Genomic DNA, 218,981 nt, shown 5'->3' on the forward strand with positions numbered 1-218,981 from the left:
CGCAACTGCAGAAGCGCGGCATCGCTGCCGACGATCGGCTGCCTGCGATCTGCGGTCTCTTCAAGGACCGCTGCGACACCACTGTCGCACTCGCGAATTGGGCCGCGGCCTTCTACGCTGACGTCGCGCCGAGCGAAACCGATCGCGCGCAGCATGTGACCGAGGCCGTGCGCCCCGCGATCGCCACGCTGGCCGACAAGCTCGCAAGCGTCGTGTGGGACAAGGCCGCGATCGCAGCCGCCATCAAGGAAGTGCTGGCCGCGCATGGCCTCAAGATGCCCGCGCTCGCGATGCCGGTGCGCGTGCTCGTGATGGGAACGCCACAGACGCCGTCGCTCGACGCGGTGCTCTCGCTCTTTTCTCGTGAAACAGTCGTCACGAGATTGAAAGCAGCCTGATTTTTCAGGCTATAATTTGAGGCTCGACACCCAAGGGGGTATAGCTCAGCTGGGAGAGCGCTTGCATGGCATGCAAGAGGTCAGCGGTTCGATCCCGCTTACCTCCACCATCAGGGCGTCGAGAAAACAAGCGCTGATCGCAGCGCGGTTCCGAAGGTTTTGACCCTATCGTCTAGAGGCCTAGGACACCACCCTTTCACGGTGGCTACCGGGGTTCGAATCCCCGTAGGGTCGCCAGTTTTCACCGCTCGGTGAAGCGGGCACAAGTCGCAGCACTTGGCTCCATATGGAGCGAACGTTGTCTACCAGGAGTGGTAGTTCAGTTGGTTAGAATACCGGCCTGTCACGCCGGGGGTCGCGGGTTCGAGTCCCGTCCACTCCGCCAGATTCCTCAAAGAGATCAATGGGTTGCAGCTTCATCGCTGTGACCCATTTTTGTTTTTGGAATCTTGGCACTATGCATGCGACGAGTTGAAGGTGCCGCGCTCCAGGATGCCTGTGCGCGCCAAGGGCACACGAGTGCAAAAGTCCAGCGGGAAGACATGCTGACGGCCGAGCCCAAGCCGCTTCAGGCTGCGCCGGATTTCGGATGGCGAATCATTCTTCGAAAACAGGACGCGACCTCCCGTGGTTAGAAGCGCAACCGCCGCTATGTCGAGGCCGGCATGTGTGTCGCAGAACACCACGCCAGGATAGACACGCCCGTTGGCCAGCTTGAGGACAGCGGCCACACTGAGTGAGAAGCCGTCGGCCGGCACTTCGGAGGTTGGCACGGGCTTCACCCAGGTTTCGTCCTGTTCTTCGACTTCCTCTTCGTCCATGGCGAACTCCCACACGGGGAACGCCTCGAGGTCCGAGGCCGTGAGTTCGTCGACCGGCTTGCGTGTGGCGATGGTGGCTTGCATGCGTTGCGTTCCAAGGGAGAGGTCTGTCAGGTGTCAGTTGTGATCTCATTCCAGGACTGAGCTTCGTACCCGACGAGCCAATTGATCGCGTGGTGACGTTCCTGTACGACCTCGATGTCCACCGCCGGCTCACTTGCACGGTGGCTTGGCTCTTTCGTCCTCTGCCTTGCGAGTGCGTGGAGCGTTTGAAGGTCGACCGCTGCGTCGAACAGTTCGTCCTCCGATCGAAGGCGAGCGGATTCGCGAAACACGGCAAGCGACTGATCTCCGTACGGCGGCAGCAGTTCTTCCAGCGTTCCGAGGCGGCACTGCTCCGCAGGAGAGGGTATCTCCTCAATCTTGCGGAGAGCCCACAGGAGAACGAGGAGCCGCTCGCTTTGCCACGACATGTTGGCAACTTGCTTGGCGTTGCGGGCATCCATTCCAAGAAAGGAACGCTCTTCCGGCGTGAGCGCCGTTTCGAGATTCGACTCTTGCAACCATGCAACAAGCTCGGCTGCTGGTGCTCCAAAGCTCGCGGCTACGGCAGCACCCAAGGCAAGTGTGCGGTCCAGCACCTCGCCAAGCGAGCGCGGTACGTCGCCTTCTTCACCCCCGATCTCAATCGACCGCTGTGTCATGACGCCAAAGGGCCAAACCGCCGAGCGACCAGTACGACGAAGAGAAGGACCCAGATCGCCGACCCCATGACGGCGGCCAGCCAGTCCTTCCATCCGATGGAGCCTGGGTACATGCGACCGAGAACAATGGGACTCGATGCGGCTTCATAGAGCGACCAACCTCCTATGGCAACGAAGATGGCCAGGCCCCACGTGCTGCCGCTTGAGGCTGAGTTGTAGGCAAATGCCGCGACGGCTGTGACGGCAACGAACCAAACCACGCTGATCCACAGGAACCCCTTTGCCATTTCGCTCTTCTCTTCCCCTTGCACCGATGGCTCGACCTTCTCCACGGCCAAGAGTAGGGCGGGCAGGGGTTTGCCTCCTAGCAGCGAAGCCGCAAGCAGCACGGCGCGAACGCCAGACCAAATGAGAAAGATATACAGCGCCAGACTTGTTGATGGCATGCGAGAAACCCAATGTTTGACATGCGCGGCTGGCCGAGCATAGGCGACGTTCAGGATTCGACCTCAGGCTCGCGCCCACAATGAACTACCCAGCGGAGAGCACAAAGCCACGAAGCCAAGCGCATTGAGAACGACCGTTGCCCAGAATACGCTGCGGAACTCAGCCTTGGTGGACTTGTGACGCAAGAGCTGTTGCGCGAAGAGCGCGCCTGGCCATCCGCCAGCAAGGGCCAGAACGTGAAGAGTGCTTTCCGACGTGCGCCAAGCTTGGCGGCGTGCAGCCGACTTGTCGACTGCGTATGCCAGGAACGTCAGCGCACTGCCCACGACGTAGACAGCGGCAAACCAGAGAGGCGGTCTCCAGAGCAAACTGACTGCGACGAACAGGATCAAGAAGACAGGAATGGCGAACAGCGAGGCGGTTCCCCACTGTGCCGGAGATTCGCCACGCGCATTGGGGCGCCTGCGGACGGGCTGCACGGGCGCAACGTTCTTTGCACGCTTCTTGCCCTGAGGCCCGAGTTCAATCTCGAACGAGAGCACCTGATTGATCTGCGGCCGGCCAGTTCGGGCCTTGAACGCCTTGACGTGAACGAAGATCTCTTGTCCGCCTTGACTGGACTCGATGAATCCGAAGCCGCGTTCGTCGTTCCATGTCTTGAGAGTTCCTTCAAAGCGCATGTCGGGAGTCGTGATGAGGGGCTAGCGCTTGGCGTGAGGAGCGGGCGACGTGGAAGTACTCGTGCGAGACGGGCGGGATGACAGGATAACTTGGCGTCCGGCTCGAAGAGATCCTCGAATCAGTAGTTAAGTTCTACCTTTGTGCGGCCGAGCATTTTTCGGTCGCGGCTGCGCGAATCCTCTGTTGCCAAAAATTGACGAGTTGCCCGAGTTTCCCGTGCAGAAGACGTGCGCATCAGCGCTGCTCGCCCCACACTTGAGCCTGTCGCAAAAAGAGGCTGCCATGGAAAATCTGGATCTGGAAACGATCGAGAAAGCAAGGATCGCCATCGAAGAGGTGATTGCGGGTCGAAGTCTTGGGGTGCAGGCCGTGCCCTACTTTGCTCCCACCGATCTGGGCGTCCTCCCTTCATCCCAGCAGGAGGCGGAACTTCGGCTCAAGGAAGAGAACGATTACGGCAATCGCGTACGTGCCGGCATCCACATGAGCCTGAGTGCCGCAGAGGCCGCGCTGCGGGTTGCCGAGACCTTGCTGAGGGACGCCGCCTACTTCACGCTGAGCGAGCGCAAGCAGGAGCTCGCCAAGTGCGCGAACCGCGCGCGAAGGGCAAGCGCCTCCGCATCGCATGCGGCGGCCGTTCTTGCCGGGGAAGAAGCACCGAAGACCGATGCGATGATGGAGATCAAACGGCTCGGGTCCGCCATGTTTCAGCGTTTCGGCCAGGTCCCCGAAGACAAGCCCTAGGCCGCCGGCAATACCGAGGGATTGAGCGCTTCTTTCAACCTTCCTTCGGCGAACTGGTTGATGCGGTCGAAGGCGATGCCGAAATAGCGCCCGAGCTGAGCGCGCCGCTGCTGGCGCTCGGCGAGCAGATCGGTGCGGCATTCCGGGATACGCCGTTTGCCAGATGAATTTCCGTGAGGGCAAACCTAAGCTGAGTCCGCACCAGCAAGGAGAAGCCCATGGAATATCCCGGACGCGTCGTCAAGCTCGGGGAGGCGGATGCCTCGGTCGTCCAGGCCGTGCGCGGCCAGCTCAATCGAATGATGGCGGGCGAAAGCAATCTCGATCCGCAGGGCACCGCATTCGACGCCGACATGAAGCGCGTGGTCAAGCTCTTCCAGGCCCGCCATGTCGATCCGGCAGGCCGTCCGTTGAAGCAGGACGGCGAGATCGGCTCGCTGACCTGGGGCGCCCTGTTCGGCCTGGACACCATCGCATCCGACAACGTTGCGGGCAGTGATCTGCTGGCGCAAGTGCTGGCGGTTGCGGCAGGCGAAGAGGCGAAGGAAGTGCGCGAGATCCCGATGAACTCGAATCGCGGCCCCGACGTCGAAAAGTACCTCGCGCGGACAGGGGCGTCACCCGGCTTGCCGTGGTGCTGCGCCTTCGTCTACTACTGCTTCGACGAGGCGTCGAAGAAGCTGGGCCGGCCGAAGAATCCCATGGTGCGCACCGCCGGTTGTCTCGATCACTGGAACAAGGCGCCTTCCAGAGGCGCGGCACGCATCCGCGCGGCCGAGGCCACGGACGACCCCACGTTGGTGAAGCCCGGAATGATCTTCATCATGGACCACGGAAAGGGCCGCGGCCACACCGGCCTGGTCGATGCGGTCGAAGCCGGCATGCTGAGCACCATCGAGGGCAATACCGATGCGAGCAAGACGCGCGAAGGCGGCGGCGTCTACCGGCTGACCCGCAAGGTAGGGGAGATCAACAAGGGCTTCATCGACTACACGCTGGTCGGCTGAGAGGAGGCCGTTGTCGCATGTTTGCTAGCCATTCGGCGCCCATCGAATGGTGGATGCTCGCGCCGATTGTCGTGCGTAGGATTTCTCGATCGCCTTTGCCATCAGTGGCCGGTCGAAGAAGAGCACTGTGTGCTTATGTCCACCAAAGAAGAGTGAGGATGTCATGGTCAAGCCCAGCGCAACGGGGAATTCGTCTGCCCAAGGGATCAAGATCGCCATCAAGTCCTTCGGGCCCACCAGCGAAGAACTGGCGTCGATCGGCGAGCGCTTGTCGCTCAATCCCGCGCTGCTCGACTACGTCGGGCATTCCAGGGCACGGCTCCTGTACGTCGAGGCGCTGGAGGAAGCCGAGCCGGCCAAAGGCGGCAGGCCCAAACCGCCGAGCGCGTTCCGTGCCACCCTGTATGACGACAAACGTCATCGCACAATCTTGGCCGAAGGGCTGCTCAGCGCGCCGCGCAAACTGTCGCTGACCGAATCGGCCCTTCCCCCGCCGCCGTCGGATGCCGAATTCGCCGCTGCCGTCAAGATCGTGCGCCGTGATGCAGCCTTGGGTGCTGCTCTCGCTGGCGGCCAGTCAGAGCCATACCAGCCGATCCCGGCTCTTTCGCTGACCGAGTTGCCCGACGGAAGCATCGAACGCCGTATCGCCGTCGGCTTGCTCCCCCGGGGCCCCAACGCGGAGCACGAGATCGTCGCTGTCGATCTAGCGGCGCGCGCAGTGACTCGATTCGAGGGGCGTGCGCCTGGCAACGCGCGTCCTCACGGAGGCGGGTTGTGCGGCGTGCCGCATGATGCCAATCAGGCCACGGCCGCCAAGGGCACGGCCGGCCAAGTCTGGGTGACAGTGACTCAAGGCAGCCAGACCCTGTGGCGCTTCCTCGCCGTACGCCCGGCCGCGTCAAGTGGCACTAACGGCTCGGGCATCGAACTGCGCTTCGTCGACTACAAGGGCAAGCGCGTTCTGTACCGAGCCCATGTGCCGATCCTGAACGTCAAGTACGACGCGGACGCCTGTGGTCCCTATCGCGACTGGCAATACCAGGAAGGAATGATCCAGGCACAAGGCATCGACGTGGCGCCGGGCTTCCGTCTCTGTTCGGCGCCCGCCTCGACCATCATGGACACGGCCTCTGACACCGGGAATTTTCTCGGGGTCGGCATCTACGTGCGCGGCAACGAGGTGGTCCTCGTGAGTGAAATGGAAGCGGGCTGGTACCGCTACGTCAGTGAGTGGCGCCTTGGCACCAACGGCACCATTCGACCGCGCTTTGGTTTTGCCGCCGTCGAGAGCCAGTGCGTGTGCAACGTGCACCATCACCATGTCTACTGGCGCCTGGACTTCGATATTCGGACCGCGGGCAACAATCGAGTGCGAGAGTTCAATGATCCGCCCTTGGTCGGATCGAGCAAGTGGCACACCAAGTCATTCGAGATCCGCAGGGCGCGCGACTTTGCGCGCAAGCGCAAGTGGCGCGTGGAGAACACCGTCAGCCGGGAGGGCTACGAAATCATCCCGAACGCGAGCGACGGGGTCGCCGGCGCCGAGCCAGATGCGCCCTTTGGTCGCGGAGACGTCTGGATACTGCGCTACCGGGGTAGCGAGATCGATGACGGTTCCGTCGCGATTGGCCCGCCGTACGAGGCCGACATCGATCGATGGGTCAATGGCGAGGCCATATCGAACCACGATGTCGTGGTCTGGTATGGCGCGCATTTCACGCATGACGTGGACCATGCCGGCCCGGCCCACCCTGATCACATCGTTGGGCCCGACCTGAAGCCAGTCAACTGGTAGTTGCGGCAGATACTCCTCTCAACGCACTAGCCCTGCAGCGCAGCGATCAATGGGCAAGACACCCTGCCGCGACTCGCGCAGCAGTCGTCCACCAACGTGGCCAGGACCGACTCGATGCGATGCAGGTCCGCCAGCTTGGCACGTACGTCGGCGAGTTTTTGCTCCGCGAGTTGGCGCGCCTCGTCGCAATGCGCGCCATCGTCCAGGGTGAGCAAACCGGCAACCTCGTCGAGGCTGAAGCCCAGGCGCTGGGCAGACTTGACGAATCGGACCCGCGCCACATCGGCCTTGCCGTAGCGCCGGATGCTGCCGTATGGCTTCTCTGGTTCCGGCAGCAGTCCCTTGCGCTGGTAGAACCGGATGGTCTCCACATTGACGCCGGCCCTCTCAGCAAAGGCGCCGATGCTCAGGGTGTCGATTGCCTGTTCCATACCGGTTGACTCCGTACTTGAGTACGGGAGTATTGTGGGCTCATCGAAGAGACAAGGACCCGATCAATGGAATGGATCACGCGTGTGGCCGACAAGGCCGGTGCCTTGGGCAGCGTTGTCTCTGCAGCGTCGTGCCCGGCCTGCTTTCCGGCCCTGGCGGGCCTCGGCGCCGCCGCAGGCCTGGGCATCTTCAGCGCGTACGAGGGCCTGTTCCTCAACACGCTGCTTCCACTGTTCGCGGCCGTCGCCCTGGTCGCCAACGCCGTCGGCTGGTTCAGCCATCGTCAGTGGCATCGCAGCCTGCTGGGCATGATCGGCCCGGCGATCGTGCTCGCGGCCATGCTGCTGTTCTTCGGCCAGTGGTGGACCGCCAGGCTGCTGTACACGGGGCTGGCCTTCATGGTCGGCGTCTCGCTGTGGGATCTTTTGTCGCCCGCGAACAAGCACTGCAGCACAGATGGCTGCGGGACCGGGCAGGCGCGCCCATGACGGGAGGACAGAACTCGCGCAGCGCCTTGGTTCTCGACTCGGTGCTGACATGCCCGCACTGCGGCCACGCGAAACGCGAGGACATGCCCGTCGACGCCTGCCAGTTCTTCTATGAATGCGAGAACTGCAAGACCCTGCTGCGACCGCAGCCCGGCGATTGCTGCGTGTTCTGCTCATTCGGCTCGGTGAAGTGCCCGCCGGTCCAGGCGCGGAGGCAATGTTGCGGGGAGGGCCTGCGCGCCATCCCCGCAGATCGTGCCCAGATTACTTGACCGCCGCCACGACGTAGCCATTGGATGGAGGGGTTTGTGCATCACAGCCACCGGCGAACCCTTTCCTTGTATGCGGCGTACTCTGGACCAAACAGCGAGGACAACGCGCGCTCCTCAGGCTTGATCTGGAACTCGTTGATGTAGAGCACGAACACGGGCACAAAGAGCAAGGTCCACACGTTTGACAAGTACACGGCCCACGCAAGCAGGTAGAGCAGAAGGCTCAGGTACATGGGATTGCGTGTGAAGCGAAAGGCACCGTTGGTGACCAGAGACGATGTAGCCATAGGCTTGATTGGATTCATCGTGGTTCTTGCTCGCCAGAAGGAGACCATGCCCGAGACGCCGAAAACCAGGCCAACTGAAGCAAGAACAAGGGCAACCGATACGCGAGGGCCAGACGGCACTTCAAGCGGCGCGACCAGTGAGGACACGAGCCACATGAGGACGCCGAAAAGCAGCGCCACTGCAGGAGGCGGGACCTTCAGCTCAAGCGAGTTCATGGGGCTGCAACAACGCACGCTGCTCGTGCTCTTTACGCACTCCGTACTGGGTCCTGCCCCGCGGCTTGTAAACCGACAGCACGGCGGGCACGAGCAACACCAGCAGGCCGCCGGCGGCGATCAACTCCATCGCGAGATAGGCGGCGCGCGCCATTTGAGCGTTTTGACTGGTCACACCGGCAATGGCGAGAGCCAGGAAGCTGGCGATCGCGCCGAGCAAGCCGACCGAGGAGACGACATGTACGATGAGCGCGAACTTGCGGAGGCGGGGTGTCATGTCGTCACGTATATTGGGGTGATGCCGAAGCTGTGGAACGAGACGATCGAAGCGCACCGTCGCGACCCGCGCGGCCCTATTGGCGGCGCTGCCGTGCTCCCAGCACGCGGCGATATGCAGCGAGGTAGTTCGCCATCATCTGTGCCGCCGAGTACTGCAGAGCGTTCTCCAATCCCAAGGCGCGCATCTCCTCAAATCGCCCAGCCGCCTGCTCGATGGCCTGGGCCATGGCTTCGGGATTGTGTGGATCCACGTAGCACACGCCAGGGCCTCCGATCTCATTCATCGGCGCCAGGTCGGACGTGAAGACCGGGCAGCCGCAGGCCTGCGCCTCGATCAACGGCCAGCCGAACCCTTCCTGCAGGGAAGGGAACAACAAGGCCGTGGCCCTGGCGTATAGCGCGCGCAGTTCCTCATGGGAGACGTGTTGCAAGGTCCTTATCCGATCCGCAACGCCATGGTGGGATGCCAAGTCGATCAGGTCTGTCTCCAAACTCGGCCCCACGAAAACCAGGTGCTGCACGATAGGAGGGCCGCCGCATGCAGCAGCACGCTGCTGCAGCGCAATGAACGTCTCGACGACCGCCTTGCGATTCTTGCGCGGCAAGTCCGAGCCGACATGGATCAGGTACTTGTCGTTTGCGCACAACCCGAAACGCTCGATCAGTGCGTCGGCTTCCTCTGGCTGGACAAGATAGAAGCTGTCGTTGAGGCCGTTGAGCACCGTTGTCACCCTACGCTCATCCGCGAACTTCAAGCCCAGCAGCTCACGTCGCGTCATGTGCGAGACGCAGGCGATCAGGTCGGCCTTCGCAAGTCCCGACGCGATGAGCCGCTGGAACACGCGTCCGCTCCAACCGACGTTCCACCCTTGCACCATGCCTCTGGCGGCCTGCACGGCGATGACATCGTGGCAGGTGATGACCGTCGGGCTGCTTTTCACCCAGCGCACGTACATACTGTTGGAGTGATCGCAAATGTGAACGACGTCCGCCCAACGCGACTGCGTAGCAAGCGTAGGGATGAAAAGGACGAACTTGTCTAAGTAGCCAAGCCACTTCCACAAGAGGGACGTTTGTGGCACGCGCTGCAGCCACCGCTTAGGCGTGAGGATGCGCAGCTCGCAACCCTGGTTCGACAACTCACGCTCAAGGACTCGCATGAAAGCTCGCATGCTGGTCTGATTGTCAGGCACATAGTTGCCTATCAGCAGGATCTTCATGGGTTGGCGGCCCTCATCGATGCCACCGGACCGCGCAGTCGCTGCAGGCCTCGATGCATTCGGTGCATCTTTCATGTGGCATCTCGATCTCCTTGGGATGTGCCGAACTCCGGCGAGCGGGGCGGCTGATTACGACTCGGCCGCGAAATACAGACCTGTGAAGGACGGAAATGAGCGTTCCGGGTAGCCCGGCAGGTACAGCGACCGCTCGTGGACTGCCCATCGATCCCGAAGGTGGTAGCCCAATGCTTCGATGCTGCGTATCAATCGATCGCGGTTGAAAACATGCATGGGTGCAAAACAGCCTTCGCTGATGTTCTGCGTGGTGACGAAGTCATCGCCTTCGTAGAGCGGCAGCTTGTTGAGAAGGATGTGCATGGGCGCCTCAAGGCATCGCTTGAGCAGATCGCTCGGCCGCGCATCTTCCATGTAATGAAGAGCACCTGATGAGATCCAGATGTCAGCGCCGGCGCTGGTCAGGCCCTCTTCCAGATCGTCGGTGAAGCTCAGTGCCATCGCCCCGCGTTCTGCAGCCAGCCTGCGGCCGATGGCGACCATTGCCGGAACTTCGACAATGCGCCATGTCAGCGCCGATGGCATATCGATGTATGACCGATACGCGTGGTAGTGAACGCCGACCGAGCCGCCGATATCGAGCACGCTCGCGGCGCCGTGACGAAACGCTCGGTCAAGCCACCACATCATCGGATAGTCATAGGTAAATACCTGCCGGGTCCGGACCTCGACATACTCGGTGGCCAATGTGTCGTGATTGAATCCCGGATTCGGCGGCAGCCATTCGCGCGCGGCCGCAAAGCTCTCGAACACCCCAAAATAGAAGCCGAATCCTTCCTTGGCGAGGAATTGCTGTCGCCGCCACCGCAGCAACGCGGGTCGAGCGACCGGTCCTTCCAGTAGCTCGCGCATGATCTGCGCAGCACTCGCGTGTGTCATGGGAACCTCCTTTCCGGAAGTTGCGCCGTTGCGAGCGGCGCACTCTGAGGCCTAGCGCGCCGCTTCGAGCTTGGTGATGGTGAATTTGCCGTCGATCTTCTCGGCCTGGAAACGGATCTTGTCCCCGGCCTGGACCTTGTCCAGCACAGCGTCGTCCTTCACTTGGAAGACCATCGTCATGCCAGGCATGTCGAGACTCTTCAGAGGACCATGCTTGAGCGTGAGCTTCTTGCTCTCCTTGTCCACCTTGCGGACCTCGCCCTCGGCGAGGTCGCTGGCAGCGGACGATGGCGCAGCACCTGCAGTCGGTGCGGCGGTGCCACTGCCAGTCTGTGCGGAGGCCAAACCTGGGAGGGCGAGCGCAGTAATGGTGGCGGCGAGAGCGGTACGAATGTCGATCATGTGAGTTCCTTCGATGGAGTGGGGCGAGGGTGGCGCTACTTGCGAGCGGCCTTGGTTACGTTGACGGCGCCTTTCATTCCGGCGTCGTAGTGACCCGGCTGCAGGCACGCGAAGTCGACTTTCCCGGCCTTGGTGAACTGCCAGATGATCTCGCCCGTCTTGCCGGCGGCGAGCGTTACCATGTTCGGATCGGCGTGCTCCATCTCCGGATTCTTCTTCATGACTTCGTAGTGCTCCTTCAGCTCCTTCTCGGTGCCAAGCACCAGCTCGTGCTTGAGCTTGCCGGAGTTGGTGACCACGAAGCGCACGGTCTCGCCTTGCTTCACATCGATGCTGGCCGGGCTGAAGCGCATGCCGTCGGTCATGTCGACCTTGACCGTGCGGGTCGCCTTGGCGACGACGCCGGGCTTGCCGATGAGCGCTTCGGAGTGGTGACCGCCGGCATGCGTGCCGGAGGCATGGACGCCTGTTGTAGCCAATGCGCTCAACGCAGCCAAAGCGGTGTGGCGGAGGGTCTTCATGAAAGTCCTTTCAGAGGGTGGTTAAAGAAGAAATCAATGGCCCGAGTGACCGCTGGGCTTGCGGACCTGGACCTCGATGTTTTTGGCGGGCATGTTTTGCGCGGGCATGGCAGCTGAACCGGCGCCCTTGGCGCGCGGTGCCTCGGGCATCGTCGCGTTGAATTCGTACGCGACCTGGCCTTTGGGATGCTTGAACCAACCTGGGTTCGAGTAGTCGCCGGGCCTCTGTCCCCTGCGCACCTTGACGACGCTGAACATGCCGCCCATCTCGACGGAGCCGAACGGGCCTTCGCCGCTCATCATTCGCGCGGTGTTGTCGGGCAGCGGCATCTCCATCTCGCCCATGTCGGCCATGCCGCGCTCGCCCATCACCATGTAGTCCGGGACCAGCTTGGTGATCTTCTTGACCACGTCACGGTGGTCTACGCCGATCATGGTCGGCACGTCATGGCCCATCGCGTTCATCGTGTGGTGGCTCTTGTGGCAATGGAAGGCCCAATCGCCCTCTTCGTCCGCAAGGAACTCGATCTGGCGCATCTGGCCGACCGCCACATCGGTCGTCACTTCATGCCAGCGGCTGCTCTTCGGTGTCGGGCCGCCATCGGTCCCCGTGACCACGAACTCGTGGCCGTGCAGATGCATCGGGTGGTTCGTCATCGTCAGGTTGCCGAAGCGGATGCGCACCTTGTCGTTCAGCCGCACGTTGAGCGAATCGATGCCCGGAAAAATGCGGCTGTTCCAGGACCACAGGTTGAAGTCCAGCATGGTCATGATCTTGGGCGTCGCGCTGCCGGGCTCGATGTCGTAGGCATTGAGCAAGAAGACGAAGTCGCGGTCGACCTCGTCGATCAGCGGGTGCCTGGCCTTGGGATGCGTGACCCAGAAGCCCATCATCCCCATCGCCATCTGCGTCATCTCGTCCGCATGCGGGTGGTACATGAAGGTGCCAGGGCGGCGCGCGACGAACTCGTAGACGAAGGTCTTGCCGGGCTGGATGGCCGGCTGCGTCAGGCCGGTCACACCATCCATGCCGTTGGGAATGCGCTGGCCGTGCCAGTGGATGCTGGTGTGCTCGGGCAGTTTGTTGGTGACGAAGATGCGCACGCGGTCGCCCTCGACCACTTCGATGGTGGGCCCCGGCGACTGGCCGTTGTAGCCCCACAGGTGGGCCTTGAAGCCGGGCGCCATCTCGCGCACCACGGGCTCGGCCACCAGGTGGAACTCCTTGACGCCGCTGTTCATGCGCCAGGGCAGCGTCCAGCCATTGAGCGTGACGACGGGGTTGTATGACCGCCCGGTGGATGGCGCCAGCGGCGGCATCGTGTCGGGTTTCGTCTGGAGCACGGGCTCGGGCAAGGCAGCCATCGCCACCTTGCCGACCGAAGCGGCGGCGATGGCGCCCGTGATGGCGCCTGCACCGCTGAGAAAGTTGCGTCTGTTTGTCATGTTGATCCGTAGAAGGAGCGCCGCTCAGTGAGCGGCAGCGGCCGCAGGCGGTGCCCCTGCGCTGGCCGTCGGTGCCGTCATGGCCGAGGGCTTGCCGATCACGGACGCCGCAAGCGCTGCGTCCGTCAGCCAGAACTGCTGCTGCGCGTTGATGGCGTTGTTCACGCTCGCGATCTGGTCGCGGGCCTCGGCCAGCAGCTCGAAGACGCCGATCAGCATCCCGTTGTAGCGAAGCACGTTCTCGTCGGCCATGGCCTGGCGCAGCGGCACGATCTCGTCGCGGTAGTGGCGCGCGATGTCGTAGGCCGTGCAATAGGCGGAATAGCCTTCGCGCAGCTGCGAGGTCGCGCCGCGCACGGTGGCGTCGTAGCGGTTGGCCGCAGCGAGCGCCTGGGCGTTCAGCGCGTTGCGCTGGGCGGATCCCCAGTCGAAGAGCGGCAGCCGGATGTCGAGCTCGAAACCGCGCCGCGTCCCTCGGGTGCCCGCCGCGTTGTCGAACACCGTGTCCCGCCGGATGCCGGCCTCCACGTCGATGAAGGTCGACAGCAGGTTGATGCCCTGCGACTTCCCGGCGACGTCGAGTTGCGCTCGGGCTTGCTGCACATCCAGGCGTTGCTCGCTGGCGGTCGCAGCCACGTCGCGTGCTTCGCGAGGTGCCTTGGGCAGATCCGGCAGGCGCTCAGGCAGCTTCAGCTTGGCCGCCTGGGCATCGTCCAGGCCAAGGGCGCGTACCAGCTCTTCACGCGCGGCCGTAGCCGCGTGTCGCGCCGATGCAAGCTGCGTCGTGGCGTCTGCATAGAACACCTGTTGGCGTGCGCGCTGCAGCTTGCTGAAATTGCCGACGAGCTGCATGCGCCGTGCGAGTTCGGCGCTGGCCTCGGCCGACTCCTTGACCTGCTCTGCATACTGCAGCGACTGCTGGGCCGCCACGGCGCGCACCCAAGCTTGCCGCACCTGCGTGACCTGGTCCACCACCGTGCCGCTCAACTGCACTTGCGCTTGCGCGGCCTGGCTTCGGGAAATCGAAAGCCGCTGGGGCAGCAGGATGAGATCGACCAGTCCGAAAGACAGCAAGCGCCCGATCTCGAGCTCGTCGCCGAGGCGCATGCGCTCGAAGCTGAACACGGGGTTGGTCAGCCGGCTCGTCTGGTTGGCCGCAGCAATGTCGGCCCAGCTTTGCGCGATGAGCGCCTGGACTGCAGGACTGTTCGCAAGTGCCAGGCGGACTGCATCATCCTGAGAAAGCGGCTTGCCGAGCAACTCCTCGGAAAGCGCCGTGCGGGCCTCCCGCTGCTCCCTGGTTCGACTCAGTTCGAGTTTCCCCCCGGTGAACTGCGAGGCGGAGGAATTCGTCTCCTTCAGCGCATCGTCGATTCCAACGGAAGCACAGCCGGCGAGGAATGCAGCGGCGAGTGCGATCGAGGCAATCTGCAGCGTTCGCCTCATGGCTTTTCCTTCGGGGGTGCTGCCATCGGCGTAGACATCGAATGCCCGGCGTGCGGGTCATCGGTTTCGCCGGCACCCTCCTTGGCGTAGGCGCGCCAGCCTCCGCGTTGATAAACGGTCTCGTTGGCCTCCTTCCAGGGAATGGGCTTTTCTTCGGCGAAAGGCTTGTAGCCCTCCATGGCCGAGCGGAAGGAAAGCGAAAGCGGTGCCGCGGCTTCGGTGGCGGCCGCGGTGTTTGGCGCAGGGCTGGTCTGAGCGCCCGCTGCAAGAGCAGCCAGGGCGGGCAAGGCAGCCAGCCATCGGGCCGGCAAGAAAGTGAACATGGGATCCTCGCGATGTTCATGAACGGCATGTCGTCAGCGAGCCCGCGAAGGGCGTGACGACACGAGCGATGCATGCGCGTCCGCGCGCCGGCAGCCGAGCTGCCGGACGCTGGACGCGGTTACGCGCGAGGAGGTTTGTGAGGAACGCTGGGCGAGACAGTCGCCATCGCGTGAAAAGGCTCTGCAAGGTCGGCCTGCGGGAGACCGTGAAGAAGGGATGTCCCGAGCGTCGGCATCATCGCGACCGAATGACACGCCGCGCAGTTGCCACATTTGTGGAACGCATCGGACTGGTCGTCCTGCGCGCTCTGAGCGACGTGATGGTCCTCGCCATCGTCGCCACTCACATTCACGTGATGATGCTCGACGCCTTGCGGCGAGGCATGGTCGCGCTGGCTGTGATCGTGCACCACGCCGGCACTCATCTGCGCCGGCTCAGGTGCGCAAAACGCCATGGCCGCAGCCGCGTAGCCCTGAAAGGGCACTGCGAGCATCATGAGCCACAGCAGGATTGCGCGAAAGCTGACCATCGCTGAAATTGTAGTGGGCTTGTCAGGGGTTTGGCTATTCACCTAAGCCAGATACTGGCTACCGACCGCGTGCACGCGCGGGTCTGTTAGCAAGTTCCATGTGTGTGATGGTTGGCCTACCTTTCACGATTTCCGCCTGAAAGCGCACCTTGTCGCCGGGCTTTACCGCATCGAGCATCTTCTTGTTTCCGACGTCGAAAGCCATGGTCATCGCAGGCATCGCGAGATTGGGCAAATCCTCATGCTCCAAGACGATTTCACCGGATTCACGAAGGACGCGTTCGACAATGGCGTCCGTCAGTGGGAGCGAGGCAGTCTGATCGGGCTTGGCCGATTGCTTGGTCACTGACATCGCATTCGGGGATGTCTGCGTCTGGGCGCCGGCAGCCGTGAGCACCAGGCCGAGAGCCAGGAAAGAAGCGAATCTCATCCTGCGCCTCCAACGGTTGAACTGCCCGGGTAACTGGCAAAGACGCTATCCCGGCCTCGGCGATCAATGAGCAGCACCTTGTAGGGCTCGCGGCGGTTGCCGTACTCCATGCCAGGCGAACCAACGGGCATGCCAGGTACAGCGAGGCCGACGGCTTGCGGCTTCGTCGCCATCAGGCGCTTGATATCGGCCGCGGGCACATGACCTTCCAGGACATAGCCCTCCAGCGTCGCGGTATGGCAACCTGACAAGCGCTCCGGCATTCCGAAGCGCCTGCGGATGCTGGACATGTCCGGAGTTTCCGTCACCCGCACGGAAAAACCGGCGGCCGTCAAATGGTCGACCCAAGCGCTGCAGCAGCCGCACTCCGGGTTCTTGTAGACCTGGATCGGAGCAGCTGCAAGGGACTGGCCTGGCTGCAGGAAGGGGGTCGCTCCGATTGTGAAGAGGAATGAACGTCTTTTCATGTGAGTCCTTCGAGTGCGCTTGCTCGGTGGCGCCAGCGGTTTAGTCGATCACTCTGCTTGTGCGCAGACGCAGCGAGTTGGCAATGACGCTGACAGAAGACAGCGCCATCGCAGCCGCCGCAATCACCGGCGACAGGAGTATGCCGAAGAACGGGTGGAGCACGCCCGCCGCGAGCGGTATGCCGGCCGCGTTGTAGACGAAGGCGAAGAAGAGATTGGTTCGGATGTTCTTCATCGTCGCCTGCGATAGGAGACGGGCCCGCGCGATGCCCATGAGGTCGCCGTGTAGCAGCGTCACGCCTGAGCTCTCCATCGCCACGTCGGTGCCGGTTCCCATCGCGATGCCGACGTCCGCCGCGGCCAGTGCAGGGGCGTCGTTGACGCCATCGCCAGCCAAGGCCACGGTGCGGCCTTCGGTCTTCAAGCGCTGGACGACCGACGACTTGTCCTGCGGGAGAACGTCTGCGATCACCTCGTCGATGCCGAGCTGGCGCGCGACGGCTTGCGCAGTGATTCGCCCGTCACCCGTGAGCATGACTACCCGTATGCCTTCCGCACGCAGCGCCGCAATGGCGGTCGCCTCGGTCGCGACGACCGGCTCGAGCGCCATTCCACAGATAGGGCAGCTTCCTGGCCTCATCTGACGAACCTGTGGGTGCATGGGGCAGGTGTACTCGACGTTCGCACCGCCGCCCGTCTTTATCGCAGCGCCGCGGTGACCACCAGACCCACCTCCGGCATCCCGGCCATCAGCACCGTGGTCTCGATGATCGTGTTGTCCGTGCGAAGCTTCCTCGGGAGTCGCGATGGGCGCGGTCGGATGGCGGGAATGTGGATTCATTGAGACCTCTTGTATTGTCAGTCTCGACCCTCCAACCATAGGAAGGTCAACAGGCTTCTGGTATCGGCCGCAGGCTAGGTCGCTAGGACTTGAGCCTTGGACCTGTGATGGCAGTCTGCGAACCCGCTGAGCTCGGCGAGTTCGTCGATGATGGGGCAGTCCGGCCGCTGGTCTCCCTGGCAGCAGTCCGCCAGCCGCTCCAGCGTGCGCTTCATGCTTTCCATCTCTTCGATACGCCGGCTGAGGCCGTCGGCATGCGTCAGAGCAATGCGTTTGACGTCGGAGCTTGCGCGGCGCTTGTTCCGCCACAGCTTCAACAGCTCAGAAATCTCGGCCATGCTGAAGCCGAAAGAGCGTCCGCGCCGAATGAACCGCAGCGTGTGCACATCCTTCTCGGTGTACTGGCGGTAGCCCGAGTCCGTGCTACCGACCTTGGACAACAGTCCAAGCGATTCGTAGTGACGGATCATCTTGGCATTGACCCCGCAACGGGCGGATGCCTGACCGATATTGAACGGCCCATCAAAGGTGCTGCACATCACGCACCTCCTTTCCAGCGCCGCGACGCATGCTGTTGCTCATCGACATCTCCTGTCTTTAGATTTCCGATTCAGGAAATATCAACTCTCCCATCATGGGAAGGTCAATCCGACATGTACGAACCCCACCTTTTTCAGGGTTAAGCAGGCCTTGGGGACTACTTGAGCGGCAATTTCAGGATGCTTCCGCTTGCTGCCGCAGATGCATCAACATGCCCCGACACATGTGAGTCACTCATGGGTCGTTCCACCCTTCGCGATCTGCGTCCAGGTCCGACCCTGGTCCTTGCTGAGAAACACGCTTCGCTTGAAGGTCGCGATCGCGATCTCTTCACGCCGGACAGGGTTCTGCGCGATGTACGCCACAGCATCGTCTGTCGGCGCTGGGATCGGCACCTCTTCGGCCTTGGCCCTGGCCTTCAATACGATCCTCGCCAGCACCGCCTTGTCGGCATAGGTACTGAACCACAAGTGCTGCCCATCCAGATCGAAGCTTTCGGCAGTCACCATGCCGCCGACCAGCCGCTCGAAGCTCTCCGCCGAATTCCGGGACAGATAGAGTCCCTCGTCCGTGCCCGCGGCGACGACGGCAGCGTTGGTGGGATGCACGGCCAGGCTATGGAGCCAGCGCCCCAGTCCCTTGGCCGCGGCGCGTCGCCACCTGAGGCCGTCGGTCCGCGTGTGGTAGATGCCGACTTGGCTCATGCGGGTGTTTGCCTCTTTGTTGGCCACGTACACGGCGTTGGTCGCGAAGCTGGTTGCCAGTATGTGGAAGTCCGACTCGCCCGTGAGCCCGAGCTGCTGCCAGGTTTTGCCGCCGTCGCTGCTCTTGATCAGGCCAAAGGGATCGGTCAGCTCGGAACCCGGCGCCGGGTGCCCGCTGCTGTACAGCGCATCGCGCGTGGCGGAGAAGCCCATGTAGTCGTGCGCCGGCCCCTCCGCCTTGGACCAATGCCCGTCCGCGTACACGGCAAGGCCATGGTGGCTGGGGATCAGGAGCTGCTTTCCGTCAGCGCTATAGGACAGCCCGTGGACGTGAGTCAGGGTCACCGGTTGGCCGGCACGAACCGGCGGCGCCGCGAGGACGCCAAGTGCGCATGCGAGCATCCAGGCGTGGAGAGTCTGTCGTTGGGCGAGGCTCGCACGAATCATCTGAGGCCTCCGGTCCTCGTCATGATGATTTGTGTATCGGCAGGTAGAACAGTTCCTCGCCACGCAAACCAGCTTCTTGATCCGGCACCTAGACTGTCGAGTCCGCCTGCAAGATTTGGCGCTTGGCAGCAACAGGATGGCGGCCCGCAAATCCGGTGAGGTCGGCGAGCTCGTCAATGATCGGACAGTCTGGCCGCTCGTTTCCCTGACAGCAATCCGCCAGCCGCTCCAGCGTGCGCTTCATGCTTTCCATCTCTTCGATGCGCCGGCCGAGATCTTCCGCATGTGCGAGCGCGATGCGCTTGACGTCAGCGCTTGCACGGCGCTTGTTCTGCCACAGCTTCAGCAGCTCTGCAATCTCGGCCATGCTGAAGCCGAGCGTGCGCCCTCGCCGGATGAAGCGCAGCGTGTGCACATCGTTCCCGGTGTACTGGCGGTAGCCCGAGTCCGTCCGGCTGATCTTGGGCAACAGGCCGAGAGATTCGTAGTGCCGGATCATCTTGGCGTTGACCCCCGAGCGGGTGGCTGCATCGCCGATGTTGAACGGCCCCGCAAAAGTACTGCTCATCACGCACCTCCTTTCCAGCGCCGCAGGAGCAGCGCATTGCTCACCACGCTCACGCTGCTGAAGGCCATCGCCGCGCCGGCGATCACCGGGCTCAGCAGGCCGAAGGCCGCGAGCGGGATGCCGACCACGTTGTAGACGAAGGCCCAGAACAGGTTCTGCCGGATCTTGGCGTAGGTGCGGCGCGAGATGTCGATCGCGTCGCTCACCAGCGCCGGGTCGCCGCGCATCAGCGTGATGCCGGCCGCATGCATCGCGACGTCGGTGCCGGTGGACATCGCGATGCCGACGTCGGCCGCGGCCAGCGCCGGCGCATCGTTGATGCCGTCGCCCACCATCGCAACGCGCTGGCCCTCGGCCTTGAGCTGCGCGACCACGGCGGCCTTGTCTTCGGGCAGCACCTCGGCGCGCACGGTGTCGATCTTCAGCAGCTTCGCCACCGCCTCGGCGCTGCCGCGGTTGTCGCCGGTGACCAGCGCCGTGCGGATGCCCTGCGCGTGCAGTTGTTCGATGGCGGCCGCGGCATTCGCCTTCGGCGCATCGCCGAAGGCAAGGAGGCCGATCAGCTTCGGACCTTCGCTGACGTCGGCCAACCAGGACACGGTGCGGCCTTCGGCCTGCAGCTGCGAGGCGCGCGCGTCGAGCTTGCCCAGCGGCACCGAGAGCTCGCGCATGAAACGCGTGCTGCCCAGACGCAGCGCGCGGCCATCGACCGTGGCCGCCATGCCGCGCCCGGCCGCGGCGCGCACTTCGCCGGCGCGCGGGATCGCGAGGCCCATCTGCTGCGCTCGCGCGAGCACCGCGCGCGCCAGCGGATGCTCGCTGCCCGCCTGGATGGCTGCGCTCGCGCGCAGCAGGGCGGTTGCATCGCCGTCCACCGCTTCGAAGGCCGCCAGTTCCGGCCGGCCTTCGGTCAGCGTGCCCGTCTTGTCGAAGGCAACGATCTTCACGCTGTGCGCCACTTCGAGCGCCTCGGCGTCCTTGATCAGCACCCCGTGGCGCGCGGCCACGCCGGTGCCGGCCATGATCGCGGTCGGCGTCGCCAGACCCAGCGCGCAGGGGCAGGCGATCACGAGCACGGCCACCGCATTGAGGATCGCGGCTTCCCAGTCGCCCGTGCCCAAGCCCCAGCCGAGCACGGTCACGAGCGCGATGCCGATGACGATCGGCACGAAGACGCTGCTGACCCGGTCGACCAGGCGCTGGATCGGCGCCTTCTTCGCTTGCGCGGATTCGACCAGCCGCACGATGCGCGCGAGCGTCGATTCCGCGCCCACCGCGGTGGTCCGGACGACGAGCAGGCCCTGGCCGTTGACGGCACCGCCGGTCACCGCGTCGTCCACCTGTTTGGCGACCGGCAGGCTTTCGCCGGTGATCAGCGACTCGTCGACCTCGCTCGCGCCCTCGGCCACGAGGCCGTCCACCGGCACGCGCTCGCCGGGCCGCACGACCACCAGGTCGCCGACCTGGACCTGCCCGAGCGCGACGTCCCGGTCCACGCCGTTGCGGCGCACGCGGGCGCGCTCCGGACGCAATGCATTCAAGGCGCGGATCGCCTCGGTGGTCTGGCGCTTGGCCCGCGTCTCCAACCACTTGCCCAGCAGCACCAGCGTGATCACCACCGCCGAGGCCTCGAAGTACAGATGCGGCGGCATGCCGTGGCCCGCATGGGTATAGAGCAGGTAGACGCTCAGCCCGTAGCCGGCCGTGGTGCCGAGGGCCACCAGCAGATCCATGTTGCCGGTGCCGGCTTTCAGCGCCTTCCATCCGGCGCGGTAGAAGCGCGCTCCGAGCCAGAACTGCACCGGTGTCGCCAGCGCGAGCTGCAGCCAGCCGTCGAGCATCCACGCGCTGCCGAACAGGAGGCCCAACATCGGCAGCATCAGCGGCGCCGAGAGCAGGGCCGCCACCGCGACCGGCCACCAGTCGGGCCAGCGGCGAGCGACCGTGGCCGGCGCAACGGGCGCCTCCTCCTCGACCTCGTGCGCGGCATAGCCCGCCTTCTGAACGGCGGCGATCAGGCTGTGCACGTCGAGCGAGCGGTCGGCGAACGCGACCTCTGCCTTCTCTGTGGCCAGGTTCACCGTCGCGGAAGCCACGCCCGGCACTTTGGCCAGCGCCTTCTCGACGCGCGAGACGCAGGATGCGCAGGTCATGCCCTCGATCTGCAGACTCAGCGTCTGCTCGCCGACGTCGTGGCTCGATGCGGGCGGCCGTAGCGCCAGGCTGTCGTTCATGAACTCTCCTATTTCCAGACGGTGTTGCAGCTGGCAAGGAGCTTCAACCTTCCCATGATGGGAGAGTCAAATGATCTCACGGGACAACCTTGTTCCGTGCGCGGTCTACGGGTGGTCCGTTCTCGCCGGCTGCCGTTTAATCTGGCTATGGAAAGGTAAACGAAAGTATTAGACGCGATGAAGCGCGCCGGGGAGATGCGATGGGAGATTGCACCGCGATTGCCGTGCCGTCCTCTGCAACCCATAGGTTGTGGATGGATGACCCTGCAAGTTTTTCGACCTACAGGATTGCTACGTTGCATCACAACCTGCACGAGCATCCTCTGTTTCAGATGCGCGAACTCGCGAAGCTCGCCAAGGAGCTCGTCCCGTTCAGCCAGTGCCGGTTCATGCGGCCGGACATCACCCCGGCTTCCAAGATCGCGCACGACAGCCTGCATCCGGACGGGCGCAGCATCGACGAGTGTTTCGAGCGCATCGAAGAGCTGAATTCGTGGCTCGCCCTCTACAACATCGAAGTCATTCCGCGCTACCAGGCCTTGCTGTTCGACATCGTCGACACCATGCGCTTCTATGTGGAACGCGAGCAGCCGGACATCTTTCGGGTGAACGGCTTCGTCTTCATCACGGTGCCGCCCTCGGTGACGCCCTTCCACATCGATCGCGAGAACAACTTCTGGCTGCAGTTGCATGGGCGCAAGACGCTGTACGTCTGGGACCATGCGGATCGCAGCATCGTGCCGGCCGAGGCGGTGGAGGATTTCATCGTCACCCATTCGCTCAGGAAGGTGCGCTTCAAGGAGGAGTTCAGGCCTCTCAGCCACGAGTTCAACGCCCGTCCGGGAGACGGCGTCTATTTCCCGAGCACCTCGCCGCACATGACGAGTTCCGATACCGCCTGGACCTCCCCGGGTGACCGCGTGTCGATCTCGGTCGGCGTGACCTTCTACACCTCGGTCACGCGCTTGACCGCTCGCGTCCACCAGGTGAACCGGGTCTTGCGCAGATGCGGCCTCTCGCCCGCCTACCCCGGCGAGTCGCCCGCCGTGGACGTCCTCAAGGCGCCCGTGGGCCGGCTGATCGGTGCGGCGCGATCTTCGATCGTCAAGAGGATCGGGCCGGCCGCGCGCTTCAAGCTGTCGACGGCGCCGCCGCCGGGCTCCTACTGAGCGCGAAGCCTCAGCGGCGCATCGTTTCCCGCCGCGTGACCGGCGGCGCGTTGTTGCCCCACGAGCCGCGGATGTAGGTCAGCACGGCGGCGATGCCGTCGTCGTCGAGCACATGGCCGAAGGGCGGCATGCCGTAGGGCCGTGGATTGCCGGCGGTGGAGGGCAGGAAACCGCCGTGGCGCAGTGCCTGCACCAGGTTGACCGTTGAATCCATCTTGACCGTGCGGCTGCCCGCCAGGGCCGGGTAGGCACCCTCGGCGCCTTGGCCCGCGTCGCCATGGCAGTAGGCGCATTGCTGGTCGTAGATCTTGGCGCCGCGCGCCATCACGCCGGCATCGCGGCGCGCGGGTGCTGTCGCTGCAGCAGTCGGCGCGCGTTCGGGCAACTGCTTCAGGAACACCGCCATCGCCTGCAGATCGGCCTCGCTCAGGTGCTGGGTGCTGCGGTACACCACGTCGGCCATCGGCCCCATGACCGAGCCGCGCGGCGAAGTGCCGTTCTTGAGCAGGGCGACCACGTGCTGCGTGTCCCAGTCGGCCACGCCGGCCTCGCGCTTCGAATTCAGCGAAGGCGCATACCAGTTCTCGACCGGGCCGCCCGCGAGGCCCAGCTTCTCCTCGGTGGCGCCCAGCACGTTGCGCGTGCCGTGGCAGGCGATGCAGTGGCCGAGGCCGTCGACCAGGTAGGCGCCGCGGTTCCATTCGGCCGGCTTCGCCGGATCGGGAACGAAGCCGCCGGGCGAGAAGAAGAGCGCGCGCCACACCGCGAGTGCCGCTTGCGTGTCGTAGGGAAAGCGCAGCTTGTGCGGCGTGTTCGGCGCCGGCGCGGGCGGCACGGTCCGCAGGTAGGCATAGATCGCGTCCGAATCCTCGCGCGACACGCGCGTGAAGTTCGGATAGGGGAAGGCCGGGTACAGCAGGCGTCCGTCCTTCGAACGTCCGTTGTGCATGGCGCGCCAGAAATGCGCCGCGCTCCAGCTGCCGATACCGGCGCTTTCGTCGGGCGTGAGGTTGCTTGCGTACACGGTGCCGAAGGGCGTGTCGATGCCGAGCCCGCCGGCATAGGGCGCGCCGCCGCGCGTCGTGTGGCAGCCGGCGCAGTTCCCGGCCAGCGCGAGATAGCGGCCGCGTTCGACCTGGGCCGGCGTGGCACTGAAGGCTGCAGGGACGTCGGGCAGCTTGTCTTCGCCGCGCAGGTTGAACGCGACGATCGCAAGCGCGGCCAGCACCAGCAGCGCGAGTACCCCAAGCAGCGCGTAGAGGAGGCGTCGCATGGCTAGGGCCCCATCGCGCTGCAAGGGATCGGCAGGGGTCCCGGCAGCGCGGATGCGGGCTTGGGATTCGCCGGCACCGGCTGCAGGGCCAGCCAGCTCGCCACCGCGTTGATGTCGGCCGGGTTCAGCTTGCGTCCCACCTTGGCCATGCAATCGGGCGGCAGCGCATGGCGGCCGTTGTTGAGCCAGTCGCCGAGCTGCGACGCGAGGTAGAGGCGAGGCAGGCCGAGCAGCGAGGGAATGGCGGGCGCCACACCGGTGAGCGCTTCGCCATGGCATTGCGCGCAGGCCGGAATGCCGCGCCGCGCATCGCCCTGGAGGGCGAGGGTCTTGCCGTGCTGCAGGCTTTGCTCCGACGCGTCGGAGCGGGTCGGCACGGGTGGATAGGGCAGGTCGAGCCCGGCGAAGTAGGCTGCGATCTCGCGCAGGTAGGCATCCGAGAGGTGACGCACCATGTGGACCATGTCGCTGTTGAAGCGCCGGCCGTCGCGAAAGCTCAGCAGCTGGTTGTAGAGGTAGCCCTCGGGCTTGCCGGCCAGGCGCGGGAAGTAGCCCGCGTTGGTGCTGGCGCCTTCGCGGCCGTGGCAGGCAATGCAGGCTGCCACGCGCTGCTCGATGGTGTCGGGGACGCGGGTGGGTGTCGCGGCGGCGGCAGGCGGCAGCGGCGCGAGACTGCAGGCGGCGAACAGCAAGGCGTGCCAGTAGCGTGGGATGTTCATGGGTTGCGCGCGATTCTCCCCGCATGGCCGCCGGGAGAACAGGCTCAGTGCGCGCTCCGGCGACCGGATCAGTTGCAGTCGCAGGGCGCTACAGTGACTGCATGCGCATCCTTTTTTCGCGGATGGTCGGCTGGCAGCGCCTGCTGTGCTGCGCGGTCATCGGCCTGGCGGCGGCCCTGCTGCCCTGGCCGCTGGACGGCATTGCGCGCGGCCTGCTGGGCTGGTGCTTCGGCGCTGCCTTGTACCTGCTGTCGGCCTGGTGGCTGGCCGAAATCTCGGATGCCGAGAGCACGCGGCTGCGCGCGCAGTCACTGGACCAGCCCAGCGCGCTGATCCTGGCGAGCATGTTGAGCGTGGTCGGCGCCAGCGTGGTGGCGATCGCGATGCTGCTGCAGCAGGTCAAGCAGATGGGCGGCGTGGAGCGCGCCGGCCATATCGCGCTCGGGCTGGTCGCGCTGGCGGGCTCCTGGCTCATGATCCACACGATCTACGGCTTTCATTACGCGCACCGCTACTACCAGGTGGAACGCGGGCGCAAGCACCCGGGGCTGGATTTCCCCGGCAAGCTGGACCCCGACTACTTCGACTTCCTCTACTACGCCTTCGTGGTCGGCATGTGCTCGCAGGTGTCCGACGTGCAGGTCAGCTCGCGCGAGATGCGGCGCATCACGCTCGTGCACAGCGTGCTGTCCTTCGCCTTCAACATGCTGGTGCTGGCGCTGTCGATCAACGTGGTGGCCGGCGTGATCTAGGCGGGGGCGCGCTGCCGGCGTCCCAGCTTGACCAGCCCGGTCGACAAGGCCACGCCGCAGACGATCACCACCGCGCAGATCAGCATCCACTGCGTGATCTCCTCGCCGAGGAACACGGCGCCGTAGAACAGCGCGAACACCGGCACCAGGAAAGTCACGGTCAGCGCGCGCGCCGGCCCGGCGGTCTCGATCAGGCGGAAGAACAGGATGTAGGCCAGCCCGGTGCAGGCGGTGCCCAGCACGATGAGCGCGAGCCAGGCCTGCAGGCTTGGCATCGTCGCCGGCCAGAGCCAGAGGGCCGGCAGCGCGAGCGCCAGCGTGGCGCCGATCTGGCTTCCGGTTGCCGTTGCAAGCGCCGGCACGCCGCTCAGGTGCTTGCGCGTCAGGCTGGCCGCGAAGGCGTAGCAGATGCAGGCCGCGAGGCAGGCGCCGATGGCCCAGCGTGCGGCGGCCTCATCGGCCCCCGATTGCAGGCCCGCGCTGCGGCCGGCCAGCATCGCGACGCCGGCGAAGCCGATCACCAGGCCGATGCTGCGCGAGCGATCGGGCCGTTCGCCGAAGAAGCGCCAGGCCACCAGCGCGCCGAACATGGGCACCGTCGCATTGATCACCGCGGCCAGGCCGCTGTTGATGGTGAGCAGCGCGAAGCAGAAGAAGGCGAAGGGCAGGCCGGAGTTGAGCACGCCGATGCCCAGCGCGGGCTTCCAGTATTGCCTGAAGCTGGACCATTGGCCGCGCATGAACAGGAGCGGCAGCAGAAACAACATCGCGATCGCGACGCGCACCGCGGCCGTCGGCAGCGCGCCGAATTCGGCGGCGCCTACACGCATGAACAGGAAGGAAGCGCCCCAGAGCATGCCCAAGAGCACCAGATCGACCAGCCAGCGGCGGTTGGCCGGGCGTGCGGCGGTTGGCAGCGGAGCAGCGGCCGTCGTGCACTCGCCTTCGCTCACAGCGCACCTTCCAGTTCGAGCAGCGCGCTCTTGCGTTCGAGCCCGCCCGCATAGCCGGTCAGCGAGCCGTTGGTGCCCAGCACGCGGTGGCAAGGGACGATCACGCTGATCGGATTGCGGCCCACGGCGGCGCCCACCGCGCGCACGGCGGCCGGCTTGCCGATGCCGGCGCTCAAGGCGCCGTAGCTGATGGTGCGGCCCGCCGGAATGGCGAGCAGGGCTTGCCACACCGCCTGCTGGAAGCCGGTGCCGTGCGAGAGGTCGAGCGGCAGGTCGAAGTGCTGGCGCTTGCCGGCGAAGTAGTCGGCGAGCTGCGCGGCCGCCTCGCGCAGCACCGGGTGCTCCGCATCAGTCTGCCAGCCGCTCGAGTCAGGCCAGTGGCGTTGCCGGTCGAACCAGACGCCGGCCAGGCCTTCGTCGGTGGCGGCCAGCGTGATGCCGCCGAGCGGGCTCTCGATGTGGGTGCTGTAGATGGTGGTGTTCTTGAATTTCATGGCTGATCGGAAGGAAGTGCTGCCGTGGCATCGGCAGCGGGTAGAGGACTGTGCCAGGCGCGCAGCACCGCGTAGCTGCGCCAGGGGCGCCAGGCTTGCGAGGCTTCGGTTGCGGCGCGAGCAGAGGAGACGCCGAGCGCCTTCTGCAGCGCGACGTCGCCGGCCGGGAAGGCATCGGGCCAGCGCAGCGCGCGCATCGCGATGTACTGCGCGGTCCAGTCGCCGATGCCGGGCAGGGCCTGCAGGGCGGCGAGCGTGGCGGGCACGTCGGCGCCGGCATGCAAGGCCAGCCGGCCGGCTTGCACCTCGCGGGCGAGCGCGCTCAACGCGGCCTGCCGTTGCCGCACGATGCCGAGCTGGCCGAGCGCATCGCCGCTCGCGCCGGCGATGGCCGCGGGCGTGGGGAACAGGCGGTCCAGCCCGGCGATCGGCGTCGCGATCGCTTCGCCGAAGGCCTGCACCAGTCGCGTGCCCATGGTGCGCGCCGCGGCCACCGTGATCTGCTGGCCGAGCACGGCGCGCGCCGCGAGCTCGAAACCGTCGACCGTGCCCGGCACGCGCAGCCCGTCGCCATGCGGAAAGCTCGCATGCAGCGCACTGTTGATCGCCATCGGCTCGGCATCCAGGTCGAGCATGGCGCGCACGCGGCTGATCACGATCGGCAGCACAGCGGCCAGCGAATCGCCGACGCGCAGCAGCAACTGCTCGCGCTGCGCGTCGAAGCGAAGCTGGAGCCAGCCCGCATGCACGTGTTCGCCCTTCACGACGCGCAGCGTGCGCGCCAGCTGCGGCGTGCCGCCGGCATCGGTGATCGACTCGACGCCGCCGAGGGCCCGGCGCGCGAAGAAGCCCAGCATCGCCGCACCGTCATAGGGCGGCCGAAAGCCCAGCCGCACGTCGATGGCCTCGCTTTCGCGACCGTCGCCCGCAGGGCCGGCGCGCCGCAGCGCGCTCGGATTGAGGCCGTAGTGTGTCACGAAGGCCGCGTTGAAGCGGCGCACGCTCGCGAAGCCGCTGGCCAGTGCGACCTGCGTCATCGGCAGCCGCGTGTCGGCGATCAGCTGCTTGGCGGCCAGCAGGCGGCGCGTCTGCAGGTACTGCAGCGGCGACACGCCGAACTGGGTCTCGAAGATGCGGCGCAGGTGGCGGTCGCTCACGCCCAGCCGCGCGGCGATGCGGGCGGCGCCGGGGCCGTCTTCGTCCCAGGCATCGGGTTCGTCGATCAGGCGCGCGGCTTGCAAGGCAAGGATGCGCGATGCGTCCTCGGTCGACCAGCTCGCAGCCCGCGGCGCGAGTTCGGGCCGGCAGCGCAGGCAGGGCCGGAAGCCCGCGGCCTCGGCCTGTGCCGCATGGCGGAAGAAACGGCAGTTCTCGCGCCGCGGCAGCTTCACGCGGCAGACCGGGCGGCAGTAGACGCCGGTGGAGGTCACGCCGGTGAAGAAGGAGCCGTCGAAGCGTGCATCGTGGGCCTTCATGGCCAGGTAGCAGGCGTCGCTCTCGAGTCCGGCGGTGGGTGCGATGGCGGGAGACATGGGGGAATGATAGGTGTCCGTGCGCGCAGAAGTAGCCATTTCCGGACATTTGGCTCACGAGGGCCATGCCTACAATGGTCCTCAGTTTGTGAACTTTCAAAGGAAGCCCATGCAGCTCAGCGCATCGATCTTCAAGGCCTATGACATTCGCGGCGTCGTGCCGACCACGCTCGACGCCGAGGTCGCCGAGGCGCTCGGCAAGGCCTTCGGCAGCGCGGCGCGCGCGGCCGGCGAGAAATCGGTGGCGGTGGGGCGCGACGGGCGCCTGTCGGGCCCCGCACTGGTCGAGGCCCTGGTCCGTGGTCTGGTGGCCACCGGCATCGAAGTGATCGATGTCGGGGCCGTCACGACCCCGATGCTCTATTTCGCGGCCAACACGCTGGCCAACAGCGGCATTCAGGTCACAGGAAGCCACAACCCAAAGGATTACAACGGTTTCAAAATGGTACTGGCCGGCCGTGCGATCTACGGCGACGAGATCCAGGGCCTGTACAAGGTGATGGAAGCCGGCAGCGCCAAGCTCGCCCCGGGCGGCAGCGTGCGCAAGGTCGACGTGACCGAGGCCTACACGCAGCGCATCGTCGGCGACATCAAGCTGGCGCGTCCGCTCAAGATCGTGGTCGATTCGGGCAACGGCATCGCCGGCGCGTCGGCCCCGGCCATCCTGCGCGCCATCGGCTGCGAGGTGACCGAGCTCTTCAGCGAGGTCGACGGCGACTTTCCCAATCACCACCCGGACCCGAGCAAGCCCGAGAACCTCAAGGACCTGATCGCCGCGCTGCAAGCCGGCGATGCCGAACTGGGCCTGGCCTTCGACGGCGACGGCGACCGCCTCGGCATCGTCACCAAGGACGGGCAGAACATCTATCCCGACCGCCAGATGATGCTGTTCGCGCAGGACGTGCTCTCGCGCGTGCCGGGCGCGACCATCATCTACGACGTCAAGTGCTCGCAGCGCCTGGGCCCCGCGATCGAGGCCGCCGGCGGCAAGCCGCTGATCTACAAGACCGGCCACTCGCTGATCAAGGCCAAGATGAAGGAGATCGCATCGCCGCTGGGCGGCGAGATGAGCGGCCACATCTTCTTCAAGGAGCGCTGGTTCGGTTTCGACGACGGCACCTATGCGGGCTGCCGCCTGCTCGAGATCCTGAGCAAGACGCCGAATTCGAGCGACACGCTCAACGCACTGCCGACCAGCTTCTCGACGCCCGAGCTCAACGTGAAGTGCGCCGAAGGCGAACCGCACGCGGTGGTCGATCAGCTCGTGAAGACCGCGAAGTTCGATGCCCCGGCCAAGGTCTCGACCATCGACGGCGTGCGCGTCGACTGGCCCGATGGCTTCGGGCTCATCCGCGCCTCCAACACCACACCGGTGCTGGTGTTGCGCTTCGAAGGGCAGACGCAGGCAGCGCTGGACCGCATCCAGAAGGAGATGCTCGCGCTCCTGAAGAGCGCGAAGCCCGACGCCACCCTCGCGGAAGCCGCGCACTGAATTTTCGAAGCGTGCGTTCGTTGCTGCTGCGCCTCTACGGCGTCTTCACTTCTCTGGCCGAACCCCTGGTGCGGCGCAAGCTGCGGCGCCGGGCCGTGGCCGAGCCCGGCTACGCGCATGCGGTAGAAGAACGCTTCGGCCACTATGACGAAGCTGCGAGCGGCACCGGCTGGTGCTGGATCCATGCGGTCTCGCTCGGCGAGGCGCGCGCCGCCGGCATCCTGATCGCCGAGCTGCGGCGGCAGTACCCGGGCATCCCCATCCTGCTGACCAACGGCACGGCCACCGGGCGCGAAGAGGGCGCCAAGCTGCTGGAAGACGGCGATCTGCAGGTCTGGCAGCCCTGGGATGCGCCCGAGCCGGTGGCGCGCTTTCTCGATCGCTTCCAGCCGCGCATCGGCGTGCTGATGGAAACCGAGGTCTGGCCCGAGATGTCGGCGGCCTGCGCTGAGCGCGGCATTCCGCTGGTGCTGGCCAACGCGCGGCTGAACGAGAACTCGCTGGCCTCGGCCGAGCGTCTGGGCTGGCTCGCGCGGCCCGCCTATTCGGCATTGGCCGCCGTGTGGGCGCAGACCGAGGCCGATTCGCACCGGCTGGTTTCGCTCGGCGCCAAGGTGGCGGGCGTGTTCGGCAACCTCAAGTTCGACGCCACGCCCGATGCGCGCCAGCTCGCGGCGGCGACCCGCTTGCGCGAGCAGCTGCCGCGGCCGGTGGTGGTGTTTGCGAGCTCGCGCGACGGCGAGGAGGTGCAGCTGCTCGAAGTGCTCAAGCGCTTCGGCGCGCTGGCGCCCGTGCCGCCGGCGCAGGACGCGGTGCAGTCGATTGCCAAGCGGGTGCACGACGTGCAATGGATGATAGTGCCGCGTCATCCCCAGCGTTTCGACGACGTCGCGGCGCTGGTCGAATCCCAGGGCTTCGCGGTGGCGCGGCGCAGCGCGGCCGGCGCGCCGGCCGAATGCGAGATCTGGCTCGGCGATTCGCTCGGCGAGATGGCGCTCTACTACGGCCTGGCCGACGCGGCGCTGCTGGGCGGCAGCTTCGAACCGCTGGGCGGCCAGAACCTGATCGAGGCCGCGGCCTGCGGCTGCCCGGTGATCATGGGGCCGTCGACCTTCAACTTCGCCGAGGCGGCCGAACTCTCGCTCGCGGCCGGCGCCTCGCAGCGCGTGGACAACATGGAGCAGGCGGTCACGGCGGCGCTCAAGCTGGTCGAGAAGCCTGAGCGGCGCGAAGCGATGGCCGAGGCCGCCTTGGCTTTCGCCAACTCGAACCGCGGCGCGGCGCAGCGCACGGCGGCGGCGGTGCTGGCGGTTGCGGAGGCGGCGACGGCCGAGACCGAGGAGCGGGCCGAGCCCAGTCTCGAGTAGGACGCTCTAGCGCGTCGGCGGCAGGATCACCGGCGGCGGTGGCGGCGAAGGCATGACCGGCGGCGGCGGGCTGAAGGGCGGCACCGGCACCGGCGGCACCACCGGGATCGGCGTGGCGGGCCGGCCGGGCGCCGGGGCCTGCTGCGAGGCCGGCGGCTGTGCCGGCGTGGCGGTGCTGTCCACGGCAGGGCGGCCGTCGGTGGCCAAGGTGCTGTTGATCGCGCGCAGGTCGTCGGCCGTCAGCGTGCCGTTGGCCTGCCGCAGCTTGAGATTGCCCAGCAGCACGTTGTAGCGCGACACCGCGAGGTCGCGCTTGGTCTGGAACAGCTGGCTCTGCGAATTGAGCACGTCGATGTTGATGCGCACGCCCACCTGGTAGCCGAGCCGGTTGGCGTCGAGCGCGACCTGGCTGGAGGCCTCGGCGGCTTCGAGTGCCTTCACCTGCCCGGCCCCCGAGACCAGTCCGAGGTAGGCCGCGCGCGTGGCTTGCGTCACGCTGCGGCGCGTCGATTCGAGCACCGAGCGCGACTGCTCTTCGAGCGCCAGCGTTTCCTTGACGCGGTTCTCGGTCGCATAGCCCGCGAACAAGGGCAGGTTGAACACCACGCCCACGGTCGCCGCATTGATGCGCGAGCGGCCCGTGGTGGTGCTGGTGCCCTGCGGGTTGTTGGTGACGTTGTAGCCCAGGTTCGCGTCAAGGGTGGGCTTGTGGCCGGCTTCGGCCTTCCTGACTTCGAGCGTGGCCACGTCGAGGCCGAGCCGCGCCTGCCGGATCGAGGGATGCACGTCCTCGGCCTGCGCGACCCAGGCGTTGATATCGGCCGGCATCACCTCGGGCAGCACCACCGGCGCGGCCAGCGGAACCGGCACGCTGCCAGGGCGGCCGACCAGCTGGTCGAGCGCGATCTTCTTGACCTGGAGGTCGTTCTCGGCCGCGATCTCCTGCGAGATCACGAGGTCGTAGCGCGCCTGGGCTTCGCGCGTGTCGGTGATGGTCGAGGTGCCGACCTCGAAATTGCGCTTGGCCGATGCCAGCTGCTCGGCCACCGCGATCTTCTGCGCCCGCACCAGCGCCAGGCTGTCCTGGGCCGAGAGCACGTCGAAGTAGGCCTGGCTCACGCGCACCACCAGGTCCTGGTCGGCGATGGTCAGCACCGCCTGCGCGATGTCGACCTGGCGCTTGCCCTGTTCGTAGGTGGCCCAGTTCGCGGGCCGGTAGAGGGGCTGGGTGGCGTTGACGCCGACGTTCTGCGTGTTGAAGCCGCGCGAGGTGTTGCCGACGGGCGTGTTGACGTCGAGCTCGGTGTGCGAGGCACCGGCCGACAGCCCGACCGCCGGCAGGATGCCGGCCTTGGCCTGGGCCGCGCGCGCCAGGCTGGCGTCGTACTGCGAACGCGCGGCCTGGTAGGTCGCGTCGTAGCTGCGCGCCGATTCGTAGAGATCGATCAGGCTCTGGCCGTGGGCAGGCAGTGCGAACGCGGCGGCGAGCGCCACCGAGAGGGGAAGAAGCCGGAGCACGGGCATTGAGCGTCCTTGGGAAAAGAAATCAGTAGCGCGGCACAGAGGGGTCGTGCTGCGTCGACCAGGCATCGATGCCGCCGGCGACGTTCGCCACCTCGGCAAAGCCGTTCTGGATCAGGAAGGCGGCCACGCGCTGGCTGCGCGCGCCGTGGTGGCAGAGGCAGGCGATGCGCTGCGCCGGGTCGAGCTCCGAGATGCGGGCCGGAATCTCGTTCATCGGGATCGCCACCAGCGTGAAGCCCTGCGGCACCACGCTCGCGGTTTGCACTTCCCACGGCTCGCGCACGTCCAGCAGCACCGGCTGCGCACTCGCGTCGTGGCCGAACCAGTCGGCGAGTTCGGGCGGGCGGACCTGGTCGATCATGAGAGCTCCGCTCAGAAGTTGAAGCGCGAAGGCGCAGGGAAGTTCAAGAGGCGCGGCGCCACCGTGTCCCACGGCTGCACGATGTCCCACTTGCCTTCGCCGACGCGCGTGACGAAGTGGGCGCGCATCATCGGTTCGTCGCCCACGATCGCCGCCAGCCGGCCGCCCATCTTGAGCGAGCCCATCAGGCTCTGCGGCAGGCGCGCGACCGAGCCGCTGAGCACGATCACGTCGAAAGTCGGTCCGCTGGGCAGCGGCACGGCGCCGTCGGCGTTGCGCACTTCCACGTTGTTCACGCCGTTGCGGCGCAGGTTCTCGGTGGCGACGGCCGCCAGGCCAGGATCGATCTCGAGCGTCAGTACTTGCGCCGCGCGGTGCGCCAGCAGCGCGGCCATGAACCCGGAGCCGGAGCCGATCTCGAGCACGGATTCGTGCTTCTGCACATGCAGGTCTTGCAGCATCCGCGCCTCGACTTTGGGCGAGAGCATGCACTGGCCGGGCTCCTTCGTCTTGGCGCCCTCCAGCGGGATCTCCATGTCGAAGAAGGCCAGGCCGCGGTGGGCCTTGGGCACGTAGTCCTCGCGCCGGATGTGGGCCAGCAGGTCCAGGATTTCGAGATCGAGCACGTCCCAGGGACGGATCTGCTGCTCGATCATGTTGAAGCGCAAGCGCTCCAGGGTGGGAATGGGGTTCATGTGCTTTTTCCTCGTGCGGGTCGGGTCAATCAGGACAAACCTTCAATTTTAGGCGGCGGCTCCACAGTGTCGGCCGTGCGCGTGACCGCTTGCTGGCGGTGCCAGCGGCGCCGGGCCCAGTTCGCCAGGTCGTCCATGTAGCAATAGACCACCGGCACCACCACCAGCGTCAACAGCGAGGAGGTGATCACGCCGCCGATCACGGCCTGGCCCATGGGCGCGCGCTGCTCCGAGCCTTCGCTGATCGCGAAGGCCAGCGGCACCATGCCGAAGATCATCGCCAGCGTGGTCATCAGGATCGGGCGCAGCCGCACGCGCGCCGCGAGCAGCAGGGCCTCGGCGCGCGGCAGGCCCGGCACCGGCGTGCCGTCGGGCGCGACGCCGCTCTCGCGCGAACGGATCGCGAAATCGACCAGCAGGATGGCGTTCTTGGTCACCAGGCCCATCAGCATCACGATGCCGATGATCGAGAACATCGAGAGCGTGGATCGGAACATCAGCAAGGCCAGCACCACGCCGATCAGCGTGAGCGGCAGCGCCGTCATCAGCGCCAGCGGCTGCAGGAAGCTCTTGAACTGGCTGGCCAGGATCATGTAGATGAAGATGATCGCCAGCGCCAGCGCCGACACCGCATAGCCGAAGGACTCCTGCATGTTCTTGGTCGAGCCGCTGAACTGCCAGCCGTAGCCCGGCGGGAAGGCGATGCCGGCCAGCGCCGTGCGGATGTCGGCCGACACTTCGCCGGCCGAGCGGTTGGCCACGTTGGCATTGATGCTGACCTCGCGCGCCAGTGCGCGGCGGTTGATCTGGTTTGGCCCGGTGGCTTCGCGCACATCGGCCACCTGCTGCAGGCGAACGATGCGGCTGGAGCCGTCGGCATTGGCGCCCATGGCGGTGCTGACGAAGGGCAGGCGCGCCAGGTCGGCCGGCGAGTTGCGCACCTCGGGCGCCAACCGCACGTTGACGTCGTAGGTCTGGTCGTCGGGCGCGCGCCAGTTGCCCACCGTGGTGCCGGCCACCAGCGTGCGCAGTGCGTTCGCGACCGGCGCCACGCCGAGGCCGAGGTCGGAGGCGGCATCGCGGCGCATCACCACGCTCACGGTCGGCTTGTTGGGCTTCTGGCTCGAATCGAGATCGACCAGCCCGGGAATCGGGCGGATCGCCTCCATCACGCGCTGCGTGAGCCGTTCGAGCTCCTGCAGGTCGGGGCCCTGCAGCGAGAACTCGATGACCTTGTTGCCGCCCACCGAGTCGCGCAAGCCCACGTGCGTGACCGTGATGCCCGGGATCGCGCGCAGCTTCTCGCGCAGCACGCCCGACATCTGGTCGACGCTGCGCTCGCGCAGCTTGCGCTCGACCAGGCGCACGTAGATGCTTGCGTAGATCTTGCCCTGCGCGTCGCCGGTGTTGATGGTGCTGAGCGTGTAGCGCACCTCGGGCATTTCGCGCAGGACGCCCTCGACCTGGCGGGCCTTGGCCTCGGTCACTTCGAGCGAGGAGCCGACCGGCGTGTAGAAGTTGATCGCGGTTTCCGAGAAGTCGGCCTTGGGCACGAACTCGGTGCCCAGGAGCGGCACCATCACCACGCTGGCGGCGAAGATGCCGAGCGCCGCGGCCAGCGTGGCGAGCTTGTGCACGAGGGACCAGCGCAGGATGGCCTGGTAGGCTTCAGCGAGCCGGTCGGTCGCGCGGTCGAACCAGCCGGTGACGCGGCCGATGGTCTTGTCGTAGAAGGTCACGGGCGGGCCGCGCTTGCCGTGCGTATCGATTGCAGGGTCGTGCCAGATGCTCGAGAGCATCGGATCCAGCGTGAAGCTCACGAACATCGAGATCAGCACTGCCGCCACGATGGTGATGCCGAACTCGTGGAAGAACTTGCCGATGATGCCTTCCATGAAGCCGATCGGCAGGAACACCGCGACGATCGAGAGCGTGGTCGCCAGCACCGCAAGCCCGATCTCCTGCGTGCCGTCGAGCGCCGCGCTGTAAGGCGCCTTGCCCATCTGCACGTGGCGCACGATGTTCTCGCGCACCACGATCGCGTCGTCGATCAGCAAGCCCACGCACAGCGACAGCGCCATCAGCGTCACCATGTTGATGGTGAAGCCGAACATGGCCATGAACCAGAAGGTGCCGATCAGCGCGATCGGCAGCGTGAGCCCGGTGATCACGGTCGAGCGCCACGAATTCAGGAACAGGAACACGATCAGCACGGTGAGCAGCGCGCCTTCGATCAGTGTCTCCCGCACGTTGTTGACCGCGACGCGGATCGGCCGCGCAGCGTCGGCGATGGGTTCGAGCTTGACGCCGGGCGGCAACTGCGGCCGGATGTCGGCGATGGCCTTCGCGAGCCCGTCGACTACCGCGATGGTGTTCTCGTCCTGCGCCTTCTGCACGGACAGGAGCAGCGTGCGCTGGCCGTTGTAGAGCGCGAGGCTCTCGAGTTCCTGCGCGCCATCGCGCACGGTCGCCACCTGGTCGATGCGGATCGGCGCGCCGCCCCTGCGCATCAGGATGATCTTGCCGAAGTCCTCCGGCCGCTCCATGCGCGCATCGACCTGCACCACGCGTTCCTGCTCGAGCGAGCGCACGGCGCCCACCGGCAGCGCCTGGTTCTCGTTGCGCACCGCCTCGACCACCTGCGACGCACTGACGCCGAAGGCTTCCATCGCCTGCGGATTGAGATAGATGTTGATCTCGCGCTTGGTGCCGCCCACCAGCGTCACCGAGCCGACGCCGCGCACGTTCTCCAGCCGCTTCTTCAGCACCTGATCGGCCCAGTTGGTCAACTCGACCGCGCTCGGTTGTTTGTCTTCCTGCCCATCGGGCAGCACGGCCACCGACCACACGGGCCGCGAGGCCGGGTCGAAGCGCAGCACGCGCGGATCTTTCACCTCGTCGCGGAACAGAGGCCGCACCGCTGCGACCTTTTCGCGCACGTCGTCGGCCGCCTTGCGGCCGTCGACGTAGAGCTGGAATTCGATGATGACGACCGACTGGCCTTCGTAGCTGCGCGAGGTGAGGGCGTTGATGCCGGCGATCGAGTTGACGCCTTCCTCGACCTTCTTGGTCACCTCGCTCTCGACGATCTCGGGCGAGGCGCCCGGGTACTCGGTGATCACCACCACCACCGGGAAGTCGATGTTCGGGAACTGGTCGACCTGCAGCCGCTGGTAGGAGAAGATGCCGAGCACCACCAGCGCGAGCATCAGCATGGTCGCCAAGACCGGGTTCTTCAGGCTGACGCGCGTGAACCACATGGTATTGCGCGCTCAGGGCGCGGCGACCGGCGAGAGGCGCACTGCCGTGCCTTCGCGCAGCGAGCCGACGCTGCCCGCCACCACCACCGCGCCATCCTCGACGCCGCGCACCGCGACCAGCGTCTGGCCGTCGACCTGGCCGCGCTGGCCGGTCTGGACCGCGCGGTGGGCGATGCGTCCCTCGATCACCATCTGCACGTAAGGCGCCGGCTTGTCGATGCGCACCGCGGACAAGGGCAGGGCGAGCGCGTCGACGCGCCCCACGTCGATGCTGCCCTGCGCGAACAGGCCCTGGCGGAAGCCGGCGCTGCGGTCCAGCCGCAGGTAGACCAGCACGCTGCGGCTGCCGGCCTGTGCGCTCGGGTTGACGCGCACCACGCTGGCGCCCACCTTGCGGTTGGTGCTCGCCGGGTCTACAGCGCTGCTGCCTTCGATCTGCAGCGTCGCGCGCTGGCCCACGCGCACTGCGACCGAGTCGGCTGCCGCGAGCGTGGCCTCGACCTCGATGCGGCTCAGGTCGACCACCTCGATCACGCGCGCATCGACAGCGACGCGCTCGCCCGGCTGCGCCAGCCGCTGCGCGACCTGACCGGTGAGCGGGCTCTTGAGCACGGTGTCGGCGAGCGACTTGTGCGCCATCTCCACCGCGGCGAGCGCGGCGCGGTGGGTCGAGAGCGCGGCGTTGAGATTCGACTGCGAGGTGTCGAGCGCAGTGCGGGAGATGAAGCCCTGGTCGACCAGCGCCTTGTTGTTGTCGTAAGTGCGTTGCGCCACCTCGGCCTGCGCGCGGGCCGAGTCCGCCTGCTCCTGAGCCTGGCGCACGCGCGACTTGTACTCGACCGGGTCGATGCGCGCGACCACCTGGCCGGCCGTGACCGCATCGCCCTCGCGCAGCGTGAGGCCGATCAGCTCGCCGGCCACGCGGGCCTTGACCAGCGCCGAATCGACCGCCTTGAGCGTGCCCGAGACCGCCAGCGTCTGCGCGAGTTCGCGCCGCGTGGCGCGCACCACGTCGGACGGCGAGAGCTGCACCACCGTTTCGGCCGGCTTCGCGGCGGCGGCGACCGCGGCTTGCTGCGCGCGGCGCGCCTCGATGGCGCGCAGCACGCCGCCGGCCAGCAGCGCGACGACCACTGCCGCGACCGCCCATTTGATGACGAGCGACCGCTTCATACGCCCGCCTTCGGCGGCATGCTGAGCCCGTGGAGCACGGTCTCGGCCTGGATCGCAAGGTACTTCTCGGGATCGAGATCCGAATCGGCGTCGACGCAGATGACGGCCGAGTGCTTCCACAGCATCAGGAAGAGCATCGGCGCGATGATGGCGTAGATCGCGTGGCCGACGTCGACCGGCGCGAACTCCCCGCTGTCGATGCCGCGCTGCACGATGCGCCGCATCAGCGTGTGCCCGGGCCGCACCACCTCTTCGCGGTAGAACTCGGCCAGCTCCGGGAAATTGCGGCCCTCGCTCAGCATCAGCTTGGTGAGGCCCGAGGCCTTGGTCGAGCCCACGCGCTCCCACCAGATGCGCATGCAATAGCGCAGCATGTCGGAGGTGCTGCCCTCGAACTCCTCGAACTCCTTGTTCCACTCGGTGAAGCGGCCGGACAGGTTCTCGACCACCACCGCCTTGAACAGTTCTTCCTTGCTCGGAAAATAAAGGAACAGGGTGCCCTTGGACACGCCGGCGCGCGCCGCCACCTCTTCGGCACGGGTGGCCGCGAAGCCCTTGTCGACGAACAGGTCCAGTGCGGCCTCGAGCAGTTCCCCGGGACGCGCCTCCTTGCGGCGCTCGCGCTTGGCGCGCGCTGTGCTGCAGAATTTGTCGCTGAGGAAACGGGGAGCGGGCATGGATTTCTTAATGACTCACGGGTTAGTAATGTAGTGAGCGTGCCTGGACCCGTCAAGCCGCGACAATGCTGGGTTCGCCAATTTCCACCCTGGAGTTTTCATGTCCACGCCATCACCGCAAACCGAGATCATCGCGCTGGGCGGCGGCTGCTTCTGGTGCACCGAGGCGGTTTTCGACCGCGTGCAGGGCGTGGTGGATGTCGAATCGGGCTACAGCAACGGCGAGACGATCAATCCCAGCTACGAACAGGTCTGTACCGGCCGCACCGGCCATGTCGAGGTGGTCCGGGTGGAATTCGATCCGCAGCAGATCACGCTGCGTGAGATCCTGGAGATCTTCTTCGTCGTGCACGATCCCACGACACTCAACCGGCAGGGCAACGACGCGGGGACCCAGTACCGCAGCGGCATCTATTACGCCAACGACGCGCAGAAGCAGGTCGCCGAAGAGGTGATCCGCGAGATCGAGGCCAGCAAGACCTACCGCTCGCCGATCGTGACCGAGGTGAAGCCGCTGGCCAACTACTCGACCGCCGAGGCCTACCACCAGGACTACTTCCTGAACAACCCGAACCAGGGCTATTGCGCCTTCGTGGTCGGGCCCAAGGTCGAGAAGTTCCAGAAGACCTTCGCGGCGCGGCTCAAGAAGGCCTGAGCCTTTCTTCTTTCATGCGCCTCGCACGCCACCCGCTCCGAGCCCGCGCCATGCTGTGCGTGCTGGCGCTCGCCTTGTGGTTTGCGACGACGCTCGGGCTCGTGCACCGCACGATCCACAGCCCGCTTGCGGCGCATGCGCATGCGGCTGCGTCCGCCCATGCGGGAGAGGCGGACCATGGGTCCCATGGCCTGGTCGCGCTCTTCGGCGAGCACAGCGATGCGGATTGCCGGCTCTACGACCAGTTGTCCCACGGCCCGGCCGCGCTCTGCGTGCCGGCCCTCCTGCTGCCGGTCATGCTGCCGGCGGCCACCTTTGCCTATCTCGAGGGCGAAGCAATCGCCCGATGGGTCGCGCTGTTCGACGCGCGCGGCCCGCCTTCCGCTCGCTGAATCCGCCTTGCCGACCGACAGCTGCACCCGTCTTTTCGCGGGCTGCGGCCGGTCTTTCATCGATTCAACGAGTGTTCCAACATGTCATCCCATTTCCGGCGCAACGCCATCGGCGTTGCCGTTCTTTCCCTTTTGTCCTGCGCTGCCTGGGCGCAAGCCGACGCGAGCGCGCCCGCGCCTTCGCTGCCCGAGGTCACCGTCACCGGCAACCCGTTGGGCGCCACCGACCTGATCGCACCGACCACCACCCTCTCCGGCGACAGGCTGCTCTTGCGTTCCCAATCCACGCTCGGCGAGACCCTCAACGGCCTGCCGGGCGTCAGCAGCAGCTACTTCGGGCCCAACGCGAGCCGGCCTTCGATCCGCGGCCAGGACGGGGACCGCATCCGCATCCTGCAGAACGGCGGCGCGGCACCGGACGCCTCCTCGCTGAGCTACGACCACGCGGTGCCGGTCGATGCCCTCGTCACCGAACGCATCGAAGTGCTGCGCGGGCCCTCGGCGCTGCAGTACGGCGGCAGCGCGGTCGGCGGCGTGGTCAACGTGATCGACAACCGCATTCCGAGCGAGCCGATCGACGGTTTCGGCGGCCGCGCCGACCTCGGCTACGCGACCGGCAACCGCGAGAAGAGCGGCGGCGTGGTGCTGGAGGGCGGCAACAACCGCTATGCGCTGCACGTGGATGCCTTCAACCGCGACGCGGACGATACCTCGGTGCCGATCGAACTCGGCTGCGAGAACCCGCGCCGGCCCGGCCTGGCTCGCAAGATCTGCAACTCGGCCAACCAGGCGCACGGCGGCGCGATCGGCGGCAGCCTGTTCTTCGACCAGGGCTGGATCGGCGCTTCGGCCAGCACCTACCGCAGCGACTACGGCACGGTGGCGGAGGACGACGTCACCATCAAGATGAAATCCGACCGCTATGCGCTCGAAGGCGAATGGCGGCCGGGCGGCTTCTTCACCAGCATCCACGGCAAGCTGAGCCGCACCGACTATCGCCACACCGAGTTCGAGGGCTCGGAGACCGGCACGGTGTTTGCCAACAAGAGCAACGATCTGCGCATCGAGGGGCGCCATCAGAAGATCGGCGGCGTGGAGGGCTTGATCGGCTTCACCAACGAAAGCAACGACTTCTCGGCCGTCGGCGACGAGGCCTTCGCGCCGCACAGCCGCACGCGCTCGCGCGCCTTGTTCCTGCACGAAGAGCTCGGTACGTCGTGGGGCCGCCTGAGCTTCGGCGCGCGCACCGAGCAGGTGAAGGTGCGTTCCTTCGGCTATCCGGAAGATCCGTCGGTCACGCGCTTCGCCGTCGGCGAGCGCAGCTTCAATCCGCACAGCGCGGCCTTCGGTGCGCTGGTCAACCTGGCGCCCCAATGGCAGCTGACCTCGAACCTCGCCTACACCGAGCGCGCGCCCAAGGACTACGAACTCTTCGCCAACGGCCCGCACGTCGCGACCGCGGCCTGGGAGGTCGGCGATCCGAACCTGCAGAAGGAAAAGTCGGTCGGCTTCGACCTCGGCGCCCAATGGAAGTCCGGCGCCAACAGCGCGCGCGTGAATGCCTACGTCACGCGCTTCCGCAACTACATCGGGCTCGCGGCCTCGGGCAATGTGCGCGGCGAGGACGGCGAGATCAACCCGGGCCCGGTGGAAACCGACGAAGGCCTGCTGTTCCCCGACGTGGTGGACGAGTTCGTCTATCGCGGCGTGCGCGCCCGCTTCACCGGCATCGAGGCCAACGGCAACCTGCGGCTCCTGGGCACCGACGGCTTCTCGCGCGCGGCCGACGGCTCCACGCTGGACCTCGAATGGCGTGCCGACCTGGTGCGCGCGAAGAACACCGATACCGGCGAGCCGCTGCCGCGCATCTCGCCGGCGCGCGTGGGTACCACGCTGGCCTACGGCAACGGGCCATGGACGGCGCGCCTGGGCTTCGACCACTACGCTGCCCAGCGAAGGGTGCCGAGCATCGGCGCGCGCGAGACCGATGCCTTCACGCTGTGGAATGCGGCGCTCACCTACCGCATGAAGGTGCAGCGCGCCAACCTCACCTGGTATGCGCGCATCGACAACCTGACGAACAAGCTGGCCTACAGCGCGACCTCGATCCTGACCACGACCGCCTTCCCGGATGCGCCCTTGCCGGGGCGGACCTTGAAGGTGGGCCTGCGCGCGACGTTCTAGCGCCCCTGTATGCTCGCCGCCGATGAATTCATCGGTCCTCTCGTCGCTGCTGCCCGTCGTCTTGCTCATCGCTGCGGGCTTCGTGGCAGGGCGGCGGGGCTGGGTCGGCGGCGGCGCGGTGCGGGACCTGTCGAACCTGATCTTCCTGCTGCTCGTGCCGGCGCTCCTGTTCCGTGCCATGAGCACGGTGCACCTGGAGCAGCTGAGCCTCAAGCCTGTCGCGGCCTACTTTCTCGCGGCGGGCCTGATCTTCGCGGCCACCTTGCTGTGGCGCGGCTTCAACCGCACGGCGGCCGTGCTCGCGCTTGCCAACACCTTCAGCAACACCGTGATGATCGGCATCGCGCTGATCGGCCTGGCCTACGGCCCCGAGGGCATGGTTGTGCTGCTGACGCTGATCTCGCTGCATTCGCTGGTGCTGCTGACCAGCGCGACGCTGGTGCTCGAACTTGCGGTGGCCCACGAGAACGCCAGTCTGAGCGGCACGCCGCGCCAGCCGATCCTGCACACACTGGGCCGCGCGTTCTACAACGCGATCGTCCATCCGGTGCCGCTGCCGATCATCGCGGGCCTGCTGTTCGCGCAGACCGGTTGGGTGATGCCCGAAGTGATCGACAAGCCGATCGCGCTGCTCGGGCAGGCCTTCGGACCGATCGCGCTGGTCATGGTCGGCATCACGCTCGCGTTCACGCCCATCGGTACCCACTGGCGCGGCGCGCTGGTGCAGGCGCTGGTCAAGAACGTGGCGCACCCGTTGCTGGTGGCGGGGCTCGGCTGGCTGCTGGGCCTGCGCGGGCTGCCGCTGCAGGTGATGGTGGTGGCCGCGGCGCTGCCGATCGGCGCCAATGTGTTTCTGTTTTCGCAGCGCTACAAGACGGCCGAGGATCTCGTGACGGCCAGCATGGCGGTCTCGACTGCGCTCGCGCTCGTCACGCTGTCGATCGTGATGCCGCTCGCTGGCAGGCTCTGAGGCAGGATTGGCTCAGGGGGCCAAGCGCTCACGCACCCAGGCGCCATCTTCTCGCCGGTAGCGCAAGCGATCGTGCAGCCGGCTCTTGCGGCCTTGCCAGAACTCCCAGCGGTCGGGCACCAGGCGGTAGCCGCCCCAGTGCGGCGGCCGTGGCGGCGAGAGCAGGTGCCGGGCGGCCTCGATGGCGGCGTTCTTCACCAGCACCTCGCGGCCGCTGATCACCTCGCTCTGCGGGCTGGCCCAGGCGCCGATGCGCGAGTCGAGCGGGCGGCTCGCGAAGTAGGCGTCGCTCTCGGCCGCATCGACCTTCTCGACCCGGCCCTCGATGCGCACCACGCGCTCGAGCTCGACCCAGTGGAACTGCAGCGCGGCCCAGGGATTGCCGGCGAGCTCCTGGCCTTTGCGGCTCTTGTAGTTGGTGTACCAGACGATGCCGCGCGCGTCGTAGCCCTTGATCAGCACGATGCGCGTCGACGGCCGCAGGTCGCCGCCGACGGTGGCCAGCGTCATCGCGTTGGGCTCGGGCAACTGCGCGTCGATCGCTTCGGCGAGCCAGCGCTCGAACTGGAGTAGGGGATCGGATGCGCTGCTGGCTTCGTCGAGTTCGGCGCGCTCGTAGCTCTTGCGCAGCGCGGCCAGCGCTTCTTTGGGGGAATTCATGGCCGCATTGTTGCGCATGCGAAGAGGGGATACTGGGCGCATGAATCCTCGATCGCCCACCGTCATCGTGCTCGCCTCGGGCCGCGGCGAGCGCTTTCGCGCCGCCGGCGGCAGCGGCGCCAAGCTGCACGCGCCGCTCGCGGGCCGGACGGTGCTGGAGCACACGCTGGCCGCCGTGCGCGCCAGCGGCCTGCCGTGGCATCTGGAGGATGCGGGCCATCCCGGCATGGGCGATTCGATCGCGGCCGCGGTGCGGGCCACGGCCGATGCGGCGGGCTGGCTGATCCTGCCCGGCGATCTCCCGCTGGTGTTGCCATCGACCTTGCAAGCCGTGGCGCGGGCGCTCGTCGATCCCGTGCAGGCGGCTCAGCCGCAGCGCCGCGGCGAACGCGGACATCCGGTCGGCTTTGCCGCGGCCTGCAAGCCGCTGCTCGCGGCGCTGTCGGGCAACCTGGGCGCGGCGCCGGTGCTGCGCGCGCTGCGGGAAGCCCATGCAGTGGCGGAGATCGAAGTGGACGACATCGGCATCCTGACCGACATCGACACGCCCGCCGCACTCGCGCGCGCCGAGGCGCTGCTGGCCGCGCGGCTCAGCGCCTCGTGATCAGCGCGCAGGCGATGCGCGGGCCGGAGTTGCCGGCCGGCTGCGAGGTGAAGTCGTCGCGATCGCGGTGAACGATCAGCGCCCGGCCGACCACGTTGTTGGCCGCGCCGTCGGTGAGCGAGATCGAGTGCACGTCGACGCTGAAGCGCGCCACGCCGCTCGCATCGGCCACCAGGCTCGGCAGCTCGCCCGCATGGCTGCCGGGCGCGCCGAACTTGCCGTGCGTGCCGCCGGCCGGATTGAAGTGGCCGCCCGAGGCATTGCCGTTGTCGCCGCAGTCGCCCTTCTCGTGGATGTGGAAGCCATGTTCCGTGCCCGGCACGAAGCCGCGCACTTCGCCGGCCACGCGCACGCCATGGTCGAGCGCCGTGAAGCTCACGTTGCCCGTGGTCGGATTCGGCGTGATCGCCGCGGTCGGCGCCAGCGCGGCGCTGGCGCTCGCCTTGGACCCCATCATGGTGCCGCAGCCGGCGAGCAGGCTCACCGCGGCGACGGCAAGAGTGGGGACGATCAGACGAGAGGACATGGCTACTCCTTGGATGAAGAACGGGAAGAAGAATCGAGAGAAGAGGCCGCAGGGTATACCGGAGCGGGCGCTTCGCCGCAATCGGCTTGCGCCGACAGCTTGGCCTCGGCCAACCTGATCAGGCGCGCCAGCGCTGCATCGTGGATCGCATGGCGCTGCAGTTCGAGCAGGGTCTGATGCGCATAGTCGAGCGAACTGCCATAGCGGCCGACCGCGCTGGCGAAGATGTGGCGGTAGCGCTCGTCGTCCAGGTTGCCGGTGAAGTTGGGACTGCGCCGCGACAAGGTGAAGGCCAGGGCGCGCACCGATCCGTGCGGGGTCTCGCAATCGAGCCATCGGGGGTCGTAGACGCCGGTCGGCATCTCGCGCAGCCAGAGCCGGCCCAGGGTTTCGAGCCCGTCGGCCGCGGCCACGCGGAACACCATGCCGCGGCAGCTGCCGCCCGAGAGCAGGCCGAACACCAGGCCCGGATTCTCGACCGTGCCGCGATTGATGCGGCTCCACATCTTCAGCGCCCGATGCCAGCCGTGCACCCGCGCGGGGTGCCGCTCGATGAAGCCGAACTCGGGGCGCCAGATCAGCGAGCCGTAGCCGAACACCCAGAGATCCTGGTGGCCGCCCCATTCGGCGATCACGCGGTCGAGCATGGGCTTCGGGTCGCGCAGCGGTTTGAGCATGGGGTCCAAACCGGGCGGGCCGGGGTCGCCACCTACAATTTCACGGTCATGGTTCACCGCACCATTATTTACCGACCGCTTTCCTACGGAGATCGACCCATGGCAGGCATAGCCGACGACGACAGCCAACAGAACATCATTCTGGCCTTTCTGCTCGGGCTGATCGCACTGGTGATCTTCTTCGTGATCGGGATCGTGCTCTACACGCAGAGCCACAAGGCGGGCGCGAAGCCCGCGGCGTCCATGGTGGAGATCCTGACCGAAACCGTGGCAGTCGTGATCCCCGACGGCGCGAGCATCCGCGTGCAGGGCGGGGTCGTGAACTTCTATTTCGCCACCGGCAGCGCCGATCTGGCTCCCGGCGCGGCAGGGGCCCTGGCCACGGTGATCAAAGGCGTGGAAGGTGGGCGCAAGGCAGTGGTCTCGGGCTTCCATGACACCACCGGCGATGGGGGCCTCAACGAACAGCTCGCGCAGAGGCGTGCCGAGATGGTGCGCAACGTGCTGACCGGGCTGGGCGTGCCGGCCGACAAGATCGAACTGAAGAAGCCCGCCGTGACCACCGGTTCGGGGAACGACGCCGAGGCGCGCCGCGTCGAGGTCCGGCTGGTCGACTAGCGCGCTGCGCTCACCACGGCAGCTGCATCGGCTTCGCTTCGAGGTCGAACACCCCGACCGGGGCAGCCGGAAACACGCCGGTGATCTCCATCGGCTCGTCGCCCACATTGAAGATCTGATGCGGCACGTCGCGCGGCAGCAGCACGCTGCTCGCGGGGCCGAAGCGGTGCACCTGTCCGTCGAGGTGGACCTCGCCGCGGCCCGCGTGGCACAACACGACTTCCTCGGTGTCATGGCTGTGCGGCGGCGTGGAAGCGCCGGGCGCCAGCGTCTGCTTCCAGATCGACAACTGGGTCAATCCATGCTCGTGGCCCGCCAGGGTGCGGTGGGTGATTCCGGGCAGCTCTGCCAGGGGCAGCGTGGCGTGGGAGATAACGTTGCGGGCAATGGCGGTCATGAGGCGGCTCCGTGCAATCGAGTGAAGGTGAAGGCAGTGTCCTGGACCCAGAAGCGCGAGTGAAGACAGCGCAATGACCTAACATTGAGGACATTCGTTCCTCAATCGGAGGCGCCATGCAAGGCCTGCAGCAGTTCCTCGCCTTCACCGAGACCGTCAAGCACGGCAGCTTCGCCGCCGCCGCGCGCGAAGCGGGCACCGCGCCTTCCACGCTGGCCAAGGCGGTGCTGAGGCTGGAGGATTCGCTTGGCGTCAAGCTGTTCCATCGGACCACGCGGCAGGTCACCCTGACGCCGGACGGCGAGCGCCTGTACCACCGCTGCCAGCGCGTCCTCGCCGAGATCGAGGACCTGCATGCCGACGCTGCCGGCACGCGGGCCACGGCCACGGGCCTGCTGCGCATCGACATGCCGATCGTCTTCGGCCGGCGCGTGATCCTGCCGCTGCTCGCGCGGCTCCAGCAACAGCACCCGCGACTTGAAATGGACGTGCGCTTGCAGGACGGCTACGTCGATCTGGTCAAGGACGGCATCGACCTCGCCATCCGGGTCGGCGCACTGCAGGAATCGTCGCTGGTGGCACGCCGCTTTGCGAGCCAGACCTTGCTGCTGGTGGCCAGCCCTGCCTACCTGGCGCAGCATGGCCATCCGGCCTCGCTGCGGGCGCTGGCACAGCATCGCGCGATCGTCTTCCGCATGCCGACGAGCGGTCGCGACCGCCCCTGGCAGTTCCTCCAGCGCGGCCACGCCGTCACCCTGCATCCGCAGAGCCAGCTGCGCCTGAATGACGGCGAAGCCATGGTGCAGGCCGCGATGCTCGGCCAGGGCCTGGCGCAACTGCCCGACTACATGGTCGAAGAAGAGCTCGGCGATGGGCGCCTGGTCGAGATCCTGCCTTCGCTGCGGCCGCCGGCCATGCCGATCAGCGCCGTGTACCCTTCCCAGCGCCTGTTGCCGCCGCGGGTGCGGGTCGTGCTCGATGCCTTGACGGCACCCTAGGGTCTTGCGGGCTTGGTAGGATGCAGGGCCACGCACCTGCGCGTGGCAGGGGCCGCGCGCAGCCCCACTGCACAGTGAAGCACTCATGACTACACATCCCACCGTACGCGATGTCACCGAGCGCATTCGTGCGCGCAGCCGGGACCTTCGAAGCGCCTATCTCCAGCGGCTGACCGAGACCCGCAACCGCGACCGCGGCTCCGACCGCATGGGCTGCGCCAACGTGGCGCACGCCGTGGCCGGCATTCCGGCCAGCGACAAGTTCAAGGTGGTGACCGAGCGCGCACCCAACATCGGCGTCGTCAGCGCCTACAACGACATGCTCTCGGCCCACGCGCCGTACCAGGGCTATCCCGACATCGTCAAGCACGAGGCGCGCCGCCTCGGCGCCACCGCGCAGGTGGCAGGCGGCGTGCCGGCGATGTGCGACGGCGTCACGCAGGGCACGCCCGGCATGGAGCTGAGCCTGTTCAGCCGCGACGTGATCGCGATGGGCACGGCCGTGGCGCTCACGCACGACATGTTCGACGCCGCGCTGCTCCTGGGCGTGTGCGACAAGATCGTGCCGGGCCTCCTGATCGGCGCGCTGCACTTCGGCCACCTGCCCACCGTCTTCGTGCCCGCGGGGCCGATGCCCTCGGGCCTGTCGAACAGCGCCAAGTCCAAGGTGCGCGAGCAGGCGGCCCAGGGGCTGGTCGGCCGCCAGGGCCTGCTCGATGCCGAGATGGCCGCCTACCACGCGCCGGGCACCTGCACCTTCTATGGCACTGCCAACAGCAACCAGATGCTGCTGGAGGCGATGGGCCTGCACGTGCCGGGCACCGCTTTCATCCAGCCCGGCGATGCGATGCGCGAGGCGCTCACGCGCGAGGCGGTGCGCACGGTGCTGGGGGTGGCCGCCAAAAAGCCTTATGCCACGCCGCCGATCGGCGAGATGGTCGACGAGCGAAGCATCGTCAACGCCATGGCAGCGCTGCTCGCCACCGGCGGCTCGACCAACCACCTGATCCACTGGGTCGCGGTGGCGCGCGCTGCCGGCATCCTGATCGACTGGAACGATTTCTCCGAGCTTTCGGAGGTGGTGCCGCTGCTCACGCGGGTCTATCCCAACGGCAGCGCCGACGTCAACGAATTCCAGGCCGCGGGCGGCCCGGGCTTCGTGATCGGTGAACTGCTCGACGCCGGCCTGATGCATGCCGACGTGCTGACCGTGCGCGCCGGCGGCCTGCGCGAATACGCCGGCATCCCGACGCTGGCCGGCGCGCCGTCGGACGAGCACGTGCTGAAGTGGCACGCCGCCGCACCCTCGAAGAATGAAGCCGTCGCGCGCCCGGTCTCGGCGCCGTTCAGCGCCACCGGCGGCCTGAAGCTCTTGAGCGGCAACCTCGGACGCAGTGTGATCAAGGTGTCCTCGGTGCCGGACGACCGGCACGTGATCGAGGCGCCGGCCCGTGTCTTCGATTCGCAGGCCGAACTGCAGCACGCCTTCACCGCCGGCGAACTCGAACGCGACGTGGTCTGCGTGGTGCGCTGGCAGGGTCCACAGGCCAACGGCATGCCCGAGCTACACAAGCTCACGCCGCCGCTGTCGGTGCTGCAGGGCAAGGGCTTCCGCGTGGCACTGGTGACCGACGGCCGCATGAGCGGCGCCTCGGGCAAGGTGCCGGCCGCGATCCACGTCTCGCCCGAAGCCGCCGCCGGCGGCCCGCTGGCCAAGGTGCGCGATGGCGACCTGATCCGGCTCGATGCGGTGGCCGGCACGCTGGCCGTGCTGCTGCCGGCCGACGAATGGGCCGAGAGGGAAAGCGCGACCCTGCCCGACGAACTGCGCATCGCCAACGGTCACGGCCTGGGCCGCGACCTGTTCGCCGGCATGCGCCGCAATGCATTGACTGCCGAAGAAGGAGCCTGCACATGGCTGTGAACCCCACGCTGTCCGCCATCGACGTGATGCGCGACGCCCCCGTGATCCCGGTGATCGTGCTGCACGACGTCAAGGACGCGGTACCGCTCGCGCGCGCGCTGGTCGCCGGCGGCATCCGCATGCTCGAAGTGACGCTGCGCACGCGCGAGGCGCTCGAATGCATCGAGATCATCGCCAAGGAGGTGCCCGAGGCCGTGCCCGGCGCCGGCACCATCCGCAGCGCGGCCGATGCCCAGGCCTCGGCGCTGGCCGGCGCGAAGTTCGGCGTCAGCCCGGGCTACACGCGCGCCGTGGGCAAGGCCTGCCACGACCTCGGCCTGCCGCTCCTGCCCGGCGTGGCGACCGGCAGCGAAATCATGCTGGCGCAGGAGGACGGCTTTACCGAACTCAAGTTCTTCCCGGCCGTGCAGGCCGGCGGCGTCGCCATGCTCAAGGCCTGGCAGGGACCTTTCGGCGAAGTGAAGTTCTGTCCCACGGGCGGCGTCACGGCGGCCAATGCGCACGAGTTCCTCTCGCTCGCCAACGTGGCCTGTGTGGGCGGTTCGTGGATCGTGCCGACCGAGGCGATCGCGGCCGGCGACTGGGCGCGCATCGAAGCGCTGGCGCGCGAAGCCAGCCAGCTGGTGCGATGAGCGAAGACTTCGATGCCGGCGATCTGAAGGTCATCGCCTTCGACGTCTTCGGCACGGTCGTCGACTGGTACAGCGGCATCGCCGCCGAGGCCGAGCGCATCGTGCCGGGCGTCGACGGCGGCGCCTTCGCGCTGGCCTGGCGCGCGGGCTACCAGCCCGCGATGAAGAGCGTGATGGAACGCCTCGCGGCCGGCGAGGGCGGCTTCACGCTGCTCGACGAACTGCACATGGGCATTCTCGAAGGCGTGCTGCGCGACTTCGGCCTGGGCGATCTGGATTCGGCGCGCAAGCGCGAACTCAACAAGGCCTGGCACCGGCTGCCGGCCTGGCCCGATGCGCTCGAGGGTCTGGCGCGGCTCAAGCGCAAGTACATCATCTGCACGCTGTCCAACGGCAATATCGGCCTCTTGACCGAGATGGCCAAGAATGCCGGGCTGCCCTGGGACTGCGTACTGTCGGCCGAGGTCTTCAAGGCCTACAAGCCCGATCCGCGCACCTACCTCGGCGTGGCCGCGGTGTTCGACGTCACGCCCAGCCAGGTGATGCTCGCGGCCGCGCACCACGACGACCTGGCCGCCGCGCGCACCTGCGGCCTGCGCACCGGCTACATCGAGCGGCCGAAGGAGTTCGGACCCGACCGCCCGAAGGATGTTTCGCCGCGCGCGGACAACACGCTGCATGCGCGCGACATCGGCGCGCTGGCGGATCTGCTCGGTTGCTAGCGAAGCCCGCCGGCGGCGGCGCCTTCCGGACGCTGGATCAGCTCGATCTTGTAGCCGTCCGGATCCGTCACGAAGGCGATCACCGTGGTGCCGCCCTTGACGGGGCCGGCCTCGCGCGTGACGTTGCCGCCCACGGCCTTGATCTTCTCGCAGGCCGCATAGGCATCGGGCACGCCGAGCGCGATGTGGCCGTAGGCAGTGCCGAGTTCGTAGCTTTCGGTGCCCCAGTTGTAGGTCAGCTCGATCTCGGCCTGGGCCGGGTTGCCCTCGTAGCCGACGAAGGCCAGGCTGTACTTGTACTCGGGGTTCTCCGAGGTGCGCAGCAGTTGCATGCCGAGCACTTGCGTATAGAAGTCGATCGAGCGCTGGAGATTGCCAACGCGCAGCATGGTGTGGAGAAGTCGCATCTCGTGGGGTGGTGCAAAGTGGTTGTCGCCGGCGATTGTCGGTTCAGGCGCGGCCGGCGAGTGTCAGCAAATGCGCTTCGTGCTTCTGCAGGAAGGCGCGCAGGTGCTGCGGATACTCGGGCACCACGGCATGGCGCACGCTGGGGCGTTCCGCGAGCGCCTTACGCCAGGCGCGCACTTTCGGCGTCGCGTCGAAGATGTGCGAATCGCTGATCTGGTCGAAGACATCGAAGTAGCGAAAGATCGGCGCGAAGACCGCATCGACCAGGCTGAAGCGCGTGCCGGCGAAGTAGGGCCCATCGCCCAGCGCGGCCTCGACGCGTGCGAACTTGGCAACGAGCGCCTGCCGCTTCTGCTCGAACACTTCGGCATCGCGCGTGGTCTCGTAGCCCCACAGGTCCGCGAGGATCGCGGAGCCGAATTCCATCCATGCCCGGTGCTCGGCGCGCGCGAGCGGGTCTTCAGGATGCAGGCGCGGGCCGGGCTGGGTTTCTTCGAGGTATTCGCAGATCACGTTGCTTTCGAACAGAACGGCTTCCTTGCCGTCGGCCTGCGGCACCCGCAGCAGCGGCACCTTGCCGAGCGGCGAGATTTTGACGAACCAGTCCGGCCTCTGCGCGAGGTCGATCACGACGCGTTCGAAGGCTACGTCCTTTTCGAGCAGCGCGATCGCGGCGCGCTGGACGTAGGGGCACAGCAGGTGGCTGACGAGAGTGAGTTGGGCGGTCATGCGTGCTTTCGTGTTGTTCAAGTGAATCGAAAGCGCGATTCTTGCGAGGCTCAAAGACCTTTTCTGAAAAAGCCCATGTGCGTCATTCCGCAGTTCCGCCGGTCCAGCGCGTCAGCCGACCGTTGTGCATGACGCCGACATGGTCGGCCATGGCCTGCGCCTCGGCCTCGTTGTGCGTGACCAGCATCGCGGTCTGGCCGGCGGTTTTGAGGATCTCGCGCACCTCGGCCGTCAGGCGCTCGCGCGTGCTGGCATCGAGGTTGGAGAAAGGCTCGTCGAGCAGCAGCAGCGCGGGTGCCGGTGCGAGCGCGCGGGCCAATGCGATGCGCTGCTGCTGTCCGCCCGAGAGTTCGTGCGGATAGCGTTCGCCGGCCTCCGCCAGGCCCACCAGCGCGAGCATCGCGGCCACGCGTGCATCGCGCTCCGCGCGCGCCAGCCGCCGCAGGCCGAAGCCCACGTTCTGCGCCGCCGTGAGATGCGGGAACAGCGCGTACTCCTGGAACATCATGCCGACGCGGCGCTGTTCGGGTGGGAGGTGGGTGGTGGGCGAGGACAGCAGCTTGTCGCCGAGCAGGATCTGCCCGGCGCGCACCGGTTCGAAGCCCGCGATCGCGCGCAGCACCGTGGTCTTGCCGCAGCCGGAAGGGCCGAGCAGGCAGCCGATGCGGCCCGCGTCGAGCGCGAGCGAGAAGCCCTCGACCACGGTGTGCAGCCCGCGTGCGCCGTCGTAGGCGAGGCGCACGCCGTCGAGTTGGAGCGTAGCGCTCATGTCGGCCCCCACGCTCGGCACTGCGTGTCCTCGCTGCCCCCCGAGGGGGCGTTCGCTTGCTCGGGGCGGCCCAGCGCGGCGCTCATTGCGCGAGTCCCTCCGGCGCCGCACCCAGCCGGTTGCGCGCGAGCAGGATCACGGGCAAGAGCCCGGCGAGCACGATCGCCAGCGCGGCGATGGCGCCTTCTTCGTAGGTGCCGCGCGCGGCCTCCGCGTAGAGCCAGGTCGCCAGCGTGTCGAAGTTCGCGGGCCGCAGCAGCAGGGTGGCCGGCAGCTCCTTCATGGCATCGACGAACACCAGCAGCGCGCCCGCGGCGATGGCCGGCTGCAAAAGCGGCAGATGCACGCGTCGCAGCGTGCCGCCGGCCGTTTCGCCGAGCAGGCGCGAGGCCTGTTCGAGCGCCGGCGGTATGCGGGCCAGCCCGGCTTCGATGCCGCCGACCGGCATCGCGAGAAAGCGGATTGCGCAGGCCATGACGAGCACGATGCCCGCGCCCATCAGCGGCAGTCCTTCGCGGCCCATGAGCGCGCCGAGCGCGGCGTCGAAAGCCAGTGCCGGCGTGAGCAGGCCGATGGCCAGCACCGTGCCCGGCAGCGCGTAGCCGAGCGTGGCGACCCGCGCCTGCCAGCGCGCGCGGTTGACCGTCGAGCCCTGGCTGCGCACTGCCCAGGCCACCACCAGCCCGGCGGCTACGGCGGCCAGCGTCACGCCCGCGGCCAGTGCGAGGGTGTTGCCCAGGCTCGCGAGCAGGCCGTCGGAGATGCCGCCGCCCTGGCGCAGCCGCTTGGCCGTTTCCCAGACCAGGTAGAGCGCCGGCGCGACGAAACCGATCGCGACCGGCAGCGCGGCGGCGGCGCTCGCCGCCCAGGCCGCTGCGCCGTGCAGGCGGCGCGGCTGGATCGCGCGCATGCGCTGCGCCGAGCCGAAACGCTGATGGCGCCGGCCGTTGCGTTCGAGCAGCACCAACGCCACCACCACGATGAGCATGGCGCAGGCGATCTGTGCCGCACCGGCCAGGTCGGAGCGCGTGATCCAGGTCGTGTAGACCGCGACTGTGAGCGTCTGGATGCCGAGGAATTCCGAAGCGCCGATGTCGTTGAGCGCCTCGAGCAGCGCCAGACTCAGGCCCACGGCCAGCGCGGGCCGGGCGAGCGGCAGCGCGACGCGGAAGAAGGCGCCGCTGCGGCTTTCGCCCAGCGTGCGGGCCGCTTCCATCAGATGGGCAGGCTGGGTCATGAACATGGCGCGCGCGGTCATGTAGACGTAGGGGTAGAGCACGAAGCCGAGCACGAAGATCGCGCCCGGCATCGAGCGCAGGTCGGGCAGGCGGAACTGGCGCGGGCTGTCGAAGCCCAGCGCCCAGCGGATCACGCCCTGTACCGGGCCGATCGGGTGCAGCAGGTCGAGGTAGGCGAAGGCGACGATGTAGGTCGGCATGGCCAGCGGCAGCAGCAGGGCCCAGTGCAGCACGCGTCGCCCCGGGAAGTCGCAGGCCGTGACCAGCCAGGCGCAGCCGGTGCCGATCACCAGCACCAGCACGCCCACGCCGGCCAGCAGCATCGCGGTGTTGAGCGCGGCCTGCGGCAGCACGTGCTCTGCGAGGTGTGCCCAATGCTGCAGGCCCGAACCCAGCGCGAGCCAGGCCAGGCTGAGAACCGGCGCGAGCACGCCGAGCGCGATGAGGATCGACGCGGCCCGCCAGACGGGCCCAACCGCTTTCATACCCCCACGCTCGGCACTTCGTGTCCTCGCTGCCCCCCGAGGGGGCTGACGCGCCTTGGGGCGGCCCGGCGGCGCGTCACTGATCGAAACCGACCTTGTCCACCAATGCGCTGGCCTGCTTGCGGTACTTGGCGATCTCGGTGATGGGCAGCGGGTCGACCTTCAGTTCACCGATGCTGGAGGCGATGATCGAATCGAGCGCCACGCCCTTGCGCACCGGGTATTCGTAGTTGGTCTCGGCGTAGAAGGCCTGCGCCGGCTCCGACACCAGGAACTCGAGCAGCTTGACCGCATTCGCGCGGTTCGGCGCGTTCTTCGCGACCGCGGCGCCGCTGATGTTGACGTGGGTGCCGCCGCTCTTGGCATTGGCGAAGGTCGGCCGGATCACCTTGATGGCATCGCCCCACTTGCGTGCGTCGCTGCCTTCCTTCGAGCCCTTCATCTGGCCCACGTAGTAGGAGTTGGCGAGACCGATGTCGCAGATGCCGCCCAGGATGTCGCGCGCCACGTCGCGGTCGCCGCCGGTGGCCTTGCGCGCCAGATTGGCCTTGACGCCGCGCAGCCACTGCTCGGCCTTGGCCTCGCCGTCGTGCGCGATCAGCGATGCGACCAGCGCCGTGTTGTAGGGATGTTGGCCGGCGCGGATGCAGACCTTGCCCTTGTACTTGGGATTCGCGAGATCTTCATAGCGGAAGGACGTGAGCGGCAGGCTCTTGTCGGCGTACAGCACGCGCGCGCGCATCGACAGCGAGAACCATTGGCCGTCGGCGCCGCGCAGGTTGGCCGGAATGGCCGATTCCAGCGCCGCCGATTTCACCGGCTGGGTGACGCCGCCGTCGACCAGGTCCATCAGGTTGCCGATGTCCACAGTCATGAGCACGTCGGCCGGCGAGCGGGCGCCTTCGGCCTTGACGCGCTCGAGCAGCCCGTCCTTCACGAACACCGTGTTGACCTTGACGCCGCTTTGCGTGCTGAAGGCGGTGATCAGGGGCTGGATGAGGCCGGGCTCGCGCGTGGTGTAGAGCGTGAGTTCCTCGGCCGCGTGGGCGGGCAAGGCGCCGGCCAGGCAGGCGGCGGCGATGCAGGTCAGCGCGCAAAGGCGTGCGGTCATGGGGCTTCTCCAGAGTCGATTTGTAAAAAAGCACCGGCGTCCGTTCGTTTGCGAACGCCGATACGAATCATTATCACTCTTGGAGGGCCGGGTTTCGGCCTTTGTGCTTACCGGCGCAGGGCCTACTCGCGCCGTGGCGGGATGTCGAAAACCAGGCAGGTGGTGGTGGCATGCGCGTAGAGCGTGCCGTCGGCGCCGACCAGCCGCGCCTCGGCGGTGGCGAGCTGGCGCCCGCAGTGGATCACCTTGCCCTCGGCGCGCACGCGCGGGACCTTGGGCGTCAGCGCCTTCACGAGGTTCACGCCGAGCTCGGCCGTGGTGTAGGCGCGGCCGGTCGGCATCATGGTGTGGACTGCGCAGCCCAGCGCCGAGTCGAGCAGGGTGGCGAACCAGCCGCCATGGATGGTGCCCAGCGGATTCAGGTGCCGCGGGAGCGGCGTGCCCTGGAACACCGCCCGGCCGGGGGCTACCGAGATGAGCGAGAAATCCAGCGTCTTCGCGATGGCGGCGTAGGGGATTTCGGCGCGCAGCATGGCTTCCATCATCTCCAGGCCGGTCTTGCCTGCGAGCTGTTCGGGCCGCGCCAGGCCGGGGCCAGGGCCCGCATTCAGCCGCTCCGCAATCGTTTCTTCCTCGGCGATCCAGGCCGCCAGTTGCTCCGTCGCGTTCATTCGAATTCCCTTAAAGGTTGCATATGCAATTATTGTAGCTACAATGGATGGCATGGATGCTATCGCAAAGCCGCAAGGCTGTACCAATTTCCGGCTGCGGCGCCTCCTGCGCCAGGTCGCCCGCCACTACGACACCGAGGTCACGAAGAGCGGCCTCAAGACCACGCAGTACTCGCTGCTGTCGCATGTCTTGCACCTCGGGCCGCTGCGCCCGAGCGATCTCGCGCATGCGATGAACATCGACGCGTCGACGCTGACGCGCAATCTCAAGCCGCTGGTCGCGGCGGGCTGGCTGACGCAGGGCGACGGGCCCGATGCACGCAGCCGGCTGATCGCGATCACCGAGGCCGGCCGCAAGAAGCGCAGCGAAGCGCAGCGCCACTGGCGCACGGCACAGGAAAAACTCAACGCCCTGCTCGGCATCGAGCGGGTCATCGCGCTGCACGCGCTGATCGACGAGAGCATCGCGCTGCTGCAACCCGCGGGCGCTGCCGAAGAGGGAGATGTGGATGAATGACAAGACGACCGCCGCGCCCGCCACCCCTGTAGCGCGCTACGCCCTGTGGCTGGTGCTGCTGGCCGCCGCCGGCACCTTCGCGCTCACCATGGGCGTGCGTCAGACGATGGGGCTCTTCCTCTCCTCGCTCAACACGTCCACCGGCCTGGGCATCGGCAGCATCAGCCTGGCCTTCGCCTTCGGCCAGCTCTGGTGGGGCCTCACGCAGCCCTTCGCGGGCGCGGTGGCCGACCGGATCGGCACCGGCCGCGTGATCTTCATCGGCGTGCTGCTGGTGGCGCTGGGCACCATCATCACGCCGCTGATGACGTCGACGGCCGGCCTGATCTTCGCGATCGGCGTGCTGGCCGCCGGCGGCGCCGGCATGGCCGGGCCTTCGGTGCTGATGGCCGCCGTCACGCGCATGGTGCCGCCGGCCAAGCGCGGCCTGGCCACCGGCGTGGTGAATGCCGGCGGTTCCTTCGGCCAGTTCGCGATGGCGCCGATCGCGATCGCGCTGATGGCCGGCGTCGGCTGGGCCAGTGCGATGCAATGGCTCGGCGTGCTGATCCTGCTGGCCTTGCCCGCGGTCTTCGTGCTGAAGGGCAATTCCAATCTGCTCGCGGCCCAGTCGGCAGCAGCGAGCGGCACGAAACCGCTCACGGCACGGCAGGCGATCGGCCAGGCGCTCGCCACGCCGAGCTACCGCTACCTGAGCCTGGGCTTTCTGGTCTGCGGCTTCCACGTCGCCTTCCTGGCCACCCACCTGCCGGGCGTGGTGGCGGCATGCGGCCTGCCGCCGGAGATCGGAGGCTGGGCGCTGGGCGCCATCGGCCTCTTCAACATCGTCGGCAGCCTGGCGATGGGCTGGGCTGTCGGGCGCTGGCGCATGAAGTCGCTGCTGGCGCTGCTCTATGCGACGCGCGGCATCGCGGTGCTGATCTTCCTGCTAGCGCCCAAAACGCCGGCCGTGATGATGGTGTTCGCGGCGGTGATGGGCATCACCTTCCTCTCGACCGTGCCGCCGACCGCGGGCCTGGTCGCCAAGATGTTCGGCCCGGCCAACATGGCGATGCTGTTCGGCGTCGTGATGCTGGCGCACCAAGTCGGCGGCTTCCTGGGCGCCTTCCTCGGCGGCTACGTGTTCCAGGTGACGGGCAGCTACGACATCGTCTGGTACATCGACATCGCGCTGGCTGCCGGCGCAGCGCTGATCAACCTGCCAATCCGCGAGCCTCGGCCGGCGCTGATGGCGAAGGCGGCAGCGTGAGCAGTGTCGACCCGCGCACGCGCCGCCTGCTCGAGGCGCCGATCATCCCCACGCTGCTGCGCCTGGCCGCGCCCAACGTCCTGGTGATGGTCGCGCAGGCCGCTGTCGGCCTGATCGAGACCTACTTCGTCGGCAAGCTCGGCACCGATGCGCTGGCCGGCATGGCGCTGGTGTTCCCGATCGTGATGCTGATGCAGATGACCTCGGCCGGCGCGATGGGCGGCGGCATTGCCTCGGCGATTGCACGCGCGCTCGGTGCGCGGCGCCGCGACGATGCCGATTCGCTGGTGCTGCATGCGATCCTGATCGCGCTCGGCTTCGGCCTCGTGTTCACGCTGGCGCTCCTCTTCGGCGGGCGCTGGCTCTATGCGCTGATGGGCGGCACCGGCGCTTCGCTCGACGCGGCCTTGACCTATTCGAACTGGGTGTTCGCCGGCGCGGTGCTGGTGTGGCTCTTCAATTCGCTGGCGGCGGTGATCCGCGGCACAGGCAACATGTCGGTGCCGGCCAACGTGACGGTCGCCGGCGTGGTGGTGCTGGTGCCGCTGTCGCCCTTGCTGATCTTCGGCTGGGGTCCGATTCCCGGCATGGGCATCGCCGGCGGCGCGATTGCGCTCTTGCTCTACTACCTGGCCGGCACGCTCGCGCTGTGGGCCTACCTGCGCGGGAGCCGCAGCCTGCTCAAGCCCTCATGGGCGAAGGCGCGCTTCCGGTGGCCGCTGTTCGCCGACATCCTGCGCGTCGGCCTCGTGGGCGCGGTCTCGACCGTGGCCACCAACCTGTCGATCGGCATCGCGACCGCGCTGGCAGGCCAGTTCGGCCCCGGTGCGATCGCCGGCTACGGCACCGCCTCGCGGCTCGAATACCTGCTGGTCCCGCTGGTGTTCGGCCTCGGCGCGCCGCTGGTCGCGATGGTCGGCACCGCCATCGGCGCGGGGCAGCGCGAACGCGCCCTGCGCGCCACCTGGGCGGGCGCGGCGATGGCCTTCGTGCTCACCGAGACCATCGGCCTCGCGGCCGCGCTGTTCCCGAGGCCCTGGCTGATGCTCTTCGGCAGCGATCCGGCGATGCTCGAAGCGGGCTCGCAGTACCTGCGTGCGGTCGGGCCCTTCTACGGCTTCTTCGGCGTCGGGCTGGTGCTGTACTTCGCTTCGCAGGGCGCGGGCCGCCTTCTGTGGCCGGTGCTCGGCAACATCGCGCGGCTGGCGGTGGCCGGGATCGGCGGCTGGCTCGCGTTGCGCTGGGGCGGCCAGCTGAGTCACGTATTCGTCGCGCAGGGCGCCGCGCTGGTTGTCTACGGCATCGTCATCGCATCGTCGATCGCCGGCGGCGCCTGGTTCGGCCGTGTCGGCTGGCCGCGCACCACGGCCGGGCTGCTGCGGCGCGTTCAGCAGACCTGAATCCTCCACTCATTACCGAAAGCTTTCCATGAAGATCAAGGACTCCGTCGTTTTCATCACCGGCGCCAACCGCGGCCTCGGGCTCGCCTACGCACGTGCAGCGCTCGCGGCAGGCGCGAAGAAGGTCTACGCGGCCGTGCGCGACCCGAAATCCATCACGCTCGAAGGCGTGCACGCCGTCGCGCTCGACGTGACCAAGCCCGAACAGGTCGAAGCGGCCGCTCGCGCCTGCGGCGACGTGACCCTGCTCGTCAACAACGCCGGCATCTCGCGCGGCTCGGGCCTGCTGTCGCCGGACGCCGTGGATGCGGCGCGCGCCGAGTTCGAGACCAACTTCTTCGGCCCCTGGGCCTTGAGCCGTGCCTTCGCGCCGGCGCTGGCGAAGAACGGCGGCGGCGCCATCGTCAACGTGCTGTCGGCGCTGAGCTGGATCAGCCTGCCGGGCGCGGCCACCTACAGCACCTCGAAGTCGGCCACATGGTCGCTCAGCAACGGCCTGCGCAACGAATTGCGCGAGCAGGGCACGCAGGTCGTCAGCGTGCACGTGGCGTTCATGGATACGGACATGGCGAGCCATGTGCCGGGCGACAAGACATCGCCCGACGATGTGGCGAAGCAGACTTTCGCCGCCGTCGAGGCCGGCCTGCCCGAAGTGCTGGCCGACGCGGTGACGCGCCAGGTCAAGCAGGGCTTGGTGGCGGACCCGCCTGCCTACGCGGCCGCGCGCTGAAGCGGGCGTTCGGGACGCGGCGCGGGCAGCAGCCGGCGAAGCGCCTCGAAGAACAGGTCGGACTGCTCGCGCTCGCCCTGGATCTGCGCCGCCACGTGCGCGGCCAGCGCCGCGTCGACCGGCACCAGCGGCCGGCCGGTGGATTGCGCGATCACCTGGTGCAGGCAGGCGCGCTCGAGGTAGTAGAGGTCGTCGTAGGCATGGGCGATGTGCGCGCCGGCCACGATCACGCCGTGGTTGGCGAGGAAGGCCACGTCCTTGCCGGCCATCGCATGGGCGATGCGTTCGCCCTCGCGGTCGTCGAGCGCCAGCCCGTTGTACTGGGCATCGATGGCGATGCGGTTCATGAAGCGCATCGCGTTCTGGCTCAGCGTCGGGTCGAGCGCGCGATCGGCGGTGAGCGTCAGGGCGGTCGCATAGGGCATGTGGCAATGCAGGACCACCGCGTGGCCGGTAATGCGATGCACCGCGCCGTGGATGAAGAGGGCGGTGGGCTCGACGCGATGGCGGCCGGCCAGCACCTCGCCGTGCATGTCGATCAGCACGATGTCATCGGGGCCGATCTCGCTCCAGTGCAGGCCGCGCGGGTTGATCAGGTAGCGGTCCTGCGCACCGGGCAGCGCGACGCTGAAATGGTTGCACACGCCCTCGGAGAGGCCATGGTGCGAGGCGGAGCGCAGCGCCAGCGCGAGGTTGTCGCGCAGGATGCGGACGGCGGGGCTGGCGTAGTCGGATTCGGCAGACATGGCGATCCTCAGGTGCGCCGGCTGCCGTTGAAGGCAGCGACGAAATCCAGCGCGGCCTCGCGTACGGCGGCGGCGCTCTTGCCGGGCTTGTAGAGCGCCGAGCCGATGCCGAAACCGGCCGCGCCGGCTTCGCGCCAGGCAGCCATGTTGCCGGGCGTGATGCCGCCCACGGGCATCAGCGGCGTGCCCTTGGGCAGCACCGCGAGCAAGGCCTTCACCACCGCGGGCGAGGCCAGTTCGGCGGGGAAGAGTTTGAGCCCGCTGGCGCCGGCCGCGAGCGCGCCGAAGGCCTCTGTCGGCGTCATCACGCCGGGCAGGCTCACGAGCCCGAGGCGCGCCGCTTCGGCCAGCACCTCGGCATTGAAGTTGGGCGCCACGATCAGCTCGCCGCCGGCCGCATGCACCTCGCGCACCTGCTGCGCATCGAGCACCGTGCCGGCGCCGACCAGCGCATCCGGAAAGCGCCGGCGCAGGAGTGCGATGCTTTCGAGCGGCTGCGGCGAATTGAGCGGCACTTCGAGCAGCCGGAAGCCGGCTTCGACGATCGCATCGCCGACCTCCGGCGCCTCGGCCGGCGTCAGACCGCGCAGGATCGCCACCAGCGGCAACTGCTGCATGGCGGCGGAGAATTTGTCCAGAGGCGAAGTCATGGCCTTGTTCTGTTTGCGTTGAGGAATGCCGACAGCGCGTGCAGGCCGGCCCAGGTAGCCTCGGCGCCCAGCGTCCGCGCGGTATTGCCCGAGGCCTGCAGCGCCAGCAGGTAGCGCTGCGTCAGCGCCGGCGTGCCGATCAGCACCAGGTCGCCGGCGGCGTGGATCGATTGGGTGCGCAGCTCCTCGCCGATCAGAAGCCCCGATAGGTAGCTCGAGAGATCGCCGGCCGACATGCGCTCGAACAGCGCCAGCGTGCGCGCGCCGAAGGCGTTGTGCAACAGGCCCTGGCCGTTGTCGGCCTGCGTCACGCCTTCGAGAAAGGCGACTTCGTCCAGCGGCGCCTCTGCATCGAGCGTGCGTGCCAGGATCGAGTGCCGGCTCAGGAGCGCATAGAACTCGCCGGTCATGAAGGTGCGGAAGCCCGTCACGCGGCCCCGCTTCACCGTGGCCCACTTGTTGTGCGTGCCGGGCAGCACGAAAACGCCGTCGGCAAGGCCCGTCAGCGCCATGGCGCCGAAGATCTGCACTTCTTCGCCGCGCATCACATCGGGCACGCCGTCGTGCAGGTCGCTGAGGCCGGGCACGATCGCGATGCGGCCGGGCTCGATCTCGACGATCGCGTTGCCCACTTCGACCCGGCCCGAGGGGCAGGCACAGTAGGGCGCCTCGACCCAGCCCTGCTTGCTGCCGGCCATGCCCGAGATCAGGCAGAAGCTGCCGGTCGGGCGCATCCAGTCGCCGAACAATTCTTCGAACACGGCCGGGAAGCCACCCGGCGGGACCGTGAGGATGCCGCGCGGATGCTCGCGCTCCTCGAGCACGTGGCCCTTGCCGTCGAGCCGCGCGCCGCGCAATGAGCTGGTACCCCAATCAACGGCGATTAAGTGCATTCAGTGATTGTCTCTTGGAACGAAGGAGCCCCGTTTGCCGCGCAGGAATCCGAGGTCGGCGCCCTGGTCGGCCTGCAGCACGTTGTCGACGTAGAGCCTCCAGTAGCCGGAGTCCAAGGGCGGCTTCGGGGCAGTCCATTTCTCGCGCCGGCGCGCCAGCTCCTCGTCACTCACGTGCAGATGCAGCCTGCGATTCGGCACGTCGAGCTCGACGATGTCGCCGTCCTGCACCAGCGCCAGCGGCCCGCCGGCCGCGGCCTCGGGCGCCGTGTGCAGCACCACCGTGCCGTAGGCGGTGCCGCTCATGCGCGCATCGCTGATGCGGACCATGTCGGTGATGCCATTCCGGAGTACCTTGGGCGGCAGCGGCATGTTGTCGGACTCGGCCATGCCGGGGTAGCCCTTGGGGCCGCAGTTCTTGAGCACCATGATGCAGTGCTCGTCGATGTCGAGCGACTCGTCGTCGATGCGCTTGTGCAGGTCGTCGGCGCTTTCGAACACCACCGCGCGGCGCCCTTGTGCACCAGCAGCTCGGGCGTGGCCGCGCTCGGCTTGATGATCGCGCCGTTGGGCGCGAGGTTGCCGCGCAGCACGCAGATGCCGGCCTTGTCCTTGAAGGGCTTGATAGGCCGCATTGCCGGGCAGGCCGATGCCGAGCGACTCGACCATGCTGGCCATGGTGCTGGCGGTGCCCATGGTCATGCAATGGCCGTGGCTGCGGTGCATGCAGCTCTCGGCCTCGAAGAAGTCCTGCAGCTTCAGCGTGCCGGCGCGCACCTGCTCGCTCATCTGCCAGACGCCGGTGCCGGAGCCGAGCTCCTGCCCGCGCCACTTGCCCGAGAGCATCGGGCCGCCCGAGACGCCGATGGTCGGCAGGTCGACGCTGGATGCGCCCATCATGAGCGCCGGCGTGGTTTTGTCGCAGCCCATGAGCAGCGCCACGCCATCCAGCGGGTTGGCGCGGATGCTCTCTTCGACGTCCATGCTCGCGAGGTTGCGATAGAGCATGGCGGTCGGCCGCATCAGCGTCTCGCCCAGCGACATCACCGGGAACTCGAGCGGGAAGCCGCCGGCCTCGTAGACGCCGATCTTCACCTGCTCGGCGAGCGTGCGGAAGTGCGAGTTGCAGGGCGTGAGCTCGCTGAAGGTGTTGCAGATGCCGATCACCGGGCGGCCGTCGAACTGGTCGTGCGGAACGCCCTTGCCCTTGAGCCAGCTGCGGTAGATGAAGCCATCACGGTCGTGGCGGCCGAACCATTGCTGGCTGCGCAGTTCGTGCGCGGGTTTCCGGGGCGGGTCGCTCATCTGTCTTGTCTCCGCGGTGGGCCAATCTGCGGCCTCGGCGAATCAGGGTTTGTCCTGCCGGACCGGTATTTCAATCATCATATGATAAGCCCCGACATTGGATCGAGGTCTAGGGAAATCTCGGTCCTCGCAGGAGACAAGACATGCCCCATTCATTGAACGCAACGCGCAAGCAACCGATGCAATTGACGGGCATCGAAGCATGAGCGCCACCCGCCCCGAGGTGCTGGTCGTCGCGCCGTTGATGCCCTTCCTGATGGACGCGCTGCACCGCGAGTACACGGTGCACGATCGGACGCACGTCAACGAGCCCGAGGCCTTCTCGGCCGCTGCCCCGCGCATTCGCGCGGTCGTTGCGAACGGCGAAGCCAAGGTGCCGCGCGAGCTGATGGCCCGCCTGCCGGCGTTGGAAGTGATCTCGGTATTCGGTGTCGGCTACGACGGCGTCGACGTGGCCGCGGCGCACGAGCGCGGCGTGCCGGTCACCAACACGCCGCAGGTGCTGAACGACGACGTGGCCGATCTGGCGATCGGCTTGTTGCTCTCGATCGCGCGGCGCATTCCCCAGGCCGACCGCTTCGTGCGCGAAGGCGAGTGGCCGAAGGGCCCGTTCCCGCTGAGCCGCAAGGTCACGGGCGCCCGCCTGGGCGTGGTCGGTATGGGCCGCATCGGACAGGCCATCGCGCACCGTGCGCGGGCCTTCGACATGCAGATCGCGTACACCGCGCGTTCGCCGCGCGCAGAGGTCGACTACGCCTACCACCCGGATGCGGTCTCGCTCGCTGCTGCCGTCGACTTCCTGGTCGTCATCACGCCGGGCGGCGCGGCGACGCGCGGCCTGATCGATGCGCGCGTGCTCGAGGCGCTCGGGCCGCAGGGCTATCTGGTCAACGTGGCGCGCGGCAGCGTGGTCGACGAAGCGGCGCTGATCGCCGCGCTCTCGAAGGGCGTCATCGCCGGCGCCGCGCTCGACGTCTACGTGAACGAGCCGCAGGTGCCGGCCGAGCTGCGCGCCATGCCGAACGTGGTGCTCACGCCGCACGTGGCCAGCGGCACGAAGCAGACGCGCGAGGCCATGGCGCAACTGACTTTCGACAACCTGCGCGCGCATTTCGCCGGCGCGCCCTTGCTGACGCCGGTGGATGCCTGAAGGCGCGACGCGGCACCATGACCAAGAACACCCACGGCCGCACGCTCGAGCTGCTCGGTGAGGCGATCGTGTCGCGCCGCTATGCCATCGGCGCGCCGATGCCCGCGGAGCCCCTGCTGTGCGATGAGTTCGGCGTCAGCCGCACGGTGGTGCGCGAGGCAGTGAAATCGCTGGTCGCCAAGGGCCTGATCGTCACGGGGCCGAAGGTCGGCACGCGCGTGCTGCCGGAGGACCGGTGGAACTGGTTCGATCCCGATGTGATCACCTGGCAGGCCCGTGCCGGCCTCACGCCCGAGTTCCTGCGCGACCTGCTGGATCTGCGGCGCGTGGTCGAGCCGGCAGCCGTTCGGCTAGCGGCCGAACGCGCCACCGCGGCCGACATCGAGGAGATCGAAGAGGCCTACGCCGGCATGAAGCTGGCAGTGGAATACGGCGGCGACTACGTCACCAGCGACCTGCGCTTTCACCACGGACTGCTGGTCGCTGCGGGCAACCGCATGCTGGCCCAGATGAGCAAGGCGCTGAACGCGCTGCTGCGCACCAGCTTCGAGCTCTCGACCGCCAAGAAGGACGGGCCGACCTTGTCGCTGCCTCTGCATCGGGCGGTGCTCGATGCGGTCATCGCCCACAACCCGGCGCGCGCTGAGCGCGCGATCATCAAGCTCATCGACGGCGCGCGCGAGGACATCGAGGAGGTGGTCGGCTCGCGCCGCCGCCTGCCGCGCCTCGGTCGATCTCCGCCGCGCCTCAAGGCCGCTTGAGGCGCGCCCGCATCCCTTTCCCAGCAACGCTCATGGATCGAGCACCCATCGTCAAAAAAGGAGACACAGCATGAAATTCAAGGCACTCATGATTCCCGCGCTGGTCGCGCTGGGGCTCGCTGCCGCCGGCCAGGCCGCGGCGCAGGAGAAGCTCACCGTCTGGTGGGGCAAGGGCTTCTACAAGGCGGAGGACGACGCGCTGTACGCAGCCATCAAGAAATTCGAGGCCAAGAACCCGAAGATCAAGGTCGAGCTGTCGCTCTACGCGCCGCAAGAAATGGTTCCGAAGTCGGTGGCAGCGCTCGACGCCGGCAATCCGCCCGACGTGGCCTATGGCGACGTCTACGACTTCCAGGTCACGGCCAAGTGGGCCTACGACGGCAAGCTCGAAGACGTGACCAGCATCCTCGACCCGATGCGCGCCAAGTTCGAGCCTGCGGCGCTGGCCACCACCTTCCTCTACAACGACACCACCAAGAGCCGCGCCTACTACGCCTACCCGATCAAGCAGCAGACCATGCACATCCAGTACTGGAAGGACATGCTGGCCGAGGCGGGCTTCAAGGAGAGCGACATCCCGACCGACTGGAAAGGCTACTGGAGCTTCTGGTGCGACAAGGTGCAACCAGCCCATCGTCAAAAGTCCGGTACCCGCAGCTTCGGCATCGGCCAGCCGCTGGGCGTGGACTCGAGCGACTCGTTCTTCTCGTTCCTGACTTTCATGGACGCCTACAACGTCAAGCTGGTCAACGACGCGGGCAAGCTGCTGGTCGATGATCCGGCGGTTCGCCAGGGCCTGATCAACGCGCTGACCGATTACACACAGGTGTATTCGAAGGGTTGCGCGCCGCCGTCTGCTACCAACTGGAAGGATCCGGACAACAACGTCGCCTTTGCCAACAAGACGACCGTCCTGACGCATAACGCGACGATCTCGATCGCCGCCACGCAACTCGACGCCTCGAACAACCAATCCCTTACGCAAGCGCAGCGCGACGCCGCCAAGGTGAACTACACCGAGAAGATCGCGACAGCAGGCTTCCCGAACAAGCCCGACGGCTCCAAGATGGTGTACCGCGCGGCCGTGAAGACCGGCGTGATCTTCAAGGACGCCAAGAACAAGGATGCCGCGAAGAAGTTCGTCGCCTTCCTGCTCGACGACGCCAATCTCACGCCCTACGTCGAAGGCTCGCTCGGGCGCTGGTTCCCGGTGACCAAGGCGGCGCAGCAAAGTGCTTTCTGGAAGCAGGACCCGCACCGTACGGCCGTCTACAACCAGTTCATGGCCGGCACCTCGCCATTCGAATTCACCAAGAACTACAAGTTCACTGTGCTCAACAACGAGAACGTGTGGGCCAAGGCGGCGAACCGGATCCTCAACGAGAAGGTGCCGGTGGACAAGGCCACTGACGAGATGATCGCGCGCATTAAGGCGGTTGCGGGCTGACCCTCTGAATCGGTCCGGCCGCGGCTCGGCGCCGCGGCCGTCCACCTGTCCATCATCTTCTCCGCTTGAACGACATCGGGGTGAACTGAACCATGACTCAAGCTGTTAGCACATTGCCGCACGTCGCGGCGCCGGCGTCCCGTAGCCTGACCCGCTGGGAATTCTGGGGGCGCCTGTTCGTCGTTCCCTACCTGCTCGTGTTCGCGGTGTTCGTGTTGTACCCGGTGGGCTACGGCCTCTGGCTGGCCCGGCACCCGTCCAGCTACACCAAGCTGTTCGACGACCCGATCTTCTTCCGCAGCGCCATCAACACCGTCGTGTTCCTGGTGGTGGCGATCAATCTCAAGATGATCGCCGCACTGGTGCTGTCGGGCTTCTTCATCAAGACGCGCTGGTGGATCAAGGCGCTCTCGGTGCTCTTCATCCTGCCCTGGGCGGTGCCCTCGATTCCGACCATCCTGTCGGTGCGCTTCATGCTCAATCCGGAGTGGGGCGTCATCAACTCGGTGATCTTCCGCCTCACGGGGCTCGACGGACCGAACTGGCTCAATGACCCGACGCTGGCGCTGTCTCTATCGATGCTGATGCATATCTGGAAGTCGCTGCCGTTCTGGACGCTGATCCTGGTGGCCGGGCGCCTGTCGATTCCGGCCGAACAGTACGAAGCCGCTTCGGTCGACGGCGCGAGCAACTGGCAGAAGTTCCGCTTCATCACCTGGCCGGCGATGCGCACGCTCTACATCACGTCGACCATCCTGTCGGCGATCTGGACGCTGGGCGATTTCAACAGCGTCTACCTGCTCACGGGCGGCGGGCCGGCCGACCTGACGCACGTGCTGGCCACCCTGGGCATCCGCTACCTGCGGCTGGACCAGATGGATGTGGCGATGTCCTCGATCGTGGTGGCGCTGCCGCTGGTACTGCCGCTGGTGTATTTCATGATGAAGAGGCTGTCCAAATGAAGCGATGGACTCTGCGCTCCGTCACCGCCGAAGCCAAGCTGTTGCTGATCGGCATCCCGGTGTTCCTGTGGACCATCATCCCGGTCTACCACATGTTCCTGTTTGCGATATCAGAGCGCGAATCGGCTACCTCGGGCCGGCTATGGCCCAAGAACCCGACGCTGCAGAACTTCGAGACCGTGTTCCAGCAGAAGCATTTCTACCTGTCGCACTTCTGGCAGCAGCTCGGCAACTCGCTTGTCATTGCGATCGCGGTCGGGCTGATCACCTTGATGGTGGCCACCACCGCCGCCTTCGCCATCAGCCGGCTGCGGGTGCGGGGCGGGCGCACGGTGCTCAACATGGCCCTGTTCACCTACTTCATCCCGGCTGCCTTCCTGGCGGTGCCGATGTACAAGACGATGGCCAACTACGGGCTGCTCAACAACCAGTGGTCGCTGATCTTTGCGATGGTCACCATCGCTTCGCCCTACTGCATCTGGGTGCTCAAGCAGGCCTCGGACAAGCTGCCCTACGAACTCGACGAGGCCGCGCGCATGGACGGCGCCACGCCGGTGCAGCTGTTTCGTCTGGTGTATCTGCCGCTGATGGTGCCCTCGATGGTGGCAGTGGGCACCTATGCACTGCTGCTGGCCTGGAACGAATACCTCTATGCCTTCCTGCTGCTGTCCAACGAAACCGACATCACGCTCGGGGTGGCGCTGGGCAACTTCCTGGCGGCCGACGATTCGCCATGGGAATTGCTGATGGCCACCGGTTTCATCTATGCGCTGCCGCCGGCGGCGATCTACTATGCGTTCAAGCGCTACATGGTCGGCGGCCTGACGGCCGGCGCCGTCAAGAGCTAAGGGATCAAGAACATGGCATCCGTTTCCTTCAACAACGTCAAGAAGTCCTACGGCAAGGTCGACATCCTTCACGGACTGGGCTTCGACATCGCCGACGGTGAATTCGTCGTGCTGGTCGGCCCCTCGGGCTGCGGCAAGTCCACGCTGCTGCGCATGCTGGCCGGGCTGGAAGACATCACCGGCGGCGAGATCATGATCGACGGCCGGGTCGTGAACGAGCTCGAGTCCAAGGACCGTGATATTGCGATGGTGTTCCAGAGCTACGCGCTCTATCCGCACATGACGGTGGGCGAGAACATGGGTTTCAGCCTGCGCCTGCGCAATGCCGACAAGTCGGTCACCGACCAGCGCGTGGCCAACGCCGCGAAGATCCTCAATCTCGATGCGCTGCTCGGGCGCTATCCGCGCGAGCTTTCGGGCGGGCAGCGCCAGCGCGTGGCGATGGGGCGTGCCATCGTGCGCGATCCCAAGGTCTTCCTGTTCGACGAGCCGCTGTCCAATCTCGACGCCAAGCTGCGGGTGGCGATGCGCGCCGAGATCAAGGCCTTGCACCAGCGGCTCAGGACCACCACGGTGTACGTCACGCACGACCAGATCGAGGCCATGACGATGGCCGACCGCATCGTGGTCATGCACGACGGCCTCGTCGAGCAGATCGGCACGCCGCTGGAACTCTACGACCGGCCTGACAACCTGTTCGTCGCGCAGTTCATCGGCTCGCCGGCGATGAACGTGATCGAAGGCGTGTTCCGGCGCGACGGCGAGGGCTGCAGCGTGGAGGCGCACGGCGCGCGCTGGCCGGCGCCGGGCGCGACCGCGGCGGCGGACGGGCAGGCGGTGCACTACGGCATCCGTCCCGGCGACATCAGACTCGCGAACGCGGGCAGCGGCGTGGCCGCGAAGGTGATCGTCGTCGAGCCGACCGGCAACGAGACCGAGTTGCTGGTGCAGGTGGGCGAGGCGAAGCTCATTGTGGTGGTGCACGGTCGCGTCGATGCCGCGCCGGACGACATCATCGGCCTCGTGATCGGCGCCGACAGCGCGCACCTGTTCGACAGGCAGAGCAGTCACCGGCTGAACTGAGCGCTGCGCCTTGCTCATTGCTTGCGTCAATGGCCCCTATTGAGCATCACCCGAGACAACCTGTTGATGCTGGAGGCGTACGCGAAGATCCGCAAGAGCAGCGCGCCGGAGTTCATCGCGCACCGCCGGCTGCGCACGGTGCGCCTGGGCGAGCACGTCAGCATCCAGTTCGAAGACGAGACGACGATCCGCCGCCAGATCCAGGAGATGCTTCACATCGAGAAGATCTTCGACGAAGAGGGCATCCAGAGCGAGATCGATGCCTACGCAGCCCTGGTGCCCGACGGCAGCAAGTGGAAGGCGACCATTCTGATCGAGTTCCCCGACGCGCACGAGCGCAAGCGCGAACTGGCCCGGCTCATCGGTGTGGAGGACCGCATGTTCGTCGAGGTCGAAGGCCACGGGCGCATCTACGCGATCGCCGACGAAGACATGGAGCGCGAGAACGACGAGAAGACCTCGGCAGTCCACTTCGTGCGTTTCGAGTTCGGCGATGCCGCGCGCGCTGCCGTGCGCGCGGGCGCGAACGTCAAGCTGGGCTGCGACCACAGCAACTACCCGGCGCTCGCGAGCATCGCGCCGGAGACGCTGGCGAGCCTGGCCGGCGACTTGAGCTAGGCGCAAGAGCGTTGGGGGCGCGGCGGCGGGCGGTGTGCCCTGTGCCGGCCGACGTCACTGGCCCTTCGGGCTTCCCTGCGCTGCTCGCGTCAGGCGGGCTCTCGCTCAAACTCGCTTCGCTCAGGCAGTCGCGAGCCCTGATCCGCCTGCCGCTGCGCTGCTCGGCAGTGCCTCAACCTCGAGGGCAGCAGCACGCGCGATGCGGCCACGGTGTTGGTGCCGCTGTTGAACTGCTGTTCGAGCATCGCCTTGATCTGCGCGCCCGTCATCGTCTTCACGACCAGGCTGTTGCCGAAGGGCTGCACGCTGAAGATCTGGCCGTAGCTGACGTCGCCGTTGACGGCCGGAGGCCCATGAAAAAGGGCGCCGAAGCGCCCTTTGTGCAGTGGTCGTGTTCTCAGCGACCGAAGGAGCGGCCACCGCCGCCGTAGCCACCGCCTGAACGACCGCCGCCACCGCCCGAACGGCCACCGCCGCCGGACCGGTTGCCGCCGTAGCCACCGCCGCCGCGACGGCCGCGGCCGCCCAGGCTGTCGACGCTGGTGCGCAAGGGATCGGGCTGGCCCGCCGCGCCGGCCACCGCTTCGGCGCGCAGGTGCGCGACCGCATCGGCCTGCGTCGGGCTGTGGCTGTTGCCGTGATGGCGCGGCTGGCGCTCCTCGTGCGGCAGGTGGCCTTGCACCGCGTGGTGCGGTGCATGGTGCGGCGTGCGTGCCGGACCCTGCGGTCCGCGCGCCGGGCCTTGTCCACGCCCGCCGCCCTGGCCGCGCTGGCCCTGGCCGCCGCCGTTGCGGCCGGCCGGTGCGCCCTGGCCGGCACCGCCGCCGCGACGCTGGCCGCCGCCATTGCCGCCACCGCCACCGCCACCGCGCTGCTCGCCCTGGCCCGCTTTGTTGTCGCGGATGCGCTGCATCATTTCCTGCCGCGCGGCCTTGGCCGCCGCTTGCATCACTTCGCGGCTCGGCGGGCGGCCGGCGCCGCCCCAGATGGTCTGGCGGCCCATCGCGATGGGTTCGGCGCGCTCGCCTTCCTCGGGGCCGAAGCCGTCGATCAGCCTGACCGGGATCTGCTGCTTGGTGAAGCGCTCGATCTCCTGCATGAAGCCTTCTTCGTCGAGGCAGACCAGGCTCACCGCCTCTCCGCTCGCGCCCGCGCGGCCGGTGCGGCCGATGCGGTGCACGTAGTCTTCGCTGACGTTGGGAATCTCGTAGTTCACGACGTGCGGCAGCTCGTCGATGTCGATGCCGCGGGCGGCGATGTCGGTTGCCACCAGCGCGCGGATCTCGCCGCTCTTGAAGCCGGCCAGCGCCTGGGTGCGCGCGCTCTGGCTCTTGTTGCCGTGCAGCGCCATCGCTTCGATGCCGTTCTTGGTCAGGAATTCGGCCACGTTGTTGGCGCCGAACTTGGTGCGGGTGAACACCAGCACCTGGCTCCAGTTGTGCTCGTTGATGATGTGCGCGAGCAGCGCCTTCTTCTTGCCGCGGCCCACCGGGTGGACCACCTGCGTGATGCGCTGCACCGTGGTGTTGCGCGGCGTGACCTGGATGCTCTGCGGGTTCTTCAGCAGCGTGGCGGCGAGGTCGCGGATTTCGTCGCTGAAGGTCGCGGAGAAGAGCAGGCTCTGCTTTTCCTTCGGCACCAGCGCGAGGATCTTCTTCACGTCGTGGATGAAGCCCATGTCGAGCATGCGGTCGGCTTCGTCGAGCACCAGCATCTGCACCTGGGCCAGATCGAGCATGCCTTGCTGCTGCAGGTCGAGCAGGCGGCCGGGCGTGGCGACCAGGATGTCGACGCCGCTCTTGAGCTTGCTGATCTGCGGGTTCATGCCGACGCCGCCGAAGATCACGGTCGAGCTCAGCTGGAGGTACTTGCCGTAGGTGCGGATCGACTCTTCGACCTGGGCCGCGAGTTCGCGCGTGGGGGTCAGCACCAGGGCGCGCACGCCGGTGCCGCCGAACTTGTTGGTGGCGCTGCGGCTCATCGTGAGCTTGTGCAGCATCGGCAGCGTGAAAGCGGCCGTCTTGCCGGTGCCGGTCTGGGCGCCGCCGAGCAGGTCATGCCCCTCGAGCACCGCAGGAATGGCCTGGGCCTGGATCGGGGTGGGGGTTTCGTAGCCCTGCTCGTGCACGGCTTTCAAGATGGCCGGGGCCAGCTTCAGTTCATCAAAGTTCATTGAGTTCAACAAGCGCCTTACACGGCGCAGTGGTATTCGCCCGCTACGGCGTCTTGGCGACGTCGAGCCAGTAAAGGCGAATGAGGGTCAGGGGTGGGAGCCTGAAAGCCTTGAGATGGGCCTTCGTCGTCCCCGGCGGAGGGCCGGCGTTGCGGGCAACTGGACCCGGCAACAGGCGCTATTGTCGCATGAGTCGGGTTTCGCCGCCCTCGGCGCGGCTCAGATAAACGAACATGCCCTGGATTGGCTCGCGCTGGTCTTCGCGTATCGGTGCGCGAATCAGCTGGACAACATCGAAGCCGTGTTGCATGGCCAGAGCGCGAAGATAGCGTCCCGAATGGGCGTAGCGCAGGCTCGGCAGCAGTTCGAAGTCGACGCCTTCATGGGCAGCGCATTCGGCCGAAAAGCAGAAGATCCCGTTCGGCTCCATGACTTTTTCCAGCGCCGCGAACACTGGTTCCAGATCGCCGACGTAAATGAAGACGTCGGCGGCCGTGATCAGGTCGTAGCGTTCGTCCGTGCCTCGCAGGTAGTCCACGATGTCCGCATGCACCAGGCGGTCGTAGAGGCCGAGGGCCTGTGCCTTGTCCATCATCTGGCTGGACAGGTCGACGCCCACGAGTCTTTGGGTCATCGGTTTCAGCAACGGCGCGCAGAGCCCTGTTCCGCAGCCGAGGTCGAGCGCCGAGCGGAAAGGGCCGCGGCCCAATGCGGCCAGATGCCTGGCCAGCGTGCTGTGCGCGCGATAGCCGAGCAGGCCCACCAGATGCGCATCGAACTGATCGGCGTAGTCGTCGAAAAGGGTCTCGACGTAGTGGGCCGGCGCCGTCGCCGGAACAGCCTGCGCGGAGACGGATGCCAGGTAGTAGCGATGCAGTTCCGGATCGGCACCGTGTGCCATGGCTTGCATGAAGGCGTCGGCCGCTTCCTCGTTGCGCTTCATCTCCCGCAGGATGCCGCCGCGATTGCTCCAGGCCTCGGCCAGGCCGGGGTTCGCGCCCAGCGCGCGGTCGTAGGAAGCGAGCGCCTGTTCGGGCCGATCCAGCGCCTGCAGGGTCTGGCCGTGGCGAAACCATGGCTCGGCGGGGGGAAGGATGCCGAGCTGCAGCACCTTCTCGTAGCCGGCCAATGCTTCCCGGTGGCGATTCAACTGGCCGAGCGCAGTGGCCTTGTGAAACCAGGCATCGGCGTTGTCGGCCTCCACCGCCAGCACCTGCTCGGCCACCGCCAGGGCCTCTTGCGGGCGCGACAGTTTCAGCTGCGTGGCGGCGAGATTGATCAGGGTCGAGACGCGTCCCGGGAGCAGCGCGAGCGAAGCCAGGAAGAGCTGCTCGGCGGCGTCGAAGCGGGCTGTTTCGAAGGCCTTCAGCCCGTCGAAGAAGAGCTGCTTGGCCTGGTCGAAGGCATCGTGGGCGGGTGCGGCACACATAGGCGGGTGCGCCTGAGAATAGCAGCGCTTCAGGCCCCCGTTCAAGGAATCGAGGCCCCTGCGTTAGACTTGGCAGCAAACCCCCGGTCGGAAAACGCGCTGCAGCAGCAAGCGCCTGCCATGCAAGGCAGATTCGCCATCGATCCTCGCACAAGATCGTTGCCGGGTTTCCCGACCACCCCGAGCAGTCCCCATCACCGAACAGAGATAGACATGGCCCAGTACGTCTACACCATGAACAAGGTCAGCAAGACCGTGCCGCCAAAGCGGCAGATCTTGAAGGACATTTCGCTTTCCTTCTTCCCCGGCGCCAAGATCGGCGTGCTCGGCCTGAACGGCTCGGGCAAATCGTCGCTGCTTAAGATCATGGCCGGCATCGACAAGGAGATCGAAGGCGAGGCGCTGCCGATGCCCGGCCTCACGATCGGCTACCTCGAGCAAGAGCCCAAGCTGAACGCCGCGCACACGGTGCGCGAGTCGGTCGAGGAAGCGATGGGCGCGGTCTACGCGGCCAAGGCGCGCCTCGAAGAGGTTTACGTGGCCTATGGCGCGGAAGACGCCGACTTCGACGCGCTGGCGGCCGAGCAGGCCCAGCTCGAAGCCATCATCGCGACCGCCGGCACCGATTCCGAGCACCAGCTCGAGATCGCCGCCGACGCGCTGCGCCTGCCGCCGTGGGAAGCCAACATCGGCGTGCTGTCGGGCGGCGAGAAGCGCCGCGTGGCGCTGTGCCGCCTGTTGCTCAGCAAGCCCGACATGCTGCTGCTCGACGAACCGACCAACCACCTGGACGCCGAATCGGTCGAGTGGCTCGAAGTGTTCCTGCAGCGCTTTCCGGGCACCGTGGTGGCCATCACCCACGATCGCTACTTCCTCGACAACGCGGCCGAGTGGATTCTCGAACTCGACCGCGGCCGCGGCATTCCGTGGAAGGGCAACTACAGCACCTGGCTCGAGCAGAAGGGCGAGCGCCTGGCGCAGGAGCAGAAGGGCGAAGAAGCCCACGCCAAGGCGCTGAAGAAGGAACTCGAATGGTCGCGCCAGAACCCGAAGGCGCGCCAGGCCAAGAGCAAGTCGCGCCTGGCCCGCTTCGAGGAGCTGAGCGATTTCGAATACCAGAAGCGCAACGAAACGCAGGAAATCTTCATCCCCGTGGCGGAGCGCCTGGGCAACCAGGTGTTCGAGTTCAAGAACGTCAGCAAGTCCTTCGGCGATCGCCTGCTGATCGACAACCTGAGCTTCGAGATCCCGGCCGGCGCCATCGTCGGCATCATCGGCCCCAACGGCGCCGGCAAGTCCACGCTCTTCAAGCTGATCGCCGGCAAGGAGAAGCCGGACAGCGGCGAGGTGGTGGTCGGCCAGACGGTCAAGATGGCTTTCGTCGACCAGCACCGCGATGCGCTCGCCAACGAGAAGACGGTGTGGCAGGACATCTCGGACGGCCTCGACATCATCAACGTCGGCAAGTTCCAGATGGCGAGCCGGGCCTATGCCGGGCGCTTCAACTTCAACGGCGCCGACCAGCAGAAGAAGGTCGGCACGCTGTCCGGCGGTGAACGCGGCCGCCTGCACCTGGCCAAGACCCTGATCGCCGGCGGCAACGTGCTGATGCTGGACGAACCCTCGAACGACCTGGACGTCGAAACGCTGCGCGCGCTGGAAGACGCCTTGCTCGAGTTCGCGGGCTCGGTGCTCGTGATCAGTCACGACCGCTGGTTCCTCGACCGCATCGCGACCCACATCCTCGCGGCCGAAGGCGACAGCCAGTGGACCTTCTTCAACGGCAACTACCAGGAGTACGAGGCCGACAAGAAGAAGCGCCTGGGCGAAGAGGGTGCCAAGCCGCACCGGATGCGCTTCAAGGCGCTGAAGTAACAATGCGCTGAACCGCCGCAAGCGAGGCAAACTTCCGCTTCCAGATGGGCGCCCGGGGCGCCGTTAGGAGCGGACATGGCTGCGGCGATTCGGTGTGTGGCGGCGTCGATGGTGCTTCTCGCGGGATGCGGGGGCGGGGGTGGCGGGGGCAGCGTCTCCATCAGCGCCTTCGGGGTGAACGGGACGGCGGCACCCGCACCGCCGCCGGCACCGCCGGCCTCGCCGATGGTGGTCAAGGTGACGGAGCTGGCCTCCGGCCTCAACAGCCCCTGGGGCCTGGCCTTCCTACCCGACGGCAAGCTGCTCGTGACGCAGCGCGGCGGGCAGATGCGGCTGCGCAATGGCGACGGCACGCCGGTCAATGGCGGGGCCGATCAGGTCAGCGGCGTTCCGGTGGTGGAGGCGGTCGGGCAGGGCGGCTTGCTCGATGTGGTGGCCGATCCGGCTTTCGCGAGCAACCGCCGCATCTACTTCAGCTACTCGGAACGCGATACGGGCAACGCCAGCCTCAACAGCACCGCGGTGGCGCGCGCCGAACTCGACGTCGCCGGCCGCAGCCTGAGCAATTTCGTCGTCATCTATCGGCAGTTGCCCAGAGCGCAGAGCAATGCGCACTTCGGCTCGCGCCTGGTGTTCGATCGCAACGGCTACCTCTTCGTGACCCTGGGCGAGCGCATGAACACCGACCAGCGCGGCTTCGCCCAGGACCTGACGCGCGGGCACGGCAAGGTGGTGCGCATCACCACCGATGGCGTGCCGGCGCCGGGCAATCCCGACTTCGGCGTGGCCGGCGCGCAGCCCCATATCTGGAGCTACGGCCATCGCAATGTGCAGGGTGCCGCGCTGCATCCGGCGACCGGCGATCTGTGGGTCAACGAGCATGGCCCGCAGGGCGGCGATGAAGTCAATCTCTCGCTGCCCGGCAGGAACTACGGCTGGCCCGTCATCAGCTACGGGCAGGAATACGGCACCCTCACGCAGGTCGGCGAAGGCACGGCCAAGGCCGGCATGGAGCAGCCCCTGACCTACTGGGAAAAGATCGACGGCTCGGCGTGGACGCCGGGCACGGCGAAGTCCTCGATCGCGCCCAGCGGCATGGCCTTCTACACCGGCGATGCGCTGCCCGACTGGAAGGGCAGCCTGTTCGTCGGCGCGCTGGCGGGCACGGCGCTGTGGCGGCTCACGCTCAACGGCAACACCGTGACCGGACGTGAACGTCTTCTGGCCGATCGCGGCGAGCGCATTCGCGATGTCCGGCAGGGGCCAGACGGCTGGATCTACCTGCTGACCGACAGCGCCAACGGCAAGCTGCTGCGGCTGCAGCGCTAGACTTTTGCGGTCTGGGGCACAACAACGGCCGGCATGCGCGCCAGCACCCGTTTGCGCACCGCATAGATGTTGTTGCGCAGCGCGTAGAGCTCTTCGGCGTAGGAGAGCGGCACGGCCACCTTGTTGACCACGCGATCGAGGTCGTCCAATTCCTTGATGAGCGCCTCGCGCTCGCCGGTTCCGGCTTCGAGCTTGTTCTCGACCTCGCGCAGGCGCGCATACCAGCGGAACACGCGCCGGCGAACGCGGAACTGATAGAGGGGCGGCACCACGCGGCTAAGCGGCAGCATGAGCACCAGCAGGCCGCCGAGTACCAGCCACATGCGCTCCACCAGGTTGCTGGCCCAGAAGGGCAGATAACGCTGCCAGAAGGGCGGCGTGCCGTTGATGGCGCGGTCGCCCTCGGGGCTGACCGGCAGCTCGCTGGTGCGGGTGTTCGGGAAATCGCGCGCGCGGTTGAACCAGCCGGCGCCGCTGTGCAGCGTTTGCGCGCTCTGCGCGAACAGCTGGCGCAGGGCGGGATGGGTTTTCTCGCGTGCCAACAGCGAAGTGGTGGCAGCCAGCATCGACAGGTCCTGTGGCGGCAGGTCGACCGCGAGATCGACAACGCCGCGCGGCAGCGTCACGTCCTGCAGGAAGGCGAAGCGCCGCGAATAGGCATCGCTCTGGCCGAACTCCATCAATTGGATGTCCGGTGCGCGCAGCAGCCGCTGCACCAGCGGCGACTGCGGCGCCGAGGCCAGCACGATCACGTCGAGCAGGCCGGCCTGCAGCGCTTCGGTGGCGGGCGACTGCTCGAGGTTCGACAGCTGCAGCTTCTCCGGATCCATGTGATTGGCACGGAACATCCGTTCCATGATCTCCGGCACGCCGCTGCCTGGCTTGTCGACGTTGACTCGCAGCTTCTGGAACTGCGCGATCGAAGTCAGCCGGCCGGTCTTGCGGTCGACCGCGCGCGCCGCGTCGCTGCGGTAGAAGAACCACAGCGGCTCGTAGAACAGGCTGCCGAGCGAGCTGAGCCCCGCTTCCTCGTCGGCCACCGGGTCGGCGCTGCCGCCGCGCACGAAGCCCACGTCGGCGCCGCCGCTGCGCAGCAGCTGCAGGTTGTCCTGCGAGCCGTCGGTCGGCTTGAGCTCGACCTCGATGCCGTTGGCCTTGAGCGCCGTGGCGTAGCGCTGGCCGAACTCGGCGTATGCGCTGCCGGCCGGGCCGGTCGCGAGCCTCACGTGCTTGGGCGGCTGCGGCTCCAGCCACCAATAGGCGGCGATCAGCAGCCCGATGACGAGGAAGACCACGGGGCCGGCCGAGGCGATGAGGTCGCGGATGGAGAGCAGGACGAGGCGGATGGTGCGAGGCATGCGGTGGGATGAAACGGTGCTCGGGGTCGCCGCGGGCGCGGCAGCGGGCATTTTGAGTGGCTTTGGACAGCGCTGCGGTTACAAAGCGCGTGCGAGCGGCCCCTTCACCCCAGGTCCGCAGCGCAAGGAAAGTAGCTCTCCCCGATCCGCACCGTGCGCGCCGCCCGCACCGCCTGCAGCGTGGCCCGCGCCACGACCTCTGCGGCCATGGTGCCCAGCACCGTCATTCCGGGCGCATCGCCTTCGAGCGGCACGCGGCCGGTGGCGAGCGCGAACAGGGTGTCGCCGTCGCTCATGGTGTGAACCGGGTTGATCGCGCGCGCCAGGCCATCGTGGGCGACGGCCGCGAGCCGGTTGGCCTGCACCTTGCTGAGCACGGCGTCGGTCGCGATCACGCCCAGCGTGGTGTTGGTTCCGGCCAAGAGCGGCTGGGGCAGGTCGCCGCGCAGCAGTGCGCGGCGCGTGTCCAGCAGTGCGCGGCCATCTTCGGTGCGTGCGCCGGCCACCACCTGGGCCGTGTCGGGATCCAGCACGTCGCCGAGCGCATTGCAGGCGATCAGCGCGCCGACTGTCACGCCGTTGACGGTGATCGAGGCGGTGCCGATGCCGCCCTTCATCGCGCGGTGCACGCCGAACAGCTTGCCCACCAGCGCGCCGCTGCCGGCGCCCACATTGCCTTCGGCCGGAGCGGCTGTCGATGCGGCCGCGCAGGCCGCATAGCCGGCGGCGGCATCGGGCCGGATGCGCGCATCGCCGACGGGCAGGTCGAAGAGCACGGCGGCCGGCACGATCGGCAACCTGCCGAAGCGGACGTCGAAACCGATGCCATGCTCTTCCAGCCACTGCATCGCGCCATCGGCCGCCGCCAAGCCCCAGGCGCTGCCGCCCGCGAGCATCACGGCATGCACCTGCTGGACGAAGTTGCCCGGCGCGAGCAGGTCGGTCTCGCGCGTGCCGGGCGCGGCGCCGCGCACGTCCACGCCGGCGACCGCGCCTTCGCGCGCGAGGATCACGGTGCAGCCGGTGGGGCGGCGCGTATCGCTGAAGTGGCCGACTTCGATGCCCGAGACATCGGTGATGGCGCCCGCATGCGGGGCCGGGGAGGAGGCATGTTCATCAGACATCGCCGGCGATTATGGGACCGCGGCGCAGTTCGCCGCGTGCCTGCCGCAGCACCGACCAGCCGCCGCTGATCGCGAGCGCCGCCATCGCGGCGGCCACCGCGAGGTCGGGCCAGGCGCTGCCGGTGCCGAACACGCCCAGCGCCGCGAGCATCACGGCCACATTGCCGATCGCGTCGTTGCGCGAGCAAAGCCACACGCTGCGCATGTTGGCGTCGCCTTCGCGGAAGGCGTAGAGCAGCAGCGCGACCAGCACGTTGACGCCCAGCGCCAGCGCGCCGACCAGGCCCATGGTCAGCGCCTCGGGCGGCACGCCCTGCGTGGCCGACCACAGCGCCTTGGCGGCCACGAAGACGCCGAAGCCCAGCATGCTGAGGCCCTTGAGCACTGCGGCGCGCGCGCGCCACGTGAGGCCCGCCGACAGCACGGCCAGGGTCACGCCGTAGTTGGCGGCATCGCCGAAGAAGTCGATCGCATCGGCCAGCAGAGAGACCGAGCCCGAACGAAAGCCGGCACCGATCTCCACGGCGAACATGAGCACGTTGAGTGCCAGCGCCACCCACAGCACGCGCCGGTAGCGCGGCGTGTCGGAGGCCGAAAGATGTTCGTGGTCGTGATCGTGATCGCAGCAGTTCGCAGACATGGTTTCTCCAGTGATGGCACCATTGGAAAGGTTGAAGTCACTGGAAGGTCAAGCCATGGCAGTCGCAAACCCGCCCACCGTGCAGGGTTACCGCATCGGCGATGCCGCCGCGCAGAGCGGCGTGAGCGCCACCAACATCCGCTATTACGAGAAGGAAGGGCTGATCGCGCCGCAGGCCCGCGGCGACAACAGCTACCGGCTCTACACCGATGCCGACGTGCACCGGCTGCGCTTCATCCGCCTGTGCCGCGCCATGGACATGTCGCTCGACGAGGTGCGCACCCTGCTCGGGCTCGACCTGCGCAGCAAGGCCGACTGCGCCGCCGCCTGCGTCGCGCTCGATGCGCATCTGGGCCATGTGCGCGAGCGCCTGCGCGAACTGCGTTCGCTCGAGAAGGACCTGATCGCGCTGCGCGACTGCTGCGACGGCACCGATGCGCAATGCCACATCATCGAAGCGCTGCATGCGCGGGCCGATCGGCAGCCGCTGGCGGGCGCGCAACGCACGCGGCCTGCGCGCCACGTGTGAGGGCCTGTTAGCGCTATTTGCGCGACCCCACAAATAGCGCTAACAGGCCCTGGCTCAGCGGGCGAGCCCGCGCGGCAGCGCCAGACCGCGTTCGCGCATCACATCGCGCAGCACCGCGGGATCGTCGGTGATGAGGCCATCGACCTGCCAGTCCATCAGCTTCGCCATGTCGGCGCGCTGGTTGACGGTCCAGGGCACGACCTGGAAGCCCAGCGATTGCGCTTCCTTCACCTGCGCGGCCGTGAGATCGTTGAAGGACGGCGACCAGACCACTGCGCCCTTGCTCTCGCCCGCGGCGGCCTTCACCAGGCGCGGCACCGAGCCGAAGTCCTCGAGCCGCAGGCTCGAGGTCCAGCGGCTGTCCTTCAACGTGCGGCCGCTCGTGAGGTAGGCGCGCCGCATCTGCGGCGCCCACTGGCCGACCAGCGCGAGCGTGCGCCAGTCGAAGCTCTGCACGGTCACGCGCGGCGCCAGGCCGTATTTGTCGATCTCGGCGAGCAGGGCACGCACCATCTCATCGGACGGCGCGGTTTCGTCCGGGCGGGTCGGGTCCAGCTTGGTCTCGATGTTGAAGCGGAGCTGCGTCGCGCCGCGCTCGCGCACGCGCTCGAACAGCGCAGCCAGCGTCGGGATGCGTTCGCCGTCGCTCGCCAGCTGCTTCGCAAACTGCTTGCCGTAGCTGCTCGCGGGATCGATGCGGCCGACGTCGTAGGCCTGCAGTTGCGACAGCGTCAGCGAACGGATCGCGGGCCCCTTGGCCGTGAGAAAGGCGCCGCTCGCGTCGCGCGTGTGGTCCGGATTGAGCACGGTGTCGTGCGAGATCACCACCACGCCGTCGGCCGTGAGCCCGATATCGAGTTCGAGCGTGTCGACGCCCAGGTCCATCGCGTTCGAGAAGGCGGCCAGCGTGTTCTCGGGTGCGAGGGCGCGGCCGCCGCGATGGGCTTGCAGGTCGAAGGCGCGCTTCGCGCCGGGGCCTGGCGAAACGCAGGCCGTGAGCAGCGAGGCCGCGATCAGCCAAGGCGCGAGGCGAGGGGTGAACTTCATTTGAGTTCTACCTTGATGCCGTCCTGTTGCACGGTGATGTCACCGATCTCGTAGGTCTTGCGGCCCACGGTCAGCTCCTCGGCGGTGAAGGTGCGCAGTGGCTGGCCATGCAGCAGCTCCTGCGCGACCAGCGCGCCGATCTGCTGCAGGCGTTCGGCGTCGCGCCCGGTCACGCCCTGCAGTTCGAGCCGTTCGGCCTTGGGCTGGTCGAGCCGCAGCGCACGCGTCGGTGCGTCGTACTTGAGCGCACTGCTGACCGAAACCACGCCTTCGACGGTGGACGGGCGCAACAGCGGGCTTGCAATGGAGAGCACGGCAGTGATCGCCGCGCGATTGGCACTCGCATCGAGGCCCAGCTGCGGGTCGCGCAGGCCGACGGTGAAGATCTCGGCATAGCGCTGCTGCACCGGAAAGCGCTTTGCGATCTGGGCCTGCAACTCCTCGCGGCTCGCGGTGTACTCGCTGGTGAAGAAGTTGAAGCCGGCGAGCACCGCGAAAGGCGCCGGCACTGCGGCGGCACCCAGCAGGGCGCGCAAGAGAAGGCGGCGGGAAATGAGTGAAGAGCGGTTGCGCATATCGCTCGGAGCTTGCCACAGGCGGGAGGGTTCCCTCCGCGCCCGGCCTAGGGCCTGCTAACAGGCCCTAGTCGTGCAGCGAGGAAAGGAACTGTTTCAATTCCGCCGTCTGCGGATTGCCGAACAGATCGGCCGGCGGCCCCATCTCGTGCACGCGCCCCTGGTGCATGAAGATCACGCGGTCGCTGACCTTGCGCGCGAAGCTCATCTCGTGCGTCACCATGAGCAGGGTCATGCCCTCGTCGGCCAGCGATTCGACCACGCGCAGCACCTCGCCCACCAGTTCGGGGTCGAGCGCCGAAGTGATCTCGTCGCACAGCAGCACGGCCGGCTCCATCGCGAGCGCGCGCGCGATCGCCACGCGCTGCTGCTGGCCGCCGGAGAGCTGGTCGGGCATGGCGTCGAACTTCTCGGCCAGGCCGACGCGCTCGAGCAGCTTGCGCGCCTGCGATGCGGCTTCCATGCCGCTGCGCTTCTTGACCAGCGTGGGCGCGAGCATCACGTTCTTGCCGACCGTCAGGTGCGGAAAGAGGTTGAAGCTCTGGAAGATCATGCCCACGTGCTGGCGCAGCTCGCGCATCGCCATCGCGCTCTCGTGCAGCAGCGGCTTGCCGTCCACCGTGAGCGAGCCGTCCTGGAACACCTCAAGGCCGTTGATGCAGCGCAGCAGCGTGCTCTTGCCCGAGCCGCTCTTGCCGATGATGGCGATCACCTCGCCGCGCTTGACGTCGAGGTCGATGCCTTTCAGCACCTCGTTGCTGCCGTAGGACTTGCGCAGCGCGGTGATGCGCACGATGGGCGCCGCGAGGGCAGGAGCTTCAGCGACGAGCGCCATGGATCTTCCTTTCGAGGTTCTTGGCGTACAGGCTCACCGGGAAGCACAGCACGAAGTAGAGCAGGGCGACGCAGCTGAACACCACGAAGGGCTTGAAGGTTGCGTTCGAGATCATGCTCCCGGCCTTGGTGAGTTCGACGAAGCCGATCACCGAGGCCAGGGCGGTGCCCTTGATCACCTGCACCAGGAAGCCCACCGTCGGCGCGACCGCGATGCGCGTGGCCTGCGGCAGGATCACGTGGCGCATCTGCTCGCCGAAGCTCAGCGCGAGGCTTCCCGAGGCTTCCCATTGGCCCTTGGGAATGGAGGCCACGCAGCCGCGCCAGATCTCGGTGAGGAAGGCGCTGGTGTAGAGCGTGAGCGCCACCGCAGCGGCGGTCCAGGCCGACACCTCGATGCCGAAGAGCGCGATGCCGAAGTAGGCCAGGAACAATTGCATCAGCAGCGGCGTGCCCTGGAACAGCTGCACGTAGAGACCGATCAGCCGCTCGGCGAGGCGCCCGCCCGACAGGCGTACGAAGAGCAGCACGGCGCCCACGAAGCCACCGCCGACGAAGGCGATCAGCGACAGCACCACGGTCCAGCGCAAGGCCAAGAGCAGGTTGCGCAGGATGTCCCAGAGGGAGAACTCGACCATGGCTACTTTCCGAAGAAGAACTTCGGCCCCGCCCAGTTGAGCAGCCGACGCGCGCCCACCGAGAGCGCCAGGTAGATCGCCGTCGCGATGATGAAGGCCTCGAAAGCGCGGAAGTTGCGGCTCTGGATCAGATTGGCCGCATAGCTCAGCTCTTCGGTGGAAATCTGGCTGCATACGGCCGAGCCCAGCATCACGATGATGATCTGGCTCACCATCGCGGGCCATACCTTCTTCAGCGCGGGCGGGAGCACCACGCGGGTGAACACCTGCACCTTGTTGAGCGCCAGGCTGACCGCCGCTTCGATCTGCCCGCGCGGCGTGGCCTCGATGCCGGCGCGAATGATCTCGGTCGCATAGGCGCCGAGGTTCATCACCATCGCGATGACCGAGGCGACTTCGGGCGAGAGCTTGAATCCCGCCGCCGGCAGGCCGAAGAAGATGAAGAACAGCTGCACGATGAAGGGCGTGTTGCGGATCAGCTCGACGTAGCTGCCCACGATCCAGCGCAGCCAGGCCGGCCCGCTCGCGCGGGCCCATGCGCAGGCGATGCCGACCACCATGCCGATGAGCGTGGCGACGAGCGTGAGGCCCAGCGTCCACACGATGCCCTTGACGAGCAGTGGCCATTGGCCGAGCACGGCCCCGAAGTCGAACTCGATGCCCATGGCAGTGCCGTGTCAGAGCGGCAGATCGCCGGCTTCTTTGCCGAGGTACTTCTTCGACAGGGCGTCGAGCGTGCCGTCTTTCTTGGCGGCCGCGATGATCTCGTTGACCTTGGCCTTCAGCGCGTCCTCGCCCTTGGCGATGCCGACGAAGCAGGGGCTGTCTTTCAGCAGCAGCTTGTACTCGGCGCCGAGCTGCGGGTTCTTCTGCATCATGTTGCCGGCCACCGCAGCGCTGGTGGCGATGGTTTGCGTCTGGCCCGCGACGAAGGCCGCGATGGTCGCGTTGTTGTCCTCGAAGCGCTTGTAGTCGACGTTGGCCGGCGCCACCTTGGCGAGCTCCTGGTCTTCCATGGCGCCGCGCGTCACGGCCACCGACTTGCCGCCCATGTCGGCGAAGCTCTTGATGCTCAGGCTCTTGGCGGCGTACACGGCCTGGAAGAAGGGCGCGTAGGCGGCGCTGAAGTCGATCACCTTTTCGCGCTCGGCGTTCTTGCCCAGCGTGGAAATCACGAGGTCGGCCTTCTTGGTCTGCAGATAGGGAATGCGGTTGGCGCTGGTGACCGGCACCAGCTCGACCTTGACGCCCAGCTTGGCGCCGATCAGCTTGGCCATCTCCACATCCAGGCCCTGCGGCGCCATGTCGGGGCCGACGAAGCCGTAGGGCGGGTAGTCGGTGGGAACCGCGACCTTGAGGGTCTTGGACTTGAGCACGTTGTCGAGCGCGCTCTGGGCCTGGGCGGCACCGCAGGCGAGCAGCGCGGCCGATGCCAGGGCCAGCGCGAATTGGCGTTTGGAAAATTTCATAACAGGGCTCCTAGGTAGGTCGATGAATCGGGATCACGCAAAAGCTGTGCCTTGGTCTTGTCGTCGGCAGGCGCGTGGCGCAGCGGTGCGAGCGCGTCGCGCAACTGGGCCAGCGGGTCGGTGGGGTGCTGCACGCGCAGCGCGGACTGCACCGTGCCGATGTGCTCGGTCATCAGCGCCTCGGCGCCAGCGGTGTCGCCGCGCTCCAGCGCCGCGACGATGCGCACGTGGTCCTCGCAGGACTGCGCCGCGTCGTGCGAGGACTGGTAGAGCATCGCGATCAAGGTGGTGCGCGCGGTGAAGTCGCGCAGCGTGTCGGCCAGAAGCGAATTGCCCAGACACTCGGCCAGGCAGACGTGGAAGTCGCCCAGCAGGTAGCTGCGGTTGCCGATGTCGCTGTCCTTGAGGGCGGCCTTCTCGCGCTTCAGATGTGCCTTGAGCGCGCGCAGGGCCTCCTTGTCGATCGGGCCGGCGCTGCGGATCAGGCCCGACTCGATCACGCGGCGCGCCTCGAAGGCTTCGCGCGCCTCGGCCTGCGAGGGCTCGATCACGAACCAGCCGCGGCGTGCGCTCACGGTCACGATGCCGCGCGCCGCCAGCCGCGTGAGCGCCTCCCGCACGATGGTGCGGCTGCAGTCGAACAGCATCGCGAGTTGCTGCTCGCCCAGGCGCGAGCCGGGGGCGAGCTTCTGCGCCATCACCGCTTCAACGATGCGCGCACTGATCTCGGGAGCGGAAATGGCCATGGCTTGCATATCAGCAGTTTTCATGCCAACTGGTATGCAAGATCTGTGCACCAAATCGGGTGCTTGGCCCCCGGTTTGGTCAGGCTGACCGTCGGAAACGGCCGTTTTGGGTGCATCGCTCCGGCAGAATGCGGTCGATGTCGTGGAGTCCAGAGTGAACAGGCCTTTTCGTGTGCGAGTGCTGTTGACCGGGGCGGTGCTCGCGCTTGGGCTGTTCTTGACCTTTGCCGCGGCGCGTTTGCAACAGCAGAACATCGACGCAGCCACCAGGGCAAAGTTTGAGCGCCAGGTGGAACTCGTTGAAGCAGAAATCGAGCGGCGGTTCCGGCAGCCGGTGCATGGACTCAATGGAGCGCGCGGGATCTTTGCCGTCCATCCGGCAGTCAGCAGAAACGCTTTTCGCGCCTACGTGAACTCCCGCAACCTGCAGGAGGAGTTTCCTGGTGTCCGTGGATTCGGCTTTGCTCAGCGTGTGAGCCGGGACGACTTGCCCGATTTCGTCGCCGCCGAGCGACGCGACGAAGCTCCCCATTTCACCGTGCGGACTGTCGGCAATGCGCCCGATCTGTACGTGATCAAATTCCTTGAACCCGTCGCGATCAGCCAACCGGCTCTGGGGTACGACATCGGGTCCGAAAGCACGCGCAGACAAGCGATCGAGCGTGCCGTGTCGACAGGGAGCCCCACGCTCAGCGGTCGCATCTTCCTGCAATCCGAAAGACAGCGCCCTGGCTTCCTCTACATGACGCCGGTGTATCGAAGCGGGAAGGATCCTGGCGTCATGCAACAGCGTCAGGCCGAATTGCTCGGGTTGCTGTTTTCCCCCATCGTGGCCGAAGACCTGCTCGCTGGCAGCGCGGGCGGCTCGGATCGGCAGATCGACTTTTCGTTGTACGACGGAGATGCGGAGCCTGGCAATCTTCTCTTCGCCAGCAAATCTCTTGCTGGCACTCCCGGGGGGAGCACTCTGCACGCCGACGAAGGCACTTCGCGCAAGGCCGTGCAAGAAATGACCACGCGGCTGCCGATCGGTGGCAGGCAGCTGACCCTTCGCGTGAACACCACGCCCGCCTTCGAGCACGACCTGGATCGCTGGATTCCGACGTCATTGCGCGTGGGCGGCGTGCTCGTGAGCCTTTTGTTGGCGCTCACCATGTGGTTGCTTGCCACAGGACGCGCACGTGCCTACGCACTGGCACAAGCTATGACGACCGATCTGGAGCGACTGGCGGCTGTCGTGCGGCACACCTCCAATTTGGTGGTGATCACCGATCGGGATTGCAAGATCCAGTGGGTCAATGACGCGTTCGCGAGCTTCTATGGCTATACGTTCGAAGATGCGCGCGGTCAAACACCGCTTCAGCTTCTGGGCAGCGGCAGGACCGATCCCGAGACTTACGCCGTCATGAATCGCGCTGCCGAGGCGCAGACGAGCTGTCGCGTCGAAGTCGTCAATCGATCGAAGGACGGGACGCACCACGCCATCGAACTGGAGGTGCAGCCCCGCCACGACGCCCAGGGTCGCTTGACGGGATTCATGGAAATCGGCCTTGACGTCACCACCCGAAAACACGCTGAAGAGCAGCTGCGCCGCAATCACGCGATGCTGAAAAGCATCATGGAGAACCTGCCTTGTGGCCTGAGCGTGTTTGACGGCCAACTGCATCTCGCCGCCAGCAATCAGCAGTTTCGCGAGCTGCTCGATCTGCCGGACGAACTCTTTTCAGGGCGATCGGTTCGCTTCGAGGACGTGGTTCGCAACAACGCCGCGCGAGGCGAGTACGGCCCCGGACCTGTCGAGGACATCGTGGCTGGAATGCTCGAACGTGCGCAGTATCCGACGCGCATGTTGTTCGAGCGAGAGCGGCACGACGGCAAACCGCTCGAAGTGCGCAGTGCACCGATGCCTGGAGGCGGGTTCGTCACGACCTACATGGACATCTCGGAGCGAAAGAAGATCGAGCGGATGCAGCACGAGTTCATCTCGACCGTCTCGCATGAACTGCGTACGCCGCTGACGGCGATCTACGGTTCGCTCAGCCTGCTGGGTTCGGAAACGGCGGGTCCGCTGCCGCCCGATGTCCAAGAGCTTGTCGCCGTCGCACACAAGAGCTGTGAGCGATTGATGCGCCTGATCAGTGATGTCCTCGATGTCGAGCGTATCCAGGCGGGGCTGATGCACTACGCGAAATCAAGGCAAGCGCTGGCGCCGCTCGTCGACCAGGCCGTTGGCGCCATGCGGGCCTATGCCGATCAGTTCCACGTATCGCTCGAATTTGAAAGCCGTCTCGACAATCTGTACGTCGAAGTGGACCCGGACCGCATCGTTCAAGTCCTGGTGAACCTCATTTCCAACGCGGTCAAGTTCTCCAGGCCCAACCATCCGGTATCCGTTCGGATGTCCATGGTCGACGGGCAAATCCGTGTCGGCGTGTCGGATCAGGGTATCGGGATCCCGGCGGAGTTCCGCCCGCGAATCTTCGATCGATTTGCTCAAGCCGATGGGTCGGACCGTCGAGCACAAGGGGGAACCGGTCTTGGCCTGAACATCTGCAAGAGCATCGTCGAGGCCCACGGCGGGCGTATCGACTACATCAGCACCGTGGGTGTCGGCACGGAGTTCTTCTTCGACCTGCCTGGGGTTTCCGGCCCCTGAGCGGCCGGTCTCATTGACCCTTCCAGTGGGCCTTGCGCTTCATCGTTCCCCAGCGGGCCTTGTGCCGCACGGCCCATCGAACCAGCCCAATGAATCTCCAGGTCGTGTTGAGCTGACGATAGCCGAAGTTTTCCAGAAGAGCGACCAGGCCCAGCAGCGCCACTTGCCGAAGCTTCGGGTACAGATGGAAAGACATCTCCTCGAGCAAGAGGCCTGATGCTGAAAGCAGGACGCCCAATCCCAGCGCCAGGAACATGAATGCGCCGAACGCGGCCCAAGAAACCAGCCCCTGCAGGGCTGCAAAAAGCAGGAGGACGCAGCCGGCGACTTCGATCAAAGGTCCCAGCCATTCAAACAGGACCATGAATGGAAAAGCAAGCCATCCGGGTGCCCCGCCGCGCGAGCTGAACATCAGGCCCCAGTTGCTGGTGAGGCTTTCGCAGAGGCCATGCTGCCATCGGATGCGTTGGTTTCGCAAGGTGGCCAAGTCTTCCGGGGCCTCGGTCCAGCAAACGGGCTCCGGGACGAATTCCATCCGGTAGGGCTGGCCGCGCTGGCGCAGGATGCGGTGCATGCGCACCACCAGTTCCATGTCTTCGCCGATGGTCCGCGTTCGGTAGCCACCCACTTCAACCACGGTGTTCGTGCGAAACAGCCCGAATGCGCCGGAGATGATCAGCATGGCGTTCAACTGTGACCACCCGAGCCGTCCGAACAGGAACGCGCGCAGGTATTCCACCACTTGGCAGAGTGCCAGGAAGTTGCGCGGCAACGCGACGCGTGTCAAGACGCCGTCTTGCACTTCGCAACCGTTCAATATCCGCACCGTTCCCCCGCTCGCCACCATCCGGGGATCACGCAGGAATGGTTTGACCACCCGCTGCAGGCTGTCTCGCTCGAGCACGGAGTCGGCATCGACGCCGCAGAACAACGGATAGCGTGCGGCGTTGATGCCTGCGTTGAGCGCATCCGCCTTTCCGCCGTTTTCCTTGTCTACCACGCGCAGGTTGCGAAAGCGCGGGGAACGATAGACCGCACGTATCGGTGCGGTCTGGAGGCGCAGTCGATAGCTTTCGGGGAACGGGACGAGCGAAAACTCCTGCACCAGCATTTCCAGGGTCGCATCGCTCGAACCGTCATTGATGACGATCACCTCGAACTCCGAGTAGGTCAGCTGAAGCATGGAGCGCACCGACGCCGCGATGCTGGCCTGCTCGTTGAAGGCCGGCATCAGGATGCTGATGGCCGGCTCCAGTCCGGAGTAGATTTGCGGCAAGTCATCGAGCAGCTTGGCCTGGTTGTCCCGGTGGAGCCTGACGAGGCTCAGGAAATTGAGCGCGAGATAGGAACCGTTCAGCAGAACGAAGTAGCCAAAGATGAACCACGTCGCGAGTTCAACGATCAGCTGCTGTGTGATAGGAGACCTCGTTCGGCAAAGACATGATCGAGCGCCAGCCGGCCCAACCGATCGTCGCTGAGGCGCTTGAGCCCGTCGAGACTTTCGTGTGCGAGGAACGGCAGGCTCACCAGCGCATGGGCTGCTCGGTAGCGGACCCACCATTCGCTGTCGCCGAGCATCGCAGCGAGTTGTGGAACGTCTGACGGGACGGCCACGTGAGTCAGTGCATGGACAGCCCGCACCCTGACACGCCAGTCGGTGTGCGCCAGATGTGAGAGCACGGCGGGCCGGACAGCGAAGGTATTCACCAGGCGCAGCGCGGCCGCAATGATGGTGGGCTCTTTCTCCGAGTTGAGCAGGCCCAGCAGCGCAGCGTCGGGCAGTCGGGTGCGCAGCACTTCGAGCAACTGGAGGCCGCGCAGCTTCTGGGCGGACGGCAGCGCGGCGACCCTTGGAACAAGAAGCGACTCGAATGTGACGCGCGCTTCGCCCAGCATCCGCGCCAGCCGGGGAATTTCCCAATCCGGGCGATTCAGCACCGACGGCATGAGGTGGTGTGCTCCGGCGATGGGATCGATTTGAATCATCGCCCTGGCCGCGGTCAGCGATGCAATGGTTTCTTTGGCTTGGACAACGATCTGCAGCGCGGCCCAGGCCCTGCTATCGCGCAGATGGCCCAGCGTCAACATGGCGAGCAGGCGCTCGGTTGGATTTCCGTCCCGGAGCAGGCGGCGGGCCAGCTCATCGCAGCGCAGTTGAAGAGCGATCTCGTTCAAACGGACTGTGGCATCGCCACGCAAGGACTCCTGCATGTAGTTCCACAATTTGAGAAAGGCGACCTGATCTTGCAATCTAAGCGGCGGCAGCAAGTACTGCGCAGGGCCTGACAAGGCACCCAAAAGCGCGGGCTGCCAAATCGCCTTGAACTCCTTCTGCTCCCTCTCTTGCCGCTTCAGTCGTTCGCGCAGAGCAATGATCAGCCCGGCCAGCACCAGGTTAAGACCCAGCACGGCAACTCCGGCGATGAGACTGAAGGCCACCAGCGGCTCAAAAGCTGTATTGAACACCGAGTCGAATTCCGCTTCGGGAGTAGAAGGTGCCCTGGCGGATTCGCTCCAGCGAGTACGTCAGGGCCCAGGCTGGATCGAACCAGTGCCGACCGGTCAAAGCCACGGTGCGGACGTCCGCCAATACCACGCGCTGCTCGCCGATCGCAGTCGCCTCCCGACCGGCCGCTAGGATCAGTCCCACGACATTCTTGTCTCCGTAGTAGTAGCTGCCCCGCAACTCGACCCCCTGCGCGTAGGTGCCCAGCGCTTGAGTTGGCCGCCACGCGACGGACCAGCTGAACGACGACACGTAGCGCTCCAGCCGCACGAGGCCCTGGCGGACCGTGGTGTTGTCATACGCGGTGGTCTTGAAGCCCCCGTGCAGCAGCCACGCGGGTGCGAACTCGTACTGGATCGCCGCCCCCAGCTCATGCCTGGGCAAGACGCGATGCGAGGGACTGAAGCTTGCTTCCATCGAGGCGACGAAGCGCGGGTCGAGCGGCACTGTGTAGGCCAGACCGGCCGAGGTGTCGTCAAGGCCGAACCGGTCTGTCCGCCTGACATTCATGGAGAGGAGTTCGCGCGGGCCGTACGCGCGGGCGACCCGCAGCGACGTTTCCCGCCAGTCCGCGAATCCCTTGCTCAATGATTGGTGCTCGGCCGCGACTTCGATCGAATCCCCGTGATCGACGGGTCCGGCCCAGGCGGCGACGAGTGGCCCGGCAAACAGGATGCCGGCGACCGCACCACGCCTCACGAGGGTGCCTTTGCGTACCGGCGAACGCGCGCCAGCAGTTCGTTGGGAGCGAATGGCTTCTGGACGTAGTCGTTGGCACCTGCATCCAGCGCCCGCACCACGTCCTGCTCTTGCGCCTTGGCACTCAGCATCAAAATGGGGACGGACCGCCAGGTGATGCTGCCGCGGATCAGCCGGATGAGTTCGAAGCCGTCCACGAAGGGCAGCATGACGTCGAGCAAGGCGATGTGCGGCGGCGATTGAGCTTCGATGAACTCCTTGGCCTTGCGGCCGTCCCGCGCCAGGGCAACCTTGTACTGCTCCCGCTCCAGCATGAACTTCAACAGGTACGCAATATTCTCATCGTCCTCAACAACGAGAACCGAGGCCTGCTTCGTAGTCGGAAGGTTCATAAGAGATGGCGGATGTTTGGATCAGCGCTTGCAGTGGACGTCGATCTTCCAGCGATGGAAATTCTCCGCAGATTGTGCGGCCAAATAGCGCCCTCGCGCGCTGTCCGAAGCGCGCGCGAGTCGCGGCTCGCATTGCGAGTCCGCCGACGTGGAACACCGAGTTCCAGGGTAACGTCGAAATGAAAACTAATGCGCTATCTGCGACTCAACACCTAGTCCATCTTTGCACCGGAGGCCTTGACTGCCTTTTCCCAGCGCGGGGTTTCAACCGCGAGGAACCTTGCGAAGTCCTCGCTATCGAGGAAAGCTGGGTCGGCGCCCTGACTCACCATACGATCACGCACCTCGGGGCTGGTTAGCACCTGCTTGAAGGCGTCGCTGAGCTTGGCCACCACGTCCTTCGGCGTGCCGGCCGGCGCAAGAAAACCGTAGAAGCCGACCACCTCGAAGCCCTTGATGCCGCTCTCGATCACGGTCGGGATATCGGGCAAGGCGGGATTGCGCGCGGCGCTGGTGACCGCGAGCGCGCGCACCTTGCCCTGCTTGTGATAGTTGGCTGCCTGCGGGATCGACTCGGCCATGAACTGGACCTGGCCGCCCATGAGGTCGGTGAAGGCCGGCGCGCTGCCGCGGTAGGGGATGTGGACCATGAAGAGGCCGGTGGCGGTCTTGAACATCTCCGGCACCAGGTGGCTGATGCCGCCGTTGCCGGCCGAGCCGTAGTTGATCTGCCCCGGGCGTGCCTTGGCATAGCGCACGAACTCCTGCAGGCTGTTGACCGGCAGCTTGGGCGTGACGAGCAGCGCCAGCGGCTGCATCGCGGTGCGCGCGATCGGCGTGAAGTCCTTCAGCGTGTTGTAGGGCAGCTTGCTGTAGAGCGCCCCGTTGATCACCGCCACGCCCGTGTTCGCCAGCATTAGCGTGTAGCCGTCGGCCGGACTCTTGGCCACCGCGTCGGCGCCCACCGATCCGCCCGCGCCGGGCTTGTAGTCGACCAGCACCGGCTGGCCGAGCACGGCCTGCAGCTTGTCGGTGAGCAGGCGCGCGTGCTGGTCCAGCGGACCCCCGGCCGGAAAGCCGATCACGACCTTGATGGGTTTTTCCGGAAAGGCGGCGGTGGCGTGGGCCGACGCCGCCATCCAAAAGGCCGCGATGAGCGTCCTGGTGCTGCTGTTCATGTTCGTCTCCTCGTTGTGGCGGACGATCATAAACAGCGGCCCGCCGCCGCAGGCTTCAGCTGCGCAGCTTCGCCTTCAGGGTGATCTCGGGCACGCTGGCGAGCGCCTTGGAGAGCGGGCAGCCGGCCTTGGCGCCGGCCGCCAGTTCCTGGAACTTGGCGTCGTCGATACCGGGAATGGTGGCTTCGAGCTCGAGCTGGATGCGGTCGATCTTGAAGCCCGCGCCGTCGCGGGCCAGGCGCACCGCGGCCTTGGTGTCGATCGCGTCGGCCGTGAAGCCCGCGCCTTCGAGCGCGAAGGCCAGCGCCATCGTGAGGCAGCCGGCGTGTGCCGCGGCCAGGATCTCTTCGGGGTTGGTGCCGCGCTTGTCGTCCTCGAAGCGGCTGGCATAGCCGTAGGGGTAGTCCTTCAGCGCGCCGGTTTCGGTGCTGATCTGGCCCTTGCCGGCCTTGCCGGCGCCTTCCCAGTGAACGCTTGCGTGCTTGTCTGCTGCCATGTGAGCTCCTTTGGTGGGTGGGGTGGAACGACCTGCCGTTGTACGGCAGAACGCGCCGGGAGTCACCCAGGTGACGCCGTCGGGGCTTCCCCGATGCGAGGCGCGCGCCCGGCATCGTAGGCTCGGAGCTGATTGGAGACTGATCACCGTATGGACCGCCCGCACTACAAGTTCTGGCCAGAGCGCCTGCCTCGTTCGATCACCGTTCCCGCCACCTCGCTGTGGCACAACCTCGCCACTTCCGCGGCGCGCTTTCCGGACAAGGCGGCCATGGTCTTCTTCGGCCGCGAGACCCGCTACCGCGAGCTCGCCGACCAGGTCGAGCGCCTGGCCGGCACGCTGCATGCGCTGGGCGTGAAGCGAGGCGACCGCGTGATCCTCGACATGCAGAACTGCCCGCAGCTGGTGATCGCGCATTTCGCGATCCTCCGCGCCAATGCGGTGGTGGTGCCGGTCAATCCGATGAACCGCGCCGAGGAGCTGAAGCACTACATCACCGATCCGGATGCCAGGGTCGCCATCACCACCGGTGACCTGGCGCCCGAGCTCGCCAAGGCGAGCGACGCGCTCGCGCCCAAGGACCGGCTGGCGCACATGATCGTCACCCAGTTCACCGACGCCTTCGATGCCGACACCGGCGGCGACGAGGCGCCGCCGCCGGTGTGGCGCGACTGGCTGCTGGCGCGCCATCCGCTGCCCGCGCTGGCGGACGGCGCCGTCATGGCGTGGACCGATGCGCTGAACTCCGGGCATGCGCCGCCCGAGCACGTGGTCGGCGCCAACGACATGGCGCTCCTGCCCTACACCAGCGGCACCACGGGCCTGCCCAAGGGCTGCATCCACAACCATTCGAGCCCGATGCACAACGCCTTCGCGGGCCAGCTCTGGGGCCTGGGCTCGTGCGAGGCGGTGGTGCTGGCCGTGGTGCCGATGTTCCACATCACCGGCGTGGTGAGCATGATGCACACCACGATCCTGGTCGGAGGCACGCTGGTCATCATGCCGCGCTGGGACCGCGAGGTGGCGGGGCGCCTGATCTCGCGCCGCAAGGTCACGAGCTGGACCAACATCCCGACCATGGTCATCGACCTGATGGCCAGCCCCAACTTCGCGAACTTCGACCTCAGCAGCCTCACCTACATCGGCGGCGGCGGCGCGGCGATGCCGCAGGCGGTGGCGCAGCGGCTGCTGGAGCAGTACGGGCTGAAGTACCAGGAGGGCTACGGCCTCACCGAGACCGCGGCGCCCTCGCACACCAACCCTTTCGAGAACCCCAAGCAGCAGTGCCTGGGCATCCCCTACCTGAGCACCGATGCGCGCGTGGTCGACCCCGACACCTTGAAGGAGATGCCGATCGGCGAATCGGGCGAGATCATCATCCACGGCCCCGAGGTGTTCCAGGGCTACTGGAAGCGGCCCGACGCCACGGCCGCGGCCTTCGTCGACTTCGAGGGCAAGCGCTTCTTCCGCTCCGGCGACATGGGCCGCATGGACGAGGACGGCTACTTCTTCATGACCGACCGACTCAAGCGGATGATCAACGCCAGTGGCTTCAAGGTCTGGCCGGCCGAGGTCGAACTGCTGATGTTCCGCCACCCGGCGATCCAGGAAGCCTGCGTGATCTCCATGAAGGACGACTACCGCGGCGAGTCGGTCAAGGCCGTGGTGGTGCTGCGCGCCACGCACAAGAACACCACCGAAAAGGACATCATCGACTGGTGCCGCGAGAACATGGCGGTCTACAAGATTCCGCGCGCGGTGCAGTTCGTCGATGCGCTGCCCAAGAGCGGCAGCGGCAAGGTGATGTGGCGGCTGCTACAGGAGGCGGAGAGCAAGGGAACGGGGTCCTAGTCGCGGATTTCGACCTCGGCTTCGATCTCCACCGGAATGTCGAACGGCAGCTCGGCCATGCCGACTGCGCTGCGTGCGTGCGCGCCGACCTCGCGCCCGTAGAGCTCGAGGATCAGGTCGGAGAAGCCGTTGATCACGGACGGCATGCGGTCGAAGCCCGGTGCCGCGTTGACCATGCCGAACACGCGGACCCAGGCCGTGATGCGGTCCAGGTCGCCGAGCGCGCGCTTCAGGCTGCCGAGCATGCCCAGCGCGGTCAGGCGCGCCGCCTCGTAACCATCCTCGAGCGTGAGCTCGCGCCCGACCTTGCCGAGCGGCTCGGCGAGCGAGCCGTCGGCATGCTGCGGTCCGTGGCCCGAGATCAGCGCCCGCTGTCCGACGATGCGCACCCAGGGAAAGGGCAGCACCGCGCCGGCGGGCATTGCAATCGGCGGCGGGAGCACCAGGCCCAGGGATTTGAGTTTGTGTTCGATGTGCGTCATGGGGTGTCGTGAATGAGCCGTCGTCCGAGGCTGACCACGTCGTCCTGCGTGTACCCGAGCTTGCGGTAGAACGCGATGACCTCGGCATTGGACGAGCGGATCAGCAGGTTGATCTTGGGGCAACCGCGTTCGATGAGCAACTGTTCCGCTTCCTGCATCAGCGCCCGGCCGATCGACAGCCTGCGATGCTGCGGCGATACCGCAAGGTAGTAGACCCAGCCGCGGTGGCCGTCGAAGCCGACCATCGCGGAGCCGAGCAGCGCGTCGTTCTCGGTGGCGACCAGAAAGAGCTCGGGCTGTTCGCCCAGCTTGCGCTGGATGTCGCGGTGCGGATCGTTCCACGGGCGCGTGAGGCCGCATGCGTGCCAGAGTGCGACGACGCTGCCTTCATCGGAGGGCTGGAAAGGGCGAATCTTCATTTATTCGAACGGCGTGGTGATGAAAGTTTGAGGCGCATCACGTGGCGGCGTTTGCCTTCGCGCCCCACCTCGGTGAAGCCTGCCTCCGCGAACACAGGCACGAAGCCCATGAAACGGTAGCTTGGCGAGTCGGCGTCCACGGGATAGGCCTCGATCATCTTCGCGCCATGCGACCGCGCGTGGCGCACCGCGGCGGCGATGAGCTGTCGCGAAATCCCCGTGCCGCGCAGTCTTCGGACGACGAAGAAGCAGGCGATCGACCAGATGCCGTCGTCGGCGCTCTGGTCGCCGACCAGGCGCCGGTAGGTCGAGCGCGGCGCAATGGAACACCACGCCACGGGCTCCTCGCCGGCATAGGCCAGCAGGCCCACCGGTGTGCCCGAGCAGACGCGCTCTTTCATCGCCGCCTTGCGGCTGGCGTCGTCCGCTTCCTTGGCTTCCGCGGACGATGCGCGCCAGGCCATGCACCAGCAATACTTGGGGCTTCCCTTGGCTTCGAACAGGCGCTCGAAGTCCGGCCAGCGCTCGGCGGAGACCTCGTGGAAGGCGAGCGGCTTTTCCACGGGGCTTTCGGCGCTCAGCCGCTCTGCTTGGCGTACAGAACCATCTGCGTACAACGGAAGAGGGCGATGGTCTTGCCCGTCTCCCGGTGCTTCACCACGGCATCCCATACCTGCGTCGTCTTTCCGAGATGGGCCGCGGCTGCCGTGCATTCGATGGTGCCGTCGCGCGCGGTGCCGAGATGGTTGGACTTGAGCTCGAGGGTCGTGAAGCCCGTCGCGCCTTCGGGCAGGTTGGCGACGCAGCCGTAGCCGCAGGAGGTGTCGGCCAAGGTGACCACGCTCCCCGCATGGAGGTAGCCGTTGGGCGCCATGAGCGATGTCTTCACGGCCAGTTCGGACCGCACTTCCGAGAGGCTCGCGTGCGTGATGACGATGCCGAGATGGCCGGGCAGGTTTTCTGCGCCGCGCTGGTTGAGTTGTTCGGGAGTCAACATGGGATGAACGCGATTCGATGGAAAGGATCAATTGTCGGGCGGTCCCTTGAGTTCGATCACGTTGCCCTCCGGATCGGTGATATAGATGGAAGGCCCCTCGCCCTCGGCGCCGTTTCGTGTCGCCAGCGGGCCGGCTTCGACCTTGTGGGCTTCGAGGTGGCGGCGAATGGCGGCCTCGTCGAAGGGCTCGACGCGAAAGCAGAAGTGATCGAGGTTGCGCCCCTCCTTGCCCGGCGCAGCACCGCCGGCGCGGCCGAGTTCGCCGTCCACCGGAACGAGGTCGACGAGCGAGCGCCCGGCGCGGAGCTGAACGAGGCCGATGGCATCCTGCCGCCGCTCGATCGTGCAGCCGAGCACCTCGCAGTAGAAGCGAAGCATCCGGTCGAGATCGATGACGCGCAGGACGAGGTGGTCGATGTCGCGGATGTGGATCATTGTGTGCTCCAGGTGGATAGGTCGCCGGTCGATCGCGTGCGCAGCATCAGCAGGGCAGGGCCGTCGGGCGTCATGACTTCTCCGTGCGCAACGAAGCCGGCCTTCGCGTAGCTGCGGATGGCGCGCCCGTTGTCCGGCGAAGGATCGGTTTGCACTTTGCTGACCTCGGGGTCCAGAAACAGGCGGTCGACGAATGCGCGCACCATCGCGCTGCCGAGGCCCGCTCCGAGCTCTTCCGCGTTGGCAAGGAACTGGTCGATGCCGCGCGCACCGGGGTCGGTTTCTTCCTCCCACCAGCCGTCGCCGGAACCCATGACTACGTAGCACTGGATGAAGCCGATGGGGCGAGCTCCGAGCAGGGCGATATAGCCGTGCGTCGTGTCGCGGCCGGCGTCGGTCAACGGCGCGAACTCCTCTTCGACCTCGGCTCGCGTGGGGGAGGGCTGCCACCATTGGCTGACGTGCGGACGGCACAGCCATTCGTGAAGCATCGGAAGGTCCGTCATCTCGAGCGGCCGGAACGACAGGGATTCAGGCGGTTTCTCGCTCATGGTGGACCACATGTTCGAACGGAAGCGCAGGCGACGCCAGCGCGCGCGCCAGGAACGACGGCCGGATATCGAGTTTGCCGAGCCTTGCGCAGTCGAACCACTCGAAGGTCAACGCGAGTTCGCCCTCGCTGCCCATGAAGGGCCCGGGTCCTGCGAGCAGGCGCGAACCCGGGGAGAGCTCTGCCAGGAAGTACAGGCCGATTTCGTGGTGCTCGCGCCCGCGGTGGTTGAAGAAGTTCTCCACCACCCACAGCATGCGTTCGCAATGCACGGTCTCCGCCAGTTCTTCCTGCAGCTCGCGCACGACTGCGGCGGCAGCGGTTTCGCCGGGCTCGACCCGTCCGCCGGGCACCGACCAGAACGGATCGCCCTCGATACGGTGCAGCAGCACAGCGCCCTCGTGCAGCACGACCGCTGCGGCTCGCAGGTTGAAGCGATGCGTGTCGGCGTCGAAAGAGATCATGGCCGCCGGCGGAACCGTCCGCTCAGGACTCTCCCCTGCCCCTGACCTCCGCCACCACCCGCGCATGCCGCTGGAAGCTCCAGTACGCGCTGGCCCAGTCCATCAGCACCACGATGCGATTGCGGAAGCCGATCAGGAAATAAGCGTGGGCGAACAGCCAGAACAGCCAGGCCAGCCGGCCCGAGAAGCGCAGCGGCCCGAAGGGCGTGCCGAGGTCGACCACGGCCGAGTTGCGGCCGATGGTCGCGAGGTTGCCGTAGTCGCGGTAGCGGAAGGGCACCGTTTCCTTGCCCGCGATGCGGCGCAGGATGTTCACCGCCGCGGCGCGGCCCATCTGCTTGGCGCCGGGCGAGACGCCGGGCACCGGCTTCGGCTCCTTGCCCGGCCGGTGGCTCATGGCGGCCGCGAGGTCGCCGACCACGCTGATGTCCGGATGGCCCGGCACGTTGAGGTCGGGCAGCACCTTGACGCGGCCGGCGCGGTCGGTCTCGGCCCCGGTCGCGGCGGCCAGCAGGCGGCCCAGCGGCGAGGCGGCCACGCCGGCAGCCCAGATCACGCAGTGGCAGTCGATGCGGTGGCTGCCGGTGCCGGCGCCGCCGTCGCTGAAGGGCGATTCGACCGTGAGCCCGGTCTCGTCGATGATCGTGACCTTGGCGTTGAGGCGCACCTGCACGCCGAGTTTCTGCAATTGCTCCAGCGCGCGCTGGCTCAGGCTTTCGGGCATGGCCTGCAACACGCGCGGGCCGCCCTCGATCAGCAGCACCTCGGCGCTGCCCGGGTCGATGCGGCGGAACTCGCCTTCCAGCGTATGGCGCGCGATCTCGGCCAGCGTGCCGGCCATCTCGACGCCGGTGGGGCCGGCGCCGATCACCGCGAAGGTCAGCAACGCGCGGCGCCGCGCCGGGTCGGGCTCGATCTCGGCGGCCTCGAAGCTCATCAGCACGCGGCGGCGGATCTCGAAGGCATCGGCCAGTGTCTTCAGGCCCGGTGCCATTCGCGCCCAGCCGTCGTTGCCGAAATAGCTGTGGGTGGCGCCGGCGGCCACGATCAGGTGATCCCAGCCGAGGCGGGTGCCGCTGGCCAGCTGCACCTCGTGCGCAACCGGATCGATCTGCGTGACTTCGCCGAGCAGGGTGGTGATGTTGGGCTGGCGGCGGAACAGGAGGCGCACCGGCGCTGCGATCGAGGGCGCCGCCAGCCCGGCAGTCGCCACCTGGTAGAGCAGCGGCTGGAACAGGTGGTGGTTGGTCTTGTCGACGACGGTGACGTCCACATCGGCGCCTTGCAGCTTTCGCGCCGCCTCCAGGCCCCCGAATCCGCAGCCGACGATGACGATACGGGGGCGCTGGGAGGGGGTAGTCGTACTCATCCGCCGGATGATACGCAGGGCTCTGGCACGCACCAGCGTCTTGTGCCAAAGTGTCGCGTTCGACTGCGCGGGCTTGTCCTACGGCACCCGCCTGTCTCCATGGGCTAAAACCTTTCGATCCAAAAATTGGAGACCCCATGAATCTCATCCGGCCGGCCGCGCCTGCTGCAGACGAGCTGCGCGATCGTTTCCAGGCGGTGCGTGCGCAAAGCCTCGCGCTCGCGGCGCCCCTCTCGGCCGAAGACCAGTGCATCCAGTCGATGCCCGATGCCAGCCCGACCAAATGGCACCTGGCCCATACCACCTGGTTCTTCGAGACCGTGCTGCTGCAGCCGCATGCCACGGGCTACCGCGTCTTCGATCCGCGTTTTCACTATCTCTTCAACTCCTACTACGAGGCGCTGGGCCCGCGCCATCCGCGGCCGCAGCGCGGGCTTCTGACGCGGCCTTCGCTCGATGAGGTGCATGCCTACCGCCGCCACGTCGACGAAGCGGTGGAGGCGCTGCTCGAGACGGCGGGCGAGGGCCGGGACTGGGATGCGATCGCGGCGTTCGTCACGCTCGGGCTGCATCACGAACAGCAGCACCAGGAGCTCATCGTCACCGACATCCTGCATGCCCTGTCCTGCAACCCGCTGCTGCCCGCGTACCGGGCCGCGGCGGGGCCGGCGCTTCGGCTGGCCTCGGTACCGCCGCCGATGCAATGGCTGCCGCAGTCCGGCGGCCTGGTCGAGGTCGGCCATGGCGGCGCAGGCTTCGCCTTCGACAACGAGACACCGCGCCACGCGGCGCTGCTGCGGCCCTATGCCATCGCCGATCGGCTCGTGAACTGCGGCGACTATGCGCAGTTCATTGCCGATGGCGCCTACCAGCGGCCCGAACTCTGGCTGTCCGACGGCTGGGCCGCGGTACAGGCCCAGGGCTGGCGCTGCCCGGCCTACTGGCTCGCGCCCGACGATCCGCGGCTTGCCCACCAAGGTGCGACGGCGGGCTGGCATGTCTTCGGCCTGCACGGCGTGCGGCCGCTGGAGCCCGAGGCGCCAGTGGCCCAGCTGAGCTTCTACGAAGCGGCCGCGTTCGCCGAATGGGCCGGCGCGCGGCTGCCGACCGAGTTCGAATGGGAGGCCGCACACGACGCGCCCGGCATCATGCAGATGAGCGGCCAGGTGTGGCAGTGGACGCGTTCTTCCTACGACCCATACCCGGGCTTTCGCCCGCTCGCGGGCATCGCGGCGGAATACAACGGCAAGTTCATGGTCGGCCAGCTGGTGCTGCGCGGCGGCAGCGTCGCCACGCCCGAAGGGCACACGCGCCCCAGCTACCGCAACTTCTTCCCGCCGGCCGCGCGCTGGCAGTTCTCGGGGCTGCGGCTCGCGAAGGAGCTCTGATGGGCAATCCTGCATTCAACCTCCACGCGTTTCGCACCGCGCAGCGGGCCGCGCCGCTTTCCAATTTCGGCCGCGAGCTGTTCGCGGGCCTGAGCCGCGGCGCGCGCAGCATCCCGCCGAAGTTCTTCTACGACGTCGCGGGATCGGCGCTGTTCGACCGCATCTGCGAGCTGCCCGAGTACTACCCGACGCGCACCGAGCTGCGCATCCTCACCGAGTGCGCCTCCGAGATCGCGGCCCAGATCGGCCCGAAGGCCGAGATCATCGAATTCGGCGCCGGTTCGCTCACCAAGGTGCGGCTCTTGCTCGACGCACTCGATGCGCCGAAGCGCTATGTGCCGATCGATATTTCCGGCGAGCACCTCGAAGCGGCGGCACAACGCCTGCGCGACGACTATCCGCGGCTGGCGGTGCAGCCCCTGGTGGCCGACTACACCATGCCGCTGGTGCTGCCCGCGCGCGGCGAGGGCATGGGCCAGCGCGTTGGCTTCTTTCCCGGCTCGACCCTGGGCAACTTCAGTCCCGATGAAGCGCTCGCCTTCCTGCAACTGGCCCAGCGCCTGCTGCGCGGCGGCGGCCTGCTGCTCGGCGTCGACCTGGTCAAGGACCCGGCGCTGCTGCATGCGGCCTACAACGATGCGCAGGGCGTGACCGCGGCCTTCAACCTCAACCTGCTGCGCCGCGCCAACGCCGAGCTCGACACCGATTTCGACCTCGACGGCTTCACGCATGCGGCCTTCTACAACGCGCCGCTGCGGCGCATCGAGATGCACCTGGTGAGCCGCCGCGCGCAGACCGTCACGCTCGACGGCCAGCGTTTCGCCTTCGACGAGGGCGAAACCATCCACACCGAAAACTCGCACAAGTTCACCGCCGAAGGCCTGCGTGCGCTCGCGGTGAAGGCGGGCTTCAGGCCGGCCGCGGTGTGGACCGATCCCGAGCGCCTGTTCAGCGTCCACTGGCTGCAATCGCCCGCGGCACAATAAGGTGCTGCCCGCGTTCTGCGGGCATGGAGACCTTGTCATGAAAGCAACCTGGAACGGCGTCACCATCGCCGAGAGCGACGACACCGTGCTCGTCGAAGGCAACCACTACTTCCCCATGAGCTCGCTCAAGCGCGAGCACGTGACCTTCAGCAACCACAAGACCACCTGCCCCTGGAAGGGCAGCGCAAGCTACTACTCGCTGCTGGTCAACGGCGAGCTCCACACCGATGCCGCCTGGTATTACGCCGACCCCAAGCCCGAAGCGGAGATGGTCCGGGACCGCGTCGCCTTCTGGAAGGACGTGAAGGTGACGGAGTGAGCGGCGGCCTCTTCAATCCGCCGTTCACGCCGCCCGATCGACTCGTCGCCGCATTGCGCCAGGACGGCTACGTCGTCCTGAGTCCGCAAGGCGTGGCCGAGTGGCTGGGTACCTCGCTGACCGAATTCGACGCGCTGCACGGCGACTGGGACCAACTGCCGCCCGACGAATACCTGAAGGACGGCGGCCGCTATCGCACGCGGCGCCATGCCTGCTTCACGGTCGAGGATGCGGCGCTCGAACAGGTGCCGCACCGCGCACACTGGCAGCCGGTGGAATACAACGCGCTGCATGGCGGCATGCAGCGCTGGTTCGCGCCGATGGAAGCGGGAACGTTGGCGCAGCCTGCATGGCAGCGGCTGCTGCGCGGCCTGGGCGGCGTGGCGAGCGGCCTGCGCGGCACGCAGCGCTGGTACGTGGAGGCGCACCAGTTCCGCATCGACACCGCCGATGGCATCGGCCGGCCGACGCCGGAGGGCGCGCACCGCGACGGCGTCGACCTGGTGGCGGTCGCGCTGATCGGGCGCCATAACATCAAGGGCGGCGAAACGCGCGTGTTCGAGGCCGCGGGCCGTCGCGGCGAACGCTTCACGATGACCGAGCCCTGGACGCTGCTCCTGCTCGACGACGCGCGCATGATCCACGAGTCGACGCCGATCCAGCCGCTGGTCGAAGGCCAGCCGGGCTGGCGCGACACGCTGGTCGTGACCTGCCGCGCCGACGCATTTCAAGGCGATTGACGCCACTTGCCGGACCGTAGCCGTCCTACAGTCCGGCCCTCTCCCTGGATGTAAATTCGGGGTCCGGCTCGCCCTGCGAGCCCTGCGAACGAAAGAGGTCTGCCATGTTCAATCACATCCTGGTCCCGATCGATGGATCCGAAACGTCGATGCTTGCGGTCAGCAAGGCCAGCGGACTGGCGCTGGCATTCGGCAGCCGCATCACCCTGATCCACGTGGTGGACAACTATCCTTTCATCGGCGTGGGCGCCGACTATGCGCTCGGCCAGAACGAATACCTCGCAGCCGCCACCAGCAGCGCCAACGCGGCGCTGGCGCGCGGTGTCGCGGCGCTGGCGGCGGAAGGGCTGCACAGCGACCAGCGCGTGATCGACGGCCACGTGGTGCACGAAGGCATCGTCGATACCGCCGAGGCGATCGCGGCCGACCTGATCGTGATGGGCTCGCACGGGCGCTCCGGCATCGAGAAACTGCTGCTCGGCAGCGTGACGCAGCGGGTGCTGCAGGATTCGAAAGTCCCCGTGCTGGTGGTCAAGGGCTGAGGGCCGGAGGCAAAGGCTTTTTTCAGGCAAACGGCGGCGGACTCTCGAAACGCCGTACTCGCCCGTCGGCAGGGTGCATGAACTCGAGCGCGCTCGCGTGCAACAGCAGCCTCGGCGCGCGTTGCCGCACTTCCTCGCTGCCATAGAGCGCATCGCCGAGGATCGGGTGGCCGATCGACAGCAGATGAACCCGCAACTGATGGCTGCGGCCGGTCAGCGGCTCCAGCCACAGGTGGCTCGCATGGCGCTCGGGCAGCTGGCGCTTCACGCGCCATCGCGTCTGGCTCGGCTTGCCTGATTCGGGATCGATCTTCTGCAGCGGCCTTCGCGGCCAATCGGCTGCCAGCGGCGCATCGATCAGCGCCCATTCGTCGGTGAGCGGCAGCAGCCCGTCGACGATCGCTTCATAGCGCTTGCGCATTCGCCGCTGCGCGAAGGCATCGCCGAGCGCGCGCTGCATCGCGGGGCTGCGTGCCATCAGCACCAGGCCGCTGGTGGCCATGTCGAGCCGGTGCACCACCAGCGCATCGGGCCAGCGCTGCAGCGCCCGCGCACTGAGGCAGTCCTGCTTGTCCTCGCCGCGCCCGGGCACGCACAGCAGGCCGGCGGGCTTGTCGAGCACCAGCAGCTGGGGGTCTTCGTGGATCACGCGCAGCGAAGTCATTGGCCTAGCAAGTCTAGAAGCCTTTGATGCTCAGCTATCCTCGATGCAATGTCCGCCCGCGCCGCCTCGCCGAATTTTTCCGATCTCACGCGCGAGCGGCCCTTCATGCGGCTGTGGACCGCGCGGCTCTTCGGCTCGGCCGCCGCCCAGATGCTGCTGGTCGCGATCGGTTGGCACATGTACGAGCTCACCGGCAGCGCCTGGGATCTCGGCCTGGTCGGGCTCTACCAGTTCGTGCCGGCGCTGCTGCTGGCGTTGCTGGCGGGCCACATCGTCGACCGCCACCATCGCGGCCGCATCGTCGCCGCCTGCCTCGCGGTGCAAGGCGCGGTCGCGCTGCTGCTCCTCGGCGCCGTCTACACGCATCAGGACTCGCGCGGATTGCTGCTCGGCCTGTCGCTGGTGCTGGGCGCGGTGCGCGCCTTCCAGATGCCGGCGCAGCAGGCGCTGACGCCGCTGCTCGTGCCACCGCTGATGCTGCCGCGCGCGATGGCCTTCAGCTCGGCCGGCATGCAGGGCGCGATCATCGGCGGGCCGGCGCTGGGCGGTCTGCTGTTCGCGGCGGGCACGGGCGTGGTGTACGGCGCGAGCCTGCTGTTCTTCGCCGTCGGCAGCCTGCTGCTGATGCAGCTGCGCTACGACCACATGCCGGCGCCGCGCGAGCCGGTCACGCTGGCGACGGTACTGGCAGGCGTGGATTTCATCTGGAAGCGCAAGCCCGTGCTCGGCGCCGTCTCGCTCGACCTGTTCGCGGTGCTGCTCGGCGGCGCGGTCGCGCTGCTGCCGATCTTCGCCAAGGACATCCTGCACACGGGGCCCTGGGGCCTGGGCCTGTTGCGCAGCGCGCCGGCGGTCGGTGCGCTGGCGATGTCGATCATGCTGACGCGCCGGCCCATCGAGCGGCACGTGGGGCGCACGCTGCTGATGGCGGTGGGTGCCTTCGGCGTCTGCATGGTGATGTTCGGCCTCTCGCGCAGCTTCCTCGTCTCGCTGATCGCGCTTGCGGTCTCGGGCGGCGCCGACATGGTCAACGTCGTGATCCGGCAGACGCTGGTGCAGCTCGAAACGCCGGACGCGATGCGCGGCCGCGTGAGCGCCGTCAACTCGATCTTCATCGGCGCCAGCAACCAGCTCGGCGAGTTCGAGTCGGGCGCCACCGCGGCACTGCTGGGGCCGGTGGGCTCCGTGGTGACGGGCGGCGTCGGCACGGTGCTGGTGGCGCTCGCCTGGTTCCGGCTCTTTCCCTCGCTCGCGCAGCGCGACCGGATCGTTCGGTCAGAAGTGTGAAAACGCGTGCGGCACGTCGAGCGTGACATCGCCCAGCGGCTCGGCCACGCAGGGCAGGATCCAGCCCTCGGCCTTCTCGTCGGCGCTCACGCCCGGCCACTCGATGCGGTAGCGCACCTCGCCGGCCCTCAGCTTGCTGATGCAGGTCCGGCAGGTGCCGTTGCGGCAGGAACTCGGCAGCTCGATGCCGGCCGCAGCGGCGGACTGCAGCAGCGTGAGCCCGGGCTCGGTGTCGAAGTCGAACCCGCCGGGCTCGATGCGCGCCTTCATGGCGGCGTGCCGCGCGAGGCCTGTCGCCGCTCTTCGCGCAGCATGAAGAGGTAGAGGCTTTCGACCTTCTCGCGCGCCCACGGCGTCTTGCGCAGGAACTTGAGGCTGGAGGCCACGCTCGGGTCGCTGGTGAAGCAGCGCAGCGGGATGCGCTCGCCCAGGCCCTGCCAGCCATAGTGCGCCGCCAGCGCCGTCACGATGGCCTCGAGCGTGAGCCCGTGCAAGGGGTTGCGGGGCTGCTGCGGCGCCGTCGTCACTTGTTCTTGAGCTTGCCGCGCGGGATGACCGCGGTGGTGATGGTGCGCACCGGTTCGATGCCTGCGCCTGGCGGTTTCGGCGGGGAGCTGTCCTTCTTGGGTTTCTTGGCTTCCTTGTTGCTGCGCTGTTGACTCTTGGCCATGGTGATTCTCCGGATAGATGCGAATGCAGCAGGAAGTTTAGGGCCTGCCGGCGCGGCGACAATACGGCCCTTTACCGTTCGTTCCGCCGCATCCATGTCCGACTACGAAGTTCGCCCCGCCACCATGCGCGATGCCAAAGCCATCGCCGAAGTTCACGCCGCCGCCGCCCGGGCCGCCTACACGGGCATCCTGCCCGAAGACCAGCTGCGCGCGCTGGCGCCGTCCACGCGCGAAGCGAAATGGCGCGAGGCGATCGAGTTCAGCGAGCCGCAGGTGCATGTGGCGGTGCTGGGCGAGGAGGTGGTCGGCTTCGTCGGCTTCGACCGTTCGCGCGATGCCAAGACACCTTCGACCACCGGCGAAATCTGGGCCATCTACGTCAAGCCGGAACACTGGGGCAAGGGCGTCGGCGTCGCGCTGTGGGATGCCGCGCGCGACGGCCTCGAGGAAGAGGGCTGCACGCTGGTCACCATCTGGGTGCCGCTGCGCAACGACCGCGCGATGCGCTTCCATGAACTGGCCGGCTTCAAGCGCGAGATGAAGACCGCCAAGACGACCTCGATCGGTGGTATCAAGATCGAAGAGATCCGCCTCAAACGCAACGTCTAAAAATAAATCACGATGGCGACCAGTCTGCTGCTTCTGCTCGACGACATTGCGACCGTTCTCGACGACGTTTCCATCCTCACCAAGCTTGCCGCCAAGAAGACCGCCGGCGTGCTGGGCGACGACCTGGCGCTCAACGCGCAGCAGGTCTCGGGCGTCAAGGCCGAGCGCGAGCTGCCGGTGGTGTGGGCGGTGTGCAAGGGCTCCTTCATCAACAAGGCGATCCTGGTGCCGGCGGCGCTGGCCATCGGCACCTGGCTGCCCTGGCTGGTGACGCCGCTCCTGATGATCGGCGGCGCCTTCCTGTGTTTCGAGGGCTGCGAAAAGCTCGCGCACAAGTTCCTGCACAAGGACGAACACGCGGCCGACACGGCGCGCCACGAGCATGCGGTTTCCGACCCCGGCGTTGACGTGGTCGCGGCCGAGAAGGACAAGATCAAGGGCGCGGTGCGCACCGACTTCATCCTGTCGGCGGAGATCATCGCGATCACGCTGGGGACGGTACAGGGCCAGCCCTTCGTGACGCAGTTGAGCGTGCTGGTCGGCATCGCGCTGGTCATGACCGTCGGTGTCTACGGCCTGGTGGCGGGCATCGTGAAGCTCGACGACGCCGGGCTCTATCTGAGCCAGCGCGAAGGCGCGGGCTCGCGAGCGCTCGGCCGCGGCATCCTCGCGGCGGCGCCCTGGCTCATGAAGGCGCTCTCCATCGCCGGCACCGCCGCCATGTTCCTGGTCGGCGGCGGCATCCTGGTGCACGGCGTGCCGGCCCTGGGCCATGCGGTCGAGGCCTGGGCGCTGAACGCAGCCAGCCTGGTCGGCGGCCTCGGTTCGATGGGCGCCAATGCGGGCGTCGGCATCGTGGCCGGCGCGATCGTGCTGGGCGTGGTCGAGCTCGTGAAAAAAGCGCTCAAGAAGCGCTGAGTTCCTGGCCGGCCCCGGCCCCGGCCACGCGGCGCGCGATCGCCTCGACGCCTTCGTCCGAAAGGTCGTCGACGCGCAAGACCTGCCGTTCGTCCCAGCGCGCGAAATGGCTGGCCTGCGACCGCTTGTAGGCCGGGTCGTAATGCAACGCGGTCAGCTCCGCGAACAGCGAGGGCAGGTTGCGCTCGGCGGCCCATTGCTGCCAGCGCGCGATCACGACCTTGCCGTGCAATTCCTTCAGCATGGCGAGCTGGCGCGAAAGCGCCTCCGGGTCGTCGCCGAGGTAGGCGTAGTCGCGCAGCAGGTAGGCCAGGCGCGCTTCGGGCGTGGCGTCGATCTCGATCACGCGGCTCGCGCGCATGCGCTCCATCAGCGCCGTGGGTACGTTGAGGCGGCCGATGCGGCGGCTCTCGCCCTCGACGTAGAGCGGCTTTTGCGGATCGATGCGGTCCAGCAGCTCGGCGATGCGCGTCTCGAAGGCGGTCTGCGAAGGTTGCGGCACGCCGGGCAGGGCGCCGAGCAGCGAGCCCTTGTGGGCGGCGAAGCCTTCGAGGTCGAGCACCTGCTCGCCCTGTGCCGCCATGGCCTGCAGCACACGCGTCTTGGCGCTGCCGGTGGCGCCGCACAGCACGCGCAGCTCGAGCCGCGGGCACAGCGTTTCGATCCGCGTGATCACGTGGCGGCGCCAGCTCTTGTAGCCGCCGGCGAGCTGCTGCGCGTCCCAGCCGACGAGGCGCAGCCAGGTCGTCATCGAGCCGCTGCGCAGGCCGCCGCGCCAGCAATAGATGAGCGGCTTCCAGTCGGCTGGCCGGTCGGCGAACTGCGCCTTCAGGTGCCGGGCGATGTTCGCGGCCACCATGGCGCCGCCGACCCGGCGCGCTTCGAAGGCGCCCTGTTGCTTGTAGAGCGTGCCGACAATGCGGCGCTCTTCGTCGTCCAGCACCGGGCAGTTGATCGCGCCGGGGATGTGGTCGATCGCGAACTCGGCCGGCGAGCGCGCATCGATGAGCGTGTCGAAGCGTTGGCGGTCGCCCACGCGCACCGGGTCGCGCATCAGCGGCCTCCGGACTTTTTCGCGCGCTGGAACAGGTCGACCGCGACCAGCGCCACGCCGAGCACCAGCGCGAACCAGCCGACCACGTAAGCCCCGCCTATCGTCTCGCGCCAGGCGGGCGACTGCAGGAAGTGCGGCGCGAGCAGCACCGCCGCGCCGATGAGGATGCACATGAGGCCGCGCTCGAGCATGCGCGGCGCTCTGGGGGATCTGGAAGCCATGCCCGAGTTTACGGGGCGGCACTGCGCACCAACTTCGGGCGATCCACGCCGATTCCGTGAATTATTTCCTTAGGACATGTAAACCTAAGAACTACATTCTTAAGTATTCATTTTCATAAGAAAGAAGCGCATGAACCGCGTTTTCCGGGTGGTCTGGAGCCCCTCGCAAGGGATCTGGGCCGTGGCCTCCGAACTGGCGCGCGGCGTTGGCAAGTCGAGCACGAAGGCGCCCGCCTTGGCCATGGTTCTGTTGGGCCTGGTCGGCACTGCCGCCGCCGATTGCGCCAGCGGCGGCAGCAACACCATCACCTGCACCGCCGGCACCCCGCAGACCTTCGTCGTCATCGGCGGCTACGACGCCACGCCCGGCGGCTCGGTGGACGTGCAGCAGAACGCGGTGATCAGCACCGTCGACCTGCCCGCCATCAGCATGGGCGACAACGGCACGATCCTGATCCAGCGCAATGCCACGGTGCAGAACCACGCGGCGGGCAGCGCCAACGGCCACTACGGCACCGGCGCCAACACCATCGAGTTCCGTTCGGGCAACACGCTCACGATCGAGCAGGGCGCCAAGCTGCTGTCCAACGGCACCGCCTACAACGCGGAAGCCGTCAACGCGCACGGCAGCGGCAACCTGATCGTCAACCACGGCGAAATCCGTTCGCAGGCCGGCGGCGCCGCCATCTGGTTCGAATCGTCGACCGGCGCGAACACGGTGATCAATGGCGAAACCGGCGTCATCGAATACCAGGGCGGCGCGGGCAACATCATGGGCGTCGCCGGCACGATGGCGATCGCTTTCACCAATCAGGGGCGGCTCGTCGGATCGCTGAACTTCGCCAATGCGAACGACACGTTGAACGTCTACACCGGCTCGTCGATCACCGGCAGCATCAACGGCGGCGGCGGCAGCAACCTGCTGACCCTGAACGGCAGCGGCACCGACACCTTCGCCCAGACGCTGTCGAACTTCCAGACGCTGGTGAAGAACGACAGCGGTACCTGGACCTTCACCAACGCGCTGCCCGGTTCGGGCATCACCAGCACGCGGGTCGCCGGCGGCACGCTGATCCTCGGCGCCAACGCCAGCAGCTACACCGGCAGCATGACGGTGGATGCGGCCGGGATCCTGCAGACCAGCGCGCAGTTCGCGCCGCTGGCCATCACCGACAACGGCCTGGTGCGCTTCGCGCAGCCCGATGATGCGAGCTACACCGGGCTGCTGTCCGGCACGGGCGGCATCGAGAAGACCGGTGCCGGCAGGCTCACGCTCACACTCGACCAGGCGATCACGGGCACCACCACCGTCAGCGCCGGCACGCTGGAATTGGGCAACGGCGGCACGAGCGGCAGCGTGGTGGGCGACATCGTCAACAACGCGACGCTGATTGCGAACCGCTCGAACACGCTGAACCTCGCCGGCGCCATCAGCGGCAGCGGCGCGCTGCGCCAAGTGGGCAGCGGCACCACGGTGCTCTCGGGCGCCAGCAGCTACAGCGGCGCGACCACGGTCGCGGCGGGCACCTTGAAGGCGGCCGCGGCCAACACCTTCAGCGCTGCTTCCGCGCACACCGTGGCCTCCGGCGCGACGCTCGATACCGCAGGCTTCAACCAGCGCATCGCCTCGCTGAGCAATTCGGGCACCGTCAACCTGCTGAGCGCCGCCGCCGGCAGCACGCTCACCGTGACCGGCGCCTACATCGGCAACGGCGGCGTGCTGAAGCTCGGCACGGTGCTCGGCGGCAGCAACAGCCTGAGCGATCGCCTGGTGCTGAGCGGCCCGGGCGCCAGTGCGAGCGGCAAGACCACGGTTCGCATCACCAACCTCGGCGGTCTCGGCGCGCAGACCACCGGCAACGGCATCGAGGTGGTGAGCGCGCGCAACGGCGCCACCACCACCGCTCAGCGCACGCGCGACGCCTTCGCGCTGGCCAATGGCCACGTCGATGCCGGCGCCTTCGAGTACCGCCTGTACGCGGCCGATGTCCAGGGCGCAGGCGAGAACTGGTACCTGCGTTCCGAGACGACCCTTGCGTCCCCGGTGGCGCCTGTCAATCCGGACGCGCCCACCAGCACGACCGCGGACACGACCGTCAAACTGGCCCTGCCGCTGGTGACCGTGCCGACCTACCGCGCCGAAGTCCCGCTCTTCGCGGCACTGCCGGCGCAACTGCGCCAGGCCGACCTCGGCATGCTGGGCAACCTGCACCGCCGCATCGGCGACGAGGCGGCCCCGGCGGCCGGCGACGCGCCGCGCCGCGCCTGGGCCCGTGCCGTCTACGGCGACCTCGATATCGGCCAGGACAGCGTCGCTCGCGCGCACAGCCGCGGCCACGTGAGCGGCCTGCAGGCCGGCACCGATCTGCTCGCCGCCGGCAACTGGCGCGCCGGCCTCTACGTCGGCTTCCTGGACGGCGGCGCCGATGTGAGCGGCAATGCGCGGGGCACCCTCGGGCGCGTCGGCAGCACCGACTTGCAATCGCGCTACCTGGGCGGCTACGCCACCTGGATGGACGCAAGCGGCCTCTATGCCGACGCCGTGCTGCAGGCCGGCCGCCATCGCACCACCGTGCGCCCCGACGGCAACCCGAACGCATCGGGCAGGGCCGAGAGCCTGACGGCCTCGATCGAAGCCGGCCAGTCCTTCGCCCTTTCCGAAAGCTGGCGCATCGAGCCGCAGGCGCAGCTGATCTATCAGCGCGCCCACTTCGACGATGTGCTGATCGGCGGCGCGACTGTGCGGCAGCACGCCGACGGCGGCTGGATCGGCCGCCTGGGCGTGCGCATCAAGGGCGAACTCGCCACCGGCGTCGGGCGGCTGCAGCCCTATGCGCGCGCGAACCTGTACCGCGCGAGCGGCGGCACGGATGTCGCCGAGTTCATCGGCCCGGCGGCCACCACGCGCATCGCGAGTGCCGCCGGCTACAGCTCGGGCGAAGTGGCCGGTGGCTTCGCGCTGGCCGTGACGCCGGCCACCAGCGTCTACGGCGAAGTGGGGCGCGTCTTCGCCCTCGGCGGCGAGGCACGGGTGAAGTCCTCGGTGCAGGGTTCGGTGGGCGTCAAGCTGCGCTGGTAGGCGGGTTTTCGCGCGCCGGCGGCGCGTGGCGGTGTTTGGGTTCAAATATCGCTTCCGCGACCACTCGCCATACCGCCGACCATGGGATCCATCCGCCATCGCCTCCTCGCCGCTTCCGCACGAACCATCGCCCCTTTTCTGCTGACCGTCGCCGCGACGGGCGCAGCCGCTCAGCAGCAGGATGCGGACCGCTTCCCCGCGGCCGCCATGGGCTTCCTCGGCACCGAGCTTCCCGCGATGGATGCGGCCATCGCCAACAAGGACCGCGACTACTTCGAGGATGCGATGGGCCGCATGCTCGACTTCTCCGACAGCTGGGGCTTCAAGACGCGCGCCAATCCGGCGCTGGCGCGCTATCCGATGTGCACCGAGGCGGTGACCGATTTCCTCGTCGTGGGCCTGTGCCGCTTCAAGCTCTCGGCCGACACCTGCCAGCCGACGCTCACCACGAACTTCAACACCAACCTGCAGCGCTGCCGCGAGCTGGCCGCGCGCAACTGAAGAAAAGGCTGCGCTATGGACTACGCCCGCTACCAGACCCTCGCGATCACGCGCCGCGGCGAAGGTGGCGCGGTGCTCGACATCCAGATGCGCGCGCAGAACGGCAAGCTGCCCACTGCGGGCCATGACGGCCACCGCGAGCTGGCCGAGATCTGGCGCGACGTGTCGGCCGACGACACGGTGCGCTGCGCCGTGCTGCGCGGCGAGGGCATGGGCTTCTCGGGCGGCGGCGACCTGGCGATGGTCGAGCAGATGAGCACCGACGACGCCACGCGCGTGCGCGTCTGGAAGGAAGCGCGCGACCTGGTCTACAACCTCGTCAACTGCGACAAGCCGATCGTCAGCGCGATGCACGGGCCGGCCGTGGGCGCCGGCCTGGTGGCGGGCCTGCTGGCCGACATCTCGATCGCGAGCAAGAGCGCGAAGATCGTCGACGGCCACACGCGGCTGGGCGTCGCGGCCGGCGACCATGCGGCGATCGTCTGGCCCCTCTTGTGCGGCATGGCGAAGGCCAAGTACTACCTGCTGCTGTGCGAACCCGTGAGCGGCGAGGAGGCCGAGCGCATTGGCCTGGTCTCGCTCGCGGTGGAAGAGGCCGAGCTGCTGCCGCGCGCCTACGAGCTGGCCGACAAGCTGGCCGCCGGCAGCCAGAGCGCGATCCGCTTCACCAAGTACGCGCTCAACAACTGGCTGCGCCTGGCCGGCCCGAGCTTCGACGCCTCGCTGGCGCTCGAGTTCATGGGCTTTGCGGGGCCCGACGTGCGCGAGGGCGTGGCTTCGCTGCGCGAGCGCAGGGCGCCCAGGTTCTCTTAGGCGTTCCTGAGCCCCTGCACGGTCTGCAGCAAGGCCGTGCGCGCCTGGCCCAGCACCATGCCCTTCCATTCGTCGTTGTCGCAATAGAAGGCGTCGCGCAGCTGCTGGCGAATGGCGCGCTGCTGTTCGGCCGGCGCTTGCGCGTGACTGCGCAGCCAGGTGTCGGCACGCAGGCGATTCAGCACTTCGAGGTCGGGCAGGGTGCCGAACTCCAGGCCCATCAGCGCCACGCTGGCCTGCGGGCATTCGTCGTAGACGGCCGAAACCACCGGCCCCGACACGTCGGCCGAGGCCGACTGGCCGTCGAAGGGCGCGAACACGTCGGCGCCCCACCAGGCGCGCGCCTGGGCGAGGCCGTCCGGGCGGCCCGGGTAGATCTTCTCGCCGTGGCCGTAGGGACCGAGCCCGGTGTGGATGTCGATCCAGCCGATGTGCGTCGCGGCGGCGCCGAACTTGCGCAGGATGCCGCGCATGGTGCGGTTGCTCCATGACGGCGCCTTGCCGCCATAGAACACGCCGTCGGGCGCGACGTACTGGCCGGTCGTGACGGCGGCGCGCCAGGCGCGCATGCCGTGCTTGTCGATGTAGGCGGCCATCGCCGCCTCGTCGTCGGCGCTGGGCGGCCAGGTCGCCGGCAGCACGAAAGGCTCGACCTCTGCGTAAGCTTCATTGACCGGCAGCGGCGCATCGAAGTCGATGTGGTTGCGGTTCAGGTCGATGTTGTCTTCGTTGGTGCGGTGCAGGTGCGAGAAGCCGTGCGGATTGACCGCATGCACCAGCAGCAGGCCGATGCCCGCCTGCTTGAGGCGCGAGAGCAGGTCGTCGTCGTGCAGCGTCGCGATCTGGCAGCCCGAGCCGCAGAAGCCCTCGGGCCCGTGTGTCCCGGAGCTGACGATCAAGAGCCTGGCCGCGCCGGGCGTGCCGAGGTAGGCCGTGTCGGCCGCCAGCGTTTCGCCCAGGGCGCCGCGATGGGTTTCGAGCACGAAGGATTCGAGGGCCGCGCCGCGCGCCGCGGCGGCATCGAGGAACTTGCGGCGGGCTTCGGCGTAGGTGCCGGAGAAGTATCGAGCGGCAGCGCTGCTATGCACGGGCAGTCCTTGAAGAGGGCTCGGCATCCGGCCGGTGGGCCGAGGCGTCGTCGATGTCCTTGCCGGTGAAGTCCTTGAGCCAGAGCAGGCCGAGGAACGACACCAGCGTCATTCCCAGCAGATACCAGGCCGGCGCCAGCTTGCTGCCGGTGGCGTTGACCAGCCAGGTGCTGACGAAGGGCGAGAAGCCGCCGAATATCGAAACGCCCACGCTGTAGACCAGCGACATGCCGCTCGCGCGCACGTGCTTGGGAAACATCTCGGGCAGCATCGTGATGGCGGGCACGGTCTGCACCACCAGCGCGATGCTCAGCAAGCCCACCACGGTGAACAGCACGGCCGGCGTGGGCGAGAGGTTGAGCCACAGAAAGCCCGGATAGATCAGCACCATCATCGCGATGCGGCCCCAGACGATCAGTCGCTTGCGGCCGGCGCGATCGGACAGGAGGCCCACCAGCGGCGCGAGCCCGAAGGACAGGAGCCCTGTGAGCGCGGCGCCGAACAGCGCCACCGTCGGCGGCAGGCCCAGTTGGCGCACCGCATAGGTGGGCATGTAGAAGGTCACGACATAGGCGGCCGCGGTGCCGCCGGTGATGGCGAGGATGGCCGACAGCACGGTCTTCCCGTGCTCGCCGCACACTTCGGCGAGGCTGCTCCTGCGCGGCGCCGCACCGGCCGCCGGCTCGGCCTTGACGTCGAGCGATTCCTCGAGATGGCGGCGGATGTACATGCCCACCGGCGCGATCAGCATGCCGATGACGAAGGGCACGCGCCAGCCCCAGCTCTCCATGCCCTGCGGCCCGAGCGCGAACGAGAGCCCGCCCACCACCGCGGCGCCGAGCAAGATGCCCAGGCCCTGGCTCGCGAACTGCCAGCTCGCCAGGTAGCCGCGGTTGGCCGGCGTGGCGTGCTCGACCAGCAAGGTGGTGGACGCGCCCACCTCGCCGCCGGCCGAGAAGCCCTGGATCAGCCGCGCCAGCACGATGAGCACGGGCGCCGCGACGCCGATCTGCGCATAGGTGGGCGCCACCGCGATCATTGCGCAGCCCAGCGCCATCAGGAAGATGGTCAGCGTCATCGCCTTCTTGCGCCCGGCGCGATCGGCATAGGCGCCGATCACGATGCCGCCCAGCGGCCGCATGATGAAGCCGACGCCGAAGCTCGCCACCGTCAGCAGCAGCTGGCCGTAGCTGTCGAAGGTCGGGAAGAAGAGCTTGCCGATCACCAGGGCCAGGAAGCCGTAGACGGTGAAGTCGAAGAACTCGAGGGCGTTGCCGATGGTGGTGGCGACGATGGTCCTGCGCCGGCTGATCGGCGTGATGGGAGAGGTCACGAGAATTCCTGTTCTTGTTGGCGCGTCGCGCCGGATGCTAGCAGCCGATGGCGACAAGCGCCGCAGGCAAGGCACACTCGCGTCATCCAATCCCAAGCCAGACCCTTCATCATGTCCCTTGCCCCCATCGAAATCGAAACCGGCCCCCACCCCACCGCCACCGTGCTCCTCATGCACGGCCTCGGCGCCGACGGCAACGACTTCGTGCCGATCGCCAACGAGCTCGACCTGTCGGCCGTCGGGCCGGTGCGCTTCGTGTTCCCCAATGCGCCGGTGATTCCGGTCACCATCAACGGCGGCTACCGTATGCCGGCCTGGTACGACATCGCTGCAGCCGATCTCGTGAAGCGCGAGGACGAAGCCGGACTGCGCCGCTCGCAGGCCGCGATCGAGGCGCTGATCGCGAACGAGAAGGCCCGCGGCATCGCGGCCGGCCGGATCGTGGTCGCCGGCTTTTCGCAGGGCTGCGCGATGGCGCTCCTGACCGGGCTGCGCCATGCCGAGCGGCTGGCCGGCATCGTCGGCCTGTCGGGCTACCTGCCGCTGGCCGCGACCACGGCCGCCGAGCGCCATGCGGCCAACCACGACACGCCGGTCTTCCTGGGCCACGGCACGCGCGACGGCGTGGTGCAGATCGAACGCGCCCGGGCCTCGCGCGATGCGCTGGCCGCGCTCGGCCATGCGGTCGAATGGCACGAGTACCCGATGGAGCACTCGGTGTGCATGGAAGAGATCGCCGATCTCAACCGCTTCCTGCTGCGCGTGCTGGGCTGAAGATCAGCGCGTGAATGCGCCGTCGTCGAAGGCTTCGCCGTAGGCCTTCCAGTCGGCGGCGACATCGGCGGCGCAGTCCCGCGACGCATCGAGCAGCGGCTGGCGCCACTTGCGGCTGTGGCCATGGGCGACGAGTTCGTCGGCGATGGCCGAGCCTTGCCGCCCAGCGCTGCGCAGCTGGCCCCACGCGACCATGCGGCCCATGGTGCGCAGCACCTGCTCCAGCGTCTTCAGCTTCTGCGCCGAGCGATCCAGTGTCACGCGGTCTTCCGAAGGCTGCAGGTGGCGCAGCACGAAGGGCGCGCGGCCCATGCGCAGCGGCTGCAGCAGGCCGGCCGACACCGCCTGCACGCGCTGCTGCAGCGCCACCGCGCGCTGGGCTTCGTTCTTCCATGCCGGCTGGGTTGTCTTCAGGTGCGCCAGCAGCGAAGAGGCGTTGACCTGCTTCAGATCGAGCAGGCCGTTGCCGCCGGGCGAGCCCTTGCCATTGACGAGGATCACATAGCGCTCCACGCCCAGGCTGCCGGTGCCGGCGATGCGCCGCGCCACATCGAGCACCCGGTAGTAGTCCGGGTTCGGCTGCTTCTCGGCGAAGCTGCGGATGGCTTCGGTGACGCTCGCGCGCTGCTCGCGGCTCGCGGGCAGCGCTTTCTTGCCGTCGGTGCGCAGCTTGCGCCGGAACCGGCTGCGCTTGCCTCCTGTGCGTTTGAGCTTGGTGCGTTCGTCGAGGAAGGGCACGCGCTTGCGCTCGCGCAGGCCGCGCAGCAGCGCGCCCACCAGCCCGTCGGCCGTGTCCCGCTCGACCCAGCGCACCTCGCCCTGCGCCAGCGTCTCGGCGTAGGCGTCGAGGAAAGCGCGGCACAGCTGCTGCGCTTCCTGGCGACGCAGCGAGAGGGTGGCGGCGCCGACGCGCACGCTGGCCAGGAAGCGCACCAGGTCCCAGGCGGTCGGGGCGAGGGCGGACTCGTCGAAGTCGTTGATGTCGAAATACACCAGGCCGTTGTCGCCCTTGAAGCTGCCGAAGTTCTCGAGGTGCAGATCGCCGCACACCCAGCCGAGCGGCGAGGCGGGCAGGACGCCGGGCGCGAGGCGTTCGTAGAAGCGGTGGCAGCTGCCGCGCAGGAACACGAAGGGGCTCTTGCGCATGGCCTCGTACTTCATCTGCAGGCGCTCGGGATCGCGGCCCGCATTGAATGCCTGTACGCTGCGCGCGACGTCGATCATGGTTTCCCCTGAGTCGCCGGAGGGATGGCCGGCACCGTCGCGGGGTATAGCAGAAACGGCGTTTTCGCTTCAAATACCGAGGCGAGCAAGCCGTTCGCGGCCGTGCTACCTTCCGCCCCACAAAGATTCACGGGTCATAACGACATGAGCAAACTGCACGAGCGCCTGGGAGCGCTCACACCCGCGCGACTGAAGGGAGTCCGTAGAGGCATCGAGAAGGAGAGCCTGCGTGCCCAGCCCGACGGCACGCTGGCGCTGACGCCGCATCCGGCGGCGCTCGGTTCGGCGCTCACCCACCCGCACATCACCACCGATTTCAGCGAGTCGCAGCTCGAGCTCATCACCGGCGTGCACACCGACGTGGAGGCCTGCCTGGCCGAGCTCACGCAGGTGCACCAGTTCACCTACCGCGTGCTTCATGAAGCCGGCGACGAACGGCTCTGGGTCTCGAGCATGCCCTGCGGCCTGCCGGCCGACGAGACCATTCCGATCGGGCGCTACGGCGCCTCCAACGTGGGGCGCGCCAAGAGCGTCTACCGCATGGGCCTGAGCCACCGCTACGGCCGGCGCATGCAGACCATCTCGGGCATCCACTACAACTGGTCGCTGCCCGAGGTGTCGAGCGAGCAGTACTTCGCGCTGATCCGCAACTTCCGCCGCCACGCCTTTTTGCTGCTCTACCTGTTCGGCGCCTCGCCGGCGCTGTGCTCGAGCTTCGTGGCCGGGCGGCCACACGAGCTACAGCCGCTGGGCGAAGGCAGCATGCACATGCCGCACGGCACCTCGCTGCGCATGGGGCGGCTGGGCTACCAGAGCGAGGCACAGGCCTCGCTGGCGGTGAGCTACAACAGCCTCGACGGCTACGGCGCCTCGCTGCAGGACGCGCTCACGCGGCCCTGGCCGGCCTACGAGGCGATCGGCATCCGCAATCCCGGCGGCGACTACAACCAGCTCGCCACCAGCCTGCTGCAGATCGAGAACGAGTTCTACGGCACCATCCGTCCCAAGCGCGTGATCTACCCCGGCGAGCGGCCGCTGCATGCGCTGCGCGAGCGCGGTGTCGAGTATGTGGAAGTCCGCCTGATGGACCTCGATCCCTTCGAGCCGATCGGCATCGCCGCGCCCACCATGCGCTTTCTCGACGTGTTCCTGCTGCATTGCCTGCTGGCCGACAGCCCGCCCGACACGCGCGAGGAGATTGCCGAGCTGGCCCACAACCAGCACCTCACGGCTGCACGCGGCCGCGAGCCCGGCCTCAAGCTGCAGCGCGGCGGGCGAGACGTTGCGCTCACCGAATGGGGCGCCGAGCTGCTGGAGCAATTCGGCCCGATCGCCGCCGCGCTCGACGCCGCGCACGGTGGCACCCGGCATGCCGAAGCGGTGCGCGCGGCAGAGAAAGGCCTGGCCGACCCGGCCACCCTGCCTTCTGCGCGCGTGCTCGAGGCGATGGCGCGCGCGCACGACAACTCCTTCATCAGCTTCGTGCGGGCGCAGTCCGAACGCACGCGCACCGAGCTGCTGGCCTTGCCCTTTTCCGCCGAAGAACGCGCGAACTTCGAACGCATGACGCAGAGTTCGATCGATGCCCAGAAGGAGATCGAGGCGAACGACAGCATGCCCTTCGAGATCTACCGCGAGCAGTACGTCTCGCCGGCGCGCCTGGGCTTCAAGAACCACTGGGCGGAAATGCCGCCGCTCGCCGTCAGCCAGCCCGCGGCCTGGTGAGGCGGAACAGGTTCTTGGGGTCGCCCGCGGACGGCACGAGCGCGATGTCCTGTCCTGCGCCATGCTGCAGCGCGAGCGCGTGGATCAGGCGCAGCGCGGAGTAGTCCTCCAGCGCGAAGCCCACCGAGTCGAACACCGTCACCTGGTCCTCGCTCTGCCGGCCGGCCTCGGCGCCGGCCAGCACGCGCCACAGCTCGACCACCGGAAAATCGGCCGCCATCTGCTGGATCTCGCCCTCGATCCGGGTCTGCGGCTCGTACTCGACGAACACGCGCGCGGCGCGCAGCACTTCCGCATGCAGCTCGGTCTTGCCCGGGCAGTCGCCGCCGATCGCGTTGAGGTGCATGCCGGGTTCGAGCATCTCGGGCGTGACGATGGTGGCGCGCGCCTTGCGCGCCGTCAGCGTGCTGACGATGTCGGCGCCGCGCACCGCTTCGGCGACGCTCGCGGCACGCCGCACGCGCAGGGCCGGCCAGGCCGCCAGGTTGCGCTCCAGCTTGTCCATCGCCTGGGCGTCGATGTCGTAGATCCGCAGTTCGTCGATGCCCAGCAGCGCGTGGAAGGCCAGGGCCTGGAACTCGCTCTGGGCGCCGTTGCCGATGAGGGCCATGCGGCGCGATCCCGGCCGCGCCACGGCCTGCGCGGCCAGGGCCGACATGGCGGCGGTGCGCAGCGCGGTGGTCAGCGTGAGCTCCGACAGCAGCACAGGCAGGCCGGTCTGCACCTCGGCCAGCACGCCGAAGGCCATCACCGTCGGCAGGCCATGGGCCGTGTTGCCGGGGTGGCCGTTGACGTACTTGAAGGCGTAGCGCTGTCCGTTCGACACCGGCATCAGCTCGATCACGCCGAGCGCCGAATGGCTGGCCAGCCGGGCCGACTTGTCGAACTCGGGCCAGCGCAGGAAATCTTCCCTGATGGTGTCGGCCAGCGCCTCCAGGAAGCGGGATGTTCCGAGGGCCTGAACCAGGCCGGAAAGCGCCTGGACATCTACGAAGCGTGTTGTTGCCATGCTTATTGAAGAACTTCCGTGCTAATCGGGTAGGTCTATGCCTACCTGCATTGGCCGAGATGGCTCACCGCGGCGCTGAAATCGCAGCTCATCATGACATCAAGCATCCATATTCACATGTGCCCCCAATGACAACGAAGACCTATCTGGTCGAAGACAACGCCGTGATTCGCGAGAACCTCGTCGGATTCCTCGAAGACATTGCCGATGCCACCGTCGTCGCCCATGCGAGCGGGGAGGCCGAGGCGGTGGACTGGCTGCGCAATCATCGCGACAGCTGGGACGTGGCCATCGTCGACCTGTTCCTAGACCAGGGCAACGGCCTTGGTGTCGTCAGTGCCTGCCGCGAGAGGGCCAGGCATCAGAAGGTGGTGGTCCTGAGCAACTACGCGACGCCCGACATGCGGGCGCGCACCAAGGCGCTGGGCGCCGACGCCTTCTTCGACAAGTCGGCAGAAATCGAACTGCTGCTCGACTACTGCGAGAAGCTGAGTCGCCGCAACGACTGAGGCCCGGCTTCCGCCCTGGCGGAAAAATCGCTCTTGACCTAGAGTGCGCTGGAGCATTTCCAATGGTTTCGCCGGGTCGTCCGGTGAACACGGGAAATACGCCATGAACGCCATCGAGAACAAGAGATTCATCCAGGGCATCCACGCCGAGCTCGCCAAGGGCAACGGCAAGCCTTTCGTCGACAGCCTCGCCGAGGACTTCAGCTGGATCATGAAGGGGCGCACGTCCTGGTCACGCACCTACAAGGGCAAGCAGGTCGTGCAGAACGAACTGCTCAAGCCCCTGTACGCGCAATTCGAAGGCCGCTACCTCAACACGGCCGAGCGCTTCATCGCCGAAGACGACTTCGTGGTCGTGCAGTGCAACGGCGAGGTCGCCACCAAGCTCGGCAAGCGCTACGACAACCAGTACTGCTTCATCTACCGGCTGGCCGGCGGCAAGGTGATCGAGCTCACGGAGTACCTCGACACCGCGCTCGTCGACGAAGCGCTGGAGGCGCCGGCGCGTGCCAGGTAGCGCCTTTCGCATCGGCGAGCTGGCCACGCGCACCGGCCGCAGCGTGCATGCCATCCGCTGGTACGAGGCGCAGGGCCTGGTGCCCGGCGTGGCGCGCGACGAAGGCGGGCGGCGCGTCTACGGCGAGCTGCACGTGAGCTGGCTCGACCTGATGGAGCGGCTGCGCGCGACCGGCATGTCGATCGCCGAGATGCGCGAGTACACCGCGCTGGTGATGCAGGGCAGCCGTACGCTGCGCCAGCGCCGCGACATGCTGGCCGGCCACCGCGAGCGCGTGAACGCCACCATCGCCGAATGGCGGCGCGCGCTGACGCTGGTCGACAAGAAGATCGACTTCTACGATGCCTGGATGCAGACCGGCCAGCGGCCGCCGCTGATCCCGGCCGACACGCCGCGCGCCGTGCGCAAGAAGGCGCTGCCCGCGCCCGCGATCAGGAAGCGATGAAGCTGGCGCTCATTCGACGACCGCGCCGCCGTCCTTGCGGATCGATTCGCGCCCGTGCTTGCTGAGGCGGCCCAGCGCGCTGTCCAGTGCGCGCTTGAGCTTGTCAGCCGCGCCGCGGAAAGCCTCGTCGAGATTCGGCGCGTGCTGCGTCACGGCCACCGGCTGATGGCGCGCGAGGCGCGCCTCCATCGCGCAGCGCTTGTCGCCGCCGCCGCTGGCATCATGGTTCTGGTCGCTCAGGTGCACTTCGACCCGCGTCACGTCGGCCGCGAAACGGCTCAATGCATGCCTGATCTCCTCATTGGCCCAGCGTTCCAGGGCATCCTTGTTCTCGACGCCGTTGCTGGTGTTCACTTGTATCTGCATGTCAGGTACCTTTCGCGCTCATCTGCTGATGAACAAGACCGACTTTGCGCCCAACCCAGGCTCCGTGCGTAAGCATTTGGAGCATGCGACCGAAGGAGTTTCCAAGTCATGCCCTCCGTGCCCGACCTTTCCGGCGGTGTTGCCTTCGTACGCGGCAACTACGTGCCCATCGCCGAGGCCGCCATCCCCATCACCGACTGGGGCTTTCTGCGCTCCGACGCCACCTACGACGTGGTCACTGTGTGGGAAGGCGCCTTCTTCCGGCTCGATGCGCATCTGGAGCGCTTCATGTGCAGCTGCGAGCGCTTCCGGCTCGACCCCGGCCTCACGACGGCGCAGATCACCGAGGTGCTGACCGAATGCGTGCGCAGAAGCGGCCTGCGGAATTCCTATGTCGAGATGATCGTCACGCGCGGCCAGCCGCCCTGGGGCTCGCGCGATCCGCGCCAGGCGGTCAATCGCTTCTACGCCTTCGCCGTGCCCTTCGTGTGGATCGCCAACGAGGTGCAGCGCGAGCGCGGCCTGCACCTGAAAGTGAGCGAGGTGCAGCGCATCCCGGCGAGCTCGGTCGATCCGAAGGCCAAGAACTACCACTGGAACGACCTCACCATGGGCCTCCTGGGCGCGCTCGATGCGGGCGCCGACACCGTGGTGCTGACCGATGCGGCCGGCAACGTGGTCGAAGGTCCGGGCTTCAACGTCTTCTGCGTGCGCGGCGGTACCGTCGTCACGCCGAAGGACGGCGTGCTCGAAGGCATCTCGCGGCGCACCGTGATCGAGATCGCAGAGACGCTCGGCATGCGGGTCGAGCTGCGTGACCTGCCGGCCGAGGAGTTGCGCAGCGCCGACGAAGCTTTTCTGAGCACCTCCGGTGGTGGCGTGCTGCCGGTGACGCGGGTGGACGACCAGGTGCTGGGCGACGGCGTGCCCGGCCCGGTGACGCAGCGCCTGCTCCAGACCTACTGGGACTGGCACCGCGACCCGGCCTACAGCCGGCCCATCGCCTACGGCCGGTGAATCAGGGCAGCGAGACCCGGTTCAGCGTCGCCGGATCGCCCACGATGCTCTTCACCGTGCCGCCCGGCTCGAACATCACCTGGTATTCGGCCCAGGTATCGAGCCAGTAGCGCCACACGGGGGCGTCCAGCTTCGGGTTCTCGCTGCTGACGGGGTAGCCCAGCGCCATCAGCACCTGCTCGCGCGTCATGCCGGGCGTCACCTTCATCGCCGCGATGGCTGCGCGCGTCTTCTCCGGGTAGCCGACCAGCTTGATCTTCGGGTCCTCGGTCACGACATAGCGCTGCCCGAACGCGGTGGTCGGGATGTCGCGGCTGTAGTCGTTCTTGAGCCGTTGCGGGCGGCCGCCGATGTCCAGGTCGACCCAGCGGAAGTCGTAGCCGGTGATGCGCGCGGGAGTGCCCGCGGCCACGATGCTCATGCCCTGCTCGTCGTAGTTGATGTCGCTGATCTGCTTGCCGTAGCTGCGCATGTTGCAGCACAGGTAGCCCTGGATCATCGGACCCTGCGGCGGCGCAGGACGCTGGGCGTGAGCGGCGGACAGGGGAAGGGTGGCCGCCAGGACGGCGGCCAGGGCGAAGCGCTGGAACATCGGAACTCCCTCGTTGAATGTTGTTGGGCGCTGCGAGCCGGGGTGGCGCGCAGCGCGAGGGATTCTAGAGGCGTTGTTACAACTCAGCGTGCTACAAAGTCTCGAAATCGCGGCCGATCGCCGGCCGCAGGGGCGCGCTGCTTGAGCCCGAACAGCGGCCGCAGCCAGCCGATGCGGCGGATCAGCCCGTCGCTCAGCGCCCAGCAGCCGAGCACCGTCAGTGCCACCAGCAAGACCGGCTCCAGCACCGGGCCGAGCCGCCATGACGCGAGCGCGACGGCGCCGGCAACGATCAGCGTCTGGTGCAGCATGTACCAGGGGTAGACCGACTCGTTGGCCCAGCCCAGCCAGGGCCAGGGGCGGTCGAGGTAACGATGGGCGAAGCCCAGGATGGCCGCGAGCGCGCTCCACAGGTAGAGCGCGCGCAGCACGCGCAACAGCCGAATATCGGCGCCGGCCAGCTTCAGCGCGAAGTAGGCGATGAGGGGGGCCGCCGCCAGCGCCAGCGCCCAGCCGCGCACCCGCGCCAGCTCGCGCCAGAGGCCGGCATCGATTCCCATCCAGTAGCCGTAGAGAAAGACCGTGAAGTAGAGGGCATGCAGGTACCAGTCGTGGATCAGGTCGTGGGTGGCCGGGAAGCGCGGCCCGAGCACCAGCGTGAAGAGCACGAGCGGCAGGGCCGGCAGCACCAGCAGCCGCCAGCGCCGCAGACCGGTGAAGGCGGCGCGCAGCCGCTGTCCGGCGGCCGATCGCAGCACCGGCAGCAGCAGCACCACCAGCGCCGTGTAGGCGAAGAGGTAGGGCAGGTACCACAGGTGGTTCCAGGTCATGCCGAAATCGGAGCCGGCGAAGGCGCCCTTGGGCCAGGGTCCCATCGCGAGGTAGCGTGCCATGAAGGCGCCGAATCCCGGCGCCACCAGCCCCTTGGCCACGGCTTCGGCGTAGGCCTGGTAGGGCACCACCACCGTCATGCCGATCGCCAGCGGCAGCAGCAGCCGCAGCGCACGCTGTCCGACCAGGCGCAGCGGCTCCTGGCCGCGCAACAGAAAACCCAGCGCCACGCCCGACACCAGGAACACCAGGTCCATGCGCCAGATGTTGACGGCCTGCATCGGCCATTGCAGCCAGTGGGCGGCATGCGGGCTCTTGAGGTGCCAGGGCCAGTCGGCCACGTAGTACATCGCCACGTGGTAGAGGATCAGCAGCAGGAAGGCCAGCGCGCGCAGCGCATCGATGTCGTGTCGTCGGTCGGTGCTCATGGTCCGGCTCCTTGGATGGCAAGGCGGCCATGGTGGCCTGCGGTTCGGTGCGCAGGGGCGGCCAGGGGACGATCCGCCGGCGCTTTGTGACGAGCGGCGGCTCCGGAGGGACGAAATTCGGCCGTCCCGATCCGGATTCACGAGAATCCCGCCATGCCGAAGAACCTGTTCGAACGCTACCAGCCCTATCGGCGGCGGGCCGAGATCGCCTTCTGGGTGATCGTGATGGCGCTGCAGGCGGTCTTCAACACCGCCGTCGCCGTGGTCGACGCGGGCAAGTTGGGACGCGAGGTGCCCCTGTGGCAGCCGGTGGCCTGGGAGCTTTCCAGTCATCTTGTGCTGCTCGCGCTGGTGCCGGCGGTGTTCGCTTTCGAGCGCCGCTTCCCGCTCAACCTGGCCACGCTCGGCCGCAACTGGGCCTGGCACTTGGCCGGCAGCGTGGTCTTCAGCCTGGTGCATGTGGCCGGCATGGTGGCGCTGCGCCATTTGGTCTATGCGCTGGCCGGCAGCCAGTACGACTTCGGCCCCTGGGGCGAGAAGTGGTTCTACGAGTACCTCAAGGACGTGCGCACCTACGCGCTCTTCCTCGTGACCTTGCTGGGCTACCGGCTTTTCATGCTGCGGCTGCAGGGCGAGGCGCGCGTGCTCGATGCGCCGGAGGGTGCGGCCGAGCCCGCGCCGCCCGCGCCCGAGGCGGCGCCGCAGCGGCCCGAGCGCTTTTTGGTGCGCAAGCTCAGGCGCGAGTTCCTGATCGCGGCCAGCGACATCGACTGGCTGCAGGCCCAGGGCAACTACGTCGGCCTGCGCGTCAACGGGCATGACTACCTGCTGCGCGCCACGCTGACCGACTTCCTGGCCCAGCTCGATCCGGCCCGCTATGCGCGCGTGCACCGCAGCTACGCGGCCAACCTGGACCGGGTGGCCGAGATCGAGCCGCTCGACGGCGGCGACGCCCGGCTGCACATGCGCGACGGCACGCAGATCCCCTGCAGCCGGCGCTACCGCGACGCGCTGCGGGCCTGAGCTTCGGGCCGCGGCGACAATCGCAGGCCTTCCCGCAGCAAGAGAAAGAACATTCCCGATGGCCATCCAGTGGTTCCCCGGTCACATGCACTTGACCCAGAAGGCCATCGCCGAACGGATCAAGGACATCGACGTCGTCATCGAGCTGCTCGATGCGCGCCTGCCGGGCTCCAGCGCCAACCCGATGCTGGCCGAACTCACCGGCCACAAGCCGGGCCTCAAGGTGCTCAACAAGCAGGACCTGGCCGATCCCGAACGCACCGCGCTCTGGCTGGCCCACTACAACGCGCAGCCGGCCACGCGCGCGATCGGCCTCGATGCCAGCCAGACCGCGCCGGCGCGGCAACTGATCGACGCCTGCCACGAACTCGCGCCGAACCGCGGCGGCATGGCCAAGCCGATGCGCGTGCTGATCTGCGGCATTCCCAACGTCGGCAAATCCACGCTGATCAACACGCTGACCGGCAGCCGCAAGGCCAAGACCGGCGACGAGGCCGGCATCACCAAGCTCGAGCAGCGCATCGTGCTGGCCGACGACTTCTATCTTTGGGACACGCCCGGCATGCTGTGGCCGCGCATCATCGTGGCCAAGAGCGGCTACAACCTGGCCGCCAGCGGCGCCATCGGCCGCAATGCCTTCGACGAGGAAGAGGTGGCCCTGGAACTGCTCGACTACCTGAAGCGCGACTACGCGGGCCTGGTCGAGGCGCGCTTCAAGCTCGAATCGATCGAGGGCTTCCGCGACGAGCAGGTGCTCGAAGCCATCGGCCGCAAGCGCGGCGCGCTGCTCGGCCGCGGCCGCGTGAACCTGCAGAAGGCGGCCGAGGTCGTGATGCACGAATTCCGCAGCGGCAACATGGGCCGCATCACGCTGGAGACGCCGCAGGAGTTTGCCGGGTGGCTCGCGGCGGGGCAGTTGCTGGATGCGGAGCGCCGGGCGAAGAAGGAAGCGCGCTCGCGCAAGAAGCGCCCTCCCGAGCAGGAAGACAGCCCGCCCGAGAGACCCTAGCAGCTAGTCGAATTCGATCTGCGCTTCCTGTGCGATGTAGCGCACGTAGTAGAAATCGCGGATTGCGCTCACCCGATCGTCCTGCCAGCTCAATTCGATGAAGTAGTTCGGCCGCGCCGCGCCCGGCGGGGAGAAAACCGCCAGCACCTCGCGGCCGTCGAGCCAGCCCGGCACCAGGTGCCAGTCGGGGAGCTTGGCGTAGTTGCCGAAGTAGGGCGCCACGTTGCGCCGGCCTGCCGCCTTGCGCCGCGACACCAGGTCGAGCCGCACTTCGTCGGCGAGCATGGCGCGCACGCCGTCCCAGTCATGGGCGTTGAACAGGCTTGCATAGCGCACCAGCGCCGGCTGGAAGGCGCGCGCCGGCGTTGGCGGCGGCGCGACTTCGGACAGCTCGCGCAGCAGCACGCGCCCGCGGTGCAACGCGGCCTTGACGGCCGGCACGCTCAGTTCGAGTTCGCTGGCGATCTCCTCCAACGAATGGTCCAGCACGTCCTTGAGGATCACGCAGCCGCGCTGCGCCGGCGCGAGCTGAAGAAAGAGAGAGAGGGCGGCATGCACGGCCTGATGCCGCGCCAGCGCCTGGTCGGGCTCGCGCGCCTCGTCGTCCGCGATCTCGGATGCTGCGTCGAGGGGCTCGGTCTTCAGGTACGCATCGTGCCGCCAGCGGTCGACCGCCCGGTTGTGGGCGATGCGAAAAAGCCATGGGCGCAGCGGCGGCAGCTCCTTCAGTTCCGACAGCTGGTAGTAGGCGCGTGCCAGCGTGTCCTGGACCACGTCTTCGCCGTCGGCGACCGAGCCGGTCATGCGCGTGCAGTAGCGATGCAGCTCGGGCCGCACCTCGTCGACGAGCGCCAGGAACTGCCGGCGCGCCTCTTCCAGCGTGCCGAGGATCGCGTCGTGCGTGTCACTTGCCGAAGAAGCCATAGGACCCGATCTCCTCCAGTTCCGTCGTGACCGGCGGCGTCTCGCAGCGCTCGCGGATCTCCGCCGTGAAGGCCTTGAAGGCGGGAAGCGCCGTCAAGGCATTGGCACCGTCCGCGGCCTCATGTGAAACGAGGTGGACGAAGCTCACGCCATCCGCCAGCTTGAAGGTGGCGTAGTGCAGGCCAGGCGGTCGGGCCTGATGGAGCGCTTCGTACACCGCGCGGACGTAGCTTTCATTCTCGGCCACCCGGTCGGCCTTCACCTTGTATTGCACCATGCGTTTCATGATCGGAGTCCTTTCTCCGGCAAAGGCCGGAACAGCTTGTTCTCTGTCGGGAGCCACCAGGCCGCGAACGCGGCCAGCAGCGAAAGCGCGGCAGCAACGCCCATTGCCTGCGTGAAGCCCAGGCTGAAAGCCGGCGGCGAGGCCAGGCTGCCGGCGCGGGCAAACACCTCGACCAGGAGCGCGATGCCGAACATTCCGCCCAGGTAGCGAAACATGTTGAAGGTGCCGGAGGCCTTGCCGATCTCCACGGGCGCCACCGCGCTCAGCACTGCGCTCTGGGCCGCGGGCATGGCCATCGAGACGCCGGCACCGCCGACGATCAGCGGCAGGACGAGCTGGGCATAGGGAAGATCGGGCGCCGCGATCAGCGCGATCCAGGCGCTGCCGATGGCCTGCAGCAGCACGCCGCAGACGACCAGCGGCCGTTCGCCGAAGCGGTTGACCAGGCTGCCCGCCAGGGGCGCGACCACGAACAGCGTGGCCGTCCATGGCAAGAGCCGCAGCCCCGCGCCGAGCGGGCCCGCGCCCTGCGACTGCAGAAACTGCGGCAGGAAGAACACCGTGCCGTACATCGGCGCGTAGAAAAGAAAGCTGGCCGCAATGCCGGATGAGAAGCCGCGCGAGCGGAACAGCGAGAGCGGCAGCAGCGGCGCAACTGCGCGCCGCTCCCAGGCCAGGAAGCCGATCGCCAGCAGCAGGCCGGCCGCCAGCGCCCCGGCCACTTCGAAGCTGGCCCAGGCGGCCTCGTGCCCGCGCGTCAGTCCCCACACCGCGCCCAGGATCGCGCCGGTGGCGAGCAGCACGCCCGGAAGGTCGAGCGCGGCGGCCGGCCCGCGGCTCTCCGGGATGCGGCGCAGCATGAGCGGAGCGACGACCAGCCCGATCGGAACGTTGATCCAGAAGATCCATCGCCAGTCAAGGCCTTCGGCCACTGCGCCGCCCGCGGCCGGCCCGACGATCAGGGCCAGCCCGGTGACGCCGCTGAAGATGCCGAGCGCCCGGGCCCGCGTCTCCTTGGGAACGGCCGCGCTCAAGAGCGCCATCGCCAGCGGCATCGCCAGTGCCGCGCCGACCCCTTGCAGGGCGCGCGCGGCGATCAGCCAGGCGACGCTGCCCGCCATCGCACAGCCGACCGAGGCGAGGACGAAGATCGCGAGGCCCGCGACCAGCGTGCGCCGGCGCCCGAAGCGATCGCCGAGCGCCGCACCGCTCATGAGCAGCACGGCGAAGCTCAGGTTGTAGGCATTGACGGTCCATTCCAGCGCTTCGATCGGTGCGCCGAAATCCTTGCCGATCGCGCTCAGGGCGGTCGTGACCACCAGCGCGTCGAGCGCGATCATGAAAGAGGTCAGCGAGGCCAGCGCGAGAACCCAGCGCGGGGAGGGGGCCACGTGAAATGTCGGGTCGTAGGTCATACGACGAGGACGAACGGGGCGCGGGAAAGGATGCGGTGCGAGGAATCCAATGAAGCGCAAAGCCGTTCTTTACGCTTCAAATTTGAAGCGCAAATGGATAAGATGCGCTTCATGTGGATCTGGCAGGCCGCCGATTGGCCTCATTTCAAGTTCGACGCGCAGGCGCTGCAGCCGGCGCTGGCCGCGGCTCGCGTTGCGCAAGGACGGATGCTCGGCGTAGCGAGCGGCCTTCAACTGGTCGATCTGGGCGAACTGCAGCTCACCGAATGGGCGCAGGAAGCCGTCGCCACCGCGCAGATCGAGGGCGAAATGCTGCAGATCAATTCGGTGCGCGCGTCGGCCGCGCGCCGTCTGGGCTTGACGCAGAGCAGTCGCGCGCGGCTGACCCAGCGCGAACCCCGTGCCGAAGCCACGCTGGATGTGATCGAGGCCGCGGTCGCGCAATGGCAGCAGCCACTGACCGAGGCCAGCCTTTTCGATTGGCATGCTGCGCTGTTCCCCAACGGCCGTAGCGACATCACGCGCATCGTGACGGGTGCCTACCGCACGCACCCCGAGCCCATGCAGATCGTCACGCCGAGGCTGGGCAAGCCGGACACGGTGCACTACGAGGCGCCGGCCTCGCGCGATGTGCCGTCGCAGATGCGCCTGCTGGTGGACTGGTTCAACAATGCGGAGCTTCGCGCCGGCATGGACGGCATCGTGCGTGCCGCGCTGGCGCATCTCTGGTTCGAAACCATCCATCCCTTCGAGGACGGCAACGGCCGCATCGGCCGGGCGCTGAGCGATCTGGCGTTGGCGCAGGACACGCGCAGCAGCCAGCGCCTGTTCAGCCTCTCCCAGCAGATCTGGCTCGACCGCCAGGGCTACTACGCGCATCTTCACAGTGCATCCTGCCAAACGCAGATGGACGTCACATCCTGGGTACTGTGGTTCGTGGGGCGCGTCGAACAGGCATGTCTTGCCACGCTGAGCCAGATGCAGACCGCAGCCGACAAGAGCGCGTTCCGGCTCGGCATCCAGGCGGCTCACCCTGAACTTACGCCCAGCCAGCGCAAGGTGCTGAACAAGCTCTTCGACACCCAGCCCGCAGGCTTTGCGGGCGGCATGAGCACGGAGAAGTACGTCGCGATCACCGGCGTATCGCGTGCCACCGCCTACCGCGAACTCACGCGGCTTGCCGAATGGGGGCTGCTTGCGCGAACAGGGCAGGGGCGAGGCACGCGCTACGCACTGGTGCCCGGCGAGGCCTAGTCTCACGTCCACAGGCCTCGGAACATGCGCACAGTGCGGTCGCCAGCGGGAAAATCCCGGGCGCGGCGCCATGCCGCCAAGTCAAGATGCAAACTCATCCTTCACTCCAGCCGGAGCCTACCCATGCACTACGTCCTCGCGCGCATCACCGTCAAACCTGAGGTCGTCGAACTCGCCAAGGGCATCCTCGTCGACCTGGCGACCAAGTCGCGACAGGAACCGGGTTGCATGGGCTATGAGCTCTACCAGCAGGCCGAGGCGCCGCACGTGTTCCAGACTGTCGAGCAGTGGCAGGCCAAGGCGCATGCCGATGCGCACATGGCGACCGTGCACGTGGGCGCGGCGATCGCGGCCGCGGGGCCGCTGTTTGCGGCGGCGCCGGAGATCGTGGCCTACAGCAGGTTGGTCTAGGGTCTGAAGATCCTGGCGAGCAGGGCCTCGAAGGTTGCCTCGGCATTGGCCAGCGCGGCCTGCTGCTGGAGCGAGATCGAGTGCAGGGCCGTCGCATGTTCGGCAAATGCCTGCTGATGCGCGTGCGGCGCAACCATGATCGGCAGCGTACGGAGCCTTTCCTTCGAGATGTTGAGCATCGACGCGGCCGTTCCGCTGGCCATCAATCGAAGCCGTCTTCGGATGGCCGGCGCCGTCAGCAGCGCCCACAGGTAGAGCGGATGCACGCCCGATTCGGGCCGCAGGCAGAGGCGGAAGATCAGGTCGGGCAGGAGGATGCGGCCCTGGGTGTCCCAGACATAGGCCGGCGTGCCCACGAGCTCCAGCGTGTTCTTGCGGCTGAGCAGGAGATCGCCGCGCCGGACCTCGCAGCGCGCATCGGGCACTTCCTTGTCGGGCAGGGTCTTGTGGTCCGACTCGTTGTAGGCGGCATGCTTCAGCGCGCTCAGGCGCAGCACGCCCCATTCGTCGGGCGCCTTCGGCCGGTCGTGGCAGCGCGGGCTCTTGCCGCTGTCGATGCGCTCGAGCACATCGCCCAGCGTCGCCACCGGCCAACTCTTGGGATTGGCGGTGGCGTCGCCGAACATGTCGGCGTGGATGGCGAGGATCAGCTGCTCGGTCTTCTTGCGCGCTTCGCGCCGAAGCCGGACGATGCCTTCCGCGCAGGACAGCACGTCGACCATGCGGCGCTGCTCGGCCAGCGCGGGCACCAGAATGGCAGCGCCCGCCATGAAGGCCGCGGGCACGCGCTGCTGGCCGGCGGTGCCGGTGAAGCTTCTGCGCGCCTCGCGCCGAAAGCGCTGCTGGCGCACGAAGTAGTAGAGCCACTCGGGCAGAACGGATTCTTTCGCGCGCAGCACGTGGAACTCGGTGGAACCGAAGCCGCGTCCACCGGCCAGGCCGCGCGCGATGGCGGCCTTGCCGTTCTCCATGCACGGCGTGATCTTGGCGAACAGCACATCGTCCTCGGCGAAGGGGGTATAGCCCTTCTTCACTTCGGCGAAGCGGCGCGTCAGGCGCTGCTCGATGGTGCCGGAAGTCTCGTTCACCGCGGCCATCGGGACGAAGCCGACTTCACTGTCTTCCTGCAGGTCGTGCGACTTCGGCAACCTCGGGTTGATGTCGCAGACCTCGCCGAGCAGCGCGATGCGGGCCGCCGGCATCATGGAATGCGCTCCGCCAGCGCGGCGCGCAGCGCCTCGATCTCTTCCACGATCTCGGCCTCGATCGCCGCCAGTTCGCCGAGCAGCTCGCGCGGATCCAGGTGCTCGACCTGCGCCTGGCTCATCGGCCGGTAGCGGCTGGCCGACAGGTTGAAGTCGTTGGCGCGCAACGCGGCCGCGTCGGCGAACCACCATTTCTCGGTCCACTCGGCGTCCGCATCGCGCGCCTGCCAGCGCGCCCAGGCTGCATCGCGACGCGCGTAGGCCTGCGACAGCGCGGGCAGGTCGTCGGCTTCGATGGGCGTGTCGTGGTTGGCGTCGAGCCGGTAGCCGTCGTCGTCGGCATGCAGGAACTGCACGCGCCCGGTGCGCCCGCCGCGGCGGAAGAACAGCACCGAGGTCTTGACGCCCGAGTAGGGCTGGAACACGCCGCTGGGCAGGCTCAGCACGGCCTCGACACGATGCTGCTCGATCAGCTGGCGGCGCAGCTCGCGGTGTGCGAGCGTGGAGCCGAAGAGCACGCCCTCCGGCACCACCACCGCGGCCCGGCCGTCGGGGCGCAGGCTGTCGAGCATGTACTTGAGGAACAGCAGCTCGGTGGCGCTGGTGCTGCCGATCTTCACCTCGTCGACGATGCGGTCCTTGTCGACCCGGCCCGAGAAGGGCGGGTTCGCCAGCACCACGTGGAAGCCTTCGGCCGGCAGGCCCAGTGCGGCCTTGTAGCCGGCGTCGAGCGAGGTGGTCAGCACGTTGCGCTGCAGGATGCGCACATGGGCCAGGCCGCGCAGCGTGAGGTTCATGGTTGCCAGCCGCACCATCTTCGGGTCGACGTCGTCGCCGAAGAAGGTGGCGGTCTGCAGCGTGGAAAGCTGGTCGGCCGAGAGCTTGTCGCCCAGGCCGCGCAGGTGCGTCTTGCCGTCGAGCTCGGCCTCCGCGATGCCGCCGGGCGAGGAGTTCGCGAGCCGGATCTGGTTGTAGGCCACCACCAGAAAGCCCGCGGTGCCGGCGGCGGGGTCGTAGACCGTCTCGCCGACCTGCGGATCGACCATCTCGACGATGGTTCGGATGATGTGGCGCGGCGTACGGAACTGGCCCAACTCACCGGCCTGCTTCAGCTGGCGCAGCACGTGCTCGAACAGATCGCCCTTGGTGTCGGCATCGGCCTGGTCGAGCCGCAGGCCGTCCACCAGGCGGATGACCTGCGTCAGCACCGTGGGATCGTCGATGCCCAGGCGCGCGCCGCGCATGAAATCGTAGGCCGAGGCTTCGCCGATCTCGGCGAAGAAGGGAAACACCTCGTCGCGCACGAAGCGCACCAGCGCCTCGCCCGACAGCTCGCGCGACCAGAGCGACCAGCGAAAGCGGTTGCGCGGAACGGTCGGCTCGCCGGTGTGCAGCACGGTGGCGGGCAGGTTGCCTTCGCGCGCGGCCGACACGAAGGCATTCAAGGGATTTCGGAGCTCCCACTCGCCATCGAACAGGCTGATGGGACGCGTCTTCAGCATGCGGGCGCGTGCCTTGGCCTCGGCGTCGATGCCCTCGACGAGATAGAAGAAGAACAGGAAGGACAGCTGCTCGGCGTTGTTGACCGGGTCCGGGTAGCCACCGCCAAAAAGGTAATCGCGAATCTGGTCGATGGACCGTCGCATGTCGGCAGTCAGGGGCATGAGGGCAAGGCGCTCGAAGAATTTGTGTTTGTGGGTCGCGAGTCTACGAGGCAATTGGGAGGGGGTTGACGGCCTCCACCGTGGCGGCGCGGCTGTAGCAAACTCAGGGACCTCTCAAGAACACCCCGCCATGCCTCCCATCCCGCCCCAGCTCGAAGTCACCCAGCCCGATCTTTCCGCCTACCGCCAAGGCAACACCGGCGTCGACTATGTCCACCGCTTCGAATCCGGCAAGCCCGGCCCGCATGTGCTGATCAACGCGCTGACCCACGGCAACGAGATCTGCGGCATGGCGGCCGCCACCCATCTGCTCGACAGCGGCGTGCGCCCGAAGACCGGCACGCTCACGGTGAGCTTCGCCCACGTGGAGGCCTACAACGCCTTCGACCCGGACCAGCCCTTCGAAAACCGCCAGCTCGTCCACAACCTGAACCGCATCTGGTCCGACGAGTGGCTGGACGGCCCCGAGGACAGCCCCGAGCTGCGCCGCGCCCGCGAACTGCGGCCCGTCGTGGCCGCGGCCGACCACATCCTCGACATCCACTCGACCAGCCAGCCCGTGGCGCCCTTCTGGGTCTACCCGGCCTTCGCGCGCAACACCGCGGTGGCGCTGGCGATCGGACGCCCCGCGATCCACCTGCTCATGCCCAAGGGCCTGGGTTCGGGCACGCCGCTGATCCAGCATGGCCGCCACGGCGAGGAGGAGAGCCCGGCCGGCGCAGCCATGGTGGTCGAGTGCGGCCAGCACTTCCTGCAGGCCACGGCCGACTTGGCCACCGCAGTGAGCCTGGATTTTCTGGCCCATTTCGGCCTGATCGAGCGCGACCCGGCCACGCCGGCGCCCGGACCGCAGCAGCGCTTTGAGCTGCTGGAAACGCGGATGGTCAAGACCGAGGAGTTCCGCTTCGTGCGGCCGCTGCTCGGCTTCGAGGTGTTCGCCAAGGGCGAGCTGATCGCGACCGATGGGGCGGAGGAGATTCGGGCGCTCTGCGAGGACTGCACCGTGCTCATGCCGGCGCGGGTGCCGATCGTGGGGCGAGAGGCGGTGTACCTGACGCGGCCGCTCTAGACCCCGGCGACCGGCTACTTGCCCCAGCTGTCCTTCATGCCGGCCGCGCGATTGAACACGAGCCCGTTGCCCTGGTGCGTGTCCAGCACGAAGTAGCCGTGCCGTTCGAACTGGAAGCCAGCGCCGCCGGCGGGCTTGGCCAGCGCGGGCTCGACATAAGCGCTGGCCGTGATCAGGCTCGTGGCGTTGAGGTCTTCCTCCAGTTCGCCGCCGCCCGGCTGGGGCGCAGCGAAAAGGCGTTCGTAGAGCCGCACCTCGGCCGGCACCGCATCGGCCGCCGCCACCCAGGTGATGTTTCCCTTCACCTTGATCGCATCCGCGCCGGGCGTTCCGCTCTTGGTGTCCGGCACCAGCTTGGCCTGCACTTCGACGAGCTTGCCGTCCGCGTCCCGCGTGCCGCCGGTGCATTCGATGACGTGGCCGTACTTGAGCCGCACCTTGTTGCCCGGGAACAGGCGGAAAAAGCCCTTGGGCTGCACGTCCTCGTAGTCGGTGCGCTCGATCCAGACCTCGCGGCCCAGCTTGAAGCTGCGCTTGCCCATCTCGGGGTGGTGCGGATGCACGGGGGCCGTGCATTCGTCCAAAAAGCCGGCGCCCATCAGCTCGTCCCAGTTGGTGATGACCAGCTTGACCGGGTCGAGCACGGCCATGGCGCGCGGGGCGATCGGGTCGAGGGTGTCGCGCAGCGCGGCTTCGAGGCTGGCGTAGTCGATCCAGCCGCCGGACTTGGTGACGCCCGAGCGTTCGCAGAAAAGCTTGAGTGCCTCGGGCGTGTAGCCGCGGCGGCGCAGGCCGGCCAGGGTCGGCATGCGGGGGTCGTCCCAGCCGTCGACATGGCCTTCTTCCACCAATTGGCGCAGCTTGCGCTTGCTGGTGATCACGTGGGTCACGTTGAGGCGCGCGAACTCGTACTGGCGCGGGTGCGGCGTGGCGATCAGGCCGCCCTCGGCCAGGCGGTCGAGCAGCCAGTCGTAGAAGGGGCGCTGATCTTCGAATTCCAGCGTGCAGATGCTGTGGGTGATCTGCTCCAGCGCGTCCTCGATCGGGTGCGCGAAGGTGTACATCGGGTAGATGCACCAGGTGTCGCCGGTGTTGTGGTGCGTCGCGCGGCGGATGCGGTAGAGCGCCGGGTCGCGCATGTTGATGTTGGCGCTTCCCATGTCGATCTTGGCGCGCAGCACGGCGGCGCCGTCGGCGAGCCGGCCGTCGCGCATGGCGCGGAAGCGCTCGAGGTTCTGCTCGGGCGTGCGGCTGCGGAAGGGGCTGTCGGTGCCCGGGGTGTTGAAGTCGCCGCGGGTGGCGCGGATTTCCTCGGCGCTCTGCTCGTCGACGTAGGCCAGGCCGGCGCCGATCAGGTACTCGGCCGCGCGGTACATGAAGTCGAAGTAGTTGCTCGCGAAGTAGACGTGCTCGTTGGGCGCGCCGAGCCGGGCCGGATCGTCGGCCAGCACAGTGTCGTATCCGAGCCACTTCACGGCGTCGCGGATGGCGTCGACGTACTCCTGCTCTTCCTTCTCGGGGTTGGTGTCGTCGAAGCGCAGATGGCACACGCCGCCGTATTCCCTGGCCAGCTCGAAGTTGAGCCAGATGCTCTTGGCGTGGCCGATGTGCAGATAGCCGTTGGGCTCGGGCGGGAAGCGCAGGCGCACCCGGGCCGGGTCCTGCATGCCCTGGGCATGGTGCGCCGCATCGCCGGGAGAACCGCCCCATTGGCGGCCGGCATAGTGGCCCTGTTCGAGGTCGTTTTCGATGACGTGGCGCAGGAAATTGCTCGGTTTGGCGGTATCGTGGTCGGCAGGGGAAGTCATCCGTTCATTCTAGGTGGGCCCCTCGCGGCGTTACCTTTTGCAACTTTCTTCACCCAGCGATGTGAACGGAGTTCACAGTTGGCGCGTTCAATACAGGCATGGGCGATTTGCGCCCTCCCAACAAGGAGTCCCACAAAATGAGCCTCACTCGTTCCACTTTCTTCAAATGGGCTGCCGCCGGTGCGGTCGCAGCGGGCGCATTGTTCACGGCGGCCTCGGCCAATGCTCGCGGCGACGTGAGCTGGTCGGTCGGCATCAGCGCACCCGGTGTGGCAGTCGGCGTGGCGGCTCCGCCGGTGTACTACGCGCCGCCGCCGGTCTACTACCGTCCGGCTCCCGTGTACTACGCGCCGCCGCCGCCGGTCTACTACCGTCCGGCCCCCGTGTACTACGGCCCGCCGGCCCCGGTTTACTACCGTCAGCCGTATGGCTACTACCGTCATCACTACTATCGCGGCCACGGCTACGGCCACGGCCATGGCCATGGCCATGGTCACGGCCACTGGCGCTGAGCGCAGACAGATACGATTGCCTGCTGTCACATGAAAAAACCGGCCTCAGGGCCGGTTTTTTCATGGGTGCCTTCTTTTCACATGGCGCGAAACAGGTGGGCATAGAGGCGGCTGACCGGGATTTTTTCCCGGCGGCCACGCAGGGCCAGATGCAGCTTGCCGGCCTCGTCGCGGTGCACCGATTCGATGGCTTCGCTGCGCACCACCATGGCGCGGTGCACCTGCCAGAAGGCGCCGGCGTCGAGCTGCGGCAGCAACTGCTTGAGCGGCGTGCGGATCAGGTATTCGTGGCTGGCGGTCAGCACGCGCACGTACTTGTCGGCCGCCTCGAAGTACTGCACCTCGTCGATCGGGACCATGCGCACCGTGTTCCCGGAGGTGCCAGCCTCGCTGGCGGCGATCAGCTTGAGGGGCATCGCGCCCGCCGGAACCGCGGCCGCGCCGCCGGCCGTCGCCAGCAGCTTGCGCCATTGCGAGAGGGTGCTGGCCAGCGCGTCGTCGGCCGGTACCGCGGGGGAATTGCGAAGTTCCAGCGCGTCCTTCAGGCGCGCGACGGTGCGCTGCAGGCGTTCGGTCTGCACCGGCTTCAGCACGTAGTCGATGGCCTGGGCGTCGAAGGCGCGGGCCGCGTACTCGTCGTAGGCGGTCACGAACACCAGCTGCGGCATCGGTGCCTCGTCGGCGGGCCAGGCATCGGCCAGTTCGGCGGCGGCGGCTAGGCCGTCCTGGCCCGGCATGCGGATGTCGAAGAACAGCACCTGCGGCAGCAGGCGCAGCGCCTCACGCACCGCGCTCTGGCCGTCGCCCACGGTGGCGAGCACCTGCAGTTCGGGCCAGGCGGCGGCGAGTTCGGCACGCAGGGCCTGGGCCAGCAGCGGTTCGTCTTCGGCGATGAGGGCGGTGGGTTTCATGCAGGCAAGGGAAGGGTGATGGTGGCGCGGGTGCCGCCGGCTGGACCCGCGCTCAGGTCCAGCGAGCTTTGCGGGCCGTACACGGTGGCGAGCCGCTCGCGCACCTGCGCGAGGCCGAAGCCGCCATCTTCGGAGGGCGGCCGGGTGTTGTCGATGCCCACGCCGGTATCACACACGTCGATGAGGAGATTCCGGCCTTCGCGCCGCGCGCCGACCGCGATCTCGCCGCCTCCCACTTTGGGCTCGAGGCCGTGCCGGATGGCGTTTTCGACCAGCGGCTGCAGCAAGAGCGGCGGCACCGGCACCTCGCGCAGGTCCTCGGGCAGATCGAGCCTGTAGGCGAGCCGTGCGCCCATGCGCACCGACATCAGTTCGAGGTAGTCGCGCAGGCGCTGGAACTCGGCCGCCAGCGGATGCGCGAGCGCGCGCGAGCCGCTGAGCGTCACGCGCAGGTAGCTGTTGAGGCTGTCGAGCATGGCCACGGCGCGCGGCGGATCGGTGGCGATCAGCACGCGCAGGTTGGCCAAGGTGTTGAAGAGCATGTGCGGCTCGAGCTGCGTTTCGATCAGCTTGAGCCGCGCATCGGTGGCGTCGCGTTCGGCGAGGGCGATCTGCCCCTGGAGGTACTTGGCCTTGCCGCGGCTGTAGTAGTAGTAGCAGATCGCGATGGTCGCGACCAGCGTGATCATCAGCGTCGAGACCAGCCTGTCCGGCGAGAAGGTCCGGAACTCCAGCATCGGCTTGCCGGTCCAGGCATCGCCGATCGCGTTGCCGCCCAGAAAGCCGATCACGACGCCCGTGAGGACCAGCAGGATGCCCGGCAGGCCGAGCGGCCAAGGCTTGTCGCTGCGCCCGGCCAGCAGCAGGCGGCCGATGTCGATCACCAGCCAGCTGATCATCCCGATCGAGAACGAATAGATGAGCTGCGACACCCATCCGCCGCGGCCCGAAATGGCCAGCACCACCGCGATGACGCAGGAGAACACCGCGGTGGTTACGCCGTGCCGCAGCAGGTCCTTGAGATTCCCCGGTGTGAAGCTGCGCGTCAGCGCGTCGATCACCGGCGGTCTCCGCCGCGCAGTGCCTTGCGTTCGCGTTCGAGCAAACGGTCGTAGAGATTGCCGCCCGGGGCGACGAAGAACACCACCGCGCCGTGGATCAGGAGGCCCAGGCCCCAGCCGAGCAGCGGGTACATGGCCCAGTCCTGCCCGCGCGAGGTGGCCAGGAGCACGAGGAACAGGTTGACCAGCAGGTAGACGGTGGCATGGATGTACCAGCCCATCTTGGCGCCAGCACGGCGGCGGGCGAGCCGTTCCTGCGGATCATGGTTGGAGGAGTCGTCGTTCATGGTGTCGCCTCTTTGAAAGACAAGAAGATTCTGGCCGATCCTAGGCGCCTGCCGCCGGCAGTTCGGCCTGCGCGCGGTCGTTGCGAAGCGCCAGGGTCCACATCCGCAGCGCACGGGCTGCGAAGATGCCGCTCCCGCCGCCATAGAGCGCGCTGATGCCGAGCGCGAAAGCCGCCTGCTGCTTGAGTTCGGGATGCATCGCGAGCAGCACGCCGACCGCGTACTTGGTGAAGAAGATGCCCATCATGAGCGCCAGCGGCACCGCACTGCCGGCGACCTGAAACCGGCGCGCCGCGGCGTCGTAGCGCGTGCCGGCGGGCAGCGGCCTCTGCAGCACGGTCCAGAGCATCAGCGCCGCCGCCCCGGCCCAGGCCATGAGCGCCATCGGCGAATCGCCGAAGCCGGAAAGAACGCCGTAGACCGACAAAGCGGTCATGGCGATCGGCATGAGGGCGATGCGGGTCAGGCTCACGCCACCGGCGAACAATTGCTTGGCGCCGAGCCACACGAGCATGGCGAAAAGCGCGAACACCCAGCGGGGGGTATGGGCCAGGATCTGGGCGAGCATCAGCATGTCGTTTCTCCGGGAAGTGGGGTCGGAAGTCGTCGATGGAGCGGACTGTGCCGGCCGGCCGCGGCGCCCGCCACGCCCTTGCGACGAAGCGCATCCGGACGGCGCGAGTTGCAATCCGTCGTCGCCGGATGCATAGGTCAACGCCGGCTTTACCGCGGCTTTACGGTTCGTAAGGACGGAGCGCTACGATTCGGCGCTCCACTCAGGGCTGCCTCCGTACTGCCCCTTTTTCGTCCGATGTCTTCCCCCACCCCCGAGCCTCCTGACGCCATCCCCGCCGGCCAACCCGTTCGCCGGCCGCCATCGCGACGCCGGCTCTGGCTGGGCAGCCTGGCCGCACTGGTGCTGGTCCTGGCCCTGGGCGGCGGTGCCTGGTATCTGATCAAGCGCTCGAACGAACCGGCCGCCGGCCGTGGCGGCTTCGGCGGCGCGAGCTCTACCGTCGGCCACGCGGCTGCGCGCCGGGCCGAACTGCCGGTGACCATCGAGGCGCTGGGCACGGTGACGCCGCTGGCGACCATCACCCTCAAGCCGCAAGTCGGCGGCGTGCTCACCGAGGTGCTCTACACCGAGGGCCAGACCGTCACCAAGGGCCAGCTGCTGGCGCGCATCGATCCGCGCCCCTACGAGCAGGCGCTGATGCAGGCCCAGGGCACGCGCGTGCGCGACGAGGCGCAGCTCGAGGCCGCGCGCGTGACGCTGGCGCGCTACCGCACGCTGCTCACCCAGGATTCGATCGCGCGGCAGGACGTCGACACCCAGGCCGCGCTGGTCAAGCAACTCGAAGGCACCGTGACCACCGACCGCGCGTCCGAGGCTGCCGCCAGGCTCAACCTCGACTACACGCGCATCACCGCGCCGGTGGCCGGGCGCATCGGCCTGCGCACGGTCGACCTCGGCAACACGGTCACGGCCAATGCGAGCACCGGCATCGCGGTGATCACGCAGATGAACCCGATCGACGTGCAGTTCGCGGTGCCGCAGGACCGCCTGCCAGACATCCAGGCCCAGCTCGCCAAGGGTGTGCCGCTCACGGTCAAGGCGCTGGACCGCACGCGCAGCGCGACGCTCGACACCGGCACCTTCTCCACGCTCGACAACGTGGTCGACACCAGCACCGGCACCGTGAAGGGCAAGGCGCGCTTCGGCAATGCCGCCGTCACGCTGTTCCCGAGCCAGTTCGTCAATATCCAGATGACGCTGCGCACCGTGAACGCGATCGTGGTGCCGGTGACGGCGGTGCGCACGGGGCCCAACGGCAACTACGTGTACGTGATCAACGAAGACCGCACGGTTTCGATGCGCGCCGTCAAGCGCGGCGAGTCCACGGTCGACGTGGTGGCGATCACCGAAGGCCTCGAGGCCGGCGAGAACGTCGTGACCGAAGGTGGCGACCGCATCAAGGACGGCGCCCGCGTGCAGCTCCAGGGCGACAAGCCGGTGACCGGCCCGCGCCCCGGCGCTTCCGGCCCTAGAGGCCCGCGCGGCGAAGGCAGGCGCCAGCGGCCCGCGTCACCCTGAACGAGGTGCTCTGAATGAGCCCTTCACGTCCTTTCATCGAGCGGCCGGTGGCGACCGCGCTCCTCATGGTCGCGATCGTGCTCGCGGGCCTGGTGGGCTTCCGCTTCCTGCCGCTGGCAGCCCTGCCGCAGGTCGACTACCCGACCATCCAGGTGCAGACGCTCTACCCGGGCGCCAGCCCCGAGGTGATGAGCCGCACCGTCACCGCGCCGCTGGAGCGCCAGTTCGGCCAGATGGCGGGGCTCGATCGCATGAGCTCCACCAGCTCGGCCGGCGTGTCCATCGTCACGCTGCAGTTCGCGCTCGACCAGACGCTCGACGTCGCCGAGCAGCAGGTGCAGGCCGCCATCAACGCCGGTGGCTCGCTGCTGCCGGCAGATCTGCCGGCGCCGCCGGTCTACGCCAAGGTCAACCCGGCCGACGCGCCGATCCTCACGCTGGCCGTGAGCTCCGAAACCATGCCGCTGACCGAGGTGCAGAACCTCGTGAACACGCGGCTGGCGCAGAAGATCAGCCAGGTGAGCGGCGTCGGGCTGGTCTCGCTCTCGGGCGGGCAGCGGCCCGCGGTGCGCATCCAGGCCGACACCAATGCGCTGGCCTCGGTCGGCATCGGGCTGGACACGCTGCGCACCGCGATCGCGGCGGCCAATGCCAACAGTGCCAAGGGCAGCTTCGACGGCCCGAAGCGCGCCTACACCATCAACGCCAACGACCAGCTGGTGGCGGCGGCCGATTACAAGAACCTGATCGTCGCCTGGAAGAACGGCGCGCCGGTGCGCATGAGCGACGTCGCGCGCGTGGTCGACGGCGCCGAGAACACGCAGCTCGGCGCGTGGGCCGCGCAGCGCAGCGAGAAAGCGAAGGACGACAACAGCACGGCGGCGCTGTACCCCGCCATCATCCTCAACGTTCAGCGCCAGCCGGGCGCCAACGTGATCGGCACGGTCGACGCGATCAAGAAGCAGCTGCCCGATCTCGAAGCCTCGCTGCCCGGTTCGCTCAAGGTCGAGGTGCTGAGCGACCGCACCACCGGCATCCGCGCCTCGGTGCACCACGTGCAGCTCGAGCTGGCGCTGGCGGTGGTGCTGGTGGTGCTGGTGATTTTCTTCTTCCTGCACAGCCTGCGCGCCACCGTGATCGCAAGCGTCGCGGTGCCGATCTCGCTCATCGGCACGCTGGGGCTCATGTACCTGCTGGGCTACAGCCTCAACAACCTGAGCCTGATGGCGCTGACCATCGCGACCGGCTTCGTGGTGGACGACGCGATCGTCATGATCGAGAACATCGCGCGCTACCTGGAGGAGGGCGATCCGCCCTTCAAGGCTGCGCTCAAGGGTGCGACGCAGATCGGCTTCACCATCATTTCACTGACGGTGTCGCTGGTGGCGGTGCTGATTCCGCTGCTCTTCATGGGCGACGTGGTGGGCCGGCTGTTCCGCGAGTTCGCGGTCACGCTGGCGATCACCATCCTCATCTCGGCCGTGGTTTCGCTGACGCTGGTGCCGATGATGTCGGCGCGTTGGCTCAAACCGCAGGCGGAAGAGGGCGGGCGCTTCGGCGCGCGGGTGCAGCAGTTCATCGATCGCGTGATCGCGCGCTACGACGGCTGGCTGCAATGGGTGCTGCGCCATCAGCCGCTGACGCTGGTGGTGGCGCTGTTCACGCTGGTGCTCACCGTGCTGCTCTACATCGCCATTCCCAAGGGCCTGTTCCCGACCCAGGACACGGGGCAGCTGCAGGCGCGCATCGAGGCGGCGCAGGACGTTTCGTTCGTGCGCATGGCCGAGCTGCAGCAGGCCGCGGCCAACGCGATCCTGGCCGACCCGGAGGTGCGCAGCCTGAGCTCGGTGGTGGGCGTGGACGCGGCCAACAACACGGCGCTCAACACCGGCCGCATGCTGGTGAACCTGCGCGCCGACCGCGGCAACCAGGAAGAGACCATGCAGCGCCTGCGCGAGCGCGTGCGCGCGGTGGCCGGTGTGGCGCTCTACCTGCAGCCGACGCAGGATCTGACCATCGATGCCGAGACCGGCCCGACCGAGTTCCGCGTCTCGCTCGAAGGCGTGGACACCACGACCGTGAACGAATGGGCGAGGAAGCTGGTGGAGCGCCTGCGCACAGTGCCGCAGGTGCGCAACCCGACCACCGATGCGGGCGCGCAGGGGATGGCCGCCTACGTGGACATCGACCGCAACACAGCTTCGCGGCTGTCGGTCACCGCCAGCTCGGTCGACGATGCGCTCTACAGCGCCTTCGGCCAGCGCATCGTGTCGACCATCTTCACCGAGACCAACCAGTACCGCGTGATCCTCGAGGCCCAGCGCGAGGCGCTGTCTTCGCCGCAGGGCCTGGGCAACCTGCAATTGCGCACCGGCGCGGGCACGCCGACGCCGCTGTCCTCGCTGGCGACCGTGCGCGAGCAGCTCGCGCCGCTGCAAGTCACGCGGGTCGCGCAGTACCCGGCCGCGACCGTGGGCTTCGACACCGCCTCGGGCGTGTCGCTCGGCAAGTCGGTCGCGGCGATCCGCGCCGCGGCCAAGGACATCGCGTTGCCCGCCAGCGTGGGCATGACCTTCCTCGGCGCGGCAGGGGCCTACGAGAAATCGCTGACCAACCAGCTGTGGCTGATCCTCGCGGCCGTGGTGTGCGTGTACATCGTGCTGGGCGTGCTCTACGAGAGCTACATCCATCCGCTGACGATTTTGTCGACGCTGCCTTCTGCCGGTGTCGGGGCGTTGTTGGCGCTGATGGTGACCGGCAACGACCTCGGCGTGATCGGCATCATCGGGATCATTCTGCTGATCGGCATCGTGAAGAAGAACGCGATCATGATGATCGACTTCGCGATCGATGCGGAGCGCCATCAGGGCAAGTCGCCGCAGGAGGCGATTCACCAGGCGGCGCTGCTGCGCTTCCGGCCCATTCTGATGACCACGCTGGCGGCCTTGTTTGCCGCCTTGCCCTTGATGTTCGGGTGGGGTGAGGGGGCTGAATTGCGGCGTCCTCTGGGTTTGGCGATCTTCGGCGGGCTGGTGGTGAGCCAGGTGTTGACGCTGTTCACGACGCCGGTGATCTATCTTGCCTTTGATCGGATGGGGCGGAGATTCGGAGGAAAGCGTGAAGCAACGCATTCCGCTTGAGCCCCGTGCCCTCACCCCCACCCTCTCCCAGAGGGAGAGGGAGTAAGGCATGAACCTCTCCAAGCCCTTCGTCGAACGCCCGATCGCCACGGTCTTGCTGACGATCGGCGTCGCCCTGGCCGGCATGGTGGCCTTCTTCGTGCTGCCGGTCTCGCCGCTGCCCCAGGTCGATTTCCCCACCATCTCGGTCCAAGCCAGCCTCGCCGGTGCCAGCCCGAGCACGATGGCATCGAGCGTTGCCACGCCGCTGGAGCGCCGGCTGGGCATCATTCCCGGCGTCAATGAACTGACCTCGACCAGCTCCAACGGATCGGCGCGCATCACGCTGCAGTTCGACCTCAAGCGCAACATCGACAGCGCCGCGCGCGAGGTGCAGGCGGCCATTAACGCGGCGCGCGTCGATCTGCCGGCCACGCTGCGCAGCAACCCGACCTACCGCAAGCGCAACCCGACGGCGGCGCCGGTCATGATCCTTGCGCTGACTTCCAAGACGCGCACGCCGGGGCAGATCTACGAGGCGGTGTCGAACATCGTGAGCCAGCGCCTGTCGCAGGTCGAGGGCGTGGGGGAGGTCGAGATCGGCGGCGGTTCGCTGCCTGCTGTGCGGGTCGAGCTCGAGCCCTTCGCGCTCAACCGCATGGGCATCAGCACCGAGGACGTGCGTGCCGCGATCCAGGCCAACAACGCGAACCGGCCCAAGGGCGCGATCGAGAGCGGCGACCGCCGGCTGCAGGTCTACACGCCCGCGGCGGGGCGACGCGCCGACGATTACCGCGACCTGGTGATCGCCTGGCGCAACAACGCCGCGGTGCGCCTGGGCGACGTGGCGCGCGTGATCGACAGCGTCGAGAACACGCGCACGCTGGGCCTGTTCAACGGTGCACCTGCCGTGGTCGTGCTGCTGACGCAGGAGCCCGGCGCCAACATCATTGAAACCGTGGATGGCGTGCGCAAGCTGCTGCCCGAACTGCGCACGCAACTGCCGCAGGACATCGACATCCAGGTCGCGTCCGACCGCACCAACTCGATCCGCGCCTCGCTGCGCGAGATCGAGTTCACGCTGATGGTCTCGATCGTGCTGGTGGTGCTGGTGGTGGGCCTGTTCCTGCGCAAGGCGCGCGCCACCATCATCCCGGCGGTGGCGACCGTGGTCTCGCTGCTGGGCACTTTCGGCGTGATGCACCTCTTGGGCTACAGCCTCAACAACCTGAGCCTGATGGCGCTCACGGTGGCCACCGGCTTCGTGGTGGACGATGCCATCGTGGTGCTGGAGAACACAGCGCGCCACGTCGAGGCCGGCATGAACCGCATGGAGGCGGCGCTGCGCGGGGCGCGCGAAGTCGGCTTCACGGTGCTGTCGATCAGCCTCTCGCTGGTGGCGGTGTTCATTCCGCTGCTGTTCATGGGCGACCAGGTCGGCCGGCTGTTTCGCGAGTTCGCGGTCACGCTGTCGGCGTCGGTACTGATCTCGCTCGTGATCTCGCTGACCACCACGCCGATGATGTGCGCCATGCTGCTGCGCAGCGAGGCGGAAGAGGGGCCGGCCAAGAAGCCCGGGCGCGTGCGCGCCTGGCTCGGCAGCCGCGCCGAGCGTGCCTGGCAGTGGACCCTGCGCACCTACGCCCACAGCCTGGACTGGGCGCTCGCGAGCAAAGGCGTCGTGATGGTGGTGCTGCTGGCGGTGATCGCACTCAACGTCTATCTCTTCAACGCCATCCCCAAGGGCTACTTCCCGCAGCAGGACAACGGGCAGCTCAACGCGGGCTTGCGGGCCGACCAGAGCATCTCGTCCGCGGCGGTCGCCGACAAGTTGCGCCAGGCCGAGGACATCATCCGCAAGGACCCGGCGGTCGACACCGTGGTGGGCTTCTCGGGCGGTGGCCGCGCGGGCGGCGGCTTCATGTTCGTAAACCTCAAGCCGGTGTCCGAGCGCACCGAGAAGACGGCCGCGGTGATCGACCGCCTGCGCCCGCAGCTCAACCAGCTCACCGGCCTGCGCGTGTTCCTGAACCCGGTGCAGGACCTGCGCATGGGCGGGCGCTCCAGCAACTCGAGCTACCAGTACACGCTCAAGAGCGACAACCTGAACGACCTGCGCGCCTGGTCGACCAAGCTGGCCGAGCGCCTGCGCCAGGAGACCATGCTGACCGACATCGACAGCGATGATGCCGACAACGGCGTCGAGACCTACGTCGAGGTCGATCGCGATGCCGCGGCGCGGCTCGGCGTGACCTCGAGCGCGGTCGACAGCGCGCTCTACAACGCCTATGGCCAGCGCTCGGTGGCCACCATCTACGACGAGCTCAACCAGTACTCGGTGATCATGGAGTGGGCGCCGCGCTTCCAGCGCGCGCCGATCGCGCTCAAGGACCTGTACGTGCCTTCGACGCTGAACACCACCACCACAGCGAGCGGCGCGACCAGCACCAGTTCGCTGCAGGCCACCACCGACGCGACCACCGGCACATCGACCACCACCTCGGCCAACCCGGCATCGCGGACCTCGTCGGCCGGCCAGCAGATCGCGACCAGCACCACCAATATGGTTCCGCTCTCGGCCTTCGCCAAGCTCAGCGAGCGGGCGGTGCCGACCTCGATCGACCACCAGGACACCGAGCTCGCGAGCACCGTCTCGTTCAGCCTGGCCGAAGGCGTGAGCCTGGCGCAGGCCAAGCGCATCGTCGCCCAGGCCGAGGCCGACATCGCGATGCCGGTCAACGTGCGCGGCAGCTTCCAGGGCACGGCGCTGGCGGCGCAGCAGTCGCAGGCGCAGCAGCTCTTCCTGATCCTCGCGGCGCTGATCGTGATCTACATCGTGCTCGGCGTGCTCTATGAGAGCCTGGTGCATCCGGTCACGGTGCTGACCACGCTGCCTTCGGCCGGCGTCGGCGCGGTGCTGGCGCTGCTGCTGTTCCGCATGGAGTTCTCGATCATCGCGCTGATCGGCATCTTCCTCCTGATCGGCATCGTCAAGAAGAACGCGATCCTGATCATCGACTTCGCGCTCGAGGCCGAGCGCGCGCGCGGCCTGAGCGCGGTCGAGGCGGTGCGCGAGGCCTGCCTGTTGCGCTTCCGCCCGATCCTGATGACCACGCTGGCGGCCGCGCTCGGCGCGCTGCCGCTCGCGATCGGCTTCGGCCAGGGCGCGGAGCTGCGCCAGCCGTTGGGCGTCGCGATCATCGGCGGCCTGATTGCGAGCCAGCTGCTGACGCTTCTGACCACGCCGGTCGTCTACGTGCTGCTCGACAAGCTGCGCCGGCGCCCGGCCAACGAAAAATACCTGAGCCGTGCCGCGAGCTCGGCATGAAGACCTGATGACGAAGAACAGAAGAACCCATCTGGCCCTGGCGCTTGCGGCCCTGCTCTCGGGCTGCGCCATCGGCCCCGCCTACGAGCAGCCCTCCACGTCCCAGCCCCCCGCATGGAAGGAGGCGGCCGCCGCCGAAGGCTGGCTGCCCGCCGCCCCGGCCGACGCGCTGGACCGCGGCGAGTGGTGGAAGCTGTTCGGCGACGCGGGCCTCGACGAGCTCGCGGCGCGCGTGCAGGTTTCGAACCAGAACATCGCCGCCGCCGTGGCCAACTATGCGCAGGCTCAGGCGCTGGTGCGCGAGCAGCGCGCGGCGCTGTTCCCGACCGTCACCGCGGACGGCAGCGCCCGCCGCTCCGGCGCGCGCAACACCTCGCCCACGACCGCGACCAGTGCCTCGCTGCAGGCCGACTGGGCGCCCGACGTCTGGGGCCGGCTGCGCCAGGCGGTCAGCGGTGCGCAGGCCAGCGCCCAGGCCAGCGAGGCCGACCTGGCCTCGGCACGCCTTTCGGCCGTGGGCGAACTCGCGACCAACTACTTCGCGCTGCGCGAAGCCGATGCCGAGCTGCAGCTGCTGGCCGTGACGCTCGAAGGCTACGAGCGCAGCCTGGGGATCGCGCGCAACCGCTACAACGCCGGCATCGCGGCCCAGACCGACGTGCTGCAGGCGCAGACGCTCTACGTCAACACCCAGGCCGAGCGTGTCGCCCTGCAGCGCACCCGCGACACGCTGGAGCATGCGATCGCGGTGCTGGTCGGCGCCGCGCCGGCCGAGTTCGTCCTGCGCCCGGCCGACTGGACGCCCGTCGTGCCCGGCATCCCCGCCGGCGTGCCCTCGACCCTGCTGCAGCGCCGGCCCGACATCGCCGCGGCCGAACGCGCGGTGGCGGCCGCCAACGCGCAGATCGGCATCGCCCGCTCGGCCTATTTTCCGAGCCTGACCCTGAACGCCGCGCTCAGCAGCAGCGCGAGCCGGGTCGGCGACCTGTTCAATGCCTCGAACATGCTCTGGTCGCTGGGCCTGTCGGTCGCGCAGACGGTGTTCGATGCCGGCGCCATCGGCGCACGCGTCGATGCGGCCAAGGCGGCGCGCGAGGCGGCCGTGGCGAGCTACCGCCAGACCGTGCTCACTGCATTCCAGAACGTCGAAGACCAGCTCACCGCAGGCGCCAGCCTCGCGCAGCAGGAGGGCTTGCGCCGCGAGGCCTCGGCCGCGGCCGACCTCACCGAGCAGCAATTCCTCAACCGCTACCGACAGGGCCAGGTGAGCTACACCGACGTGGTGACGGCGCAGGTCTCGGCGCTCAACGCGCGGCGCACGTTGCTGCAACTGCAGGTCAATCGGCAGAGCGCGGCGGTGGCCCTGATCCAGGCGCTGGGCGGGGGATGGCAGGCGGAATGGGCCGATTCGCAGCCTCGGACGCCGGCTGGCGGCTGAGCTTGCCCGGCCCGGCGCGCGCCGGGAGTCCCCCTCGACGTGGGTAGGCCATTGGCTGCAGGGCTATGCCTGCGCCCATGCGCCAATGGGCCAGCGCGGCGGCGCGCGGCTACATCCAATGCCTGCAGCGGACCGGCCTTGTGCACGATAGGCGCACCCCAGGAGACTCCCGACACTGCCTCCGAGCATTCGCCGAATGCACTACGAGAGGAGTCAGCCCATGCAGTTCGATCTCGAGGGTTCTGAAGGCCTGTTTCCGTTCGCGCCGCCGGATCTGTTCCCCTTTCCGCCGCCGTTTCCGGAACCGGGGCCCCGTTGGCCGCCCGACCGCTTCTTCCCGCCGCGCGAACTCGAACAGATCCGCTGGCCGATCAAGTACGGCCCGGCGCAGGTCAACATCCTGGTGGTGATCGACAGCGGCGGCGCATACGACGTTGCGACCGATTTCGGACTTGGCGTCATGCTGCGGGACGCTTTCAATGTCGGCATGCCCGGTGGAACGCCGTTGCCGGCCGATCACCCGGCGTACGCGCGCTTCGCCTTCACGCTGGCGCACCGTTCGAACGGCGCGGGCACCACGCCCGGTTTCGATTCCTTCACTTTCAGCGACGCGAAGCTGGCGCCGTTCCACGAGGTCTGGCTGTTCGGCATCAGCGCCTCCGCGCCGTACCTGCAGGGGGCCGAGCTCGCCGCGCTGACGAAATTCATGGACAACGGCGGCGGCGTGCTCGCCATGGGTGACCACGAAGACCTGGGCCTCGGGCTATGCGGCAACGTGCCGCGCGTCAAGAGCATGCGCAAGTGGTGGTTCAACGCGCCGCTGCCGCCGGGCGAACTCAAGGCGCCCGACTCGACCGATCTCACGCGCAACGACACCGTGCAATTGATCGCCGGCATCGACCCGGGCTTCGGAGGCCAGAGCGATTCCACGCCGCAGCCGATTTATCCCAGCTACAGGTACGGCCACAACTGGTGGCGTCCCTGGCGGCGCTATCGCTATCCGCACCCCGTGCTGTGCGGGCCGCGTGGCGCGATCACCGTATTTCCCGATCATCCTCACGAGGGCGATTGCATCGCGCCGGCGGCGCTCGATCCCGCTCAGTATCCGGGCGGCGTGGCGCCGGAGGTCATCGCTCGCGGTCGCAACGTCGTTGGCAGAACGAAGGGCGGCTACACGATCACCGACCCGCGACAGTTCGGGCTGCTGGGCGCTTACGACGGCCATCGGCCCGCAGCCGGCGTGGGCCGGGTGCTGGTCGACTCCACCTGGCATCACTGGTTCAACATCAACCTGATCGGCCTCGACAACGTGCCGCACACCACGGCCTATAAGGACATCCTGGCCTTTTTCCGCAATGTTGCCGTCTGGCTGGCGCCGCGGGAGCGGCAGGAGCGCATGCGCCTGACTGGCCATGTCATCGGCCTCTTCACGCCGTACATGATCGAGCGGACGCTGACGGTTCGTGACTTGCGGCCGGAGATGTTCTATCCGATCGGCATCGAGGCCCGCGATGCGCTCGGTCGAATCGCGCCGCAGTGCCAAGTGGACATCTGGCTCTTCGAGTTGCTTGCGCCCCATCTGCCTCTCCTGCGCAGGCGCATCGAGCCGCCTGTCCCGGGCGAGCTGCCCGATCCATGGGAGTCCCTGGTGCTGGATCGCGTCGCGATGACGGCCCTGGGCGGCGCGATGGCGTCACTCGCGCTGGCGGCGCGCGAGAGCGACTACCGCGATGGCGACGCCGTGATCAAGTCGGCGGAAAAAATCATCGACAACGGGCTGCGCGAAGGGTTGGCCTACGCCGAGAAGGACCTGGCGATGATGGGCAAGAGGCTGGACGCGGCCGTCGGCAGCGCGCTGCTGCCGAAGAAAAAGGTCGACAAGAAGCCGAAGAAGAAATAGAAGGCCGCCGCGAGAGTCGCCAGTTCACCCGCCACGCGGCCGCGGCGCCTGCAGGTAGGCACCCGATTCGAAGAGCTGCGACTCGGCCTCGTCGATGCTCCGGATCACCGGCTTGCCGGCGCGGCTGGCCAGCATCTCCACCAGCGCCTCGGTGACGGCCACGCCCGCCGCGACCGAGGGAAAGAAGGACGGACTGTCGATCGCGAACAGCAAAGTCTCGTCCGCCAGCAGCGACAACGGCGAGGCGATGCTGTCCGTGATGGCCACGATGCGGCAGCTCACCGCCTTGGCGGCCTGCGCGACCTGCAGCGCTTCGCGCGAGTAGGGCACGAAGCTGGCGACCACCAGCGCGTCGCCCTTGGCGAAGGCGCGCTGCTGCATCTCGAGCGAGCCGCCCTGGCCGTCGACCAGATGCACGCTCGAACGGAACATCCGGTAGACGTAGACGAAGGAGAAGGCGATCGGAAAGCAGGCGCGAAAGCCCGCCGCGTGCACGGCGTTGGCCTTCTCCAGCACCGCGCAGGCCTTCTGCAGCGCCGCCTCGCTCTGGCGATGCGTGTTCTCCAGGTTGCGCCGCTGCACCTCGAACATCTCGCCGGCCAGGCCCTGGTCCTTGGCGCGGCCGATCAGGGTCTTGGCGCGCGCGCCGTAGGCGTCGGACAAGCCCAGGCCCATCTCGGCGGCCACCGCGTCCTTGAACTGCGGCCAGCCCGCGTAGCCCAGGAGCTGCGCAAAGCGCACCAGCGTGGCCGGCGTGCTGCCGGCGCGCGTGCCGACGCTGCGCATCGAGCTTGTCACCACGTCGTTCGGATGGTCGAGCACGTACTTGGCGACCTGCTGCAGGGCAGGGCTCAGGCTCTCGTAGCGCTGGCGGAGATCGTCCTTGACACCCATGGTTTGTCTTTCGTCGTTGGAACGAATGTACCGGATGGAACAGCGGTGTTTCATGGACTTCTTGACGGAACAAATGTTCCAAACAATAATTCCATCAATACATTAGTTCCAGACCTCGAACCGCATGACGCACGTCTTCCACCGCCACCTGCGCCACACGCCGCAGCTCGCCGTCGCCGCCCAGGGCATGACGATCCGCGACGCCGAGGGCCGGGAGTACCTCGATGCCTCGGGCGGCGCGGCGGTCTCCTCGCTGGGCCACGGCCATCCGGACGTGATCGCCGCGATGCATGCGCAGATCGACAAGCTCGCCTACGCCCACACCAGCTTCTTCACCAGCGAGGTCGCCGAGCAGCTCGCCGACGAGCTGATTCGCACCGCGCCCGAGGGCATGAGCCACGTCTACCTGGTGAGCGGCGGCTCGGAGGCCGTGGAGTCGGCGCTCAAGATGGCCCGCCAGTACTTCGTCGAGATCGGCCAGCCGCAGCGCACGCATTTCATCGCGCGCCGCCAGAGCTACCACGGCAATACGCTGGGCGCGCTCGCGGTCGGCGGCAATGCGTGGCGGCGCGCGCCCTTCGCGCCGATCCTGGTGCCGGCCACCCACGTTTCGCCCTGCTATCCCTACCGCGAGCAGCGCGCCGACGAAACGCCCGAGCAGTACGGGCAGCGCCTGGCTCATGAACTCGAAGCGGCAATCCTCGGGCAGGGGCCCGACAGCGTGATCGCCTTCGTCGCCGAAACGGTGGGCGGCGCGACCGCCGGCGTGCTGACGCCGGTGCCCGGCTACTTCAAGGCGGTGCGCGAGGTCTGCGACCGCTACGGCGTGCTGCTGATCCTCGACGAAGTGATGTGCGGCATGGGCCGCACCGGCACGCTCTACGCGAGCGAGCAGGAGGGCGTGGTGCCCGACCTCGTGACCATTGCCAAGGGCCTGGGCGGCGGCTACCAGCCGGTCGGCGCGGTGCTGGCGCAGCGGAAGATCGTGGAGGCGATGTCGCAGGGCAGCGGCTTCTTCCAGCATGGCCACACCTACCTCGGGCATCCGGTGGCCTGCGCCGCGGCGCTGGCGGTGCAGCAGGTGATCCATCGCGACGGGCTTCTCGCCAAGGTGCGCGCGGACGGCGAGGCCTTCGGCGCCATGCTGCGCGAGACGCTGGGCGCCCATCCGAACGTGGGCGACATCCGCGGCCGCGGCTTCTTCTGGGGCGTGGAGCTGGTGGCCGAGCGCGCGAGCAAGGCGCCTTTCGCGCCGGCGCTGAACCTGCATGTGCGCATCAAGAAGGAGGCCATGGCGCAGGGCCTCCTGTGCTATCCCTTCGGCGGCACGGTCGACGGCAAGCTCGGCGACCACGTGCTGCTGGCACCGCCTTTCATCGCGACGCGGCAGGACCTGCGCGAGATCGCGACGCGGCTCGCGGCGTCCATCGACGCCGTCGTACGCGCCATCTGATTTCTTCCACCCTTCCGAGGAGCTTTCCCATGACCTTCCCACGCCTGTCGACCCTGGGCGCCGCGCTCGTGGCCGTCTTCACCCTGATGCCCCTGGCCGCCGTGCATGCGCAGGACGGCGGCACGCTCGCCAAGGTCAAGGCGAGCGGCACCATCACCTTCGGCTACCGCGAATCCTCCTTCGGCTTTTCGTACCTCGACGGCAATCTGAAGCCGGTGGGCTACAGCATCGAGATCTGCAACCGCATCGTCGAGGCGATGAAGGCCGAGCTCAAGATGCCCAGCGTCGAGATCCGCTACCAGGCCGTGACCTCGGCCAACCGCATTCCGCTGGTGGTCAACGGCACGGTCGACATCGAGTGCGGCAGCACCACCAACCTGGTCGAGCGCCAGAAGCAGGTGGCTTTTTCGCCCGACATCTTCCGCTACAACGTGCGCATGCTGGTGAAGGCCGATTCGGGCATCAAGAGCGTTGCCGACCTGCAGGGCAAGACGGTGGTCACCACCACCGGCACCACCTCCTTCCGCCTGCTGCGCGAAGCCGACAAGGGCAAGAACCTCGAGGTGACCAACTTGGCCGGCAAGGACCACACCGACTCCTTCCTGCTGGTGGAGAGCGGCCGCGCCCAGGCCTTCGTGCTCGACGACATCCTGCTCGCCGGCCAGGTCGCGAACGCGCGCAATCCCAAGGACTTCATCATCACCGGCGAGAGTCTGCGCACCGAGAACCAGTCGCTGATGTTTCGCAAGGACGACCCGGAATTCAAGGCGCTGGTCGACCGCGTGGTGGGTGGCATGATGAAGTCGGGCGAGATGGAGAAGCTCTACGCCAAGTGGTTCATGTCGCCGATCCCGCCCAAGAACATCAACATCAACTATCCGATGAATGCCGAGACGAAGGAGGCTTTTGCCAACCCGTCGTCGAAGGGCATCTGAACCTCGTTCATGACGCGCATCGCCCTGATCCATGCATTGAGCCACTCGGTGGCGCCCATCAACGCCGCTTTCGCGCGCGACTGGCCTGAAGCGCAATTGATGAACCTGCTCGATGACAGCCTCTCGGCCGATCTTGCGCGCGGCGGCCGAGGGCTCGATGAGGCGATGCATGAACGCTTCCAGCTTCTCGCGCAGTACGCGGTCGATACGGGTGCGAAGGGCATTCTCTTTACCTGCTCGGCCTTCGGCCCGTGCATCGAGGCGGTCGCACGGCGGCAAGCGGGCATGCCGGTGTTGAAGCCGAACGAAGCGATGGTCGCGGAGGCCGCGGCGGGCACAGGCAAGCTGGGGCTCATCGCGACCTTCCAGCCGACGCTCGACTTCATGCCGCCGGAGTTTCCGGCCGGCGTGGAACTCGAGCTCGCGCTGGCCGAAGGCGCACTCGATGCGCTGAACGGGGGCGATGCGGCGCGACACGATGCGCTCATCGCGAAGCAGGCCAGCGCGCTGCGCGACAAGGGCTGCGCGCGCATCGCGCTGGCGCAGTTCAGCATGGCGCGTGCCCGTGTTGCCTGCGAAAGCGCAGCGGGGCTGCCGGTGCTGACCACGGTCGACAGCGCAGTGCGCGCGCTGCGTGCTCGGCTGAGCTGAACGCCAACTGACTCCCGGCCTCGCGATAATCGGCGCTCTTACAAGGAGCGCGCGTGGATATCGTTTTGCTGGTCAAGGCCGCGATCATGGGCATCGTCGAGGGCCTGACCGAGTTCCTGCCGATCTCGTCGACCGGCCATCTGATCCTCGCCGGTTCACTGCTGGGATTGAACGGTGACAAGTTCAAGGTCTTCGAGATCGCGATCCAGACCGGCGCGATCTTCGCCGTCATCCTGGTCTACTGGCAGAAGATTCATTCGACTGTCGTCGCGCTGCCGCGCCAGCCGAAAGCGAGGCGCTTCGCACTCAACGTGCTGATCGGCTTCCTGCCCGCCGTGGTGCTGGGGCTCGTGTTCGGCAAGCTGATCAAGGCGCACCTGTTCACGCCGGTGGTCGTGGCCAGCACCTTCATCATCGGCGGCTTCATCATCCTGTGGGCGGAGAAGCGGCCGCCGGGCTCGGTGCACATCGAGAACGTCGACGACATGACGCCGTGGGATGCGCTCAAGGTCGGCCTGGTGCAGTGTTTCGCGATGATCCCCGGCACCAGCCGCAGCGGCGCCACCATCATCGGCGGCATGCTCCTGGGCCTGTCGCGCAAGGCGGCGACCGATTTCTCCTTCTTCCTCGCGATTCCGACGCTGATCGGCGCCGGCGCCTACAGCCTCTACAAGGAACGGGCGCTGATGTCTGCGGTCGACATTCCGCTGTTCGCCGTCGGGCTGGTTTTTTCGTTCGCGAGCGCCTGGCTTTGCGTGCGCTGGCTGCTGAAGTACATCAGCACGCACGACTTCATTCCCTTTGCGTGGTACCGCATCGCCTTCGGCATCGTGGTGCTGGCGACGGCGTGGAGCGGGGCGGTGGTCTGGGCTGACTAAGGCCTGTTAACAGGCCCTAGGCCGGCTTCGCGCCGATCAAGGTCTTCAGTTTCGCCTTGACGCGGGCGCCGACCGGCGTGCGGGTCTGGGCATGCTCGCGGCGCAGAGGTGCGAGGTTCCGGTTTCTGGGATCGGCCAGCATCACCGCGGCCAGGTAGGCCGACTGCCCGGCGGCCTTGGACAGCTCGCTCAGTTCGCTCCAGCCTGGTAGATGGCCGCAGGGAGCGGAAGGCTCTTCAAGGCGGACCAGCAGCGAACGCGTCACCTCCAGCAGCGCGCTGGCGGAGTTCAGGCAGAAATAGACGGCCGATTGCGCGGGCGGACTGCGATGGCTCGGAGCGTCGAAGAACATCGGATCGAACTCGCCGGACGGAAAGGACGGCGCCTGCCGCGCAGAACCTTCGACCTCGGGCCGCATCTGCTCGATGGCCTGCAGCGTGCGATGCATGAGCTCGTTTTCGATCGGCGTGGGTGCCATGGCGAACCTGCTGAACCCTTGTGAACCTCGTGGAATCCGCTTGCAGTGTTGCTCTTTCTCGGGGCGGCGGGCCTGAAGAGCCAACCGGAGGGCCAAGGGCGCGGGCGTCTCGAATGGCCGTTCAGGCCATCAGGTTGCGCAGCGATGCTTCCGTTGCCGCGGCGGTAGCGATCGGCTTTTCCATCGGAAAAAGATGCGTGCCGTCGAGCATCATGATCCGCCCCTTGGTGACCTGCTGCGTCATCGTCATGCCCACGCGCCGCATCTCGACCGATTGACGCCCGCCGATGAAGGCCGCGTTGCACTTGAGCGGATGGGCGCGCAGCAGCGCGCCGAGGTTGTGGGGCACGGTGTCGTAGATCGCGGTCTCGATGTCGCGGTCGAAGCTCAAGGTGCGGGCGTCCTCCATGTCGAAGGTGCCGTGCTCGATGTAGTCGCGCAGCACGCGTTCGTCCCACTTCGCAAAAGCCTTCTTGCTGCGGAAGTGTTCGAATACCGCCTCGCGGTGCTCCCAGCTGTTGCGGCGCTTGCGGCTCACCATGCCGGGCGAGACGCTCTTCATCCACGGCGTGCGCTTCATGAGGCTCAAGGTGTTGGCCCGCCAGCCGCCGATGAGCGGCGAGTCGAGCAGCACCACGCCGCGCGCGAGCGCGGGATGCAGCGCTGCGCACATCAGGCTCAGAAAGCCACCCAGCGAATGGCCGACCAGGAACACCGGGCCGCCGGCCGCGTCGGCCCGCGTGCGCGCGAAGTCGGCCAGCTGCTGCACCAGGTGCGGCCAGTTGTCGGTGACGGGGTACTTCGGGTCGTGGCCGAATTTCTCGATCGCGTCGATCTCGAAGCCGCGGTTGCGCAGGCTGTCGAGCATCACGCGGTAAGTGCTCGCCGGGAAGCTGTTCCCGTGCGAGAAGACGATCGAAGGCATGCCCTTCAGATCAGCTTTTCTTCAGGTGTCGAGATCTTGCGCAGCGGGCTGTGGCGGGTCGCCGGCATCTTGAGCGGATGCTCGGTGTAAGCGTCGTCCCAGACCGGGTCCTCGATGCTGTCGAAGACTTCGCGCAGCTTCTGGCCCCAGCTGTTGTGCATCATCCGGTAGTAGGGGTTGTCGGCGTCGATGCAGACCACCTTGTCGGTTTCGAGCCGGTTGGCTTCATAGACCACGAGGTCGAGCGGCAGGCCGACGGAGAGGTTCGACTTCATCGTCGAATCCATCGAGACCAGCGCGCACTTGGCGGCCTCGTCCAGCGGGGTGTCGGGCGTCAGCACGCGGTCGAGCACCGGCTTGCCGTACTTGGATTCACCAACCTGGAAGTAGGGCGTCTCGTTGGTCGCTTCGATGAAGTTGCCGGCCGCGTAGACCAGGAACAGGCGCATGCCTTCGCCCTTGACCTGACCACCGAAGATGAAGGAGACGTTGAAGTCGAGCCCGGCGTGCTTGAGCGCCTCGGCGTCGCGGTCGTACACGTGGCGCACCGCCGAGCCGAGCACGCGCACGGCATCGAACATGCTCTTGGCATTCCAGATCGTGATCGGCGGGCTGTCTTCGGTCTCGCGCAGCTCCTCGATCTGCAGGATCTCGCGCACCGACTGCGAGATGCTCAGGTTGCCGGCCGACAGCAGCACCATGACGCGATCGCCCGGCTGCTCGTAGACGATCATCTTGCGGAAGGTGCTGATGTGGTCGACGCCCGCATTGGTGCGGGAGTCGGAGAGGAACACCAGTCCGGCGTTGAGTTTGATGCCGACGCAGTAGGTCATGAGGTCTTCCCGCACGAATCGGGCCTAGCCCTGTTCGCGCGCGTGGAGTGTCTTGAGTGCGTAGAGCGCTTCGAGCGCTTCGCGCGGGCTCATCGTGTCGGGGTCGAGCACAGTCAGCGCGGATTCTACGGCGCTCACAGGCGGTGCTTCCACCGCCGGCGGTGGCGCGAACAGGTCGACCTGGGCGCGCGTCTGGGTCTGCTGGGCCTCCAGCGCTTCGAGGGCCTGGCGCGCATGATTGACCACGGCAGCCGGCATGCCGGCGAGCCGCGCGACCTGGATGCCGTAGCTCTTGCTGGCCGGGCCCGGCTGCATCTCGTGCAGGAACACGATGTCGCGGCCGGCCTCGGTGGCGCTCACGTGCATGTTGACGGCGCCGTGGTGCGTGGCCGGGAACTCGGTGAGCTCGAAGTAGTGGGTGGCGAAGAGCGTGAAGGCGCGCGTGCGGTCGTGCAGCTGCGCGGCGATGCCGGCGGCGAGCGCGAGGCCATCGAAAGTACTCGTTCCGCGGCCGATCTCGTCCATCAGCACCAGCGAATGGGCGGTGGCGCCGTGCAGGATCTGCGCCGCCTCGGTCATCTCGAGCATGAAGGTCGACTGCGCATTGGCGAGATCGTCGGCCGCGCCAATGCGCGTGTGGATGGCATCGATGGGCCCGAGCCGGCAGGCCTCGGCCGGCACGTGCGAGCCGATCGAAGCCAGTAGCACGATGATCGCGACCTGCCGCATGTAAGTCGATTTGCCGCCCATGTTGGGGCCGGTGATCACCTGCATGCGTTGTTGAGGACCCATGCGGGTGTCGTTTGCAATGAATGCGCCCGATGATTTTTCTGCGAGGCGGGCCTCCACCACCGGATGGCGGCCCTTTGCGATTTCGATGCAGGGGTGGGCGACAAAGCTCGGTGCGCGCCAGTGCAGCGTGTGCGAGCGCTCGGCCAGCGCGCAGAGCGCGTCGAGCGTGGCCAGTGCGTTGGCGAGCCGGCCGAGCGCCGCGACCGAGGGCTGCAGCGCATCGAGCAGCTGCTCGTAGAGCCACTTCTCGCGCGCCAGGGCACGGTCCTGCGCCGACAGCGCCTTGTCCTCGAAGGCCTTGAGCTCGGGCGTGATGAAGCGTTCGGCGTTCTTCAGCGTCTGGCGGCGGCGGTAGTTGTCCGGCACCTTGGTGAGCGCGCTCTGCGTGACTTCGATGTAGAAGCCGTGCACGCGGTTGAACTGCACGCGCAGGTTCGAGATGCCGGTGCGCTCGCGTTCGCTCGCTTCGAGCTGCAGCAGGTAGGCGTCGCTGTTCTCGCTGATGGCGCGCAGCTCGTCGAGCTCGGCGTCGTGGCCGTCGGCGATCACGCCGCCGTCGCGCACCAGCGCGGAAGGCTCGGGGCCGATGGCGGCCACCAGCAGTTCGACGCAACCGGACGGCGGCGCCAACTGCTCGGCGATGCGCGCGAGCAGCGCGGCCGAGCCGGGCAGGGCGGGCGCCAGCTCTTCGGCCTTGGCGAGTGCCATGCGCAGCGCGACCAGCTCGCGCGGACGCACCTGCCGAAGCGCAATGCGCGCGGCGATGCGTTCCACGTCGCTGGTGTTCTTGAGCCGATCGCGCAGCGTGCGCCACGGCGCCGCGGTGGCGCCGGGCGCTGTGGACTGCAGCGCGTCGATGGCTTCGAGCCGCGCCTCTGCATCGCCGCGCTCGCGCCGCGGCGCCAGCAGCCAGCGCTTGAGCAGGCGGCTGCCCATGCCCGTCATGCAGGTGTCGAGCAGCGAGAACAGCGTGGGCGAGTCTTCGCCGCGCAGCGTCTGCACCAGTTCGAGATTGCGCCGCGTGGTCGGCGGCAGCTCGATCAGCTCACCGTCGCGTTCGACCGAAAGCCGTTGCACATGCGAAAGCGTTCTGCCCTGCGTGTGCTCCGCATAGCCCAGCAGCGCCGCGGCGGCCGCATGCGCGCTGGCCAGCGATTCGGCGCTCCAGGCGGCCAGGCTGTTGCTTCCCATCTGCTCGCACAGCTTGCGCTCGCCGAGGCCGCCGTCGAACTGCCAGGCGGGCCGCACCGAGAGCGTGAAGGGCGCGCCGTTGCGCGCGGCCTTCAGGCGCTGCTCGAAGCCGGGCGTCACCTCGGCGCTGTAGAGCAGCTCGCTCGGCGCGATGCGCGCGATCCAGGCTTCCAGCGCATCGGCGGGGCATTCGGCCAGCCGCAGCTCGGCGCCGGTGACGCTCAGCCAGGCCAGGCCGCAGAAGTTGCGCGTGCCGGCGTGCACCGCGAGCAGCAGCGAATCGCTCTTGTCGTTGAGGAGTTCGGTGTCGGTCAGCGTGCCCGGCGTGACCACGCGCACCACCTTGCGTTCCACCGGGCCCTTGGCCGCGCCGACCTCGCCCACCTGTTCGCAGATGGCCACCGATTCGCCGAGCTTGATGAGCCGCGCGAGGTAGGTATCGACCGAGTGGAAGGGCACGCCGCACATCACCACCGGCTGGCCGGCCGACTGCCCGCGCTGCGTGAGCGTGATGTCGAGCAGGCGCGCGGCCTTCTCGGCATCGGCGTAGAACAGTTCGTAGAAATCGCCCATCCGGTAGAACAGCAGCGTGTCGGGATGGTCCGCCTTGAGCCCGAGGTACTGGGTCATCATCGGGGTGTGCGAGGCGAGTTCGGGTGTGTCGCCTCGGCTCATGAGCGCTCCGTTTTCTGAAAGTACATCGTGTTGCGCAAGCCTTCGAAATGGGCATCGCAGGTCAGCAGATCAGCGCCCTGGTGTCGCGCCGTTGCGTAGACGATGGCATCCGCCGTCGCCAGCTTGTGCTCGCGGTGCAATTCGGCCGCGAGCAGTGCGATGGAGGTGTCCAGCGGCACGACCACGCATTTTTGCGTATAGGCGATAACCTGGTCCGCTTGTTCTTCGCCGACCTCGCGCATCAGCCATTTCGACAGTTCGAGCTGGACGATGGTTGGAACGATGCAGCGCGCTTTGTCGGGGAATTCCTTGCCGAGTTTCTTGCCGAGCGCGCTGCCGGTGAGCCACTCGATCCAGGCCGAGGTATCGACCACGCGCGTTGACGCGGCCATCAATAGCGGTCCTTGCGGTCGCGGTAGCCGTCTTTTCTTGCGCCCTTGGCGATGCCGGACAACTGGTCCAGTTCCGGCACCGGCATGACCAGCACACCTTTGCCCTTGGGAACGAAAACGAACTCCTGGCCTGCCTCCCAGTGCTGTTCTTCACGAACAGCCTTGGGAATGGAGATCTGGAACTTGCTGGACAGCGTCGCGGTGGCGGTCATTTCGTACCTCGAATTGATCGATGGGGATTCGGTAAGAATATACCCGCTTCCCGAGGCACGCCGACGAACGGGCGCCCGCTCGCGGCGGGCGCCCGTCACAAGGAGAACGAGGAGATGGCTACAGCTGCCCGCGGCGCCGGCGCGCGACGCGCACGGCGTCGACCCAGGTGTCGATGTTGAAGCGCTGGCCCGACTCCGCGATCCGCGCGCCGGTGATCTGGTGCAGCGGAATGCGGCGCAGGTCGCCCGGCAGTTCGCCGTGGCCGTGGAGGATCCTCTTCTGCACGTCGAGGTGATCGACCTGCATCGTGCACTCCGCCTTCTGGCCGCGGGGGTCTAAATAGCGCACGTGGATGCGCGGCAGTTCGTCGACGATGGCATGTTCGCCCTTGCCCTGGATGAACCACTCGGGCAGGGTGTCGGGCGGCGAATCGCCGCTCACGCTCAGGCCGCCGCGCACGGTCGGGATCTCGAGCGGTATGTGACCCGATCGCACCCTGGCCGCCGCGATGCGGCGTTCGGTTTCGCGCCGCTCGGCGACGCGGTGCCACGCGATCCACATGATGACGAACAGGAGCAGCGCTCCCGTCAACAGCGCCACCAGGAACTGCCATTGCGCAAGTCCGATGTCCATCTGTCGGCTCCCAGGGATATAGTCATTAAGTATTCAGCATGGAAATTCTGGACGCGCGGGCATGGGGTGTCAAACGCCTTCAAGGCATAGGGCGTTCGGCCGGCCGCGCGGGCTCAGTCCTCGTGGGTGTCGTGGGTGGCCACGGCGCCGCGGCGCCAGTAACCCGAGGCCCGCATCCACTTGGGATGGGCGCCGCGTTCACCGACCAGATGGGTGCGCAGCGCCTTGGCGGCGGACGATTCGCAGGCCACCCAGGCATGGAAGTCGCCGGCCGGCAACGTGAGCTTGCGCAGCGCATCGAGCAGGCCGCTGCCAGTGCCCGGTTCGGCGCCGCGGCGGTGCACCCATTGCAAGTCCAGGCTGGCCCGGGTCTCGAAGGAGATTTCGTCGGCCTCGCTGTCGACCTCTGCCAGCACCACCGCGTGCGCGCCGGCCGGCAGCTCGGCCAGCCGGCGCCAGATGGCGGGCAGGGCGGTGTCGTCGCCGATCAGAAGGTGCCAGTCGAAGTCGGTCGGAACGATGAAGGAGCCGCGCGGCCCGCCCACGCCCAGCAGGTCGCCGACCTTGGCCTGTTCGGCCCACTGCGTGGCCGGACCGGCCTCGTGCAGCGCGAAGTCGACTTCGAGGGTGCCGGCCGCGGCATCGTGGCGGCGCGGCGTGTAGTCGCGCATGGTCGGCTTCGGGCCCTCGGGCCAGACCGGTCCGTCGGGGCCGACGGTCGGCACGGTGAGCGCGCCGGTCCCGGCATCGGGGAAAAAGATCTTGGCGTGATCGTCGAAGCCGAGGCTGGTGAAGCCGGCCAGGTCCTCACCGCCGAGCGTGATGCGGATCAAGTGCGGCGCCACGCGCTGCACCGCGCGCACCTCGAGCTTGCGAAAGCGAAGTTCATGGCGCACGCGGCGCGGCAGGCGGTCGGGGCCAGGAGAAGAAGGGGGAGAGGAAAGATAAGTCATGTCGTCGATTTCAGTTGTTGGCCGGTGAAGCCAGGCCCGTTCGGGGAACACCGCGGAACCGGCTTCGCCGGGCCGCTGGTGTTGCCCCCGGCGAGGGGGTTGGCGTAGCGACACGAAGTGCGCCAAGCCTGGGGGTGAACTCAAATCCTTTCAAGTTGTTGAGCGGCGCTGTCGAGCACCGCGGCGAATTCGTGGGCTTGTTGTTCGGTGAGGGGTTCGCGCGCGAGGCGCATGCGCATCGCGAGCTTGAGGTTCTCGATGGCGCGCACCACCTGCGGCGGCCGGCCGTGGCGCGGGCCTGCGCCGTCGACGCCGCCTTTCATGCGCGCCATCATCTCGTCGGTGATCTCGCGGTTGGCGGCAAGGAATTCGCGGCCGGCCTCGGTGATGCTGTAGCGCTTGCGGCCGCCGGCGTCGGCGAGGTCGACGCTCACGCAGCCCGTTTCCTCGAGGAGGGTGAGCGTGGGGTAGACGATGCCGGGGCTGGGGCTGTAACGGCCGCCCAGGCGGTCCTCGATGGACTTGATCAACTCGTAGCCGTGGCTGGGCTTGTCGGCGATGAGCTGCAGCAGAACGAAACGCAGGCCGCCGTGGCCGAAGATGCGGCCACTGCCACCGCCGCCACGCCCGCCGGCCAAGCCGTCGCCATGGTCGCCGCGGGGATGGCCGTGCAGAAAGTGCTTGAAAGATCGCATTGGAATGGGCTCGATGTCGTTATCTGATTCAATAAAGATATATCTAAATATTATCTTAGTCAAGGCTTGGGACCGATGACCAGCCCGCGCCACACCTATGTCGCACGCATCAACCGCGTGATCGACCACATCGACGCGCACCTGGCCGACACGCTCGATCTCGCGACGCTGGCTGGCGTCGCGCACTTTTCTTCCTGGCATTTCCATCGCGTATTCCAGGCCATGGCCGGCGAGACGCTGGCCGATTGCGTGCGGCGGCGCCGGCTGGAGGTGGCGGCGGCCCGGCTGCTGGGCCTGCCGCCCGAGCCGGTGCTGGCGATTGCGCTCGACGTCGGCTTCGGCTCGGCGGCGGTGTTCACGCGGGCCTTCAATGCTCACTTCGGCGTCACCCCCACGGACTGGCGGCGCGGCGCCTACCGTTCGTGGGCCGAACGCCACCGCATCGAACTCGGCAAGATTCATCAAGCCGACCGCAAGGCGCATCAAGCCGTGGCCGAGGCTTTCCGACACGATGAACGTTCCTGGCCCAAGGGGCCTGTTTCTCGTTCAGGAGACAGCGAAATGAAGATCGAACTCAAGACCCTGCCGGAGGTCCGCGTGGCCTACATGCGGCACGTCGGCCCGTATGGCGACTCGGGGATCACGCGCACCTGGCAGCGCTTCGCTGCCTGGTGCGGCGAGCACGGCCTGATGGAACCGCGGCGCACGATGTACGGCGTCAGCCACGACAACCCCGATGTCACGCCGCCGGCGAAATGCCGCTACGACGCCTGCGTCGAGGTCGGCGAGGGCTTTCGGCCCGAGGGCGAGATCGGCGTGCAGACGGTTGGTGGCGGGCGCTATGCCTGCACCGAATTCACCGGTCCGTCGACCGAGATCCATACGGCCTGGATGAATCTGTGCGACTGGCTGCCGGACAGCGGTTACCAGCCCGCCGACGGCGCGCCGATCGAAATCTACGGCCGCGACTTCGAGATGGACGAGAAGACGGGGGCGTTCAACTGCACGCTGTGCATGCCGGTGCGGCCGCTCTGACTAGCGCTGCGGCATGTCCTTGACCGAGTAGCCGAGGCTCACGGTCGCGTCATGAGGGATGGGGGGCATGCCGGCGTTCCAGGCCTGCCAGGCTTCGCGCATCGCGGCCAGCCGTTCGGGCTCGCGCGGCGCCTGGTTGGCGCGTTCGCGTTCGTCGGCCGGGATGTTGAACAGGTACTCGTTGCCGTCGACCTGCAGGTACTTCCAGTCGCCGTCGCGCAGGGCGCGCTGATTGCGGTGGTTCATGCGCCAGTGCAGCGGGCGGCGGAAGCTCGTCGTCGCGTCGCGCAGCACGGGCAGGAGCGACACGCCGTCGAGCGGGTAGCTCGGGTCGGCCTTGGCGCCTGCCGCGTCGAGCATCGTGGCGGACCAGTCCATCGTCATGCAATGCTGGGCGCTCTCGGCGCCGGCGCGGATGAGCGCCGGCCAATGCGCGATCCACGGCACCCGGATGCCGCCTTCGGTCAGGTCCATCTTGCCGCCGACCAGCGGCCAGTTGTCGGAGAAGCGTTCGCCCCCGTTGTCGCTGGTGAACACGACCAGCGTGTCGCTGGCGATGCCGTGTTTCTCGAGCGCCGCCAAGATCCAGCCGATGCCTTCGTCCATGTGGTGGATCATGCGGCGGTAGGTGTGGATGTTGCCGCCGGCCAGGTCGAACAGGTTGTTCTTCACTGTGGGCGCCTTGGCCGCGTCCTCGCGCGTTTCCCAAGGCCAGTGCGGCGCGGTGTAATGCAGGCTCAGGAAGAAGGGTGCATCCTTGTTCGCCATGCGCGCAACGTAGTCGACCGCGCGCCGCGAGAGCAGGTCGGTGAGGTAGCCCTCTTCCTTTTGATCTTCCTCGCCCGACCAGAGGTCGTGCCGGCCGCTCGAATCGCAATGCGTGAAGTAGTCGACGCCGCCCGACATCGGGCCGAAGAATTCTTCATAACCCGAACGCAGCGGACCGAAGGCCGGCGCAAAGCCCAGGTGCCATTTGCCGATGAGGGCCGTGCGGTAGCCCGCTTCGCGCAGCAGCGAGGGCAGGGTGGGATGCTCCGGCGGCAGGCCCAGCGTGGCGCTGCCGCGGCTCTTGCTGTTGATCGGCTCCTCGGCCGCGCCGCGAAGGCGGTACTGGTAGCGCGCCGTCATCAGCGCGAAGCGCGTGGGCGAGCACACCGGCGAGTTCGCGTAGCCCTGCGTGAAGCGGATGCCGTTCGCGGCCAGCCGGTCGAGCACCGGCGACACGGGCCCGAAGTCGGCATCGCGGCCGCCGTAGCAGCCGAGGTCGGCAAAACCGAGGTCGTCGGCGACGATGAAGATGATGTTGGGACGTTGCATGAAAAAGTTCAGGGTTGGTAGCCGGACTTCTGGACCACGGGCGCCCACTGGGCGCGGTAGGCCTTGAGCATGGCCGCCGTCTGCTCCTGCGTGCTGGCCACCGGCGTCATCAGCGAATCCTTGAAGCGGCGCACGGTGTCCGGGTCCTGCATGACCTCGCGGATGGCCTGCGACAGGCGTGCGACCTTCTCGCGCGGCATGGTCGCGGGCGCGAAGAAGGTGTTCCAGCCGGTGGCGACCAGGTCGAGCCCGGCCTCCTTGAAGGTGGGCACCTCGGGCGCGAAGGGCGAGCGCTTCGCGCCCGACATCGCGAGGATGCGGATCTTGCCGGCCTGGTGCTGCGGGATGACCACGTCCAGCGTGTCGACGGCGATCGGCACCTGCCCGCCGATCAGGTCGGTCAAGAGCGGGCTGGAGCCGCGGTAGCCGATCACTTGCGTCGGCACCTTGGCCTTCTCGCCCACCATGAGCCCGAAGAAGTGCGGCAGGCTGCCGGTGGCGGGCACACCGACGTTGGCCTTCTCGGGATTGGCCCGCATCCAGGCCAGCAGGTGCGGCAACTCGCGCACCGGCACGGCAGTCGCCACCGACAGCGCGAATTCGTAGTCGTTGACGTGCGAGACCGGCACGAAGTCGCGTTCGGCGTCATAGCCGTTGTCCTTGAAGACCAGCGGCGCCACGACCATCACGGCCGGGTTGGCCAGCATCAGCACGTTCTGCGCGGCGGGCGTGGCCTTGACTTGCTGGGCCGCGAGGCGGCCGCCCGCGCCGGGCTTGTTGTCGACCACGACCGGCACGCCGAGCTTGGCCTGCAGCTTGTCACCGACGATGCGCGCCACGCGGTCGGTCGCGCCGCCGGGCGCGTAGCCCACCACGATGCGCAGCGGGCTGTCCAGCGGCTGGGCCGCGGCGGCGCAGGCGATGGCGGCCAGAGCGAGGGTGCCGGTGAGCCGGCGAAGAATGTGTTTCAGCATGGAGAGGGTTCCCGTTCAGTCGTTGGCTTGGAAGTTCACGGCTCGCATGATGCCGCCCCAGCGCGCCGTGTCCTCGCGCATGGTCTTCAGCAAGGCCACGGCATCGTCGCCCACGGGGTACATGCCGTTCTGCAGCAGCTGCTGGCGCACTTCGCGCGCATTGACGGCGCGGGTGAATTCGGCCCGCAGCTTGTCGACGATGGGCTGCGGCGTGTTGCGCGGCGCGTAGTAGGCGAACCAGGCAGCTGCGACCACGTCCTTGTAGCCGGCCTCGGCGAAGGTCGGCAGGCTGGGCATCAGCGGCGAGCGCTTGTCGCCGCTGGTGGCCAGCACCTTCACGCGGCCGGTGGTCTGCAGCTGGAGCGCGCCGCCCACGGTGTCGAAGTAAACCGGCACGGTGCCGCCCATCACGTCCTGACGCGCCGGCGTCGAGCCGCGGTAGGCGACGTGGACCATCTTCAGGCCGGCCGCGCGGTTGAGCATCTCGCCGAGAAAGTGCGAGGGTGTGCCGGCGCCGTAGGAGGCGAAGCTCAGCTTGTCGCCCTGGCTCTTGGCCCAGGCGATGAACTCCGGCAGCGTGTTGGCGGGCACCTCCTTGTGGACCACCAGCGCCAACTCGAAGCGCGCTGCATTGATGATCGGCACGAACTCCTTGATCGGGTCGTAGGAGAGATTGCGGTAGGCGCTCGGGAACATGGTCATCATGCTGGCGGTGCCGAGCAGCAGGGTGCGGCCGTCGGGTGGCGCGGTCTTCACGGCCTCGACCGCGATGCGGCCGGCCGCGCCGGAGCGGTTGTCGACCACCAGCGGCCCGAGCGAGTCGCGCACCTCGTGCGCGATCGCCCGCGTCAGCACGTCCTGCGTGCCGCCGGCGGGCACGCCGATCAGCACCTTGATCGGCTGGCCGGGGCTGAAGGCAGCTTGGGCGCCGGCCAGTGGCGCGAGCGCGAGGCCGCCGAGCGCGGCAAGGGCCTGGCGGCGGTCGATCGAAGCAAAGGGCATGGTTGTCGTCTCCTGGGTGTGCCGTGGCGCCGCACGACTCTAGAGGCTCGACAATCGATTGATCAAATCAACTGTTCTGCGGAAAAACCCGATGGCCGAAGCGCTCAGACCGCTGGACGACCTGCTGCTGTACCGGCTCAGCCGCCTGCTGTCGGTGGCCGGCGGCATGGTCATCCGCCTGTGCGAAGGCCGCTTCGGCATCACGCGGCGCGAGTGGCGCCTGATCGCGACGCTGGCCAGCCGCGGCGCGCTGGGCTCCTCGCAGCTCGCAGAGCATGCGCAGCTGGACCGTGCGCGCACCTCGAAGGCAGTGGGCTCGCTGGTGGCGAAGGGGCTGGTCTTGCGCACCCAGCCGGGCGGCGACAGGCGTCATGTGCTGCTGCGCCTCACGGACAAGGGCAGCGTGCTCTATGCCGAACTCTTTCCGCTCGTGTCGGCGATCAATGCGCAGCTCATGTCGGTGCTCGACGAGCGCGCCGCCGCGCAGCTCGACGCGTCGCTGTCGCGTCTGCAGGCGCAGGCCGAAGCGATGGCCGCCGACGCGGTGCTGCCCAAGGCCGACCGCGGGCGGCGCGGTCCCTAGGCGGGCGCGGCTTGCGGCGGGGCCGTGTCCTCGATACGCAGCCTGGGCAGGAACTGCGGGTACTCGCGCTGCATGAAGTCGATAAGCCCTTCGCGCACCGTGCAGCGCAAGTCGAAGGCCAGCGACGAAGACGCCGCGGTGCAGAGCACGCGGATCTGCATGCTGCGCTCGGTGGCATCGGTCACGCGCAGGTTGAAGAAGCGGCCGTCCCATTCGGGCGCTGCCTTCACGATGCGCTCCGCCTCCTCGCGCAGCGGCGCGAGCGGCATGCCGTAATCGGCATGGATGAAGACCGAGCCGAGCAGCTGCGCGTCGTGGCGGGTCCAGTTCTGGAACGGCTTCTCGATGAAGTAGCTGAGCGGCAGGATCATGCGCCGGTCGTCCCAGATCCTGAGCACGACGAAGGTGCCGGTGATCTCCTCGACGCGGCCCCATTCGCCTTCGACCACCAGCACGTCGTCCATGCGGATCGGCTGCGCCAGCGCGATCTGCAGGCCCGCGATGAGGTTGCTGAACACGGGCTTGGCGGCCAGGCCCGCCACGATGCCGATCACGCCCGCCGAGGCCAGCAGGCTGGCGCCGACCTGGCGTGCGCCCGGAATGGTCATCAGCATCATCGCGCCGCCGGCCACCAGCAGCACCGAATTGGCGGTGCGCGCGAGCACGCGTGTCTGCGTGAGCACGCGGCGCGCCTGCAGGTTGTCGGTCACGTCATGGGGATGCTGGGCCAGCACGCCCTCGGCGAAGCTGTTGACGGCCCTGACGGTGAGCCAGGTGACCGCGGCAATCAGCAGCAGCCCGTTCAGGTGCCGGACGCTTCCGATGAAGCGCAGGTCGTCGGGCGCAGCCTGCCACACCATCTGGAGCGCCGCCAGCGGCAGCACGACGCGCGCGGCATTCTCGATGCCGATCAGCATCGCGAACAGCGCGGGCGTGGAACGGGTCACGCGCTTGAGCACGATGCCGCCGAGGCGGTGGACCAGCAGCGCGAGCGGCACGACGATCAGGGCGGCCAGGCAGGGGCCGAACCACGCATGGGCGAGCAGCATTTCCTTGTTCATCAGGCAGCCTTGGGGAGGTTCTCGTCCAGGGGTTGCAGGATGCGTGCCGCATCGTCGCGCAACTGCGCGGCGATGCCAGTCGCCAGGTCGAGCCGGCGCAGCAGCCAGGGGCTGACGTCGTTGTCGAAGGGATCGGGCAGCGGGATCGGCCCGGCCAGCGTGGTGGCGGAGGCGCTCTCCGGCATCACCGGTCCGGTCGTGGGCGCGCTGCCGATGGCGGCCTCGATGCGCTCGGCGGTGCGCGCGAGCGGCCCTTCGATCTCGGCTGGCGTGAGCCGGTCGCGCCTGAGCACCAGCATCGACTTGACCGCACTCAGCTGCGCCAGCAACTGGTAGCTGTGCGCCTGCAGGTGCTCGAGCGGCTCGAGCGGCGGCTGCACTGCGCGCGGTTCCGACAGCGAGCGCTGCGTGGCTTGCACCAGCGCCGAGAGGCTGTCGTAGGCCTCGCGGCGCGCGAGCCGCCATTCGAGTTCGGGGCTGGTGACCACCGAGCGCAGCTGGCCGAGGCCCAGCGCCAGCCGGGCATGGCGCGCCTGCGCCGTGAGCGTTCGCGCCACCAGCGCCGGAATCTGGCTGCGCTCCCACGAGGGCAGCACGTAGCAGAAGGCCCAGGCCAGCGCGGCGCCGATCAGCGTGTCGGCCACGCGCTCGAAGAGCGCGAAGGTCGGGCTCATGCCGACGTTCAGCATGTGGGCCTGGAGCAGGCCGAGCACGGTGGCGGCCACGGAGGTGACCAGGTAGCGCCGCACCGCGAAGCCGTGCGCAATCGCCTGCGCCACCGTCACCGCGGCCAGCATGCCCAGCGGCGAGGGATGCGCGGACAGCAAGGCCACCGCGAGCACGCAGCCCAGCAACGTGCCGGCCACGCGGCTGTTGCGCCGCTCCAGCGTTTGCGACAGGCTGCCGCGCAGCACCACCACGATGGTCAAGAGGATCCAGTAGTCGTGTGAACCCCAGGGCAGCATCACCGCGATCGCGTAGCCGGTGGCAATGGCGAGCGCGGCGCGGATCGCATGGCGCAGCGGCGGCGCATCCCAGCGCCACAGCGTGAGAAAGGGGCGCAGCGACCACTCGGTGGGACTCACGAACATCTGCCAGTTGGCCCGCACCACCGTGAGGTCGGGCTCGACATCGCCGCGCGCCATGGCCACCAGGCGCAGCACTTCGTCGTTGATGTGGCCGATGCGGCTGGCCAGGCCGCGCGCAAGCATCGCGGGCGTCGGCCCGATCTGGCCGGCGGGCGGCGGCGCGTCTTCGTCGTCGAGGTGGATGGCCGCCAGCTCGGGACGGCGATCGGGCACCGCGGCAGGCTCGCGGCCCAGCAGCAGCGTATCGGCCAGCGCTTCAGTCTCGTCGGCCAGCTCGTCGAGCACGCGCTGCATCTCGCAGAGCGCCGCGGCATGGCCGGGATGCGCCTTGAGCGCGTCGAGGTCGAGTTCGCTGGCCAGCAGCAGGTCGCGCAGCTCGAGCACCAGCACCAGCATGCCGGCCAGCCGCTGCCGGCGCGGCGTGCGCGGCGATTCGAGCACGATGTCGCGCGTCGCCTGCAGTTGGTCGGCCAGCGCGGCCTGCTCGCGCAGCAGCTGGCCGAGCAGCGAGGCCGGCACTTCGCGCACGTCGCCGGAATCGTCCCTGGGCGTGAACTGCCGGGCCTCGGTGCGCATCAGCGCGGCCAGCGAAAGCAGCACGTCGGCCATCGCCTGCACGCGGTAGCGGCCGTTGAGCGCATGGTTGGAGAGCACCGCGTAGATCACGTAGAGGCCGGCCCCGATGCCGAAGTGCAGCGTGCGTTCGAGCGCTTCGGTCATGCCCGTGGGCGCGGGCGTGGCCATCGAGAAGATCATCGAGAACATGACCGCAATCGCGATCGGAATGCCGCGCTTGCCCCAGGCCATGGCGACGAAGGCCAGGAAGGTCGCCGGCACCAGCAGCAGGCCGAGGCGCAGCGGCGCCGAGTGCAGCAGCTGCACGAAAAAGAACAGCGGCAGCCCGATCAGCGGCGACGGCAGCATCTGCCAGAACTTGCCGCGGCGCGGGCCGGGCAGGTCGGGCGGGGCGGTGACGATCACGCCGACGGCAGCCGCCGAGGCGGCCAGGGTGCCCAGCACCAGATGCACGCCGCCGGAGATCAGCAGCAGCCCGAAGGCGACCGACAGGCCGTTCGCGACGTAATGCGAGAGCGCCACGCGCAGCGCGGCGCGGCCCCGGTCCGCGGTGGCGCGTTGCGCCCGCATCACTTGGCGTCGTCGTCGTCCAGGGCGGGCCCGACAGGCGACTCGCGGCGCAGGCGCGTGAGCTTGCGCGGCGCCGGCGCGGCTGCCGTGTCGGCCGGTGCCTCGGCATCGGTCTGCGCACCGACGACGGTGCTGCGCGCGTAGACGTCGCCCGGGTGGGCCGAGGGATCGACGGCGCGCACGCGGTCGCTGGCGCGCAGCTTGTCGTCGACGCTGGCGAACTTCGAGTACTTGCCCAGGATCGGCACCAGCTGGCCATAGATCCGCGGGGCGCCGGCAAGGCACTCGCGCTGCTCGAGGAAGTCGGGCTCGCCGGTGAAATTGCCGATCAGGCCGCCCGCTTCGGTGACGATCAGCGAGCCGGCCGCCACGTCCCAGATGTTGAGGCCGGTTTCGAAGAAGGCATCGGTGAAGCCGGCCGCCACGTAGGCCAGGTCGAGCGCGGCCGCGCCGGGGCGGCGCAGGCCGGCGGCGCGCGGCATCAGGTCGGCCATGATGGCCAGGTACTGCTTGAAGTTGTCGCCGGTGCGGAAGGGGAAGCCGGTCGAGATCAGGCACTCGTTGAGCCGCGTGCGCTTGCTCACGCGCAGGCGGCGGTCGTTCATGAAGGCGCCGCGGCCCCTGGTGGCCGTGAAGAGGTCGTTGCGGCTGGGGTCGTAGATGACGGCCTGCTCGACCTTGCCCTTGATCGCGAGCGCGATCGAGACGCAGTAGACCGGGAAGCCGTGGATGAAGTTCGTGGTGCCGTCCAGCGGATCGATGATCCAGACGTAGTCGGAATCCTTGGCGCCGTGCTCGGTGCCCGATTCCTCGGCCAGGATGCCGTGCCCCGGGTAGGCGCCGAGCAGCGTCTCGATGATCGCTCGCTCGCTCGCGTGGTCGACTTCGGTGACGAAGTCGTTGACCTGCTTCTGCGAAATGCGCACCGCTTCGACATCGAGCGCGGCGCGGTTGATGATGGCGCCGGCGGCGCGGGCGGCCTTGACGGCCACGTTGAGCATGGGGTGCAGGTTGGGGGACGACATTGGATTGTGGGAAGAACGGCGGGCGGCGCCGGAACGCGCCCTGGAATGCGGCCCGGCGATGCGGGCGGCGAGAATCGGGGGATTTTACATGCGCACCCGATTCATCCTGATCCAGACCAGCCACGCCGGCAACGTCGGTGCTGCCGCGCGCGCCATGAAGACCATGGGCTTCGGCGATCTCGTGCTGGTCGCGCCGCGCTGGGCCAATGTGTTGCGGCGCGAGGAGACCATCCAGCGCGCGAGCGGGGCGCTGGACGTGCTGGCCAATGCGCGCATCGTCGAGACGCTGGACGAGGCGCTCGACGGTGTCACCCACCTGTGCGCGACCGCGATGGTGCCGCGCGACTTCGGCCCGCCCACGCGCACGCCGCGCGAGCACCTGGAGCCGCTCGCCAAGGATGAGGGGCAGCACGTGGCCTTCCTGTTCGGCTCGGAGCGTTTCGGCATGCGCAACGAGGATGTCTACCGCTGCCATGTCGCGCTCAGCATTCCGACCGATCCGAGCTTCGGCTCGCTGAACCTCGGCGCGGCGATCCAGGTGATTGCCTACGAATGGCGGCTCGCGCTGGGCGGCTACGCGGTGCGGGATGCCACCGCACCGGTCCAGGCGGCCGATGCGCAGGCCGTGGCCGGCATGCTCGAACACTGGGAGCGCTCGCTGGTGCAGATCGGCTTTCTGGACCCCGAGGCGCCCAAGAAGCTGATGCCGCGGCTGCAGCAGCTCTTCAACCGCGCGCAGCCGACGCCGGAGGAGATTCACATCCTGCGCGGCATCGCCAAGGCGATGGCGGATGCGTCACAGAAAACCCCATCGCGCGTGCGCGATGACCCGAGCCCTTAGACTGCGCGGCCCATATAGCCATAACAAGAACATCCATGTTCTCGCGCCTGCGCTCCGACATCCAGTGCATCCTCGACCGCGATCCGGCCGCCCGGACGCGCTGGGAAGTGTTGACCCTCTATCCGGGCCTGCATGCCGTGGTGCTGCACCGCCTTGCGCACTGGTGCTGGGGCCATGGCCTGAAGTGGATCGGGCGCTTCATCTCGCAATGCTCGCGATGGTTCACCGGCATCGAGATCCATCCGGGCGCGATCGTCGGCGACCGCGTGTTCTTCGATCATGCGATGGGCGTGGTGGTCGGTGAGACCGCCGAGATCGGCGACGGCTGCACGATCTACCAGGGCGTGACGCTCGGCGGCACCTCGCTCTACAAGGGCGCCAAGCGGCATCCGACGCTGGGCAAGGACGTGGTGGTCAGTGCCGGGGCCAAGGTGCTCGGCGGCTTCGTGGTCGGCGACGGCGCCAAGATCGGAAGCAACGCCGTCGTGATCAAGCCGGTGCCCGCGGGCGCCACGGCAGTGGGCATTCCGGCGCGCATCATTCCGTCGAAGGCGGGCACCAGTGCCGACGTCACGACCGCCGACAGGAAGTTCACGGCCTACGGGATCACGATGGAAGACGACCCGTTGTCGCAGGCCATGAAGGGGCTGATCGACAACGCGTCGGGCCAGGATCACCAGATCGCGCTGCTGTGGCAGGCGATCGAGGCCTTGTCCGCGCAGCCCGGAAAGAAGGATTGCGTGCCGGGCGATGCGGCGCGGGAAGAGTGCTTCGAGGCGGAGCGCCTGACGCAGCTGGTGGGGAAGTGAACTTGCTCACTCTCCCTCTGGGAGAGGGTTGGGGTGAGGGTGGGGCGTTGGGCCTTTGATTCGGTTGCATGGGAGCCGGGAGTTCGCCCCGGCGGGCGAGTCACTTTCTTTGTCTCGCCAAAGAAAGTAAGCAAAGAAAAGGCGACCCCACTGTGCGTGTCCCTCCACCTCGTTCCGGGCAACCTGCGGTGCTCGCTTCAGGCGGGGTCCGCGCAAACTCGCTTCGCTCAAACACGCGCGGCCCTTCTTCCGCCTGAAGCTGCGCTCCTCGGCACGCCCAGAGCCCGAGCTACTCCCCTCTGGCTGCGCCGAGGAGCGCAGCTTTTCGCGGATCAGGGCTCGCGATGGTCTGAGCGAAGCGAGTTCGAGCGCGACCCCGCGAAAAGCGAGCACCGCAGGTTGCCCCGCAGCTTCGCTGCGGGGTCGCAGACAGTGGGGTCGCCTTTCCTTGGTTACTTTCTTTGGCAAGACAAAGAAAGTGACTCGCCCGCCGGGGCGAGACCCGGCTCCGGCGCCCAACAAAGCATGCAACCGAATCAAAGGCCCAACGCCCCACCCCAACCCTCCCCCAGGGGGAGGGAGCAAAGAAGGTGATTCAACGCGACCGGATCGCCGACTTCGGCCGGAACGCCTTGCACACCGATTCGTCGGTTTCCAGATAAGGCCCGCCGATCAGGTCGATGCAATAGGGCACCGCGGCAAAGATTCCCGGCACCACCTGCGCGCCCTGGGCGTCCTTCAATCCTTCGAGCGTCTCCGCGATCGCCTTCGGCTGCCCCGGCAGATTGATGATCAGGCTGCGATCGCGGACGACCGCCACCTGGCGGGAAAGAATCGCCGTTGGCACGAAGCGCAGGCTGATCTGCCGCATCTGCTCGCCGAAGCCGGGCATTTCCCTGTGCGCCACGGCGAGCGTCGCTTCCGGCGTCACGTCGCGCAGGGCCGGCCCGGTGCCGCCGGTCGTCAGCACCAGCGAACAGCCGGCGTCCACCAGCTCGATCAGCGCCGCGCTGATGCCCGCCTGCTCGTCGGGAATCAGTCGCGGCTCGAAGCGGATCGGGTTGCGCAGCGCGCGCTGCAGCCATTCCTGCAGCGCGGGCAGGCCCTTGTCCTCGTAGACGCCGCTGGAGGCGCGGTCGCTGATCGAGACGATGCCGATGCGCACCGGGTCGAATGTGCCGACTTCGCTCATGCGTCCTCCTCGCGCGACTGTTCCGAGGCCTCGGCCGCATGGTCGTCGGTGCCATGCACGCCCAGCTGCACGCGCACGATCTGGAACACCTCGCGGTAGGCCTTGCCCTGGCGCGGCGCCTCGCCGGGCGGTCCGGCCTTGATGTCCTTGCGCGCCTGGCGCACCAGCGCACGCAGCTGCTGGGCGTCGGTGCCGGGATGGGTTTCGATCCAGCCGCCGAGCGCGTCGTCGTCGGCAATCAGGCGGTCGCGCCAGCGTTCGGCGTCGTGCAGGATCGCGGTCTCCTGGGCCGGGCCGCGGTTCTGCTCGTCGAGTGCGCTGCGCACGGCGTCGAGTGTCGCCGCATCGAGGCCGCGCATCAGCTTGCCGATGAACTGCATCTGGCGCCGCTTGCCTTCGAAATTGGTGATGCGCTTGGCTTCTTCGATCGCGTCCTTCAGCTTCTCGCCGAGATCGAGTTTGTCGAGCAGGCCGGCGCGCAACGTGAGCAGGGCTTCGCCCAGCGCCTGCAGTTCGGTGCTTTCGCGCTTGAGATCGGTTCTGCTTGCTGCGTCGGTGCCCTTGAGCTCGCGCTTGAGCTCCAGATCGAGTTCGCTGCCTTCGGCCACGAACTGGCCGCGGACGAAGTAGCCTTTTTTGGGTTTGCGGGACATAGAGGCAATCGTTGGCCGCACCATCGGGAACAGGGGGCGCAAGTATCATAGCCAACACATGAGCACATCTTCATCGCGCGCCGATTCCGGCTTCGCCTACACCCGCCCCTTTTTCGAAAACCTGGTCGATTCGGCCCTGGCGCATGCCAAGAAGCTCGGCGCCACCGACGCCGGCGCGGAGGCGTCCGAGGGCTGTGGCCTCAGCGTCTCGGTGCGCAAGGGCGAACTCGAGAACGTCGAGCGCAACCGCGACAAGTCGCTCGGCGTCACGGTCTATGTGGGCCATCGGCGCGGCAATGCCAGCACTTCCGACTTCTCCGAGGCCGCCGTCGCGCAGACGGTGCAGGCGGCCTACGACATCGCGCGCTTCACGGCCGAGGATCCGGTCAGCGGCCTGCCCGACGAAGCGGACATCGTCACCGACCAGCCCGATCTCGACCTGTTCCATCCCTGGAACATCAGCAGCGAGCAGGCCGCTGCGCTGGCGCTCGAATGCGAGGCCGCAGCACTGTCGACGGACAAGCGCATCACCAACAGCGAAGGCGCAGGCGTCTCGGCGCAGCAAAGCCATTTCTTCAGCGCCCATACGCGCGGCTTTCGCGGCGGCTATGCGAGCTCGCGGCACTCGATCTCGGTAGCGCCGATCGCCGGCAAAGGCGACGATATGCAGCGCGACGCCTGGTACAGCTCGATGCGCTCGGCCGAGGAGCTCGCGAGCCCGGCGGCCGTCGGGCGCTATGCGGCTGAACGCGCGCTGAGCCGCCTCAAGTCGCGCAAGATCAAGACCACTGAATGCCCGGTGCTTTTCGAGTCGCCGATGGCGGCCGGGTTGCTGGGCGGCCTGGTGCAGGCCACCAGCGGCGGTGCGCTCTACCGCAAGAGCAGCTTCCTGCTCGACTCGCTCGGCAAGCAGGTGCTGGCCAAGCACATCGACGTGCTCGAAGATCCGCACATCCTGCGCGGCAAGGGCAGCTCGCCCTTCGACGACGAGGGCGTGACCACGCGCAAGCGCAAGGTGGTCGACGGCGGCCGGCTCGAGGGCTATTTCCTGAGCACCTACTCGGCGCGCAAGCTGGGCATGAAGACCACCGGCAATGCCGGTGGTTCGCACAACCTCACTCTGAGCTCGCGGCTGACGAAGAAGGGCGACGATCTCGATGCCATGCTCGCCAAGCTCGGCACCGGTCTGTTCGTGATCGAGCTCATGGGGCAGGGCGTCAACTACGTGACGGGCGACTACTCGCGCGGCGCCAGCGGCTTCTGGGTCGAGAAGGGCAAGATCACCTTTCCGGTGCAGGAGATCACGATTGCCGGCAACTTGAAGAGCATGCTGCTCGGCATCGAGGCGATCGGTGCCGATGCCTACAACTACGGTGCGAAGACCACCGGTTCGATCCTGGTGAACCGGATGAAGGTCGCCGGAAGCTAAGCCGCGTCTGCGAGCAGCGCCTCGCGCACCCTGGCGATGGCGTTGAGGTAGGGCGTGGTGAAGCCGTCCAGAGGCGCATCGGGCGCCAACCAGTTGAAGCTGAAAACGAGCCCGTCTTCTTCCGGACTGCCCATGGCCACGTGGTCGAAGGTCTCGGGCAGCGGCGATGGTGCGCGCATCAGGAACAGGTGCCAGAGCTGGGCATGCCGGTGCACGTTGCCTTCGATGCCGGCCTCGCATTCGCGGTCCAGCGTGCCCAGCGGCTGCAGTTCGCCGCGGTAGTCGATGCCCGACTCTTCCAGCAGCTCTCGCCGCACGGCGTCTTCAGGCGCTTCTCCGGGCTCCACCGTGCCCTTGGGCAACTGCATGCTCTTGTCGCCAGGATGGTGGAAGACCAGCAGGCGGCCGCGGTCGTCCACCACGCAGGCGCAGGCCTTGTGGATCGCGGTGCGTGCCGTCATCCTCAGCCGCCCGAGAGCGCGGCCTTCACGGCAGCACTGACCTGGCCCATGTCGGCTTTGCCGGCCAGGCGGGTCTTGACCGCGCCCATCACCTTGCCCATGTCGCCGGGGCCCGCTTTGCGACCAAGTTCTTCGCCGAGTTCGGCCACGATGGCCCGGACCTCGGCCGCGATCTCGTCCGCGCCCATGCGTTGGGGCAGGTACACCTCCAGCACCTTGATCTCGGCGGCTTCCTTGTCGGCCAGGTCGGTGCGGCCGCCCTGGGTGAAGGCGGCGACCGAGTCCTTGCGCTGCTTGACCAGCTTGTCGACGATGGCCACGACCATCGCATCGTCGAGCTCGATGCGCTCGTCGACTTCCTTCTGCTTGAGGGCGGCGAGCAGCAGGCGGATGGTGCCCAGGCGCTCCGAGTCCTTGGCGCGCATCGCGGTCTTCATGTCTTCGGTGATCTGGTCCTTGAGACTCATGGCAGGCTTTCTTGACAGGCTAAAAACAAAAGCCGCGGCAGGTATCCCTGGCGCGGCTCTGAACCGGACGCTGGCTTCGGCGCCAGCGCGGCGGATGCTCAGTACAGCTTCTTGGGAAGCTGCATGCTGCGCACGCGCTTGTAGTGGCGCTTGACCGCTGCGGCCTTCTTGCGCTTGCGCTCGGCGGTCGGCTTCTCGTAGAACTCGCGGGCGCGCAGGTCGGTCAGCAAGCCGAGCTTTTCGATGGTGCGCTTGAAGCGGCGCAGCGCGACGTCGAAGGGCTCGTTTTCTTTAACGCGGATGGTGGTCATTTAAAAATCGGTCTTTGTTGAATTTGGCCTGGGGAAGATCGGGCCCCGGGCCGGGGTTCCTCAACTGAAAAATGGGGTAGGCCGTTGAGGGGAGGCCAAAGTTAGCCCGACATTATAGCGCGTGAGCGCAGGCATGGGCGCTGGCCCAGGCCCACTGGAAGTTGTAACCGCCGAGCCAGCCGGTCACGTCGACCACTTCGCCGATGAAATACAGGCCGCGCTGCTTGGATTCCATGGTTTGCGAAGACAGCTCGCGGGTGTCGACGCCGCCGGCCGTGACCTCGGCCTTCTTGTAGCCCTCGGTGCCGCTGGGGGTGATCTGCCAGCGTGCGATGCGCTCGGCCAGCGCGGCGAGCGCCCGGTCGGCCGCTTCGTTGATCGGACGCTGCAGCGCTGCGTCCTGCCCGACCCAGGCGTCCGCCAGCCGCGCGGGCACCAAGCCGGCCAGTTCGTTGCCGATGCGCTTGCGCGAGCGTTGCTTGGCCTCGCCGAGCGAGGCGCGCACGTCCACCCCCGGCGCGAAATCGATGGTGAGCGGGGCGCCCGGTTGCCAGTAGCTCGAAATCTGCAGCACCGCCGGGCCCGAGAGGCCGCGATGGGTGAAGAGCAGGTCTTCGAGGAAAACTGTGCGATCTTTCTTGGCGCCGGTTTCGATCTGCACCGGCAGCGCCAAGCCGGCCAGCTCGGCGTAGGGCGACCAGGCCTCGCCGCCGAAGGTCAGGGGCACCAGAGCGGGACGCGGCGCGACCACGCGCAGACCGAACTGCGCGGCGAGCCGGTAGCCGAAATCGCTGGCGCCGATCTGGGGAATGGAAAGGCCGCCCGTCGCAATCACCAGCTTGGACGTCTGGACGCTGCCTCGGCTGGTCTCGATCCGATAGCCCCCTCCATCCGAGAACGCGATCTCGCCGACACTGCAGGGCTGCCAATGCGCGACGCCGCCGGCCGCGCACTCGGCCAGCAGCATGTCGATGATCTGTTGCGAGCTGCCGTCGCAGAAGAGCTGGCCCTTGTGTTTTTCGTGGAAAGCGATGCCGTGGCGCTGCACCAGTTCGATGAACTGCTGCGGCGTGTAGCGCGACAGCGCCGAGCGGCAGAAATGCGGGTTGTCGCCGATGAAATGGCGCTGCGGCGCGCGCACGTCCAAGTCGCGGTTGGTGAAGTTGGCGCGTCCGCCGCCCGAGATGCGGATCTTTTCGGCGATGCGCTCGCCGTGGTCGATGAGCAGCACCTTCAGGCCGCGCTGGCCCGCCAGTCCGGCGCAGAAGAGACCGGCGGCACCCGCGCCGACGACCACCGCGTCGAACGCGGGCATTCAGCAAACCTCCGCGCTGCGCGCTGCGGTGCGAGCCCCTTCGGGCGGCCGGGCGGGGCTCATCCTTTCCACACGAACGGGAACTTCAACTGCTTGAAGAAGCCGTTGGGCACGTAGTCGCCGACCACGCCGTAGCGCTCTGGCCAGAGCCTGGTGCTCTTGACGGCCGTGCCGAAGAGATAGTCGAGAAAGGCGTAGTGCGCGGCGTAGTTCTTGTCGATCGCCTCGTCGTCCTGGCTGTGGTGCCAGTGATGGAAGTTGGGCGTGACGATGAGGTAGCGCAGCGGCCCGAGGCGCACGCTCACGTTGCAGTGGTTGAAGACCGCCTGGAAGCCGACCACCACGATGTAGGCGTCGATCACTTCCTTGCTGAAGCCCAGCACGTAGATCGGCGCCAGCACCAGCGTGCGCGTGATCAGCAACTCGAGGATGTGCTGGCGCGAGCCGGCCATCCAGTCCATGCTCTTGACGCTGTGGTGCACCGCATGCAGGCGCCACAGGAGCGGCACCTCGTGGTAGGCGCGGTGCGTCCAGTACTGCACCAGGTCGGCCACCAGGATGATCAGCAGCACGCCGGCCCAGAAGGGCAGCCCCGCGATCCAGCCGCGCACGCCGTCGTTGGCGGCCCAGCCGAAGAGCTTGTGCACCAGCAGGTTGGTCGCCAGCAGCACGAAGCCCACGATCATGTGGTTGACGACGAAGTGGTGAAAGTCCGTCTGCCACTCGGCGCGGAACACCGGCTGGTCCTTGCGGTGCGCGAACAGTTTCTCGATGAAGATGAAGATCAGCGAAGAGCCCAGCAGGTCGAGGATGAACCAGTCGAGCCCGATGTAGGGCGTGTTGTCGGCGAAGTCGTTGACCGGCACCTTGTGGCCGCCGAGCAGCGCCGCCGCGGCCACCAGCAGGAAGGCGAAGGAGGAGAGCCAGCGCGAGCGGTTGAAGATGATGTTCACCAGCGAGAGGCCGCCGGAAATCACCATCGCAACGAGCAGCACGATGCGCATCACGTCGACGTTGTAGCTGCGGCGCAGCTCGGGCGTGCTGAGGTACTGCGGGAAGTGGAAGACGAGCACGCCCAGGAAGCACAGGATGCCTAGCGAGAGCGCGATGGTGCCGGTGACCAGGCCCTTGCCGCGTTGCAGCTCGCCATGGCTTTCGGTGAATTCATTGAGTTTTTCGAGCTCCAGCATCCTGATCTCCCGCCCGTGTTCGAGGGCTGGAGGATTCTAGGGGTGGCGCCGGAACGTGCCGACAGGCCGAACGGCCGATTCAGGTGCCGAAGCGCGTCGCCGGCAGGCCCGCCGCGGCCAGGCCGCGCAGCACGTCGCCGACCACGATCACGGATGGGCTGCCGAGCCCGGCTGCCGCCAGGTCGAAAGGCAGGCGCGCGAGCGTGGTCGCGATGTGGCGCTGCTGCGGCAGGCTCGCATGCTGGATCACGGCCACCGGCGTGTCGCCCGCCAGGCCGTGCAGCAGCTCGTTCTGGATATGGGCCACGCCCGTGACGCCCATGTAGATCACCAGCGTGAGCCGCGCGTCGCGCGCAGTGGCGGCCAACTGCCGCCAGTCGGTCGGATGCTGGTCGGCCGCATGACCCGTCTTGGCGTGGCCGGTGACGAACACCACGCCCTGCGCGTGGTCGCGGTGCGTGAGCGGCACGCCCAGCGCGGTGACGGCGGCGAGGCCAGCCGTGATGCCGTTGATCACCCGCACCTCGATGCCTTCTTCGCGCAGGTGCTCCACCTCCTCGCCGCCGCGGCCGAAGATGAAGGGGTCGCCGCCCTTGAGGCGCACCACGGTCTCGCCCTCGCGCACCGCGGTGATCATGAGCCGCTCGATGAAGGCCTGCGGCGTGCTCCTGCAGCCGCCGCGCTTGCCGACATGGACGATGCGTGCGCCGGGCCGCGCGTAGGCCAGGATCTCCTCGCTGACCAGGTCGTCGACCAGGAGCACGGTGGCCGCCTGGATCGCCTTGACGGCCTTGATCGTGAGCAGTTCGGGATCGCCGGGGCCGGCGCCGACCAGGGTGCAGCTGCCGTGATGGGAAAGGGTGCTCATGGGTGCTCCACCTGTTGGGCCAACTGCAGGACATGCTCGACCTGCTGCGCGATCGCGTCCGGCACCGGCGCCTGGCCGGCCAGCACGCGCCGCGTGTAGTCGGCCGTGGTCTCGATGTCGATTTCTTTGGGCAGCCCGGGCACCTCGGCTTGCGTGCCGGGCTCCTGGGTCTGCAGTGCGACGCGCCGGCCGCGCACGAAGCCGTCGACCTGCGCGGTGCGGCGCGGGTCGGCCACGCTCTCGCCCTCGAGTCCGCGCGAGAGCAGGGCGGTCATGCCCAGCAGCTCGAAGGTCGCTGCCATGGACTCGGCGTAGGCGGGATGCGTGTAGCTGCCGACCACCACGCAGGCGCCTTGCGTCGGTTGCATCAGCTTGACCACGCTGTGGCCGGGGTTGCGCAGGCCGACCACGCGGCGCACGTCGAGCAGGCGCTTGAGGCCGGGGCTGAGCAGCTCGGTCGGTGCGAAGACCGCCTCTCCGTTCGCGATGGGCCGGATGGACGCGAGCGGCTGCACGTCGAGGGCCGCGAGCACGTTGGAGGCCAGCACCCGGGTCGATTCGGTGGCCGCGCCATGCACCAGCACCGGCAGGCCTTCGCGGGCCAGCAGCAGCGCGAGCAAGGGCGTGAGCACCGGCAGCCGGCGCGCGCCGTTGTAGCTGGGCAGCACCACCAGCGGCCGGCCGGTGGCGGGAAAGCGCGCCAGGCGCGCATGGGTGGCATCGAGAAAGCCGGCCATCTCATCCGGCGTCTCGCCCTTGATGCGCATGGCCAGGCAGAAGGCGCCGGTTTCCAGGTCGGTCACGGTGCCGTCGAGCACCTGGCCGAAGAGGTCCGCGGCCTGCTCGCGGTTGAGCGGCCGCGCGCCGCGCGCGCCGCGGCCGATTTCCTTGATGTAGTGGCTGATTCCCATGGGTAGGCCCATTGTCCCGCAAGGCTTATGCCGCAATACGGCTGCGCTTATGCCCTGGAAGGCAGGAAGGGAAGCCGTCCATGCGCTCATGATTGCTCGGCCAGGGCCGGTGCCGCGCTCGCGCGCACCATGCGCTTGAGCTCGGGCAGGCAGGAGCCGCAATTGGTGCCGCATTTCAGCGCGCCCTGCAATGTGGCTAGGCGATCGCCTTCGGAACCCGAAGCGGCCGCCAGGTGCTCGCCGATGGCGGTCTGCGTCACGCCGAAGCAGCTGCAGATGACCTTGCCGCGCGCCGCCACGCCGGCCGGGGCGGCGGCGCCGGGCTTGAGCAGCTGGCGGCCATAGGCCTGTGCGGGCAACTGGTCCTGCAGCAAGGTCTTGATCCAGGCCTCCGCACGCGTGTCGCCGGCCAGCAGGAAGCCTTCGAGGTGTGCGTCCTGGCCGTCGCGCACCAGCCGCGCAGCGCGCCGCTGCCCGTGCTTGGCATCGGCATAGCGCAAGGTGTCGGCGCCGCCGAGCCCCAGCAGTCCCTCGATGCGGGCGAGCACATCGTTGGAGGGCGCGTCGTAGGCGGCAGCGCGAAAGAGGATGCCGGTGCGCTCCGGCCCGCTGCCCTCCAGGGCGCCGCCGGTGCCGAACGGTACGCAGCTGGCAAAGGGGAAGGACGGCATCAGTGCGCGCAGAGCCTCGCGGATGTCCAGGGACGCGTCCCGCGGCAGCCAGGCCACCGCCAGCAAGGACCAGGGCAGTTCGGCCTTGAGGATCTTGACGGCCGCGTGCTTGAGTTCGGGCTGCTTCGAATCGGGGCAGAAGGCCGGCGTCGTGAGCGCATTGACGCCGGCCAATGGCTCGCCGGTGCTGGAGCGGCCGCTGAGATATTCGCCGCCCCAGTGCATGGCGATGAACGCCTGGCTCATCCCCACCTCGGCGCTGGCCGCGACGGGCAGCACGATCGAGCCGCGCCGCGAGGTGACGTGCACCAGGTCGCCCTCCTTCAACTGGCGGCGCGCCATGTCCTGCGCATGCATCTGCACCGTCGGCTCCGCTGCGTGGCCGAACAGGCGGCCCAGCGTGCCGGTGCGGCTCATGCCGTGCCACTGGTCGCGCAGGCGGCCGGTGTTGAGCGAGAACGGAAAGCGCGCCTCGCGGGCTTCGGCCACCGGCTTGTAGGCGACGTCGGCAAAGCGCGCGCGGCCGTCGGGCGTGGCGAACACGCCGTCTTCGTAGAGGCGCGCACGGCCGGTGGTCTCGCCTTCGCGCAGCGGCCACTGCTGCGGCGCGGCCTCGAGCATCGCGTAGCTCATGCCGGTGATGTCGAGATCGCGGCCGCGCGTGGATTCGCGGTGCTCGTTCCACACGGCTTCCGCACTCGCATAGGGGAACAGCGTGTTCGCACGCGCCAGCCGTGTTTCGAGCCGGCGCGCGAAATCCATCGCGATGGCCCAGTCGTCGCGCGTCTCGCCCGGTGCCGCGACGGCCGGCCGCACCCGCGAGACGCAGCGCTCGCTGTTGGTGACGGTGCCGTTCTTCTCGCCCCAGGTGGTGGCCGGCAGCAGCAGGTCGGCGAAGTCGCAGGTGGCGGTGGTCGAGAAGGCTTCCTGCACGACCACGAATTCGCAGCGTTCGAGCGCGCGGCGCACGGTGGCCTGGTCGGGCATTGACTGCGCGGGGTTGGTGCAGGCGATCCAGAGCGCGCGGATCTCGCCGTCGGCGGCGGCCTGGAACATCTCGACTGCGGTCTTGCCGGGCTTCTCCGGCACCGAAGGCACGCCCCAGAGAGCGGCGACCTCGGCACGATGCTGCGGGTTGGCGAGGTCGCGGTGCGCCGACAGCAGGTTGGCCAGGCCGCCCACCTCGCGGCCGCCCATCGCGTTGGGCTGCCCGGTCAGCGAGAAGGGGCCGGCGCCGGGCCTGCCGATCTGCGCGGTCGCGAGGTGCAGATTGATCAGTGCCGCATTCTTGGCGGTGCCCGACGACGATTGGTTGAGGCCCTGGCAGTAGAGGCTCAGCGTCGCGGCCGAGGTGGCGAACAGGCGCGCGGCCTGCAGCAGGTCGTCCTTGGAGATGCCGCAGACCTGCGCCACGCGATCGGGCGTGCAGTCGCGCACGGTGGCCTTGAGCGCCTCGAAGCCGCTGGTGTGGGCGGCGATGTAGCGCGCATCGGTCCAGCCTTCCCACAGTATCAGGTGCAGCATGCCGTTGAAGAGCATCACGTCGGTGCCCGGCTGGATGGCCAGGTGCAGGTCGGCGATCTCGCAGGTGTCGGTGCGGCGCGGATCGGCCACGACGATCTTCATCGCCGGGTTGGCCGCCTTCGCATCCTCGATGCGGCGGAACAGGATCGGATGGGCCCAGGCGGTGTTGCTGCCGGCGATGAACAGGCACTCGGCGTGCTTCAGGTCGTCGTAGCAGGCCGGCGGCGCGTCGGCGCCCAGCGTTTTCTTGTAGCCGGCCACCGCGCTGCTCATGCACAGGCGCGAATTGGTGTCGATGTTGTTGGTGCCGATCAGGCCCTTGGCCAGCTTGTTGAAGACGTAGTAGTCCTCGGTGAGCAACTGGCCCGAGACGTAGAAACCGACGGCGTTCGGGCCGTGCTCGCGCACGACCTGGGCGAACTTGTCGGCGGCCGTGTCGAGCGCAGTGTCCCAGCCGACGGCCTCGGGCGCCACACCGCGCTCGGCACGCCGCATCGGCTGCAACAGCCGCGTCTGCCGCGTGACCGCCGCGCTGGCGGTCAGGTGCAGCGTCGAGCCCTTGGTGCACAGGCGGCCGAAGTTGGCCGGGTGCTCCGGGTCGCCGCGCACGCCGGTGATCTGCGCGCCATCGGATTCGATGATCACGCCGCAGCCGACACCGCAGTACGGGCAGGTGGAGCGTGTTTCGTTCATGGCATGCCTTCAGGCTGCGACGGAGCGCTTCGGTCCCGCGACGGGGCGCTCGAGATCGGTGGCATGCGTCGCGAGTTCGCCTGCATCCAGATGGACCACACCGTCCGCGACCTTCACCGCGAAGCGCGGCGTGCATCCTTCATCCGGCGATTTCGCGCAGCCGTCGTCGAGCCCGATCGCCCAGTTGTGCAGCGGGCAGGCCACGCTGGTGCCGAACACGATGCCCTGGCTCAGCGGGCCGCCCTTGTGCGGGCAGCGGTCGAGCAAGGCGAAGACCTGGTTCTCGGCATTGCGGAATACCGCCACGTCCACGCCCGCAGGTCGTGCAACGCGTCGCGCGCCGAGCACGGGGATGTCGTCGATGCGGCAGATGACTTTCCATTCACTCATGGGGGTCTCTCTAGGTTTTGAGGTTGGAATACAGGCCGGTGATGCGATCCATGATCGCCAGCAGGTTCTCGCTGGTGACGAACACGTCGGACATGAGCTTGGGCGACGCACTCGCGCCTTCCAGACGCTGAAGGCCGTGGTTGAAGAACACCCACTGCGCGTCGGCCAGCACCAGCTCCTCCTTGATCTGCGTCGTGACCTCGGGCGCACTGCGCAGGGTTTCGAGTGCTGCAACGAACTCCGAGCGCGCCTTGGCGATCTCGGCCGCGCTGCCCGTCGGGTCGATCTGCAGGGCACTGGCCAGGTAGAACTTGGCCATGCGTTGCGACAGCATGCGCTGGCGGCCCGCGATGTTGACCAGCTTGCCCACCGACTTGCCCGAGGCCGCTTCGTACTGCACCGTGCCCTGGTGCGCCAGGGCGAGCACGGCGGCATCCAGCTTGACGACCTTTGCCGCTTCGTTCTTGCCGGGTGCGGGGCCCGTCAGTTCTCTCTTGAAATCGTTCCAGGCACCGTCGAGCGTGTCGTAGGTGCCGCGGATGGTGGGGGTAGGCGCGAAGGTCTTGAGCTCCACCAGTTGGCGGTCGAACAGGGCGATGGACCGGTCCAGCACCTGCTGGGCGTTGCGCGTCTCCACTTTTTGCACCAGCGCCAGGTAGGCCTTGCTCGCACGCTGCGAGAGCATGCGCTGGCGCCCCGCCTTGTTGATGGCGTCGTTGAGGTCGGCCACCTGGGCGCGTGCGCCCAGGCCGATCAGGGCGGTCGAGGCGATGAAGAGCCGTCTTTTCAAACCACTTCTCCGGCTTGCGGTTTTCATGCCGTCAGCGGCGTGAACTGCCGCACGTCGACCGAGGCCTGGCTCGACTCGAACCACGGATCGGGTTCGCCGTCGAGTGCGAACTGCAGTCGCTCCCACAGCGCCTTGCGGCCTTCGGCGTCCTCGAGAATCTTCTTCTTCACATAGTCCAGGCCCACACGGCCGATGTAGTGCACCGTGCGCTCGAGGTACCAGCCCTCTTCGCGGTAGAGCTGCAGGAACGCGCCCGCGTACTCCATCACTTCCTCGGAGGTCTTGACCTTCACGAGGAACTGCGCCACCTCGGTCTTGATGCCGCCATTGCCGCCCACGTAGAGTTCCCAGCCCGAGTCGACGCCGATCACGCCCACGTCCTTGATGCCGGCCTCCGCGCAGTTGCGCGGGCAGCCCGAGACCGCGAGCTTGACCTTGTGCGGCGAGTACATGGCCCACAGCGCGCGCTCGAGGTCCTTGCCCATCTGCGTCGAGTCCTGCGTGCCGAAGCGGCACCACTCGCTGCCGACGCAGGTCTTCACCGTGCGCAGCGACTTTGCGTAGGCAAAGCCCGAGGGCATGCCGATGTCCTTCCAGACGTTCTCCAGGTCTTCCTTCTTCACCCCGAGGAGGTCGATGCGCTGTCCGCCGGTGACCTTGACGGTCGGGATCTTGTACTTGTCGGCCGCGTCCGCAATGCGGCGCAGTTCGTCGGGCGTGGTGTGGCCGCCCCACATGCGCGGGATCACCGAATAGGTGCCGTCCTTCTGGATGTTGGCGTGGCTGCGCTCGTTGATGAAGCGGCTCTGCGGGTCGTCCTTGGCCTCCTTGGGCCAGGTCGAGATCAGGTAGTAGTTGACGGCCGGGCGGCAGGTCGCGCAGCCGTTGGGCGTGCGCCAGCCGAGGCCGCGATAGACCTCATCGTGCGTGAGCCAGTGTTCCTTGCGGATCGCGTCGCGCACGTCCTGGTGGCTGGCGTCGGTGCAGCCGCAGACCGCCTTCTTCTTCGGCGTGGCCGAGTAGTCGCCGCCGGCGGTGAACATCAGGATCTGTTCCACCAGCCCGGTGCACGAGCCGCAGCTGGCGCTGGCCTTGGTGTGCTTCTTGACCTCTTCGAGCGTGAACAGGCCCTTGTCCTTGATGGCCTTGCAGATGGTGCCCTTGCTGACGCCGTTGCAGCCGCAGACCTCGGCGTCGTCGGGCATGCTGGCGGCCTTGCTGTGGCCTTCGTGGCCGGTGTCGCCGATGTTCGATTCGCCGAACATCAGCTTGTCGCGGATGTCGCTCACGCTGCGGCCGTCGCGCAGCAGCTTGAAGTACCAGCTGCCGTCGACCGTGTCGCCGTAGAGGCAGGCGCCGACCAGCTTGTCGTCCTTGATCACCAGCTTCTTGTAGACGCCGCCGAAGGGGTCGCTCATCACGATCTCCTCGGTGCCTTCGCCGCCCATGAATTCGCCGGCGCTGAAGAGGTCGATGCCCGTCACCTTGAGCTTGGTCGAGGTCAGAGATCCGAGGTAGCGGCCGATGCCGAACTGCGCGAGATGGTTGGCCGCCACCTTGGCCTGCTCGAACAAGGGTGCGACCAGCCCGTAGGCGATGCCGCGGTGGGCCGCGCATTCGCCCACCGAGTAGATGCGCGCGTCGGTCACGGTCTGCATGGTGTCGGTGACCACGATGCCGCGGTTGCAATGCAGGCGCATCTTCTCGGCCAGCTCGACGTTGGGCCGGATGCCCACGGCCATCACGACCAGGTCGGCCGCGACCTCGGTGCCGTCCTTGAAGTGGATGGCCGCAACGCGTCCTTCATCGTTGCCGACCAGCTCCTGCGTCTGCGCGCCGATCAGGAACTTGAGCCCGCGGTCTTCCAGCGACTTCTGCAGCAGCTTGCCCGCCACGTCGTCGAGCTGGCGCTCCATGAGCCAGGGCATGACATGCACTACGGTCACGTTCATGCCGCGCAGCATCAGGCCGTTGGCCGCTTCCAGGCCCAGCAGGCCGCCGCCGATGACCACCGCGTTCTTGTGCGTCTTCGCGGTCTCGATCATGTAGTCGGTGTCGGCGATGTCGCGGTAGGCGATCACGCCCTTCAGGTCCTTGCCCGGGACGGGCAGCATGAAGGGGTTGGAGCCGGTGCACATCAGCAGGCGGTCGTAGGCGGCCTCGGTGCCGTCCTCGGCCCGCACGATGCGCTTGACGCGATCGACCTCGACCACCTTCTTGCCGGCGTGCAGCGTGATGTTGTTCTCGGCGTACCACTCCCAGCTGTTGAGCACGATCTCGTCGACCGTCTGCTCGCCGGCGAGCACCGGCGACAGCAGGATGCGGTTGTAGTTGGGATGCGGCTCGGCGCCGAAGACGGTGATGTCGTAGAGATCGGGCTCGATCTTCAGCAGCTCTTCGAGCGTGCGCACGCCGGCCATGCCGTTGCCGACCATCACGAGTTTCATCTTCTTCATGGGGTGGGACCTTTCAAGCAAAGAGGGGGCTCGCGGCTTGCGCGGACAATCGCGCGCCATGAGCTTCGAAGTAGAGATCGGCTACAGCAGCCACCGCGGGCCGCGCCCGCAGAACGAGGACTTCGCCGGCGCGGTGCATGCGCCGCGCGGCGAGGAGTCGCGCGGGCTGATCGCGGCGATCGCCGACGGCGTTTCTTCGGGCGGCCACGGGCTGGAGGCGGCGCAGACCACCGTCATCGGCCTCCTGGGCGACTACTTCGCCACGCCCGACACCTGGGAGCCGACGGTCGCGATGGACCGACTGATCGCCGCCCAGAACGCCTGGCTGGCCGATCACAACCGGCGCCGCCGCCAGGACAGCGCCATGACCACGCTGACCGCCCTGGCCCTGCACGGGCAGAGCTACACGCTGGCCCATGTGGGCGACACGCGCGCCTGGCGCGTGCGCAAGGGCGAGGGCGCGGCCATGCAGTTGAGCGTCGACCATGCGCTGGACCATCCCGACCTGCGCAGCCGCCTGACGCGCGCGGTGGGCCTCGACGACCACGTGCGCGTCGACTACATGCAAGGCGAGCTGCGCATCGGCGACTGCTTCGTGCTCAGCACCGACGGCGTGCACGGCGTGCTGAAGCCTGCGCGCGTGGCCGAGCTCGCGCTGGCCACCAATGCGCAGCAGGCCAGCGACGCGCTGGTCGACGCGGCGATCGCCGCCGGCACCCGCGACAATGCCACCGCGCTGGTCATCCGCGTGCTCGGGCTGGATGCGCGCCAGCTGCACGACGAGCTGGGCGATGCGCGCCGCCTGGATCCGCCCGCGGCGCTGAAGGTGGGCGAGGTGCTGGACGGCTACGCGATCACCGCGCTGGTCGCCGACACCGGCGTGCACCGGCTCTACCAGGCGCGCCATGTGCCCACCCGCGCGCTGGTCGCGCTCAAGACCCTGCACCCTTCGCGCGCCAGCGACCCCGAGGAGCGCGCCATGCTGGCGCACGAGGCCTGGCTGGGCCTGCGCGTGGGCGGGCGCGGCGAGCCCGGCTTCGTGCGCGTGCACGAACGCGCCGACGACGCCAGCGCGCTCTACACCGTGTTCGACTGGCATGGCGGCCGCACCGTCGAACAGATGTTGCGCTCGGGCATGCGCCCGGCCGTGGCGGAGGTGGTGGCCGCCGCGGTCCAGATCTGCAAGAGCCTGGGCCGGCTGCACCGCCACGGCGTGGTGCATCGGGACATCAAGCCCGGCAATCTGCACCTGGGCGACGACGGCTGCTGGCGCATCCTCGACCTGGGCGTGGCGCTCTCGGGCCGCGAGGGCGCGGCGCAGCGCGAGCTGCATGCCGGCACGCCCAGCTTCATGAACCCCGAGCAATGGGAGGGCGTCGCGCCCGATGCCGGCAGCGACCTGTTCGCCCTCGGCGTGGTGCTGTACCAATGGCTGGGCGGGCGCCTGCCTTACGGCGAGATCGAGCCCTACCAGATCGCCCGCTACCGGCGCGATCCCGTGGCGCTCTCGCGCATCCGGCCGGACGTGCCGATCTGGCTCGACCATCTGGTGCGCAAGGCGGTGGCGCGCGATCCGCGGCAGCGTTTCGAGACCGCCGAGGAGATGCTGCTGGCGCTCGAACGCGGCGCGGCCCGCCCGGTCGGCGCGCCGGCCGCCACGCCGCTGGTGCGGCGCGATCCCGCCCTGCTGTGGAAGATCGCGCTGGCCGCGTCGCTGCTCTTCAACGCGCTGCTCGTCTACTGGCTGCTGTTCCTGCCGCGCTGAGCGCAGGAGGGAGGAGGGGTGGCGCATGGGCATCACCGTCCGGCGCTGCGGCGCAGCGGCCGGACCGGCCGGTCGCCCTCGCCGGCTGGATCGACCGGCGTGCTGCGTGCGCGGCCGCCCTTCTCGGCCCAGGTCCGCGTCCAGCGGATCTGCATGACCCGCATGACGCCCAGCATCACCAGGGCCAGCACTGCGAACAGCATGAAGCCCCACATGTAGGTGCCCAGGTACTGCTTCGACAGGCCCATCGCATTGGGCACCAGGCCGCCGCCCAGGGCGCCGATCTCGCCGATCATCGAGCCGGCCACGGCCGTGGTCGTCGGCCAGCGCAGCGGCACCAGCTGGAACAGCGCGCCGTTGCCCGCGCCCAGGGCGGCAAAGCACACCATCAGCAGCAGCGTGGTGATCGCGAGCGAGCCGGAGGAGAGCCCGATCAGCGCCAGCGAGACCGCCGACACCACCAGCACCAGCGTCAGCGTGTTGACGCCGCCCCAGCGGTCGGAGATCCAGCCGCCCATCACGCGCACCGCCGCGCCCATGAACGCGGCCAGCATCGTCAGCTGGCCCGCCTGCACCTTGCTCACGCCGAACTGGTCGTAGTAGTAGGAGGGCAGGAAGGTGGTGAGGCCGATGAAGCCGCCGAAGGTGACGCCGTAGATCAGGCTGAAGGCCCAGCCGTCCTTCTCGAACAGGCAGGCCACGTGCTCGCGCAGGCCGGCGTGGCTGTCGACGTCGGGCGGCTCCTGCGCGAACAGCACCATCACCGCCATCGGCAGCAGGATGGCCACCGCCGCGACGCCGTAGACGGCCTGCCAGCCGAGCCATTGCGCCAGCGGCGGCGCGACCAGCACCGACAGCGCCGTGCCCACGTTGCCGGCGCCCACCAGCCCCATCGCCAGGCCCTTGTTCTGCGGCGGGAAGGAGCCCGAGCCCAGCGACAGGGCCACGCCGAAGCTGGCGCCCGCGATGCCCAGCAGCACGCCCATGGCCAGCAGGTCGTTGAAGCTGTGCACCATGAAGAAGCCGAACAGCATCGCCACCGCGATCAGCCCCATCTCCACCAGCGTGGCGTTCTTGCGCCCGATGTACTGCGACAGGATGCCGAGCGGAAAGCGCATCAGCGCGCCGGCGATGATCGGGATCGACAGCATCAGCCCCATCTGCGCGGGATTCAACTGGAAGGCCTCGCCGATGAAGGGCGCCATAGCGCCGTTCAGCACCCAGATGCAACACGAGAACATGAAGTAGAAGAAGGCCGCGAAGAGGGTGGGGGCGTGCCCGGAGCGCAGGAATGACTTGAAGCTGGACATGGCGGTGGCAATGCGTAAAGCATCCGCACAGCCGTGGCGCGGCTGCGTGGATGGGCGATGAATAGGAGTTTCCCGCCGGGAGCCGGCGGAATGGATGGGCGGTGAGCGAGTCCCTGCCGGGACCCGGGTCGGCGCGCAGGCCGAGGACTTCACCAAAGCGGTGCTTCGTTACACCGTGCCTTCTCTTATGCAAGACGCGTGCCTGCCGCAAGAGGCTCGCTTCGCCTATGCTGCGCTCGCCCCCCTCGTTCGCGACCCAACTTCCATGATTCGACTCTTGCTCGTCTTGCCTGACTCCGATGCCGAGGTGCTGAGCCAAGTGCTGGCGGGCGCGGATGCCGCCGCCATCGGCTTCAGCACCTGCGACACGATGGTGCAGGAGGCCGCCATGCTCGCACCGCAACAGGTGCTGATCCACAGGCCCGCATCGATCCCTGACCTGCAGGCCGCCCTGCATACCTGGGCTGGCGCTCCGCCGCATCCGGTCGTGGTGATCAGCGAGCCGCTGTCGCCAGAAGTGCATGAGGCGCTCGTCGAGCTGGGCGTGCACGCCTGGTCGTGCGCCGAAACCCTGGATGCACAGAGCCTGCGCGCCGTGCTGGCGCGCGCGCAGGTGCGCTGGCAGCGCGAGGCTGCGCTGCGCGACACGCTGGCGCGCTCGCTCGCCCATCTCGACGAGCGCAAGTGGGTGGACCGCGCCAAGGGGCTCCTGATGTCGGCGCGCGGCATCGGCGAGGACGCCGCGTTCGGCATGCTGCGCGGTGCAGCGATGCACGCCAACCTGCGGGTCGGTGAACTCTCGCGTTCGGTGGTCGAGGCGGCCCAGTGGGCCGAGGCGATCAACCGTGCCGGGCAGTTGCGCATGCTCTCGCAGCGGCTGGTGCGCCTGGCGGCGCAGGCGCTCGCGGATGTGGATGCGCGGCGCAGCCGCAGCCTGCGCGCGCAGTCGGTCGAGCGGGTCAAGGACAACCTCGATCACCTGGCTTCCCTCCCGCTGGATCCGACCTCGATGCAGGCGCTGGCGGCCGTGCGCTCGGCATGGGATGCCATGGATGCGGCGCTGTCCTTGCGGCTGTCCGCGGCCTCGCTGACCGCCATCGACGCCAGCGGCGAAGACCTGCTGGTCGCGGCCGAGGCGCTCACCGACGTGCTCGAATCCTCCGCGGGCCGCAGGGCCTTGCGCATCGTCAATCTCTGCGGGCGGCAGCGCATGCGCGCCCATCGCCTGGCCAAGGACGCGCTGCTCGCCGCGATGCTGCCCGAGGGCGCGTGGAGCGCGCGCCTCGCGCCCACCATGGACACTTTCGAGGCCTCGCTGCTGGAGCTGGAGCGCGCGCCGCTGAGCTCGCCCGAGATCCGCGACGCGCTCCATGGCGCCCGCGACGAATGGCTGCGGCTGGTGCGCGGCGTGCGCCATGCCGACCGGGCCGAGGGGCGCGCCGATCTGGTGCGCGCCAGCGAGGTGCTGGCCGATACCTTCGACCGGCTCACCGCCTCGTACGAACACAGCCTGCAGGTCATCATGTCCTGAGCCTGTGTTCGGCCTGCTCGCTCAGGCCGCGACCTTCTCCACGTGCGCCTGGCGCGTGTAGAGAAAGTCGATTACGGCCTTGCGGGCGTGCACGTAGACGGGGTCTTCCGCGAGCTCGACGCGGTTGCGCGGGCGCGGGATGTCGACTGCCAGCACCTCGCCGATGGTGGCGGCCGGGCCGTTGGTGAGCATGACGATGCGGTCCGACAGGAGCACCGCCTCGTCGACGTCGTGCGTGACCATCACCACCGTGCTGTGCGTCTTCTGCACGATGGCCAGCAACTCGTCCTGCAACTTGGCGCGCGTCAGCGCGTCGAGGGCGCCGAAGGGCTCGTCCATCAGCAGCACCTTGGGTTCCATCGAGAGGGCGCGTGCAATGCCCACGCGCTGTTTCATGCCGCCGGAGATTTCGCCGGGGCGCTTCTGCGCGGCCGGCGTGAGGCCGACCAGCGCGAGCGCCGCTTCGGTGCGCGCCCTGAGCTGCGCCTTGTTCTCGGTCGAAGCGAACACGCGCTCGACGGCGAGGTAGACGTTCTCGTAGCAGGTGAGCCAGGGCAGCAGCGAATGGTTCTGGAACACCACCGCGCGCTCGGGCCCCGGGCCCTTGATCTCGCGGTTGGCGCACAGCAGCACGCCCTGCGTGGGCGTGGTGAGGCCGGCGATCAGGTTCAGCAACGTGGACTTGCCGCAGCCCGAATGCCCGATCAGCGTGATGAACTCGCCCTTGGCCACCTGCAGGTTGATGTCGCGCAACGCGAGGAAGCTGCCCTTGGGCGTCTTGAAGCGCTGTTCGACGTCGTGGATTTCGATGTACTTCATGATGGACCGATCGTCCTGAGCTTGTCGAAGGGTCATGCCTTCACCTCTTCGAACGTGAATGCGGTGGCGATCCGGATCAGCGCGAACTCGAGCACGAGCCCGACCACGCCGATGACGAAGATCGCGATGATGATGTTGGCGACGTTGAGGTTGTTCCACTCGTCCCAGACCCAGAAGCCGATGCCAACGCCGCCGGTCAGCATCTCGGCCGCCACGATCACCAGCCAGGCGGTGCCGACCGCGAGGCGCACGCCGGTCAGCATGTAGGGCAGCACGGCGGGGAACAGGATCTTGGTGAGGATCTTCCACTCGGAAAGATTGAGCACGCGCGCCACATTCATGTAGTCGCTGGGCACGCGCTGCACGCCCACCGCGGTGTTGATGATCATGGGCCAGATCGAGCAGATGAAGATGGTCCAGATCGCGGCCGGGTTGGCGCCCTTGAAGACCAGGAGGCCGATCGGCAGCCAGGCCAGCGGCGACACCGGTCGCAGCAGGCTGATCAGCGGATTGAACATGCGCGAGAGGAACTCGAAGCGACCGATCGCGAAGCCGGCCGGGATGCCGACCGCGGCGGCCAGCCCGAAGCCGAGCGCCACGCGCTGGAGCGACGAGAGCACGTTCCAGCCCACGCCCTGGTCGTTGGGGCCCTTGCTGTAGAAGGGATCGCTGAACACGGTCAGCGCCTGTTGCCAGACGGCGGCCGGCGACGGGAAGCCGGTGGTGCTTTTCAGCGCCACGAGTTCCCAGATCAGGACCAGCAACGCAAAGCCAAGGATCGGCGGCAGCACGCGCAGCCAGATCCAGCTGAAGTCGCGCGGGGCGCGGGGCGTGGTCTCTTCCTGCGCGGGCTCTGCAGGCGGGACGGAGGCGGCCGCGGACTTCCTGGCGGCTGCCGGTGTGGCGAGCTGCCCCTGGGCAGCCTCGAGCGGGGAGTGAAAGACGGCACTGACCATGGCGGGCTCCTCAGGCATTGACCTTGAACGACTCGGCGTACTTCTTCGGATCCTTGCCGTCCCACACCACGCCGTCGATCAGCTTGCTGCTGCGCATCGTGTCCTTGGGAACGGAGGTCTTGGTCGCGGCTGCAGCCTGCTTGTAGATGTCGATGCGGTTGATCTCCGTGGCCACCTTGAGGTAGTCCGGATGCTCCTTCAGCAGGCCCCAGCGCTTGTGCTGCGTGAGGAACCACATGCCGTCGGACAGGTAGGGGAAGGTCGCCGCGCCGTCGTTGTAGAACTTCATGTGGTTCGGGTCGTCCCAGTTCTTGCCCAGGCCGTTGGTGTAGCGGCCCAGGATGCGCTGGTTGATGGCGTCCACGCTGGTGTTGACGTAGCTCTTGTCGGCGATGGTTTCGGCCATCTTGTTCTTGTTCTGCAGGCCGGCGTCGATCCACTTCCCGGCTTCGAGAATCGCGGCCGTCACGGCGCGCGCCGTGTTGGGGTATTTCTTGACGAAGTCGCCGGTGGTGCCGAGCACCTTCTCGGGATGGTCCTTCCAGATGTCCTGCGTCGTGACGGCCGTGATGCCGATGCCGTCCATGATCGCGCGCTGGCCCCAGGGCTCGCCGACGCAGTAGCCGTCCATGTTGCCCACGCGCATGTTGGCGACCATCTGCGGCGGCGGCACGGTGATGACCTTGGCATCCTTCAACGGGTTGACGCCGTTGGCGGCCAGCCAGTAGTAGAGCCACATCGCGTGGGTGCCGGTCGGGAAGGTGTGGGCGAAGGTGTATTCGCCTTTCTCCTTCGCCATCACCTTGGCCAGCGAGGCGCCGTCGACCGCGCCCTTGTCGGCCAGTTTCTTCGACAGCGTGATCGCCTGGCCGTTGTTGTTGAGGGTCATCAGGATGGCCATGTCCTTCTTCGGCCCGGCGGTGCCGAGGTGCACGCCGTAGATCAGGCCGTAGAGCACGTGGGCGAAGTCGAGCTCGCCATTGACCAGCTTGTCGCGCACGCCGGCCCAGCTGGCTTCCTTGCTCGGCACGATCTTCACGCCGTACTTCTTGTCGATGCCGAGCACCGAGGCCATGACGACGCTGGCGCAGTCGGTCAGCGGGATGAAGCCGATCTTGACTTCCTCCTTTTCTGGCTTGTCCGAGCCTTGGGCCCAGACGGCTGCGCGCAGGGCGGGGTCGAGCCCGACCGCGCCGATGGCGGCGGCTTGCAGCACGCGGCGGCGATTCAACTTCGGTTTCAGCAAATCGGTCATGGGGCGAGCTCCGGAATGAAGAAAAGACAAAAAGCACAAAACAAAAAAGGCGTCCCGACCACGCACGGGCCGCTCGATAACGAGCCCTTGCGGGATGGGGACGCCTTTGTCCGGTTCGGTGGGTCGCACCCGCCGTTGGATGCCACCTGCCTGAAGACCCTTGCAGGTCTATGCAGGTTTGTTAAGCAAACTGCGTGCCAGCAGTTCAGAGGGGTGGTTTGCTATCAAATCGATAGCCTCCGAAGTCCGCGTCGTGAGGCAAGAGGCGCCGAATCCCTTGAACTGCGATCGAAGCACAGTTGTTGTGCAGCGCACCAATTCAGGTGCGAGGCGCCCGGGACGCCGGCTCGCCGGGCAGGTATTCGGCCATCGAGAGCACCGATTCGGCGACGTCGACCAGCCTGCGGTTCTGGCTCATGGCTGTCTGGCGCAGCATCTTGTGCGCCTCCTCCTCGCTGAGGCGGCGGTGTGCCATCAGCAGGCCCTTGGCGCGTTCGACCAGCTTGCGCTCGTTCAGGGCCGCGCGCACGGTGTCGAGTTCGTCGCTCATCGCCTGCAGCCGGTGCGACTGCTCCTGCACCATCTCCAGAATCGATCGCTCGAGCTGCCGGCCGTAGGGCGTGGCTGAACCCATGGTTTGCGGGTGGCCCGGCGCGTCTGCAGCGGGCTGCTCGTCGAAGAAGACTGCCGCCGGTGTACCCGCCTCGCGCGCCAGCTTGGCCAGCAGCGCGTCATGGGCCTGCAGCTCGGCCCGGGCCTGGCTCGTTTTCTGCTCGCAGATCCGGCGCAGGTCGGCGGCCAGGCGCTCTTCGATCGATTGCATGGCGTCGATGCGCCGGCTGCAGCAGTCGAACCAGGTCTGGCTCAGTTCGGTATCGAGTGCCACGCCGGCGGGTGCCGCGCAGGCGATGCGGCGCAGCCGTTCCTGCTCCGCCAATTGGGCGGGGGATTGACTGCTGCGCCAGAGCTCGGCGATGCGCGCGCCCGAGAACTCGGCGAAGACCTGGAAGCAGCGCTCCTGCGATTCGATCAGATGCAGCCATTGCTGCTGGCGCGCGCTGTCGTTGAGGCCCGAGGCGAAGGCCGCGGCGCCGCAGGCGCGCTCCTGGCCGGCGAACTCCTTGCCCTGCATGAAATTGAACATGGCCACCAGCTGGCGAGAGATTTCCGGGTCGGTGGCGCCGTCCGCGGCCTCGAACACGACTGCGAGCAGCCCTGCGATCAGCTTGACGAAGGCGGCCGTCGCCTCAGCCGGGCTGAGCTCCAAGGCGCCGACGCGACGGCGCAGCTCGGGCAGGCCCTCGAGGCCCGGCAGCACCCAGGCGATGCGGCTGAACAGGCGCGCACCGTTGCCGATGCGGCCCGCGTCGGCCTCGAGCTGATCGAACGAAGCGCGCACCGCCTCTTCCACGCGCAGGCATTCGGCGATCTGCTCGCTGCGCTGCGAGACGAAACGGTGGCCACGCGACGCCAGCAGCACGTTCGAGATGCCGCGTTCGCGCTGCAGCGCATGGACCAGGCGGCCGATCGTGCCGACCAGCGCGCTGGTGCGGGCGAGCTGCTCCAGCGCGTCGATTTCGCAACGCAGGGCGGCCATCAGAAAGCTCAGTCCGGATTTCATCGTGGGGCGGCATGGCTGAAGAGCCATCCTAAGGACATGCAGCAACATCCGTGCCCCGACATCGTGCGCACCCTACACTCGTCGCATGTTTGTATTGGGAATCGAATCGTCCTGCGACGAGACCGGCGTGGCCCTGGTCGAATCCGGCGCGAGCGGCTTGCCGCGCCTGGCCGCGCACGCGCTCCACAGCCAGATCGCGATGCACCAGGCCTATGGCGGCGTGGTGCCCGAGCTGGCCAGCCGCGACCACATCCGGCGCGTGCTGCCCCTGGCGCAGACGGTGTTGTGCGAGGCCGCCCGCTCCCTGGCCGAGATCGACGTCGTCGCCTACACGCGCGGGCCGGGGCTGGCCGGCGCGCTGCTGGTGGGCGCCGGCGTGGCCTGTGCACTGGGCGCGGCGCTCGGCAAGCCGGTGCTGGGCGTGCATCACCTGGAAGGCCACCTGCTGTCGCCCTTTCTCAGTGCCGATCCGCCCGAGTTCCCCTTCGTCGCGCTGCTGGTCTCGGGCGGTCACACGCAACTGATGCGGGTCGACGGCGTGGGGCGCTACGAGCTGCTCGGCGAGACCATCGACGACGCAGCAGGCGAAGCCTTCGACAAGAGCGCCAAGCTGATGGGCCTGCCCTATCCCGGCGGCCCCTGGCTCGCCAAGCTGGCGGAGGAGGGCGACGCCGCGGCCTTCAAGCTGCCGCGGCCCCTGCTGCACAGCGGCGACCTCGACTTCTCCTTTGCCGGCTTGAAGACGGCGGTGCTGACGCAGGCCAGGAAACTCGGCGGCGAGCTCGAAGCGCGCAAGGCCGATCTGGCCGCCTCGACCCAGGCCGCGATCGTCGACGTGCTGCTGAGGAAATCACTGGCCGCCATCGAACAGACCGGGCTGGACCGGCTGGTGGTGGCCGGGGGCGTGGGTGCCAACCGGGCTTTGCGCGAACAGCTCAATGCGGCATGCGCGAAGCGCGGCGTGCGCGTGCACTACCCCGAGCTGCACCTGTGCACCGACAACGGCGCCATGATCGCGATGGCCGCCGCGATGCGCCTGCAGGCCGGCCTGGGGCAGGCGAGCGAGCGCTATGCCTTCGACGTCAAGCCGCGATGGCCACTGGCTTCGCTCTGCGCGCCGGAGCCGGAGTTCGGGTAGTCGCGCCTTTCTTGCCGTGCGGGGGCAGCGGCAGCACCTCGAGCACCTTGCGCCAGAGTTGCGACCACTGCGGCCAGTCGTGGCCGCCTTCGGTGGTGAACACGCGCCCGGCAGGCAAGGCCTCCGCCAGCAGGCGGTGATTGGCGGCGAAGCGGTCGGCGAGGCCGAAACCCAGGTACAGCGGCGGCAGGCCCTTGGCGGGCTTGGAGGCCGCGTACTGCTGAAGCCAGGGCCAGAGCTTGCGATCGACCTCCTGGTCCGGCGGCGGGCCTTCGGGCGCCTTCCAGGCGCGCAGGCCGCCGGCCTTGTGGATCTCGGCGCCGACCGGCCGCCGTCCGAGGTAGGGCGCCAGCGCCACGATTCCGTCGACGGCGCCGGGCTTGGCCAGTTCGTGGATCAGGGCGCCGAAACCGCCGATCGAGATGCCCACCAGCCAGATCGACTTGTAACCCGTCGCACGCTGCGGCCGGAGGATGTCGTGATGCAGCCGCTCGATGAAGGTCTGGTCGTAGTAGTACGACACGTCGGCGTCGACGAGCAGGGCGTCGGCCGCCAGATCCCGCTCCCTGACCGCGCTGATGAAGCCTTCGCGCTCGAACTCTTCAGGCTTCAGGAACGCGCCCGGCAGGAACACCAGCAAGGTGTCCGACCGTGAATCGTCGTGAGCAAGTTTCAAGTGCGTTTTCATGGCGCTTCGTCGAGCGCCCGAGACTTCTTTCTGCTGCCCGCAGTCAAGGTATCGAACGCCAATTAGGAGGAAAGCATTTGAAAAAAACGCCACAAATGTGACGTTCTCTGCACTTATTTTGAGTTCAGAAATGAATCAGGTCGGCAACAAAAAGTTACCGGCCCGATTACCTTCTTGCGTCTTCCAAGCTTCTGAAACAATTTCGTATCAGTTGATGGCGAGCTGGGCGGCGGTGCTGACGGGGACCAGCTTGCCCAATTTCAGAGTCAGCACGCCATTCTCGAGCTTGGCTTCGCTGGTGGCGACCTCGATGTCCTGCGGCAGTTCATAAGCGGCCTTGAATTGGCGTTTTGCATCTGCCTTGCTTTCGATGCGAACCACGGCACCTTCGATGCCGATCGTCAGGTCTTCGCGCGAGAAGCCCGGAACGTCCATCGTCAGCGTCCAGGTCTTTTCGTCCTGTTCGACATTGAGCGAACGGCGCGCGGCGGAAAAGGCATCGTTCACGAAGCGCTCGAGGCTCCGGTCATAGGCGCGCGGCACGAAGCGGGCGGTGCGAATTGCGGGTGCAAAAAACATGATGGGAACTCCTGAATGAACACAATGGGGACAAGAATGTGTGTCCCTTACACTGCGCGGCGTTTCAAACAACACAAGTGCCGCTTGCCACCTCATCTAGGCGCGGCGGGAGGCGTTTCAAGATGAGTTTTTCCAGCTTTATTTGGCGCCGCAAGGCCTTGAAATTCGCCGCTATGGCGCTATGCGCGGCGGCGCTAGCGCCGGTGTATGCGCAGCCCGCGCCGCCGATCCGGCTCGCGCTGATCGAGAGCATGAGCGGGCCCTTCGCCAACACCGGCGAAGCGGTGTTCCGCAACCTGTTGTGGGCCGTGGAGCGCGTGAATGCGCGCGGCGGCGTCAAGCTGCCCGGCGGCGCCCGCTTTCTGCAGCTGGACCGCTATGACAGCAAGGGCCAGAACGAGGAGGCGCTGTCGGCGCTGCGCGCGGCCATGGACGACGGCGCGCGCATCGTGCTGCAAGGGAATTCGTCGGCTACGGCGGCCGCACTGGTGGACGCCATCGAGAAGAACAACGAGCGCGACCCGTCGCGCCGCGTGCTGTTCCTCAACTACTCGGCGGTCGATCCGGTGCTCACCAACGAGCGCTGCAGCTTCTGGCACTTTCGCTTCGACGCGCATGCCGACATGCGCGTGACGGCGCTGATGGACGTGCTGAAGAACGACGCAGCGCTCAAGCGCGTCTACCTGATCGGGCAGGACTACAGCTTCGGCCAGGCCGTGCTGCGCGAATCGAAGCGGCAGCTCGGCGCGCTCCGGCCGGATATGCAGATCGTCGGCGACGAGTTGCATCCGATGGGCCGCGTGAAGGACTTCGCGCCCTACGCCAGCAAGATCCTCGCGAGCGGCGCGCAGGCCGTGATCACCGGCAACTGGGGCAACGACCTCACGCTGCTGGTGAAGGCGGCGCGCGAGGCGGGTTTCAACGGCAGCTTCTACACCTTCTACGGCAACGCGCTCGGTGCGCCGGCGGCCATCGGCGATGCCGGCATCGGCCGTGTGGTCGCTGTGGCGGATTGGTTGCCGAACGTGCAGACGCGAGAGTCCGAAGCCTTCTACCGCGCCTTCCGCGAGCGCTTCCCCAAACCGGCCGAGGATTACGTGCACATGCGCATGCAGTTGCTGGTCGAGTCGCTGGCCCAGGCGGTCGAACGCGCCGGCAGCGTCGACACCGTGGCCGTGGCGCGCGCGCTCGAAAAGGCCGAGGTCACGCTGGCGGGCCAGAGCGGCCGCATGCGCGCCGCCGATCACCAGTTCCAGCAGGCCCTGGTGGTCGGCGTGATGGACAAGCAGGGCACGCCCGGCGTGAAGTTCGACGTCGAAGGCTCCGGCTACGGCTTCCGCGTCGTGAGGACAATCCCTGCAGAACGGGCCGAGATGCCCACCAGCTGCAAGATGCAGCGCTCCTGAATTTCCAAGGAACAGACACGATGCGCCAAGCCATTCACAACCTCGAAGCCTCCAAGATCCGTGAGGTCGCCAACGCCGGCCTGGGCCGCAGCGACGTGCTGGCCTTCTGGTTCGGCGAGAGCGACGAAGTGACGCCCGAGGTGATCCGCCAGGCGGCGATCGATTCGCTGCAACAAGGAGAAACCTTCTATGCCCACAACCTGGGCCTGCCGGAACTGCGCGAGGCCGTTGCGCAGTACATGAGCGGGCTGCATCCGGCGATCGAGGCCTCGCGCATCGCCATCACCTCGGGCGGCGTCAATGCGCTGATGCTGGCGGTGCAGGCGCTGGTCGATGCGGGCGACGAAGTGGTCGCGGTCACGCCCGTGTGGCCCAACCTGACGGCGCAGCCCGCGATCCTCGGTGCGCGTGTGCGTTCCGTGCCGCTGGTGCCGAAGGCAGGGCAATGGACGCTCGACCTCGACGCGCTGCGCACCACGGTCACGCCGGCGACGAAGCTGCTCATCGTCAACGCGCCGAACAACCCGACCGGCTGGACCCTTGCGAGCGCGGAGCAGCAGGCGATCCTCGACCACTGCCGTCAGACCGGCACATGGATCCTGGCCGACGAGGTCTACGAGCGGCTCTATTTCGATGCCACGCCGAAGGGATGCGCGCCCAGCTTTCTGGACATCTCGACGCCGGACGACCGGCTCGTCGTCGCGCACAGCTTTTCCAAGAGTTTCCTCATGACCGGTTGGCGCCTCGGCTGGCTGGTGCTGCCGCCGGTGCTGATGGACGGCATGGGCAAGCTGATCGAATTCAACACTTCCTGCGCGAGCGTGTTCACCCAGCGCGCCGGCATCGCTGCGCTGGCGCACAGCCAGGAGATCACGCCGCGCGTGGTCGCGCACCTCAAGGCCTGCCGCGACACGCTGGTGCCCTTGCTTGCCGACATCCCGGGCGTCCAGGTGGCGCCCGCGCGCGGCGGCATGTACGCATTTTTCAAGCTCGAAGGCTTCGACGATTCACTGGCGCTGGCCAAGCGCCTGGTGGCCGAGGCCGGGCTCGGGCTTGCGCCGGGGAGCGCTTTCGCACCCGAGGCGCAGGGCTGGCTGCGCTGGTGCTTTGCCTCGAAGGATCCGCAACGCCTGGTGCAGGGCGTCGAGCGGCTCAAGACCTGGCTGGCAGCCCGATAGTCGTTCGGGTTTTCATGCCAGGGATGCCACCGATCCGGCTTTGCCGGTCGGTCGGCATCGCCCCCGGTAGGGGGAAGGCGCGCGCGACACGAAGTGCGCGAAGCCCAGGGGCGGGTTATAATCCCAAGGCTTTGCATGCCGCAAGGCGCACGGCGGGTGCAGTTCCAGCGCCCGTCGCAAGTCAAACATTCCGGAACAGGAAAATCATCAAATGATCGCAGCCTCCATCAAGGCGGAAGTTGTCAAGGACAACGCCCGCGCCGCCAACGACACCGGCAGCCCCGAAGTGCAAGTCGCACTGCTGACCGCCCGCATCAACGAACTCACCCCGCACTTCAAGACGCACGCCAAGGACCACCATGGCCGCCGCGGCCTGCTGCGCATGGTGAGCCGCCGCCGCAAGCTGTTGGACTACCTCAAGTCCAAGGACGCCGACCGCTACACCGCGCTGATCGCCAAGCTGGGTCTGCGCAAGTAAGGTCGAATCGCATGCAAGAACGCCTGGGTTAGTCCGCTAGCTCAGGCGTTTTTTACTTCGGAGCCGCCAAAACAGAGCGAAGCTGTGTCATTCCAACGAAGTTCTCGCCGAATTTCTCTGGAATGGCATCGTGTTCTGGAAAGCGCTCCGGCCCCGCGGGGTCTGTGATCACCACAGGCAAACCCGCTAATCAAAACAGGAGCTAAACATGAGTCTCTTCAACAAAGTCACCAAGACCTTCCAGTGGGGCGGCAAGACCGTCGTTCTGGAAACCGGCGAAATCGCCCGCCAGGCCAGCGGCGCCGTGATCGTGGACATCGAAGGCACCGTCGTGCTGGCCACCGTCGTCGCTTCCAAGGCAGCCAAGCCGGGCCAGGATTTCTTCCCGCTGACCGTCGACTACATCGAGAAGACCTATGCCGCCGGCAAGATCCCCGGCAGCTTCTTCAAGCGCGAAGCCAAGCCCAGCGAACTCGAGACGCTGACCTCGCGCCTGATCGACCGGCCGATCCGCCCGCTGTTCCCCGAGGGCTTTTTGAACGAAGTGCACGTGGTGATCCACACGCTGTCGCTCAATCCCGAAGTCGACGCCGACATCGCCGCCATGATCGGCACGAGCGCCGCGCTGTCGATCTCCGGCATTCCCTTCAGCGGCCCGATCGGCGCCGCGCGCGTGGGCTATATCAACGGTCAGTACGTGCTCAATCCGGGGCAGACCGAGCGCAAAGATTCGCAGATGGACCTGGTCGTCGCCGGCACCGAAGCGGCCGTGCTGATGGTCGAGTCCGAAGCCCTGCAGCTGAGCGAGGAAGTCATGCTCGGCGGCGTGGTGTTCGGCCATGAGCAGGCCAACATCGCGATCAATGCGATCCACGAACTCGTGCGCGACGCCGGCAAGCCGGTGTGGGACTGGCAGCCGCCGGCCGAGGACGAAGCCTTCGTCGCCAAGGTCAAGGGTCTGGCCGAAGAGAAGCTGCGCGCCGTCTACCAGATTCGCAGCAAGCAGGCTCGTACGCAAGCCCTGCGCGAGGCCAATGCCAGCGTGATGGACGCGCTGAAGGAAAGCGGCGAGCCCTTCGACGCGGGCAAGGTCAACGACCTCCTGTTCGCGATCGAATCGAAGATCGTGCGCAGCCAGATTCTCTCGGGCGAGCCGCGCATCGACGGCCGCGACACGCGCACCGTGCGTCCCATCGAGATCCGCAACGGCGTGCTGCCGCGCACCCACGGCTCGGCCCTGTTCACGCGAGGCGAAACCCAGGCGCTGGTCGTGACCACGCTCGGCACCGAGCGCGACGCGCAGCGCATCGACGCGCTGGCCGGCGAGTACGAAGACCGCTTCCTGTTCCACTACAACATGCCTCCCTTCGCCACCGGTGAAGTGGGCCGCATGGGCTCGACCAAGCGCCGCGAAGTCGGCCACGGCCGTCTGGCCAAGCGCGCCCTCGTGGCCTGCCTGCCGACCAAGGAAGAGTTCCCCTACACGATCCGTGTCGTGTCGGAAATCACCGAGTCGAACGGCTCCTCGTCGATGGCTTCGGTCTGCGGCGGCTGCCTCTCGATGATGGATGCGGGCGTGCCGATGAAGGCGCACGTGGCCGGCATCGCGATGGGCCTGATCAAGGAAGACAACCGCTTCGCCGTGCTGACCGACATCCTGGGCGACGAGGACCACCTGGGCGACATGGACTTCAAGGTGGCCGGCACGACCAACGGCATTACCGCGCTGCAGATGGACATCAAGATCCAGGGCATCACCAAGGAAATCATGCAGGTCGCCTTGGCGCAGGCCAAGGAAGCGCGCATGCACATCCTGGGCAAGATGCAGGAAGCGATGGGCGAGGCCAAGGCCGAAGTCTCGAGCTTCGCGCCGCGCCTGTTCACGATGAAGATCAACCCCGAGAAGATCCGCGACGTGATCGGCAAGGGCGGCTCGGTGATCCGCGCGCTGACCGAAGAGACCGGCACGCAGATCAACATCGACGAAGACGGCACCATCACCATCGCTTCGACCGACCCGGCCAAGGCCGAAGCGGCCAAGAAGCGCATCGAGCAGATCACGGCGGAAGTCGAGATCGGCAAGACCTACGAAGGCCCGGTCACCAAGATCCTCGACTTCGGCGCACTCATCAACCTGCTGCCCGGCAAGGACGGCCTGCTGCACATCAGCCAGATCGCGCACGAACGCGTCGAGAAGGTGACTGACTACCTGAGCGAAGGCCAGATCGTGAAGGTCAAGGTGCTCGAGACCGACGAGAAGGGCCGCGTCAAGCTGTCCATGAAGGCGCTCACCGAGCGTCCGGCCGGCATGGAGTTCAGCGAGCGTCCGCCGCGCGAAGACCGCGGCGAGCGTCGCGAGCGTGGCGATCGCCCGCCGCGTGCCGAGCGCGCACCGCGCTTCGACAACGCCGAACGCGGCGAGCAAGCTGGCGAGCAGGCGGTGGCGGTCGAACAGGACCAGCGGCCGCAAGAGCCCAACGGCGGCGACCGCCAGCCCTGAGAGGCGAGGGCGGTGACGCCTTTGCCGTCATTTCACCGTGCGTCTGCCCGCCAGGGCGGGCGCTGCAGCCGAGACAAGCATGAAAGCCATTGAAATCACTTCGTACGGCGCTCCCGAGGTGCTGCGCGTGGCCGAGCGCCCCGCGCCGGTCGCGGGCGCGGGCGAGTTGCTGATTCGCGTGGCCGCGAGCGGCGTGAACCGCCCCGACGTGCTCCAGCGCACCGGCAACTACCCGGTGCCGCCGGGCGCTTCGGATTTGCCGGGGCTCGAGGTCGCGGGCGAGATCGTTTCGGGCGATGCCGCCGCGATGCGTGAGGCTGGCTTCGCCGTCGGCGATCGCGTCTGCGCGTTGATCGCGGGCGGCGGCTATGCAGAACTCTGCGTGGCGCCCGTGGCCCAGTGCCTGCCGGTGCCCAAGGGCTGGAGCGATGCCGAGGCGGCTTCGCTGCCAGAGACCTTCTTCACCGTGTGGAGCAATGTGTTCGATCGGGCCCGATTGCAAAAGGGCGAGACTCTGCTGATCCAGGGCGGCTCGAGCGGCATCGGCGTCACGGCCATTCAGCTGGGCAAGGCCTTCGGCGCGACGGTGATCGTGACGGCCGGCAGCGACGACAAGTGCGAAGCCTGCAGGAAGCTCGGCGCCGACCATGCGATCAACTACAAGACGTCCGATTTTGTCGAAGAGGTCAAGCGCCTCACCGGCGGCAAGGGCGTTGACGTGGTGCTCGACATGGTGGCCGGCGCCTACGTGCCGCGCGAGATCGAATGCATGGCCGAGGACGGCCGGCTCGTGATCATCGCAGTGCAGGGTGGCACAAAGAGCGAATTCAATGCGGGCCTGGTGCTGCGCAGGCGGCTCACGATCACCGGTTCGACCCTGCGTCCGCGGCCGGTGGAATTCAAGGGTGCGATCGCAAAGGCCTTGCGCGAAAAAGTCTGGCCGCTGCTCGAAAGCGGCGCCGTCAAGCCCGTGATCCACAGCACCTTCGCCGCACAGGGCGAGCCCAGCGGCGCGGCGCAAGCCCACGTCCTGATGGAATCGAACCAGCACATCGGCAAGATCGTGCTGACCTGGTGAACAAGACAGACATGACGACAAAGAAAAAGCTCATCGCCGGCAACTGGAAGATGAACGGCAGCCTCGCGGCCAACGAGGCGCTGGTGAAGGCTCTGCTGCAGGGCGTCGGCACGCCTTCGTGCGACATCGCGGTGTGCGTTCCGACGCCGTACCTGGCGCAGGTGCAGGCGCTCGTCGCCGGATCGCCGATCGCGCTGGGCGCGCAGGACGTGTCGGCGCAGCCGCAAGGCGCATTCACCGGCGAACAATCGGCGGCCATGCTGAGGGACTTCGGCGTGCGCTATGCGATCGTGGGCCACTCGGAGCGCCGCCAGTACCACGGCGAGACGGACGAACTGGTGGCGGCCAAGACCGCCGCTGCGCTCGCGAACGGCATCGCGCCCATCGTCTGTGTCGGCGAAACGCTGGCAGAGCGCGAGGCAGGACACACCGAAGAGGTCGTGAAGCGCCAGCTCGCGGCGGTGATCCATGTCAATGGCCACTGCATCAGCGAGATCGTCGTGGCCTACGAGCCCGTCTGGGCCATCGGCACCGGCAAGACCGCGACGCCCGAGCAGGCGCAGGCGGTGCACGCCGTGCTGCGTGCGCAACTGCACCACGCGGCGAGCGAACACGCGGCAGGCATCCGCATCCTTTACGGCGGCAGCATGAATGCAGCCAATGCGACCGAATTGCTGGCCCAGGCCGACATCGACGGCGGCCTGATCGGCGGCGCTTCGCTGAAGGCACCCGACTTTTTGCAGATCATTGCTGCGGCACGCTGAGACCAGCGCAGCCGCGAACGAATTTAGGAGTTAGAACGAATGAACGTGGTCCTCAATATCCTGGTGGGCGTACAGATGCTCACCGCACTCGCGATGATCGGCCTGATCCTGATCCAGCACGGCAAGGGTGCCGACATGGGTGCGGCCTTCGGCAGCGGCAGTGCGGGCAGCCTGTTCGGCGCCAGCGGCAGCGCGAACTTTCTTTCGCGCACCACCGGCGTTCTCGCCGCCGTGTTCTTCGCATGCACCTTGCTGCTCGCCTATTTCAGCCATGCACGGCCGACGGGCGGCGGCAGCCTGCTCGAGCGCGCCACGATCGGCGCGCCGGCGCCGGCGCCTGCCCCCGCACCTTCGGGCCCGGCATCGCAGATTCCTTCCGGCAACGCACCTGCTGCGGCACCGGGCACGAATGCACCGGCTTCGGCGCCTGCTGCACCGGCTTCGGGCGCTGCGCAGATCCCGACCAAGTGATCCTGTCGTTTTCGATGCGGCCACCGAGCGAAAACGACTTCATTTCAGGGTAAACTCTAAAGCTGTCCGGAAAGCCAAAACCCTATCGGGTTCCTCATGCCATCCGGACACACAAAACCGCGGTCGTGGTGAAATTGGTAGACACGCTATCTTGAGGGGGTAGTGGCGAAAGCTGTGCGAGTTCGAGTCTCGCCGACCGCACCAAATCTCGCCGGCAGGAAGCTTCATCTTCCTGTCGGCGTCAAGCGGTAAAAGACCCCGATGAACCTCGATTCCTACCTTCCCGTCCTGTTGTTCATCCTGGTCGGAGTCGGTGTCGGCGTCGCACCGCAGGTTCTCGGTTACATCCTCGGCCCCAATCGGCCCGACGCTCAAAAGAACGCGCCCTACGAATGCGGCTTCGAGGCCTTCGAAGACGCGCGCATGAAGTTCGACGTGCGCTACTACCTCGTAGCGATTCTCTTCATTCTTTTCGACCTCGAAATCGCCTTTCTCTTCCCGTGGGCGATCGCGCTCAAGGAAATCGGTCCGGTCGGTTTCTGGGCCATGATGATTTTTCTCGCCATCCTCGTCGTGGGCTTCGTCTACGAGTGGAAAAAGGGCGCGCTCGACTGGGAATGAACAATGGCCATTGAAGGCGTCATGAAGGAAGGCTTCGTCACCACCACCTACGACTCGGTGGTGAACTGGGCCAAGACCGGATCACTGTGGCCGATGACCTTCGGCCTCGCATGCTGTGCGGTGGAAATGATGCACGCGGGTGCCGCGCGCTACGACATCGACCGCTTCGGCATGCTGTTCCGCCCGAGCCCGCGCCAGTCCGATCTGATGATCGTGGCCGGCACGCTGTGCAACAAGATGGCGCCGGCGCTGCGCAAGGTCTACGACCAGATGCCCGAGCCCCGCTGGGTGCTGTCGATGGGCTCGTGCGCCAACGGCGGCGGCTACTACCACTACAGCTACTCGGTCGTGCGCGGCTGCGACCGCATCGTGCCGGTCGACGTCTATGTGCCGGGCTGCCCGCCGACCGCCGAGGCGCTGCTCTACGGAATCATCCAGCTCCAGCAGAAGATTCGCCGCACCAACACGATCGCGCGTGCCTGAGAAGCGAGAGACGATGACCGACTTTGCTATTTCTCCCGAGGCACTGCAGACCCAGATCGCCGAAACGCTTGGCGCCAAGGCCAAGAGCGTCACCCTCGCGCTCGGCGAAGTGACGGTGGTGGTCGGCGCGGCCGACTATCTGGAAGCCGCGACCCTGCTGCGCGACGCGCCCGGCTGCCGCTTCGAGCAGCTGATCGATCTCTGCGGCCTGGACTACTCCGACTACCGCGAAGGCGAGTGGGAAGGCGAACGCTTCTGCGTGGTGACGCACCTGCTTTCCGTGAGCCTCAACCAGCGCGTGCGCCTCAAGGTGTTCGTGCCCAACGAAGATCTGCCGGTGATCGATTCGCTGACCGGCATCTGGAACGCCGCCGGCTGGTTCGAACGCGAAGCCTTCGACCTCTACGGCATCGTGTTCGAAGGCCATGACGACCTGCGCCGCATCCTGACCGACTACGGCTTCATCGGCCACCCGTTCCGCAAGGACTTCCCGGTCTCGGGCCATGTCGAGATGCGCTACGACGCGGAGCAGAAGCGCGTCATCTACCAGCCGGTCTCGATCGAGCCGCGCGAGATCACGCCGCGCGTGATTCGCGAAGACAACTACGGCGGATTGCACTGAGACCGACATGGCCGAAATCAAGAACTACACGCTGAACTTCGGACCCCAGCACCCCGCGGCGCACGGCGTGCTGCGCCTGGTGCTCGAGCTCGACGGTGAAGTCATCCAGCGCGCCGATCCGCACATCGGCCTCCTGCACCGCGCGACCGAGAAGCTCGCCGAGACGCGCACCTACATCCAGTCGCTGCCCTACATGGACCGGCTCGACTACGTCTCGATGATGAGCAACGAGCACGCGTACTGCCTCGCGATCGAGCGGCTCATGGGCCTCGACGTGCCCATCCGCGCGCAGTACATCCGCGTGATGTTCGACGAGATCACGCGCCTCTTGAACCACCTTCTGTGGCTGGGTGCGCACGGCCTGGACTGCGGTGCGATGAACATGCTCATCTACTGCTTCCGCGAGCGCGAAGACCTGTTCGACATGTACGAGGCGGTGTCGGGTGCGCGCATGCACGCGGCCTACTATCGGCCGGGCGGCGTCTACCGCGACCTGCCGGACGCGATGCCGCAGTACAAGGTCAGCAAGATCAAGAATGCGAAGGCGATCGAGCGCCTCAACCAGAACCGCCAGGGGTCGCTGCTGGACTTCATCGACGACTTCTGCAAGCGCTTCCCGAAGATGGTCGACGAGTACGAGACGCTGCTCACCGACAACCGCATCTGGAAGCAGCGCACTGTTGGCATCGGCGTGGTAACGCCCGAGCGCGCGCTGAATCTCGGCTTCACCGGCCCGATGCTGCGCGGCTCGGGCGTCGAATGGGATCTGCGCAAGAAGCAGCCCTACGAGGTCTACGACCGCATGGACTTCGACGTGCCGGTGGGCAAGACCGGCGACTGCTACGACCGCTATCTCGTGCGCGTCGAGGAAATGCGCCAGGCCAACCGCATCATCCAGCAGTGCTCGGCCTGGCTGCGCGTCAACCCGGGCCCGGTGATCACCGACAACCACAAGGTCGCGGCGCCGGCGCGCGAGTCGATGAAGGCGAACATGGAGGAACTGATCCACCATTTCAAGCTCTTCACCGAAGGCTTTCACGTGCCCGAAGGCGAGGCCTATGCCGCGGTCGAGCATCCCAAGGGCGAGTTTGGCATCTATCTCGTGAGCGATGGCGCCAACAAGCCCTACCGTCTGAAGATCCGCGCTCCGGGCTTCCCGCATCTGGCGGCGCTCGACGAGATGTCGCGCGGCCACATGATTGCCGACGCGGTCGCGGTGATTGGCACCATGGACATCGTGTTCGGCGAGATCGACAGGTGAGCGAACGAATGACCACCCACAGCAGCAACCAGGCGCCGCTTTCGGCCGCCACGCTGGAGCTTTTTGCGCGCGAGGTCGCCAAGTACCCGCCGGCAGGCAAGCAGTCGGCCGTGATGGCCTGCCTCGCGATCGTGCAGAAGGACGAAGGCTTCGTCAGCGTGCAGCGCGAGCGCGAGATCGCCGCCTACCTCGGCATGGCGCCGATCGCGGTGCACGAGGTCACGACCTTCTACAACATGTACAACCAGCAGCCGGTGGGCAGGTTCAAGCTCAACGTCTGCACCAACCTGCCGTGCCAGCTGCGCGACGGCGCGGTGGCGCTGGCTCATCTCGAGAAGAAGCTGGGCATCCAGATGGGCGAGACCACGGCGGACGGCATGTTCACGCTGCAGCAGAGCGAGTGCCTCGGCGCCTGCGCCGATTCGCCTGTGATGCTGGTCAACGACCGCACCATGTGCAGCTTCATGAGCAACGAAAAACTCGATCAGCTGATCGACGGCCTGCGTACCTCGACGGCGGAGGGTGCGCAATGATGACGCCCGAACAAGTGCTCTCGCAGTTCCAGGCAACCGGCGTCCAGACCTGCTTTCACGACCGCCATATCGAGCCGCAGATCTATGCCGGTCTCGACGGCACCAACTGGCGCCTGGCCGACTACGAAGCGCGCGGTGGCTACAAGGCGCTGCGCAAGATCCTCGGCGAAGGCATCACGCCCGAGCAGGTGATTGCCGAAGTCAAGGCCTCGGGCCTGCGCGGGCGCGGCGGCGCGGGCTTCCCGACCGGCCTCAAGTGGAGCTTCATGCCGCGCCAGTTCCCGGGCCAGAAGTACCTGGTCTGCAACTCGGACGAAGGCGAGCCCGGCACCTGCAAGGACCGCGACATCCTGCAGTTCAACCCGCACATCGTGATCGAGGGCATGGCCATCGCCGCCTATGCGATGGGCATCAGCGTGGGCTACAACTACATCCACGGCGAGATCTTCCAGACCTACGATCGCTTCGAAGAAGCGCTGGAAGAGGCGCGCGCCGCCGGCTTCCTGGGCGATGCCATCCTGGGCAGCAGCTTCAATTTCCAGCTGCATGCGTCCCATGGCTTCGGCGCCTACATCTGCGGCGAAGAAACCGCGCTGCTCGAATCGCTCGAAGGCAAGAAGGGCCAGCCGCGCTTCAAGCCGCCGTTCCCAGCGAGCTTCGGGCTCTACGGCAAGCCGACCACCATCAACAACACCGAGACTTTCGCTGCGGTGCCGTGGATCATCGTCAACGGCGGTCCGGCCTACCTCGAATGCGGCAAGCCGAACAACGGCGGCACCAAGATCTACTCGGTCAGCGGCGACGTCGAACTGCCCGGCAACTACGAAGTGCCGATGGGCACGCCGTTCTCGAAGTTGCTTGAACTCGCCGGTGGCGTGCGCAAGGGCCGCCAGCTCAAGGCAGTGATTCCTGGCGGCTCGTCGGCGCCGGTGCTGCCGGCCTCGATCATGATGGAGTGCACGATGGATTACGACTCCATCGCCAAGGCCGGCTCGATGCTGGGCTCGGGTGCGGTGATCGTGATGGACGACAGCCGCTCGATGGTCGAGTCGCTCAAGCGCCTCTCGTACTTCTACATGCACGAGTCTTGCGGCCAGTGCACGCCGTGCCGCGAAGGCACGGGCTGGCTCTGGCGCGTGGTGGACCGCATCCACAACGGCCACGGCAAGCCGAGCGACATGGAGCTGCTCAATTCGGTGGCCGACAACATCCAGGGCCGCACCATCTGCGCGCTCGGCGACGCCGCCGCGATGCCGGTGCGCGCCATGATCAAGCACTTCCGTCACGAGTTCGAGGCCTTGATCCCGGGCTACGTCCCGAAGGCACCCGTCAAAGCCTGAGCGCGAAAACACATACATATATGGTTGAAATCGAACTCGACGGCAAGAAGGTCGAAATCGTCGAAGGCAGCATGATCATGCATGCGGCCGACAAGGCGGGTACCTACATCCCGCACTTCTGCTATCACAAGAAGCTCAGCATCGCGGCCAACTGCCGCATGTGCCTGGTCGACGTCGAAAAGGCGCCCAAGCCGATGCCGGCCTGCGCCACACCGGTGACGCAGGGCATGATCGTGCGCACGAAGAGCGACAAGGCGATCAAGGCCCAGCAGTCGGTGATGGAGTTCCTGCTGATCAACCATCCGCTCGACTGCCCGATCTGCGACCAGGGCGGCGAATGCCAGCTGCAGGACCTGGCCGTCGGCTACGGCGCTTCGTCCTCGCGCTACGAAGAAGAAAAGCGCGTGGTCTTCCACAAGGACGTGGGCCCGCTCATCAGCATGGAAGAGATGAGTCGCTGCATCCACTGCACGCGCTGCGTGCGCTTCGGCCAGGAAGTGGCCGGCGTGATGGAGCTCGGCATGTCGCATCGCGGCGAGCATGCCGAAATCGAAACCTTCCTCGGCGATTCGGTCGACTCCGAGCTCTCGGGCAACATGATCGACCTCTGCCCCGTGGGCGCGCTCACCAGCAAGCCCTTCCGCTACAGCGCCCGCACCTGGGAACTCTCGCGCCGCAAGTCGGTGAGCCCGCACGATTCGACCGGCGCCAACCTGATCGTCCAGGTCAAGAACAACCGCGTGATGCGCGTGGTGCCGCTCGAGAACGAAGAAGTCAACGAATGCTGGATCGCCGACCGCGATCGCTTTTCGTACGAAGCATTGAACGGCCCCGAGCGCCTCACGCAGCCGATGCTCAAGCAGGGCGGCCAGTGGCAGCAGGTCGACTGGCAGACCGCGCTCGAGTACGTGGCCAATGGCCTGAAGCAGATCAAGACCGACCATGGCGCGCAGAGCATCGGCACACTCGCCAGCCCGCACAGCACGCTCGAAGAGCTGCACCTGGCCAAGCTGCTGACGCACGGTCTCGGCAGCGGCAACATCGACTACCGGCTGCGCAACGCCGAGTTCAACGCCTTCGAAGGCGTGCGCTGGCTCGGCACCTCGATTGCATCGCTGTCGCAACTGCAGCGCGTGCTCGTGATCGGTAGCAACCTGCGCAAGGACCATCCGCTGTTCGCGCAGCGCATTCGCCAGTCGGTGCGCAAGGGTGGCGTGCTGAGCGCGCTGACCTCGCCCGAACTGCTGGCCGACGACGAAGCCTGGGCCATGCCCGTGGCGAACGCCGTGCGCGTGGCGGCGCAGAACTGGGTGGATGCGCTGGCCGAGATTGCCGGCGCGGTTGCCGCCAGCACCGGCGTCGCGGCGCCCGTGGCCAGCAGCGATGCGCCCGGCGATGCAGCCAAGGCCATCGCAGCGTCGCTGCTCGGCGGCGAGCGCAAGGCTATCCTGCTCGGCAATGCGGCCGCTCACCATGCCGACGCCGGCGCGCTGCTGGCGCTGGCGAACTGGATCGGCGCCCAGACCGGCGCAACCGTCGGCTATCTCACCGAGGCCGCCAATACGGTCGGCGCGCAGCTGGTCGGTGCCCTGCCCAGGGACGGCGGCCTGCACGCGGGCGACATGCTCGCAGGTGGACTCAAGGCGGTGCTGCTGCTCAACACCGAGCCGGTGTTCGATTCGGCGGCCGCCGCATCCGTGATCGAGGCACTCACGCACGCCCAGATGGTCGTGACGCTGAGCCCCTTTAAGGCCAATCTCGAATTCAGCGACGTGCTGCTGCCGATCGCACCCTTCACCGAAACGCCGGGCACCTTCGTCAACGCCGAAGGCCGCGTGCAGAGTTTCCATGCGGTCGTAAGGCCGCTCGGCGAAGCGCGTCCGGCCTGGAAGGTGCTGCGCGTGCTGGCCAACCTGCTGGGCCTTTCGGGCTTCTCCTTCGAATCGACGGCCGATGTGCTGGCCGACATCGGCGCAGGCGCCAGCGTGCCGGCCGACAAGCTGAGCAATGCCACCGCAGCCCGTCTCGACGGTGAACGCGCCGCCCATGCTGCGCCGCCGGTGGCGGCAAGCATCTACCAGCTCGACTCGATCGTCCGCCGCGCGCCGTCGCTGCAACTGACGGCCGACGCGCGCGCGACGCACATCGTGGCCGCGCAGGAGGTGTTCGCATGATCGACACCCTGCACGGCTTCGGCCAGGGCCTGGTCGCGGCCCAGTGGTGGACCGGCCTCGCCTGGCCGGTGATCTGGACCTTGATCAAGATCGTCGTCGTGGTGCTGCCGCTGATGGGCGCGGTCGCCTACCTCACGCTGTGGGAACGCAAGGCCATCGGCTTCACGCAAA

General features: G+C 67.5%; 223 protein-coding genes, 4 tRNA genes and 1 pseudogene (2 of these 228 only partly in view). 95 read left to right on the plus strand and 133 right to left on the minus strand.

Annotated elements, in window-relative coordinates; all coding sequences use genetic code 11:
* The 4 genes from gltX to BLS74_RS00615 all read left to right on the plus strand — a co-directional run.
* Positions 1–398, plus strand: the 3' end of a protein-coding gene (gltX, locus tag BLS74_RS00600) for a glutamate--tRNA ligase (RefSeq protein ID WP_093102116.1). The gene continues 991 nt to the left of window position 1, outside the view; only the last 398 of its 1,389 coding nucleotides appear in the window; its start codon lies beyond the left edge, outside the window; it ends in the stop codon at positions 396–398.
* Positions 399–432: 34 nt separating this feature from the next.
* Positions 433–508: transfer RNA gene (locus BLS74_RS00605), tRNA-Ala, on the plus strand.
* Between the two features lie 51 nt (positions 509–559).
* Positions 560–635: transfer RNA gene (locus tag BLS74_RS00610), tRNA-Glu, on the plus strand.
* Between the two features lie 71 nt (positions 636–706).
* Positions 707–783: transfer RNA gene (locus BLS74_RS00615), tRNA-Asp, on the plus strand.
* A gap of 70 nt (positions 784–853) precedes the next feature.
* Here BLS74_RS00615 and BLS74_RS00620 read toward each other — a convergent pair.
* The 4 genes from BLS74_RS00620 to BLS74_RS00630 form a co-directional block, all read right to left on the minus strand.
* Positions 854–1,303, minus strand: a complete 450-nt coding sequence (locus tag BLS74_RS00620; RefSeq protein WP_093102118.1) for a hypothetical protein — start codon at positions 1,301–1,303, stop codon at positions 854–856.
* A gap of 26 nt (positions 1,304–1,329) precedes the next feature.
* Complete coding sequence (locus BLS74_RS00625) at positions 1,330–1,923, minus strand: DUF4272 domain-containing protein (RefSeq protein WP_170855458.1); 594 nt, start codon at positions 1,921–1,923, stop codon at positions 1,330–1,332.
* A complete protein-coding gene (locus BLS74_RS34240; RefSeq protein WP_170855459.1) occupies positions 1,920–2,369 on the minus strand; it encodes a hypothetical protein in 450 nt (149 codons plus the stop codon). Before BLS74_RS34240 ends, BLS74_RS00625 begins: the two co-directional genes overlap by 4 nt.
* A 63-nt stretch (positions 2,370–2,432) precedes the next feature.
* Complete coding sequence (locus tag BLS74_RS00630; RefSeq protein WP_093102121.1) at positions 2,433–3,050, minus strand: DUF1294 domain-containing protein; 618 nt, start codon at positions 3,048–3,050, stop codon at positions 2,433–2,435.
* 184 nt (positions 3,051–3,234) lie between these two features.
* Between BLS74_RS00630 and BLS74_RS00635 the strand changes: the two genes are divergently transcribed.
* The 3 genes from BLS74_RS00635 to BLS74_RS00645 all read left to right on the plus strand — a co-directional run bounded on the left by BLS74_RS00635 (position 3,235) and on the right by BLS74_RS00645 (position 6,600).
* Positions 3,235–3,795: a hypothetical protein gene (locus BLS74_RS00635; protein WP_139191608.1), complete on the plus strand. Its 561-nt coding sequence runs from the start codon at positions 3,235–3,237 to the stop codon at positions 3,793–3,795.
* 218 nt (positions 3,796–4,013) lie between these two features.
* Positions 4,014–4,802: a CHAP domain-containing protein gene (locus BLS74_RS00640; protein ID WP_093102124.1), complete on the plus strand. Its 789-nt coding sequence runs from the start codon at positions 4,014–4,016 to the stop codon at positions 4,800–4,802.
* Positions 4,803–4,965: 163 nt separating this feature from the next.
* A complete protein-coding gene (locus BLS74_RS00645) occupies positions 4,966–6,600 on the plus strand; it encodes a copper amine oxidase (protein ID WP_093102126.1) in 1,635 nt (544 codons plus the stop codon).
* A gap of 26 nt (positions 6,601–6,626) precedes the next feature.
* Here the strand turns inward: BLS74_RS00645 and merR are convergent, their stop codons facing one another.
* Positions 6,627–7,031 carry an Hg(II)-responsive transcriptional regulator gene (gene merR, locus BLS74_RS00650; RefSeq protein WP_093102128.1) on the minus strand — a complete coding sequence of 135 codons (405 nt, stop codon included), beginning with the start codon at positions 7,029–7,031 and terminating at the stop codon, positions 6,627–6,629.
* Positions 7,032–7,097: 66 nt separating this feature from the next.
* On the opposite strand from merR, the gene merC reads away from it, so the two are divergent.
* Both merC and BLS74_RS34895 read left to right on the plus strand, forming a co-directional pair.
* Positions 7,098–7,520: an organomercurial transporter MerC gene (gene merC, locus BLS74_RS00655; RefSeq protein ID WP_093102129.1), complete on the plus strand. Its 423-nt coding sequence runs from the start codon at positions 7,098–7,100 to the stop codon at positions 7,518–7,520.
* A complete protein-coding gene (locus BLS74_RS34895) occupies positions 7,517–7,792 on the plus strand; it encodes a GDCCVxC domain-containing (seleno)protein (RefSeq protein ID WP_093102131.1) in 276 nt (91 codons plus the stop codon). The genes merC and BLS74_RS34895 overlap by 4 nt, the downstream gene beginning before the upstream one ends.
* 41 nt (positions 7,793–7,833) lie before the next feature.
* On the opposite strand, the gene BLS74_RS00665 is transcribed toward BLS74_RS34895, so the two are convergent.
* From BLS74_RS00665 to BLS74_RS00745, 17 genes are all read right to left on the minus strand, one after another.
* Positions 7,834–8,295, minus strand: coding sequence for a methyltransferase family protein (locus BLS74_RS00665; RefSeq protein WP_093102133.1), 462 nt, complete (start codon positions 8,293–8,295; stop codon positions 7,834–7,836).
* Positions 8,282–8,572 (minus strand): hypothetical protein, encoded by a 291-nt coding sequence (locus BLS74_RS00670; protein ID WP_093102134.1) that lies wholly within the window; start codon positions 8,570–8,572, stop codon positions 8,282–8,284. The genes BLS74_RS00665 and BLS74_RS00670 overlap by 14 nt, the downstream gene beginning before the upstream one ends.
* A 76-nt stretch (positions 8,573–8,648) precedes the next feature.
* On the minus strand, positions 8,649–9,794 hold the full coding sequence (locus BLS74_RS00675) for a glycosyltransferase family 4 protein (RefSeq protein ID WP_170855460.1): 1,146 nt from the start codon (positions 9,792–9,794) through the stop codon (positions 8,649–8,651).
* Positions 9,795–9,923: 129 nt separating this feature from the next.
* A complete protein-coding gene (locus BLS74_RS00680) occupies positions 9,924–10,748 on the minus strand; it encodes a methyltransferase, TIGR04325 family (protein WP_093102137.1) in 825 nt (274 codons plus the stop codon).
* A 51-nt stretch (positions 10,749–10,799) separates the two neighbouring features.
* Complete coding sequence (locus tag BLS74_RS00685; protein ID WP_093102139.1) at positions 10,800–11,150, minus strand: copper-binding protein; 351 nt, start codon at positions 11,148–11,150, stop codon at positions 10,800–10,802.
* Positions 11,151–11,185: 35 nt separating this feature from the next.
* Positions 11,186–11,671 (minus strand): cupredoxin domain-containing protein, encoded by a 486-nt coding sequence (locus tag BLS74_RS00690; RefSeq protein WP_093102140.1) that lies wholly within the window; start codon positions 11,669–11,671, stop codon positions 11,186–11,188.
* 33 nt (positions 11,672–11,704) lie between these two features.
* Positions 11,705–13,117, minus strand: coding sequence for a multicopper oxidase family protein (locus BLS74_RS00695; RefSeq protein ID WP_093102142.1), 1,413 nt, complete (start codon positions 13,115–13,117; stop codon positions 11,705–11,707).
* A gap of 24 nt (positions 13,118–13,141) precedes the next feature.
* Positions 13,142–14,563 carry a TolC family protein gene (locus tag BLS74_RS00700; protein ID WP_093102143.1) on the minus strand — a complete coding sequence of 474 codons (1,422 nt, stop codon included), beginning with the start codon at positions 14,561–14,563 and terminating at the stop codon, positions 13,142–13,144.
* Positions 14,560–14,850, minus strand: coding sequence for a hypothetical protein (locus BLS74_RS00705; RefSeq protein ID WP_244503696.1), 291 nt, complete (start codon positions 14,848–14,850; stop codon positions 14,560–14,562). The genes BLS74_RS00700 and BLS74_RS00705 overlap by 4 nt, the downstream gene beginning before the upstream one ends.
* Positions 14,851–15,005: 155 nt before the next feature.
* On the minus strand, positions 15,006–15,416 hold the full coding sequence (locus BLS74_RS00710; RefSeq protein ID WP_093102146.1) for a hypothetical protein: 411 nt from the start codon (positions 15,414–15,416) through the stop codon (positions 15,006–15,008).
* A gap of 58 nt (positions 15,417–15,474) precedes the next feature.
* Positions 15,475–15,846 (minus strand): copper-binding protein, encoded by a 372-nt coding sequence (locus tag BLS74_RS00715; protein ID WP_244503697.1) that lies wholly within the window; start codon positions 15,844–15,846, stop codon positions 15,475–15,477.
* On the minus strand, positions 15,843–16,313 hold the full coding sequence (locus BLS74_RS00720; protein WP_093102147.1) for a DUF411 domain-containing protein: 471 nt from the start codon (positions 16,311–16,313) through the stop codon (positions 15,843–15,845). Before BLS74_RS00720 ends, BLS74_RS00715 begins: the two co-directional genes overlap by 4 nt.
* A 40-nt stretch (positions 16,314–16,353) precedes the next feature.
* Positions 16,354–17,193, minus strand: coding sequence for an HAD-IC family P-type ATPase (locus BLS74_RS00725; RefSeq protein ID WP_348272409.1), 840 nt, complete (start codon positions 17,191–17,193; stop codon positions 16,354–16,356).
* Between the two features lie 35 nt (positions 17,194–17,228).
* Entirely contained in the window at positions 17,229–17,693 is a 465-nt protein-coding gene (gene cueR, locus BLS74_RS00730) for a Cu(I)-responsive transcriptional regulator (RefSeq protein WP_093102148.1), read from the minus strand.
* 231 nt (positions 17,694–17,924) lie between these two features.
* A complete protein-coding gene (locus tag BLS74_RS00735) occupies positions 17,925–18,845 on the minus strand; it encodes a F510_1955 family glycosylhydrolase (RefSeq protein ID WP_093102150.1) in 921 nt (306 codons plus the stop codon).
* An 88-nt stretch (positions 18,846–18,933) separates the two neighbouring features.
* Positions 18,934–19,413, minus strand: a complete 480-nt coding sequence (gene cueR, locus BLS74_RS00740; RefSeq protein WP_093102152.1) for a Cu(I)-responsive transcriptional regulator — start codon at positions 19,411–19,413, stop codon at positions 18,934–18,936.
* Positions 19,413–21,647 (minus strand): heavy metal translocating P-type ATPase, encoded by a 2,235-nt coding sequence (locus tag BLS74_RS00745; protein WP_093102154.1) that lies wholly within the window; start codon positions 21,645–21,647, stop codon positions 19,413–19,415. The genes cueR (BLS74_RS00740) and BLS74_RS00745 overlap by 1 nt, the downstream gene beginning before the upstream one ends.
* A gap of 254 nt (positions 21,648–21,901) precedes the next feature.
* On the opposite strand from BLS74_RS00745, the gene BLS74_RS00750 reads away from it, so the two are divergent.
* Positions 21,902–22,816 carry a JmjC domain-containing protein gene (locus BLS74_RS00750; protein ID WP_244503698.1) on the plus strand — a complete coding sequence of 305 codons (915 nt, stop codon included), beginning with the start codon at positions 21,902–21,904 and terminating at the stop codon, positions 22,814–22,816.
* Positions 22,817–22,826: 10 nt separating this feature from the next.
* Here the strand turns inward: BLS74_RS00750 and BLS74_RS00755 are convergent, their stop codons facing one another.
* Together BLS74_RS00755 and BLS74_RS00760 are read right to left on the minus strand one after the other, a co-directional pair.
* Positions 22,827–24,089 (minus strand): c-type cytochrome, encoded by a 1,263-nt coding sequence (locus BLS74_RS00755; protein WP_093102157.1) that lies wholly within the window; start codon positions 24,087–24,089, stop codon positions 22,827–22,829.
* A 2-nt stretch (positions 24,090–24,091) separates the two neighbouring features.
* A complete protein-coding gene (locus BLS74_RS00760) occupies positions 24,092–24,808 on the minus strand; it encodes a c-type cytochrome (RefSeq protein WP_139191609.1) in 717 nt (238 codons plus the stop codon).
* 101 nt (positions 24,809–24,909) lie between these two features.
* On the opposite strand from BLS74_RS00760, the gene BLS74_RS00765 reads away from it, so the two are divergent.
* On the plus strand, positions 24,910–25,560 hold the full coding sequence (locus BLS74_RS00765; protein WP_093102159.1) for a DUF1345 domain-containing protein: 651 nt from the start codon (positions 24,910–24,912) through the stop codon (positions 25,558–25,560).
* Here the strand turns inward: BLS74_RS00765 and BLS74_RS00770 are convergent.
* The 3 genes from BLS74_RS00770 to BLS74_RS00780 are packed head-to-tail and all read right to left on the minus strand — an operon-like array spanning position 25,557 to position 28,539.
* Entirely contained in the window at positions 25,557–26,477 is a 921-nt protein-coding gene (locus BLS74_RS00770; RefSeq protein WP_280142597.1) for a DMT family transporter, read from the minus strand. The genes BLS74_RS00765 and BLS74_RS00770 overlap by 4 nt on opposite strands.
* Positions 26,478–26,509: 32 nt before the next feature.
* Positions 26,510–27,007, minus strand: a complete 498-nt coding sequence (locus BLS74_RS00775) for a methylated-DNA--[protein]-cysteine S-methyltransferase (RefSeq protein WP_093102161.1) — start codon at positions 27,005–27,007, stop codon at positions 26,510–26,512.
* The gene (locus tag BLS74_RS00780; protein WP_093102162.1) at positions 27,004–28,539 is read right to left on the minus strand and encodes a DNA-3-methyladenine glycosylase 2 family protein; all 1,536 of its coding nucleotides are present in this window, start codon (positions 28,537–28,539) and stop codon (positions 27,004–27,006) included. The genes BLS74_RS00775 and BLS74_RS00780 overlap by 4 nt, the downstream gene beginning before the upstream one ends.
* 109 nt (positions 28,540–28,648) lie before the next feature.
* Here BLS74_RS00780 and BLS74_RS00785 point away from each other — a divergent pair, with 109 nt between their 5' ends.
* Both BLS74_RS00785 and BLS74_RS00790 read left to right on the plus strand, forming a co-directional pair.
* The gene (locus BLS74_RS00785) at positions 28,649–30,031 is read left to right on the plus strand and encodes a phosphomannomutase/phosphoglucomutase (protein ID WP_093102164.1); all 1,383 of its coding nucleotides are present in this window, start codon (positions 28,649–28,651) and stop codon (positions 30,029–30,031) included.
* Positions 30,032–30,042: 11 nt separating this feature from the next.
* Positions 30,043–31,398, plus strand: coding sequence for a 3-deoxy-D-manno-octulosonic acid transferase (locus BLS74_RS00790; protein WP_093102165.1), 1,356 nt, complete (start codon positions 30,043–30,045; stop codon positions 31,396–31,398).
* A 6-nt stretch (positions 31,399–31,404) separates the two neighbouring features.
* Here BLS74_RS00790 and BLS74_RS00795 read toward each other — a convergent pair whose 3' ends face one another.
* Genes BLS74_RS00795 through BLS74_RS00820 form a run of 6 tightly spaced genes read right to left on the minus strand, consistent with a single transcriptional unit; the run spans position 31,405 to position 39,088 of the window.
* On the minus strand, positions 31,405–32,922 hold the full coding sequence (locus tag BLS74_RS00795) for a TolC family outer membrane protein (protein WP_093102167.1): 1,518 nt from the start codon (positions 32,920–32,922) through the stop codon (positions 31,405–31,407).
* Between the two features lie 22 nt (positions 32,923–32,944).
* On the minus strand, positions 32,945–33,283 hold the full coding sequence (locus BLS74_RS00800; RefSeq protein ID WP_093102168.1) for a rhodanese-like domain-containing protein: 339 nt from the start codon (positions 33,281–33,283) through the stop codon (positions 32,945–32,947).
* Positions 33,284–33,294: 11 nt separating this feature from the next.
* A complete protein-coding gene (locus BLS74_RS00805) occupies positions 33,295–33,978 on the minus strand; it encodes a protein-L-isoaspartate O-methyltransferase family protein (RefSeq protein WP_093102170.1) in 684 nt (227 codons plus the stop codon).
* 29 nt (positions 33,979–34,007) lie between these two features.
* Entirely contained in the window at positions 34,008–37,238 is a 3,231-nt protein-coding gene (locus BLS74_RS00810; RefSeq protein ID WP_093102171.1) for an efflux RND transporter permease subunit, read from the minus strand.
* 12 nt (positions 37,239–37,250) lie between these two features.
* Positions 37,251–38,411 (minus strand): efflux RND transporter periplasmic adaptor subunit, encoded by a 1,161-nt coding sequence (locus BLS74_RS00815; RefSeq protein WP_093102173.1) that lies wholly within the window; start codon positions 38,409–38,411, stop codon positions 37,251–37,253.
* Entirely contained in the window at positions 38,408–39,088 is a 681-nt protein-coding gene (locus tag BLS74_RS00820) for a TetR/AcrR family transcriptional regulator (RefSeq protein ID WP_093102174.1), read from the minus strand. The genes BLS74_RS00815 and BLS74_RS00820 overlap by 4 nt, the downstream gene beginning before the upstream one ends.
* 100 nt (positions 39,089–39,188) lie before the next feature.
* Here BLS74_RS00820 and msrA point away from each other — a divergent pair, with 100 nt between their 5' ends.
* The 4 genes from msrA to BLS74_RS00840 all read left to right on the plus strand — a co-directional run bounded on the left by msrA (position 39,189) and on the right by BLS74_RS00840 (position 43,289).
* Positions 39,189–39,743, plus strand: coding sequence for a peptide-methionine (S)-S-oxide reductase MsrA (gene msrA / locus BLS74_RS00825; RefSeq protein WP_093102176.1), 555 nt, complete (start codon positions 39,189–39,191; stop codon positions 39,741–39,743).
* Between the two features lie 14 nt (positions 39,744–39,757).
* Positions 39,758–40,135 (plus strand): hypothetical protein, encoded by a 378-nt coding sequence (locus BLS74_RS00830; RefSeq protein ID WP_093102177.1) that lies wholly within the window; start codon positions 39,758–39,760, stop codon positions 40,133–40,135.
* 81 nt (positions 40,136–40,216) lie between these two features.
* Positions 40,217–42,319, plus strand: coding sequence for a TonB-dependent receptor (locus BLS74_RS00835; protein ID WP_093102179.1), 2,103 nt, complete (start codon positions 40,217–40,219; stop codon positions 42,317–42,319).
* Positions 42,320–42,341: 22 nt separating this feature from the next.
* The gene (locus BLS74_RS00840) at positions 42,342–43,289 is read left to right on the plus strand and encodes an AEC family transporter (protein WP_093102181.1); all 948 of its coding nucleotides are present in this window, start codon (positions 42,342–42,344) and stop codon (positions 43,287–43,289) included.
* A gap of 12 nt (positions 43,290–43,301) precedes the next feature.
* On the opposite strand, the gene pdxH is transcribed toward BLS74_RS00840, so the two are convergent.
* Positions 43,302–43,949, minus strand: coding sequence for a pyridoxamine 5'-phosphate oxidase (gene pdxH, locus BLS74_RS00845; protein WP_093102668.1), 648 nt, complete (start codon positions 43,947–43,949; stop codon positions 43,302–43,304).
* Positions 43,950–43,989: 40 nt separating this feature from the next.
* Here pdxH and BLS74_RS00850 point away from each other — a divergent pair, with 40 nt between their 5' ends.
* Positions 43,990–44,553, plus strand: coding sequence for a nucleotidyltransferase family protein (locus BLS74_RS00850; RefSeq protein ID WP_093102182.1), 564 nt, complete (start codon positions 43,990–43,992; stop codon positions 44,551–44,553).
* On the opposite strand, the gene BLS74_RS00855 is transcribed toward BLS74_RS00850, so the two are convergent.
* Both BLS74_RS00855 and BLS74_RS00860 read right to left on the minus strand, forming a co-directional pair.
* On the minus strand, positions 44,540–45,079 hold the full coding sequence (locus BLS74_RS00855; protein ID WP_093102184.1) for a superoxide dismutase family protein: 540 nt from the start codon (positions 45,077–45,079) through the stop codon (positions 44,540–44,542). The two genes, BLS74_RS00850 and BLS74_RS00855, sit on opposite strands and share 14 nt — an antisense overlap.
* Before the next feature lie 2 nt (positions 45,080–45,081).
* Positions 45,082–45,756: a gamma-glutamylcyclotransferase gene (locus BLS74_RS00860; RefSeq protein ID WP_170855461.1), complete on the minus strand. Its 675-nt coding sequence runs from the start codon at positions 45,754–45,756 to the stop codon at positions 45,082–45,084.
* Positions 45,757–45,864: 108 nt separating this feature from the next.
* Here BLS74_RS00860 and BLS74_RS00865 point away from each other — a divergent pair, with 108 nt between their 5' ends.
* Entirely contained in the window at positions 45,865–46,374 is a 510-nt protein-coding gene (locus BLS74_RS00865) for an OmpA family protein (protein ID WP_093102669.1), read from the plus strand.
* 10 nt (positions 46,375–46,384) lie between these two features.
* On the opposite strand, the gene BLS74_RS00870 is transcribed toward BLS74_RS00865, so the two are convergent.
* Positions 46,385–46,771 (minus strand): cupin domain-containing protein, encoded by a 387-nt coding sequence (locus tag BLS74_RS00870; protein WP_093102187.1) that lies wholly within the window; start codon positions 46,769–46,771, stop codon positions 46,385–46,387.
* Between the two features lie 116 nt (positions 46,772–46,887).
* Between BLS74_RS00870 and BLS74_RS00875 the strand changes: the two genes are divergently transcribed.
* The 4 genes from BLS74_RS00875 (at position 46,888) to BLS74_RS00890 (ending at position 51,047) form a co-directional block, all read left to right on the plus strand.
* Entirely contained in the window at positions 46,888–47,769 is an 882-nt protein-coding gene (locus tag BLS74_RS00875) for a LysR family transcriptional regulator (protein ID WP_093102188.1), read from the plus strand.
* A gap of 85 nt (positions 47,770–47,854) precedes the next feature.
* Positions 47,855–49,693: a phosphogluconate dehydratase gene (gene edd, locus BLS74_RS00880; protein ID WP_093102190.1), complete on the plus strand. Its 1,839-nt coding sequence runs from the start codon at positions 47,855–47,857 to the stop codon at positions 49,691–49,693.
* The gene (eda, locus tag BLS74_RS00885) at positions 49,684–50,325 is read left to right on the plus strand and encodes a bifunctional 4-hydroxy-2-oxoglutarate aldolase/2-dehydro-3-deoxy-phosphogluconate aldolase (protein ID WP_093102191.1); all 642 of its coding nucleotides are present in this window, start codon (positions 49,684–49,686) and stop codon (positions 50,323–50,325) included. The genes edd and eda overlap by 10 nt, the downstream gene beginning before the upstream one ends.
* Positions 50,322–51,047: a haloacid dehalogenase type II gene (locus tag BLS74_RS00890; protein WP_093102193.1), complete on the plus strand. Its 726-nt coding sequence runs from the start codon at positions 50,322–50,324 to the stop codon at positions 51,045–51,047. Before eda ends, BLS74_RS00890 begins: the two co-directional genes overlap by 4 nt.
* Here BLS74_RS00890 and gloA read toward each other — a convergent pair.
* From gloA to BLS74_RS00920, 6 genes are all read right to left on the minus strand, one after another.
* Entirely contained in the window at positions 51,044–51,454 is a 411-nt protein-coding gene (gloA, locus tag BLS74_RS00895) for a lactoylglutathione lyase (RefSeq protein ID WP_093102194.1), read from the minus strand. The two genes, BLS74_RS00890 and gloA, sit on opposite strands and share 4 nt — an antisense overlap.
* Positions 51,455–51,497: 43 nt before the next feature.
* Positions 51,498–52,184, minus strand: coding sequence for a glutathione S-transferase family protein (locus BLS74_RS00900; RefSeq protein WP_093102196.1), 687 nt, complete (start codon positions 52,182–52,184; stop codon positions 51,498–51,500).
* A gap of 82 nt (positions 52,185–52,266) precedes the next feature.
* Positions 52,267–52,953, minus strand: a complete 687-nt coding sequence (locus tag BLS74_RS00905) for an ABC transporter ATP-binding protein (RefSeq protein WP_093102197.1) — start codon at positions 52,951–52,953, stop codon at positions 52,267–52,269.
* A gap of 82 nt (positions 52,954–53,035) precedes the next feature.
* Positions 53,036–54,676 (minus strand): ABC transporter permease, encoded by a 1,641-nt coding sequence (locus tag BLS74_RS00910; protein WP_093102199.1) that lies wholly within the window; start codon positions 54,674–54,676, stop codon positions 53,036–53,038.
* 76 nt (positions 54,677–54,752) lie between these two features.
* Positions 54,753–55,787 carry a Fe(3+) ABC transporter substrate-binding protein gene (locus BLS74_RS00915; protein ID WP_093102200.1) on the minus strand — a complete coding sequence of 345 codons (1,035 nt, stop codon included), beginning with the start codon at positions 55,785–55,787 and terminating at the stop codon, positions 54,753–54,755.
* 122 nt (positions 55,788–55,909) lie between these two features.
* On the minus strand, positions 55,910–56,458 hold the full coding sequence (locus BLS74_RS00920) for a PaaI family thioesterase (RefSeq protein WP_170855462.1): 549 nt from the start codon (positions 56,456–56,458) through the stop codon (positions 55,910–55,912).
* 52 nt (positions 56,459–56,510) lie between these two features.
* Here BLS74_RS00920 and BLS74_RS00925 point away from each other — a divergent pair, with 52 nt between their 5' ends.
* From BLS74_RS00925 to BLS74_RS00940, 4 genes are read left to right on the plus strand one after another with little or no spacing between them, the layout of a single operon-like run.
* On the plus strand, positions 56,511–56,975 hold the full coding sequence (locus tag BLS74_RS00925) for a MarR family winged helix-turn-helix transcriptional regulator (RefSeq protein ID WP_093102203.1): 465 nt from the start codon (positions 56,511–56,513) through the stop codon (positions 56,973–56,975).
* A complete protein-coding gene (locus BLS74_RS00930; protein WP_093102205.1) occupies positions 56,968–58,224 on the plus strand; it encodes an MFS transporter in 1,257 nt (418 codons plus the stop codon). The genes BLS74_RS00925 and BLS74_RS00930 overlap by 8 nt, the downstream gene beginning before the upstream one ends.
* Positions 58,221–59,624: an MATE family efflux transporter gene (locus BLS74_RS00935; RefSeq protein WP_093102206.1), complete on the plus strand. Its 1,404-nt coding sequence runs from the start codon at positions 58,221–58,223 to the stop codon at positions 59,622–59,624. The genes BLS74_RS00930 and BLS74_RS00935 overlap by 4 nt, the downstream gene beginning before the upstream one ends.
* Positions 59,625–59,652: 28 nt before the next feature.
* Positions 59,653–60,354, plus strand: coding sequence for an SDR family oxidoreductase (locus BLS74_RS00940; RefSeq protein WP_093102208.1), 702 nt, complete (start codon positions 59,653–59,655; stop codon positions 60,352–60,354).
* On the opposite strand, the gene BLS74_RS00945 is transcribed toward BLS74_RS00940, so the two are convergent.
* The 4 genes from BLS74_RS00945 to BLS74_RS00960 are packed head-to-tail and all read right to left on the minus strand — an operon-like array spanning position 60,336 to position 63,948.
* Positions 60,336–61,100: an aldolase gene (locus BLS74_RS00945; RefSeq protein WP_093102209.1), complete on the minus strand. Its 765-nt coding sequence runs from the start codon at positions 61,098–61,100 to the stop codon at positions 60,336–60,338. The two genes, BLS74_RS00940 and BLS74_RS00945, sit on opposite strands and share 19 nt — an antisense overlap.
* Positions 61,101–61,108: 8 nt before the next feature.
* Entirely contained in the window at positions 61,109–61,750 is a 642-nt protein-coding gene (locus BLS74_RS00950; protein WP_093102211.1) for a 2-dehydro-3-deoxy-6-phosphogalactonate aldolase, read from the minus strand.
* Complete coding sequence (locus BLS74_RS00955) at positions 61,747–62,643, minus strand: 2-dehydro-3-deoxygalactonokinase (RefSeq protein ID WP_093102212.1); 897 nt, start codon at positions 62,641–62,643, stop codon at positions 61,747–61,749. Before BLS74_RS00955 ends, BLS74_RS00950 begins: the two co-directional genes overlap by 4 nt.
* Positions 62,644–63,948 carry a dihydroxy-acid dehydratase domain-containing protein gene (locus BLS74_RS00960; RefSeq protein WP_244503699.1) on the minus strand — a complete coding sequence of 435 codons (1,305 nt, stop codon included), beginning with the start codon at positions 63,946–63,948 and terminating at the stop codon, positions 62,644–62,646.
* A 202-nt stretch (positions 63,949–64,150) separates the two neighbouring features.
* On the opposite strand from BLS74_RS00960, the gene BLS74_RS00965 reads away from it, so the two are divergent.
* The 7 genes from BLS74_RS00965 (at position 64,151) to BLS74_RS00995 (ending at position 70,817) form a co-directional block, all read left to right on the plus strand.
* Positions 64,151–65,098 (plus strand): 2-hydroxyacid dehydrogenase, encoded by a 948-nt coding sequence (locus BLS74_RS00965; RefSeq protein WP_093102214.1) that lies wholly within the window; start codon positions 64,151–64,153, stop codon positions 65,096–65,098.
* Positions 65,099–65,115: 17 nt separating this feature from the next.
* Positions 65,116–65,859: a FadR/GntR family transcriptional regulator gene (locus BLS74_RS00970; RefSeq protein WP_093102215.1), complete on the plus strand. Its 744-nt coding sequence runs from the start codon at positions 65,116–65,118 to the stop codon at positions 65,857–65,859.
* Positions 65,860–65,929: 70 nt separating this feature from the next.
* Positions 65,930–67,306: an ABC transporter substrate-binding protein gene (locus tag BLS74_RS00975; RefSeq protein WP_093102217.1), complete on the plus strand. Its 1,377-nt coding sequence runs from the start codon at positions 65,930–65,932 to the stop codon at positions 67,304–67,306.
* 92 nt (positions 67,307–67,398) lie between these two features.
* Positions 67,399–68,268: a carbohydrate ABC transporter permease gene (locus tag BLS74_RS00980; RefSeq protein ID WP_093102218.1), complete on the plus strand. Its 870-nt coding sequence runs from the start codon at positions 67,399–67,401 to the stop codon at positions 68,266–68,268.
* The gene (locus tag BLS74_RS00985; protein ID WP_093102220.1) at positions 68,265–69,116 is read left to right on the plus strand and encodes a carbohydrate ABC transporter permease; all 852 of its coding nucleotides are present in this window, start codon (positions 68,265–68,267) and stop codon (positions 69,114–69,116) included. The genes BLS74_RS00980 and BLS74_RS00985 overlap by 4 nt, the downstream gene beginning before the upstream one ends.
* A gap of 12 nt (positions 69,117–69,128) precedes the next feature.
* A complete protein-coding gene (gene ugpC / locus BLS74_RS00990; RefSeq protein ID WP_093102221.1) occupies positions 69,129–70,199 on the plus strand; it encodes an ABC transporter ATP-binding protein in 1,071 nt (356 codons plus the stop codon).
* Between the two features lie 39 nt (positions 70,200–70,238).
* On the plus strand, positions 70,239–70,817 hold the full coding sequence (locus BLS74_RS00995; RefSeq protein WP_093102223.1) for a DUF3501 family protein: 579 nt from the start codon (positions 70,239–70,241) through the stop codon (positions 70,815–70,817).
* A gap of 179 nt (positions 70,818–70,996) precedes the next feature.
* Here the strand turns inward: BLS74_RS00995 and BLS74_RS01000 are convergent.
* From BLS74_RS01000 to BLS74_RS01010, 3 genes and pseudogenes are all read right to left on the minus strand, one after another.
* Positions 70,997–71,164 (minus strand): annotated as a pseudogene (locus tag BLS74_RS01000) (5'-nucleotidase C-terminal domain-containing protein); the annotation flags it as partial.
* A 50-nt stretch (positions 71,165–71,214) separates the two neighbouring features.
* Entirely contained in the window at positions 71,215–72,990 is a 1,776-nt protein-coding gene (locus BLS74_RS01005) for a DEAD/DEAH box helicase (RefSeq protein ID WP_093102224.1), read from the minus strand.
* 178 nt (positions 72,991–73,168) lie between these two features.
* The gene (locus BLS74_RS01010) at positions 73,169–74,419 is read right to left on the minus strand and encodes a methyltransferase domain-containing protein (RefSeq protein ID WP_093102225.1); all 1,251 of its coding nucleotides are present in this window, start codon (positions 74,417–74,419) and stop codon (positions 73,169–73,171) included.
* A 213-nt stretch (positions 74,420–74,632) separates the two neighbouring features.
* On the opposite strand from BLS74_RS01010, the gene ettA reads away from it, so the two are divergent.
* Positions 74,633–76,294, plus strand: coding sequence for an energy-dependent translational throttle protein EttA (gene ettA, locus BLS74_RS01015; protein WP_093102226.1), 1,662 nt, complete (start codon positions 74,633–74,635; stop codon positions 76,292–76,294).
* 75 nt (positions 76,295–76,369) lie between these two features.
* Positions 76,370–77,623, plus strand: coding sequence for a PQQ-dependent sugar dehydrogenase (locus BLS74_RS01020; protein WP_093102228.1), 1,254 nt, complete (start codon positions 76,370–76,372; stop codon positions 77,621–77,623).
* Here the strand turns inward: BLS74_RS01020 and BLS74_RS01025 are convergent.
* The 3 genes from BLS74_RS01025 to BLS74_RS01035 form a co-directional block, all read right to left on the minus strand.
* Positions 77,620–78,981, minus strand: a complete 1,362-nt coding sequence (locus BLS74_RS01025) for a TAXI family TRAP transporter solute-binding subunit (protein WP_093102229.1) — start codon at positions 78,979–78,981, stop codon at positions 77,620–77,622. The genes BLS74_RS01020 and BLS74_RS01025 overlap by 4 nt on opposite strands.
* 104 nt (positions 78,982–79,085) lie before the next feature.
* The gene (locus tag BLS74_RS01030) at positions 79,086–80,105 is read right to left on the minus strand and encodes a P1 family peptidase (RefSeq protein ID WP_093102231.1); all 1,020 of its coding nucleotides are present in this window, start codon (positions 80,103–80,105) and stop codon (positions 79,086–79,088) included.
* Positions 80,098–80,745: a cation efflux transmembrane domain-containing protein gene (locus BLS74_RS01035; protein ID WP_093102232.1), complete on the minus strand. Its 648-nt coding sequence runs from the start codon at positions 80,743–80,745 to the stop codon at positions 80,098–80,100. Before BLS74_RS01035 ends, BLS74_RS01030 begins: the two co-directional genes overlap by 8 nt.
* A 55-nt stretch (positions 80,746–80,800) precedes the next feature.
* Between BLS74_RS01035 and BLS74_RS01040 the strand changes: the two genes are divergently transcribed.
* Positions 80,801–81,274 (plus strand): Cd(II)/Pb(II)-responsive transcriptional regulator, encoded by a 474-nt coding sequence (locus tag BLS74_RS01040; protein WP_093102234.1) that lies wholly within the window; start codon positions 80,801–80,803, stop codon positions 81,272–81,274.
* A gap of 54 nt (positions 81,275–81,328) precedes the next feature.
* Here the strand turns inward: BLS74_RS01040 and BLS74_RS01045 are convergent, their stop codons facing one another.
* The 7 genes from BLS74_RS01045 to BLS74_RS01075 form a co-directional block, all read right to left on the minus strand.
* A complete protein-coding gene (locus BLS74_RS01045) occupies positions 81,329–82,321 on the minus strand; it encodes a glycerophosphodiester phosphodiesterase (protein ID WP_093102235.1) in 993 nt (330 codons plus the stop codon).
* Positions 82,318–82,857 carry a DUF1439 domain-containing protein gene (locus BLS74_RS01050; RefSeq protein ID WP_244503700.1) on the minus strand — a complete coding sequence of 180 codons (540 nt, stop codon included), beginning with the start codon at positions 82,855–82,857 and terminating at the stop codon, positions 82,318–82,320. Before BLS74_RS01050 ends, BLS74_RS01045 begins: the two co-directional genes overlap by 4 nt.
* Before the next feature lie 106 nt (positions 82,858–82,963).
* Positions 82,964–83,731, minus strand: a complete 768-nt coding sequence (locus BLS74_RS01055) for an amino acid ABC transporter ATP-binding protein (protein WP_093102239.1) — start codon at positions 83,729–83,731, stop codon at positions 82,964–82,966.
* Positions 83,715–84,368: an amino acid ABC transporter permease gene (locus BLS74_RS01060; protein ID WP_093102241.1), complete on the minus strand. Its 654-nt coding sequence runs from the start codon at positions 84,366–84,368 to the stop codon at positions 83,715–83,717. The genes BLS74_RS01055 and BLS74_RS01060 overlap by 17 nt, the downstream gene beginning before the upstream one ends.
* 2 nt (positions 84,369–84,370) lie before the next feature.
* The gene (locus BLS74_RS01065) at positions 84,371–85,033 is read right to left on the minus strand and encodes an amino acid ABC transporter permease (protein WP_093102243.1); all 663 of its coding nucleotides are present in this window, start codon (positions 85,031–85,033) and stop codon (positions 84,371–84,373) included.
* Between the two features lie 12 nt (positions 85,034–85,045).
* The gene (locus tag BLS74_RS01070) at positions 85,046–85,837 is read right to left on the minus strand and encodes a transporter substrate-binding domain-containing protein (protein WP_093102245.1); all 792 of its coding nucleotides are present in this window, start codon (positions 85,835–85,837) and stop codon (positions 85,046–85,048) included.
* On the minus strand, positions 85,834–86,583 hold the full coding sequence (locus BLS74_RS01075; protein WP_093102671.1) for a GntR family transcriptional regulator: 750 nt from the start codon (positions 86,581–86,583) through the stop codon (positions 85,834–85,836). The genes BLS74_RS01070 and BLS74_RS01075 overlap by 4 nt, the downstream gene beginning before the upstream one ends.
* Before the next feature lie 154 nt (positions 86,584–86,737).
* Here BLS74_RS01075 and BLS74_RS01080 point away from each other — a divergent pair, with 154 nt between their 5' ends.
* The gene (locus BLS74_RS01080; RefSeq protein WP_170855463.1) at positions 86,738–89,239 is read left to right on the plus strand and encodes a CHASE domain-containing protein; all 2,502 of its coding nucleotides are present in this window, start codon (positions 86,738–86,740) and stop codon (positions 89,237–89,239) included.
* Between the two features lie 10 nt (positions 89,240–89,249).
* On the opposite strand, the gene BLS74_RS01085 is transcribed toward BLS74_RS01080, so the two are convergent.
* The 6 genes from BLS74_RS01085 to BLS74_RS01110 all read right to left on the minus strand — a co-directional run bounded on the left by BLS74_RS01085 (position 89,250) and on the right by BLS74_RS01110 (position 94,510).
* Positions 89,250–90,515, minus strand: a complete 1,266-nt coding sequence (locus BLS74_RS01085) for a glycosyltransferase family 2 protein (protein WP_244503701.1) — start codon at positions 90,513–90,515, stop codon at positions 89,250–89,252.
* Between the two features lie 125 nt (positions 90,516–90,640).
* On the minus strand, positions 90,641–91,705 hold the full coding sequence (locus tag BLS74_RS34900) for a HEAT repeat domain-containing protein (protein WP_139191610.1): 1,065 nt from the start codon (positions 91,703–91,705) through the stop codon (positions 90,641–90,643).
* Positions 91,686–92,444: a YaiO family outer membrane beta-barrel protein gene (locus tag BLS74_RS01095; protein WP_170855464.1), complete on the minus strand. Its 759-nt coding sequence runs from the start codon at positions 92,442–92,444 to the stop codon at positions 91,686–91,688. The genes BLS74_RS34900 and BLS74_RS01095 overlap by 20 nt, the downstream gene beginning before the upstream one ends.
* On the minus strand, positions 92,441–92,836 hold the full coding sequence (locus BLS74_RS01100; RefSeq protein ID WP_093102255.1) for a response regulator transcription factor: 396 nt from the start codon (positions 92,834–92,836) through the stop codon (positions 92,441–92,443). The genes BLS74_RS01095 and BLS74_RS01100 overlap by 4 nt, the downstream gene beginning before the upstream one ends.
* A gap of 212 nt (positions 92,837–93,048) precedes the next feature.
* The gene (locus BLS74_RS01105) at positions 93,049–93,975 is read right to left on the minus strand and encodes a Bug family tripartite tricarboxylate transporter substrate binding protein (protein ID WP_244503718.1); all 927 of its coding nucleotides are present in this window, start codon (positions 93,973–93,975) and stop codon (positions 93,049–93,051) included.
* 94 nt (positions 93,976–94,069) lie between these two features.
* Positions 94,070–94,510: an OsmC family protein gene (locus BLS74_RS01110; protein WP_093102257.1), complete on the minus strand. Its 441-nt coding sequence runs from the start codon at positions 94,508–94,510 to the stop codon at positions 94,070–94,072.
* A gap of 150 nt (positions 94,511–94,660) precedes the next feature.
* Between BLS74_RS01110 and BLS74_RS01115 the strand changes: the two genes are divergently transcribed.
* Positions 94,661–96,361 carry a long-chain fatty acid--CoA ligase gene (locus BLS74_RS01115; protein WP_093102258.1) on the plus strand — a complete coding sequence of 567 codons (1,701 nt, stop codon included), beginning with the start codon at positions 94,661–94,663 and terminating at the stop codon, positions 96,359–96,361.
* Here the strand turns inward: BLS74_RS01115 and BLS74_RS01120 are convergent.
* From BLS74_RS01120 to BLS74_RS01155, 8 genes are read right to left on the minus strand one after another with little or no spacing between them, the layout of a single operon-like run.
* On the minus strand, positions 96,358–96,843 hold the full coding sequence (locus BLS74_RS01120) for a RidA family protein (protein ID WP_093102260.1): 486 nt from the start codon (positions 96,841–96,843) through the stop codon (positions 96,358–96,360). The two genes, BLS74_RS01115 and BLS74_RS01120, sit on opposite strands and share 4 nt — an antisense overlap.
* A complete protein-coding gene (locus BLS74_RS01125) occupies positions 96,840–97,262 on the minus strand; it encodes a GNAT family acetyltransferase (protein ID WP_093102262.1) in 423 nt (140 codons plus the stop codon). Before BLS74_RS01125 ends, BLS74_RS01120 begins: the two co-directional genes overlap by 4 nt.
* Positions 97,259–97,825, minus strand: a complete 567-nt coding sequence (locus BLS74_RS01130) for a GNAT family N-acetyltransferase (protein WP_212733604.1) — start codon at positions 97,823–97,825, stop codon at positions 97,259–97,261. Before BLS74_RS01130 ends, BLS74_RS01125 begins: the two co-directional genes overlap by 4 nt.
* A gap of 14 nt (positions 97,826–97,839) precedes the next feature.
* Entirely contained in the window at positions 97,840–98,259 is a 420-nt protein-coding gene (locus BLS74_RS01135; RefSeq protein ID WP_093102266.1) for a PaaI family thioesterase, read from the minus strand.
* A 27-nt stretch (positions 98,260–98,286) separates the two neighbouring features.
* Positions 98,287–98,694 (minus strand): VOC family protein, encoded by a 408-nt coding sequence (locus BLS74_RS01140; RefSeq protein ID WP_093102268.1) that lies wholly within the window; start codon positions 98,692–98,694, stop codon positions 98,287–98,289.
* The gene (locus BLS74_RS01145; RefSeq protein ID WP_093102270.1) at positions 98,691–99,245 is read right to left on the minus strand and encodes a GNAT family N-acetyltransferase; all 555 of its coding nucleotides are present in this window, start codon (positions 99,243–99,245) and stop codon (positions 98,691–98,693) included. Before BLS74_RS01145 ends, BLS74_RS01140 begins: the two co-directional genes overlap by 4 nt.
* Complete coding sequence (locus BLS74_RS01150; protein ID WP_093102272.1) at positions 99,226–99,708, minus strand: NUDIX hydrolase; 483 nt, start codon at positions 99,706–99,708, stop codon at positions 99,226–99,228. The genes BLS74_RS01145 and BLS74_RS01150 overlap by 20 nt, the downstream gene beginning before the upstream one ends.
* 22 nt (positions 99,709–99,730) lie before the next feature.
* Complete coding sequence (locus BLS74_RS01155; protein WP_093102274.1) at positions 99,731–101,077, minus strand: NAD(P)/FAD-dependent oxidoreductase; 1,347 nt, start codon at positions 101,075–101,077, stop codon at positions 99,731–99,733.
* Positions 101,078–101,214: 137 nt separating this feature from the next.
* Here BLS74_RS01155 and egtB point away from each other — a divergent pair, with 137 nt between their 5' ends.
* From egtB to BLS74_RS01180, 5 genes are all read left to right on the plus strand, one after another.
* Entirely contained in the window at positions 101,215–102,465 is a 1,251-nt protein-coding gene (gene egtB, locus BLS74_RS01160) for an ergothioneine biosynthesis protein EgtB (RefSeq protein ID WP_093102275.1), read from the plus strand.
* Positions 102,465–103,451, plus strand: coding sequence for an L-histidine N(alpha)-methyltransferase (gene egtD / locus BLS74_RS01165; RefSeq protein ID WP_093102277.1), 987 nt, complete (start codon positions 102,465–102,467; stop codon positions 103,449–103,451). The genes egtB and egtD overlap by 1 nt, the downstream gene beginning before the upstream one ends.
* Positions 103,452–103,488: 37 nt before the next feature.
* Positions 103,489–103,770, plus strand: coding sequence for a DUF427 domain-containing protein (locus BLS74_RS01170; RefSeq protein ID WP_093102278.1), 282 nt, complete (start codon positions 103,489–103,491; stop codon positions 103,768–103,770).
* Positions 103,767–104,510, plus strand: coding sequence for a 2OG-Fe dioxygenase family protein (locus BLS74_RS01175; protein ID WP_093102280.1), 744 nt, complete (start codon positions 103,767–103,769; stop codon positions 104,508–104,510). The genes BLS74_RS01170 and BLS74_RS01175 overlap by 4 nt, the downstream gene beginning before the upstream one ends.
* 104 nt (positions 104,511–104,614) lie before the next feature.
* A complete protein-coding gene (locus tag BLS74_RS01180) occupies positions 104,615–105,052 on the plus strand; it encodes a universal stress protein (RefSeq protein WP_093102281.1) in 438 nt (145 codons plus the stop codon).
* 22 nt (positions 105,053–105,074) lie between these two features.
* Here BLS74_RS01180 and BLS74_RS01185 read toward each other — a convergent pair whose 3' ends face one another.
* The gene (locus BLS74_RS01185) at positions 105,075–105,716 is read right to left on the minus strand and encodes an RluA family pseudouridine synthase (RefSeq protein ID WP_093102283.1); all 642 of its coding nucleotides are present in this window, start codon (positions 105,714–105,716) and stop codon (positions 105,075–105,077) included.
* A 48-nt stretch (positions 105,717–105,764) separates the two neighbouring features.
* Between BLS74_RS01185 and BLS74_RS01190 the strand changes: the two genes are divergently transcribed.
* Positions 105,765–107,003 carry an MFS transporter gene (locus tag BLS74_RS01190; RefSeq protein WP_280142595.1) on the plus strand — a complete coding sequence of 413 codons (1,239 nt, stop codon included), beginning with the start codon at positions 105,765–105,767 and terminating at the stop codon, positions 107,001–107,003.
* Here the strand turns inward: BLS74_RS01190 and BLS74_RS01195 are convergent.
* From BLS74_RS01195 to BLS74_RS34245, 3 genes are read right to left on the minus strand one after another with little or no spacing between them, the layout of a single operon-like run.
* A complete protein-coding gene (locus BLS74_RS01195; protein WP_093102284.1) occupies positions 106,992–107,273 on the minus strand; it encodes a 2Fe-2S iron-sulfur cluster-binding protein in 282 nt (93 codons plus the stop codon). The two genes, BLS74_RS01190 and BLS74_RS01195, sit on opposite strands and share 12 nt — an antisense overlap.
* Entirely contained in the window at positions 107,270–107,530 is a 261-nt protein-coding gene (locus BLS74_RS01200) for a VF530 family protein (RefSeq protein WP_093102286.1), read from the minus strand. Before BLS74_RS01200 ends, BLS74_RS01195 begins: the two co-directional genes overlap by 4 nt.
* Positions 107,527–107,673 (minus strand): hypothetical protein, encoded by a 147-nt coding sequence (locus BLS74_RS34245; protein WP_170855465.1) that lies wholly within the window; start codon positions 107,671–107,673, stop codon positions 107,527–107,529. The genes BLS74_RS01200 and BLS74_RS34245 overlap by 4 nt, the downstream gene beginning before the upstream one ends.
* A gap of 94 nt (positions 107,674–107,767) precedes the next feature.
* Between BLS74_RS34245 and BLS74_RS01205 the strand changes: the two genes are divergently transcribed.
* Both BLS74_RS01205 and BLS74_RS01210 read left to right on the plus strand, forming a co-directional pair.
* Positions 107,768–108,283, plus strand: coding sequence for a GNAT family N-acetyltransferase (locus BLS74_RS01205; protein ID WP_093102287.1), 516 nt, complete (start codon positions 107,768–107,770; stop codon positions 108,281–108,283).
* 12 nt (positions 108,284–108,295) lie between these two features.
* Positions 108,296–109,201, plus strand: a complete 906-nt coding sequence (locus BLS74_RS01210; RefSeq protein ID WP_093102289.1) for a DUF808 domain-containing protein — start codon at positions 108,296–108,298, stop codon at positions 109,199–109,201.
* Here BLS74_RS01210 and mnmH read toward each other — a convergent pair.
* Both mnmH and BLS74_RS01220 read right to left on the minus strand, forming a co-directional pair.
* A complete protein-coding gene (mnmH, locus tag BLS74_RS01215; protein ID WP_093102290.1) occupies positions 109,188–110,255 on the minus strand; it encodes a tRNA 2-selenouridine(34) synthase MnmH in 1,068 nt (355 codons plus the stop codon). The genes BLS74_RS01210 and mnmH overlap by 14 nt on opposite strands.
* A complete protein-coding gene (locus BLS74_RS01220) occupies positions 110,255–110,476 on the minus strand; it encodes a hypothetical protein (protein WP_093102292.1) in 222 nt (73 codons plus the stop codon). Before BLS74_RS01220 ends, mnmH begins: the two co-directional genes overlap by 1 nt.
* Positions 110,477–110,606: 130 nt before the next feature.
* On the opposite strand from BLS74_RS01220, the gene BLS74_RS01225 reads away from it, so the two are divergent.
* The 3 genes from BLS74_RS01225 (at position 110,607) to BLS74_RS01235 (ending at position 114,869) form a co-directional block, all read left to right on the plus strand.
* Complete coding sequence (locus tag BLS74_RS01225) at positions 110,607–113,555, plus strand: autotransporter outer membrane beta-barrel domain-containing protein (protein ID WP_093102293.1); 2,949 nt, start codon at positions 110,607–110,609, stop codon at positions 113,553–113,555.
* Between the two features lie 81 nt (positions 113,556–113,636).
* On the plus strand, positions 113,637–114,056 hold the full coding sequence (locus BLS74_RS01230) for a hypothetical protein (RefSeq protein WP_093102295.1): 420 nt from the start codon (positions 113,637–113,639) through the stop codon (positions 114,054–114,056).
* 15 nt (positions 114,057–114,071) lie between these two features.
* Complete coding sequence (locus tag BLS74_RS01235) at positions 114,072–114,869, plus strand: enoyl-CoA hydratase/isomerase family protein (protein ID WP_093102296.1); 798 nt, start codon at positions 114,072–114,074, stop codon at positions 114,867–114,869.
* Here the strand turns inward: BLS74_RS01235 and BLS74_RS01240 are convergent.
* Complete coding sequence (locus BLS74_RS01240) at positions 114,866–115,984, minus strand: M14 family metallopeptidase (protein WP_093102298.1); 1,119 nt, start codon at positions 115,982–115,984, stop codon at positions 114,866–114,868. The genes BLS74_RS01235 and BLS74_RS01240 overlap by 4 nt on opposite strands.
* Positions 115,950–117,290 carry an MFS transporter gene (locus tag BLS74_RS01245; protein ID WP_244503702.1) on the minus strand — a complete coding sequence of 447 codons (1,341 nt, stop codon included), beginning with the start codon at positions 117,288–117,290 and terminating at the stop codon, positions 115,950–115,952. The genes BLS74_RS01240 and BLS74_RS01245 overlap by 35 nt, the downstream gene beginning before the upstream one ends.
* Positions 117,291–117,401: 111 nt before the next feature.
* Between BLS74_RS01245 and BLS74_RS01250 the strand changes: the two genes are divergently transcribed.
* Positions 117,402–118,064: an alpha/beta hydrolase gene (locus tag BLS74_RS01250; RefSeq protein ID WP_093102299.1), complete on the plus strand. Its 663-nt coding sequence runs from the start codon at positions 117,402–117,404 to the stop codon at positions 118,062–118,064.
* A 3-nt stretch (positions 118,065–118,067) separates the two neighbouring features.
* On the opposite strand, the gene BLS74_RS01255 is transcribed toward BLS74_RS01250, so the two are convergent.
* Positions 118,068–119,288: a DUF2252 domain-containing protein gene (locus tag BLS74_RS01255; protein ID WP_093102301.1), complete on the minus strand. Its 1,221-nt coding sequence runs from the start codon at positions 119,286–119,288 to the stop codon at positions 118,068–118,070.
* Positions 119,289–119,432: 144 nt separating this feature from the next.
* Here BLS74_RS01255 and gshA point away from each other — a divergent pair, with 144 nt between their 5' ends.
* A complete protein-coding gene (gene gshA / locus BLS74_RS01260; RefSeq protein WP_093102302.1) occupies positions 119,433–121,013 on the plus strand; it encodes a glutamate--cysteine ligase in 1,581 nt (526 codons plus the stop codon).
* On the opposite strand, the gene BLS74_RS01265 is transcribed toward gshA, so the two are convergent.
* Complete coding sequence (locus BLS74_RS01265; protein WP_093102304.1) at positions 120,991–122,022, minus strand: ornithine cyclodeaminase; 1,032 nt, start codon at positions 122,020–122,022, stop codon at positions 120,991–120,993. The genes gshA and BLS74_RS01265 overlap by 23 nt on opposite strands.
* A gap of 128 nt (positions 122,023–122,150) precedes the next feature.
* Here BLS74_RS01265 and BLS74_RS01270 point away from each other — a divergent pair, with 128 nt between their 5' ends.
* From BLS74_RS01270 to BLS74_RS01280, 3 genes are all read left to right on the plus strand, one after another.
* Positions 122,151–122,531, plus strand: a complete 381-nt coding sequence (locus BLS74_RS01270) for a response regulator (protein ID WP_093102305.1) — start codon at positions 122,151–122,153, stop codon at positions 122,529–122,531.
* A 103-nt stretch (positions 122,532–122,634) separates the two neighbouring features.
* Entirely contained in the window at positions 122,635–123,048 is a 414-nt protein-coding gene (locus BLS74_RS01275; RefSeq protein ID WP_093102307.1) for a nuclear transport factor 2 family protein, read from the plus strand.
* Positions 123,038–123,493, plus strand: a complete 456-nt coding sequence (locus tag BLS74_RS01280) for a MerR family transcriptional regulator (RefSeq protein WP_093102308.1) — start codon at positions 123,038–123,040, stop codon at positions 123,491–123,493. Before BLS74_RS01275 ends, BLS74_RS01280 begins: the two co-directional genes overlap by 11 nt.
* A 9-nt stretch (positions 123,494–123,502) precedes the next feature.
* On the opposite strand, the gene BLS74_RS01285 is transcribed toward BLS74_RS01280, so the two are convergent.
* Positions 123,503–123,859 carry an HPF/RaiA family ribosome-associated protein gene (locus tag BLS74_RS01285; protein ID WP_093102310.1) on the minus strand — a complete coding sequence of 119 codons (357 nt, stop codon included), beginning with the start codon at positions 123,857–123,859 and terminating at the stop codon, positions 123,503–123,505.
* Between the two features lie 108 nt (positions 123,860–123,967).
* On the opposite strand from BLS74_RS01285, the gene BLS74_RS01290 reads away from it, so the two are divergent.
* Positions 123,968–124,876 carry an aminotransferase class IV gene (locus BLS74_RS01290; RefSeq protein WP_093102311.1) on the plus strand — a complete coding sequence of 303 codons (909 nt, stop codon included), beginning with the start codon at positions 123,968–123,970 and terminating at the stop codon, positions 124,874–124,876.
* Between the two features lies 1 nt (position 124,877).
* On the opposite strand, the gene BLS74_RS01295 is transcribed toward BLS74_RS01290, so the two are convergent.
* Positions 124,878–125,468: an outer membrane protein assembly factor BamE gene (locus BLS74_RS01295; RefSeq protein WP_093102313.1), complete on the minus strand. Its 591-nt coding sequence runs from the start codon at positions 125,466–125,468 to the stop codon at positions 124,878–124,880.
* 83 nt (positions 125,469–125,551) lie between these two features.
* Positions 125,552–126,727 carry an acyltransferase family protein gene (locus BLS74_RS01300; protein WP_093102314.1) on the minus strand — a complete coding sequence of 392 codons (1,176 nt, stop codon included), beginning with the start codon at positions 126,725–126,727 and terminating at the stop codon, positions 125,552–125,554.
* 153 nt (positions 126,728–126,880) lie between these two features.
* Between BLS74_RS01300 and BLS74_RS01305 the strand changes: the two genes are divergently transcribed.
* Together BLS74_RS01305 and ylqF are read left to right on the plus strand one after the other, a co-directional pair.
* Positions 126,881–127,750, plus strand: coding sequence for a LytTR family DNA-binding domain-containing protein (locus tag BLS74_RS01305; protein WP_093102316.1), 870 nt, complete (start codon positions 126,881–126,883; stop codon positions 127,748–127,750).
* Positions 127,751–127,808: 58 nt separating this feature from the next.
* Positions 127,809–128,759, plus strand: a complete 951-nt coding sequence (gene ylqF, locus BLS74_RS01310; RefSeq protein WP_093102317.1) for a ribosome biogenesis GTPase YlqF — start codon at positions 127,809–127,811, stop codon at positions 128,757–128,759.
* A gap of 3 nt (positions 128,760–128,762) precedes the next feature.
* On the opposite strand, the gene BLS74_RS01315 is transcribed toward ylqF, so the two are convergent.
* Genes BLS74_RS01315 through BLS74_RS01325 form a run of 3 tightly spaced genes read right to left on the minus strand, consistent with a single transcriptional unit; the run spans position 128,763 to position 131,360 of the window.
* On the minus strand, positions 128,763–129,683 hold the full coding sequence (locus BLS74_RS01315; protein ID WP_093102319.1) for an RNA polymerase sigma factor: 921 nt from the start codon (positions 129,681–129,683) through the stop codon (positions 128,763–128,765).
* Positions 129,664–129,969, minus strand: coding sequence for a hypothetical protein (locus BLS74_RS01320; protein ID WP_139191611.1), 306 nt, complete (start codon positions 129,967–129,969; stop codon positions 129,664–129,666). Before BLS74_RS01320 ends, BLS74_RS01315 begins: the two co-directional genes overlap by 20 nt.
* Positions 129,966–131,360 (minus strand): MFS transporter, encoded by a 1,395-nt coding sequence (locus BLS74_RS01325; protein ID WP_244503703.1) that lies wholly within the window; start codon positions 131,358–131,360, stop codon positions 129,966–129,968. Before BLS74_RS01325 ends, BLS74_RS01320 begins: the two co-directional genes overlap by 4 nt.
* Positions 131,361–131,477: 117 nt before the next feature.
* Here BLS74_RS01325 and BLS74_RS01330 point away from each other — a divergent pair, with 117 nt between their 5' ends.
* Positions 131,478–132,638 (plus strand): DUF4172 domain-containing protein, encoded by a 1,161-nt coding sequence (locus BLS74_RS01330; RefSeq protein ID WP_170855466.1) that lies wholly within the window; start codon positions 131,478–131,480, stop codon positions 132,636–132,638.
* A 123-nt stretch (positions 132,639–132,761) separates the two neighbouring features.
* Positions 132,762–133,049, plus strand: a complete 288-nt coding sequence (locus BLS74_RS01335; RefSeq protein WP_093102325.1) for a putative quinol monooxygenase — start codon at positions 132,762–132,764, stop codon at positions 133,047–133,049.
* Here BLS74_RS01335 and BLS74_RS01340 read toward each other — a convergent pair.
* Complete coding sequence (locus tag BLS74_RS01340) at positions 133,046–134,254, minus strand: restriction endonuclease subunit S (RefSeq protein ID WP_093102326.1); 1,209 nt, start codon at positions 134,252–134,254, stop codon at positions 133,046–133,048. The two genes, BLS74_RS01335 and BLS74_RS01340, sit on opposite strands and share 4 nt — an antisense overlap.
* Positions 134,251–135,900 carry an HsdM family class I SAM-dependent methyltransferase gene (locus tag BLS74_RS01345; RefSeq protein WP_212733605.1) on the minus strand — a complete coding sequence of 550 codons (1,650 nt, stop codon included), beginning with the start codon at positions 135,898–135,900 and terminating at the stop codon, positions 134,251–134,253. Before BLS74_RS01345 ends, BLS74_RS01340 begins: the two co-directional genes overlap by 4 nt.
* Positions 135,901–136,048: 148 nt before the next feature.
* On the opposite strand from BLS74_RS01345, the gene BLS74_RS01350 reads away from it, so the two are divergent.
* Complete coding sequence (locus BLS74_RS01350) at positions 136,049–136,987, plus strand: M14 family metallopeptidase (RefSeq protein WP_093102329.1); 939 nt, start codon at positions 136,049–136,051, stop codon at positions 136,985–136,987.
* Between the two features lie 14 nt (positions 136,988–137,001).
* On the opposite strand, the gene BLS74_RS01355 is transcribed toward BLS74_RS01350, so the two are convergent.
* On the minus strand, positions 137,002–138,795 hold the full coding sequence (locus tag BLS74_RS01355) for a glutamine--tRNA ligase/YqeY domain fusion protein (protein ID WP_093102331.1): 1,794 nt from the start codon (positions 138,793–138,795) through the stop codon (positions 137,002–137,004).
* Positions 138,796–138,932: 137 nt separating this feature from the next.
* Here BLS74_RS01355 and BLS74_RS01360 point away from each other — a divergent pair, with 137 nt between their 5' ends.
* The gene (locus BLS74_RS01360; protein WP_093102332.1) at positions 138,933–139,307 is read left to right on the plus strand and encodes a hypothetical protein; all 375 of its coding nucleotides are present in this window, start codon (positions 138,933–138,935) and stop codon (positions 139,305–139,307) included.
* A 77-nt stretch (positions 139,308–139,384) separates the two neighbouring features.
* Here the strand turns inward: BLS74_RS01360 and BLS74_RS01365 are convergent, their stop codons facing one another.
* Genes BLS74_RS01365 through BLS74_RS01380 form a run of 4 tightly spaced genes read right to left on the minus strand, consistent with a single transcriptional unit; the run spans position 139,385 to position 142,134 of the window.
* Complete coding sequence (locus tag BLS74_RS01365; protein ID WP_093102334.1) at positions 139,385–140,218, minus strand: LytR/AlgR family response regulator transcription factor; 834 nt, start codon at positions 140,216–140,218, stop codon at positions 139,385–139,387.
* A complete protein-coding gene (locus BLS74_RS01370) occupies positions 140,215–141,279 on the minus strand; it encodes a sensor histidine kinase (RefSeq protein WP_348272410.1) in 1,065 nt (354 codons plus the stop codon). Before BLS74_RS01370 ends, BLS74_RS01365 begins: the two co-directional genes overlap by 4 nt.
* Positions 141,276–141,566 carry a 2TM domain-containing protein gene (locus tag BLS74_RS01375; RefSeq protein WP_093102335.1) on the minus strand — a complete coding sequence of 97 codons (291 nt, stop codon included), beginning with the start codon at positions 141,564–141,566 and terminating at the stop codon, positions 141,276–141,278. The genes BLS74_RS01370 and BLS74_RS01375 overlap by 4 nt, the downstream gene beginning before the upstream one ends.
* Before the next feature lie 40 nt (positions 141,567–141,606).
* Entirely contained in the window at positions 141,607–142,134 is a 528-nt protein-coding gene (locus BLS74_RS01380) for a DUF6622 family protein (RefSeq protein WP_093102678.1), read from the minus strand.
* Between the two features lie 243 nt (positions 142,135–142,377).
* Between BLS74_RS01380 and BLS74_RS01385 the strand changes: the two genes are divergently transcribed.
* The 5 genes from BLS74_RS01385 (at position 142,378) to BLS74_RS01405 (ending at position 153,446) form a co-directional block, all read left to right on the plus strand.
* Positions 142,378–143,661, plus strand: coding sequence for an efflux RND transporter periplasmic adaptor subunit (locus BLS74_RS01385; RefSeq protein WP_093102337.1), 1,284 nt, complete (start codon positions 142,378–142,380; stop codon positions 143,659–143,661).
* Positions 143,662–143,675: 14 nt separating this feature from the next.
* Complete coding sequence (locus tag BLS74_RS01390; protein WP_093102338.1) at positions 143,676–146,801, plus strand: efflux RND transporter permease subunit; 3,126 nt, start codon at positions 143,676–143,678, stop codon at positions 146,799–146,801.
* Between the two features lie 49 nt (positions 146,802–146,850).
* A complete protein-coding gene (locus BLS74_RS01395; protein ID WP_093102340.1) occupies positions 146,851–150,108 on the plus strand; it encodes an efflux RND transporter permease subunit in 3,258 nt (1,085 codons plus the stop codon).
* A gap of 7 nt (positions 150,109–150,115) precedes the next feature.
* Positions 150,116–151,546 (plus strand): efflux transporter outer membrane subunit, encoded by a 1,431-nt coding sequence (locus tag BLS74_RS01400; RefSeq protein ID WP_093102341.1) that lies wholly within the window; start codon positions 150,116–150,118, stop codon positions 151,544–151,546.
* Between the two features lie 220 nt (positions 151,547–151,766).
* Positions 151,767–153,446: a hypothetical protein gene (locus tag BLS74_RS01405; RefSeq protein ID WP_093102343.1), complete on the plus strand. Its 1,680-nt coding sequence runs from the start codon at positions 151,767–151,769 to the stop codon at positions 153,444–153,446.
* Positions 153,447–153,470: 24 nt separating this feature from the next.
* On the opposite strand, the gene BLS74_RS01410 is transcribed toward BLS74_RS01405, so the two are convergent.
* Positions 153,471–154,340, minus strand: coding sequence for a MurR/RpiR family transcriptional regulator (locus BLS74_RS01410; protein ID WP_093102345.1), 870 nt, complete (start codon positions 154,338–154,340; stop codon positions 153,471–153,473).
* A 124-nt stretch (positions 154,341–154,464) separates the two neighbouring features.
* Here BLS74_RS01410 and BLS74_RS01415 point away from each other — a divergent pair, with 124 nt between their 5' ends.
* The 4 genes from BLS74_RS01415 (at position 154,465) to BLS74_RS01430 (ending at position 158,257) form a co-directional block, all read left to right on the plus strand.
* On the plus strand, positions 154,465–155,793 hold the full coding sequence (locus BLS74_RS01415; protein WP_093102347.1) for an aspartate aminotransferase family protein: 1,329 nt from the start codon (positions 154,465–154,467) through the stop codon (positions 155,791–155,793).
* Positions 155,794–155,879: 86 nt separating this feature from the next.
* Positions 155,880–156,728 carry a transporter substrate-binding domain-containing protein gene (locus tag BLS74_RS01420; RefSeq protein ID WP_244503720.1) on the plus strand — a complete coding sequence of 283 codons (849 nt, stop codon included), beginning with the start codon at positions 155,880–155,882 and terminating at the stop codon, positions 156,726–156,728.
* Between the two features lie 9 nt (positions 156,729–156,737).
* A complete protein-coding gene (locus BLS74_RS01425; protein WP_093102351.1) occupies positions 156,738–157,379 on the plus strand; it encodes an aspartate/glutamate racemase family protein in 642 nt (213 codons plus the stop codon).
* Positions 157,380–157,432: 53 nt separating this feature from the next.
* On the plus strand, positions 157,433–158,257 hold the full coding sequence (locus BLS74_RS01430) for an undecaprenyl-diphosphate phosphatase (protein WP_093102353.1): 825 nt from the start codon (positions 157,433–157,435) through the stop codon (positions 158,255–158,257).
* A gap of 16 nt (positions 158,258–158,273) precedes the next feature.
* Here the strand turns inward: BLS74_RS01430 and BLS74_RS01435 are convergent, their stop codons facing one another.
* The 9 genes from BLS74_RS01435 to BLS74_RS01475 all read right to left on the minus strand — a co-directional run bounded on the left by BLS74_RS01435 (position 158,274) and on the right by BLS74_RS01475 (position 166,037).
* Positions 158,274–158,735: a hypothetical protein gene (locus BLS74_RS01435; protein WP_093102355.1), complete on the minus strand. Its 462-nt coding sequence runs from the start codon at positions 158,733–158,735 to the stop codon at positions 158,274–158,276.
* A gap of 121 nt (positions 158,736–158,856) precedes the next feature.
* A complete protein-coding gene (locus BLS74_RS01440; protein ID WP_093102356.1) occupies positions 158,857–159,660 on the minus strand; it encodes an alpha/beta fold hydrolase in 804 nt (267 codons plus the stop codon).
* Positions 159,661–159,665: 5 nt separating this feature from the next.
* Positions 159,666–160,493, minus strand: a complete 828-nt coding sequence (locus tag BLS74_RS01445; RefSeq protein WP_093102358.1) for a proteasome-type protease — start codon at positions 160,491–160,493, stop codon at positions 159,666–159,668.
* Positions 160,494–160,517: 24 nt separating this feature from the next.
* Positions 160,518–163,151, minus strand: a complete 2,634-nt coding sequence (mutS, locus tag BLS74_RS01450; protein ID WP_093102359.1) for a DNA mismatch repair protein MutS — start codon at positions 163,149–163,151, stop codon at positions 160,518–160,520.
* Positions 163,148–163,525, minus strand: coding sequence for a type II toxin-antitoxin system VapC family toxin (locus BLS74_RS01455; protein ID WP_244503704.1), 378 nt, complete (start codon positions 163,523–163,525; stop codon positions 163,148–163,150). The genes mutS and BLS74_RS01455 overlap by 4 nt, the downstream gene beginning before the upstream one ends.
* Positions 163,526–163,542: 17 nt before the next feature.
* Positions 163,543–163,755 carry an AbrB/MazE/SpoVT family DNA-binding domain-containing protein gene (locus BLS74_RS01460; protein WP_093102362.1) on the minus strand — a complete coding sequence of 71 codons (213 nt, stop codon included), beginning with the start codon at positions 163,753–163,755 and terminating at the stop codon, positions 163,543–163,545.
* A gap of 118 nt (positions 163,756–163,873) precedes the next feature.
* Complete coding sequence (locus BLS74_RS01465; protein WP_093102364.1) at positions 163,874–164,389, minus strand: hypothetical protein; 516 nt, start codon at positions 164,387–164,389, stop codon at positions 163,874–163,876.
* A 113-nt stretch (positions 164,390–164,502) separates the two neighbouring features.
* Positions 164,503–165,342, minus strand: coding sequence for a siderophore-interacting protein (locus BLS74_RS01470; RefSeq protein WP_093102365.1), 840 nt, complete (start codon positions 165,340–165,342; stop codon positions 164,503–164,505).
* A gap of 140 nt (positions 165,343–165,482) precedes the next feature.
* Positions 165,483–166,037: a PadR family transcriptional regulator gene (locus BLS74_RS01475; RefSeq protein WP_093102367.1), complete on the minus strand. Its 555-nt coding sequence runs from the start codon at positions 166,035–166,037 to the stop codon at positions 165,483–165,485.
* A gap of 75 nt (positions 166,038–166,112) precedes the next feature.
* Here BLS74_RS01475 and BLS74_RS01480 point away from each other — a divergent pair, with 75 nt between their 5' ends.
* The gene (locus BLS74_RS01480) at positions 166,113–167,072 is read left to right on the plus strand and encodes an AraC family transcriptional regulator (RefSeq protein WP_093102368.1); all 960 of its coding nucleotides are present in this window, start codon (positions 166,113–166,115) and stop codon (positions 167,070–167,072) included.
* Here BLS74_RS01480 and BLS74_RS01485 read toward each other — a convergent pair whose 3' ends face one another.
* From BLS74_RS01485 to BLS74_RS01495, 3 genes are read right to left on the minus strand one after another with little or no spacing between them, the layout of a single operon-like run.
* Positions 167,073–168,389 (minus strand): sulfatase family protein, encoded by a 1,317-nt coding sequence (locus tag BLS74_RS01485; RefSeq protein WP_093102370.1) that lies wholly within the window; start codon positions 168,387–168,389, stop codon positions 167,073–167,075.
* Positions 168,390–168,397: 8 nt separating this feature from the next.
* Positions 168,398–169,363 (minus strand): Bug family tripartite tricarboxylate transporter substrate binding protein, encoded by a 966-nt coding sequence (locus BLS74_RS01490; protein ID WP_093102371.1) that lies wholly within the window; start codon positions 169,361–169,363, stop codon positions 168,398–168,400.
* 15 nt (positions 169,364–169,378) lie between these two features.
* Positions 169,379–170,365: a Bug family tripartite tricarboxylate transporter substrate binding protein gene (locus tag BLS74_RS01495; RefSeq protein WP_093102373.1), complete on the minus strand. Its 987-nt coding sequence runs from the start codon at positions 170,363–170,365 to the stop codon at positions 169,379–169,381.
* A gap of 91 nt (positions 170,366–170,456) precedes the next feature.
* Here BLS74_RS01495 and BLS74_RS01500 point away from each other — a divergent pair, with 91 nt between their 5' ends.
* Positions 170,457–170,948 carry a MarR family winged helix-turn-helix transcriptional regulator gene (locus BLS74_RS01500; protein ID WP_093102374.1) on the plus strand — a complete coding sequence of 164 codons (492 nt, stop codon included), beginning with the start codon at positions 170,457–170,459 and terminating at the stop codon, positions 170,946–170,948.
* Here the strand turns inward: BLS74_RS01500 and BLS74_RS01505 are convergent.
* Genes BLS74_RS01505 through BLS74_RS01515 form a run of 3 tightly spaced genes read right to left on the minus strand, consistent with a single transcriptional unit; the run spans position 170,945 to position 175,268 of the window.
* A complete protein-coding gene (locus BLS74_RS01505) occupies positions 170,945–172,009 on the minus strand; it encodes a mechanosensitive ion channel family protein (protein WP_093102376.1) in 1,065 nt (354 codons plus the stop codon). The genes BLS74_RS01500 and BLS74_RS01505 overlap by 4 nt on opposite strands.
* Positions 172,009–174,243, minus strand: a complete 2,235-nt coding sequence (locus BLS74_RS01510; protein WP_093102377.1) for an FUSC family protein — start codon at positions 174,241–174,243, stop codon at positions 172,009–172,011. Before BLS74_RS01510 ends, BLS74_RS01505 begins: the two co-directional genes overlap by 1 nt.
* Positions 174,243–175,268, minus strand: a complete 1,026-nt coding sequence (locus BLS74_RS01515) for an inositol monophosphatase family protein (RefSeq protein WP_093102379.1) — start codon at positions 175,266–175,268, stop codon at positions 174,243–174,245. The genes BLS74_RS01510 and BLS74_RS01515 overlap by 1 nt, the downstream gene beginning before the upstream one ends.
* Before the next feature lie 88 nt (positions 175,269–175,356).
* On the opposite strand from BLS74_RS01515, the gene BLS74_RS01520 reads away from it, so the two are divergent.
* Together BLS74_RS01520 and cysE are read left to right on the plus strand one after the other, a co-directional pair.
* Positions 175,357–176,109, plus strand: coding sequence for an RNA methyltransferase (locus tag BLS74_RS01520; protein ID WP_093102380.1), 753 nt, complete (start codon positions 175,357–175,359; stop codon positions 176,107–176,109).
* 35 nt (positions 176,110–176,144) lie between these two features.
* The gene (cysE, locus tag BLS74_RS01525) at positions 176,145–176,918 is read left to right on the plus strand and encodes a serine O-acetyltransferase (RefSeq protein ID WP_093102382.1); all 774 of its coding nucleotides are present in this window, start codon (positions 176,145–176,147) and stop codon (positions 176,916–176,918) included.
* A gap of 595 nt (positions 176,919–177,513) precedes the next feature.
* Here the strand turns inward: cysE and mog are convergent.
* Both mog and yjgA read right to left on the minus strand, forming a co-directional pair.
* On the minus strand, positions 177,514–178,110 hold the full coding sequence (gene mog, locus BLS74_RS01530; RefSeq protein ID WP_093102383.1) for a molybdopterin adenylyltransferase: 597 nt from the start codon (positions 178,108–178,110) through the stop codon (positions 177,514–177,516).
* Entirely contained in the window at positions 178,107–178,763 is a 657-nt protein-coding gene (gene yjgA, locus BLS74_RS01535; protein ID WP_093102385.1) for a ribosome biogenesis factor YjgA, read from the minus strand. Before yjgA ends, mog begins: the two co-directional genes overlap by 4 nt.
* A 58-nt stretch (positions 178,764–178,821) precedes the next feature.
* Between yjgA and pmbA the strand changes: the two genes are divergently transcribed.
* A complete protein-coding gene (gene pmbA, locus BLS74_RS01540; RefSeq protein ID WP_093102386.1) occupies positions 178,822–180,192 on the plus strand; it encodes a metalloprotease PmbA in 1,371 nt (456 codons plus the stop codon).
* On the opposite strand, the gene BLS74_RS01545 is transcribed toward pmbA, so the two are convergent.
* The 11 genes from BLS74_RS01545 to nirB form a co-directional block, all read right to left on the minus strand.
* Positions 180,189–180,653, minus strand: coding sequence for an NUDIX domain-containing protein (locus BLS74_RS01545; protein ID WP_093102388.1), 465 nt, complete (start codon positions 180,651–180,653; stop codon positions 180,189–180,191). The genes pmbA and BLS74_RS01545 overlap by 4 nt on opposite strands.
* Before the next feature lie 2 nt (positions 180,654–180,655).
* On the minus strand, positions 180,656–181,120 hold the full coding sequence (locus BLS74_RS01550) for a GatB/YqeY domain-containing protein (RefSeq protein ID WP_093102389.1): 465 nt from the start codon (positions 181,118–181,120) through the stop codon (positions 180,656–180,658).
* Positions 181,121–181,218: 98 nt separating this feature from the next.
* Positions 181,219–181,431: a 30S ribosomal protein S21 gene (rpsU, locus tag BLS74_RS01555; RefSeq protein WP_007833691.1), complete on the minus strand. Its 213-nt coding sequence runs from the start codon at positions 181,429–181,431 to the stop codon at positions 181,219–181,221.
* A gap of 112 nt (positions 181,432–181,543) precedes the next feature.
* Positions 181,544–182,746, minus strand: a complete 1,203-nt coding sequence (locus BLS74_RS01560) for a BaiN/RdsA family NAD(P)/FAD-dependent oxidoreductase (protein ID WP_093102391.1) — start codon at positions 182,744–182,746, stop codon at positions 181,544–181,546.
* A 59-nt stretch (positions 182,747–182,805) separates the two neighbouring features.
* A complete protein-coding gene (locus tag BLS74_RS01565) occupies positions 182,806–183,936 on the minus strand; it encodes a sterol desaturase family protein (protein WP_093102392.1) in 1,131 nt (376 codons plus the stop codon).
* 79 nt (positions 183,937–184,015) lie between these two features.
* Positions 184,016–184,804 (minus strand): uroporphyrinogen-III C-methyltransferase, encoded by a 789-nt coding sequence (cobA, locus tag BLS74_RS01570; protein WP_093102394.1) that lies wholly within the window; start codon positions 184,802–184,804, stop codon positions 184,016–184,018.
* Positions 184,801–185,715, minus strand: coding sequence for a DNA-binding protein YbiB (ybiB, locus tag BLS74_RS01575; RefSeq protein WP_093102395.1), 915 nt, complete (start codon positions 185,713–185,715; stop codon positions 184,801–184,803). Before ybiB ends, cobA begins: the two co-directional genes overlap by 4 nt.
* 86 nt (positions 185,716–185,801) lie before the next feature.
* Entirely contained in the window at positions 185,802–188,603 is a 2,802-nt protein-coding gene (locus BLS74_RS01580; RefSeq protein WP_093102397.1) for a nitrate reductase, read from the minus strand.
* 9 nt (positions 188,604–188,612) lie between these two features.
* Entirely contained in the window at positions 188,613–188,993 is a 381-nt protein-coding gene (nirD, locus tag BLS74_RS01585) for a nitrite reductase small subunit NirD (protein ID WP_093102398.1), read from the minus strand.
* A 10-nt stretch (positions 188,994–189,003) separates the two neighbouring features.
* Complete coding sequence (locus BLS74_RS01590; RefSeq protein WP_093102400.1) at positions 189,004–189,783, minus strand: type IV pili methyl-accepting chemotaxis transducer N-terminal domain-containing protein; 780 nt, start codon at positions 189,781–189,783, stop codon at positions 189,004–189,006.
* 23 nt (positions 189,784–189,806) lie between these two features.
* Complete coding sequence (nirB, locus tag BLS74_RS01595) at positions 189,807–192,239, minus strand: nitrite reductase large subunit NirB (protein ID WP_093102401.1); 2,433 nt, start codon at positions 192,237–192,239, stop codon at positions 189,807–189,809.
* Positions 192,240–192,297: 58 nt separating this feature from the next.
* Here nirB and BLS74_RS01600 point away from each other — a divergent pair, with 58 nt between their 5' ends.
* Entirely contained in the window at positions 192,298–194,004 is a 1,707-nt protein-coding gene (locus BLS74_RS01600; protein ID WP_093102403.1) for a bifunctional protein-serine/threonine kinase/phosphatase, read from the plus strand.
* A gap of 32 nt (positions 194,005–194,036) precedes the next feature.
* On the opposite strand, the gene BLS74_RS01605 is transcribed toward BLS74_RS01600, so the two are convergent.
* Entirely contained in the window at positions 194,037–195,314 is a 1,278-nt protein-coding gene (locus BLS74_RS01605; protein ID WP_093102404.1) for an MFS transporter, read from the minus strand.
* 265 nt (positions 195,315–195,579) lie between these two features.
* Between BLS74_RS01605 and BLS74_RS01610 the strand changes: the two genes are divergently transcribed.
* Positions 195,580–196,845 (plus strand): type IV pili methyl-accepting chemotaxis transducer N-terminal domain-containing protein, encoded by a 1,266-nt coding sequence (locus tag BLS74_RS01610; RefSeq protein WP_093102406.1) that lies wholly within the window; start codon positions 195,580–195,582, stop codon positions 196,843–196,845.
* Positions 196,846–196,866: 21 nt separating this feature from the next.
* Here the strand turns inward: BLS74_RS01610 and BLS74_RS01615 are convergent, their stop codons facing one another.
* The 4 genes from BLS74_RS01615 to BLS74_RS01630 all read right to left on the minus strand — a co-directional run bounded on the left by BLS74_RS01615 (position 196,867) and on the right by BLS74_RS01630 (position 201,496).
* Positions 196,867–197,700: an ABC transporter ATP-binding protein gene (locus BLS74_RS01615; protein ID WP_244503705.1), complete on the minus strand. Its 834-nt coding sequence runs from the start codon at positions 197,698–197,700 to the stop codon at positions 196,867–196,869.
* The gene (ntrB, locus tag BLS74_RS01620; protein ID WP_093102680.1) at positions 197,697–198,620 is read right to left on the minus strand and encodes a nitrate ABC transporter permease; all 924 of its coding nucleotides are present in this window, start codon (positions 198,618–198,620) and stop codon (positions 197,697–197,699) included. The genes BLS74_RS01615 and ntrB overlap by 4 nt, the downstream gene beginning before the upstream one ends.
* Positions 198,621–198,630: 10 nt before the next feature.
* Positions 198,631–199,875, minus strand: a complete 1,245-nt coding sequence (locus tag BLS74_RS01625; protein WP_093102409.1) for a CmpA/NrtA family ABC transporter substrate-binding protein — start codon at positions 199,873–199,875, stop codon at positions 198,631–198,633.
* Positions 199,876–200,194: 319 nt separating this feature from the next.
* Positions 200,195–201,496 (minus strand): nitrate regulatory protein, encoded by a 1,302-nt coding sequence (locus BLS74_RS01630; RefSeq protein WP_093102411.1) that lies wholly within the window; start codon positions 201,494–201,496, stop codon positions 200,195–200,197.
* Positions 201,497–201,581: 85 nt separating this feature from the next.
* Between BLS74_RS01630 and tsaD the strand changes: the two genes are divergently transcribed.
* On the plus strand, positions 201,582–202,634 hold the full coding sequence (gene tsaD / locus BLS74_RS01635) for a tRNA (adenosine(37)-N6)-threonylcarbamoyltransferase complex transferase subunit TsaD (protein ID WP_093102412.1): 1,053 nt from the start codon (positions 201,582–201,584) through the stop codon (positions 202,632–202,634).
* On the opposite strand, the gene BLS74_RS01640 is transcribed toward tsaD, so the two are convergent.
* Both BLS74_RS01640 and BLS74_RS01645 read right to left on the minus strand, forming a co-directional pair.
* Positions 202,579–203,310, minus strand: a complete 732-nt coding sequence (locus BLS74_RS01640; RefSeq protein WP_244503706.1) for an esterase family protein — start codon at positions 203,308–203,310, stop codon at positions 202,579–202,581. The two genes, tsaD and BLS74_RS01640, sit on opposite strands and share 56 nt — an antisense overlap.
* Positions 203,311–203,529: 219 nt before the next feature.
* Positions 203,530–203,901 (minus strand): Hsp20/alpha crystallin family protein, encoded by a 372-nt coding sequence (locus BLS74_RS01645; protein WP_093102415.1) that lies wholly within the window; start codon positions 203,899–203,901, stop codon positions 203,530–203,532.
* Between the two features lie 122 nt (positions 203,902–204,023).
* On the opposite strand from BLS74_RS01645, the gene BLS74_RS01650 reads away from it, so the two are divergent.
* The 16 genes from BLS74_RS01650 to nuoH form a co-directional block, all read left to right on the plus strand.
* Positions 204,024–205,307, plus strand: a complete 1,284-nt coding sequence (locus BLS74_RS01650; RefSeq protein ID WP_093102416.1) for a branched-chain amino acid ABC transporter substrate-binding protein — start codon at positions 204,024–204,026, stop codon at positions 205,305–205,307.
* A 20-nt stretch (positions 205,308–205,327) separates the two neighbouring features.
* Positions 205,328–206,485, plus strand: a complete 1,158-nt coding sequence (locus BLS74_RS01655) for a pyridoxal phosphate-dependent aminotransferase (protein WP_093102418.1) — start codon at positions 205,328–205,330, stop codon at positions 206,483–206,485.
* A 211-nt stretch (positions 206,486–206,696) separates the two neighbouring features.
* Complete coding sequence (gene rpsO, locus BLS74_RS01660; RefSeq protein WP_007837783.1) at positions 206,697–206,963, plus strand: 30S ribosomal protein S15; 267 nt, start codon at positions 206,697–206,699, stop codon at positions 206,961–206,963.
* 208 nt (positions 206,964–207,171) lie between these two features.
* The gene (gene pnp, locus BLS74_RS01665; RefSeq protein ID WP_093102419.1) at positions 207,172–209,463 is read left to right on the plus strand and encodes a polyribonucleotide nucleotidyltransferase; all 2,292 of its coding nucleotides are present in this window, start codon (positions 207,172–207,174) and stop codon (positions 209,461–209,463) included.
* Positions 209,464–209,542: 79 nt separating this feature from the next.
* On the plus strand, positions 209,543–210,541 hold the full coding sequence (locus BLS74_RS01670) for an NAD(P)H-quinone oxidoreductase (protein ID WP_093102421.1): 999 nt from the start codon (positions 209,543–209,545) through the stop codon (positions 210,539–210,541).
* A gap of 11 nt (positions 210,542–210,552) precedes the next feature.
* Positions 210,553–211,305 (plus strand): triose-phosphate isomerase, encoded by a 753-nt coding sequence (gene tpiA / locus BLS74_RS01675; RefSeq protein WP_093102681.1) that lies wholly within the window; start codon positions 210,553–210,555, stop codon positions 211,303–211,305.
* Between the two features lie 39 nt (positions 211,306–211,344).
* A complete protein-coding gene (gene secG, locus BLS74_RS01680; protein WP_093102422.1) occupies positions 211,345–211,776 on the plus strand; it encodes a preprotein translocase subunit SecG in 432 nt (143 codons plus the stop codon).
* A 119-nt stretch (positions 211,777–211,895) separates the two neighbouring features.
* A tRNA-Leu gene (locus BLS74_RS01685) sits at positions 211,896–211,980 on the plus strand.
* Positions 211,981–212,037: 57 nt separating this feature from the next.
* Complete coding sequence (locus BLS74_RS01690) at positions 212,038–212,397, plus strand: NADH-quinone oxidoreductase subunit A (RefSeq protein WP_093102424.1); 360 nt, start codon at positions 212,038–212,040, stop codon at positions 212,395–212,397.
* 3 nt (positions 212,398–212,400) lie between these two features.
* Positions 212,401–212,880, plus strand: a complete 480-nt coding sequence (locus BLS74_RS01695; RefSeq protein WP_021008163.1) for a NuoB/complex I 20 kDa subunit family protein — start codon at positions 212,401–212,403, stop codon at positions 212,878–212,880.
* 13 nt (positions 212,881–212,893) lie between these two features.
* Positions 212,894–213,502 carry an NADH-quinone oxidoreductase subunit C gene (locus BLS74_RS01700; protein WP_093102425.1) on the plus strand — a complete coding sequence of 203 codons (609 nt, stop codon included), beginning with the start codon at positions 212,894–212,896 and terminating at the stop codon, positions 213,500–213,502.
* Between the two features lie 7 nt (positions 213,503–213,509).
* On the plus strand, positions 213,510–214,763 hold the full coding sequence (locus BLS74_RS01705; protein ID WP_093102427.1) for an NADH-quinone oxidoreductase subunit D: 1,254 nt from the start codon (positions 213,510–213,512) through the stop codon (positions 214,761–214,763).
* Between the two features lie 8 nt (positions 214,764–214,771).
* Entirely contained in the window at positions 214,772–215,296 is a 525-nt protein-coding gene (locus BLS74_RS01710) for an NADH-quinone oxidoreductase subunit NuoE (protein WP_093102429.1), read from the plus strand.
* Positions 215,293–216,636 (plus strand): NADH-quinone oxidoreductase subunit NuoF, encoded by a 1,344-nt coding sequence (gene nuoF, locus BLS74_RS01715; RefSeq protein WP_170855467.1) that lies wholly within the window; start codon positions 215,293–215,295, stop codon positions 216,634–216,636. Before BLS74_RS01710 ends, nuoF begins: the two co-directional genes overlap by 4 nt.
* 20 nt (positions 216,637–216,656) lie before the next feature.
* Positions 216,657–218,810, plus strand: a complete 2,154-nt coding sequence (nuoG, locus tag BLS74_RS01720; RefSeq protein WP_093102430.1) for an NADH-quinone oxidoreductase subunit NuoG — start codon at positions 216,657–216,659, stop codon at positions 218,808–218,810.
* A protein-coding gene (nuoH, locus tag BLS74_RS01725) for an NADH-quinone oxidoreductase subunit NuoH (RefSeq protein ID WP_093102432.1) crosses the window boundary here: on the plus strand, positions 218,807–218,981 show its 5' portion. It continues 902 nt past the right edge of the window; the window shows 175 of its 1,077 coding nt (coding positions 1–175); it begins with the start codon at positions 218,807–218,809; its stop codon lies beyond the right edge, outside the window. Before nuoG ends, nuoH begins: the two co-directional genes overlap by 4 nt.

It is taken from the genome of Variovorax sp. CF079, from assembly GCF_900101545.1.
GTDB lineage: Bacteria > Pseudomonadota > Gammaproteobacteria > Burkholderiales > Burkholderiaceae_C > Variovorax.

What these genes read in the sequence shown, in the direction of transcription:
- BLS74_RS01560 (WP_093102391.1), bottom strand. Translation starts at nt 182,746, where the DNA reads ATGCCCGCGTTCGACGCGGTGGTCGTCGGCGCGGGTGCCGCCGGTCTC.
- BLS74_RS00840 (WP_093102181.1), top strand. Translation starts at nt 42,342, where the DNA reads ATGAATTCATCGGTCCTCTCGTCGCTGCTGCCCGTCGTCTTGCTCATC.
- BLS74_RS00940 (WP_093102208.1), top strand. Translation starts at nt 59,653, where the DNA reads ATGAAGATCAAGGACTCCGTCGTTTTCATCACCGGCGCCAACCGCGGC.
- cysE (WP_093102382.1), top strand. Translation starts at nt 176,145, where the DNA reads ATGTTCTCGCGCCTGCGCTCCGACATCCAGTGCATCCTCGACCGCGAT.
- BLS74_RS01630 (WP_093102411.1), bottom strand. Translation starts at nt 201,496, where the DNA reads ATGAAATCCGGACTGAGCTTTCTGATGGCCGCCCTGCGTTGCGAAATC.
- gloA (WP_093102194.1), bottom strand. Translation starts at nt 51,454, where the DNA reads ATGCGACTTCTCCACACCATGCTGCGCGTTGGCAATCTCCAGCGCTCG.
- BLS74_RS01500 (WP_093102374.1), top strand. Translation starts at nt 170,457, where the DNA reads ATGGCCGAAGCGCTCAGACCGCTGGACGACCTGCTGCTGTACCGGCTC.
- BLS74_RS00890 (WP_093102193.1), top strand. Translation starts at nt 50,322, where the DNA reads ATGAGCGAAGACTTCGATGCCGGCGATCTGAAGGTCATCGCCTTCGAC.
- BLS74_RS01355 (WP_093102331.1), bottom strand. Translation starts at nt 138,795, where the DNA reads ATGACTTCCCCTGCCGACCACGATACCGCCAAACCGAGCAATTTCCTG.
- BLS74_RS00625 (WP_170855458.1), bottom strand. Translation starts at nt 1,923, where the DNA reads ATGACACAGCGGTCGATTGAGATCGGGGGTGAAGAAGGCGACGTACCG.
- BLS74_RS00860 (WP_170855461.1), bottom strand. Translation starts at nt 45,756, where the DNA reads ATGCTCAAACCGCTGCGCGACCCGAAGCCCATGCTCGACCGCGTGATC.
- BLS74_RS00645 (WP_093102126.1), top strand. Translation starts at nt 4,966, where the DNA reads ATGGTCAAGCCCAGCGCAACGGGGAATTCGTCTGCCCAAGGGATCAAG.
- BLS74_RS01415 (WP_093102347.1), top strand. Translation starts at nt 154,465, where the DNA reads ATGACGCACGTCTTCCACCGCCACCTGCGCCACACGCCGCAGCTCGCC.
- BLS74_RS01100 (WP_093102255.1), bottom strand. Translation starts at nt 92,836, where the DNA reads ATGAACCTTCCGACTACGAAGCAGGCCTCGGTTCTCGTTGTTGAGGAC.
- BLS74_RS00685 (WP_093102139.1), bottom strand. Translation starts at nt 11,150, where the DNA reads ATGATCGACATTCGTACCGCTCTCGCCGCCACCATTACTGCGCTCGCC.
- BLS74_RS00955 (WP_093102212.1), bottom strand. Translation starts at nt 62,643, where the DNA reads ATGCACTTAATCGCCGTTGATTGGGGTACCAGCTCATTGCGCGGCGCG.
- BLS74_RS01470 (WP_093102365.1), bottom strand. Translation starts at nt 165,342, where the DNA reads ATGACTTATCTTTCCTCTCCCCCTTCTTCTCCTGGCCCCGACCGCCTG.
- BLS74_RS00920 (WP_170855462.1), bottom strand. Translation starts at nt 56,458, where the DNA reads ATGAACGCGACGGAGCAACTGGCGGCCTGGATCGCCGAGGAAGAAACG.
- BLS74_RS00750 (WP_244503698.1), top strand. Translation starts at nt 21,902, where the DNA reads ATGGATGACCCTGCAAGTTTTTCGACCTACAGGATTGCTACGTTGCAT.
- BLS74_RS01495 (WP_093102373.1), bottom strand. Translation starts at nt 170,365, where the DNA reads ATGCCCTTTGCTTCGATCGACCGCCGCCAGGCCCTTGCCGCGCTCGGC.
- BLS74_RS01225 (WP_093102293.1), top strand. Translation starts at nt 110,607, where the DNA reads ATGAACCGCGTTTTCCGGGTGGTCTGGAGCCCCTCGCAAGGGATCTGG.
- BLS74_RS00725 (WP_348272409.1), bottom strand. Translation starts at nt 17,193, where the DNA reads ATGGTTGGAGGGTCGAGACTGACAATACAAGAGGTCTCAATGAATCCA.
- BLS74_RS01650 (WP_093102416.1), top strand. Translation starts at nt 204,024, where the DNA reads ATGAGTTTTTCCAGCTTTATTTGGCGCCGCAAGGCCTTGAAATTCGCC.
- mnmH (WP_093102290.1), bottom strand. Translation starts at nt 110,255, where the DNA reads ATGCGCGACCCGGTGCGCGTGGGCGACCGCCAACGCTTCGACACGCTC.
- BLS74_RS00680 (WP_093102137.1), bottom strand. Translation starts at nt 10,748, where the DNA reads ATGACACACGCGAGTGCTGCGCAGATCATGCGCGAGCTACTGGAAGGA.
- BLS74_RS00745 (WP_093102154.1), bottom strand. Translation starts at nt 21,647, where the DNA reads ATGAACGACAGCCTGGCGCTACGGCCGCCCGCATCGAGCCACGACGTC.
- BLS74_RS01305 (WP_093102316.1), top strand. Translation starts at nt 126,881, where the DNA reads ATGCCGAAGAACCTGTTCGAACGCTACCAGCCCTATCGGCGGCGGGCC.
- BLS74_RS01390 (WP_093102338.1), top strand. Translation starts at nt 143,676, where the DNA reads ATGAGCCCTTCACGTCCTTTCATCGAGCGGCCGGTGGCGACCGCGCTC.
- BLS74_RS01025 (WP_093102229.1), bottom strand. Translation starts at nt 78,981, where the DNA reads ATGCCTCGCACCATCCGCCTCGTCCTGCTCTCCATCCGCGACCTCATC.
- nirB (WP_093102401.1), bottom strand. Translation starts at nt 192,239, where the DNA reads ATGAAGAAGATGAAACTCGTGATGGTCGGCAACGGCATGGCCGGCGTG.
- BLS74_RS01345 (WP_212733605.1), bottom strand. Translation starts at nt 135,900, where the DNA reads ATGCGACGGTCCATCGACCAGATTCGCGATTACCTTTTTGGCGGTGGC.
- BLS74_RS00695 (WP_093102142.1), bottom strand. Translation starts at nt 13,117, where the DNA reads ATGACAAACAGACGCAACTTTCTCAGCGGTGCAGGCGCCATCACGGGC.
- BLS74_RS00630 (WP_093102121.1), bottom strand. Translation starts at nt 3,050, where the DNA reads ATGCGCTTTGAAGGAACTCTCAAGACATGGAACGACGAACGCGGCTTC.
- BLS74_RS01060 (WP_093102241.1), bottom strand. Translation starts at nt 84,368, where the DNA reads ATGGTCGAGTTCTCCCTCTGGGACATCCTGCGCAACCTGCTCTTGGCC.
- BLS74_RS01405 (WP_093102343.1), top strand. Translation starts at nt 151,767, where the DNA reads ATGCAGTTCGATCTCGAGGGTTCTGAAGGCCTGTTTCCGTTCGCGCCG.
- cueR (WP_093102152.1), bottom strand. Translation starts at nt 19,413, where the DNA reads ATGAGCAGTACTTTTGCGGGGCCGTTCAACATCGGCGATGCAGCCACC.
- BLS74_RS01275 (WP_093102307.1), top strand. Translation starts at nt 122,635, where the DNA reads ATGAACGCCATCGAGAACAAGAGATTCATCCAGGGCATCCACGCCGAG.
- BLS74_RS01425 (WP_093102351.1), top strand. Translation starts at nt 156,738, where the DNA reads ATGACGCGCATCGCCCTGATCCATGCATTGAGCCACTCGGTGGCGCCC.
- BLS74_RS00810 (WP_093102171.1), bottom strand. Translation starts at nt 37,238, where the DNA reads ATGTGGTTCACGCGCGTCAGCCTGAAGAACCCGGTCTTGGCGACCATG.
- BLS74_RS01295 (WP_093102313.1), bottom strand. Translation starts at nt 125,468, where the DNA reads ATGTTCCAGCGCTTCGCCCTGGCCGCCGTCCTGGCGGCCACCCTTCCC.
- BLS74_RS01195 (WP_093102284.1), bottom strand. Translation starts at nt 107,273, where the DNA reads ATGAAGGCGCGCATCGAGCCCGGCGGGTTCGACTTCGACACCGAGCCC.
- BLS74_RS01300 (WP_093102314.1), bottom strand. Translation starts at nt 126,727, where the DNA reads ATGAGCACCGACCGACGACACGACATCGATGCGCTGCGCGCGCTGGCC.
- cueR (WP_093102148.1), bottom strand. Translation starts at nt 17,693, where the DNA reads ATGTGCAGCACCTTTGATGGGCCGTTCAATATCGGTCAGGCATCCGCC.
- BLS74_RS01045 (WP_093102235.1), bottom strand. Translation starts at nt 82,321, where the DNA reads ATGAAGTTCACCCCTCGCCTCGCGCCTTGGCTGATCGCGGCCTCGCTG.
- mutS (WP_093102359.1), bottom strand. Translation starts at nt 163,151, where the DNA reads ATGAGCCGAGGCGACACACCCGAACTCGCCTCGCACACCCCGATGATG.
- BLS74_RS00980 (WP_093102218.1), top strand. Translation starts at nt 67,399, where the DNA reads ATGACTCAAGCTGTTAGCACATTGCCGCACGTCGCGGCGCCGGCGTCC.
- BLS74_RS01010 (WP_093102225.1), bottom strand. Translation starts at nt 74,419, where the DNA reads ATGTGTGCCGCACCCGCCCACGATGCCTTCGACCAGGCCAAGCAGCTC.
- rpsO (WP_007837783.1), top strand. Translation starts at nt 206,697, where the DNA reads ATGATCGCAGCCTCCATCAAGGCGGAAGTTGTCAAGGACAACGCCCGC.
- BLS74_RS01605 (WP_093102404.1), bottom strand. Translation starts at nt 195,314, where the DNA reads ATGTCCAGCTTCAAGTCATTCCTGCGCTCCGGGCACGCCCCCACCCTC.
- BLS74_RS01240 (WP_093102298.1), bottom strand. Translation starts at nt 115,984, where the DNA reads ATGCCGAGCCCTCTTCAAGGACTGCCCGTGCATAGCAGCGCTGCCGCT.
- msrA (WP_093102176.1), top strand. Translation starts at nt 39,189, where the DNA reads ATGTCCACGCCATCACCGCAAACCGAGATCATCGCGCTGGGCGGCGGC.
- nirD (WP_093102398.1), bottom strand. Translation starts at nt 188,993, where the DNA reads ATGAGTGAATGGAAAGTCATCTGCCGCATCGACGACATCCCCGTGCTC.
- BLS74_RS01115 (WP_093102258.1), top strand. Translation starts at nt 94,661, where the DNA reads ATGGACCGCCCGCACTACAAGTTCTGGCCAGAGCGCCTGCCTCGTTCG.
- BLS74_RS00900 (WP_093102196.1), bottom strand. Translation starts at nt 52,184, where the DNA reads ATGACCGCCCAACTCACTCTCGTCAGCCACCTGCTGTGCCCCTACGTC.
- tpiA (WP_093102681.1), top strand. Translation starts at nt 210,553, where the DNA reads ATGACGACAAAGAAAAAGCTCATCGCCGGCAACTGGAAGATGAACGGC.
- BLS74_RS34240 (WP_170855459.1), bottom strand. Translation starts at nt 2,369, where the DNA reads ATGCCATCAACAAGTCTGGCGCTGTATATCTTTCTCATTTGGTCTGGC.
- BLS74_RS01105 (WP_244503718.1), bottom strand. Translation starts at nt 93,975, where the DNA reads ATGGCGGCGTCGGCCCACGCCACCGCCGCCTTTCCGGAAAAACCCATC.
- pdxH (WP_093102668.1), bottom strand. Translation starts at nt 43,949, where the DNA reads ATGAATTCCCCCAAAGAAGCGCTGGCCGCGCTGCGCAAGAGCTACGAG.
- merC (WP_093102129.1), top strand. Translation starts at nt 7,098, where the DNA reads ATGGAATGGATCACGCGTGTGGCCGACAAGGCCGGTGCCTTGGGCAGC.
- rpsU (WP_007833691.1), bottom strand. Translation starts at nt 181,431, where the DNA reads ATGACCACCATCCGCGTTAAAGAAAACGAGCCCTTCGACGTCGCGCTG.
- BLS74_RS00715 (WP_244503697.1), bottom strand. Translation starts at nt 15,846, where the DNA reads ATGAGATTCGCTTCTTTCCTGGCTCTCGGCCTGGTGCTCACGGCTGCC.
- tsaD (WP_093102412.1), top strand. Translation starts at nt 201,582, where the DNA reads ATGTTTGTATTGGGAATCGAATCGTCCTGCGACGAGACCGGCGTGGCC.
- BLS74_RS01220 (WP_093102292.1), bottom strand. Translation starts at nt 110,476, where the DNA reads ATGGCTTCCAGATCCCCCAGAGCGCCGCGCATGCTCGAGCGCGGCCTC.
- BLS74_RS00905 (WP_093102197.1), bottom strand. Translation starts at nt 52,953, where the DNA reads ATGAGCGCTACGCTCCAACTCGACGGCGTGCGCCTCGCCTACGACGGC.
- egtB (WP_093102275.1), top strand. Translation starts at nt 101,215, where the DNA reads ATGAATCTCATCCGGCCGGCCGCGCCTGCTGCAGACGAGCTGCGCGAT.
- BLS74_RS00930 (WP_093102205.1), top strand. Translation starts at nt 56,968, where the DNA reads ATGAATGACAAGACGACCGCCGCGCCCGCCACCCCTGTAGCGCGCTAC.
- BLS74_RS01545 (WP_093102388.1), bottom strand. Translation starts at nt 180,653, where the DNA reads ATGACGGCACGCACCGCGATCCACAAGGCCTGCGCCTGCGTGGTGGAC.
- BLS74_RS00970 (WP_093102215.1), top strand. Translation starts at nt 65,116, where the DNA reads ATGACCAAGAACACCCACGGCCGCACGCTCGAGCTGCTCGGTGAGGCG.
- BLS74_RS34245 (WP_170855465.1), bottom strand. Translation starts at nt 107,673, where the DNA reads ATGGCCAAGAGTCAACAGCGCAGCAACAAGGAAGCCAAGAAACCCAAG.
- BLS74_RS01510 (WP_093102377.1), bottom strand. Translation starts at nt 174,243, where the DNA reads ATGCGGGCGCAACGCGCCACCGCGGACCGGGGCCGCGCCGCGCTGCGC.
- BLS74_RS01190 (WP_280142595.1), top strand. Translation starts at nt 105,765, where the DNA reads ATGTCCGCCCGCGCCGCCTCGCCGAATTTTTCCGATCTCACGCGCGAG.
- BLS74_RS00690 (WP_093102140.1), bottom strand. Translation starts at nt 11,671, where the DNA reads ATGAAGACCCTCCGCCACACCGCTTTGGCTGCGTTGAGCGCATTGGCT.
- BLS74_RS01185 (WP_093102283.1), bottom strand. Translation starts at nt 105,716, where the DNA reads ATGACTTCGCTGCGCGTGATCCACGAAGACCCCCAGCTGCTGGTGCTC.
- yjgA (WP_093102385.1), bottom strand. Translation starts at nt 178,763, where the DNA reads ATGTCCCGCAAACCCAAAAAAGGCTACTTCGTCCGCGGCCAGTTCGTG.
- BLS74_RS00675 (WP_170855460.1), bottom strand. Translation starts at nt 9,794, where the DNA reads ATGAAGATCCTGCTGATAGGCAACTATGTGCCTGACAATCAGACCAGC.
- BLS74_RS01600 (WP_093102403.1), top strand. Translation starts at nt 192,298, where the DNA reads ATGAGCTTCGAAGTAGAGATCGGCTACAGCAGCCACCGCGGGCCGCGC.
- BLS74_RS01475 (WP_093102367.1), bottom strand. Translation starts at nt 166,037, where the DNA reads ATGCGATCTTTCAAGCACTTTCTGCACGGCCATCCCCGCGGCGACCAT.
- BLS74_RS01625 (WP_093102409.1), bottom strand. Translation starts at nt 199,875, where the DNA reads ATGACCGATTTGCTGAAACCGAAGTTGAATCGCCGCCGCGTGCTGCAA.
- BLS74_RS01120 (WP_093102260.1), bottom strand. Translation starts at nt 96,843, where the DNA reads ATGACGCACATCGAACACAAACTCAAATCCCTGGGCCTGGTGCTCCCG.
- BLS74_RS01445 (WP_093102358.1), bottom strand. Translation starts at nt 160,493, where the DNA reads ATGACCTACTGCGTCGGCATCAAACTCAACGCCGGACTGGTGTTCCTC.
- nuoG (WP_093102430.1), top strand. Translation starts at nt 216,657, where the DNA reads ATGGTTGAAATCGAACTCGACGGCAAGAAGGTCGAAATCGTCGAAGGC.
- edd (WP_093102190.1), top strand. Translation starts at nt 47,855, where the DNA reads ATGACTACACATCCCACCGTACGCGATGTCACCGAGCGCATTCGTGCG.
- pmbA (WP_093102386.1), top strand. Translation starts at nt 178,822, where the DNA reads ATGAGCACATCTTCATCGCGCGCCGATTCCGGCTTCGCCTACACCCGC.
- BLS74_RS01040 (WP_093102234.1), top strand. Translation starts at nt 80,801, where the DNA reads ATGGCAGTCGCAAACCCGCCCACCGTGCAGGGTTACCGCATCGGCGAT.
- BLS74_RS00640 (WP_093102124.1), top strand. Translation starts at nt 4,014, where the DNA reads ATGGAATATCCCGGACGCGTCGTCAAGCTCGGGGAGGCGGATGCCTCG.
- gshA (WP_093102302.1), top strand. Translation starts at nt 119,433, where the DNA reads ATGAGCAAACTGCACGAGCGCCTGGGAGCGCTCACACCCGCGCGACTG.
- pnp (WP_093102419.1), top strand. Translation starts at nt 207,172, where the DNA reads ATGAGTCTCTTCAACAAAGTCACCAAGACCTTCCAGTGGGGCGGCAAG.
- BLS74_RS01285 (WP_093102310.1), bottom strand. Translation starts at nt 123,859, where the DNA reads ATGCAGATACAAGTGAACACCAGCAACGGCGTCGAGAACAAGGATGCC.
- BLS74_RS00765 (WP_093102159.1), top strand. Translation starts at nt 24,910, where the DNA reads ATGCGCATCCTTTTTTCGCGGATGGTCGGCTGGCAGCGCCTGCTGTGC.
- BLS74_RS01055 (WP_093102239.1), bottom strand. Translation starts at nt 83,731, where the DNA reads ATGGCGCTCGTCGCTGAAGCTCCTGCCCTCGCGGCGCCCATCGTGCGC.
- BLS74_RS01710 (WP_093102429.1), top strand. Translation starts at nt 214,772, where the DNA reads ATGACCACCCACAGCAGCAACCAGGCGCCGCTTTCGGCCGCCACGCTG.
- BLS74_RS01170 (WP_093102278.1), top strand. Translation starts at nt 103,489, where the DNA reads ATGAAAGCAACCTGGAACGGCGTCACCATCGCCGAGAGCGACGACACC.
- secG (WP_093102422.1), top strand. Translation starts at nt 211,345, where the DNA reads ATGAACGTGGTCCTCAATATCCTGGTGGGCGTACAGATGCTCACCGCA.
- BLS74_RS01350 (WP_093102329.1), top strand. Translation starts at nt 136,049, where the DNA reads ATGCCTCCCATCCCGCCCCAGCTCGAAGTCACCCAGCCCGATCTTTCC.
- BLS74_RS01290 (WP_093102311.1), top strand. Translation starts at nt 123,968, where the DNA reads ATGCCCTCCGTGCCCGACCTTTCCGGCGGTGTTGCCTTCGTACGCGGC.
- BLS74_RS00835 (WP_093102179.1), top strand. Translation starts at nt 40,217, where the DNA reads ATGTCATCCCATTTCCGGCGCAACGCCATCGGCGTTGCCGTTCTTTCC.
- BLS74_RS00830 (WP_093102177.1), top strand. Translation starts at nt 39,758, where the DNA reads ATGCGCCTCGCACGCCACCCGCTCCGAGCCCGCGCCATGCTGTGCGTG.
- BLS74_RS01210 (WP_093102289.1), top strand. Translation starts at nt 108,296, where the DNA reads ATGGCGACCAGTCTGCTGCTTCTGCTCGACGACATTGCGACCGTTCTC.
- BLS74_RS01255 (WP_093102301.1), bottom strand. Translation starts at nt 119,288, where the DNA reads ATGATCGACGTCGCGCGCAGCGTACAGGCATTCAATGCGGGCCGCGAT.
- BLS74_RS00815 (WP_093102173.1), bottom strand. Translation starts at nt 38,411, where the DNA reads ATGAAGCGGTCGCTCGTCATCAAATGGGCGGTCGCGGCAGTGGTCGTC.
- BLS74_RS01265 (WP_093102304.1), bottom strand. Translation starts at nt 122,022, where the DNA reads ATGGCAACAACACGCTTCGTAGATGTCCAGGCGCTTTCCGGCCTGGTT.
- BLS74_RS01030 (WP_093102231.1), bottom strand. Translation starts at nt 80,105, where the DNA reads ATGTCTGATGAACATGCCTCCTCCCCGGCCCCGCATGCGGGCGCCATC.
- BLS74_RS01700 (WP_093102425.1), top strand. Translation starts at nt 212,894, where the DNA reads ATGACCGACTTTGCTATTTCTCCCGAGGCACTGCAGACCCAGATCGCC.
- BLS74_RS00800 (WP_093102168.1), bottom strand. Translation starts at nt 33,283, where the DNA reads ATGATCGACCAGGTCCGCCCGCCCGAACTCGCCGACTGGTTCGGCCAC.
- BLS74_RS01125 (WP_093102262.1), bottom strand. Translation starts at nt 97,262, where the DNA reads ATGAAGATTCGCCCTTTCCAGCCCTCCGATGAAGGCAGCGTCGTCGCA.
- BLS74_RS00735 (WP_093102150.1), bottom strand. Translation starts at nt 18,845, where the DNA reads ATGATTCGTGCGAGCCTCGCCCAACGACAGACTCTCCACGCCTGGATG.
- BLS74_RS00855 (WP_093102184.1), bottom strand. Translation starts at nt 45,079, where the DNA reads ATGTCCTCTCGTCTGATCGTCCCCACTCTTGCCGTCGCCGCGGTGAGC.
- BLS74_RS01610 (WP_093102406.1), top strand. Translation starts at nt 195,580, where the DNA reads ATGATTCGACTCTTGCTCGTCTTGCCTGACTCCGATGCCGAGGTGCTG.
- BLS74_RS01065 (WP_093102243.1), bottom strand. Translation starts at nt 85,033, where the DNA reads ATGGGCATCGAGTTCGACTTCGGGGCCGTGCTCGGCCAATGGCCACTG.
- BLS74_RS01145 (WP_093102270.1), bottom strand. Translation starts at nt 99,245, where the DNA reads ATGAGCGAGAAACCGCCTGAATCCCTGTCGTTCCGGCCGCTCGAGATG.
- ybiB (WP_093102395.1), bottom strand. Translation starts at nt 185,715, where the DNA reads ATGGGAATCAGCCACTACATCAAGGAAATCGGCCGCGGCGCGCGCGGC.
- BLS74_RS00805 (WP_093102170.1), bottom strand. Translation starts at nt 33,978, where the DNA reads ATGAACCCCATTCCCACCCTGGAGCGCTTGCGCTTCAACATGATCGAG.
- BLS74_RS00875 (WP_093102188.1), top strand. Translation starts at nt 46,888, where the DNA reads ATGCAAGGCCTGCAGCAGTTCCTCGCCTTCACCGAGACCGTCAAGCAC.
- BLS74_RS00915 (WP_093102200.1), bottom strand. Translation starts at nt 55,787, where the DNA reads ATGACCGCACGCCTTTGCGCGCTGACCTGCATCGCCGCCGCCTGCCTG.
- BLS74_RS00670 (WP_093102134.1), bottom strand. Translation starts at nt 8,572, where the DNA reads ATGACACCCCGCCTCCGCAAGTTCGCGCTCATCGTACATGTCGTCTCC.
- BLS74_RS01315 (WP_093102319.1), bottom strand. Translation starts at nt 129,683, where the DNA reads ATGGCTTCTTCGGCAAGTGACACGCACGACGCGATCCTCGGCACGCTG.
- BLS74_RS01465 (WP_093102364.1), bottom strand. Translation starts at nt 164,389, where the DNA reads ATGGACATCGGACTTGCGCAATGGCAGTTCCTGGTGGCGCTGTTGACG.
- BLS74_RS01205 (WP_093102287.1), top strand. Translation starts at nt 107,768, where the DNA reads ATGTCCGACTACGAAGTTCGCCCCGCCACCATGCGCGATGCCAAAGCC.
- BLS74_RS00785 (WP_093102164.1), top strand. Translation starts at nt 28,649, where the DNA reads ATGCAGCTCAGCGCATCGATCTTCAAGGCCTATGACATTCGCGGCGTC.
- BLS74_RS00780 (WP_093102162.1), bottom strand. Translation starts at nt 28,539, where the DNA reads ATGTCTCCCGCCATCGCACCCACCGCCGGACTCGAGAGCGACGCCTGC.
- BLS74_RS01690 (WP_093102424.1), top strand. Translation starts at nt 212,038, where the DNA reads ATGAACCTCGATTCCTACCTTCCCGTCCTGTTGTTCATCCTGGTCGGA.
- mog (WP_093102383.1), bottom strand. Translation starts at nt 178,110, where the DNA reads ATGAGCGAAGTCGGCACATTCGACCCGGTGCGCATCGGCATCGTCTCG.
- BLS74_RS00925 (WP_093102203.1), top strand. Translation starts at nt 56,511, where the DNA reads ATGGATGCTATCGCAAAGCCGCAAGGCTGTACCAATTTCCGGCTGCGG.
- BLS74_RS00700 (WP_093102143.1), bottom strand. Translation starts at nt 14,563, where the DNA reads ATGAGGCGAACGCTGCAGATTGCCTCGATCGCACTCGCCGCTGCATTC.
- BLS74_RS01480 (WP_093102368.1), top strand. Translation starts at nt 166,113, where the DNA reads ATGACCAGCCCGCGCCACACCTATGTCGCACGCATCAACCGCGTGATC.
- BLS74_RS01340 (WP_093102326.1), bottom strand. Translation starts at nt 134,254, where the DNA reads ATGATGCCGGCGGCCCGCATCGCGCTGCTCGGCGAGGTCTGCGACATC.
- BLS74_RS01695 (WP_021008163.1), top strand. Translation starts at nt 212,401, where the DNA reads ATGGCCATTGAAGGCGTCATGAAGGAAGGCTTCGTCACCACCACCTAC.
- BLS74_RS01020 (WP_093102228.1), top strand. Translation starts at nt 76,370, where the DNA reads ATGGCTGCGGCGATTCGGTGTGTGGCGGCGTCGATGGTGCTTCTCGCG.
- BLS74_RS00775 (WP_093102161.1), bottom strand. Translation starts at nt 27,007, where the DNA reads ATGAAATTCAAGAACACCACCATCTACAGCACCCACATCGAGAGCCCG.
- BLS74_RS00950 (WP_093102211.1), bottom strand. Translation starts at nt 61,750, where the DNA reads ATGACTTCGCCTCTGGACAAATTCTCCGCCGCCATGCAGCAGTTGCCG.
- BLS74_RS01140 (WP_093102268.1), bottom strand. Translation starts at nt 98,694, where the DNA reads ATGATCCACATCCGCGACATCGACCACCTCGTCCTGCGCGTCATCGAT.
- BLS74_RS01645 (WP_093102415.1), bottom strand. Translation starts at nt 203,901, where the DNA reads ATGTTTTTTGCACCCGCAATTCGCACCGCCCGCTTCGTGCCGCGCGCC.
- BLS74_RS00795 (WP_093102167.1), bottom strand. Translation starts at nt 32,922, where the DNA reads ATGCCCGTGCTCCGGCTTCTTCCCCTCTCGGTGGCGCTCGCCGCCGCG.
- ylqF (WP_093102317.1), top strand. Translation starts at nt 127,809, where the DNA reads ATGGCCATCCAGTGGTTCCCCGGTCACATGCACTTGACCCAGAAGGCC.
- nuoF (WP_170855467.1), top strand. Translation starts at nt 215,293, where the DNA reads ATGATGACGCCCGAACAAGTGCTCTCGCAGTTCCAGGCAACCGGCGTC.
- BLS74_RS01515 (WP_093102379.1), bottom strand. Translation starts at nt 175,268, where the DNA reads ATGTCGTCCCCCAACCTGCACCCCATGCTCAACGTGGCCGTCAAGGCC.
- BLS74_RS01375 (WP_093102335.1), bottom strand. Translation starts at nt 141,566, where the DNA reads ATGAACGACGACTCCTCCAACCATGATCCGCAGGAACGGCTCGCCCGC.
- BLS74_RS01070 (WP_093102245.1), bottom strand. Translation starts at nt 85,837, where the DNA reads ATGAAATTTTCCAAACGCCAATTCGCGCTGGCCCTGGCATCGGCCGCG.
- cobA (WP_093102394.1), bottom strand. Translation starts at nt 184,804, where the DNA reads ATGAGCACCCTTTCCCATCACGGCAGCTGCACCCTGGTCGGCGCCGGC.
- eda (WP_093102191.1), top strand. Translation starts at nt 49,684, where the DNA reads ATGGCTGTGAACCCCACGCTGTCCGCCATCGACGTGATGCGCGACGCC.
- BLS74_RS01505 (WP_093102376.1), bottom strand. Translation starts at nt 172,009, where the DNA reads ATGAACAAGGAAATGCTGCTCGCCCATGCGTGGTTCGGCCCCTGCCTG.
- BLS74_RS34895 (WP_093102131.1), top strand. Translation starts at nt 7,517, where the DNA reads ATGACGGGAGGACAGAACTCGCGCAGCGCCTTGGTTCTCGACTCGGTG.
- BLS74_RS01155 (WP_093102274.1), bottom strand. Translation starts at nt 101,077, where the DNA reads ATGAGTACGACTACCCCCTCCCAGCGCCCCCGTATCGTCATCGTCGGC.
- BLS74_RS00870 (WP_093102187.1), bottom strand. Translation starts at nt 46,771, where the DNA reads ATGACCGCCATTGCCCGCAACGTTATCTCCCACGCCACGCTGCCCCTG.
- BLS74_RS01135 (WP_093102266.1), bottom strand. Translation starts at nt 98,259, where the DNA reads ATGTTGACTCCCGAACAACTCAACCAGCGCGGCGCAGAAAACCTGCCC.
- BLS74_RS01440 (WP_093102356.1), bottom strand. Translation starts at nt 159,660, where the DNA reads ATGCCTTCGATCGTCTTCTCGCACGGGAACAGCTTCCCGGCGAGCACT.
- BLS74_RS01230 (WP_093102295.1), top strand. Translation starts at nt 113,637, where the DNA reads ATGGGATCCATCCGCCATCGCCTCCTCGCCGCTTCCGCACGAACCATC.
- BLS74_RS01330 (WP_170855466.1), top strand. Translation starts at nt 131,478, where the DNA reads ATGGATAAGATGCGCTTCATGTGGATCTGGCAGGCCGCCGATTGGCCT.
- BLS74_RS00720 (WP_093102147.1), bottom strand. Translation starts at nt 16,313, where the DNA reads ATGAAAAGACGTTCATTCCTCTTCACAATCGGAGCGACCCCCTTCCTG.
- BLS74_RS01150 (WP_093102272.1), bottom strand. Translation starts at nt 99,708, where the DNA reads ATGATCTCTTTCGACGCCGACACGCATCGCTTCAACCTGCGAGCCGCA.
- BLS74_RS01250 (WP_093102299.1), top strand. Translation starts at nt 117,402, where the DNA reads ATGTCCCTTGCCCCCATCGAAATCGAAACCGGCCCCCACCCCACCGCC.
- BLS74_RS01005 (WP_093102224.1), bottom strand. Translation starts at nt 72,990, where the DNA reads ATGAACTTTGATGAACTGAAGCTGGCCCCGGCCATCTTGAAAGCCGTG.
- BLS74_RS01420 (WP_244503720.1), top strand. Translation starts at nt 155,880, where the DNA reads ATGCCCCTGGCCGCCGTGCATGCGCAGGACGGCGGCACGCTCGCCAAG.
- BLS74_RS01380 (WP_093102678.1), bottom strand. Translation starts at nt 142,134, where the DNA reads ATGCTCGCCCAGATCCTGGCCCATACCCCCCGCTGGGTGTTCGCGCTT.
- BLS74_RS01705 (WP_093102427.1), top strand. Translation starts at nt 213,510, where the DNA reads ATGGCCGAAATCAAGAACTACACGCTGAACTTCGGACCCCAGCACCCC.
- BLS74_RS00755 (WP_093102157.1), bottom strand. Translation starts at nt 24,089, where the DNA reads ATGCGACGCCTCCTCTACGCGCTGCTTGGGGTACTCGCGCTGCTGGTG.
- BLS74_RS01365 (WP_093102334.1), bottom strand. Translation starts at nt 140,218, where the DNA reads ATGAAACCCACCGCCCTCATCGCCGAAGACGAACCGCTGCTGGCCCAG.
- merR (WP_093102128.1), bottom strand. Translation starts at nt 7,031, where the DNA reads ATGGAACAGGCAATCGACACCCTGAGCATCGGCGCCTTTGCTGAGAGG.
- BLS74_RS01460 (WP_093102362.1), bottom strand. Translation starts at nt 163,755, where the DNA reads ATGACCGCCACCGCGACGCTGTCCAGCAAGTTCCAGATCTCCATTCCC.
- BLS74_RS01180 (WP_093102281.1), top strand. Translation starts at nt 104,615, where the DNA reads ATGTTCAATCACATCCTGGTCCCGATCGATGGATCCGAAACGTCGATG.
- BLS74_RS01550 (WP_093102389.1), bottom strand. Translation starts at nt 181,120, where the DNA reads ATGAGTCTCAAGGACCAGATCACCGAAGACATGAAGACCGCGATGCGC.
- BLS74_RS01400 (WP_093102341.1), top strand. Translation starts at nt 150,116, where the DNA reads ATGACGAAGAACAGAAGAACCCATCTGGCCCTGGCGCTTGCGGCCCTG.
- BLS74_RS01580 (WP_093102397.1), bottom strand. Translation starts at nt 188,603, where the DNA reads ATGAACGAAACACGCTCCACCTGCCCGTACTGCGGTGTCGGCTGCGGC.
- BLS74_RS01655 (WP_093102418.1), top strand. Translation starts at nt 205,328, where the DNA reads ATGCGCCAAGCCATTCACAACCTCGAAGCCTCCAAGATCCGTGAGGTC.
- BLS74_RS01435 (WP_093102355.1), bottom strand. Translation starts at nt 158,735, where the DNA reads ATGGCACCCACGCCGATCGAAAACGAGCTCATGCATCGCACGCTGCAG.
- BLS74_RS01075 (WP_093102671.1), bottom strand. Translation starts at nt 86,583, where the DNA reads ATGGCCATTTCCGCTCCCGAGATCAGTGCGCGCATCGTTGAAGCGGTG.
- BLS74_RS01615 (WP_244503705.1), bottom strand. Translation starts at nt 197,700, where the DNA reads ATGACCCTTCGACAAGCTCAGGACGATCGGTCCATCATGAAGTACATC.
- ettA (WP_093102226.1), top strand. Translation starts at nt 74,633, where the DNA reads ATGGCCCAGTACGTCTACACCATGAACAAGGTCAGCAAGACCGTGCCG.
- BLS74_RS01360 (WP_093102332.1), top strand. Translation starts at nt 138,933, where the DNA reads ATGAGCCTCACTCGTTCCACTTTCTTCAAATGGGCTGCCGCCGGTGCG.
- BLS74_RS00665 (WP_093102133.1), bottom strand. Translation starts at nt 8,295, where the DNA reads ATGAACTCGCTTGAGCTGAAGGTCCCGCCTCCTGCAGTGGCGCTGCTT.
- egtD (WP_093102277.1), top strand. Translation starts at nt 102,465, where the DNA reads ATGGGCAATCCTGCATTCAACCTCCACGCGTTTCGCACCGCGCAGCGG.
- BLS74_RS01410 (WP_093102345.1), bottom strand. Translation starts at nt 154,340, where the DNA reads ATGGGTGTCAAGGACGATCTCCGCCAGCGCTACGAGAGCCTGAGCCCT.
- BLS74_RS01485 (WP_093102370.1), bottom strand. Translation starts at nt 168,389, where the DNA reads ATGCAACGTCCCAACATCATCTTCATCGTCGCCGACGACCTCGGTTTT.
- BLS74_RS01385 (WP_093102337.1), top strand. Translation starts at nt 142,378, where the DNA reads ATGTCTTCCCCCACCCCCGAGCCTCCTGACGCCATCCCCGCCGGCCAA.
- BLS74_RS00910 (WP_093102199.1), bottom strand. Translation starts at nt 54,676, where the DNA reads ATGAAAGCGGTTGGGCCCGTCTGGCGGGCCGCGTCGATCCTCATCGCG.
- BLS74_RS00985 (WP_093102220.1), top strand. Translation starts at nt 68,265, where the DNA reads ATGAAGCGATGGACTCTGCGCTCCGTCACCGCCGAAGCCAAGCTGTTG.
- BLS74_RS01395 (WP_093102340.1), top strand. Translation starts at nt 146,851, where the DNA reads ATGAACCTCTCCAAGCCCTTCGTCGAACGCCCGATCGCCACGGTCTTG.
- ugpC (WP_093102221.1), top strand. Translation starts at nt 69,129, where the DNA reads ATGGCATCCGTTTCCTTCAACAACGTCAAGAAGTCCTACGGCAAGGTC.
- BLS74_RS00975 (WP_093102217.1), top strand. Translation starts at nt 65,930, where the DNA reads ATGAAATTCAAGGCACTCATGATTCCCGCGCTGGTCGCGCTGGGGCTC.
- BLS74_RS00965 (WP_093102214.1), top strand. Translation starts at nt 64,151, where the DNA reads ATGAGCGCCACCCGCCCCGAGGTGCTGGTCGTCGCGCCGTTGATGCCC.
- BLS74_RS01670 (WP_093102421.1), top strand. Translation starts at nt 209,543, where the DNA reads ATGAAAGCCATTGAAATCACTTCGTACGGCGCTCCCGAGGTGCTGCGC.
- BLS74_RS00760 (WP_139191609.1), bottom strand. Translation starts at nt 24,808, where the DNA reads ATGAACATCCCACGCTACTGGCACGCCTTGCTGTTCGCCGCCTGCAGT.
- BLS74_RS01035 (WP_093102232.1), bottom strand. Translation starts at nt 80,745, where the DNA reads ATGTCTGCGAACTGCTGCGATCACGATCACGACCACGAACATCTTTCG.
- BLS74_RS00820 (WP_093102174.1), bottom strand. Translation starts at nt 39,088, where the DNA reads ATGCCCGCTCCCCGTTTCCTCAGCGACAAATTCTGCAGCACAGCGCGC.
- BLS74_RS00945 (WP_093102209.1), bottom strand. Translation starts at nt 61,100, where the DNA reads ATGTCTGCCGAATCCGACTACGCCAGCCCCGCCGTCCGCATCCTGCGC.
- BLS74_RS00620 (WP_093102118.1), bottom strand. Translation starts at nt 1,303, where the DNA reads ATGCAAGCCACCATCGCCACACGCAAGCCGGTCGACGAACTCACGGCC.
- ntrB (WP_093102680.1), bottom strand. Translation starts at nt 198,620, where the DNA reads ATGGTCAGTGCCGTCTTTCACTCCCCGCTCGAGGCTGCCCAGGGGCAG.
- BLS74_RS01490 (WP_093102371.1), bottom strand. Translation starts at nt 169,363, where the DNA reads ATGCTGAAACACATTCTTCGCCGGCTCACCGGCACCCTCGCTCTGGCC.
- BLS74_RS00710 (WP_093102146.1), bottom strand. Translation starts at nt 15,416, where the DNA reads ATGGTCAGCTTTCGCGCAATCCTGCTGTGGCTCATGATGCTCGCAGTG.
- BLS74_RS01320 (WP_139191611.1), bottom strand. Translation starts at nt 129,969, where the DNA reads ATGAAACGCATGGTGCAATACAAGGTGAAGGCCGACCGGGTGGCCGAG.
- BLS74_RS00850 (WP_093102182.1), top strand. Translation starts at nt 43,990, where the DNA reads ATGAATCCTCGATCGCCCACCGTCATCGTGCTCGCCTCGGGCCGCGGC.
- BLS74_RS01110 (WP_093102257.1), bottom strand. Translation starts at nt 94,510, where the DNA reads ATGGCAGCAGACAAGCACGCAAGCGTTCACTGGGAAGGCGCCGGCAAG.
- BLS74_RS01335 (WP_093102325.1), top strand. Translation starts at nt 132,762, where the DNA reads ATGCACTACGTCCTCGCGCGCATCACCGTCAAACCTGAGGTCGTCGAA.
- BLS74_RS01520 (WP_093102380.1), top strand. Translation starts at nt 175,357, where the DNA reads ATGCGCACCCGATTCATCCTGATCCAGACCAGCCACGCCGGCAACGTC.
- BLS74_RS01565 (WP_093102392.1), bottom strand. Translation starts at nt 183,936, where the DNA reads ATGCTGGAGCTCGAAAAACTCAATGAATTCACCGAAAGCCATGGCGAG.
- BLS74_RS00960 (WP_244503699.1), bottom strand. Translation starts at nt 63,948, where the DNA reads ATGAGCGACCCGCCCCGGAAACCCGCGCACGAACTGCGCAGCCAGCAA.
- BLS74_RS01235 (WP_093102296.1), top strand. Translation starts at nt 114,072, where the DNA reads ATGGACTACGCCCGCTACCAGACCCTCGCGATCACGCGCCGCGGCGAA.
- BLS74_RS01270 (WP_093102305.1), top strand. Translation starts at nt 122,151, where the DNA reads ATGACAACGAAGACCTATCTGGTCGAAGACAACGCCGTGATTCGCGAG.